The sequence below is a fragment of the Staphylococcus cornubiensis genome (assembly GCF_900183575.1).
Lineage (GTDB): Bacteria > Bacillota > Bacilli > Staphylococcales > Staphylococcaceae > Staphylococcus > Staphylococcus cornubiensis.
Genome location: NZ_FXUZ01000002.1, coordinates 57672 through 288357, shown reverse-complemented (window position 1 = coordinate 288357; position 230686 = coordinate 57672). Strand labels below are relative to the sequence as shown.

Sequence of the window (230686 nt, the reverse complement as noted above, 5' to 3'; positions counted from 1 at the left end):
TTTTCAAAGCTGGAGAAGTTGCTAAATCCGCAATATCCTGGTATTGAATTTTGTTTGATCGTACCTGATTTTCTTCTTTTATAAAACTCTGAAAATCATATACATCATTCGTGATTATTTCCATAAAGTTTTCATCAGAATTTCTTAACAATTCGATAATCGAATGGCCATGATACTCATGTGTTAATAACCTTTCACTCAATCTTCCCCATCCTGAGTAATTCAACTTTTTCAATTGATTGATTTGTTGTGACGTTAACTCTGGATAATTTTCTTTCAATTTTTGAACTAATATCTTTTTGTCTTCAAAAATGGTAATCCATAGAATAATTTCTTCAATTTGTGCTCTTTTACCATCAATATTCCCAAAAATTTTAGTCATGTCTTGATAGGAAGATAATTTCGATACAAACTTTTTATCATCTTGTGTTCCAAAAATAGATAGCTTTTCTCCGTGATTCATAAAACTTTCACGATGATTCGAATTCAACATGATTTCTAAAAATTTGCTATGACTGACTGTTTTATATTTCTTAAAGATGTGCTCTACTGCAAATAATTTTATTTTAGGTGTCAATCTGTATTTACGACTTTTTGAATCTGTTTGTTGTCGAATTTGAATTGAATTTATCTCGTTTAATACTTCCATCTCTTGATACAATAAACTATTTTTCGGCAATACATCTTCATTCATTAAATATGTACATTTGTTTGTCATACGTCTAATAAATTGAGTCGCACTTTTCGAACGGTCTACAACTTCATCAAAGTTCCATGGTTTAATGGGTTCATTTGATTTTCTTTCCATCCAACCAAATTTTGCTGTTGTTTGGTCGTTAACAAGCGGCCCAACATAATAAGGAATTCTAAATTGAATCAGGCTTAAAACTTTTTCAATCATTTCATCCGTGATTTCAGCATGATACTTTTGTTGATTTCTCAAAATAGTTTCTGCTTCATATAAATTGATTTGCATTGGAATACTTGCATTATCTGTCGTATTTAAAACTTTTAACAACGTGTCATTTTCCGCTTCAAAATATAATGGACTCTCTTGAGGGATGATTTTTTTGAGTTCATCAATCAGTATTTTGTATTGTGCTTTAGGTCTAATTAAATATTGATCGAATAAACAGAGCTTGCTTAAATTTTCTTTTTTCGGTTTTGCTTCATATTGTTTTAAACTTTCCTTACTCGAAACAAAAATCTTTTTAAATTGTACTTTCGTTGGATCCGCTTTATATACAATATCTTTCACTTGTTTTAGTTCATTTTTAAATTTATCGTAAGCTACTACTTTTGAAATGGCCATTGACTTGTTGTCATTTGAGTCATCCGTTGATTTATCCCATTTTAATATATCTTGAAGCGTAAATGATAAATAGATTTTATTAGCACTCTCAATCAACTCTAATTGTTCTACCGTTAAAAATGGCGTTAAGTTCTCCTCATAATTATCAGCAAAAGAATGCGATTGTTTTGCTTCTTTCAATTCCTCTGCATTGTCAGCTTGATTAAATAAATCTCCTTCTTTAAATTTAAGACCTAAGAGCATTTTTGAAAAATGTTTAAGTGCTTTCTCAATTTTAACAATCGCTTTTTCCCGATCATTTTTAGTCATTTCATTATCTTGTAAAATTTCATAGATTGCTTTTATCTTCTCGTAATCAAGATTCAAAGAAATATGATTGATACTTTCATATAGCTCAACCAATTCTACAAAATCGTCCATACTTTCATTATTATTTAAATTGTCGATATTTAAATGATTAAAAAGAAAATGCCCTCTATATTTCACTAAATGGTATAACGCTATATAGATCAGTTCTGCATCAAATTTTTTGTCCTCTAATAAAAGTGCTTTTTGTACATGATAAATCGTTGGGTATTTTTTAGGAGAATAACCTAGAAACCTTAAAACCTCAGAGAGACTTTTGTTTTTAAAGTCCATGTTGTCATTTTTCCATGTGAACTGTCTTTGAAATTGATAAAAATTAGGATTTTGAACTAAAGGCGCTAAGATTTCTTGCAATAGACCTAAACGTTTAATACGACGATTATTTCTTCGTCTTGTTGTTCGAAACTGTCTACGTTCTTGAGCCGTCTGTGCACCATCAAATAAGTAAACACCAATCGCATCTTTATTATAGTATTTTAAAATATTAAACGTTTTATCCATACATGCATAACCAACACTGCCTGTACCAATATCAAGACTTAAAATATAAGGTTGATGAACCAATACACTTACCCCCATTTAATTTATTTATTAATATTATCGCAAATCATTTGATAATTGTGAATACTTATGATATTATAATTTTGAAGTTTTACTTCGTTCTAAATAAACATAGTTAAGTTAAAACAAGCTTAAAGCGTCAATGTAATATTTCATTAACACCCTACTGTGTCAGTGGGGTTTTTTAATTGCAATAAAAAACCAAGACCTTCATAAAAAGTCTTGGTTTTCATTATTTTTACGTCCCTATTTTAATTCTTCCTCTAAATTTATAAACGACCAATGTCATAATACCTAATACTGGAAAAATGATATATATGTGTGCGATATCAACATATTTAACCAAAAACGACGATAAAACATAGGAAATTGCTGAAAATATAGTCGATATGCTGATAATATGAGATTTTGCCTTTCCGATAGCTTTGATTGGCACCTTACTTTGTAAAATGATAGAAAACGGAATATTAAATGTCGTAATACACACCCCTAAAAGTGTCATGACGATAAAATAGACTACTAAATTGGAATTAAACGACAGGAGTATGACTAAAATACCTTGAGCGACCGCACTCAATACAAATAACCTATCAGATTGATACGAATCTAGTGTTAAATATTTTGATATCAATATCCCTGTTAATACGCCCCCTATCATCATAAATACTTCCGTTGCAGTAAAGATATCAGGATTGGCACTAATTTTTTCCCTAATGTACGGTATGATCAGCGCTGTATATGGTGTAATCATGATATTGGCTGCAATCGCTATAATCAAAATATAGTTCACAATAGAAGTGTCGTAACTATCACTCTCTTCTTCTTGAGCAATCTTTTCAAAATTGTAAAATAAATCTTTTGATATCGATAATATGAGGACTAAACTGACAGCATACATTACCAACTCAATATATAAGATAACATTAATCTCTGTTCTTGCGATTAAAAATGATCCTATTGTCATCCCTAATACATATAGCACTTTTTCAACAATTGAGATATATGAATTTAATTTAACGATGTGTGCTTCTCCAAAACTCTTAATAAATTTTGGCGTAATCGACCCACTGACCACGTCTAAACAGTTCAAAACAATCGTTAATAAACAGACCGTCCATACATAATCCACAAATTTTAGTGAAAACAACACAACAATCAAAATGACAATTCTTGTAATAAACAAATGACTATATAACTTCACATGATGAAACAAATCAATTTTGTTGGTGATGATTCTAGACGTCAGAAATCTAATGAAAAAGACGATTGAAACGACGAGAGCTAAAGTTGAATACGTTGATTTTTCACCAATAATCCAATATACAGCGACAAATGTAGCACTATTCCCCAATATAATCAAAGCATAAGAAACCAGATATACCATAATACTTTTATTCATGATGTCTCCTTTAAAATACCTACTTTACTGTTTAATCCCTTTTATGAAACAACTCTTCGTAGCTCTATTTCTTTCACCCTATCTTTCTACATAGTCACTGATAGCCTTTTCTTTGATTAAAGTGCAACAGAAATGACTACCGTGACATAACAAACTCATTCACTTAAAGTGTCGCGTTTCAAATTAACGATTTAGACAATAAGATTATGTCTTGTATGTCATGACAATTAAATTTTACACAAAAAAACAGAAAATTCAATCTTTTATTGGTAGATGCTTACGTTAAAGGAAAATGATATGTTTAAAGGGCTTTGGGGTTCCCTATTGTCTAGAGTTTAATACTTCAATTTATTTTTTCTTAGTATCTTGCCTTTCTAAAGTACTCTATATCGTTGTAAAAAGGCTACATATAACTTAGCAACTTTGATTTTGAAATAAGAGTAGAAAAGGCAACATTTTTATTCTGCCATTTCCCTACATTTTGTAATCGTCATTTACCTCCCCCTAATGCTTTATTTAAATTGTGATAATCTTTTTTCTTGAATTGGCTAAAATACGTTAAAAATCTGAGTTCATACGGTACATTCATAAAATTATTTTGATAAAGTTTAACTGTATTTCTTTTCTTTAATAGCCTAATAAACTGTTCATACAAAGGCGCGATTTCAATTTTCTGGAACATTTTTAATAATGCTTGATACTCAGAAAATTGATCGACTTCAGGACTGTATCCATAAAACATTTTGATGATTGAACTTCTTTCTGCTTTCCTTAACACTTTGTACATCGCTATATGATTTAACCATTGCCTATTTTCGACAGGTTTCTGTTTTTGACTGATCGTATTTTTCTTAGATAACACAGAAATTCCGACCGTCGTATTTAAGTATAATGCCTTTACTTTATCAAGATGTGCTTCGTCTACAATGATTTCGACATGATCAAACACTGAGTAATAATCCATGATTTGGTTGTTCAATCTTTGTAAAGAGTCCAGCTTCGTCTTTATTTCGTATACTACCGCCTTACCATTAATCAATATGAAATCTGCTTTTGAGCGATTAACCGGTAATTCAGTCATAGCCACAGTTGTATTTAAAGAATGTTTTCCTAAAAGTAATTTGTTTAACATTGTGTTTTTAAAAAAATATTCATTACGATAATCCTTTTTTAACACAGCGTAAAGTTGTTGCATTTTAATATGATTATTTAGATGAGATGCATGTTCATTAAAAATTTGGTGATAAGCCTTGTCCAGTAGCTCACTTTTACCTTCATGTGTTAATTCCCTTAGCATATTTTTGGAAAACACTTTATTTAAAATATTGATTGTTCCCATTATTTCACCTCATTTCATAATCACCAGTTCAAAACCTTCTCAAGTATATATGTAACCTATTATACATGATATATGCATAGGGTCCTACCTTTAATAGTCATCTACTTTCCGCTTCTCAACGACTTTATCATTTAGTCCATCTCGTTTATGCTAATGATAGAAACTAAGGAGGTATTGGGTTATGACAAAATATGGTTTACTCATTATTGATGTTCAGAACGATTATTTCAGTGGAGGGAAAATGGCTTTACACGAACCAGAAAAGGCCCTTCATCATATTCAACAACTTGAGCATGACTTTAAATCGAAAAACTTACCTATCATTTATATTCAACATATCAATACACAACCAAATCCAGCGTTTTTTGAAAAAGGAACAGAGGGCGTGGCACTACACTCTGAACTCTCATTGCAAGATGACAGTATCATCATTGAGAAGCATTTTCCGAACAGTTTCTTACAAACAGAACTTCAAGCAACATTGGACCAGCTAGAGGTTGATACGCTCGTCATTACTGGTATGATGACGCATATGTGTGTTGATTCTACAACAAGAGCTGCCGCTGAGTTAGGTTACCATCCTGTGTTGATTCATGATGCGACTGCGACACGCACTTTAACATTTAATGGCAATGATGTTGAAGCAAGTGATGTACAAAACGCATTTATTTCGTCATTAAGCAATTTTTCAACGGTCATGTCTACTGACGATTGGATCAAAGCATAATACATTTTATATGACTTTAACTGCTATTTGTATATTGATATAAAGGTGACAAAATCAATCACCCTATCATTATACAACATAGCAGTCTTTCTTTTGATTTCACACGCATTGATGTCATATATCATACCATAATGACTTCCACATTTTTCAATTCGTCTGGTTGCTTCATCTCTCTCTTATCAAGAAATTAAGTCTGATTTCTATTTCTTCCAATCACTTGTCTCTTTCTATAAGTTGTTGATACCTCACTTTTTCAAAACATCCATATTAATAAAAAGAAAGTTCAACAATAAAAAAGACACCTTCCCACAATGAGAAGATGTCTTGAAATATAATATATAATCGATATTAACGTTTTGAGAACTGAGGTGAACGACGGGCTTTTTTAAGACCTGGTTTTTTACGTTCTTTCATACGTGGGTCACGTGTTAATAGACCAGCACGTTTTAATGAACCTCTGTATTCAGGATCTGCTTCTAATAATGCACGCGCGATACCGTGACGGATTGCTTGTGCTTGACCAGTAAAGCCACCACCGTGAACGTTAACTAAAACGTCATAGTTACCTTTAGTTTCTGTTACGTCGAATGGTTGGTTTAAGTCTAAGATTAATGATTCGAATGGTAAGTATTCACGTACGTCACGATCATTTACTTTAATGTTACCTTCACCTGGTACTAAACGTACACGTGCTACTGAGTTTTTACGACGGCCTGTGCCTCTATATTCAACTTGTGCCAATGTCATTTCCTCCTTCTAATTAACCACGTAACTCGTAGTTTTCTGGTTGTTGTGCAGCGTGTGGATGTTCAGCGCCACCATAAACGAATAATTTTTTACCTTGTTTTTCACCTAAACGTGAACTTGGTAACATACCTTTGATTGATGTTTCAAGTAAACGTTCTGGGTTTGTACGTCTTAACTCTCCAGCTGTGATTGATTTTAAACCACCTGGGTGATTTGAGTGACGGTAGTAGATTTTATCGTTTTCTTTGTTACCAGTAAATTCGATTTTTGATGCGTTGATGATGATTACGTAGTCACCTGTGTCAACGTGTGGTGTGTAAGTTACTTTATTTTTACCGCGTAAGATACTTGCTACTTCTGATGATAAACGACCTAATGTTTGTCCTTCAGCATCGACAACGTACCATTTGCGCTCAATGTTTGATTCATTTGCCATAAATGTTTGACGCATAATTGAGTCCTCCTAGTGAATAAATGTTTCTATAGTTTTTTGGGTGATTGTACGAAACAATCCAGTGCGCTATTTATTCCGTTAGCTGTTGCTCTTTCCTGCTTATATATCTTGTAACACAATAAGTTTCCGGGGCTTATCGTGGGGTGATATAAAACAATACCGTTAACTATGATATAGGTTTTAGCGTATAAAGTCAATGTGTTTCGTTAAATTTGTGTTGATTTTTTATAGTGAATTTGAATGTCGTCACCAAAGTCTGCGCTTAACTGCTCTGGTGCTAAATAAATCTTCTCTAAATACAGTCCTTCAGCTGGTGCAGTGTGCGGTACAAGGTTTCTGTCTTGTTGTGCGAGCAAATTCGGAACGTCTTCTGCTAACCGCTTCCCTTTACCAACTTCTAATAAATACGCCATAATCACGCGCACCATATTATATAAAAACCCGGAACCAGTAATCACGAAATCTATACCCTCTGCCGTTAGTTCAATTCGACTTTCATATATCATACGTTCTTTACTTTCAACCTCTGTTTTTTGCGAACAAAACGTCGTAAAATCATGCGTACCAATAAAATACTGTGCCGCACGTTGCATCGCTTCAATATCCAAAGTTTTCGGCTCGAATGTTTTCAATTGTGACCAAAACGGGTTGCGATGTTCGGCTTGATAAATGCTATAACGATAACGCTTCCCGACACAGTCATAGCGACAATGAAAGTCAGCATCAATCATGCGCACTTCATGAACATAAATATCATCAGGCAATGCACTATTCATCGCATATTGCCAACGCTCAGGCGTAATGTTTAAATGCGTATCAAAATGAAAGTATTGTTCTTTTGCATGGACACCACGATCCGTTCGACTCGATGGATGAATACGTACATGCTGTTGATGCATACGCTTCAATATTTTTTCAAAGTATCCTTGCACAGTGCGCCCTTCATTTTGAATTTGAAATCCTAAAAATTGTGCACCGTTATAACTAATTTTAACGAGGACACGTTGCATAATATCGTCCTTTCTTTAAAAAGTGTGGCCTAACCATAGCGATACTACTGCAATTGGAATCAGGCTGACTATTAATAATGTATCTTTGAGTTGCCATTTTAATATTCGATAACTCGTACGTTCTGCATTTGCATCATAACCTCTCACTTCCATCGCAATGGCCAGCTCTTCTGCACGTTGAAATGCGGATATAAACAGTGGAATGAGTAACGGGATGAACGCTCTAATTCTCGCCATCAATGAACCAGAACTAATATCAGAGCCTCGTGATTTTTGAGATAATATGATTTTATCTAGCTCTTCCATTAATGTCGGAATAAAGCGTAATGCAATCGACATCATCATGCTTAACGCCGCGACAGGAATTTTAATATATTTCAACGGTTTAAACAGACGATCAAATGCGTCAGTTAAATTCAATGGACTCGTCGTTAATGTCAAAATCGTTGAAACAATCATAATAAATCCAAGTCGTAGCACGATGAGTATTCCTTCTCTAATTCCGTTCGAATCAATGGTAATGAAGCCCCACTCAATCAAACGTGTGCCCCCTTTTGTGAGAAACAAGTGCATGATAAAGGTTAAAATTAAAAAGAAAAAGACGGGCAACAAACCTTTAATGAGAAACCATAATGGAATACGTGCGAGTTGCGTCATCGTGAGTAATATGATGGCGAGCCATAAGTAACTTAAAGGATGATGGCTCATAAAAATAATAATAATAAATAAAAATACAAATATTAGTTTAGCCCTTGGATCTAATCTATGAATCACTGTATCTAACGGAAGAAAACGCCCAATGATTAACTTATCCTTCATGACGTTGCCTCCATTCTTCATAAATCTCCACAAACGCCGCTTCTGTTAATGCTAATTTGTCGAACTGGACACCTAATTTTGCTTCTACATCACGCTGTAAACGCACAATATCAGGTAGGCACAAGTGCAAAGCGTTGACATCATCAGGCCGTTGAAAAAAGTCATTGGGTGTCGTGGATTCAATTAAAGTCCCACGCTGCATAATTTTAAGCTCATCTGCATATTGCGCGACATCGTTCATATCATGCGTTACTAAAATAATTGTTTTGCCTTCTTCTAACTGCAACTTTTTAAATAACGCCATCACTTGCGCCTTACTTCGTGGATCTAACCCTGCTGTCGGTTCGTCTAAAATTAAAATGTCAGGATCCATCGCTAATATGGCAGCGAGTGCGACTTTACGCATTTGTCCTCCTGAAAGCATAAATGGCGACTGCTGCATAATTTTTTCAGCATCAAAGCCCAGTTCACCGAGTAACGTCATCGCTTTGTCACGTGCTTCATCTAAGTTCAGTCCATAATTTCGAGGTCCAAAGAGCACTTCCTTTTCCACGGTCTCTTCAAACAACTGTGACTCAGGGAATTGAAAGACCATTCCTATACGCTTACGAATCGATTTAAGACGCTTATCTTTAGTTTTACGATCGACTGTGACATCAAGTAATTGGACTTTACCTCGTGTCGGTTTCAACAAACCATTGAAATGCTGAATCAACGTTGACTTGCCTGAACCTGTTTTCCCGATAATCGCATAATAAAGTCCCGGCAAAAATTCAGTGGTGATTTGATTCAACGCTTGATATTCATATGGTGTTTTCTTTTGATACGTATACGAAACTTCTTCAAATTTAATCATGTCAACCGCTCCAATAATCCTTCATAAGTCATAAATGAATGGCTCATATTCAGCTTTTGAGCCATACGCATCTCAAAAGGCAAGTCCAAACCAATCTCTACTAATTGCGCACCTTGTTCAAAAATCGTCTCAACCGTTCCATCTAAAAACACTTCGCCGTGATTCATCACAATCACACGATCTGATGACACGACTTCTGACAGGTCATGGGTAATCGCAATCACTGTCACACCTTTGTTTTGATTGAGTGCTTTGACCATCGCTAATATTTCACGTCGACCTTCTGGATCTAACATCGCCGTTGCTTCATCAAAAATAATTAGTTGCGGTTCAAGTGCTAACACACTCGCAATCGCAACACGTTGTTTTTGACCACCAGAAAGTGCAGTCGGTTCATGGTGCTGTTTGTCATACATATCCACATCTTTGAGCACTGAAGGCACAATTTCATGCATCTCATCATAGGATAGACCTTTATTTTCCAAACCAAAAGCGACATCAAAACTCACGGTCGAACCTACAAATTGGTTTTCAGGATTTTGAAACACAATGCCAATATGGTGAAGAAAAGCTGAGCGGTCCACGCCTTTGATAGAACTTCCATTAATGCGAATATCCCCTTCGTAATCTTGTTCAATACCTGTGAGCAGTTTCGCTAATGTCGATTTACCTGAACCATTATGACCTACAATGGATAACCAATCTCCTCTTTTAACTTTGAATTGGATATCATTTAAAACTTTCGGTTGATCCTCATGATATTGAAATGAAACGTGATCAAACTCTATCAAGTATTCGTGTTCCATTTCTTGCGCCTCCTTTGTGTGCTAATATGACTATTTTACAAAAAACAGCGTCATTTGTATATGTATCGGAAATGTTTGACGTAGATTCAATAAAGTCATGATCACACCTTAGCTTGTTGATACATATTTTACACGCGTTATCCGTCAACATCGCTTCGTACAAAAAAGGGTATGAGACCATCCATCATCTCATACCCTTCCCTTATTTCATCTGTCATGATGCATCAATAACAGCCCATCATTAACATAAAAAAGCGCGCACCCCACCTTTATTGAGTTCACGCTTTGTCGTCAATATTTAGTTAGATGGGGTACTCTGAGCTAGACAATATTTGTATGTGGCAAACATTATCGTTGCACTCATTTGCTTTCATGTAGTAGTGTGTATCAATTATACTAATTCAATGATTACTGTTGGTGCGCCATCGCCTTGACGTGGACCCACTTTAAGAATACGAGTGTAACCACCTTGACGTTCTTGGTAACGTTCAGCGATTTCACCGAATAATTTTTGAAGTGCAGTTTGAGTCGTCTCATCTTCATTTAAGATTTGAACGTTGCGTAAAGTTTTAGCAGCATTACGACGAGAAGCTAAGTCACCTTTTTTACCTAAAGTGATTAATTTTTCAACTACGCTACGAAGTTCTTTCGCACGTGCTTCAGTCGTTTCGATGCGTTCACTTACGATTAATGATGTTGCTAAATCACGTAACATTGCTTTACGTTGATCTGAAGTACGACCTAATTTTCTGTAACCCATGAGTTAACCTCCTTTATCAATCTTCTTTTCTTAGACCTAAACCTAAGTCTTCTAATTTGTATTTTACTTCTTCAAGAGACTTACGACCTAAGTTACGAACTTTCATCATATCAGCCTCTGATTTGTCAGCGAGTTCTTGTACTGAGTTAATACCCGCACGTTTAAGACAGTTGTATGAACGTACAGATAAGTCTAATTCTTCAATAGACATTTCTAATACTTTTTCTTTTTGATCTTCTTCTTTTTCAATCATGATTTCTGCATTTTGTGCTTCGTCAGTTAAGCCAACAAAGATATTTAAATGCTCAGTCATAATTTTAGCAGCTAAAGATACTGACTCTTGTGGTGTAATTGAACCATCAGTCCAAACGTCTAATGTCAATTTATCGAAGTCAGAACTTTGTCCCACACGTGTGTTTTCAACTGTGTAATTCACACGCTCTACTGGAGAGTATAATGAATCAACTGGAATCACACCAATTGGAAGATCACTTGAGTTATTTTGATCAGCTAATGCATACCCACGTCCTGTATTCGCAACTAAACGTAACTTAAGGTGACCACCTTTAGACACTGTCGCAATTTTAAGATCAGGGTTCAAAATTTCAACATCACTGTCATGCATGATATCTTTCGCAGTGACTTCGCCTTCTTCTTTAATATCGATTTCAAGTGTTTTATCCTCTTCAGAATAAATCTTAAGTGCTAACTTTTTAATATTCATCACAATTGTAGAAACATCTTCAACGACATTATCAATTGCTGAGAATTCGTGTAACACACCTTCAATTTCGATATACTTCACAGCCGCACCTGGTAATGATGATAGTAGGATACGACGTAAGGAGTTTCCTAGTGTAGTACCATAACCACGCTCTAATGGTTCAACAACGAACTTACCGAATTTAGCATCATCACTAACTTCAATTGTCTCAATTCTAGGTTTCTCAATTTCAATCATTTACATATCCTCCTTAAGTACGTCGACTTGCATAAACTTTAAATTCAAGTGATTTGTGACAAAACGAAAATTTAATTATACGCGACGACGTTTTGGTGGACGGCAACCATTATGTGGAACTGGAGTAACGTCTTTAATCGCTGTTACTTCTAGACCTGCTGATTGTAATGCACGGATCGCTGACTCACGACCTGGGCCAGGGCCTTTTACAGTTACTTCTACTGATTTTAAACCATGCTCCATCGCTGCTTTTGAAGCTGTTTCAGAAGCCATTTGTGCTGCGAATGGTGTAGATTTTTTAGAACCTTTAAAACCAAGCGCACCCGCAGATGACCATGATAAAGCATTACCGAATTCATCTGTAATTGTTACAATTGTATTGTTGAATGTTGAACGGATATGAGCCACACCGTTTTCAATATTCTTTTTCACTCTACGTTTACGTGATACTTGTTTACGTGCCATAGTATAATTTGCCTCCTTTACCTATTATTTTTTCTTGTTAGCTACAGTTTTAACTGGGCCTTTACGCGTACGAGCGTTGTTTTTAGTTTTTTGACCGTTAACTGGTAAACCACGACGGTGGCGAATACCACGGTAAGATGAGATCTCCATCAAACGTTTGATGTTTAAGTTTGTTTCACGGCGTAAGTCACCTTCAACTTTATAACCGTCTACAACTTCACGAATACGACCTAACTCATCGTCAGTAAGGTCTTTAACACGTGTGTCTTCTGAAACGTTTGCTTCTGAAAGGATCTTTTGTGCTGATGTTTTACCGATACCGTAGATATAAGTTAATGAGATTACTACGCGTTTATCACGTGGGATATCAATTCCTGCAATACGTGCCATTATAATTTACACCTCTCTTTTAATTAACCTTGTTTTTGTTTATGCTTAGGGTTTTCACAGATTACCATGACTTTACCTTTACGTTTAATGACTTTACATTTTTCGCAAATTGGTTTTACTGATGGTCTTACTTTCATTTTTATACCTCCTTCAATGTTGGAGTGACAATTATTTATAACGATATGTGATTCTTCCGCGTGTTAAATCATACGGAGACATTTCTACTGTTACTTTGTCGCCAGGTAGAATACGGATATAGTTCATACGAATTTTACCACTCACATGTGCTAGAATTTCATGACCATTTTCTAATTCTACTTTAAACATTGCATTTGGTAAAGTATCTAATACTGTACCTTCAAGTTCGATAACGTCTTGTTTTGCCATTTGGAATAACGCCTCCCTTTTGTTGTAAGGATATAGAATATTTATTCATGAACGGTCTACTTTGGTTATACTCACTTTAACACAATCGCTATAAAGCCTTGTCACCATAAAAATCAATTTATGCTTTCAAAGTTAACGACTGATTCAAAAGATCTCACCAAGCCGTTATGATTTAAGTGACTCTAAAATTTCAATCACATCTGATGTTACTTCATCAATGTGTTTTGACCCGTCGATGTTTTTCAAAAGACCTTTTTGACTGTAAAACTCTAAAATAGGTTTAGATTGCTTTACATTCACTTCTAAACGGTTCGCAACAGTTTCAGGGTTGTCGTCTTCACGTTGATAAAGCTTACCACCATCAATATCACAAATACCTTCAACTTTTGGAGGATTGAAAACAAGATGATACGTTGTGCCACAAGTCTCGCAAATACGACGACCTGTTAGACGATTCATTAACTCTTCTTCTGGCACCTCGATGTTCACAACTGCGTCAATCGTTCTTCCAAGTTCTTCTAGGATTGAATTTAATGCTTCAGCTTGCTCAATCGTACGAGGAAATCCGTCTAATAAGAAACCTTTCTTTGCATCGTCTTCAGAGATACGTTCTTTTACAATCCCAACTGTAACCTCGTCTGGTACAAGTTCTCCACGATCCATATAGGATTTCGCTTCTTTACCAAGTTCAGTTTCATCTTTAATCGCTTTTCTGAACATATCCCCCGTTGAAATGTGAGGAATAGGGTACTTTTTAATAATCTCACTCGCTTGAGTTCCTTTACCAGCACCAGGTAATCCCATTAAGATAATGTTCATAAGTGCCCTCCTACAAATTATCGTCTACCAAAGCCTTTATATTCTTTTTCATTCACTTGTGCTTCTAAGCTTTTCATTGTTTCGATAGCAACACCGATAACGATGAGTAAGCTTGTCCCACCTAATTGAATGGCTTGTGGTAAGTTCATAAATTTAGTCGCGATAATTGGTAAAATCGCAATGACCGCTAAGAAAATTGAACCTACAAACGTTAAGCGATATAAGACTTTAGTGATATATTTTTTCGTTTGTTCGCCAGGACGAATCCCTGGAACGTAACTGCCTTGCTTCTTAAGATTTTCTGCCATCTTTTCAGGATTTACTTGAACAAATGCATAGAAATAAGCAAATGCGATAATCAAGACAACATATACAATCATACCAACACCATTTGATGGATCGGCATAGTTACCTAGCTTTTGTGCCCAGTCGGCATCCGGGAAGAACAATGATAATGTTCTTGGTAATAAAAAGAATGCCATTGAAAAGATGACTGGAATAACACCAGCAGAGTTAACTTTTAATGGTAAGTATGTTGCTTGTGAACCAAGACGCATATTAGATTGTTTCTTTGCGTATTGAATAGGTATTTTACGAATCGCTTGCAGTACATAAACCGCGCCGACAGTTAATAAAATCATACCGACAACTAGTCCAGCCACTTTCAACCAAGCGAATGTCACATCATCTTGTCCAATAAACTCTTGTTGATAAAATTGCATGAGTCCAGACGGTAATGTAGATAAAATACCTGCAAAGATGATAATAGAAATACCATTACCAACACCATATTGCGTGATCTGTTCACCTAACCACATTAAAAATGCAGTTCCTGATGTAAGTACTATTGCTATTAACAAATATGACCAAACATTTTGTTCTTTGATGAGTGCTCCATTCAAATAATTATTGAATTGGAACGACATACCAATCGATTGAATAAATGCTAAAACAATTGTGAAATAACGCGTGAAGTTGCTTAACTTTCTACGTCCTGTTTCACCTTGTTTCGCCCATTCAGTAAACTTAGGTACAATATCCATTTGCAAGAGTTGCATAACGATTGAAGCAGTAATGTAGGGCATTATTCCCATAGCAAAAATGGAAAAGTTCTTCAAGGCTCCGCCACCAAACGTGTTTAACAAGTCAGTGACGCCTTGAGAACCTTGTCGATTATCAAATGCTGCTGGATTAACACCAGGTGCTGGGATATACGTACCTATTTTGAAAATGACTAACATTGCAAGAGTAAAAAGTATCTTGTTACGAACTTCTTTTGTTTTAAAAAAGTTCACAAGCGTGTGAAACATTAGATCACCTCTTGTGCTCCGCCTTTCGCTTCGATAGCGGCTTTAGCTGAAGCTGAGAATTTGTGTGCTTTAACAGTTAATTTCTTTTCTAATGAACCATTGCCTAAAACTTTAATGCCAGCTTTTTCATTTTTAACTACGCCTGTTTCGATTAATAACTCAGGTGTTACCTCAGTACCATCTTCAAATTGATTAAGTTGGTCCAAGTTAACAATAGCGTATTCTTTACGGTTGATGTTTGTGAAACCACGTTTAGGAATACGGCGGAATAATGGTAATTGACCACCTTCGAAACCTGGTCTTACGCCACCACCTGAACGTGCTTTTTGACCTTTTTGACCACGACCACTTGTTTTACCGTTACCTGTACCTGCACCACGGCCGACACGGTTACGTAATTTACGTGATCCTTCTGATGGTTTTAATTCATGTAATTTCATTTTGGCACCTCCTTAATTATTTTTCTTCTACTGATACTAAGTGACTTACTTTGTTAATTTGTCCACGAATTGCTGCGTTGTCTTCAACTGTAACAGAAGAGTTGATCTTACCTAGACCAAGCGCTTTAACTGTTTTACGTTGTGTTTCTGGACGCCCAATAACGCTTTTAGTGAGGGTGATTTGTAATTTAGCCATTTATCTGTTTCCCTCCTTAATTGTATAATTCTTCTACTGTTTTGCCGCGTAAACGCGCAACATCTTCAGCATTTTTCAAGTTTTTCAAACCATTGATTGTCGCACGAACCATGTTGATTGGTGTGTTAGAACCTAATGATTTACTTAAGATATCAGTGATACCTGCAAGCTCTAATACGGCACGAACTGGTCCACCAGCGATAACACCAGTACCAGGAGCTGCTGGTTTCATTAAAACACTTCCTGAACCGAAACGTCCAGTGATTGTGTGTGGTGTAGTACCGTCAACACGAGTAACTGTAATTAAATCTTTTTTCGCAGCTTCTACTGCTTTTTTGATTGCTTCAGGTACCTCTTGTGCTTTACCTGTACCGAATCCAACGCGACCATTTTTGTCACCTACTACTACAAGTGCAGTGAAACGGAAACGACGTCCACCTTTTACAACTTTAGCAACACGGTTAATCGTAACAACGCGTTCTTCAAATTCTTTAACTTCTTCTTCTCTACGAGCCATTTAAATTGTCCCTCCTTTTAAATTAAAATTGAAGTCCATTTTCGCGAGCTGCATCTGCTAGTGCTTTCACACGTCCGTGGAATAAGTATCCTCCACGATCGAATACAACTGCTTCGATTCCTTTTTCATTTGCTTTTTTAGCAATTGCTTCACCGACTTTAGATGCCATTTCAACTTTTGTTGCAGAAGCATCTACATCGCTATCTTTCGTTGAAGCTTGTACTAAAGTAACGCCTTTAGTATCATCGATGATTTGTGCATAGATGTGTTTGTTTGAACGATATACGTTTAGACGTGGCTTTTCGCTAGTACCTGACAATTTCGTACGAACACGTGCATGTCTTTTTAAACGTACTTTATTTTTATCAATTTTGCTGATCATGTCAATACTCCTTTCTTAATAGAGTTATTTATTATTTACCAGTTTTACCTTCTTTACGACGTACATATTCACCTTGGTAGCGAATACCTTTACCTTTGTAAGGCTCTGGAGGACGAACGTCACGAATTTTTGATGCTGTTGCACCAACTAATTCTTTGTCGATTCCTTCAACTTTAACTGTCGTATTTTTTTCTACTGAGAAAGTGATACCTTCAGCAGCTTCGATTTCAACTGGATGAGAGTAACCTACGTTTAATACAAGTTTGCTACCTTGTACTTGTGCACGGTAACCTACACCGATAAGTTCAAGTGATTTTTCGTATCCTTTAGATACACCTTGTACCATGTTATTGATTAACGCACGAGTTGTACCATGAACAGTTCTGTGTTCTTTAGAATCTGATGGTCTAACAACTTCAAGTGTGTTTTCATCTTGTTTGTAAGTCATTTCTTCGTTTAAAGTTTGTGATAATTCACCTTTAGGCCCTTTTACTGAAACTGTATTACCTTCGATCGTTACAGTTACATCACTAGGGATTTCGATAATTTTTTTACCAACACGGCTCATGCTCTGGCACCTCCTTATTTATTTAATATTACCAAATGTAAGCTAATACTTCTCCACCTACGTTACGTTTTCTTGCTTCTTTATCAGTGATCACACCTTCAGAAGTAGAAACTAATGCAATACCTAAACCGTTTAATACTTTAGGTACTTCGTTTGCTTTAGCATAAACACGTAAACCAGGTTTTGAAATACGTTTAAGACCAGTAATAACACGTTCGTTATTTGAACCATATTTTAAGAATAAACGGATAACACCTTGTTTATCATCTTCAATATATTCTACATTTTTGATGAAACCTTCATTTTTAAGGATTTCAGCAATTTCTTTTTTAATGTTTGATGCAGGTAATTCTAATTTTTCGTGACGCACCATGTTTGCGTTTCTTACACGAGTAAGCATATCTGCAATTGGATCTGACAATGTCATAGTTGTTGCCTCCTTTCAAGAGTTAAATTTTTACCAGCTAGCTTTACGTACGCCAGGAATTTGACCTTTGTAAGCTAATTCACGGAAACAAATACGGCAAAGTTTAAATTTACGATATACAGAATGTGGACGACCACAACGTTCGCAACGTGTATATTCACGGACTTGGAATTTTTGTTTACGTTGTTGCTTAGCAACCATTGATTTTTTAGCCACTTAATTCGCCTCCTTTAGAGATTATTTTTGAAACGGCATACCGAATTGAGTTAATAATTCACGCGCTTCTTCATCTGTGTTAGCAGTAGTAACGATAACGATATCCATACCACGTACTTTTGATACTTTATCATAGTCAATCTCAGGGAAGATTAATTGTTCTTTAACACCTAATGTGTAGTTACCGCGACCATCGAATGCATTTTTAGATACACCGCGGAAGTCACGTACACGTGGTAATGAAACTGAGATTAATTTGTCTAAGAATTCATACATTCTTTCGCCACGTAATGTTACTTTAGCACCAATTGGCATACCTTCACGTAAACGGAAAGTCGCAACTGATTTTTTCGCTTTAGTAATTAATGGTTTTTGACCAGTGATTGCAGTTAATTCTTCAACAGCGTTGTCTAACACTTTTGAGTTTTGTACTGCGTCACCAACACCCATGTTCACGACGATTTTTTCGATTTTTGGTACTTCCATTACTGAGCTGTAGTTAAACTTTTTAACTAAGTTTTGTGTAACTTCTGAGTTAAATTTTTCTTTTAAACGGTTCAAAGTGGATCCTCCTTTCAACTAGATATTAATTAGACTTAATTTCTTCGCCTGATTTTTTAGCGATTCTTACTTTTTTACCATCAACAAATTTGTAGCCTACACGAGTAGGTTCATTTGTTTTAGGGTCTAATATTTGTACGTTAGAAACATGAATTGCTGCTTCAGTTTCTAAGATTCCACCTTCAGGATTCATTTGAGTTGGTTTTTGGTGTTTTTTAACGATGTTCACACCTTCCACAACGACACGGTCTTTTTTAGGTTCAGTTGCTACAACTTTACCTGTTTTACCTTTGTCTTTACCTGCGATAACGATTACGTTGTCACCTTTTTTGATATGCATGTGGGCACCTCCTTGGAATTTATTATTTATAATTAACGGTCGATTATAGTACTTCTGGTGCTAGGGAAACGATTTTCATAAAGTTTCCTTCACGTAATTCACGTGCTACTGGTCCGAAGATACGTGTACCACGTGGTCCTTTGTCATCACGAATGATAACACATGCATTTTCATCAAATTTGATGTAAGAACCGTCTTTACGACGTACACCTGATTTTGTACGTACAACAACAGCCTTAACAACATCGCCTTTCTTAACAACGCCTCCAGGTGTAGCATTTTTAACAGTTGCTACGATGACGTCACCGATGTTAGCAGTTTTGCGGCCAGATCCACCTAATACTTTGATTGTAAGTACTTCACGTGCACCAGAGTTGTCTGCTACTTTTAAACGTGTTTCTTGTTGGATCATGATTAAACCTCCCTTATCTTTATAGTCATTAAATGATTACTGATTCTTCGACGATTTCTACTAAACGGAAACGTTTTGTCGCTGATAAAGGACGAGTCTCTTGGATTTTAACGATATCTCCGAATTTAGCTGAATTGTTTTCGTCATGTGCTTTGTACTTTTTAGAGTATTTTACACGTTTGCCATATAGTTTGTGTGTTTTGTATGTTTCAACTAAAACAGTCACTGTTTTGTCCATTTTATCTGAAACAACTTTACCAACGTAAACTTTACGATCATTTCTTTCGCTCACTTTAGTAACCTCCTCTTTCAATCAATTATTGGTTTGCTTTACCTTGTTCTAATTCTCTTTCACGTGCAACAGTTTTTAGACGCGCAATTGTTTTTCTTACTGTTTTAATTCTTGCCGTCTCTTCTAATTGACCTGTAGCTAATTGAAAGCGTAGGTTAAAAAGCTCTTCTTTTGAAGATTTGATTTGTTCTTCGATTTCTGAAGTGGTTAAGTCTCTAATTTCCTTAGCTTTCATTTGTTTCACCACCCAATTCTTCACGTTTTACAAACTTCGTTTTAACTGGAAGTTTGTGGCTCGCTAAACGTAATGCTTCACGCGCAACTTCTTCTGATACGCCTGCAACTTCAAATAAAATACGACCTGGTTTAACAACTGCGATCCAGCCTTCAACCGCACCTTTACCAGCACCCATACGTACTTCTAAAGGTTTTTGTGTGTATGGTGTGTGAGGGAAGATTTTAATCCAAACTTTCCCGCCACGTTTCATGTAACGTGTCATAGCAATACGAGCTGATTCGATTTGACGAGATGTAATCCAAGACGTTGTAGTAGCTTGAATACCGAACTCACCGAATGTTACAAAGTTACCGCCTTTTGAACGACCTTTTGTGTCAGGACGATGTTGACGACGATATTTTACACGCTTTGGTAGTAACATAATTATTTTCCTCCTTCACTATTTTTCTTAGTAGGAAGAACTTCACCACGATAAATCCATACTTTAACACCTAACTTACCATAAGTTGTGTCAGCTTCTGCATGTGCATAGTCAATGTCTGCACGTAAAGTATGAAGTGGTACAGTTCCTTCTGAATATTGTTCAGCACGCGCGATGTCTGCACCGCCTAAACGACCTGAAACTTGTGTTTTGATACCTTTAGCACCTAATTTCATTGCTCTACCGATCGCTTGTTTTTGAACACGACGGAATGAAGCACGGTTTTCTAATTGACGTGCAATGTTTTCAGCAACTAAACGTGCATCAAGGTCAACTTTCTTGATTTCAACTACGTTAATGTGAACTTTTTTGTCAGTAAGTTGATTTAATTTGTTACGAAGTTTTTCGATTTCTGAACCGCCTTTACCAATTACCATACCTGGTTTACCAGTGTGGATAGCAATGTTGATACGGTTAGCAGCACGCTCAATCTCAACGTGAGATACTGATGCGTCTTTCAATGCTTTATCAATAAATTTACGAATTTTTAAGTCTTCATGTAAAAGTGATGCGAAATCTTTTTCAGCGTACCATTTCGCGTCCCAGTCACGGATTACACCAACACGAAGTCCGATTGGATTAATTTTTTGACCCACGATATTCCCTCCTTAAAATTTGATTAAGCTTCTTGAGCTTCCTCTTGTCCATCACTTACAACGATAGTGATATGACTTGTTCTTTTGTTAATTGCGCTTGCACGTCCTTGTGCGCGTGGACGGAAACGTTTTAATGTTGGTCCTTCGTTAGCGTATGCTTCTTTAACAACTAATTGATCAGTGTTCATACCGTAGTTGTGTTCTGCATTAGCTAAAGCGGACATCAATAATTTTTCTACTACTGGAGAAGAAGCTTTGTTTGTTAATTTCAAAATAGCTACTGCTTCTCTTACGTCTTTACCTCGAATTAAATCTAAAACTAATCGAACTTTACGAGGTGCGATTCTGATAGTTCTAGCAACCGCTTTTGCTTCCATTCGTATTTCCTCCTCTACTTACTAGAAATGGTTTATCTTCTTGTTTTCTTGTCGTCTGCAGCATGTCCTTTGAAAGTACGTGTTGGAGCAAATTCACCTAATTTGTGTCCAACCATATCTTCAGTTACATATACAGGTACATGTTTACGTCCGTCGTATACTGCGAATGTGTGTCCAATAAAGTTTGGGAAAATCGTTGAACGACGTGACCATGTTTTGATTACTTGCTTTTTCTCGCTATCGCCTTGAGCCTCAACCTTTTTCATTAAGTGATCATCGACGAAAGGTCCCTTTTTAATACTACGAGCCATATTGGCGCCTCCTTTCTTATTATGTGCGTGCAGCGATTACGCCGCACACCCAAATAAGCTATTTTTATTTTCTCTTGCGTCCACGTACGATAAGTTTATCTGAACGTTTTTTACCACGACGAGTTTTCTTACCAAGAGTTGGTTTACCCCATGGTGACATTGGAGATGGACGTCCGATTGGAGCACGACCTTCACCACCACCGTGTGGGTGATCATTAGGGTTCATTACAGAACCACGAACTGTTGGGCGTTTACCTAACCATCTAGATTTACCCGCTTTACCAATGTTAACAAGTTCGTGTTGTAAGTTACCAACTTGACCAATTGTAGCTCGGCAAGTTGAAAGAATCATACGTACTTCACCAGAACGAAGTCTTACAAGTACATATTTACCTTCTTTACCTAATACTTGAGCGCTTGCACCTGCTGAACGTGCAAGTTGTCCGCCACGACCAGGTTTTAATTCGATGTTATGGATAACTGAACCTACAGGAATATCTTTTAATGGAAGAGCATTCCCAACTTTAATGTCTGCTTCAGAACCACTTTCAATCACTTGACCTACTTCTAAGCCTTTAGGTGCGATGATATAACGTTTTTCACCATCTGCATATACGATTAAAGCAATGTTTGCTGATCTGTTTGGATCATATTGGATTGAATCCACTTTACCTGGAATTCCATCCTTGTTACGTTTGAAATCAATAACACGGTATTGACGTTTGTGTCCGCCACCATGGTGACGTACAGTCAATTTACCTTGGTTATTACGACCCGCTTTTTTCGGTAGCGGTTGTAATAATGACTTTTCAGGCTCAGATTTTGTGATCTCAGCAAAATCTAATGTAGTCATATTACGACGACCATTTGTAATTGGCTTATAATGTTTAAGAGCCATTGTCGCTTACCTCCTTATTGGTAATTAATTTTAGTTGAATAAGTCGATTTGACCTTCTTTTAATGTCACAATCGCTTTACGGCGTTTGTTTGTATAGCCTTGGTAACGGCCCATACGTTTTTTCTTTGGTTTGTAGTTAATAATGTTAACATTAGCAACTTTCACTTCAAAGATTTCTTCTACTGCTTTTTTCACTTCTGTTTTGTTAGCACGAACGTCTACATCAAAAGTGTATTTATCTTCAGCCATAGCTGCAGATGATTTCTCAGTGATTACGGGGCGCTTTAGAATGTCTCTAGCTTCCATTATCCGAGCACCTCCTCAACTTTTTTAGCTGCTTCTTGAGTGATTAATACGCTGTCAGCGTGAGTTAAATCTAATACGTTTAAACCTTCTGGTGTTGTAATTGTTACACCTGGAATGTTACGTGCTGATAATTCAACATTCACATCTTCTCCAACTGTTACAACTAACACTTTTTTAGGTAATTCTAAGTTTGTTAAAGTTGTTTTGAATTCTTTTGTTTTTGGTGCTTCTAAGTTAAAGCTATCAACAATTTTGAATTCATTTTCTTGTACTTTGTAAGAAATTGCAGAACGTAATGCTAAACGACGCATTTTCTTAGGCATTTTGTAGCCGTAGCTTCTTGGTGTAGGACCGAATACGATACCACCACCGCGCCATTGTGGAGCACGGATTGTACCTTGACGCGCACGTCCTGTACCTTTTTGTCTCCATGGTTTACGTCCACCGCCACGAACAGCTGAACGGTTTTTTACCGCGTGTGTACCTTGGCGTAATGAAGCACGTTGTAAGTTAATTGCTTCGAATAAAACATCATTATTTGGTTCGATTGCAAATACTGCATCGCTAAGTTCAACTGTACCAGCTTTTGAACCATCAACTTTAAATACATCATAATTTGCCATTATGCATTTCCTCCTTTCGCTACTAATTATTTGTTAGCTTTGATTGCAGATTGGATTTGTACAAAACCTTTTTTAGGTCCAGGTACATTACCTTTAACTAAAATCACGTTGTTTTCCGTATCTACTTGAACAACTTCTAAGTTTTGAACAGTTACTGTATTACCACCCATACGACCTGGTAATTTTTGCCCTTTAAATACGCGTGATGCATCTGATGCCATACCGATTGAACCTGGCGCTCTGTGGAAATGAGAACCGTGTGACATTGGTCCACGTGCTTGGTTATGACGTTTGATTGCACCTTGGAAACCTTTACCTTTTGAAGTTCCTGTTACGTCAATAATGTCGCCAACTTCAAATGTATCTACTGAGACTTCTTGACCTACTTCGTATTCATCAACATTAACGTTTCTGAATTCACGAATGAAGCGCTTAGGTGCTGCGTCAGCTTTTTTAGCGTGACCTTCAGCTGCTTTAGTCGCATATTTATTAGTTTTTCTACCTTTTTTGTATGCTTCTTTGTTTTCAAAACCGATTTGGATTGCGTTGTAACCGTCAACCTCTACAGTTTTCTTTTGTAATACTACGTTTTCTTTAGCTTCTACTACTGTAACTGGGATTAATTCACCGTTCTCACCGAACACTTGAGTCATCCCGATTTTTCTTCCTAAGATTCCTTTGGTCATCGAAAGTCCACCTCCTAAAATTTTCTATTATAATTTAATTTCGATGTCTACACCTGATGGTAAGTTTAAGCCCATAAGTGCATCAACTGTTTTTGGTGTAGGGTTAACAATGTCGATTAAACGTTTATGTGTACGTTGTTCGAATTGTTCACGAGAATCTTTGTACTTATGAACCGCACGAATGATTGTGTAAACTGATTTTTCAGTTGGTAATGGAATTGGACCAGAAACATCCGCTCCAGAACGTTTTGCAGTTTCAACAATTTTTTCAGCTGATTGATCGATAACGCGGTGATCATAAGCTTTTAATCTAATTCTGATTTTTTGTTTTGCCATGATTTTCCCTCCTTATTCGTCTTCATTAAAGTGATAGACTTCTCCACGAAAACTATCTCACACAACGCCATGGCAAAGCGGCCGGGTGTGTCAGTAACCTTTCGCTTCATCGCATTTAAAGTCCAACATTAGACATGATACATGAAATGTTTTAACTTCGCAACCATTTATACAAAGTTTTTTATGTCTAATTCACATACCTCATCATTTTACTTGAAATAAGCTTTAAGTTCAATAGCTTAGAGAGATTTTTTCAAATTTAATCTTACGTTTTGTTTCTTATCATTTAAACAATTATAATAATGTTAAATCATTCTTCTTCATTCAATTGTTCTATACAGACATGAAGCCAGTGTATTGCATTGATATCCTGTTTTTTTATATCTATTATGAAGAATGATAAGCATACGTCACATGACAACAAACGATTATTTACGGTCGTTTGATTCAATCACTAAGGAGTTGTTTACTTTGACAAGAAATGCTAAAACGGCATTGATTATTTTATCCATTATTGCTCTTGTTTCTGAATTCATAGCTGGCTTTCCGTTTTTCGGAGGTTGGTATGTGCTTGCGTTAGGCTGGCAACCACTTGCTTTTAATGCATTTATCTATTTAGTTATGGTACTTATCTTTATTTTCGATCGTCAAAATACAATTCGACCAATGCTCTTAATCCCAGCTGGTGGCATCATCGCAAGTGTACTCGCGGTCATCCCTTTTGTCGGTATGATTTTGCATTGGATTATGTTTGTATTAGTCATTTTCCTACTCATTATTTTACTCGTAACACCTGTATACCTTAAATCGGCGTATACACGTTATGTAGATTCAGAGCATGACCGCAAACATTATTAACTCATCTTTAAAGGAGATAGAACATAAATTTTTGCTTTTCGTTCAACGTTGGACAGGGACTGAGGAACTCAATTGTGCCTTAGTCTCTTTTTTGCGTCAATGGATGACCTCCTATCAAACCATTTCGCGTTGCATGTGAAAATAACTCCCCTAAAATAAAATGAACTAAAAAAGAAGCTCGAACAGCGTATGATACACTACTCGAACTTCTCAATATGCTTTGATTTTAACCGTGTACAAAAGCGAAGTATAGTATAAAAATAACCATTAAACCGTACATAATTGGATGAACTTCTTTATGTCGTTTTGTTAAGACCATTGTAATCGGATAGAAAACAAAGCCACATGCAATACCTGTAGCAATTGAATATGAAAGTGGCATCATAATAATCGTAATAAATGCCGGTACTGCTACTTCAAAACGTTTCCAACTGATTTCCGCTAAATTCGAAGCCATTAATACACCGACAACAACAAGTGCTGGTGTCGTTACAGCTGGTGTAACTACGGCCATTAATGGATTGAAGAATAATGCGAGTAAGAAACAGACACCTGTGACGATACTTGCAAATCCTGTACGTGCGCCGACCGCCACACCTGAAGTTGATTCAATATATGACGTTGTTGTTGTTGTACCAAAAACTGCCCCTACCATTGTTGCTAATGAATCAGAGAATAATGCACGTCCTGCACGTGGCAGTTTGTTGTCTTTCATCATTCCTGCTTGTGATGCAACAGCAACAATGGTTCCTGCTGTATCAAAGAAGTCAATGAATAAAAATGTTAAAATGACAATTAAAAACTGAATCGTAAATAGTTGTGACGGATCTTGGAATGATTCAAATGCAGCCCCGAATGTTGGTGCGATACTTGGAACTTTACCAACAATCGCATGCGGTGGTGCGATTTGTTGTGTAATTAAACCTACGATAGATGTGACAACCATTCCAATAAAGATCGCGCCCGGTATTTTCTTTGCGTACAAAATGACTGTAATGATGATACCGAACACTGCTAATAATACGCCTGGATCTGTAATTTTTCCTAAAGTGACAAGTGTCGCATCTTCATTTTTGATAATACCTGAACCCTGTAAGCCGACAAACGTGATGAATAAACCTATCCCCGCTGAAACAGCCATTTTCATTTCAAATGGAATGGCGTTAATAATAGTTTCTCTCAGACCTGTTACCGTTAATATTGAGAAGATTAGCCCCGAGAAGAATACGCCTGTTAAACCTGTTTGCCATGGAATCCCCATTGTTAGAACGACTGTAAATGCGAAAAATGCATTCAAGCCCATACCTGGTGCAAGTGCGATAGGATATCTTGCTATTAATCCCATAAATAAACAACCCACAAATGCAGCAAGTGCTGTCGCTACGAAAACGGCACCTTGATCCATTTTAAGTGCATCTGGTACCCCTTCTACACCAGCAAGACTTAATATTTGTGGATTGACAGCTAAAATATAAGCCATCGACAGGAACGTTGTTAAGCCACCTAAAATTTCACGACGATAACTCGTTTGGTTTTCGTCAAATCGGAAATATTTTTTCACTTTAATGTTCTCCTTTAAATGAAATACTCCCATAGTCTAATACGATTATGGGTGAATTTCAACACTTTTTCCGAACTTTATGTCGATAAAACTATATTTTGTTCGATATTTGTGGCGCTGTTACAAGTTTAATCCTTTTAATGCATCTTTAAATGGATTGTTTTCTAATTCATCTTCTTTCATATATTTCTTCATTTCCCGCTTCGATACTTTATCTTTACCTTTATTTTTAAAGCGTTGGTCCATATGTTCTTGCGTTTCGGTATAACCACAAACACAACGATATGTCGCTTTTTTACCCGTACCAAATTTTGTTAATCGCTTCTTACACTGTGGGCATCTCGCATTCGTTTTAGTCTTAACATCTTTTTTCGTTTTACATGACGGATCTTGGCAGACGAGCATCGAGCCATTTTTCGTATTCACTTTTAACATAAATTTGCCACAAGTCGGACATTGCGCTGATGTTAAGTTATCGTGTTTATATTTTTGCTCACTCGATTTTATCGTATCAATAATATCATGCGTAAATTGTTTCATTTCTTGCATAAACTGCTTGGCTTGGTATTGCCCTTTTTCGATTTGCATTAACTTATCTTCCCATTCTGCCGTAAGACGCGGCGACGTTAATGCAGGAGGCGCAAGTTCTAAAATTTGCTTCCCCTTTGAAGTGACTTTAATCTTACCGCCTTGGCTTTCGATTGCGTTCATATTGAATAACTTGTCAATAATGTCTGCCCTTGTCGCAACTGTACCGATACCGCCTGTCGATTTTAAAGTTTGCGCGGACTTTTTGTCTTTTAAATCAAAAAATTTATCCGGTCTTTCCATCGCTTTGAGCAATGTTCCTTCATTAAAATATGCGGGTGGTGTCGTTTCATGCGCAACAATTTGTAAACGTCCTACATTAAATGTATCTCCTTGTCTAAATGATGTGGCACGTTCTGTCTTAGCTTCATTTTGTTGTAATTTTTTAAAGCCTAACTCTACTGGAACTTGGGATTGATCAGTGAATACATGTTTACCGATAGTCACTTCAACGTGTTGTGCACGATAGCGATAAGGTGGCATCAACACTTCTAAATAGCGCTGTGCAATCATCGTATAAATTTTCTGCTCATTCGGTGACAATGTATCAAGATTTGCACGCACTTCTGTCGGGATAATGGCATGGTGATCTGACACTTTTTGATTGTTAACAAATGACAGTTTCTTCGGTAGTGACTGTTTTAAAATGTCTCTCGCATGTGGCATCAAGTCTGTGCCCATTGTCGCTTGGACACGCTCTTTTAATGTATCTACCATATCCGTTGTTAAATAATTTGAATCAGTACGCGGATATGTCACTAATTTATGACGCTCATACAATTGTTGTAACGTATTTAATGTTTGCTTAGCACCTAATTGATATTTTTGATAAGCAGCTTGTTGTAAATCGGTTAAATTAAATAACGGTTGCGGATAAACTTTTTTCTCTTTCTCATGAACGCTCTGAACTTTCGCTTGCTGATGTTGTACTTCTTGAACAATGGCTTCTAACTTTTCCTTATTATAGATACGCCCTTCATGCTGATATGTCATCGTCACGCCGTTCACTTCAGCTTCTAAAGTGTAGTATTGTTGCGGTTTGAAATTTTTAATTTGTTCTTGACGCATCGCTACAAGCTGAATCGTTGGTGTTTGGACACGACCTAATGACAACTGGGCATCATATTTCGTCGTCAGCGCACGTGTTGCATTAATCCCTACAATCCAGTCTGCTTCACTTCTCGCTAATGCCGCTTGATATAAATGATTATACGCACGCCCATCTTTTAACTTTTTGAAACCTTCCTTAATTGCTTTAGGCGTAACAGAACTGATCCATAAACGTTTTATCGGCTTTTTCACATGCGCTTTTTCAATAATTAATCGTGCAACAAGTTCACCTTCACGTCCTGCATCTGTCGCAATAATCAATTCATTGACATCATTTCGCTTCATTAAATGTTGAACCGTATTAAACTGTTTACGCGTTTTACCAATCACTACTGATTTCATTTGCTTCGGGATAATCGGTAAATCCTCTAACACCCACTGTTGGTACTTCTTATCATATTGTTCAGGCGTCGCATTCGTCACTAGATGTCCAAGCGCCCATGTCACAATATATTTCTGGTTTTCAAAATAACCTTCTTTGCGTGAGCCTACATTTAAAGCGTTGGCAATATCACGCCCCACTGATGGCTTTTCTGCTAATATCAGTGCTTTACTCATGATTCATTCCTCCATATTTCAATTGTCGACTATTTAAATTATTTTTAGAAACACAACTGTCATCAACATCTTTCAATCTCGGTTGAATGCTTCACAAGTTGCTTTCATTTCATATCAAAAAAACTTATAATTAAACTAAGTATATCATTAAGGAGGCGCATGATGAAGATATCTCAAGTTACTCCCAATCAAGCAATTGCGTCGTTTATTCAAACGTATGTGACAGAACGTCCATCCTATACCAATAAGTTACCATTAGATGATGAACAAGCGCTCTTTACATTTTTAGCAGAAGCTGCAGATGAAACAGGGCTTTTTGTAGTCGAAGAAGCTCAAGAAATACAAATGTTATTACTCTGTATTTCTTATTCTGAAGATCGATATAAGGTGATTGGTCCAATTGTAAAGACAGGTTATGAACCGACAAAAGAGACGTTCAAGCAACTTTTCGATACTGTCACTGCACAACATCAGCAACCTTCAACGTATTATTTTGCATTTACAGCCCAGCACGCACTGATTAAAACATTTATGAAGACGATTGGTGCATCATACACATTTACTGATTATCACCTAGAAACAAGTCAAGATTTGGGCGAAACGCAAAACTTACATCATATGATTCCGTATAGCAAAGCTTATTATCGCTATTTTCAAAAGTTGCACGAAGATACGTTTACGCATAATGCGATGACCGCAAAAGAAATCATTGCATCACTCGACGATAATCATGAACTCGTACTGTATATGGCAGAAGGGATTTTAAAGGGCTATTTATACTTAATTTATGATAAAACAGAACGACATGCGGAGATCAAATATTTTTCAAGCCATGCTGACTATCGATTAAAAGGCATTGCGTTTGATTTGATTCAGCATGCAATTCACCGTGCGTTAAACAGAGACGAGATAGAACGTGTCTATTTTAAAATACGTAGCAAAAATCATAAGCTTGTCGAACGTTTTCATGAACTTGGCTTTACAATTACATCTGAATACCAAAAGTTTAAAATCTATAAATAACAACTACAAATCGTAAGAGGGAGATGGGACATTAAGTTTTTTCAGTCGCTATCTTTTATGGACTTATATCCATTAATGATGATTAAACTGAGAATAATAAGGATGAATTGGACATAGAAATGAAGGCTATGGGTTGTCATCACTTCGGAAACTTGCCCTCAGTTTCACTCTATTTGTTGTAAGATTGCCCAGAAGGCTGAGACTCCTGAGGGAATGCGTGCATACTGCTAACACCCCCTTCTTTACTTTAATGATGGTTGCTGTTTATCGCAGTAGCTGTCTGACATCTCAATGCGCATGCTCTTGAGAAGTCGAGTCAGCCTTGCGGGGGCAGTACGACGAAATCTTTGTTGCACATGAGATTTCTGTACTGCTCCCAAAATCCAATTCGGCTTCCTACTCATGTATGTTTCAATCAAGCCGAATTGAGTTGAAGGGCCACTCCCTAGAACAGTAAGAAAGCGAAGCCATGAAGGCAATTAAAAACCACAAATCATAAGAGGGCAAGTTTAACAAAATACTGCATCAAAAATTTTTATGCCCTATCCCCTTTTTTAAACAAACCAATATTGATACAAGTATAATATGATAATACTCAACACAATCGTTACATTACTCGCCATCGCAATGACTGGTAACGTGCGATATTTAAATTGCACTGCATAAGAGAGTGCCGCTACGCCTACAGGTAACAACCAAATCAACTGTAATGTCGTTTTAATCATTGCGTCGTCCACAGGTAAGAAGAAGTAGACAAGCGTTCCGAATATTACACCAAAACCATAATGTAATACAAGATATTTAAGTGTCAATGGTAAAAAGCGACGTTCTATTTTAAAGTCCATGAGAACCCCGAGTAAAATCATCGACAGTGGTAAATTAGCGTGACCTAAAATATCGAAGAAATGAATAGCACTATGCGGAAGGTGTAATTGAAATATGTTTAATAACAACATTGTAATATAAGTCATCAATGGCACGGATTTCATCATATTCCACAAGATTTGCTTCGGATTGAAACCCCCACCCACTTGCTTGAAATAACTCGCAGCAAAATACGTCAAACCAAACATCACAATTGCGCCACCAATATCTGCCATTCCAAAATATAACAACCCTTTCTCAGGCCATATTTGTTGGACTAATGGATATGCAAAAATACCGATATTGAGTGCTGCCATCATCATTGCGACGGTTCCACGTACTTCATTACTATATTTAATGAACATGAGCACAATCAGCACTTTTGTCACGATACCATAGACAATCATCATCACTGGTAATACAGCGAGTGACGGTGACAAATTAACATGATTTAAATTAACGATAACAACAGATGGCAATGTCACGTTGAGCACTAACGTTGAAATGACACGACTATCCTTCCCATTAATGTAACCGATACGCTTTAGGATGTACCCTAGTGCAATGAGTAATAAAATCATCAAAAAGTTCTCTGCCATGATACAACCCCTCTTTTGAAACAACTTACTTCTATGTTACTGTAAAACGTTTTAATTAAGCAATGTTAACGTGCTATAATGATAAGGATTGATATAAGGAGGTGCCTTATGGATTTAGAACAGCAATTGCAAGAGCTTAAGATGGATTATGTACGTTTGCAAGGTGACTTAGAAAAGCGTGAGTCCACATCTCAGCAAGTCGATCCACTGATTCAACAACTTGAACAAATCGAACAGCAAATTGCCGATGTGCGTAGGCAACTTCAAGAAAAACGTTAAAGTCGTCATTCAACATTTGACTTCTCGAGCAAGATACAGAAAGGATGTACTTCATGTTAGCTTACTTAATCTTATTACCCCTCATGTATTTAGTCGTTGCCTATATCAGTATTTTTAAAATGCGTATTATGATGCCAAAGTTGTTAAGAGTCATTATGGGCCTCTTACTTATTATTGTCGTCGCAACTTCACTCGTCTATTATCCAGCAACAACTTGGTGGGTGTTTGTCGTCTTAATTTTATTGATCGGTAATGTAGAAATCACTGCATTCAAACATTGTAAAAACGATGAAAAAGGTGTTCGTATTTTGAACATGATGACAGTTTTTATTCTCGTCGTTTATATTATTCTTGCAGTGGTCTTTATTTAACCAATGACTCAGCTTTCAATTTTACATATTCATATTGAGTAGCCATGAATCACTCACGTTGCGTATCATCCTAAGCGTAACGTGAGCTTTTTATTACAACTCGCTGATTAATAAAAGGACTGATGGAATTTTATTTCTTCTCATCAGTCCTCCTCGCTCTACTATGAATGATAAAGCGCCTTCAATGATACTAAACGTGCAATCGCTTCATCTAATTGTGTTTCATCAATCGCAAATGATATACGGACATAACCTTCTCCTTCTTCACCAAAAGGATGGCCGGGCGCCGCTAAAATAGACTGTTCTTGAAGTAAGTGTGCAATAAACGCATCACTTGAGAAGCCATCTGGACATTTCAACCATAAGAAAATGCCCCCTTTAATCGGCTCGTGAGGAATCCCTGCTTCATTCAATGCCACTTCTATTTTGTCACGTCTCTTTTTAAATATTGCATTTTGCGCTGTTAATTCGTCATCACATTCATTTAATGCAACGGTACACGCATCCTGTAACGCACCATACATGCCTGCTTGCGTATGTGTATGGTATTTCTGAAGATTCGCAATCATTTCTTCATTACCTACCGCAAAACCGACACGATACCCTGACATATTGTAACCTTTTGAAAATGAAAAGACTTCAATTGCACAATCTTTTGCTCCTTCAGCTTGGAGAATACTCGGGTTCGGCTGATCAAATCCAAACGCTTGATAGGCAAAGTCATGCACTATTTTCGTTTGCGTATTTTTAAAACGGTCAATGGTCTCTTGGAAAAACTCAGGCGTCGCTACAGAACCGGTTGGATTGTTCGGGTATGTTAAATAAATAAGCCGAGTCTTCGTCGTGTCTACTTCATTCCAGTCAGGTATGTAATGACGTTCAGGGGAAAGTTTTAACGGCTTCGGTACACCCCTTGCAAGTAAAACGCCCGCTTCATAATCTGTATAACCGGGATCTGGTAACAACACTTCTTCCCCTGGTTCAATGACACATGTCGGTAACGCGACAAGTCCATTTTTTGTCCCATAAAACAGACAAACTTCTTTTTCCGGATCTAAGGTCACGTTGAATTGACGTTGATAAAAATCTACAATCGCTTGTCTAAATGCTTCTTTTCCTTGAAAGGCTAAATACTTTTGATTGGCAGGTTTAATAATGGCTTCTTGTAGTGCTTTTAAAATCACAGGCGGTGTATCACCATCAGGTATGCCAACTGCTAAGTTAATCAGCGGTAATGGGCCATGTGTGATCTTTTGTCCGACTGTTTTACCGAAATAACTATCCGGAATTTCTCCTAATATTGTTGTATATGTCATCGTCTTCCTCCTTACATTCACTCAACATCTTATGGGTCTATCACTTTCCTAAATATAGAAAGGGCTGAGACATAGTCATTAAATATCCTGTCTCAACCCTCTTTTTCATGTTAAGGTATTGCATGTTTAGGCTGATGAACCTACTCATTTCATTGAGGATAATGGTTTCATCTTACAAAAGGAACCGCTTTACGTCAATGGTTTACGCCTTCTTTTTACGTCTCGTAATTTTCGCTTTTAACGTAAACAAAATTTCATAAATGACAGGCACGACAATCAATGTTAGTAATGTCGATGATAATAAACCACCGATGACAGTAGCCGCAAGCCCTTTAGAAATCAGTACAGAGCTGTCTTGACCGAATAATAAAGGAATCAGTGCACCAATTGTCGCAATAGCCGTCATTAAAATCGGTCGGATACGCGTACCTCCTGCTTCTAACAACGCTTCTTTCATCGGTAAACCTGCTTTTTCATTCGTAATGACACGGTCAACAAGGACAATCGCATTTGTGACGACGATACCGATTAACATTAGTAAACCAATCATACTTGGTACAGACAACGTTTCACCTGTAAAGATGAGCGCTAACACAACACCAATCACAGTGTATGGAAGTGCGAATAAAATCGTAAATGGCGCAAGTGCACCTTTAAATGTCAGTACAAGTACGAGATAAACGATAATAATCGCTGCTAACATCGCAATCATCAATTGTGAAAATGCCTCTTGAATGTCATCATTCGTACCACCTAATGACGTATGCACATCACTTGGCGTGTCGAGTTCATTCAACTGTTTCATCACTTCTTGAGAAATTGAACCGACATCATCACCAGAAATCGTAGCTGAAACTGTGCTGACATAATCGCCACCTTTTTTCACTAATGCGTTAGGTGTTGTTGTCGTTTTCAAAGTGGCAATATCACTCAACTTACGATTGTCCCCTGTTGGTGATGGAAGGGGTGTGTTTTCTAATTTTTCTTTCGTCCAATGTGTATCTTTATCTTGTTGGACAACGACATCGTATGTTTGATTTTTATCTTTCACTTTCGAAATCGTCATGTCAGGTATGTTTTGGTTGAGCATCATAGCAAGTTGGCCAGCTGTCATACCTGTTTGTGCCGCCTTATTCGGATCCACTTTCACTTCATATTGCTGATACGTTTCCGTTAAATCCGACTTAACATTTGTTAATCCAGACACTTGAGACATTTTTTCTTGTATTGCTTTAACGGTACCTTCAATCGCTGTAGTCGATGGTCCTGTTACTTCTACATTCAGTGTGTTGGACGTCGCACCTGTGCCCATATCTAAGTTTTTCCATTCACCATCATGATGATACGTCTTAATGTGTTTCAACACACGTTCTGGCTCTTGATCAAAGTTTGGTGTGTCTGAATCATACTCGACCATCAATGCCATGTTGTTAGTAGAACCAGTGGGATCGATAGGTGATGCGCCACCGACTGAATATTGAACGTGACGGACGTTTCGATTGTCGAGTAAATATTTTTCAACTTCTTCAGCATGTGACAATACTTTTTGTTTTGTTTCTCCAGGTTTTGGCGTATATGTGAGTGCCATAAACTTATCTTCGCCCGTCGAAATAAAGCTTGTACCAATTTTCATACTTCCTAATACGATACTTCCGATTAAAATGACTGTACTGAATATCAACACAATCCATTTATGATCTAAACTCCATTTCAAAACTTTACGATAACTTCGCCCTACTACACCTAGCTCTGATTTGGGTTTACGTTTCAAACCGCGTTTAAAAAATAGTGAGCCAAGCACGGGTACAATTGTAATAGATACGAGTAACGATGCAAGTAAGCTAAACGTAATTGCATAAGCAAAAGGTCTAAACATCTCACCTACCGAACCGGTTACAAAAGCAAGTGGTGCGAATACGACGATTGTCACTAATGTAGATGACATAATTGGAATAAATACTTCTTTCGTTGCAGATACGATAAGGCCATCCCCAGATAATTGCTCATCTTGACGTGTTAGGCGCCGGTAAATATTTTCGATGACAACAATGGAATCGTCAATCACCCGACCAATAGCAACTGTGAGTGCGCCTAATGTAAGAATGTTTAATGATACATCTGAAAGCTTTAACGCAACCATCGCGATAAGTAATGATAATGGGATAGAAACGATAGAAATCGCCGTCATTCGAATATTTCTTAAGAATAACAGAATAACAATGACAGCCACAATCGAACCGAGCAATGCCTTTTCTATCATCGTATTGAGTGAGTCTGTAATCGGTTTAGCTGTGTCCATAATTTTAACCGATTTTAATTCTGGATGTTCTTTTACGAAATCTTTAATCGTTCGATCGACATCATTTGCTACTGCAACAGTGTTCGCACCTTGCGTTTTAACAATTTGCACATCTACAGCATCTTGGCCATTCGTTCTTGAAATAGACTCACGTTCGTCAGATAACTTCACTTCAGCAAGATCATTCAGCGCAACAGCTTGTGCACTTTGTTGATTGTTTGAAACAGATTGTGCTGACGTCGCGCTATTGTCGCTACTTGATGCACTTCTATTCGCTTGTTGACCTTGTGCATTGCCACCTGAGGATTGTGCAGCAAGTGCTAACGGAATTTGCATATTTTTAAGTGCGTCTACAGAAGCGTACTGACCATCAATGACAACAGATTTTTCAGTATCGCCAAATTGGAATAATCCTAACGGCGACTCTTTTGTAGCCCCTTCGATATAATCAGATACTTGTTTCGCATTGAGCCCCGCCTTTTGAAGTTTGTCATCATCGAACTTAATTGTTACTTTACGTTCGATTTGACCATTCACTGTAGCACGTTGCACCCCATCAATTGTTTGTAACTTCGGAATCAGTTGTTCTTTAACTGCTTTTGTACTCGCTTTGACATCATCTTTTTGATGCAATATAGAATACGCTACAACTGGAAATGCATTCATTGAGCTACGTTTAATATCTGAAGTTTGTGCTTCGTCTGGCAAATCAACCTTTTTCAATGCTTTATCGATATCTTGTTCTGCTTTGTCCATATCCATATTCTCATCAAAATTGACAGTAATCATTGAAGCATTGGACAAAGATTGCGTCTTAACACTTGTGACACCGGCCATACCCCGGATTTCTTCATCAATCGGGTCACTCACTTCTTTCATGACCGTTTCAGACGTTGCACCCGGCATTGGTGTTGTAATCGTCAACATCGGTGGTTCGGTATCGGGTAACAATTCCAACTTCATTTTAAAACTTGCATAGACTCCGCCAAGTATGACGAGTAATACCATCAACATAATGGCAAACTTGTTCGATAGCGAGAAGTCGATTAATTTTTTGACCACACTCATCTCTCCCTTGTAAATGACATGACTGCACTATTTTGAATTAACATCCCTCAATCGCATCTCATAGCACACAACTTATCAATACGGCGTGAACAGTCACTTTTATCACTGCACCACCCCTAAAAGGTGACCCGTTAAGCCCTGACGATAAACATCAACAGCTATCGTGTCACCTCATTTATTTCAATTGTCATTGTTATTATTGAATTTCAAAAAAAGCACTACTTCACACATGAGTGAGACCGGTGTTCATAGTGAGTAGTGCTGACCTTATCATTATGCTTTACGTTGTTGTAATGATTTAATTTTACGGACAAGTTTAATCTTAAGTTGTGTCAACTGTGGCTTAAACTGTTCAACCGCTTTATAAACAACGGGATTCAGAACATAATCAAATTCCCCAATTTTTTCACTTAAACGCGTGCCCCACGCCTTTTTAAATGTCCATAAACCATAGTGACTTGAATCTTTATCAGGATTGTTGTCAGTCCCACCAAAATCATAAGTCGTCGCACCTTTTTCACGCGCATATTGCATCATTTTGAACTGCATGTGGTGATTCGGTAAAAAGTCACGATAATGGTTGGATGACGCACCGTATAGATAGTACGATTTTTGACCTGCGAACATGAGCAATGCCCCAGATAAATAAATACCATCTGGATGGGTACTGTTCAGTTGTTCCATATCCTGAATAAGTGCCTGGTTTTTCTTCATCTTTTGTTCAGCATCTTTCAATTTGTTACGCACTTTTTTGTTATTTTGATCTTTTTCTGCTAACGTATCGACTTCAGATTGCAACTTTTGTTGTTCTGCATTCAACTCCGCTAATACAGGCTGAGGCTCGAGCTTCACTAAGAACAACTCTGCATCACCATCTGGATGAAGTGCGTCGTAAATCGTTTCAAAATAAGATACGTCACGAGTTAAGAAGCCATCACGTTCACCCGTTTCTTTCATTAAATCCGCAAATATTTTCAAGTCTTCACGACCTTTACGTTCCACTTTTGTGCCACGTTTGAGTGCAAGTCTGACTTTCGAACGATTACGGTTTTCAAAGCTTTGGATTAATGCTTCATCAGACTGATCAATAGGTGTAATCATCGTCATACGCGGTTGAATGTAGTCTTTAGCCAAGCCCTCTTTAAATCCTTTATGTTTAAAGCCCATTTGTAATAAGTCTTGCACGACTGTCATCCCTTGCTCGACTTCTACATCCGGGTCAATTTTAATCGTATAAGCTTTTTCAGCTTGAGCGACTTTGATGGCTTCAGCTAACAAGGCTTTCACGGCAGTTGTATCAGTATAATCAACAACGAAGCCACGTGATGCATAACAAATCGTAAAAGGCGTGCGCGGTATCTTTTTAAATAGCAATTGCGCCACACCTTTCAATTCGCCGTTTTCTCCTACAGCAATACGTTTCGCATACCATCCCGTTAACTTTTTCGTGTCTCCCCATTTTGTCAATTGTAATAAATCACCATTGGGATGCGCTTTAACAAATGCATCATGTTCTTGATCTGTTATATTCATGCGTTTCATTTCTCGTATAAAACTCCTTTTAGTTATCGTCTTCTCTTATTTTCTAGTATAATCAATGACACATTCGATTAAAACGTTACACTACAGATGTTTTCAAATAAACTGGAGGTCTCTTTATGCGTCAGTTGATTTTATTTTTACTCTCTATCATCAATATCATCTTTATAGTCTGCACATTAGTACTGCACATCGGAATCGACTATTTAAGTTTACGCATTATTTTTGTTGCGTTTTCATTAGTCGTCGGAATCTACAGTGTGCTCCTACATCAAACGAAACAGCAACTCTTAATGTCAGTCATAGAAGTCGTCATTGCGCTGTTGCATATTTTACTGATTATCAGCGCCGTTTACACTGTTGTTTACGCGTGAGGAGGAATAAATTGGTATCTTGCGCCTCGTGTGCGAAAAGCTATCGGAGCGTCAATAGTTTGGTCGATAAATTGAATCTCTTCTATACCATCTTCTTTATCTTCAACCAATTTAAATTTGACTTTTTTAGCAGGACTTTGGAGGATGGTGTAGCGGTCAGAAGATTCAACCTCTTCCATATCAAACCATTTTTTCCAGTGTTCCACCATCGTTTGACGTTGATACGAATTTAATGTGATCATGTCCAATGTCAAATGCTTATGAAAATACTCTTGTAAGTCATCCTCACGTGCTTCATCAGACTGTTCCCATTCAATAAAAAAGGGCATAATCGTATCGAACTGATGATTAGCCACATACAACAGTCGCCACTGTATCGTTTGTCCTTTTTTATTTTCTCTCGCCATTTCAACAGGTCCCACTGTTTCAAGCCCTCTTTCTTCAAATTGAGCTTTTAATCGCTCAATATCATGTGTTCTAAAACAAATCTTTTTAAAGCCTTGTTTATAATCCTTTTCCATAATCGACGTCGCAAACGAGTGCTTGCCTACATCCGTTTTGGATTGTTGCTTCATTTTCCCTTGATGATAAATATCTATTAATTCAATATAAGATAAATCGATGTGGACGAGACGATTAAAAGTCCCTAAATTTTCATGTTGACCACCGTTTTGAATTTCCAAATATTTCCCGGGAAACTCGAATTGATTTAATCCATCAATATAATGAACCAAGTGATCAAATTCTATATCTACCATTTGTTTGCCTCCCACTTCTCTTGCCATAATATTATTTTACCAAATATTTGTTGTGAAATCTCGATATAACATGCACTGCACTTTTCCTTTAAAAATCCATTTTTCTTTTAACGTACATCTCCATCATGAAGTGTTATAATAAACTTTAAGTACTCATACAGAAAGGAGTCGCGTATGGAATCCTCAATTTTATTCGATCATTTCACCAAACTTTATCGTCCCTATATCAAACTCGTACAACCTTTACTCGACGAAAACCAACTTCACCCAGCACAGTGGTTAGTGATGAAAGACATTGCGACAAATCCAGGCACAACACTCGTTCAAATTTCCAAACGACGTTCAATCGAAAAGCCGACAACGCGAAAAATTTTGAAAGCACTCGATGCACAAGGATGGTTGAACATCTGTCCAGGTGAAGTCGACAAACGAGAAAAGTTGTTATATTTGTCTAAATCCGGTCAAACCATTCATGAAAAATTGAAATTACAAATCGGGCAATTACAACATAAAACATTAGAACCACTCCAACTTTCTGATAGTGAGATTGCACGCACGACAGATATTTTAGAGCAGTTGTATCAGTCTTTACTTGCACAACTTCAAAATAATGAACTATAAAGACGCTGCCTATTTATGCACGGTATCATACGAGGATATGGTCCGTATATAAATAGGCGATTTTTAATATGTGCCGTTGTTAGAACCATTTATTTGAACAGCCTAACTTCAGTTCATCCTATTTTTTATTCAAAAAGTGTCTTTATGTGCTACTCTACACCTCGATAGTGATATCACCTTCCCAATCCTCCAACTTCTTAATCAATTCATCAAATTTTTACAATATTATTATAGTTGTTTTGGTATACTTAACGCGTAAACAATATTTTTAAGGAGGCAATCTATTGAAAAGCAAATTAATAACTTCAACTTTAGTTTTAGGGCTACTGTCAACGGGCTCTATTTTCCACGATTCGGCTGTTCAAGCTGAAACGGTATCCTCACCACAAATTCACGATATCCAAGGTGCAGGTCATACGTCACCTTTGAAAGATCAACGCGTTGAAAAAGTACCAGGCATTGTGACTTATATTTATAAAGCAAACAATTACTATTATTTCCATTTACAAACACCAGATGCACAAAAAGACAATAACCCAGCAACTTCTGAAGGGATTATCGTCTTTGCTGGAAAAGAGAAGCCTGATGTCAAAGTCGGCGATCTTGTCCATGTTTCGGGTACAGTACGTGAATATGCGATTGAAGGATATGCAGAAAAAGGAAAAACAGATTTACCCCTTACTGAAATTGATGCACGTGCAGATAAAGCAGGTCAAATTACTGTTCAAAAGGAAAACCAACCTTTACCGAAACCTGTGAAAATCAAAAAAATCCCGCAACAAATCGCTTCACCTCAACATTTTTCGATTTTCAAACCAGATACATATGCAATTGACTATTGGGAAGCTTTAGAAGGCATGCGTGTGGAAGTCAACAATGTGCGTAGTGTTGGGCCACAAAGTCATGGCGAAGTCTTCACTGTATTAAATCAAAACCGTCCTGAAACGAAGAATGGTGGCGTTTTATTAAAATCGGATAATGCAAACGGTCAACGTATCGCCTTTAAAATGAATGACGATCAACATCGCGCTCAAGATTATGACATTGCGACAGGCGATCGTTTTAAAGGCCCATTGATTGGTTATGTGAATTACAGTTTCCAAAATTATAAAGTGAATATTGATTTCAACGACATGCAAAAAGCACATATTAAAGGAAAAGCGCAACCTAAAGCGACAAAATTAAAACCATCCGAAAACAAACTCACTGTTGCTTCATATAACTTAGAAAACTTTTCAAATGACGTGAAAACTTCAAGTGACGATAAAGCAAGAAAACTCGCAAACGGTATTGTCAGCCATATGAAACAGCCTGACATTGTCGGTGTGACAGAAGTTCAAGATAATAACGGTCCAGGTAAAGGCGGTTCTGAAGCATCAGCCTCTTATGAACGTCTGATTCAAGCGATTAAAGATGCAGGTGGACCGACATATCGTTATGTGAATATTGATCCCGAAAATAATGCAGATGGCGGTCAGCCTGATGCCAATATTCGTGTGGGCTTTTTATACAACCCAGAACGTGTGACATTTAACGATGACATTCAAGCGGGTGACGCAGAAACGAATGTCGGTTATAAAAACAACCAACTGACACATAATCCAGGTCGTATCGCACCAAAAGATCCTGCTTTTGATGATGTACGTAAATCGTTAGCGGCTCAGTTTGAGTTTAAAGGACAACAAGTCATTGCAATTGCAAATCATTGGAAATCAAAACGTGGGGACGATGGTTTGTTCGGTCGTCAGCAACCTGTTCAGTTACATTCAGAACCACAACGTGTACAAAACGCACAACGTATCGGTGAATTTGTAGCTCAAGTTCAACAACAAAATCCTAACGCCAATATTATTTCGGTAGGCGATTACAACGATTTTCAATGGTCGAAACCACTTAAAACTCTAGAATCATACGGTTTAACAAATATGGTGAATGACGTACCTAAAAAGCAGCGTTATTCTTATGTATATCAAGGTAACACCCAAACACTTGATCATATCTTAGTGTCACAACATTTGAAGCGTCAAACAAAATTAGACATGATTCACGTCAACAGCGACTTCACTGAAATGTCTGGTCGTGCAAGTGACCACGATCCAGTTATCGCTCAAATTGACTTTTCAAAACAGATTAAAAAGCAGAAAAAACAAAAATAATAATGGACGTAAAAAAGCTGGGACGAAGAGATTCCCAGCTTTTCCATTTTTAAAATATGTCCCACACATATACGAGCTACAACACGAGAAATGAATGCGGTTAAGTTATAACACGGTAGTCCAATTCAAATCTATTTAAAAAAGGCAAAGTGTTCAAAACACTCAGCCCAGACTTACACCTCTTTAAATTTATATATGATGGGATGGTTTTAGACATATTTGAGATTTCGCCAAACATAGATTTGAACCACTCTCTCAGATTGCTAGAATTGCCCGAGACTCCCGAGGGATTAGACGCAGCCGAAAATCCAATTCGGCTACCATCAAATGTACATCTCAATCAAGCCGAATTTAGTTGAGGCAAGTCCCTTGAGAACGTGAGGGTAAATTCTGCAATCAATAGTTCACATGTGTCAATCAATACTACTCACTGTTTAACGCAGTAGCTGTCTGACTTCTCAATGCGCATACTTTTAAGAAGTCTAGTCAGCTTTGCGGAGGCAGTACGACGAAATCTTTGTTACACATGAGATTTCTGTACTGCTCCCAAAAACTATCCACCAATATAATTCATGTTAATCTTTTTCTTTCGTCTATTCGCAACGGTCTCTGCTGTTCGCTCATCTGAATAGCGATCATCACGAATGTGCCACAAGGCCTTCAATTGCGCCATAACTTCCTCATCATCCGCACCACTTCTCAATAGCCCCCGAATGTCAAAACCACTTCCTGTACTGAATAAGCACCCATAAAACTTACCATCTGATGATAGACGCGCACGTGTACATGTGGAACAAAAGGAATCCGATACACTTGTAATCAAACCGAACTGCGCTGGACTCCCGACATGACGATAATATTGCGCCACTTCCCCATAATATTCTGGCGTGACCGGCTCAATATCAAATTCTCCCGCAATCATTTCCAACATTTCATCTTTTGTGACCACTTTACTAAAGTCCCAACCGTTATCGTTACCCACATCCATAAATTCAATAAAACGAATCGTCACTGCTTTATCTTTAAAGTAACGGACCATTGGCAAGATTTGATGATCGTTGACACCTTTTTGTACGACAACATTAATTTTAACTTTTAAGCCAATACTAGTCGCATATTCAATTTGTTCAAGCACTGTAGACGCTTTAATATCACGGTTGTTAATCGCTTGAAAAACACGATCTTCAATTGCATCTAAACTGACGTTAATGCGTCTTAACCCTGCGTCATACAGTTTTTGTCCGTGCTTTTTGAGTAATAAACCATTCGTCGTTAGCCCTATATCTTCAATGCCTTCAATTTGTGTAATTTGAGCGATTAATTGATGTAAATCTCGTCGAAGCAATGGTTCACCACCTGTAATTCTGACCTTTTTAACACCTAACTGGGCATATAACTGTGTAATACGTACAATTTCTTCAAATGATAACAATTGATCTTTCGGTAAAAATACATAATCGTCACCGAAAATTTCTTTTGGCATGCAATAATCACAACGAAAATTACATCTATCAGTTACGGAAATGCGCAAATCACGAATGGGTCTGCCCAATTTATCAAGTATTTGGTCTGCCATATTGCGCCCTCCTTTTCTTATTTCGCTAATTCTGCTTCTAATGCTGCCAAATCTTGTTGATAATTCACATTTTGATACCAATAATGCGGACTCTCAATCGTATTCGCCTCTAACCAATCCGTCGACACTTGTTCATACACATGTTTCATACTGAGATCATCCGACTGCAACACATCTTCAATAATAGGTAAGACCCGTCTATGATAAAAAGCAATCGTCGGCATCGGACGGTCTTCATTCATAAATCCGGCGATATCCAAATGTTCCTCAATCAGATTCGCTACCATAAATTGGTACAAATGACTGATTGCTTTTTGTGTTACCATAGGCGTATCGACTGAAATGACGAAATAGAGATCTTCTTCCGTATCACGTGACATTGCACTATAAATGCCAGCAAGTGGTCCTTTATCTCTGTGTTGTGCGACATCTACAACGACAGGGTCATGTTGAAATTGAGACACTAATTGTGTGTTCGTGCTAATCAAAATTTCATTGAACATGTTCGTCGCCTGTAACGTTTGGACCAGTTTGTGATAAAACGTCGTCCCATTAATTTTCGCAAATGCTTTCGGCGAGCCAAATCTTTCTGAATGCCCACCTGCTAGTATAATAGCCTTCATGATTAACTTTAACCTCCACTGACTGGCGGAATCAGTGCAACCACATCATAAGGTTGAATGAGATCTTCCGCGCGTGCAAACTCTTCATTGATTGCGACTTGAAATTTTTTACCTTGAATGACAGGATATGTTTGATATAAATGTGTCGTTAAGTCAGAAACAGGCACTTCATAGTCAAAATGAAAAACGTCTTCTGAACGATTTACAAGTTCTTTAATTTCTGCAAAGTATAACACCTTCACGATGAAAAACCTCCTTCATTCACAGCATCTTCGTGATAACCCCGTTGATGTCCTTGCCACTCGGCGCCATCTTCCCAAATTTCTTTTTTCCAAATAGGGACCACTTCTTTAATACGTTCAATCGCATATTCATTTGCTGCATAAGCGTCTTTACGATGCGGCGATGACACACTAATACATACAGCAATATCAGATATTTGGAGTGCGCCGATACGATGACCAATTGCTGTTATCGTCCCTGGCCAACGTTCGGCAATCTCATCACCAATTTGTTGCAGTTTCTTTTCAGCCATTGGGATGTATGCCTCATACTCTAAATATTCTGTGCGGACACCTTTCGTCCATTCACGGACATGCCCTGTAAACACAACAATCGCGCCTTGCTTTTCATTTAATGTGTACGCGCGATACTTTTCCGGTTCTAACGGTTGTGTTGTCACTTCAAATTGTTTCAACCCGATCACCCTTCATTCATTTGTATCCACTCAGTTAACCATGCTTTCAACCCTGTATCATCCATTGTTGTCGCATGTCGTTTCACTGCATATTTAACATTCGTTAGCTGTTGAAGTTGCGCATATTCCGCTTCATCACGATACACAATGATTTTATCGTAATGCTCATGTTTATAGCCTTCAACGAGTATCATACTTTTTTCAATGGTAACACATTCGTCAATTAAAGTCCGTAAAGGCATTTCATTAGCTCTTTGAATACTTTCAATATAATGATGTCCTTGCACAATGCTTTGATCTGCCCCAGCATTAAAATGACGCATATGATCTAAATGATTTGCTGGTAACGTAATGTCTTCTCCTGCATGACCGTGATGTTTAATCGTCACGACTGGATACCCTAACGCTTTAAAATGTGTCACTATCTTTTGCATGAGCGTCGTTTTACCTACATCTTTAAAACCAACGACTTGTAAAATCATAAGTAACTCTCTCGTTGATACGCTTCTGATGATGTCAAAATAACCTGCACTTCAAACCCACGTTCAAATCCTCTTGTGCCGCCTGGTAAAACAATCATCGCGTTACTATGTGCAATAGACACCACTGCACCTGATTTGTTGAAACCTGATGGGCGCACCGTCGCTTCACGTCCGGTGAGCACAACATTGGCACGAATAAATCGAATGAACGGATTCGCCTTTTTAAAATCTTCCATCAACGTTGCACGCACCATACTCGGATAACATTTTTCGGCTTGCATCATATGATACATCGCAGGCTTAACAAATAATTCAAAGCCAGAATAACAAGCGGAAGGATTGCCTGACAAACCGAATAAATATTTACCCTCTGATACCGCAACTGTTGTGACACTCCCTGGTCGCATTGCCACTTTGTTAAACAACACTTCTGCATTTAAAGCGCGATAAATGTCCGGTAAATAGTCAAAATCACCGACTGACACACCACCTGTTGTAATGACGATATCATGTTCAGAAAATGCTTTTTTAACGACAGCTAAGCTACTATCAAAATCGTCTTGTTGAATTTTGTATAACTCGCCTGCAATCCCCTCTTTACGTAACAACGCATAAATCATCGGACCATTTGAATTACGAATTTTACCTGGTTCTAACGGTGCATCGATATCGACTAGTTCACTGCCTGTCGCAATAATGGCAACGGTCGGTTTTTGGAACACAGGAACGTCAACATAACCAAATGTGGCAAGGACTGCGACAACGCCGGCATTAATACGTTGACCTTTCGTTAACACAACATCGCCCTTCGCCGTTTCTTCGCCCTTCAACGACACATTTTCTAACGACTCAAACGGCTTACGAATTGTAAAACCTTCTGCTGTTTCTACGGTTTGTTCAAGCATAACGACTGCATCTGCACCTTCTGGCATTTCAGCACCTGTCATAATACGTACAGCTTGCCCTGCTTCAAGTTGTTTCGCGGACACACTTCCCGCACCGATATGATCGATGACTTCAAATGCGATGCGATTGTCACTCGATGCGCCAACTGTATCTGCACTTCTTACAGCGAATCCGTCATATGGGGATTTATCAAAACGCGGAATATCGTAAGTTGCAATGATATCTTCAGCGAGTATATAACCTTCACTGTCATAAATATTCACTGTCGTCGTATCCATCTCGATATTTTGTTTCATAACACGTTGTATCGCTTCAGCCACTGGGATGGGATGTCTTTTTTCTACTGGCATGATGAACCACTCCTAACAAAATGAAAAATTCATGCTATACTAACCTTGCATTTAAGTAAGGAGGAATAGCATGTCTGAATTTACACATCTCAATGCACAAGGTCATGCGAAAATGGTGGACGTTTCTGATAAAAAAGTGACAAAACGTACAGCCATCGCACATTCGAGCATTCAAGTTAATGCGACGATTTATGAACAAATTATGCAAAATACAAACAAAAAAGGTAATGTTTTAAATACCGCACAAATCGCAGGGATTATGGCTGCCAAAAATACGTCAACAATCATTCCAATGTGCCATCCTTTATCACTCGCTGGTATTGATGTTGTCTTTGATTGGGACACGTCGCATGAACACTACACTTTAAATATTACGACTACAGTATCTACCAACGGCAAAACAGGTGTGGAAATGGAAGCTTTAACAGCCGCTTCTGCCACTGCATTAACGGTCTATGATATGTGCAAAGCCGTTGACAAAGGCATGGTCATCGGCGAAACTTATCTCGTTCAAAAAACGGGTGGCAAGTCTGATTTTAACCGTACATCTCACTAATATGTCTTAAAGTTTATCAAGGGGTCTGGGAAACACAATTGTGTCTCCGTCCCCTTTTTTAATGATCAGAAGCACATTGATCAAACTCGTGTAGTTGCTTTGACTTGATTTGAAATCAAATATTTGAATACAATCCTCTTTTAATTTCAAAAATTTGTCTTCTTTATTCGCAGTTTGTATTCATATGATGGCTATTAAGTGCTCACGTTCTCTTAACTCGTTTCAAACCACCCATGCTAGATTAATCTTTCACATAGCGTATTATTTATTCATTTCATAAACTAAATGTGTGAGTTCTGGTAATATCAATCGATTGAGCGCTAATTTTACAGCACCTGTAGAGCCTGGCAAACAGAATAGCAATGTACGATTTACGGTACCTGAAACAGCTCTGGATAGTAAAGCGCGTGTTCCGACATCTTCAGCAAAACTTAAATAACGAAACAACTCTCCAAAGCCCTCAATCTCCTTATCCAATAACGGGGTTACCGCTTCAATTGTTACATCTCTCGGCGCAATGCCTGTTCCACCAGTTGTCACGATGACATCGATGTCTTCAGCAAGCCATTGTTGAACTGTTGTTCGAATCGCAGTCAGTTCATCTTTAACGATTGTGTAATGTTGGATTTTAACATCAAAGCCCCCATTTTGTAGTAACGTTTGAACCAGTTGTCCCCCTTTATCTGTCTCAATCGTCCGCGTATCGGAAACTGTTAATACTGCACAACGGACAGGTCTATCTAGTTTGACGTTCGTATGCATGGACTCACTCCTTTATCAACCGAATAATTTATGTATCATCACTTGTGCGGCATCTACATCTTTTAAACCATGAATCAGTAAACGGCCATCTTGAAAAGCGACGATGCGTGAACTTTCAAATTTAAATTGTAATAAATAACCATTGGACTTGTACGGTATCTCTCGCGCATCTAAAAATGACTTTAAGCGTGCAAATGTCAGATCTGGATGTTGATATTGCACCGTATCTCGGCCACATAATGACGCATAAGTTGACGTCCTTTTATTTAAATAAGGGAAAGTCGGATGATGACCACATGTCGGACAATCCTCACGTTGCAAGCGGCGCATTCCAAATGCAAAATGCGTGCCATCCCATATATCACCGTAAGTCAACTTAGGTTCAAAAGAGGTATCTGTCAATATTTTCAGAGCATCTCGCAACTGAAAACTTGTCGTCATCGTCACAGCAGGTTGAATGACTCCTACCGTATCACAAGTTAGATTGAGAGATGGGATTTGTGGGACTAAACATTGAAAACAAGGTGTCTCACCCGGAATAAAAGGCGCTGATACATATGTACTTTGTACGACACCCCCATAAATCCAAGGCACACGATAATCATAAGCAACATCATTGATTAACATACGTGTTTCAAAATTATCTGTCGCATCCATAATCAAATCGACAGTTGGCACATGTGTTTCTAAAAAAACGCCATCTACATGTTGAATATACGCGTCAATTTCTACATCGCGACGTATTGCATGAAGCATCTGTTTTGCGGCCATCACTTTTGGTACACTTTCATCAGCATCGCGCTCAGTAAATAACGTCTGGCGTTGTAGATTTGAATGCTCAATATAATCTCGATCCACAATAATAAGCTTTCCGATACCTGCACGCACTAACCCTTCAGCAACATGCGTACCTAGCGCACCCATTCCTACAATGAGTACCGTTTTAGCATTAATTTTTTGTTGACCACTTGGCCCTATACCTTGATATAAAATTTGCCTTGAATATCGTTCTTGACCCATCATCAAAATCCTCTCCCACAATACTATTTTCAATTATACGGATTTTTCGAAAGGGACTCAATGGATTGAAACGTGAGCTTGCCCTATTCATCATCAGGGTAAACGATGAAATCACATGGGCTAATTCCCTACATATAAGATAAGCGAATCAAAGCAACATGATTTCAATGCTTTGATTCGCTTGCTATGCCCCATGATGAATAGGTTCAAGTGTTTTGCTTTTAAAATGATTTAAAGTGAACCACTTGCCACTTATCTTCGTATTTCCAAAGTGAATTGATCATTCTTGAGAGAAAAATCAATCCACGACAATCACTTCGTCAGCTAACATCTCCGCTTCCCATTTTGAATGTGTGACAAAAATAATCGGGATACCCCAATCTTCAAAAATCCTTGTCACCAAATCCATACTCTCTTGCCGTGACGTTTCATCCAAACTTGAAAATGGTTCATCTAACAATAAAATATCCGGTCGCATGCTAAGTGCTCTTGCCAGTGCGACACGTTGCTTTTCACCACCCGAACAGCGCTCAGGATAAACACTTTGTAAATGTTCAATATTCAAATGTTGAATCAAATCCGCAATATGAGCATTATAACGCGCCATAAACGTAATATTTTCCAATACTGTCATATGCGGAAATAATTGATAATCTTGAAAAAGATAACCGATGTGACGTTCGCGAATAGGTACATGCACTTGATGTTCTGTATCTGTTAACACGCGGTCTTTAATTTGTATAAAGCCATGGTCTGGATGACAAATGCCTGCAATGACATTCAACATCGTCGTTTTACCAATACCCGAAGCACCTTGAATGGCATAAATTTGAGGACGTTCACTTTGAATCTTAATACCGATGTGACGTTGGTTAATTTTCTTTTGTATTTGAAGATTTAACAATTAATCCACCTCACGATAACGCTCTTTATTCATCAAATTCATCGTTCCCATAATACTCATCGCAAATGCTACTAAAACGAGCACCCATAGCCATGCTTGGTTTTCTCTACCCTGTTGAACAAGAAAGTAAATTTCTAATGGCAACGTATTGGTTTTACCAGGAATGTAACCTGCAATCATTAACGTCGCTCCGAATTCACCAATCGCACGCGCAAATGCAAGCATCGTTCCAGAAATAATCGCACGCTTGGACAGTGGCAACGTGATTTTAAAAAATATTTTAAGTTCAGACGCCCCCATCGTCCTTGCAGTATTCAGCATACGTGGATTGATATTACAAAAACCTTGAACAGTGTGTTGATACATCAATGGAAAACTAACGATCACTGAAGCGATGACAGCACCAATCCATGTAAACACCACTTTTATTCCTAAGACGTCAGTGAGTAGATGCCCTACAGTATGATCCACCGAAAAAACCATCAGTAGTAAAAAGCCCAGTACAGTCGGTGGTAAAACGATAGGCAACAGAACGATGCTTTCGATAAGATGCGTCCATTTTGTTCGTCTCTGATACATCAAACGCGCGAGCCCTATACCAAGTATCATGACAATGACTGTACTGACAAATGCCACTCTAATTGATATCCATAAAGGTGTTAAATCAGGCATAATCATCACCTATTTTTCAAAATGATAGTCTTTCAAAATGTGTTGCGCAGTTTTACTTTTCATAAAGTCATACCAAGCATTTGCAGCTTCATTATCTGTCACTGTTCCCATGCGATATACAATAGGTTTTTTCAACGTAGCATCCGCCACTTTTTCAACTCCAGAATGTGGTTTTTGACCAACATATAAGTCTGTTTGATACACAAAACCTAACTGCGCATTTCCTTTATTCACATAGTTTAACACTTCACGCACATCTTTCGCATATACGATACGCGCTTCAACTGTTGACCACATATTTTGATCTTCTAAATATGTTTTTGCATATTTACCTGCAGGCACTGATTTCACTTCACCAATTGCCAGTTGATCTTGCCCATTGAGTTGATCAAGTTTCGTGATCTCGCTCCCTTTACGATGAATCAATACTAACTTGTTACGTGCGTAATCGTATGTATGTTGCACTTTCCCTTTTTCTTTCAACATATCGACATCTTTCGTATTCGCTGACATGAAGACATCTACTGGCGCGCCTTTATCGATTTGTTCACGCAATGCACCAGAACCACCGTAATTAAATGACACGTCAATGTCTGGATGCTCTTTTTGAAATGCTTTTTCCAACGCTTTCGTCACATCTGTTAAACTTGCTGCAGCTGAAATCGTCAATTTTTCATCTGCCGTTGTTTTTTTAGAATCTGATTGAGAACCATTTTGACCACATGCTGCTAAAATAATGAATAACAGCCCTGTTAAAACAATCCAACCCATTCTTATTTTCATCATTCATTGCCCCTTTATTCATTAATTGACACACAAAAATACGTTCGAAATCAGTATAACAAATTCCGAACGTATTTTTGCGAATTCATATTATGATCTATACATTTAGTATTGTAATAAAACGTTGAAAGGCAGCTTGTCCTTCTTCATCTCTTTTAAATACACCCGCATCTTGAAGGACACGTTCAAATTTATAGCCGACTTCTTGGCGCACAATCGTTTCAGCATCTTCCTTGTTAAAATCATACTTATTTTTCATTTCTTGTGCCCATGTTGCATGCACACCTAAATCAATCGTATGATCACCCTTTAAAAATGCAATCACATCTTGTAATTCATTTTTCAAACGACCAGGTAAAATTGCTGTGCCCATCACTTCAATTAAACCAATATTTTCTTTTTTGATATGTTGGACATCTTTATGCGGATGGAAAAGACCGTCTGGATATGCTTCTGTACGCTGATTATCACGTAATACGATATCCATTTCATACTGACCATCACGATATCTCGCAATCGGTGTCACTGTATGATGACGTTCACCTGCTTCACTGTATGCCTTGACATGTACACGCACATCACTGTATCCTTCCCATTGGCGACGAATCCACTCACTTGCCGCAATGAGTTCATCCGTGTCTGTTGCTGTGAGACGAATCACACTCATCGGCCACTTCACAATACCTGCTTGTACATTCGGATAGGCTGTCAATTCAAAGCTACGTTCAACTGGTGCAAGTGCCATCGGAAAATCATGACGCCCTGCTTGATAATGGTTGTGCGATAAAATAGAGCCACCAACAATTGGAATGTCCGCATTCGAACCAATTGTATAGTGCGGAAACTGTTTGACGAAATCAATCAAGTTTTCAAATGTAGCTTGGTTGATTAACATCGGTGTATGCTCACGTGATAATAAAATACTATGTTCATTAAAATAAAGGTATGGCGAATATTGGAAGCCCCACTCTTCGCCGTTAATTTGCATTTTCACAATACGATGGTTAGAACGTGCAGCAGAAGTCATCGTCCCATAATAGCCTTCATTTTCCATACAAATGGCACACTTTGGATAAGACGAAGCGGGTGCATTTTTTTCACGCTCAATTTGTTTCGCATCTTTTTCAGGTTTTGATAAATTAATCGTAATTTCAAAGTCACCATATGCTGTCGGCACTTGATAAACAATATTTTTAGCAATCGCTTCTTCTTTTATATAATGATTCAGATGACTTAGTTGATAAAAATAGTCAGTTGCCGCTTCTGGTGAAAGTTGATAACGCTTATAAAACTCACGATTCACTGAAGAAGGTCTTGGCGTAATTAAATCCATCAAACTCGCTTCTAACTGTTCACGCACTGATAAAATATCTTCAAACGCCCCTCGCTCAATAGCATCTTCAATAAGTAAATTGACAATTTCAATAGGCGATTGGGGTTGAATGTCATGTTGTGTGTCTAAAAGCGCAATATCATCTGCCTTTAAACGCGACAAAATTTGGTTGACGACATAAATATGATCTCCCGTTTCATAGTCGCCGTGCGCAATAATATCATCTGCCAATTGATATACATGTGCTGCGTTTGCCATAATGAGCCTCCTTTAGACGTTTTCATATCCATTCGGGTGTTTTTGATGCCATTCCCAAGCAGTACGTATAATCTCATGAATGTCATCATGTTGGGGTTGCCATTTTAAAAGTGCTTTCGCTTTATCACTTGAAGCAACTAATTTACTTGGGTCTCCTGCACGTCTAGGCGCAACGACTGCCGGAATGTCTCGACCTGTCACTTCACGTGCTGCATTTAAAATTTCTTTCACTGAATAACCATGGTTCGTACCTAAGTTGAACGCACCACTTTCTCCGCCAGCTTTTAAATAATCATACGCTAAAATATGTGCAGAAATTAAATCTGTGACATGTAAATAATCTCTAATCGGTGTCCCGTCCGGTGTATCATAATCATCACCAAACATTTTTAATTCATCACGTTGACCTAATGCCACTTGAAGTACAACTGGAATCAAGTGTGTCTCTGGGTGATGGTCTTCACCGATTGCACCGTTCTCTTTAGCTCCCGCAACATTAAAATAACGTAACGCGGCATAGTTAACACCATACGCTTCGTGACACCAACGCATCATTTTTTCCATCACAAGTTTACTTTCACCATATGGACTTGTTGGTAACTTTTGTGAAGTTTCTACAATCGGTACTTCTTCTGGTTCACCATAAACTGCAGCTGTTGAACTGAAAATGATATGTTGGACATCATGTTCACGCATTACTTCGAGTAAAACTTGTAATCCATAGACATTGTTGTTGAAATATTCAAGTGGATGCGCTACTGATTCACCCACTAATGAATAAGCACAAAAATGGAACACACCATCAATTGACTCTTTTTGAAATACACCGTCTAAAAATTCACGATCACGCACGTCGCCCTCATAAAAACGTGCTGAAGTATGGACAGCTTCGCGATGCCCTTTCACTAAGTTATCCACGACAACCACATCGTAACCTGCTTCAACTAATTGATCGACACAGTGACTCCCAATATAACCTGCGCCACCTAATACAAGCATAGACATACACAATACACTCCTTTATTGTTTCTCTAAAGTACGCACACCATTTGCGATATCAACATGATAAAACGATGGTGCATAACCTACAGTCTTCGTATACTTTTCAGTAACCTTTTCTTCAAGGTCAGCAATTTTATCTTTGTGTACAAGCGCAATGGCACATCCTGCAAAACCTGCACCTGTCATTCGCGCCCCTAGCACACCGTCAACTTGTTGTGCAGCTTCTGCTAATGTATCTAACTCTACCCCTGTTACTTCATAATCATCTTTTAACGATGCATGAGACGCATTTAATAATTCTCCAAACGTTTTAAAATCATGCGCTTGTAACACTTCATACGCTTGTTTTGTACGTTCATTTTCTGAAATCGCATGTCTCGCACGACGCATAAGCACATCATCATCAATTTTGTCTGCATATTGTTCAAATTGTGCCATCGTAATTTCCCCAAGAGATTGTACATCGAGATAATTTTGTAATTGAGATAACGCACGCTCACATTCGCTACGACGTTCGTTATATTTTGATTCAGCAAGTTCTCTACGTTTATTCGTATTCATAATCGAAATTTTATACTCACCGAACTCTGTTGGAACATAATGGTACTCCAATGTGTTCGTGTCCAATAAAATCGCATGGTCTTTTTTGCCGAAACCGACAATAAATTGATCCATAATACCAGAATTCACGCCAATAAATTCATTTTCAACACGTTGCCCCATTTTAACGAGCTCAAGACGATCCATTTCAATATCGAATAAAGTCGTTACAAGGTGACCTGTTAACAATTCGATAGACGCAGAAGATGACAAGCTTGCCCCATTCGGAATATTACCTTCCACAACGATGTCAAAACCACGATTAATCTCAGGAAATTGCTCAACTAAATAACGAATCATCCCTTTTGGATAATTGGCCCATTGATGTTCTGCATCATAATCTAAATGCTCTAAATCAAAAGCCATCACACCTGCTGACTCAAAATTCACTGAGTACAGCTGAATCTTACGGTCGTCACGTAATCGCCCTACGCCATAAGTCCCTAATTCGATTGCTGCTGGAAATACAAAGCCACCATTATAGTCTGTATGTTCGCCAATCAAATTGATACGCCCTGGTGCAAAAGCTGTCAATGTTGGTTCTGCATTAAAAATGTCCTTAAATTTTTGAGTTAGGTTTTGCATATCTCACACCCCAAAGTCTTTATAGTAAACAACAATTATAGTTTACTGTTTATCTTATTAACTGTCAACTGAGACCGCTTTCAAAAAACTTTCCCTATAATTCAAATGTGTGTTCAACTGCATGTGAATCGCGACTTGTCGTTGTCCTTTCATTTGATCTTGTGCTAAACGAACAGCCTGTCGACCAAACTCTTCAATAGGAATGCGAATACTCGAAATCATTGGTGCTGTATATTGTGTAATTTCAGAATCATTAAAGCTAACCAGTTGCACATCTTGTGGTACACGAATATGCGCCTGTTGTAACCCTTGTAATACACCCACTGCGAGCACATCATTGCCTGTAATAATGACTTGTGGTAAAGACCCACGCTCTGCAATACGTTGACCGATTTCAAGACCACTTTGACGTTCCCAATTTGACGGGTAATAATCCATTTGTATGTTTGATTGCGCACACCAGTCCACATATGCACGTTGTCTCGCATCCGCAATTCGATCATGGATATGACTAATGTCACGCACTTTCGTTTCTCCACCGACATATGCGACTTTCTCGACACGACGCTCCTGAAGTTCTTCAAGTAACGCTTGCATACTTTGATATAAATCAGAAGATACTGCATCAATATGACTGGGTGCATCGATTTGATTAATTAAAATGAGTCGCTCGTTATATGTATACAACTGTGCTATCACTGACTTCTTGAATGGACCAATCACAATTACCGAGCCCGCCTTCTCTACTTGTTGTAGTTGTTCAATAGAAGTTAATTCATTTGTGCGGATCGTTTTTTTCAGGGTTAAATTCAGGTGCTTGACTTCTTTTTCAATTGCTAAGCGTAGTTCTCGATAATATGGGTCAATCATTTCCTTTTCTTTTGAAGCATGCGTCACAATTTGAATTTGTCGTGTGAGGCGCTTTTGCTTTGTATAATTACGCGCATTGGCAATTTCAATAATGCGTTGTCTCGTCTTTGTTGCTACAGATAGCGAAGGATCCTCGTTTAACACACGCGACACTGTACCGGGGCTCACACCAGCCTCTTTCGCAATCTCTCTAATACTCACCATAGTTCAACCTACTCTCTCCATTTGTTTACTATAGTTTACTTCTTTTGAATTTCGTTTTCAACTCTTCCTATATTTCAAATTCTGTTAAAATAGTTTGAGAAAGTTTAAAATTGGTATATACATATATGCATTAGAGCGCTTTTTTGAAAGGAGGTTGTACAATTGAACTCAGATATTAAAACGAATCAACCGATTGTACGTTATGAAAATGGTGTGCTATTTGAAACTGAAGATGATTACGTTACAGAAACACCACTCACAATCATGGTGAATCGAGAAGAATTTGCTACAGTGATTTGTAGCCCCAATCAATTAGAAGAACTTGTACTTGGATTTCTCGCTTCTGAAGGGGTAATTTTAAAAAGAGATGAGCTGAAATCAATAGAAATAGATGAACACCGGGGCTATGCTCATGTTGAAATCACGTCACCTTTACACGACCGTATACAATTATCAACGAAACGTTTAGTTGCTTCATGTTGTGGTAAAAGTCGAGAATTTTATTTCCAAAATGATGCCGCCATTGCAAAAACTTCAATGTCCAACCTTCAATTGACCCCGCCTCAAATCTTAAGTATGATGGCGCGTTTACAAGATCAAAGCCGTGTCTTTCAAGCAACAGGAGGCTTACATAACGCGGCGATTAGCGATGGCAATGATTTCTATATTCACCGGCAGGATATTGGTCGGCATAACGCATTGGATAAACTTTATGGTTATTGCATTCATCGTCACATTAGCGTGCGAGATAAAGTGCTCATATTTAGCGGTCGTATCTCTTCAGAAATCTTAATTAAAGCTGCCAAAATCGGAGTCGGCATGATTATTTCTAAATCAGCCCCTACCACTTTAGCGGTTCAATTGGCTCACGACTTAAACATTACAGCAATTGGCTTCGTGCGAAACGGCTACTTTAATATATACAGTCATCCAGAACGTGTCCAACCATTATAAGTCAAAACAGGCGTAGATGAGATTCAATCCTCAACATACGCCTGCTTTTATTTTTTATCACTAATAAATGAGAAACTCGAACGATTTGCCCACTGCCTATCCTTAGTGGAATCAATAAGGTACTGAATGAGACAATTCCTTTAACGCACTGTACTGAAAACTGACAAATGTATAACCTTGTTTGATATACATCTCTTTCGCTGTATCTTCAGCATCAGCCACTAAAATGACAGGTCGCTGATTCGCAACTTCTCCGACAAACGCCTGCATACTTGAACCAATGCCACGACCACGTGCTTTTTCAGCTACTGCAAAACCGTCCAACTCCACTGTGCGCTCAGTCTCAATCAAATTCATAATTCCTACCGGCTCACCCTTTTCATATGCGATATAAGGTTGTAACGAACGGGATTCTTTTTCCAAATTGGTCTGCAATGCTTTCTGACTTTCTTTTACATAAGATGCCCCAAATTGAATCGATAACGGCTCATAAATTTGCATGTAGTCTGCCATATTCTCTAATGTTACAGGTACTACATCAAGCGTTGGACCAGTCAATCGACGTAAATCAGCCGCTTCAATCGCATACAATTCAAGATTGCCTAATTGAAAGCCTTCAGTACGTAAAAATTGCATCATTTCTACATCTGGCTTGATATTTTCTGGAAACTCAAATTTCAGATGAAGATAAATACCGTTATCATAATGGAGCGCTTGTTGCTGTCTCATATCTTCTTTAAATTTAGCAACATCTGGCATTTGATGATAGGTCCACTTATTAGAATCATAAGTTAGCGGTGTGTCTGATGTCATATAAATCGTCACGATGTCATTTTTAGAATAAACTTCCCCTTCACAATAAATATCTTTCATTTGAATTTCCATCAACATCCCCTAACTTTCATTAATTATTTCGCTAATTGCTGCATGATTCTGGAGAACACTGGATTGTTAAATAATGCCACTGCAATGAGTGAAGCAATCGCAGCTTTAATCAAGTCTCCAGGTAAAAATGTTAATGACAGATAAATCGCTTTAGACAATGGCATATGAATGACAAAGCCCATCACAATAGCACCGACTAAGTCTAATAACACAACCCCAAAGATGACGATAATCACAAAAGTACGTTTAAAATCTAATGTCGCAAAATGCTTATCGCGCATCCAACCAATTAAAAATGCTGCAATAGGATACATGATTAAAAATCCTACACTCGGTCCGAAGAAAACGCCGTAACCTCCTCGGCCACCTGAAAGTAATGGCGCACCCATGAGTACGAGTAATAAAAATACGATAACACTTAATGTACCATAGCGACGACCTAATAAAATTCCTGCCAAAAAGATACCTACATTTTGGAGCACGATTGGCACTGGAATAAAAGGTAATGGAATCGCTGGAATAAAGCCCATTACGGCTATAATTGCTGTCATTAATGCTGTATAAACTAAAAATTTCGTGTTCAAAATCTTTTTCCTCCTAGATATGATGAAAACAGTACATTTCAGATTATAGCATTAATGTAAATAAAATTTCTATAGTTGTTTACAATTTAGCAACTGCACCGAGTAGCGCAGCATGATTTTGAAGTTGAGCGACTTCGACTTTAGCATGACCGTAATCGTGTGGTAAATATTTTTTTAATTCCGGCAAAATATAACTTAATAACACGTCACCTTGTGCAGAAACACCGCCACCAATAATAATGATTTCTGGATCATACACAATTTGAATTTCCGCAATTCCTCGTGCAACTTCACGCGCCCATTGCTCAATATATTGACGTGCTTGAGTCTCACCACGCGCAGCTTCTTCAAACAGTTGCTGAATATTTTGATGCGGATAGTTTTCTTTGATTAATAGTTGTTTCAACGCTTCTGTCGAGGCACGTTGCTCATATTGCGTCTCAGTTTCCGGATCATACAATAAATAACCAATTTGATTTGGACGATGGCGTATTCCTGTTAACAATCCGATATTTCGATGATAATAACTGCCACCAATTCCTGTTCCTAAAGTTAAACAAAATGCACTCTCATAGTCTGTTGCTCTCTCACTCAACTCGCCTAACAACGCAGCATCCACATCATTATATACGGCTAACTGCTCCACGTATGCACCTAGTTTATCCGCAAAATCAGTCCCCGTATAATTCAAAATATTAGGATTTGCATAAGCAATAGCACGTGCGACTCTATCCACTGCGCCTGCCGTTGAAATCCCTACAACCACCTCTTGTAGTTGATGGTCCTCGATATAACGCTGTAACCTTGTTTCGATATAGTTAACAATAGCGTCGTCTTCATTTACCGGTGTGCGCACTTTATCATAATCTTGCAATTGTCGATTGTCATCAATAATGGCGGACTTAATATAAGTGCCACCAATGTCAAAAGCTACTTTCTTCATAAAACTCTGCCCCTCTCATGAGATGTTCCGTTAACAATGCTTTAGCCAATGGAAAATTCCCAGCCAATAACGCTTCATAGATTTCACGATGTTCAGTCATACTCCGCACATTTTGTTCTCGCGATGTTTCAATAGGTGTTTGATAGAAATACGCTTGCACGACTGCACTCATCTGTTGAAATAACGAAGAATCTACCGCTGTGAGTAGACTTTCATGAAACTTCTGATCCGCAGCCACATTAAACATATTGACATCATCCACAAGTGCCTCTGCTATCGATGTTAACGGCGCCTGTTTACGCTCAATAATATCAATAGCTGCTAATTCGAAAGTAAGACGCAGCATCATTAAATCTTTTAAATTTCCGTGAGAGACTTGAAAACTAAATAAAAACCCTTCAATCAGTGGCGTAATATCTTGTGCTTTCACCAATGTGCCTCGCCCTTGTACACTTTCAGTCACACCTGTATTCTCGAGATAACTTAACGCCTCTCGAACGACGGAGCGACTCACTTGATATGATTCGGCTAACTTGCGTTCAGTTGGTAACTTATCCCCTACCTGTAATGACTCTGCTAAAATATAATCTTTAATTTTTTGTACGACTGTCTGCTTCAAATTTTTACTAGAACGACTCGATATTTCCGCCATGATGCTTACTAACTCCTTGTATACAGTTTAGTTCAGTTTAACATAATTGTTACGACACGTTGTAAAGTGATTGACCTATTCATTGTTAACGCTTACAATTAAATTATAAATTGGTCAGACCAATATTACAAACAGATTATTTATTGGAGGGTGTACCATGGTCGAAGGTTTAAAAGGGTTATATGCAGCTTTACTCGTTCCATTTGATGAAAATGGACAAGTGAAAGAACAAGGTTTAAGAGCGATTATCCGTAACGCGATTGACGAACAAAAATTAGACGGCTTGTACGTTAATGGCAGTTCGGGTGAAAACTTTTTAATGAATACTGAACAAAAGAAAGAAGTATTCCGAATTACAAAAGATGAAGCCAAAGATGATATTCGATTAATTGCACAAGTCGGTTCTCTAGATTTAAATGAAGCAATCGAACTTGGGAAATACGCGACTGAACTTGGTTATGATTCACTATCAGCTGTTACACCATTTTATTATCCATTTACTTTTGAAGAAATTCGAGATTATTATTTTGCTATTATTGAAGCAACTCAAAATAATATGATTGTCTATTCTATTCCTGGATTAACAGGTGTGAATATTTCAATCCAACAATTTGAAGAGCTTTTCCAAAACGAAAAAGTCATCGGTGTGAAATATACAGCGCCAGACTTCTTCTTACTCGAACGTTTACGTAAAGCATTCCCAGATAAATTAATTTTCTCTGGTTTTGATGAAATGCTTGTACAAGCAGCTATTTCAGGTGTTGACGGTGCGATTGGCTCTACATTTAATGTGAACGGTCACCGTATTCGTGAAATTTTTGAAAAAGCCCAAAACGGTGCGATTGAAGAAGCTTACCGTATCCAACATGAAACGAATGATATTATTGAGACAGTACTCGGTATGGGACTTTATCCAACGTTAAAAGCCATTTTAGCTGAAAAAGGCATTGACACAGGTGTACCTAAAGCACCATTCCATCCGTTTAATGAAACACATCGCGATGCATTAAAAACATTGATCAGCCAATATCAACTTTAAAATGACAACGTTATTTAAGAGAATTGTTATACTTTGAATTTGAATTAAAAAGAGTGGAGTTCCAACTATAAATAGAGAAGCAGTTGTTCTTCACTCTTTTCTTTTGCAATATATTGTAAGCGGTTTCTTTAAAAATCATTATATTGAAAATTGAAAGGGGTTTGTTTTTATGGGAACAATTGGCTTTGGTTTTTGGAACTGGATTGCTTTAATTTTATACTTATTGATTATGTTAGCAGTCGGAGCATTTTTTACTAAACGTGCCGGTAAAGATACTGATAGCTTCTTTAAAGCGAGCGGTCGTCTACCTTCTTGGGTTGTCGGATTTTCAATTTATGCTACAACTTTAAGTGCCATTACATTTATGTCGACACCAGAAAAAGCTTATTTAACAGATTGGTCATATATTGCAGGTAACATCGCAATTGTCGCTATTATCCCACTATTGATTCATTTTTATATTCCATTCTTTAAAAAGCTTAAAATTACTTCAGCTTACGAATACTTAGAAGCACGCTTTAATCCTGCAGTACGTGTCATTGGTTCTGCATTATTTATATTATTCCATTTAGGGCGTGTAGCGATTGTCATTTATCTGCCAACACTTGCAATTACAGCAGTTTCTGACATCAATCCATATTTAGTTGCAAGTCTTGTTGGTATTTTATGTATTATCTATACGTTTCTGGGTGGTTTTGAAGGTGTTGTGTGGAGCGACTTCATTCAAGGTGTTATTTTATTAGGTGGCGCACTTGTGATTATTATTATGGGCGTTATTCATATTGATGGCGGTTTAGGCACTGTTGTCAACGAAGCAGTCAGTAACCATAAATTAATCAGTGCAGACAACTGGAAAATGAATGCTGCAGCTGCTGCTATTCCAATCATCTTTCTTGGAAGTGTCTTTAACAACTTGCAACAATATACAGCGAGTCAAGACGTCGTACAACGTTATCAAGCTTCTGAATCTTTAAAAGAGACATCTCATTCAATTTGGACAAATGGTGTGTTAGCACTCATTTCAGCACCACTCTTTTATGGTATGGGGACTGTGCTTTATGTATTTTATGCGACTCATACAACTTTACCAAAAGATTTCAACACATCATCTATCGTACCTTACTTCATCTTAACTGAGATGCCACCATTCGTTGCGGGGCTCATGATTGCGGCTATTTTCGCAGCTGCACAATCAACTATTTCATCAAGTTTAAACTCAATTGCAGCCTGTTTCTCAGTAGATATTAAACAACGCTTCTTCGGAATTAAAAGTGATGCAGCAGAAGTACGTATCGCTCGTGTCACTACTGTTGTCACAGGACTTATCGGTATGCTCATTTCATTATATTTAATCGCGGCAGATTCAAATGACGTTTGGGATCTCTTCTTATTGATTACAGGGCTCTTCGGTGTACCAATTGCAGGTATTTTTGCGGTAGGTATCTTTACTAAACGCACACACGGTGTCGGTGTCATTATCGGTATTTTAGTCGCTGTTATCGTAAGTTATTTCTTACAAGGAAAAGGGATCGGCGGTGCAGGATCACCATTCTATATCTCAATTATCGCCTTTATGACAGCATTTATCGTTGCTTATATCGTAAGTATCATTATTCCAACATCGAAAAAAGATATTTCCGGACTCACTATCTTTGATAAACACGGCGCCATCACTTACGTTCGTAAAACAAAATAACTTAACATATTAAAAAGGTATCTCATCACTTTTGAGACGAGCACTCAGAAGTAGATCAGATACCTTTTCACTTTTGATTAAATAATCCTATCATAATAGTTAACAAACAATAAAATGATTGAACATCATAAAGTAAAAGCGGTGCCACCCAATTCAGAGTAGTACCGCTTTCTCTTATTACACCACGATTTAATTCGATGGTAACGCTAAAAGTTGTTTCTTCAAATCCTTACGAATGACATCCAATGTGTATGGATCATTATACCAGTACACACTAGAATCCACATTAAACGCATGTCCTTTTTGTACCGCTTCTAAATTTTGCCACATGGCTGTTTTTTGGAATTCAGGTTGTGCCGCATCTTTTGCTTTTGCAGTTACAATCACGTCACCTGCATATTTCCCTACTTCTTCTTTAGGCACTTCTGTCCAACCTTCTTTTTTCGTTGCATCTTCTAACGCTTTAGGCATATTCAAACCGAAAGCTTGGTAGAGCACTTCACTTCCACGTCCCCAGTTTTTACCATAAGCATAAATTTTCTTATCAAAGTCTTCAAAAATCGTTACAGTTGCGTCGTCACCAAGATGGGCTTTAATGTCTTTACCATCTTGTGCAGTTTGTTTCTCCCAATCAGCTTTCCACTTTTTCACTTCATCTGATTTGCCAACAATCTCTCCCATAGCTTCTTGTTGTTCAAGATAGTTGTATTGCGCATAGTCAAATGCAAGTGTTGGCGCAATTTTCTTCAATTTATCTGTATTTTTGTCTGTATTGTATGTAATGATTAAATCTGGTTTTAATGTTGCCACTTTCTCAACATCATCCGTACCGACTTTATCAACATCTTTAAATTGTTTTTCAAGGACGGGACTTTGTTTAACTTGATCTGATACACCGACAATATTTGCATCTAGATATTTTAAGCCACCCGCATATGTAGGCGCAAGCACAACAATACGTTTTGGTTCTTTTGGAATATCGACTTTATCTTCACCTTTAGCTGTTTTTAAGTTAAACGCTTTCGTTTCCGCTTTACTGCTTTTATTTTCATTTTGACCACATGCAGCCAAAATTAACATAAATACCAATAATGGTAATAATAATTTCCTCATTTAGTTTTCCTCCAATTGATAATGATTATCATTATTATATAGCGAAACGCCTTTATAATCAATCTTTTTCTAAACAAAACTTTTTAAATTATTAAAATGGGTGTTTCATAAACGTTTGTTACATACTTAATTTTGTTTTTTAATCACTGTATTCAATAAGCAATATTGTATATGACGATTTTAACTATTATTCTCGTAACGACAATAAAAAAGCAGAAATGACATTCATTATATCGTGCCATTTCTGCTCAATATTTCTAGTTCAATATACTTCATGTACATCCTTTTAGCGTGTATCGTAACTTTTCGGTAAAGTCTTCACCCACGTAAATAAGACAATCGTTTGTAATATCACCATCACCAATAATCCAAGTCGAATCATTGTCACATCCACCATGAAAATTGAAAATCCCACTACAATATACAAACTGATTAACAATTGTATTTTCTTTTTCATCGTATAGCCACGATATTTTCGAAAATCTTCAACGTACGCTTGATACACTTTGGTTTGAATCAACCAATCATGAAATCGGTCGGAACTTTTCGCAAAACAGAGTACAGCGACAAGTAAAAAAGGTGTTGTAGGTAGTAATGGTAACACTGCTCCTGCAAACCCTAATAATGTAAAGATACCCCCTATGCCCAGTAAAAGATATCGCATCATCCTATACTCCTCTATTCATTTTAAATTAGCGCGCATACATAGTGCCGAACTTTTTTCTCTAAACCTATCATATCGACTCTTTCACTAAAACACAATGGTCTTTTATGAACTGCGTTACTTATATATTATTTTGGCGTTCAGTCATCGCTTGTTGTGCAATTTTAGTATAAGCCATGTCCTGCATCGGCGGATTGTGTAATCCCGCGCGCATATCTCTAAAATATCTTTGCAATGGACGGTCCATTTCTAAACTTTTCGCACCGACAATACGCATCGCTATATCAATGACGTCCAAGCCTTCATTCATCACTACGACCTTACTCGCTGCAGTTTCTGCCCCAATATTATCTTGAGGTGTGCGTGTTTGATAAGCACGTGCGGTACTCCACAGTAAATGTCTTGCAGTAATTAATTTCGTTTCCATTTGACCCATATTTTGTTGGACAACCGGTAAATCAGCAATTGGTCCTTCTATACTATTGGGGCTATAATCCAACGCAAAATCAACTGCATAATCTCTCGCTGCTTGAGCAATCCCTAAATAAGTCGCCGGAATATGTAGCAACCATCCATTTTGATACGGTGGGCCTTCTCCTCTGATTTCGATAAGCATGTTTGAATTCACTTGGACATCATTTAGTATTACATCATGACTTTCTGTAGCACGCATGCCAACCATATTCCAATTATTGGCAATTTCTAGGCCAGGCGTCCCTTTTTCAACCATAAAAAAGCCGACTTGTTCTTTTTCAGGGATATAAGCTACCACGATGATATGTGTCAAGGCAGGACTCATCGACGTAAATGTTTTGACGCCATTTAAAATATAGTAATCATTCTCAAAACGTGCATAAGTTTGAGGACGTCCACCTCTTGTAGGGCTACCTGTTTCAGCTTCACTCACCGCTCTATTCGCCAACGCCCCATTTTTCACTGCTTCGGCAAAATCTTCTAATATCGCTTCGTCCCAAATTCGGCGCTCAAACACTTCACCTACTAATGCCACATGCCACCCAATAGAAAGCGCTGTCGGCCCATCAATCGAACCGAGAACTGACTGGAGGATGACCATATCTTCTAAAGTTGCCCCCCGTCCACCGTATGATTGCGGTAACGTGAGTTGCGTATACCCTTCGTCAACCAACCACTGAATATTTTCATGTGGAAAACGATGCTCATGATCATTATTTTGAGCATATTTTGTTAATTGATCACGATGCGCTTCAAGTTTTGCAACCCATTCTTTCTGTACAGCAGACTGGATTAACACAGATTTCATTTCTAAAACCTCTCAATCTTTTTATTTCTTATCTACTTAGTCAACATTATAATACAAATATGTGCGAATGCCTAATCCGAGTTCGAAAATAAGTTTTAATTTTTATCATGTTTTATAAAGTTAAATACTTATTTTAATGCACTTTTATAGGCCTTCCAATCATGCTCGTTTAGAAAATTTTTTCTGAGCAATTTAAAAAAGCGACAAAAAGCAAATTCAGTTCACTTTCTGTCGCTTATTATCCATCCCTTTTTCACTATTCTGCTAGACAAAAATATACGTAACGATTTGTCATAATGAATAGTGGTTTTTCTTGGATACATCGCTGCTAGAAACAGATTGCATGCTATCCAATCCGCAACTACTTTACGCTATATCCAACAGTCATCCTTGTTCTTTGCCCGCTCAAGCTGAATGATGTCGTCATTAATTATAGTAAAGTCTCAATTTCGTTAAATAAGCCAGCAATTTTTTCGTATTGCTCTTTTGAAACTTCAATGATAACTGTTCTTTCATCTTGTTCATTACGTTTTTTAGTTAAGAAACCAAAGTCTTTTAGCTTTTGCATCGCTTTTGTAATATAGTATGGCTTAAATTTTGAAGCTCTAATAATATCTTTAACGTTATATGTTTCTTGTTGATGTTCCAAAATAAACGTTAAGATAAAGAGTTCTTCATAAGTTAAGCTATACTTCTTCTTAATTTCTGTGTAAATCCCTTTTGTCGTGAAGCTGATCGTCATTAATTCTTTCATATTTTTGATTTGATATTTTTCCATACGCTTACCCCCTATAGATAAGTGCCAAGTTTAATAGGTTTCTTGTCTAATTTTTCTAATAACTATATTAACTTGGAAATTTAATATTTTAACGTTTATATTTTAAACCGAATCTGTCTTTTTTTCAATTACTTTCTGAGTATCGTTTCTGAAAAAAATTTTGTTATTTTTTCTTTAGTAAAATAAGCGTTGTACTAAAATGCCTAATATAAGCGAAAATAAAGATTATAAACAAATTAATTTTAAGCTTCGATTTTAATTGAACAACAATTGAGTTTTGTGCAAATGTCTTATTAACAATCAATCACAACGCGTAGAAGAAATAAAAAAAATAATAACCTACAAAGTGAAATACTTTGTAGGTTAAATTATTAAATATTCATTTTTAAGCTATCGTCAACAATAATAAATATTTAAACTAAAGAACTGGAACAATAAACATTAAATGAATATGTTATTGTTATTATTTTTTGTTAACAATGTTATCAATTAAACTTAAGCCTGCTAAAGATGCCACGTCGATTGCGTGTTGTGCACCTTCTTTACCTTGGCCTGCTTCAATGTGTTTGTAAATCGCACCAGTTAATACACCTAGTGTTAAAATTGAAGCAAGTTGAGAAAAACGTTTGTCAAAGATACTAATTGCGAAAAGACCCGCAGCTACAGCTTCAGTAATACCGATAACTTTAACCATGCCTTCTGGTAATTTGAACATTTCGAAAGCGTCCTTCATACCTTGGTCACCTTTCAATTTTGGTTGAGCTGCATCATATAAGTGTTTTGCAACCTTTAAGTTTGTAACGTAACGTAAAATCATTTCTAAATTCCTCCTATTTGTTTTCAAAATATGAATCGACGATAGGTTTTACCTTTTCCCCAAAAAGTCTAATTGCATGCATTGTTCTTTCATGTGGCATAGAACCTAATGGTAAGTGTAACATAAATCGTGTAATACCTAATGCCTCGACTGTATCAATAATTTTTTGTGCGACAGTTTCTGGACTACCGACGTACATCGCACCATTTGGACCAATCTCTCTTTGGAAATGCTCATTAGAGAACGGTGGCCATCCTCTTTCTTTAGCTAATACATTGTGATGTGCTTCTACACTTGGATAAAATTCACGTTGCGCTTGTTCATCTGTATCAGCAACGTAGCCCCAAGAATGAGAAGCAACTTGAAGTGTGTCACCCTTATGACCATTTGATTCAGCAACCGCTTTGTACATCGCAATATTACGTCTAAATCTTTTTGGGTCACCACCTATTATCGCATAAGTAATTGGTAATCCTAATGATCCTGCTTTTAATGATGACTCTGGTGTGCCCCCAGTTGCTAACCACACTGGTAATTCTTTTTGTACCGCACGTGGATATACGCCACGTCCATCAATGTTTGGTGTGAGTGCACCTTCCCAGTGTATAATTGTATTTTGATTAATTTTTAATAATAGCTCTAATTTTTCATCAAAAAGTTGTTCATAATTTTTAAGATCGTAACCAAATAATGGGAAAGATTCAATAAATGAACCTCGACCAGCCATAATTTCTGCACGTCCATCAGATAACGCATCAATTGTCGCAAATTGTTGGTAAACACGAATTGGATCATCTGATGATAAGACAGTTACTGCAGATGACAATTTAATATTTTTAGTAACAGCCGCTGCTGCCGCAAGTACTGTTGTTGGGCTAGATACAGCGTAATCAGGGCGGTGATGTTCCCCTAAACCATAGACGTCAAGGCCTACTTCATCTGCGAGTTTAATTTCTTCAACAATATTACGGATACGTTCGCCGTTTGAAATTGCTGGTAATACACCATTTTCTGTATGCATATCTTGGTTATCTGCAAAAGATGTCAATCCTAATTCAATTTTCATCTTAGCACCACCTTTCAAGTATAAAATTTATACTGTGATTATATCCCTTACTCAAGCTATTTGTCAATAAGAAACATTCCGATTTCATTTTATAACGTGCACATCTTAAAATAACGCTATTTTTCTATTAATTTTATGGTTAAACAATCATACTTTATTCTATTTTCTTATATATAATAGGAAAAAACTCGTTCATTGACTTTTAATACAACATATTTATTCACATTAACAAAAGATTCAATTGATTACTTACGATTTATTGAAAAGCATGTTTAAATATTAATACACTATACCCTTTTATTCATATTTTAATGCATAAATATACCCGGATTAATGCATTGTGTATATTTTTCCTTTTATTTCCATAACACAAAAAGTTCAAAAAAATTGGCGCCGAAATGTTATTGTAACTATATTACAATTATGTAACAAAATATTTTAAACTACTTTCAAAATTTTTCTTTTCTACTTATAAATCCCTCAACAAAGGCGTTTATGAACCTTCTAAATGTTACATCTATTTTCATCAAAATGAGTAAACATTACAAAACAAAGAAGTACTACACAAGCGAATTTTTTTCTGATACAGTATATATCGTTATTAGACCACAGCAAGTTGGTTTATACTTATGCAAAAATCAAATCACACTTTAGTGAATTAACTTTATAATCTTGAACAAATTATCTAGGAGGATTTTTTTACAATGAAAAAATTAATCGCTACAACTACAATCGCTACAGCAGGAGTTGCTGCTTTCACATTAGCTCACGGTCACGACGCAGAAGCAGCAGAATACAATGGTGGATACAACCCACAAGACCCAACATCTTACAGCTACTCTTACACAATCGATAACGCAGGTAACTACCATTTCACATGGGAAGGTAACTGGTCACCAGCACAATTCAACGGTGGTAACGCATCAGCTTCTTACTACACTGGTTACGATGCAACAGCGGGTGCTTCATACACTCAACCAACTCGTACTTACAGCGCACCAACACAACGCTACAGTGCGCCATCATACACAACACAAACAACAAGCACATCTAGCTCATACAGCTCACATGATTATTCATCATCTTATACAACGACTTCAACGTCAACACGTTCAGTATCAAGAGGTAGTTCAAGTGCGAACTTATACACTGTAGGCCAATGTACTTACTACGTATTTGATCGTGTAGGTGGTAAAATTGGTTCAACTTGGGGTAACGCAAACAACTGGGCAAACGCAGCAGCACAAGCAGGTTACACAGTGAACCACCGTCCAGCAGCAGGTGCGATTTTACAAACGACTGTAGGTGCTTTCGGTCACGTAGCCTATGTTGAAGGTGTTAACGGTGATGGTTCTGTACGCGTATCAGAAATGAACTACGGTTACGGTCCTGGTGTGGTAACAAGCCGTACAATCTCAGCTGCTCAAGCTGCATCATACAACTACATTCACTAATATTTATTACTAATATATGAAACCCTCTGCATGATTTGTGCAGAGGGTTCTTTTGAATATCGCCACTGTGCTGAAGATCAATCGCTTGTCTTTCATTAACAGTATATTTTGGGACTTTATAACCAGTATGCAATCGTTATCCAATAACCAAACGCAAAAAAGTAGAGCAATGGAAAGTTTTCCATATCTTTAGCTTTCATTTGCTTAATAACGACATGCACACCTATCCCTACAAATACTGCTGTTAAAACAAAACGTACGACGAGCATTATCGTCATTGCACCGGAAACCAACAGGCTTGGGACACTTGTCGCAAAAATGACAAGTGTTAACAATACAATCATCACTGTATATACGATAGTGTCTATAGAGCGATAAAGATGAGAATAAGTCCAAGCCACAATAAAACCAAACACAGTGACGAGTGCTATTTCATGCATTCGCTCATATAAATGAAGGGCATCAGTCTTATACAGTACAATCGCTACAAAATACAGTATAAGACTAATGACCCATGATATTACAGAAGGACTTTTTAGTTGTTGTTGATCGTGATTGATGTATCGGTGAATCCCAAACCATAATAGAATCATCGCTACTAGAACTATTAAGTAAAAAATGGAATCACCTCTTCATGTTTATATTATTACCGTTTTTCATATCACTAAAACATATATGATTCAATTCTTTCAAATTTTCTTTTTATTTCGATGATTTTTCTATAATCTCACAGTAAGATAAATCTCTTTTTTCATACATCAATCGTTTAAAATCATAAAAAAGTATATACCTTAAAATCAGTTGTGTTTGATTTTAGGATATATACTTTTGCTAGTCAAACAATGTCTATGCGTGTTTTTTCTTTTTAATGCCTATGCCTGTAAATCCATAGAATAGTGCAATCAGTACACAAAGATAACATGGCACTGCCCAAATGAAAAATTGGCCAACGCCGACACCGAGTTGTTGTGTATAATAGATTCCTGATGTTCCCCATGGAATGAGTGGGATGAGCATCGTACCAGAGTCTTCCAATGTTCGCGATAAATTCACACGATCTAAATCCATTTTGTCATACATTTGCATAAGTAGGACACCGACCATAATAATGACCACTGAGGCAACACCTGCCGCGAGTACCATCATTAAACTTCCGATGACAGTCACAAGTATGAGTTGACCACGTGAATTAATATTTTTGGAGATACTATGCAAAATCACGTCTAGACAACCTGCTTTTTCGACAATGCCTGCAAATGCATATCCACAAAAGATAGTCACTAAAATTTGCGTCATGCTCATCATGCCACCTTGTTCGATCAATGATAATGCCTTTTCTGATAACCCTTCTTGACCGAGTAGCATATCTGGTTTAAAACCGCTAAATGTCGCTATGAAACCGTTATTTAATTGAAAACCGTTGTTCAACCAACCGACTAAAATAGCCACAACACTTGAAATCAGCATTGATGGCACAGTTGACATTTTAGCTAACAGACAAATAACGATGACAATCAGTGGTAGCCAAACGAAAAAATTAATATGATACATCGTTGCAATGTCTTTTAATAACGCATCAATTTGTGCGGTATTCGTCTGAACTGAAAAATTTCTTGATGCGATATGCCAAACGATGAGTCCAATGATAGAAGCCGGCACAGTCGTCCAAATCATGTGTTTAATATGACTGAAAATATTTACGCGTGTTACTAATGATGCCAAATTGGTCGTATCTGACAATGGTGACATTTTATCACCAAATACTGCTCCTGAAATAATCGCACCGGCTGCCATACCTGCTGGAATATCCATATGTAAACCAATCGCCATTAATGCAATACCCGCTGTAGATGCTGACCCCCATGCTGTCCCTGTTGCAACTGAAGTGATTGCGGAAATGATAAACGCCGAAATCAAGAAATAACTCGGACTTAAAAATTTCAAGCCATAATAAATCAATGCCGGCACAGTCCCTGAATACATCCATGAACCGACAATGATGCCCACGGTTAATATGATGAATATCGCAGGCATCGCTGTGGCTAAACGATCAGTGATCCCTTCTTCTAGATCTTTCCAACGTAAGCCGACACGCCGTGCAATCCATGCTGCATAAGCTGCCGAAATAATTAATAAAGGTTGTACTGGTATTTTAAATATTATAAATCCTACACAGACAACAATCATCATGACGATAATGGTTGAAAGTGACTCTAGTAAAGTAGGTTTTCTTTTCATACACAACACACTCCCCTTTGTATTATTAGTAAGAAGCTAACCCTACATTCTCTCTTCCTAAATATTCGATTGTTAAGCCCTCATTGAAAAAGTCACGTTCTAAGATGGTTGACGCGATAACGATAATAGCATCAATGTTCGGTGTAGGCACCCCTATTTCTCTCCCCAAACTTGACCATAATACGAGACCATAAGCGATATCTTCAGTTAGATAACGGTTGTTGACTTTGTTAGGACCTGGAATACGTGAAAACACCGGACTATGGTTAAACAACTTGTTCAATGGTTCATCTTCCAATTCACGTTCTAAATAACCACGTGCAATACGAGCTTCTTTCGCTGTTTCTAATTCAAATCCTAGCTTGCGTCCTAAAGTTAAACGTTCCACTTCAACCGCATGTAATAGACGTACTGTATGATTTGTAATCCCTTCTTTATACAACGCAAAATCGCCACTGTAATCAATACGTCCGACATTCAATAACGTTGGTCCTGGGTGTACTTCTGGGTTACCATTTTCTAAATTCGTACGCCATAAACTTTCTTCTTTCACGATATAAGGATAAAGTGATTCTACCTTTTTAAATGTTTGCGTTAAATCTTTTTCATTTAATGTAGAGAAATAAACTTTACGTACATTTAATGATAAATCAACTGAAGCTGTTTCAAAGTTGACGCGTGTCCCATATGTTAATGTATTGGCCTCTGCAAAGATAGGACGTGTTTCGATTTTGTATTCTTCTAACACTTTAATAAAACGTGCTGAGCCCATTGCTGCCGCCATATTAAAGAAGATGATTTGATCATTATTGATGTGTGATGACATCAGTTCCGCATAATATTCGATAAATGAAGATGGTATACACAACATAACAATTTCAGCACCCTCTAAGACATAGCCCATGTCGTCGCTAATATTTGTGAATGCCACAAAACTTTCTGTGCCCTCGTTATTAAAATTAAAACCACCTTGTTCAATGGCGTAATCAAATTTACTGATGGATTGGTTACGACAATAAAGTTTAACTTGATGTCCTTGATTCGCCATATCTACTGCCGCTGTAACAGCCCCATTACCTGATCCTACAATTGCTATTTTCATATGTTTACCCTTCTTTCTGTTTTTTTCTTTTTGATGTCGTGTCATCGAATTGTGACTCAACATGAATCGTAACAGAACGATTATAAAAAGAAAACAATTTTTTGAATGTCACAACGTACTAATGATGGTGTTGCTTGTTTATACCCTATATGAGACGAATTATGTTGCTATAGGTCTTTTATTTTTAGTCTTACTTGCTCAAGGCTATCCATATGAAACGTTCCAAGCCTATCAAGGACTTACTATAAAGTAGAGGTAATTTTTGCATTCTACAGCTCAGGTCAGCATTAATGCTTTCCGTTACATATGTGTTGTGCTAATCAAAGCAAACGATCGTATCAATCAACTTTCTAAATATTACATTCGCTGTAACATCTATCATTACAAAAGTTTAAAATTGAAACTAAATAGCGCATGAAATTCACATTTTGAGATGATTTATGCAGTTGTCACAAGATTACATAGTGTCCCATTAGAGTTTTAATTCAATTACAAAACTGTAACATTCCACACAGGCGACTCAATTTTTGATAAAGTTCATATTGTCGTTAAAAGAACGATTGATTTAAATACTCTAACTTTAAAAATATCTAAATTAAAATAAACAACCAAAATATCTAGGAGGACTTTTATTATGTTAAAAAAATTCGCTACTACAACTACATTAACTGCAGGATTAGGTGCTGCTGCAGCGGTGGGCTTACACCACGATAACGCAGATGCTGCTGAGGGTAACTATAGCTATTCATACAGCTACAACTACGGCTACAACACAAATGCACAAGGTAATACAAACTACAACTACAATGCAAACAGCAATCAATCATACACGAACGGTCAAAACACTACAACTACATCAACTTCAACACAATCAACTGGCGTATCTAGCGCTGGAAACTTATACACACCTGGTCAATGTACTTGGTATGTTTACGACAAAGTTGGCGGTGAAATTGGTTCAACTTGGGGTAACGCAAACAACTGGGCAAGCTCAGCAGCTGCTGCAGGTTTCACAGTAGATAATAAACCAGAAGAAGGTTCAATCTTACAATCAAACGCAGGGCCAATGGGTCACGTTGCATACGTTGAATCAGTGAATGAAGATGGTTCAATCACAGTATCTGAAATGAACTATGACGGCGGGCCATTCAGCGTAAGTTCACGTACAATCTCTGCTTCAGAAGCGGCTTCATACAACTACATCCACGTATAAGATGTCAAAAATATCATGATTAAAAAAACCATTGTTGTCACACGATACAGCAATGGTTTTTTATGTTGTCTTTGAACATGCCCTTCTCCCTATTTCAATCTTGCCTATACATTCGTGTTCATTATATGATGGCATTATATGATTTTAAGGAGGCAATTTTCATGCAATGGACAAAAGTGATTTTTGCAGGTCTGATGGAAGTCGTTTGGGTCATCGGCTTAACACATTCTCATCAGCTTTACCAATGGATTCTGACCATTGCGATTATTAGTTTAAGTTTTTGGATGATGGTATCCGCTTCACGTGTCTTACCCGTCGGCACAGTATATGCTGTATTTGTAGGCATCGGCACTTTAGGTACTGTCATTGTAGGTATGCTGTTCTTCAATGAGTCAGTCAGCTTAGTCAAACTTTTCTTCATCGCAACATTACTTATAGGGGTAATCGGACTCAAGTTAACGACAGATAAGGCAGGTGAACAGCAATGAGTTGGTTTGCCCTCTTATTAGCAGGATTATTTGAAGTTTTAGGAGTGCTTTGGTTAAACGAATATGCACGTCATCACCAAAAACGTTACATTGTATTACTTGCTGTCACGTTCGCACTCAGCTTATTAAGTCTTTCTTGGGCGATGCAAGTCATTCCAATGGGTACAGCTTACGCGATTTGGACAGGAATTGGCACAGCAGGCGGTACCATTTTAAGCATGGTCGTTTATCATGAATCGAAACAGTTTTTAAGAATCTTTTTTATTTTGTTGATTATCATATCTGCTGTAGGACTGAAGTTAGTCGTGTAACTTGCATTCCTTGTAATCTAGAAAGGGGTTTCATATACTAGAGGAGAAAGGTGGGAATCGCATATGAAAAAAGTATTTATCGCAGGTCCTATCCCAGAAAAAGGACTTGAAATATTAAAGGCAAATTTTGAGGTAGAGATGTACGAAGGTGAAGGCATTATTGATAAAGAAACACTCAAAAATGGTGTGAAAGATGCTTTCGGACTTGTAAGTTTATTATCTACAGAAGTCGATCAAGAAGTCATTGATAGCGGCTCAGAATTACAATTTATCGCAAACTATGGGGCAGGTTTTAATAATGTCGATGTCGATTATGCGCGTTCAAAAAATATCGATGTTTCGAATACACCTAAAGCTTCTACTAACTCTACAGCTGAGTTAACAATGGCTATTTTACTCGCTGCTGCACGTCGCGTTGCTGAGGGAGACCGCTTAATGCGCAATGAAGGATTTAACGGTTGGGCACCGTTATTTTTCCGCGGACGTGAAGTTTCTGGCAAAAAATTAGGCATTATCGGATTAGGTGAAATTGGTACGGCTGTTGCGCGTCGTGCGAAAGGATTTGATATGGATATTCTATACACAGGTCCACATCAAAAACCTGACAAAGAACGCGAATTAGGCGCACAATATTTAGATTTAGACACATTACTACAAACAGCTGATTTCGTTGCGATTAATGCCGCATATCATCCGTCAATGCGTCACATGATTGATACGCCTCAGCTTGAAATGATGAAACCAACAAGCTACTTAATCAATGCTTCTCGCGGACCTATCGTGCATGAAGCTGCATTATTAAAGGCGCTTCAAAACAAAACAATTGAAGGTGCAGCACTTGACGTTTATGAATTTGAACCAGAAATCACTGAAGGTCTTAAAGAATTAGACAATGTTGTCATTACACCACATATCGGTAATGCTACTTTCGAAGCACGTGATATGATGGCAGAAATCGTTGCGAAGAACCTTGTTAAAAAAGCAAATGGTGAAACACCGGACTATATTGTGAACGAAGCAAAATAAGTTCAGTTTATTTTTATTAGACATTAAAGTGATGGGGCAAAATTATTTTTGTTTGTTTCCTACGATTTGTCAAGGTAGTGTTAATTAAAATTGATATCACTGAACTAGACCGTTCAATTTTCTTTTATCGTTTAAATCTCTATAATTATCGATCACATTAAATAAACGGGATAGATGACACAGTGTCGACTGTGGTACCTATCCCGCTTTTTTGTTATTCACTTTTAGTACGATACAAAATACGCGTTTGTTGTTTCATCACCCATGTTGGCAGTATTCGCATACATCGATTTCTCATTTTAATACTTAGGCCATTGGATTTTTGTGCCATTTTACCAATTTTTCGAGAACGCTTCGTTATTTTTTGTGTATGTTTCACGCGTAATCGATCATAACGTTTTAATGCCGTTTCAAGTGTGTCATATTTTTTCAAGACATTCGCTAAAACGATTGCGTCTTCCATCGACTGTCCTGCACCTTGTCCCATGTTCGGTGTCGTCGCATGTGCTGCATCACCTAATAAAACGATATTCTTTTGGTACACGAATGTCGACAGTGACTTCAAATCATAAATGTCATGATGTAAAATCGCTGTTTCAGGTTGCAAATCTAATACTTTTCGGACAGGTTCTGGAAAATGATTAAAATACGCTTGTAAATATGGTTTATTAAACTTTTTAAAATACATATCATTTTCTTTCGCATTCATTGTCGCAAACCAATACACACGCCCGTCAAGTAACGGTACAATTCCGAAACGCCCTTTTTGACCCCAATATTCATCCGCTATTGGCTTTAACAGGTCCATATCTTCTACAATACCTCTAAAACATGTGTAACCTTGATACTGTACTTTACTTTTAGGTTGAACTGCTTGTCGAACCTTGGAATGAATGCCATCTGCACCAATAATCATATCGACTTGTACTGCATTTTGTTGTTTAAAGTGAATCGTTGCAGTTGTACCATCACTTTCGACATGTGTCACTTCATGATTGAAATGAAATAATGTATCATCCAAATATGACTTTAACAGATCAACTAACTTTTGACGTTCTAATGTCACATTCGTCTTATCTTCGCTTAAAGGCAATGTATTTAATAAATTTCCTTTCTCATCAAAAATACGCATCGCTGTCAGCACTTGACCCGCATTTTTAATTCCTTTCGCAAGATCATGTTGACCAAGTAATTGAATGACATTGTCTCCAATACCGATACCCGCACCCACTTCACGAATAGCGTCTTCTTTTTCATAAATAGAGATATCGTGTCCCTGTGCTCGAAGCATAATGGCAGCAGTAAGGCCCCCAATGCCAGCGCCCACAATACCAATTTTCATATCATCACCCCGTTATTTATCTTTTCTTATAAAAATCTTTTCGAATATCATCTTTTTTAATGCCATATTTTTTGTAATAGGCTTCCATACGTTCAGCAATTTTAGAAGGCCAATCAATGTCACTCGCATATTGATTCGTAGCCGGATTTTGTGGATTCCATCGCATTTGATATAAGTTGAGCTGTCCATTTTCAAAGTATTGATTTCTTACAAACGATGCGCCACCTTTAATCGCTTTATCTGGTGACGTCCATCCAGCTTTTTCAGCATAGCTTGCTCCTGTCTTTACGGCTTGACGATCAAATGCGCCAATTCCAAAAAAGTTGTAGTAACGTGCGTCTCCTTTGCGTAAACCTCTCGCTAAAGCAGACTGACCTTCTCCTGTTTCTAACTGCGCATGACTCACTAAATATATCACATTTACATCATTTTCTTTTTGAGCCTCTAGAAAAGCTTTCCCATGCCCTTCTAAAATCCCTTTACCTTTCAGCATTTCATTCACTTCATCTTCGGACATTTGAATCGGTTCAGATAAATCCATATACATCAAATCTGAATCTTTGCGGTCCACAGTCATTGCCGCTTTCACATCCTGTTCAGAAGCATTTATGAATCGGTTGCCTTTTGATTTTGTATGTAACGCATCGCCTTGAACTTGTTTATCAAAGGCCTCATCGAATGTATGTGTTTTATCATTTTTAAAGAGCGTTGTTTCATTTATCACAAATAAAATCACAAATAACGTAAACAAAAAAAGAATAATAACTTTAAAAACGTTGACTTTACGCGATCGTTTCATCTCATAAGCTCCTTTTCACAATTAGACGTTACCTTGACATATAAATCATCACTAACACAACACATAAAACAACAAAGTAAGCGATATTGACCATTATTTTCACTACGCGCTTACCGTGATATAACATATTAAATAATACAAGACTTAAACCTAAAGAAATTAAAAAGCAGACGAGCGCAATCCATGCACTGACAAAAACGAGCAAGATTAACCCCAAAACTAAAAAGACGTTGGAAATAATTCCTAATATTTTAATCTTTTTTGTATCCATTTTTCCACCTCTTTCATACCTGTATTATTTTATCATGAAAAACTGCTCATCGCGACACAGCATTCATTCTTTAGCAGTTGAACAAATTGATTTGCTAGATGTGCCAGCACGCTTCAATACTAAAAAACTATAACCGCTAACAAAATTGCACTTATTTTCAAACAGAAGTCACCGATTCATCTTGGAGGATTAGACATTTTGGAGTGATGGTGTTTCGTTTCCCCTAATGTTATTCTACTTTTTTATTTTGTAATAGATGTCACACTTTTAACTATTGTTACTTTCAAAGATTGCATACTCATTAAAATGTACTAAAACCGCTCAAAACAAAAAGTGGAATGACATTAACTGCCACTCCACTCCGAAATGTTTCAAAAATTAATCGCGAGACATCCCTTTTAACAAATTCAAAAAGTAAGTCAAACTTTGATTCATCTCATCATCCTTCAATACACGCATTAATCCTGTCATAGATGTACGTGCATGTGGACTTGCCTGGTTCGCCACACGTATACCACGATTCACTTTATTCAATAACACACGCAGTTCATCAGTTTGTAAATCACCGAGTAAAAACAACATCTGCCCCATATTGTGAATCACACCTGCATACTGGTCTTTATTCAGTTCAGCTGTCACTTTTTCTGTAATGACACCTCGTTGTTTCACTGCACCATTCAATGCATCCAAAATTTTAGCGTCATCTAATGTACGAATAAGGTCGATTGCTTTTAAAATACTGTCTTTATTCTCCGCAATCGCATCTGTCACTTGTGATAAACTTTCTGCTTTAATTTCTGCTTCACTTTTTTCAATACGCTTAATTTTTCTAATACGTTCAGCCATTATTTCATCACCTGATCCCCTGGGAAGACATAATCAGGTCTCGCCCATTTTTTATCAACACGTACGCTGTATTGTGGATTTCTCGTTTGATTACGGAAGTTTGTTGGATTCAGTGGTGATTTACCACGTTTACTTAAAATTTCCATACGACAACTTGTAGATTTATAAGCAGGTGTATGTGTTTCTGGATCTGTCACACTGCTTGTTAAATAGTTGATTGCCGCTGCACTATTGTCATTAAGTGGTAAATAAATTTGTTTACCTGATACACGCTCTGTCACATGGACGTGCATTGTTGCTTCACCATGTTCAGAAATCAACTTCACTGCTGCCCCTTCATGAATACCACGTTCTTTTGCGAGTTCTGGTGATACTTCTACAAACGCTGTTGGCATTTTGTATTTTAATCCTGGCACTTTGTAAGTCATATTACCTTCATGGAAATGCTCGAGTACACGACCATTATTTACGTGTAAATCGTACGTTTCATTTGTTTTATAGAAATTGTTGAAATCAAGTGCAAAGAATTTCGCTTTACCATTATCAAAGTTAAAGCGTTCTGTGAATAATAATGGCGAATCAGTACCATCTGCATCTACTGGCCATTGTAAACTGTTATAGCCTTCTAAACGATGATATTTCACACCGGCAAACATTGGTGTTAAGTCTGAGGCTTCATCCATAATTTCAGCTGGATGTTTATAACCCCAATCGAAACCGAGTTCTTTCGCAATCATTTGTGTAATTTGCCAGTCTGGTTTTGAGTCACCAAGTGGTTCTAACACTTGATATAAACGTTGGAAACGACGCTCAGTGTTTGTGAATGTACCGTCTTTTTCTAATGATGGACTTGCTGGTAAAATAACGTCTGCATATTCAGCAGTAAATGTTAGAAATTCATCTTGAACGACAAGGAAGTCTACTTTTTCAAGTGCGGCTTGAACATAGTTAATATTTGAGTCTACAATACCTGTATCTTCACCTAAAATAAATAGACTGTGTACGTCACCTGCGTGAATATGATCCATCATTTGGTGGTTATCGTAACCCGGATGATTTGGTAATTTCACACCCCAACCCGCTTCATAACGACCACGCGCTTCATCATCAGCAACACCTTGATAACCTGGTAATTTGTCCGGCATACTACCAAAGTCAGAGCAGCCTTGAACGTTATTATGACCACGTAACGGATAAGAACCTGCACCTGGTTTCATGTAGTTACCTGTTGCTAATAATAAGTTAGAAATTGCTGTACTTGTATCCGAACCTGTCTCTTGTTGTGTCACACCCATCGCCCAACAAATTGCGACAGTATTCACACTGACAATTTCTTTGGCTAGATGAATGAGACGTTCTTTCGAAATACCTGTATGTTCTTCTGCAAATTCCATTGTATATGGCTTAAGTGATTCATAATATTCATCAAAATGGTCAACCCACTCATCGATAAATGATTGTGCATGCCAACCTTGGTCAATGATATATTTTGTCACAGCTGATAACCATACTAAATCCGTACCTGGATAAGGTTGGTAAAATTCATCTGCACGTTGCGCCATTTCATGTTTACGAATATCGAACACATGAAGTTTTGTGCCGAACAACTTGTGAGAACGTTTAATACGAGAAGCGATAACAGGGTGTGCTTCAGCTGTATTCGTACCGATTGTAATCACCATTTCTGCTTTACCGATGTCTTCAATGGAACCTGAGTCCCCACCATGACCGACTGTACGGAATAAACCTTTTGTCGCTGGTGCTTGACAATATCTTGAACAGTTATCGATATTGTTCGTACCGATGACTTGGCGTGCGAGTTTTTGCATTAAGTAAGACTCTTCATTCGTTGCTTTTGAAGATGAAATAAATGACAGTGCGTCTGGGCCGTATTGATCTTTAATTTCTTGCATACGTCCAGCCACATGTTTGATTGCTTCATCCCATTCAACTTCTTCAAATTGATCACCACGGCGAATCAATGGTTTTGTTAAACGTTCTTCTGAATTAACGTAATCCCAACCGAATTTACCTTTCACACATGAAGAAATTTTGTTTGCTGGTGAATCATGAGAAGGTTGTACTTTTAAAATTTCACGGTCTTTTGTCCAGACTTCGAAACTACAACCTACACCACAATATGTACAAACCGTTTTCGTCTTTTTAATACGTTCTTCACGCATTGCCGCTTCTGAATCAGACACTGCAAATAATGGACCATAGCCTGTTTCTGCTTTCTTCGTCAAATCAATCATAGATGCTAGTGAACCTGGCTCGATATCTGTCATAAAGCCTGCATTACCGACCATATTATTCTCCATCATCGCATTACATGGACAAACTGTCGCACATTGACCACAGCCTACACATGATGAATCATTAATTGAGACGTCGTTGTCCCAAATGACACGTGGATGCTCACGGTCCCAGTCAATAGACAATGTTTCATTCACTTGAACGTCTTGACACACTTCAACACAACGTCCACATAAAATACATTGATTCGGGTCATAACGATAAAATGGACCAAAATCCACTTCATATGGCTTCGGTTTATATTCATACGTTTGATGTTCCAATCCCCATTGGTCCATCGTATTATGAATTTCACAGTTACCATTATTATAATCACACACCGTACAATAAAGTTGGTGTTTTTCTAATATACGATCTAACGCTTCTTTTTGACTGTCTTGTACCGGCTGCGTTGTTGTATTAACGACCATAGAGCGCTCTACTGTCGTTCCACATGCACGTTCGATTTTGCCGTCAATTTCAACCGCACACGTATCACATGTTTGGATTGGCCCTAATGATTCGTTATAACAAATCGAGGGTACAAACGTTTGTTGCTCTTTTATGAATTCAAGCAAATTTTTGCCCGGTTCCACAAGATAATCTTTACCATCTAAAGTTACGATAAGATGTTCTTGCATAAATATCCCCCCTATAATTTCTTATTATTTTATATGCCTAAGATGCCCCCACATACTTAGTTATTACCATTTTATACCTTTAGTAACCAAAAGTTAACACATTTCCAAAATTTATATATCTAAAACTTATATTTAAATTACTAAAACACTTTTAAAACGTTTCTGGAAAGATGGCTTCTATTCTTAAAATTTTGGGTCTTAATGTGTCGTACCATGAACTGTCGCGACATCCGTATCATAGTTGAGACACACTTTAATCGCTGCTGTTAAACCTTTTACCATGAGTTCAATGGACATGGAAGGTTTTCCAGGTTTATCTACAACTTGCGAAGGTGCAAATGGAACGTGGATAAAGCCTGTTTTCATCTTTGGATAATGATGTTCTGCTTCATATGCGAGTTGATACATAATGTGATTACATACAAATGTCCCAGCACTATTAGACAAACTGGCAGGTACCCCTTCTTTTTGCATTGCTTCAACCATACGTTTTACAGGTAAAGCAGTGAAATAAGCAGGCGGTCCATCTTGTTGGATAAGTTGATCAATCGGCTGTTGTCCATCATTATCTGGAATGCGCGCATCATCAACATTAATCGCAACACGTTCTGGTGTGATGTCATAACGGCCTCCCGCTTGTCCTACAGCGAGCACGATATCATAATCTGTTTGTGCAAGCCTTTCTAGAATCACTTCGATACTTTTATGAAATACTGTTGGAATTTCTAATTTATCAATATGATGGCCTTCAAGTGTATCTGGAAGTTGTTGTACTGCTTGTAATGCTGGATTCACTTCTTCTCCACCAAATGGATCAAATGCAGTGACTAAAATTTTCATATTTCAAACCTCCTTATTGTTAAAAAGCGAGTATGTACATTAAAACAATATGAACAACAATCAACATCAATGCCATGGGCGCTTGTGCTTTAATGACTGCTAATTCGTCTTTCATTTCTAACAGTGCAACCGGTAATGTATTAAAGTTTGCAGCCATTGGTGTCAATAATGTTCCACAAAAACCGCCTGTCATTGCTAAGGCACCGACAATCGTTGGGTCGCCACCATTTTGAATCACAAAGGGTAAACCAATACTTGCGGTAATGACTGTAAAAGCCGCAAATGCATTCCCCATTAACATCGTAAATAACACCATACCTAACACGTAAGCAATGACACCGAGCAGTGCATTATCTTGTGGTAAGAAGCTCGATATCCCTTTTGAAATGGTTGTGCCGACACCACTCACTGTAAATAAAATACCGAGTGCAGCTAAAAACTGGGGTAATATCCCTACAGTTCCAATTTGCTGTACGAGTCGATCACTATCGTACAACCCGACTTTTGCTTTCGGACGAAGAATGAGATAAGCGACAATAAGCCCGACAATAGAAGAAATGCTAATGCCAATCGCACCGCCTAATGGTGTCCAAGTCGAGACGATAACAGCCACAATGGCAAGTACAACAGCTGGAATAAATAAGAGATTGCCAAAACGAGAGGCACCTTTCTCTTCTTCTTCATGCTCGACTTCTACCACTTTTCCGATTGTCACATTTTTAGTTATCGTTAAAAATCCCATCAACAATACAAGTACACCATTTATCCAATTTGGTATATCTGGCCCCATGATAAATAGTAAACCTAATACACACCAAAAAAGTGCTGTGCCGATACGTTTCGAATTGCTCGGTTCACGTAACACACGAAATGCGGTATAAATGAACTGCAAACCGATAAGTACATAAAAGATTTCTAGAATTTGGCTAATCGTTTGAGGACTCATCATGTGCTCCCCCTTTCTCGCTGTACTTACGATTCATTTTTCGATCAAACAGAATATTTTGAATGACGCCGATAACGAGTACGACAATGGCAATCGGTGCAGAATACAGTGCAATTTCGACTGCTTTCACTTCCATATGGAGCGATTGGAAAGTTGCTACGATTAACAGCACGCCTGATGCGCCGACAAATAAATTTTGACCGAAAAAGTTACCATAATTTTCCATAGCAGAAATATGTGCTTTCAACTTTTCTTCATCTGTAGCATCTATTTTTCGTTGATATTTCGCTTTAGCTGCTGCTTGGACCATTGGATTCATGAGTGGACGGACAAATTGCGGATGACCTCCAATTCGAATCGATGCAAGGCCGGCAACTTCACGAATCAATAAGTAGAAGGACATGATACGCCCGGAAGTAATCCCTTGAATACGGTTAATCAAACGTGTTGCTTGCGTTTTTAAACCGAAACGCTCAATCATGCCCACCATAGGCAACGTTAAAATGAATAATGACACCATCCGATTATCAACAAATGCTTTACCCAGTGTGTCTAAGATAGTCATGAAATTCATATGAGAAACGAGTCCAGTCACAATTGCTGCAATGAGTACGGTTCCGATTGTATCCCATTTGAAGTAAAAGCCTAAAACAATAATCAGAATGCCTATCAGTTTAAGCCATTCCATATCGTATCCCCCTTTATGTATGCGTTTTCTTTATTTTATCTTTTTCTGAATATTGTTTCAAATAGGTATAGGGTTGTTATTTATCAAGGATATTAAAAAAATGCCCTGCAATGTGAACGTAAGATAACGTTATCCATTGCAAGGCATATTTATTTTTTGCTATTTCAAGAGCAACTTATTTCTCACTCTCTTATAAGTTTAAGTTTTGTTTATACTGTTGCACTAACGATTGTTTTTGTGTTTCATCTGGAATGAAATAGTAAAGACCGTCGTTTTGAATGCCACCTGAACCATCTAACTGATGACGATGAACATTGTCATTAGCGTCACTATAGTTGCTGCGAATTTGATTCAATTCACCAATTGTTAAGTCTGTTTTCACGTTATCACTTAATTGGTCCATCAAAGCATTAAAGTTTGTTAACGATGAAATACCTGTTAATTTGTTTGCTAAACCTTGAAGAACAAGTTGTTGTCTTTCTTGTCTACCAAAGTCACCACCCGCACCTTCTTCTTTACGGCTACGAATAAATGACATCGCTGTATCACCATCCAGATGTGTACGTTGACCTTTTGTAAACTGATGACCTCCAGCGTTAAATGTGGCATTACTTGTCACGTCAATACCACCAACTGTATCAATGGTATCTTTTAAACCATCCATATTGACTGTTGCATAGTGGTCGATAGGGACACCCATTAATTTTTCGATTGATTTCACTGCCATATCTGGGCCACCATACGCATAAGCATGGTTGATTTTTTCAGTCGTATCGCGTCCAACAATCTCTGCTTGCGTGTCACGCGGAATACTAATCATTTCTGTCGTTTTCTTTTCAGGATTCACTGACAAAATCATAATCGTATCGCTGCGTTCCCCACCGCCTGCACTTTCACGTTGCGCATCTGAATCGATACCGAATAAAGCAATAGAAAAAGGCTCGCCCTTACTCAAATCCACTTTACCAGATCTTAATTCTGAATGATTTCTATCTAAAGGATTATGAATGGCGCCACCTACTGAAAAGATTTTAAATGCAAGATAAGCGACAGCAATCATTGCTAAAATGAATAAAATACCGATGAACCATAATAAAAATCTCACTATAGGGTTTTTACGTTTTTGTGTTCTTTTATACTCCAAAAAATCACTTCTTTCCGAATGTATTGTTCAAGCTTTATGGAGACATGTGAAATATTATCCCGTCATGTAATAAGTGTTATTTTACAGTAAAGTTCATCTACCGGAATCGGTCTTTAGACGCAACTCTATTTTTGATACCCTCCATTGGCTAGCAATATATTTAAAATGGTTTCATAACAGCCTGGATTACTTACAATAAAAGGCCCACCATGCACAAAATCAATCGGCTGTTGATGGAAATCTGTCATCTTCAGCCCAAGTTCTTGCGCAAATAAAAATTGAGCCGCAATATCCCACGGTTTTGCATTCGTATGAATATGCGCGCCAAATTGCCCCGTAATGACACGCGCTGAATCCAAACCACAAGCGCCTATCAAACGATAACCAAATGAAGCATCTAATAATTGGTGCATCGTTTCATCATTGAGCACGCGATTATTAAATGAAATGATCATGTCTTTCAGTGGACGTGGTGTAACCGGTTCAATGGGCTCGTTATTTAGAAATGCCCCGCTTCCTTTTATTGCATGATATAATTTCTGCCTTGGATAATCATAAATATAAGAGAGTTGTGGTTCACCTTCCACAAAATATCCAATAATCATGCAAAAATCATCTTGTTGCTTAACTAAATTGGCCGTTCCATCTATAGGGTCAATCAACCATGTATGTCCCTCTCTTAAATGTTGTGTTTCATGGTGTGCTTCTTCTCCATATAAATGGTGATCTGGATAATGCGTTTTTAAAAATTGTTCAAATCTCGTTTCGATAGTTCGGTCAACGTTCGTCACGAGATCAAAACGACTGGATTTCATATCGGTTTGAATTTGATGAATCAGTTCAGGAAGTTCTTGAGTCATTTGATGAATCCATTGTTGGACGTGTTGATCAATGCGATGACGTTCTGATTCAGATAACATACGTCTCACCTCTTTTTCTATGTTAGCTCTATTATACAGAAGAAAATATATTTTTGGGACATCAGTCAAATAAATGAGTCATATCTTATTTAAATGAATCATCAAGCCACGCACCTATTTTTATACGAAAAAAACCGGTTGGAGCGAACCAACCGGCATAGAAAGGAAAGTAAGTAATAAATATTGAAGATGTTAAACTAGAATCAGTACAACTGATCATTCAAACATTACTATCATTTCTGATAGCTACCCCTTTATTTGAATTTTCTTTGTACCATCCCCCTAGTAGCTAACTACACTATAACACAATTCCGACATAATTGTAAGCGTTTTCTAAAACTTTTTGCAGACTTTTTATTTACATATTTCACTTTGTCGTACAATGTAGATGAAAAAGTCTTTCACTATAATTATTTAATAGATATGCTATAATATTGTTAAACATGTTTGGGAGGGATTCGTATGAATAAAGAGACGCGACAAAAGAAGTTGTTAGCCTTGATTCAACAAGACAAACCGATGACTGCCCTTGAATTAGCGCAAGCACTCAATGTTTCTAAACGTACGATTTTACGCGACATGCAAGAATTAGAAGGTAAAGGCGTTCAAATTGTGGCACATGCAGGTATGTATGGCGGCTACCAACTCCAAGAGCATCAGCATTACTATCAATTGAACTTGACTCAAAAAGAACTACAAGCACTCTATTTGATATTAAAGGAAAGCCAAGCACAATCGACGTTACCCTATGAAGAAGCTACGAATCACCTCATTCAAAAAATATTAAAGCAGCCTTATACACATATTCGTCGTGCATTACGCCAATTGGATCAATATGTGTTATACGAGACGCGATTACATCCACGCTTGCCCGTTCAATTTAGTGATATTTTGATTTATTGCCAAGAACGAAAAGTAATGGGGATTGATTATAAAGCAGATGAGCGTGGTGAGCGACGATTTGAAAATGTCATCTTTATCGGGATGATTGCACGTCACGATGGTTGGCAAGCAATTGTGTATCATATTGGTGGCGATTATACACAGTATGTTGATATTGCTACGATTGAAGACATTTCATATTCTTTCCAAAAATCAATACAAACAAATGATATAACACTTGATAATTACGAAACCTATTTAAAAGCATCCGAACGTAAATAAACCAATGTCATGCATTCAAGCAGAACATTGGTTTTTTCTATGGTTAATTTCACTATTGCATCAGTGTAACTACAAATGAAATAAAGTTATTTAACATGTGAAAGGCGATCGATACACCTAAATTACGTCCACTTTTCATATATAAGAACACAAGTGGAATGGCTAAAATTAAATAATCTATAATTTCAAATGGGGAAGTCGCTTGAATCACATGGACACCCGCAAATAATAATACTGAAACAACAGCCATGACTTTAAAGTTTAATTTCTTTCCTAACTCTCCAATTAAAATATGACGGAAGAAAATTTCTTCAACGACAGGTGCGAGTATGACAATCATCATGAAATTAATCGGGGTAAACCATGAAATTGAAAACAATTGATTGATCATGATTTCATTTTGTGTCGTATCATATTGAAATTGTTCAGGTAACCATTGTTGTAGATAACTATAGATCCATGAAACAGCTTGTGCGATGAGGTACGCCCCTACAATCCAAAATACATATTGACGTATCCCTCGAAGTCCATTCATAAATCGCTGGCCCATCGTTCTAAAATGTAACAAGTAAAAACTGATAATCACGACAATATACGCGAGGGCTGAAGCAGTCACTTGTGCAGCAAGTCCATAAGAACTTGTTAAAAGTGATTCGTGGTCCATATTAAAAAATGTAACACTAATGATAACTGTAAGTATTCCAAATAAAAGTGATGCAACGATGACGATTGGAACTAATAGCAAGTCCCACCAAGCAATATCTTTCCATTTATATTTTGACATTTTAATGCTCTCTTTCTTTTTAAAAATTGAAAATGTATGAACTTATATCACATCCCTGTGACTTTTTTTACAGTTTCATACAATAGTTATTTCTTTTCATTATCCTTGTTATAATATATATGATTTAACGAAAGGATGCCAATCATGAATTGTTATGAGATTCCGAATTACATGCAAGCACTAAAAGTTTTGAATGAATTGTTAGACTTAACTACCACTTACGATTTCGTCTATACAAGAAACCGCGAACAAGCCCAAGAAATATTAGCCACTATTGAAACAAAAGTCCATACCTATTATGAACAATTGCCTCAACCCGTTTATACCCACGCATACAGCGCCTATCCTTACGACCTCTTTTATGCTTGTCTTCACAACTTGTATCATCATCCACTCGTCCATACTGAATTTGGCAGTCAAAGTCAATTGAATCAGAGTTACATTCAGCAAATTATACGGACACAATCTTACTTTCAAATGCCTTATGTCGAATTATAGAAGTTTGTCGCTATTTTGACATGTAAAAAAGCGGAATGACATGTGCCATCCCACTTTAAACATGCTCTACATTTAAAAGTCGACACGCATATTGAAGCACGGATCATCTCAACTATGCGAATATAAGCTCGATCAATATGATATCGCTATGTATCTCTTCCCAAAATACAGTACGATTATTGTTACTTCTATAATTTAAAGTCTTCTTTATCACGTTTATGATATCCACGTAAGAAGAAAAACACACCCATAAAGCCTAAGAATAAGAAACCGATAATTACCGATACACGTGTTTCACCATTGATTAACATTGCAACCAATACTAATAATAAAAATGCGATTGAAAGATAGTTCGATACTGGCGCAAATGGCATTTTGAAAGGATGGTTTTCTAATTTTTCTGGAAATTTCTTTCTAAATTGAATATGGCTAAACAAAATCATAAACCATGGAATCATACCCGGTAAAATAGACGCACTATAAACATAGACAAAAATATTTTCAGAACCATCGATAAACATTGGTAATACAACATTAAGAATGACACCTATGAAAATACCAATTGATACTGCTAAAACGGTATAAAAAGGTACACCGTTTCTCATAACTTTTGTAAAGATAGCTGGTAATTGACGATGTTGTGCCAATGTGAAAATCATACGACTTGAGCTGAAAATACCTGAGTTACAGCCTGACATCGCTGCTGTAATCACAACAAAGTTAATTAAACCTGCAGCAATAGTAATCCCAACTTTTGCGAATGTTGCTACAAATGGACTACCAATGTCATGTAATTCGTCCCAAGGATAAACTGTTACAATGACAAAAATGGCACCGATATAAAAGATTAAAATACGCCAAATGACGCCGTTAACTGCTTTTTTAATATTTTTTTGAGGGTCCTTTGTTTCACCTGCCGTAATACCGATTAACTCAACCCCTTGATATGAACCGATAACGATAGATAAAGCAAAGAAAAATCCTAACCATCCATTAGGCATAAAACCGCCGTGTGCTGTAAGGTTGCTTAGACCGATTGGATTGCCTCCGTTCCCTATACCGAAGAAAATCAAACCGAAACCAGCAATAATCATTAAAATAATTGTCACGATTTTAATCATCGCAAACCAAAATTCAAACTCTCCAAATACTTTTACAGACACTGCATTGGCAGCCGTTAAGAGTACAATAACAATCACGCCAGGAATCCATGTTGGTAGCTCTGGAAACCAAAACTTCATATATGCGCCAACTGCGATAACTTCAGACATCCCTACAACAATCCATTGAAAGATGTTGGCCCATGCAGTCACATATCCGGCAACAGGATGGATATAATCTGTTGCATAGTTTGCAAATGAACCAGTTGATGGATCAAGATAGACCATTTCTCCCATTGCGCGCATTATTAAAAATAAAAATAAACCTGCAACTAAATAAGCGAAAATAACAGAGGGTCCTGTCCATGCAATGGTACTTGATGCCCCCATAAATAAACCAACACCGATAGTACCACCGAGTGCGATCATTTGAATCTGTCGAGAACTTAATCCTCTGTGTAATTGATTATCTTCCATGACAACGTTCCATCTCCTTTTGTAACCCCTACTCATATCAAATTGATGTTGAACCGTGCATGTCGCTATTATACTATAAACTTTCGAGATTTGAAGAAAAATTTAAAAATGTTAAGCCATTCATTTACATTGTCATTTTCAAGATAAAAACATCATTAATCCGTCTATATATAGGATGCAACCTTAATCATTACTGTATTCATCGTCCCATACAGTACGTTGGTTTCCCTACTTTTTATTAAGATTGTTTTCATGAGAACGTTTACACTGATGGGCCGTCAAAATATTGTCACATTAACAATTTGTGATTATATTCACATTTATATCCGAATTGCTTATACTATGTGTATTATTTAAGAAAGGAATCTAATTTATGAAGGATACTAATATTAAATGGGATACAATTTTTTATGGACGTCAGTGGGTTTCAAACATTATTGAGACGATTCAAAAGAAAGATGTGTTGCAGAGTTTTTATTTAAAACGTTATTTATTAAGAGCGATGATGGCCGGATTTATTATCAGTATTATTACAGTCTTTGTATTAATGGTCAAAACGACATTTGCCCCGGATGTCGCACCTGGATTGGTGAACATGGCGGGCGCGTTTACTTTTAGCTTTGCGCTTGTTTTAATCTTATTCACAAATTCTGAACTACTGACGAGTAACTTTATGTATTTTACTGTAGGGTTATACTATCATTTGATTCATCCTACGCGTGTTTTAAAGATATTTACGCTATGTTTTGTTGGAAATATTATCGGTGCAATCATTTTATTTAGTTTACTCCGTTTATCTAACGTAATGACACCCGATATGATTCATATGCTAGAACATACGATACAAGTAAAAATTCATGAATATGGTTTTCAAAATATTTTAGTTCGTGCAATCTTCGCAAACTTCTTTATTAACATTGCTTTAGTGATAGCAATGCAAATTGATGATGTCCTTGCAAAAATATTTGTAATGATGTTCGGTGTAACGATTTTCGCATTTATGGGTTATGAGCACGTCGTTTATAATGCTTGTCTTTTTGTGGCGAGTGCGATTTACCAAACAGATGCTTTGAACATACTACATATGACTAAAAACATTACTGCAGCGTTACTTGGAAATTATATTGGTGGTGGTCTGATTATCGGCCTATTCTACGCTTATCTGAATGATCATGGTCAGTTCAAAGCAATTAAAAGAGAAAACAAAAAGACTTGAATATTTATCTCTTCGTTATGAGTCCACACCATTATTTTATATGTCCTATGTTATAATAGTGGCAATTCAAAAAGACGAAGGAGCATTTTATGGATAGAGCACGTATCATTAGAGGTATCATCATCTCAATCTTTTTAGGTTTACTCTTTTACTTCCTAAACCAAACACAATCCACTTATTCGACAACTGAGTTATTCATCCGTTCAGTCTGTGTTGCGGTTGCTTTTGCGGTGTTTTATTTCTTAGTATTTGCTATTTTAAATAATGACACACGTAAACGCATGTACGGCCCACCACTGTCAATCGGTATCATACTCGGTGTCGTCATTGGACAATGGCTTAGTAGCCCCTTTATTGGTTTGGCTATAGGTATTGTGCTCGGTATACTCATCGGTGCGATTCGACAACGTTTGTTAAAGGAGTAGTGATAGAATGTCTACACACATGATTGGTATTATTGTTATTGCAATTCTCTTAATCAGTTTCATCCCAAATGCATTCATGTTATATAAAACAACGAAAGAAGGCACTGTAAACACACGTTACAAATTAATGGTCGGTGTTGATGCCATGCTATTAGTGTTAATTATTGCCGCTATTTTAATACTGACATAAACATCAATCATGACATCGCAGCGATACGAGCATTGACCTGAACTTGCGATGTCATGAACTTTCTCCCTTTCACCATCTATCAATTTTTATTCCAAATTAAAATACTCACCTGATTCTTATTTCATGACGCATAAGAAAACTGCATACAATCCTTAGAAAAACAATGCGTGATTAAGCCATTCCCCCTACTTCGTTCTTCAAATATATTTAAAATATGACTGCCCTTTTCGTTAAAAGAAAAAACGCAGATAGCCTGTCCTTTAACGAACACGATACCCGCGTTTTACTCTAAATTTTACCCTGTTAGAAGAAATAATATACGATTGAAGCTAATGCTGCATAGACGACAAGTCCTGTCACAGCAGATAACACATGAATATGCATTGGAATATGTTTCTGAAAACGTAGCGCTACCACTAAATAACCTATTAAAATAATCAATGGTCCCACTATAAAAAATAAAATCATTTCTAAGCTCATTGTTGCACGCCATCAAAATATTGTGAGACAACTCGACTCAAATCCACATCTTTCGCGAGCAAGTCCAATTCTGAAAAATCACTTTTAGCCGTAAATGGATTTGGATTTACGATAACATCAAGCCCAGCACGAATTGCTCCTGTCGCGCCATTGACCGAATCCTCAATCGCTAAGCAATGTGTCGGACTGTAATTCAATGCTTGTACCGCAGCCAAATATAAATCAGGTGCAGGTTTCACTGTTTCAACATCTTCTCGACCTTTAATCACTGAAATATACTGCTCGATGCCTAACTTTTGAACTAATGATTCAATGTGATGCCTTGTACTACTTGAAGCAATCCCCATCGGAATATGACGTTGGTGTAGCTGTTGCATCAGTTCTAAAACACCTGGTCTTAAAGGCAGTTGACCAGCTGTATCATAATGTTCTTGATAAACTTGGTCTGTTAAGGCTTCTCCTAAATGTGTGAGGAGATGTTGGTGAATTCCTAAAGCACGCCCACCGATATTTGAACGATAAAAGTCTGCACTCATACTTTCGTGCCCTGCATCATTCAAATAGCGATTGACTGTATTAAATAAATGTTGTTCGGTATCGATAATCGTACCATCAAAATCAAAAATGACTGCGCGATACATGCATGCTTCCTCCTAAAACTTTGATCCCAGTTTCTTCATTTGTTGTCAAAATCGTCAATGTTTAAAATCCTGGTGCTAATGTTGCGAATTCATACATAATTCTATTTTGACGATAATATAGGGATTTAAACCAAATACGATCAATGACACCAGAATGATTGCCTGGTAAATCATCGTGTAACGAAACGAGATGATTTAATGTGTCATCATTTTCAGTTGCTAGCGCATGATGATGTACATAACCTCGCCCTGGTCGAACATTAGGTCCGTCTTTTTCAATGACTACAAGGTCTGAGTAATAACCTTTATCGTCAATCGCTACGACCGTTTGCTCGCCAAATTGTGCTTTATCTTTAAAGTCTAATGTGTCACGTAAATAGTCTAATGTTTTCTTTGCATCTGCAACGTGAATTTCAATCGGTCCTAACCCTAAAATCTGATACTCTGCTGGAATGTCATTATCGACTGGATTTTGCCAACCATCTGGAATCACTGCATCGCCATTGACCATCATGACGTAAGACAATGAATCTGGATCGTCAAAATAAAGCGCGGGTTGTTCTTCATAAGTGCCTCTAGAAATGTTCGTCGCTTTTCCTTGTAAGCGTGCTTCAAAGAAATCAAGAGCTGCTTCATTTGGTACGAGTAGCCCAATTCTCGCAATCATATTTGTTCCTTTACGCATCGCACCAGCATTTGGAATTTCAAAAAATGTGAGTAAAGTACCTGGTGAATTTTGTTGATCTCCGTAAAAGATATGAACCATGCCATGATCGTCTTGGTTAACCGTTTCCTTAGTTAAATGCAATCCTAAAGTTTCCATATAAAATGCTTTGTTTTGATCTAAATCTTTAGTGTACATTGAGATATGATGATGCCCGTTAATTTTCACGATACATCCCTCCATGAGTTATTTAAATCCAGTATATTTTTTATATCATAAGATTGCAATAGATATGTTTAGGCCATAGTCGGCAACAGTATGAAACATACGATTCCAATAATAATGATAGATAATGGAAAGACGAGCGTTTGAATAAAGCGTACTTTTCGTTCTGATAATGATGTGCGCATGAGCCAAGTTTCAATGCTAAAGTTAATCATTGTTAACGTCACTGTCAATGAGAGTAATAACACAAAACCGTTTGGATAGTTCATCATAAAGCCAGCTGACAAAATGAGCATCATAAAAAGTATTGAGACAGTAATAAAGTAATTTTGTAACACCTTAATAATCATTTTTACATCACACCCTTTTTAAGGCTTCGTTATTCTATATATTTAAACATTATTTTCGCACAACCTAATAAAAAAGTAAAACCGCTAGCAATCCTATTAAGTGGAATCCCGAAAAGTCAAAAAGGAATAAAGCATCACCCATCATCTTAATGACAGGATATGTCTATTCCTCCTATGACTTATTTTGATTTTGCTGCCCAATATTTGGCTAATATAGGTCCTGTGACTAAATGGACAACACTAAATATAGCACCCGGTACTGCAGCTAATGGATTAAAATGTACTGTAGCTAATGATGCTGCTAATCCAGAGTTTTGCATACCGACCTCTATTGATACCGTTTTTTGGTCAGTATAATTTAATCTAAATAAATGTGAAAACCAAAAGCCTAATAAATAGCCGATTGCATTATGTATGATAACGACTAAAAAGATAAGTAGACCTGTTTGAATGATTAACTCTCGACTACCTGCAACGACTGCACCTAAAATGATTGAAATAGCAATCACTGAAATGAGTGGCAAAATATCTGATCCCACTTGTGCCACAGGTTTGAGAAATCTTTGAATTAAAATCCCTAGTATTAATGGAACAAGGACAACTTTAACGACTGAAATAAACATCGCTACGAAAGATACGTCCATCCATTCTCTCGCTAAAACAAACATTAAAAATGGCGTCATGAACGATGCAAGGACTGTTGAGATAGTTGTAATCGTTACAGATAATGGGACATTCCCCTTGGCTAGATAACTGATAACATTACTTGACGTGCCACCTGGACAACATCCAACTAAAAGTATGCCAATTGCAATATCAGCTGGTAAATGAAATAACTTCACCACTACGTATGCAGAAAGTGGCATAATCGTATACTGTAAAACTACTCCGATAATGACTGCTTTCGGTTCTTTCAAAATTAATTTAAAGTCATCAACTGTAACCGTCAAACCCATTCCTAACATTACAATACCTAATAAATATGGAACCATTGTGCCGAATCCTTTGAAAATATCCGGAATCAAAAATCCTGAAATACTTGCTAATAGCATCCATAATAAAAATGTTTTAGATGCAAATTGACCTAATCGTTGTAACATAACATTCACTTCCCAATGCAATTAATAATCTGAATATTAACACAATTTAATATAGTATACAACACTTTTCAGAATAATATATGATAAATAGGTCATCCATTTTTCAATTTTACATCTATAGTCTTACTGAAAATACAATTTACTCGTGATACAATGAGTTCAAGAATATTTAAAATGGGGAATTATAATGATAATCGATAAAATAGAGACATTTATTTTAAATATAGATCAGATGAATAGCCGCTTTGCTAGAAGGAAATTATTGAAGTTATTAAATATGATGAACTTGCACGCTACAATCCAAACGGAATGGTTGAAACATCAGCAAAATTACTTATTAAAGATTCATTTACCTAAACAAGCTTTGCCCTATTTGATTAGTTTTATGAGTTTTCACCATTATCGCATCTACCAAGTTGTTCCTTTTCAATTACTCGATGCAATTAAACCTTTACATCAGCGTCCCCACGAAGAACATCGATTTGAGATGATGATTGATGGTTTGGATGATCCATTCATTAAAGATAAAGTCATTGATATTTTAAATGGCTTCCAAAGCGAACGTGTCATTTATAGTTTTGCGAAAGATATTTTAAAAGTGACGACAACTGCAGAAGTGATGAGTTTGTTGATCAGCACTTTAGCAACGCGTCATATCGATATTTATCACGCCAATACAGCTGCACGTAGCTTCCATAAAATGCGTATTTCATAACATTTCAAGTCGCTTTCCTCTTCCAGTGGCATGGCGTCGATGTCATACCACTGCTTTATTCATATATAAAAAACGGCACAGCGCGTATTTGCCTGTACCGTTTCATCAAAATCTTTCTTAATTATCCATTTCAAATTCAGCTTCTAACTCACGTTGTAACACATCAAACATCAGTTCAAAACCGTGTGCTGTATGATCATGATATGCTTTCTTTTTTTGCTTATATTCAAGGTTGGTCAATCTGCGTTCTTTTGGCACCATTGCTTTATAATGAAACGTCATCTCAGTAATGCCTGGTGTCCGTTCTTCAAAATAGACTTCAATCTCATCAGCGCGTTCACTAATTTCAGGCATCTGAATCGTTTTCGCTATTTGCTCGCCTTCTTTTAATATTTGATAAGTCCCAATAATTTCGATACGTTTCCCTTTACGTAAATCAACAATTTGATAATGCCCGCCTTCAACAGGTTCATTTTCAATGGATTGATTCGTACGGCGTGAAGTCATAAACCAATGTATTAATTGATCAGGGTCTAACCACGCATGATACGCATTTAACGGTGTCGTTTTCATGAGACGGACGAGTTCTATTTCTACCCACTCATTTTGCATATGGTTCACTTCCATTCTCCTTACTTTCATGCATTTCGGATTACTTCTATTGTAACCTAAATCAATTTAGAACTAAATGAAGTTGCGCCTTTATCACTTTCTATCGTTCTTTACCTCGCATTAACGACGAGAACGCAAACGTGGTAAATTAAACAGAATGGCCATGACGCCACAAATTGCAAGCATGATTGGGTAAATCGAATATGGCAACAACATCACAGGTGAAATACTTGCAACCCCTGCAGCCGCGATTAACTGTGGACTATACGGGATAAAGCCTTGGAATGCACTGCCAAATATGTCTAACAAGCTCGCTGATTTTCTCGGATCAATGTCGTATTCTTCCGCAATTTCTTTTGCAAGTGGACCCGCCATAATAATAGAAATCGTATTATTTGCAGTCGAAATATCAGCGACACTAACAAGGCTTGCTATTCCAAATTCTGCGCCACGTCTCGTTTTGACACGACGCTTGACGAAATTCAGTAGCCAAGTAATACCGCCATGGTGTTCGACCAGTCCAATCATACCGCCAATTAACAATGCTATCATCGCGATGTCTTGCATAGCTAGCACACCCTCTGACGCCGCTTTTAATAAACCAGCTAAGTTAAACGAACCGTCCATTAAACCGATGATTGACGACAACAGAATGCCACCTAACAAGACTAACACTACGTTGATACCGATGACCGCAAGTATTAGGACAAGTATGTACGGGATAACCTTAAACCACTCAAAATCATACGTTTTCGTTTGCGTCACATCATAGCCATGCGTGAGCCACCATAAAATGATAATCGTGATGATGGCACCCGGCACAACAATGCGAAAGTTGACTTTAAACTTATCGCTCATTTGCGTCTTTTGCGTTCGAACTGCGGCAATGGTTGTATCCGAAATCATGGACAAGTTATCACCAAACATGGCACCTCCAACGACTGTCGCCATGGCAAGTGCAGCTGGTATTTCAGTCGCTTCACTAATTCCGAAACCGACTGGGGCAATCGCTGCAACTGTTCCTACAGAAGTCCCCATTGAAATTGAAATGAACATACAAATTATAAATAAACCGACGATTAGGAAGTTTTGCGGAATAAATGATAATCCTAAATTCACAATGGAACTTACGCCTCCCATCGCTTCAGTTGTTTTTGAAAAGGCACCTGCCAATAAAAAGATAAACATCATCAATACAATGTTGGCATGTCCTGCTTTACGTGCAAAAATTTCTACTTTTGATGCAAATGTCTCTTGTCGATTCATCATTAATGCCACAACGACACCAATCATCGCTGCAATATTTAACGGCATAAAAGTAAAATCTTTCGTGATGATGCCGGCACCTAAAAAAATACTGATAAATACGACTAACGGAATGAGCGCCCATGGACTACTGTGCTCATGCTCTTGTTTTAACATAAATAATCTCCTTAACGAAAAGCCTATCACTAATGCATGATGTGCTTCTCCTTCACTTTATTTTTATATCTTTTATAAAAGTAAAAGATCATTTTTAATTACATTTAGAAAATCGAATTTTACTGTTAAACAATACATGAAAACGGTGATACCGTCAACGCCCTAAATATTTATCCCATAAACGTTGAATAAACGTAACGAAATAATCAGGAACTTGATCTAAAATCTGTTCATCTGGTTGAAATTGTTCATGGTGAAGCGGATATTCACTATCTGATCCAATCATCGCAAAATGTACCGGTGCCACAGCTTGGTAACCTGAGAAGTCTTCACCAATCGTAAGTGCACGTGGTAAAACTTCAGCTTGATAACCAACAGATTGGGCCACTTCCAACGCTAATTGTTGTAAATCGTCATCATTCACGACTGATGCAGTTAAACGATGATAATCCAACTCTATTGTCACATTAAACTGTTTTTCTAATCCTTCGCAAATTTGTGTCATTCTTTCTTCAACTTGGTCACGAATTTCTGGTTTAAAACTACGTACAGTTCCTTCTAACATAGCTTCTTGAGGAATGACATTCCATGTATGACCGCTATGGATTTGTCCAATCGTTACGACTGCTTCATCATAAGGTGCAACATTACGGCTAACAATCGTCTGTAAACTTGAAATGAGCTGACCTAAGACGATTTGAGGATCAATAGCATCTTGTGGCATAGCTGCATGTGCACCTTGTCCTTTAATCCAAATGTTAAATCGATCGACATTTGACGTTAAGTGTCCTGATTTAGCACGCCATTCACCGACTTTTAACGTTGGCGCATTGTGAAAACCTAGAATTGCTAACGCACCGTCTAATGCACCCGTTTGAACGACAGCAGGTGCACCGTCTCCCGTTTCTTCAGCTGATTGAAATATAATGCGCACGCGTCCAGGAAGTTCTGACTCCATCGCTTTAAGTTTTACCGCTGTTCCAAGAATCGATGCCATATGAATATCGTGACCACATGCATGCATCACGTTTTCATTTTGTGACTGATAAACTAAATTTGTTTTTTCATTAATCGGTAAAGCATCAATATCTGAACGAATCGCTATCATGTCTTCCCCTGAGCCCACTTCTGCAATGAGACCGACTTTTAAAGGTAAATCGAGTATTCGAATATCATAACTTTCTAAAATTTCTCGTAAGCGTTTCGTTGTTTGAAATTCCTCATTTGAAAGTTCTGGATTTTGATGAAACCATCTTCTCCACGCAATCAATTGTTTTAAATCAGCTGTCATGTTGATCCCATCCTTTTCGATATTTTTGAAACCGTTGATAACTATAGTAAACCGCTGTCCCCACGAGTACCCCTAGCGCTAAATTACGTGCGATGACAATCAATAGAAAAGTCATCAGCATAATACTGAACTCTCCCCAACGTCGCTCCACGACATACCTCAACGTTTGACGATCAAAAGTGTTCATCGCAATGCGCGTCAATACAATGGCTAATACGACCATTGGAATACTGCCGACGACTTGACTTAATAAAATTAAAAATAACAACATCACGATACCTGCTGCCAAAGTTGAAAGTCGTGATGTTGCTCCTAATTTGAGATTATATTTTGACTGGCCCACTAACGCACTTCCAGCAAGTCCTCCAAGTAATCCAATCATTAAATTCGTTAGCCCTTGGCCGAATGATTCACGATTGAGACTACTTTCTGTTGCTGTCAGTTGATCGACCATTCGTGCGGTCAAACTCGTTTGTATCGTCGCAACAATGGCTAACATTAAACCAAAAATGATGAGTTCTAAAATCATCCAGCCTGTTAAATCAACTTGAGGCAACCCTATCGTCGGCATTTCGAAATGAATATGTGCTAAATCTTGGACATAAATCAAATCGACATGAAACACTTGTGCCACTATCGATAATACAATAATCATGATTAAAGCTGCTGGAATACGTTCTGTGAGATAAGGTATTAAAAGTATCATGACCAAACTGAGCACTGCAAAAAGATACGTCCATGGAGTATGTCCAAATATATGTTTCAGTTGTGAGGTGAATAATAAATACGCTAACGCATTCATAAAGCCAACGACGACAGGCACTGGTATTTTATGTATCGCTTTATCGACACGACAAAACGCGAATATCATTTGAAATAACGCCATGACGAGCATAGCTGCAATTAACATACGTTGTCCATACATAGAAGTGATTAATACAGCGACAATAGACACGCCACTACTTGGTGCAGAGACCATTAACGTTCTTGAACCTAAAAAACTGATCCCTATGAGCATTAGCGCGGTACTGAATATGCCGACTGTCGGACTGACGCCTGCAATGAATGAAAATGCGATGGCACCTGGCATCATGGCTAATGCGACAAGTAAGCCTGCTGTGATGTTTTGGAAAGTGTGTCCTTTCCAACTTGTGAGGTAACTTTGGATTGTGTTTCCCATTGATGTCCCCCCCGATTCCCCTTTTGTTTCATTATATTATATCAAAGCAATCGGGATTTGTTGATTATTTTAGGTTTTGCGTGATGGTTTGTTTTTGGAACATAGTATGATATTGACAACTGATTCTGGCATAATCTGGCGATTGCTGCACTAGGCTACGCTTTCCGAGGCGCTGAACCTTTAACTAAATTCGGCTTGATTGAAGATAATAGAAATTGAAGGCCGAATTGGATTTTCGGGAGCAGTACAGAAATCTCATGTGTAGCAAAGATTTCGTCGTACTGCCCCCGCAAGGCTGACTAGACTTCTCAAAAGCATCAGCATTGAGAAGTCAGACAGCTACTGCGTTAAACAGTAGCCACTATCGAAGTTAGAAGTCGACATTTTACTTTGAACTTAATGCCTCAGGAGTCTTGCCCAGTTCTTACAATCTTTGACTCCTTCCTTAATATCTTAAAAATCACACTACCCATACTTCGACCAACCATCACACTTTTTGGGGAACTTAGACCAGTTACCATTATGACTTGCCTCAACTCAATTTGGCTTGATTAAATTGTACACTCGATGGAAGCCAAATTGGATTTTCGGGAGCAGTACAGAAATCTCATGTGCAACAAAGGTTTCGCCGTACTGCCCCCGCAAGGCTGACTAGACTTCCCAAAAGCGATAGCATTGAGAAGTCAGACAGCTACTGCGTTAAACAGTAGCCACTAACAAAATGAAATGGTGTTATTTCAGTCAGCGTCTATACCTCGGGAGGCTTTCATTGTTTTGCAAACTTAATTCTTTTCTCTTTCATTGGTATCAGTGACTCAACAAAGTTATTTTGCTTTCGGGGATGGTATGATGTATGACTTTGGTCCTATTCATCTTATTTCATTACGCTCATATTAGACGTGTCGTGATAAAAAGATGAAGCGGCGTGCCACCTCTATTTCAAGGTCCCACGCCGCTTCTCTTCACTTACTTATGCTTTTGTTAACAAACCTGGTTTACGGTCAACGATGACATGGCCGTTTTGGATCACTTTTTCAACGTGGTTCACACCGTAATGGTAAGGAATATATTCATGGTTTGGTGCGCGCCAAATGACGATATTCGCATCATCGCCTTCGTTGATTGTACCCGCGTCGACGTCGATGGCTTTCGCTGCATTGACTGTGACTGCGTTCCAAATTTCGGCTGGTGATAGTTTTAACTTTAATGATGCAATCGCCATGACCATTTGTAAGTTATTTGTGACACAGCTACCTGGGTTGTAATCTGTCGCAATTGCAATCGCACCGTTGTTCTCTAGCATGCCTCTTGCATCTGCATAACTTTCTTTATCCAAATAGAATGTTGTGCCAGGTAATAATACCGCAACAGTGTCTGAATCTTTTAAGTTGGCTTTGTCTTTATCACTTGAAGCGACAAGGTGATCGGCAGAAATCGCATCTTCCTCAATCGCTAAGCCTAACCCACCGAGCGGATCAATTTCGTCTGCATGGATTTTCACTCTTAAGCCAAGGTCTTTCGCCGCTTGCATATAACGTTTCGATTCTTCTAATGTAAATACACCAGTCTCACAGAAAATATCCGCAAAGTCTGCGTATTTTTTAACTTCTGGCAATAAATCAATCATTTCTTGTAAAAACTCTGCTTGTGAAGAAGCTTCTTTTGGAATGGCGTGTGGTCCTAAAAATGTATGGCGCATTTTCAAACCGTATTTTTCTTCTAAACGTTTAGATACACGTAATTGCTTCAATTCATTTTCTTTGTTTAAGCCATAACCACTTTTACTTTCTACAGCTAAGACACCGTGATGCATCATCGTTAATAAATCATACTCAGCTTTGTTAAATAGTTCATCTTCAGTCGCTTGGCGTGTTGCTTCTACAGTTGATAAAATGCCACCACCTGATTCAAGTATTTCTAAATAGGATTTGCCTTGTCGTTTTAAAGCCATTTCATGTTCGCGTGAGCCACCGTGAACTAAATGTGTATGTGCATCGACAAGTGCGGGTGATACAACACGTTCAGATGCATCGATTGTTTCACGCGCTTCATAATCTTCAGTATAAGGTCCTGAATAGACAATTTTACCTTCATGTACCACAACTGTACCATTTTTCACTACATTCAATTCATCTAAATCTTTGCCTTTTAACGGACGCTCTGTTGATACAGGTAAAATCAATTCCTTAATATTTTGAATCAGTAAATCATAAGTCATTCTGTTTCTACCTCCTTAGTTAACATAGGGATATCAACGCCACGAGTTTTGGCAGTTTCAATCGCTTTTTCATATCCTGCATCTGCATGTCGCACTACACCCATACCCGGATCTGTCGTTAATACACGTCCTAATCTTCTGTCGGCACGTTCTGAACCATCAGCGACAACGACCATGCCTGCGTGTAATGAATAACCCATACCTACACCACCACCATGGTGTACTGAAATCCACGAACCGCCCGCTGCTGTGTTAATCAATGCATTTAAAATTGCCCAGTCCCCTACAGCATCTGAACCGTCTAACATTGCTTCAGTTTCACGGTTTGGTGATGCCACTGAACCTGAATCTAGATGGTCACGACCAATGACGATAGGTGCAGAAATTTCGCCGTTACGGACGAGTTCATTTAATGCTAGGCCCATTTTCGCACGCTCACCATAGCCAAGCCACGCAATTCTTGACGGTAATCCTTGGAATGCGATTTTTTCACTCGCCATGTCTAACCAGCGCATTAATTTTTCATCTTCTGGGAATAACTCACGCATTAATTGGTCCGCACGTTCGATGTCTTTTGGATCCCCAGATAGCGCAGCGAAACGGAATGGTCCTTTACCTTCACAGAATAATGGACGAATGTATGCTGGTACGAAACCAGGGAAATCAAACGCATTTTCTAACCCTTCATCAAATGCCACTTGACGGATATTGTTACCATAATCAAATGCCACTGCACCATTTTTTTGGAATTGTAACATCGCTTCAACATGTTTTTTCATCGATTGTTTGGATAATGTGACATATTTTACCGGATCACTTTCTCTTAATGCAGCCGCTTCATCTAAACTGTAGCCTTCAGGAACGTAACCATTTAACGGATCGTGTGCTGATGTTTGGTCTGTGACAATATCAATTTTGAAGCCACGTTTTAAAATTTCATGATGGACTTCTGCAGCATTACCGACTAAACCAATAGCGAGCGCACGTCCTTCTTTTCTTGCTTGTTCTGCTTTTTCTAGCGCTTCATCTAATGAATGTGTAATCGTATCACAATAACGTGTGTCGATACGTTTTTGAATACGTGTAGGGTCAACGTCTACACCAATGACAACGCCGCCATTCATCGTTACAGCAAGTGGTTGCGCACCTCCCATGCCTCCTAGTCCGGCCGTTAATGTAATCGTGCCTTTGAGTGAGCCATCAAAATGTTGGTTCGCTAATTCTGCAAATGTTTCGTATGTACCTTGGACAATCCCTTGTGAACCAATGTAAATCCAACTTCCCGCTGTCATTTGTCCATACATCATTAAACCTTTTTTATCTAATTCATGAAAATGCTCCCACGTTGCCCATTTAGGTACAAGCACAGAATTCGATAAAAGCACACGTGGCGCTTCTTCATGCGTTTTAAATACGGCGACCGGTTTACCTGATTGAACTAACATCGTCTCATCATTTTCTAAACGGCGTAATGTATCAACAATCGCATCAAACGCTTCCCAGTTACGCGCTGCTTTACCGATACCTCCGTACACGACAAGGCGTTCGGGATGTTCAGCCACTTCTGGATCTAAGTTGTTATATAACATTCTTAAAACAGCTTCTTGTTCCCAACCTTTACATTCAATTTCTAAACCTTTTTTTGCTTGAATATTTCTCACCATAATACGTCTCCCTTTCATTTAAAAAATAATTAGACTTAACGGAATTGTAATTAATAATGTTAATGTCACACGAATAAACCAAATACATAACAATTGCCAAATCGGAACTTTAATTTCTGTTGCTAAAATACACGGTACGAGTGCTGAAAAGAAAATAATGGCTGATACACTCGTAATGGCAACGACAAATTTCACTTCAATCGTTGCTTTAACGACCAGCAATGATGGTAAAAACATTTCAATCACCGAAATGGCAGATGCCTTCGCTAACAAAGCTTTTTCTGCTATCGGGAAAATATAGATGAACGGATAAAAAATGTAACTGACAATGTCAATGATCGGTGTAAAATTCGCTAACAACAAGCCGATAAAACCAATGGACAAAATGGAAGGCAAAATCGCTACCGTCATTTCTAACCCTTCAGCAAAATGTGTCCACATGTTTTTAAACAATGGTGTCGCCTGATGTGATTGTTTTTTCACTGCGAGCCATGCTTGTTGAATGCGTGACCCTTCCACTTTTGGTGATTTTGGACGCGTTTGATTATTGTAATAAGCTTTCGATGCCTTTGATATCGGCGGCAAATAAGTCGAAATGGCCGTCACAACAAATGTGATGACTAAGCAACTCCAAAAATATAAATTCCAATGCGGCATCAAATCAAGTGTACGCGCCACAATGACCATGAAAGTTGCTGATACTGTCGAAAATCCTGTCGCAATAATCAAAGCTTCTCTGTAGTTATACACACCTTGTTTATACACGCGATTTGTAATTAATAACCCGAGTGAATAACTCCCTACAAAGGAAGCCACTGCGTCAATAGCAGATTCACCAGGTGTATTAAACACTTTGCGCATAAACGGTTGCATTAACACACCAATAAATTCTAGTAATCCATATCCGACTAACAATGATAAAGCGATGGACCCTACAGGAATTAAAACACTGAGTGGCAACATCAACTTATCAAACAAAAACGGACCGTATTGTGCTTCAAATAAAATTTTTGGACCTATATGAAATACGTACATGAGCCCAATCACTGCACCTAAAACTTTGGCAATGACGATTACAAAGTCTGTTTTCGTTTTCTTATAATCTTTTCGATAGATGGGTAAGATTGCACCTATTAAAATCATTAATAGCGCAATATAAGGCATGACACTTTTTAGTCCTGCACGTATCGCTAAATGCACATGATCAACAATAATGGTTTGTACACCATTGATTTGGAAAGGTACAAAGAAACAAATCACACCTATCAAACTTAAAACCCAAAAACGCCACATCTGGTTACCCTTGACTGCTTGATGCTTCATCCCAATACATCTCCCCCTTGAATTATGAGTACTCATACAAAATAACGGCCCGCTCCCCTTAGCTTTTCATTTCCCATTATTTTGTTCATTCCTAATGACACTATCACTGACTATCTTCATTGTAATATGCTAAGATATTAATAACTAATATAAATAAACTAATCACTTATAACCTTAAACTATAATTAGGAGGATTTTATGAAAGTTATACAGTTGGAATACTTTATCGAAATCGTGCACCAAAATAGTTTTACGAAGGCTGCGCAAGTCTTACATATTAGTCAACCGTCATTAACCGCGACGATTAAAAAAATGGAACGTGATCTCGGTTATCAATTGCTGAAAAGAACAACAAAAGAAATTTCAATTACTGAAAAAGGGATTCAATTTTATAACGAAGCCGTCGAACTCGTTAAACATTATCATCAATCTATCGAAAAAATGTATGATCTAAAAATGAGTCAAACACCGAAAATTAAAATGGCTATTATTGAATCGACTGCACGTTGGGTCTCGACTGTGGTCCAAACGCACCAAAATGCACACCCAGAACAACACTATCAAATTACTGAAATACTGGACCCCAATCAGTTAGCCCAAAAGTTAATTAATTTTGATATTCATTTAGGTTTGTCGAACGATGAAATTCGGCATGACGGTATCATTTCTCTACCGTTATATCGGGAAGATTATGTTGTACTCGCACCACCTCACGCTTTTGGGAATCAAAAATCTGTCTCGATTAAAAACTTACCGCTCATCGTACCTAATCGTGGTTACCAAGTACGCAAACATATCGATGACTATTTCACGCGCTTAGATGAACGACCACACATTATTATGGAAGTCGATCGATTCGAGACAGCAACCAACTTTGTTCATCAAGGTATGGGTTACGCGGTCATACCGCAAATGTATTATCAGTCATACTCCACTTTTCAACTAAGTGCGATTAAAATCCGTCCAAACATTAAAAGAACAATCTATCTCAATTACTCAAAAAAGCGCGAATATAATCAACACGTCTTTGATTTAGTCGACGCATGTTGTCATTATTGGAACGTAGAAAGAAAACTATAAAACTTGTAGTGGAGATGATAATAAAGGAGAATACACGACATTTTAAAATTTGGAGAGCATAACAGACACATCAGGAGAAAGAGAAGAAAAAGTGAAAACAAAATGACATCTTTTAACTTTAATAGTGGCTACTGTTTAACGCAGTAGCTGTCTGACTTCTCAATGCTGATGCTGTTGAGAAGTCTAGTCAGCCTTTCGGGGGAAATACGACGAAATCTTTGTTGCACATAAGATTTCTGTACTGCTCCCAAAATCCACCAACGCTTCTACAAATGTAACAGTAAAATCAAAGCGTTGGTGAGTTGAAGGATCAGCGCCTCGGAAAGCGTAGCCCAGTTCAGCAATCGGTAGGTTGTTTATCTTTTTCTTATAAAATGTAACAGTATGTATCAAAACAAAAAACACCCCTATATCAAGAGGTGTTTTTCAGCAAAGCTATTTATTTTCCTTCTCTATTGTTTCTTCGGTTACTGTCTCGTTTTCTTTCTTAGACGGTACCTCATCATTCTCTTCAGATACTGTCTCATTTTCTTCTTCTGTTGTCATATCCATCAACATTGGTGTATCATCATCTTCACCTTTTTTACGCGGAGAAAATAAACGCATAATTAATCCTAATACGACAACTACAATCGCAACACCCGCTGTAGAATACGCTAATACTTTCATGGAGAAAACATCCCCAATTTCTTCACTGAAAAAGAACACTTTTGCGAAAGTCATACTGGCATGAAATAATGTCGCTACGTAAATCGAACGACCACCTGTACCACGAACCAATTCACCTGCAATCATCGAAAATGCAAAAACGTAAATCGCACTGTACATCGTATAAGGCATACCAAAAGCCGTATTGACATCCCAAATTAAATACAACACACTGACAACTATATTTGAGAAAAAGTGTGGTAATTTTGCTTCAACAATGTTTAACAAATAAGAACGAAAACCAAATTCAATGAAAAATGCCATTACAATATGACCTATTAAAATCGTCCAAATCGTTTCAGATAAATCTTTCGACTGTAATAAAATAAAACTGTCGGCATAAGTATTAAAACTATACATGCCAATCATAAAAATCACGAGCGGTAACGTAAAGGCAAGTAACAGTCGCTCAATCACTTTTAAATTGATAGTGAATTTTAAACCTGCGACTTGTTCTTTTTTATTTTTAAATATCAATATACATAACACTGCAGCGATAAATGGGCCCAATGAATTTAAAGAAAATACAAATGATTTGAATCCTGACGCTTTTTGAAAGTCTTGTAATATTAAAGGCGTTGCATAGGATAAGACAAAAAATACAAAAATCGTCAATGCCCATTGAAAGCCGGAGATACGCGTTCGATTCATAATAAATCCTCCATATTAAACAATCACTATTAATGTTCGTATGCATGAGGTGGTCCAGTTAAGGTTTGTGCGGCCTTTGTCTGTTGGACGAATTTCAAGTCATAGAATCTAAGGTACATTATAACCATTTATGGAATAGAAATAAATTAGTAGCTGTTAAATATCATTGAATTGTAATATAAGTAAGATGATTTGTTGAAAGTTCTCAAGTATAACAGATATAAAATAATTGATTGTGTCCACACATGTTTAAGAAAGCGGTCACTATCTCCTATTCTAAATCTACGTATATGCGCAATTCATTTATCATTTCTAAATAAAGCGCTTACTTTTTCCTTGGAATTTCTGTTTCAAAAATAGTAGCATGGAAGTGAAACATGGGTTATCACTAAATCAGTGAATATGAAAGGGGACCGATTTATGTATCAAAAGCCAAATCAAAAGTTATGGACAGGTCGTCTAGACAGTGAGACAGATCGCCAAGCATTTCGCCATTTTCAAACAGTTCAATTTGTCGATCTTCAAAATGAGTCACCTCAAGATGGAGATATCGCACTTTTTGGCTATGCAATCGATGAGGGGGTTGCATTGAATAAGGGTCGTGTTGGCGCAAAAGATGGCCCAGATGCGATTAAAAGCGCCTTCGCAGGATTGCCCGCTTCAACGGATTTAAACATTATTGAATATGGAAACTGGACACATTCGGCTGATGCTTTAATAACGTCTCAACAAGCGTTTGGTCAATATGTTGCACAATTACTACGTCACCATAAACGTACATTTTTACTTGGTGGTGGACATGATATTGCGTATGCACAATACCTCGGCGTTCGTGAAGCTTATCCAAATCAATCTATCGGTGTCATTAACATTGATGCGCATTTTGACAATCGCCAAGAAGATTATTCAACTTCTGGGACGAGTTTTCATCAAATGTTAACTGAAGATGACAATTTAGATTATTTCGTATTAGGTATTCAGCGTACAAGTAATACACAAGCACTGTTTGATTACGCTGACAAGACGAATACACAATACGTCCTTGCAGAAGAGCTAATGGATCAAATTTGTCCACCGGTAAAAGATAAGCTAGATCACTTTATCAATGAGCATGACGTCATTTTATTTACACTTTGCATGGATGCCATTGATAGCGCGTATGCCCCAGGAGTCAGTGCAAATGCGGTTCTTGGCCTCACTCCTTACACGGTTTTAGAACTGGGACGTCGTATTTTACAATCTGACAAAGTGACTTCCATGAGCATTGCAGAAACCAATCCAAAGTACGATATCGATCAACGTACAGCAAAGTTAGTCGCGCATTTCCTTGGTCATTTTATTCATTGTTAGTCAGATAGTCATACAAAATATGGTTCGATATGATAATAACTCACAAAATTGACAATGCTATAAAGCGAAAGGCTGGGAATTACTCGTTTTCCCAGCCTTCATTATTGATACTTCTATTGAATATCCGAAAGTTTAATCAGTTTAATTCCTTGTTCTGTACCGACGATTGCTTCTTCTACTGTATCCAAAAAGTAGCCTGTCTCCAGCACACCAACAAGATGGATTAAAAATTCATGCACTTCATATGGATCAATTTCTCGATTCAATGCACAATCTAAAATATAGTTACCATTGTCCGTAATAAATGGTGTATGTTCCACCATACGACGCGTCACTTCAATATCGAATTCTTTTTCGATTATCTGTGCAATTTGTTTCCAATTAAAGCGATCGACTTCAACTGGCAATTTGAAGGTTTGCCCTAAATAATCAACCAGTTTCGTTTGGTCTGCAATGACGATAAATCGGTCAGCGAAAGTATCAATCACCTTTTCACGGAACAATGCACCGCCCCCGCCTTTAATCAGGTTCAGTTTTGGATCGATTTCATCTGCCCCATCAATTGCAATATCAATATGTTGTACATCATTAATATGTGCAATCGGAATGTTCAATGATTTCGCTTGATTTTCTGTACGCTCTGATGTGCATACCCCAATCAATTGATACCCCTTATCATGAATCAACTCCGCAATTTTAGGCACAAGTAACTCTACCGTACTGCCTGTGCCAATCCCAACTGTCATGCCGTCTTCAATACGACTAACAGCTTCATCTAGCGTCATTAGTTTAAGTTCTTTATTACTCATGAGCCCACTCCTTCATTGTGACTTATCATATTAACATTATTGTACAACATTTACGCCGAAAAACCATGACGAACGCAACAAATTACGCTAAAATTACAGTAACAAGAGCATGGAGGGTGATGACTATGAATTATGCAGTTTATGCCATTTCAACTGGCAAAATCGAATCATTGCAGTATGAAGATAGGCGACCTATGGAAAGTGCTTTGAATAAAAAGCCCATTGACGACAAAATGTGGCTATCTCGTACCGGTTTTGTGGAAGACGAGCAAGAGTACAAAGATCATGGTGGCCCAGATAAAGCGGTTTGCTTATACAGTAAAGCACACTATGCGATGTGGCAAGATGTCATTGATCCATTACCTGATTCAGCGCTATTTGGTGAAAATATTACCGTTTATGCGATAGATGAAACGGAACTCTTTTTCGGCGATCAATACCGTTTAGGTGAAGCCATTATTGAAGTGTCAGAAATTCGTGAGCCTTGTTGGAAACTTCAAAGCAAATATGGTTATCCTCGACTCGTTAAAGAAATGTCGAAATCTGGAAAAACAGGCTGCTATTTCCGTGTCATTAAAGAGGGATTTGTCGCACCAAACAGCAATTTGTCTTTAGTTCAACGTGCACCTGAGTCCACACGGTTATCCGTACAGGAATTGAATGACATTTATTATAATGACAGAAAAAATAAAGCACGGATTGCATATGCTTTAAAGAATCCATATCTTACGGAAAAACGTAAAAATGTGTTAGAAAAAATGTTAAACCAGTAACATTTGATTGAATGCGCTCGGTTGCTTCACTTTTTAGGGCGAAAGTGAGACTTTTCAAATGAGCGAAAAAGAACAAGCTGTCTGTAATAGAAAGCTTGTTCTTTTATTGGTTTTATAAGTGTAATTATGCGTCTTTTGGTTTAAGCTCAACGCGATAGCTTGTTTTTGAGTAAAAAGGTGTATGGGCTGCTAACACTGAATATGCAGATGCTCCGAAAATGTTAATATCGTTTGGTATACTTTGTGTTTCTACAGTAATGCCTGAATGTGGCTTATAAATATTCATATGGCTTTTCCAACCTTCAGAGTCATTCAATGTGTACATCACAATTTGAGGTGCGTCTGTCTCAACATGTAACGCTAAATCACGGTTTGAAATCGTCATCTTCCCTGCTTTCACTTCAAACGGATGGTCCAGTCCACCTCGCGCTGTGATTTGCTTTTGAATGTCTGCGTCGTCAGCATTGAATAACGTTGTCAGTTCAATTTCATGACTGCCGATTGTCGCCGCTAAATCAATTGGTTCTAACACCGGCATGCCTGACTCATCTAAAGGAAACATTTGTAACTTTTCACTTGCAATCACATGATTATCAACGACTTTATTGTCACGATTTAAATTAAAATAAACGTGGTTCATCGGATTAAACAACGTATCTGCATCTGACTCAGCAAAATATTCTACTGTCCATGTCTTTGAAGCATCATATGTGAAGACAACTTTAATATCGATATTTCCTGGGTAATGATCTTCTTCTTGCTTCACTGTTGTCGTAAATTGAACTTTCACTTTTTCTTCTGCTTCATTTTCAATAATTTCATAGTCAAATAGACGGTCAGCCAATCCTTGTACACCGCCATGCAAATGATTGTCACCATCGTTTTGTTCCAATTGATACGTTTGATGATTTAATTCAAAGTGACCTTTCGCAATACGGCCTCCAAATCTTCCGACCGTTGCACCAAAATAAAATGGATTGTATGGGTAAAATTCATCTGCTTCCACTTCATTTCCGAGTACAATGTTGTTATCTCCAATTCTCCAACTCACAATGCGCGCGCCATAATTCATGAAAACAATTTTACTTTCCTTATTTTCAATTTTAATAAGTTCAATTCCGTTAGATTGTTGTTCAATGTTAATATTCATTGCGATTCTTTACTCCTTTACTCTCTCCCAAGGTTTACCCTCTCGTCGGCAGCACCATGATCAAAACCCCTATGATACAAACGACACCGCCGATAATATCAAATTTATCTGGTGGCTCTTTATCAATCCAATATGCCCATAACAGACTCATCACAATAAAGATGCCTCCATAAGCTGCATACACACGCCCAAAAGTAGGAAATGATTGGAAAGTCGCAACGATACCATACATTATCAAAACAACACCGCCTATCCATCCTAACCAAAATGGACGATCCGCACGTAGCCATAGCCATATGAGATAACCACCGCCAATTTCACACAACCCCGCTATGATAAAAATTGCTGTGGAATATAGAAAGTTCACATTTTCACCTCATATTACTTTTACTCTATTGTATCAGTTTCCTTCATACAAGTGGGTAATAATTTCTTATAAAGTCGTTACAATCGCATAAACAATATCGGCGCATCATTTAAAAAGACTACCCGCACATCATGTACCGATAGTCTTTCAGAATCACAAATTTTATTGTTCACGTTGGAAAGCACGCTTCAACACATTTTTCCAACCTTTTTCAAACGATAATACTGCATTTTTATATGATTTCGCTGCTAAGAATAGTAAGACAGCAATCAATACAACATGGATAATCACCGCGATAATCCCTTCAAATGTTGGCGTCGTCGTTAACGCTAATCTTGAAAAAGTGACGAATGGTGAAAAGAATGGCACATAACTCATCACATTAATAAAGAAATTGTCAGGATTAAATGAACCAAAATATCCCGCATAGAACGCTGCCATGATCAAGAACGTCATCGGCATTAATGACTGTGCTAAATCTTCAATACGTGCAGTTAAATTACCAAGTATCGCTGCTAAGACGACGTAACTTAAAATACCTAATATTAAGAAAATCACGCCGAAAACAATCAATCTTGTAAGATGTGGTGTGAGTGATAAATTAACTGAACTGAACATCGATTTCAAATCAAAAATAAAGTAATTTGCGACAAAAGTAAGCGCTAAGATGACGATCTGTGTGAATGCAAGCGCTAACACCCCTGCAATTTTCGCCATAATGTGTGTCGTCGGTTTCACACTTGTAATAATCATTTCTGATACACGCGATGTTTTTTCTGTAGCCACTTCTGTAGCAATTTGTTGTGCATAGTTAAAGACGATAAAGAACATTAAAAATGTACCTGACATCGTAATAATTTTTGCGAAAGCTTCTTCATCCTCAGATGCGCTACTATTTTCTTGCCCTGATTTTTGAATAATCGTATTGTCGATTTGACTTTGACTCTGTAATCTCTGTAAATCATTGCCTTTTAAACCAAGGTCTTGTGCGATTTTTTGCGTTTGAAGTTGCGTCAACACGGCTTGTAATGTCGCGTGTTCAGTGTCAGAAGGTGTTGATGTACTTAAAATTGTTGCTGACAATGCATGTTGCTCATTTTCATGTAGCACATATGCTTGGTCAATGTCTTCCTTTTTAATTTGCTTTTTAGCTTCATCTTCCGACATTTTTTCATACCGCGTATCTTTATTTATGGCCGACAATTGCCCTTTCACTTGTTGATACAATGTTGCGTCTTGAGTGACGATTGCCACATTTTCACTGCCACCATCAAACAACTTCACAATTTTATCGAGATTCGCACCTCCTGTAATGATCAACATCATAATTATCGTTGAGATAATAAATGACCTTGCTTTTAACTTTTTAAAATACGTCAATTTAAACGTAGCTGCAAATTTACGCATCTAAATCACCCACTTTCTCGATAAAAATTTCGTTCATTGTTGGTTCCATCAATTGAAATCTTTTCGCATAACCTTTTTGCTGTACGACTTCAAAGATTGCTTCAGCGACCGTTTCATCTGACACAGTGAAGAAATTTTCAGTTTTAACGACTTTATGATCCAACACTCCTGGAAGTGACGCTACTTCCGATAAATCATACGGTGCATCCACAACGACACGTTTATAACCGACACTTTCTTTGACGGATTGGATGTCACCTTGAACGACCATCTCACCACGATTTAAAATACACACCGCATCACACAGCTCTTCAATATGTTCCATACGATGCGAACTAAAAATAATCGTTGTCCCCTTGGCATTCAAATCTTTCACCGCTTGTTTCAATAACTCGACATTCACTGGATCGAGTCCACTAAAAGGTTCATCTAAAATCAACAGTTCAGGCTCATGTAGCATACTTGCCAACAATTGCACTTTTTGTTGATTCCCTTTTGAAAGTGCTTCAATTTTTTTAAAACGATTTTCAGTAATTTTGAAGCGTTCCAACCAATAATCAATTGCCTCAAGAATCGCTACTTTATCCATGCCTTTTAACGTTGCCAAATAAGTTAATTCTTCGTTTACGGTTAATTTAGGATGCAAACCACGTTCTTCTGGTAAATAACCGATATGATCGTACATCGTGTGATCAATTGCCTTACCGTTATATGTAATACGTCCTTCAGTCGGCTCAGACAACCCTAAAATCATACGAAAAGTCGTAGTTTTACCCGCGCCATTGCGGCCTAAAAACCCTAACATTTTCCCTTTTTCAAGTTCAAAAGAAATCTGATTCACTGCAGTAAATTGACCAAATTTCTTCGTCACTTGCTCAATTTTCAATGTCATCGTTGCACACTCCTTATTTATAAGCTTACATTGAATATATCTTATCCGTATTAAAATGACAAGTATATTTGTCAAAATGACGTATTTAAATTACAAAATATCGATGTAACTAATAAAGCTACGGATGTATAACCCAAAATCCTATCTCTTTAAATCAATATCCAAGCTCATCATGAGTGTTACTGATATGACTAGTTCATCATTCACTTTTACTATTTATTGAATACATTGATATAATAAAAGACCTTCACAGCATGATGACTGTAAAAGCCTTTAGATGATTTCAATTAATAACGATAAGGATCGTCTTTCTTTTCTACTTCTTCAATATCACGCCACTCATCTTGTGGTGTTGTCGTAGAATTTTCGTATGCCATATGATGGCCTTCATTTTGAAAACGCCCTACATATTGACGACCATATTTCGGTGATGGACCATATTGATTATCTTGTTCCTTACTATCTAATAAACAAACGATAAACGAAATTAAACTCAAAATGATACTGACAGCCATCAATGTATACGCGACCCAGTTTGGAATAAATGCAAATTCGCTAATAAAACTCACTTCTGCTCCTATTGCTTCATCCTGGTACAACGTGTCTTTTTGTGTGAAAACACTAACGATATTATAAATAATACCTACAACAAATGATACTACTGGAATCAACATTGAGAAACCGACATCGTGGAATCGTCTTACTGTTAATGACAAATTGGGAATAATGGTTGCGAGCGAATACAAGCCAATAGCAAGAAACAAAATTGCTGCAACGATCCATCCTGCAATCGGAATAAATAATAAGATAAATCCTAATATAGTAGCAGGTACTGTAATGATCACATGCCATAACATGACCCACCAATACTCACTTCGACGACTTCTCCCTTTAAAATTCACATAGTTTGTCCAATATAATTTAAATGCTTCAACAAATCCTACTTTAGGTGCCTCCAAATCCAATGACCTCCTTAAATCAGTTGTAATTCACTTCTAGTCTACCATACTCCAATTTTATTGCTATACTATATTAATAATTTTTATATATTTTTTAAATCAAATTATGCACGATGACGTATTTGGAAAGCGATGTGAATTTCCGGTAAAATAAAACTATATTCACAATTAAATGGAGGCGACCATGGATTTTATTCACCCACCAACGATTCAAACCGCTCAAAATTTACTCGGGGTCAAATTGATTTATGAGACACCTGAAATCACTTATAGTGGCTATATTGTTGAAACAGAGGCTTATTTAGGATTCCAAGATCACGCTGCACACGGCTATCAAGGCCGACGCACACCGAAAGTTGAATCTCTCTATCAAGCTGGAGGTACTATTTACGCACATGTCATGCACCGTCACCTGCTCATCAACTTTGTGACTCAAGAAGAAGGCATTCCAGAAGGTGTTCTCATTCGCGCCATTCAACCTGAAGCTGGGATTGAAATGATGAAACGGAATCGGGGTCGACAAGGTTATGAGTTAACCAATGGACCCGGGAAGTTAACGGCTGCGATGCAAATTCCTCGTTCTGTTGACGGTAGCCAGTTGAACACAGGACGATTAAAAATTGATACCAAAAATCGAAAATTTCCACGAGAGATTGAAGTGGGCCCACGTATCGGTATTCCGAATAAAGGGAAATGGACAGAGGCGTATTTACGTTATAGCGTTAAAGGGAATCCTTATGTTTCTCGCGCGCGTAAGAAAGACATGTGCCCTATTGATGAAACGTGGCGGTAAATGACTGATATTAGGATAAACATTGATTGTCACATTTAATGCTTACTATCATACAGATGGCTGGAACGTTTCTTCACAGTGTATGATATTGACATTATGATTGCCATCCTAGGCTCGCGTTCCTAGGCGATCACTTCAACTAACCAACGCTTTCATTTTAATGAAACATTTGTTGAAGCGTTGGTGGATTTTCAGTTTCGCTTTGTTGCCTCAGGCGTCTCGAACAATTTTTGCTCTTTTGATAGAAAATCTCGTGTAATATTGAAGTATGGCGTTGTCAAAGCACAAAAAAGCCTCTCCTCTTGTTGTCAGGAGAGACTTTTTAATATTGACGCATTTAACATCAGTCAACCGTGATAGATATTAATCTACTGCATGCTTTTTCTCTTTTCTAAACATACCGACATGAATTGAAATGATAGTACATAAAATCAAAATGAGTGGGTAATATGAATACTTCAATACTTCTAAATAGGATACATGACCAAATTGTTCTGCCATTAACATCCCACTATCGTGAGGCAATACCATCAGTGCGCTGGCAGCAAAAATGTCTAACAAGCTGGCCATACGTTTCGGCGCAATTTTATACATTTGTCCGATTTCTTTAGCGATAGGTGCTGAAATAATGATTGCGACCACGTTATGCACTAATGCCGCTGATAACAGTCCCGATAGAAAACTCATCGCATATTCAGCGCTTTTCGGCCCATTCGCACGTTTTTTCATCGTTTGGACAATCCAATCAATACCGCCGTAGTAACGAATTAACGCAACTAAACCTGAAATTAAGAAAGCGATAAGGAAAATAGAGAAAGTGCCTTCCATTCCTTCTCCAATTTTCGAAGTCCATTCAAAGACCCCAATATTGCCTCGTGCAACACCGATGATTCCAGTTAGTACAATCCCCGATATTAATACGAGCATGACATTCATACCAGCAATCGCGGCAATGAGCACAAATATATATGGCAAAATATCGATAAAGTTAAAACTTAAATCTTCTTTAATATGCCCCGTTCCGCCAACAATTGCGTAAATAATAAAAGTAATGATTGCGGCTGGTAATGCGATAAGAAAGTTCGCTCTAAATTTATCTTTCATTTTCGCACCTACACCCGTTGTCGCTGCAATCGTTGTATCAGAAATAATGGACAAATTATCTCCAAAGTAGGCCCCAGCGATAACCGCAGCTGCAGCGGCCGCCACATTTAAGTCAGCCGCTTGTGCTACAGCGACCCCAATTGGAATAAATGCGGCTTGTGTTCCTGTAGATGTGCCGAGTGATGTGGCTACAAATGCACTCATCACAAAAATACCTGGAATAAGGAGACTCGGTGGAATGACAGACAAGCCCATATTGACCATCGCTTCCTGTCCTCCCATTGCAGAAGCCGCGCTCGCAAATCCGCCTGCTAAAAGTAAAATGAGTCCAAGTTCTGCAATTCCAGAAGAACCTGCATTTTCAGTAAAGATTTTAATTTTTTGAGTCACTGGTGTTTTGCGATCATAGCACGTCCATGCAATGACAATCGCAATGAAGATGGCTACGTGACGTGGTAAAAGATTAAATGCATCTTTAGTACCGAGCATCGTAAAGACGAGACCTACACCAATGTACAAAACTAAAAAGATGATTAGTGGCAATAATGCTAGTGCACCATACTGTTTTTGACTTCTTAATTCTTTCGACATGTCTTTCCCCTCAATATCTTATTATCATGATAAGGATTATACACTTTTATATCACTTTGACAAGTCTCAAGTTTTATTTTTTTATAAATTGATGCTTTTTATGCGTAGTCATGTCATCTGCTTATCACTTTTATTAACGAAGTCATACCGCTACATCTTCTACAGTAATCAATCACGCTTTACTCAAGTGCCGTAAATGTCGCATCGCCTTCATTTGAAACTTTAATCTTCACTTGATGCTCCCCACGACCGACCTTGTTATTTTTCAGCCCATCCACAGCTTCCAAGTCGACCTGTCCTTCTTCCGCTTCTACGTGGAATGCCGTGTTCGAAAGTTGCCCTTTGTACGTGACATCCACCGTACCACTATTAATATCCCATAACATCGGAATATCTTGGGGAACGTCTTCTAAAGAAATATCGCTATACGCCGCCTGTGCTGACACATTTTTAAAATCCGTATGTTCGGTATAAAGTCCACCATATTCCATTGTCGTATCGAGTTGTTGAATATGACTATCATCAATATATAAATCCGCTCTCGTTAAATTCAATGTTAAATTCGCAAGTTCCAGCGCATCTGCCGTCATAGTCGTATCGGTTCCATTTAACGTCACTTGATTCATTTGTGAAGTTGGTAAAGTGATAATGAGTTTCTTTCTATCTAAAGGACGAAATGGATTGAGATGAATTGAGATGGCTTGGCGTCTATCACTAGAAATCGATATGTTCATTTGATTATCATTTTTCACAGCTTTAAGGTGATCTGCACTTGTGATATCACCTTTAATCTTCAATGTATCACCTTTAACAAAAGTCACATCTCTCCCTTTGACATCTAAAGCTAATTTTTTTATCCCATCGGTTTCATATGTCTTTTCTGTAGACGTATGGTTTTGTTGGTCATGAAAAAATGTGTAATATACCGTGCCAGCAAGTCCAACTACAAACATGACACATCCAACTAAAAACACAATTAACAGTCCACGCTTCATACATTTACACCTCTTTTCACAAGCTTAATATTCCATTTTAAATATTTTACAGATAAAACATAACTCCATTTAATGATGACAATGAATAACACAATAAGTATGAGACCTAATCCAAACCAACCGATAACCGCAAAAATGTCTTCAATTAGAATGGCTTCTGATAAAACAAAATATTTAAATACTAAGGCAAATGGTGTGATAAGAAAGGCAACACTCGTCAGTACAATGCTTAAAAGTATGCCGAATATGACCATGAGCGGACCTGAAATTAAAATAAAATTCAATATACTGAGTCCTAATACCGTTAAAATGGCTTGTGTCATGTTTGATGTGTTTTTACTTTCCTCAGCATGATTCACAGCATTTTCTGCATTAATTGCACGCGCCATCTCTTTTGGCGAACCTAACATACCAATGATTTCTTGTTCGGATTTACCATCATGTAAGCCTTCAATAAAGTGATTTTCGTATTCAGCCACAATGTCACGTTTTTCTGACTCTGACATTCCTCTTAAATATTGATAAAGCGTATTCAAATATTCTTCTTTAGTCATTCATGATCACTCTCCTCTATAAAAATTTTCACGATACTGACAAATTCATGCCATTCTGATTTCAACTGTTGTAACCGTAAATTCCCTTCACGTGTCAGTTCATAATATTTGCGTGCAGGTCCCTCGGTTGATGGTTCATAATACGTTGTTAGACAATTTTCTTTGACGAGCCGACGCAACAAAGGATAAACCGTACCTTCAGCAATCACCATGTGCTTAGAAATGTTTTGTACAAGTGAGTAGCCATATTGCGGCTCCTTTTTAATAATGAGTAATACAATCATCTCTAATGCACCCTTTTTAAACTGGATGTTCATCATTACACCTCCAAGAATACATTAATCAGTACTAATCAATGTATAATACTTAAAATTAAAATAGCATACACTATTATACATTGCAAGGTACTATGTTAAATTTTTTCAAGCACATCGAAAAAGCGTATCAAAAGTTCATCAACTCAATACGCTTCCATATCATCTTTATTATTCATCTTTATACCGTTTTCACATTGACTGGCTCATGTTCCCCGTTGAAATCAATATAATGTGCGATCGTTTCATCTTCTGTTTCTAAAAATAGTGTGAAATGCCGCCCTTGTTGCCCTACTAGATGCGCTGGAATTAATAAATGGTAACAGCTATCCATGTCCATTGTCCCTTTTGCGAAGGTCATGTGCTGTTCATTTTCTAATAAATAACTGATGACCGGTGCACCTTCAATATCTTGAATTTGAATACGTACACTTAAATCACCACGCGCATGACGACTTACATCTACTGTATAGTCTACAATTCGATCGTTCGCACGTTCGAGCACATACATCTCTTGAAATGGCACCATATGATGTAATGTTGTATCATCATCAGACATTTCTGTCGCGACGAGTTCAATTACATTCTTTGCTTCATGAACCGCATGTGTGACATCAAATTCGATACGCGCTCGACTTCCTTCGACTGTTCCAACATAACTTTCATTCAAATAAATTATAAAAGGTTGTTGTGCTCCTTCAATATTCAAATGATAATCTTTACTATAATCAAAATCATCTATCATAAATGTTCGTGTACACTTCAAATAACAGTCCTCTCTCTTGTGAAACAGTGTATCGACGTCCATATATTCATGGTGATAAATATTTTCTTCCATTTGACAATGCCATTGTTGATTTAAAGGCGTCACCGCATGACTTAAAAATTTGATATATGGTAATGCAAAGACATGACGACTCATGTATGGAATATAAGTTGTTCTATTTGGCAATTGATGTTGATTTTTTTGTATTTCAATACCTTTTAAACGATGGTTCATATTCATCACCTCGAAATTAAAATATATATTTTTTTGTGCTTTTAATTTAACACTTTAGAACGTAAGAGAATATATACCAATCGTCACTGTATATGTTAAAATGTTTCCATGTTTGAAGTTTGAGGGGTTGGATGAATGCAATTATTATGGAAGATGTTTAAAAAGAATCAATTTGAAGCCAATATAGATGAATGCGGCATTGAAATTGGGACGCCTCATGGGGGATATCAATATGAAGTGACCAAGCCTGCTGTGCTCCATGTCGTGATGTCTGGCACAGGGACACTGACATACAATCAAAAAAAGTATATATTGAAGCCTGGTGATCTCTTTTTACTCTGTCGTGGTATGGAAGTCCATTATGAATCGACTATGGACGAACCGTGGACATATTATTGGGTTGGATTTAGTGGAAAACTTGTTTTTGATTATTTAAATCGTACTGCTTTATATGAAACGCGCGTTATCCAAAATCAACCCACGAACGAAATTCGCCAAATTATTTATCGTATGTGTCATCGGTCTATTGATTATTCCACAGAGAACTCTGATGATATTCAGCATATGCGCGATTTGTATGAGTTACTTTTTCAACTTCACCAACATTTTCCTAAACCATTTCATGTCGTTAAAAATGAAAAATATTCTAATGTGAGAGAAGCTATCCGATATATTAATGAAAACTATATGCACACTATTTCTATTTATGATGTCGCTAAGCATGTCAATGTCAGTCGCAGTTATCTATATAAAATGTTTAAAAAGCACATCGACCAGTCTCCACAAAATTATTTAATTCATATTCGTATGTATCACGCTTCGAAATTGTTTAAGGAAACAGATTTGCAAAGTCAAGAAATTGCTGATCGTGTAGGCTATAAAGACCCACTGTTATTTTCTAGAGCGTTTAAAAAGCATTTTGGGGTCACAGCAACCCAATATCGAGAAGAACATCAATAAAGCCAATGTTTATACCGTATCATGCACGACTATTCAAGTACATTGAAAAAGTCGATTAACATGAAGTATGTTCGACAACTATAAATGGTGATATATCTCTATTCCCCACTCGTTACCCTATAAAGGTATATAGCTACTATTTTCGAATAATCACACTCGATTTAATTTAGATATAGATTTTTGCTTTTAAAAAAAGTATAATAGTTTAGTATGGGATTGAAAGCCCTTTCTATTTTACTAACTCAAAGGGGGGAGTGTAACAATGTTAGAGCTTAACAGTATTACAACATTGTTTCTTGCCTGTCTATTATTAATCGTGGGGCAAGCTATTGTAAATAAGGTTGATATTTTTAATCGTCTAAGTATTCCATCACCTGTAGTAGGTGGACTCATTTTTGCGATTATCTCCGCAATATTAACTTCTACAGGGGTTTTACAAATCAAACTTGATGGGGCATTTTTTCAAAACTTTTTTATGTTAGCCTTTTTCACAACTATTGGTTTAGGGGCTTCATTTAAACTATTGAAACTCGGTGGCAAAGTGTTAATCGTCTATTGGATTCTCTGTGGTGTGTTAGCGACATTCCAAAACGTGATTGGTGTCTCTATGGCGAAAGTATTGCACATCGATCCATTATTAGGTTTAACAGCGGGTGCTATGTCAATGGAAGGTGGACATGGCAATGCAGCTGCATATGGCCAAACAATTCAAGATTATGGCATTGATTCAGCTGTCACAGCCGCACTTGCAGCTGCAACATTAGGTCTTGTCGCAGGGGGGCTTTTAGGTGGTCCAGTAGTGCGTTTCTTAATTAAAAAGTATGATCTCGCACCAAGCAATGCTGAAACAATTCAAAAAGATTACTCTAATGTTGATATTAACCGTCGACTACAAAAAAACTTTACTGTCAATGAAGTTTTCTTCATTCAAATTACAGTCATTTTGTTCTGTATGGGACTCGGTTCATATTTAGGTCAACTGTTTAGTGATTGGTCTGGTATTAACATTCCTTTATATGTAGCTTCAATGTTTATCGCAGTTATTATTCGTAACATTTCAGAATTTGCAAACCTTAACTTAATTGATTTAAAATTGACAAACCAAATTGGCGATATTTCATTAAGTGTATTCTTATCAATTGCTTTAATGAGTATCAAATTAACAGAAGTGTACAACTTAGCATTACCGTTAATCATCATTGTTATTTGCCAAATTATTTTCGTAGCATTATTCTCAATCTTTGTCGTCTTCCGCTTGCTCGGTAAAAACTATGACGCTGCTGTAATGATTGGTGGTTTCATTGGACACGGTCTTGGTGCGACACCAAATGCGATGGCCAATTTAGATGCGATTACGAAAAAGTTTGGTAATTCTCCACGTGCATATTTAGTCGTTCCAATTGTCGGTGCATTCTTAGTCGACTTACTCGGTGTACCGATTATTACGACATTTATTAACATATTTAAACCGTAAAAAAAGAGGTGCGCGCACCTCTTTTTTTATTATGCTTCTTGACGACGAATTTCCCAACCATACGGATCTGTTAATTGAGACCAGTCTGCATCAATTTCTTGACTATTTAAAAGACATGCGTCTAATTCGGCAGTAATCGCCGCTTCATCTAAATCTACACCAATGATGACGAGTTGCGTATGACGGTCGCCATATTCAGGATCCCAATCTGCACGTACGTCCGGTCTTTCTTGTAAAATCGCTGCACGTTCCGCTTTTGGCATACTAGCTACCCAAAAAGTGACTGGGTGAATATCGACAGCTGTTCCTGCTTGAGAAACGAGACACGCGACATCATTGTATTGTGCTAACCACGCAATTCCTTTCGCACGCACAATCGATTCGGACATACCTTCAAGAAAAGCATTGAATCGTTCTGCATGAAATGGTAAACGTCTACGATATACAAAAGATGAAATGCCATATTCTTCTGTTTCCGGTGTATGAGTCGCATGACCCCCTGCTTCTAGTTCTTGCAACCACCCTGCTGATTGACTCGCCGCTTCAAAATTAAAACGCCCCGTCTCTAACACTTCATCAATATCCACTACTGAATTAACAGTACGGATAAATTTCGCGGTAGGTTGTAATTTACGCAACATCGCTTCTAAACGATTCGCCTCTTCTTCACTCACTAAATCAATTTTATTTAATATGAGCACATCGCAAAATTCGATTTGATCAATGAGTAAATCCGCTATCGTACGTTCGTCATCTTCACCCACCGCTTGATCACGATCTAACAACATGTCTCCTGATTGATAGTCTTTAATAAAACGGTTCGCGTCAACCACTGTGACCATCGTATCTAATCGACAAATTTCAGTTAAATCAATACCTAAAGCTTCATCCACATATGAAAATGTTTGTGCGACAGGAACTGGTTCTGAAATACCAGTCGATTCAATAACGATTTGGTCAATGCCACCACGTTTGACGATACGTTCTACCTCTTTTAATAAATCATCTCGCAATGTACAACAAATACATCCATTAGAAAGTTCAACTAATTTTTCATCTGTACGCGAAAGCCCCCCTCCTTCAGCGATCAGATCTTTATCAATGTTGACCTCACTCATATCATTCACAATGACCGCAATTCTTTTACCCTCTCGATTGTTCAAAATATGATTAAGTAAAGTTGTTTTACCTGATCCTAAATAACCACTTAATACTGTTACAGGTATTTTACCCATATATAGCCCTCCTCATTTCGTTGTAAATCGTAATAATTACGTTTTACAGTATATAATAAATACTTCCATCGACGCAATGATAATTTAAAATGATTTTAAAAAAGGATCTATGAACAGTATTAAAAAAGAACGAATGATGGCTTCCTTACACCTTCATTCGTTCTCTTTTAAAATTATAATTGACGCTGTTGTATCCAGTTTTTCAAATATGGATCAAACACAATAGCCGACTGACGCAATTCCATAATATTTCTAGCATTTAATAAAGTCATAATATAGGCCATTTGTGTTTTAAAATCTTCTACGTATTCAATCGTTGCTTCCACACCCTCTTCGTGGAGCAACTTTAAAATCGGTCGTGACATGCCCACTGCCTCAGCACCTAAGCGTAATGCTTTAATCGCGTCAAGTGGATGACGTATGCCTCCGCTTGCAAGCACATGTACACGACTACTCAAATTTCTTGCTTCAAGTAATGAAACCACTGTCGATTGACCCCATTCTTGTAAATAAGCCATATCTTTGAATTGTCGACGTTCATTTTCTATCGATACAAAGTTTGTGCCACCATGACCACTAATATCTACAAAAGCAACGCCCACATCAATCAACTTTTGAATCGTGTCATAACTCATACCAAAGCCTACTTCTTTAACAATCACAGGGACTTGGACACCTTTAACAATTGCTTCGATTCGCGTTAACCAATGTTTAAATTGACGATTGCCCTCTGGCATTACAAGTTCTTGTGGTGCGTTAACATGAATTTGTAATGCATCTGCTTGAATCATCTCAATGGCCGTTTGTGCTTCCTGCAATGTCGCATCAGCACTGACATTTGCCCAAATATGACCGTGTGGATACTGTTCACGTGCAACCTCATATGAGTGACGTACAGCTGGATTTTTTAATGCGGCATGCATACTCCCGACAGCCATTGGAATTTGGGTAGCTTTTGCGACTTGAGCGAGTTGTTCATTTGTTTTCGCTGTCCATTCCGATCCACCTGTCATGGCATTAATATAGAGGACATGCGACATATTGAGTGCTTTAAAATTAGGCAACAATGTCACTTCATCCACATCAATTTCTGGAATAGCATGATGAACAAATCGAATCCTATCAAAATCAGATTGTGACGTCTCACTTTGTGCAAGTGCTAATCGAACATGTTCATTTTTTCTTTGTTCTCTTTTATTCGTCATTACATCAAAATCCCCTCATTAATGGTCTATTAATTTGACTATATCATATTCAGTGACGACATAAAGTATTTTCTTGAAATCAATATACTAACTAAAATAATATATCGCCGCATCACACGATTTCATCTCGTCTTACTTTTGCGTTATACTTATGAACAAACAAAGCGAAGAGGTGTACCTATGTTAAATTACCCTTTTTATGACTCAAATAAAGTAGAAAATGACTGGATTGATCGAAATGGTCATATGAATGATGCCATTTATGCACGCGTTTTTAGTTTAGCCATTGATCATTTTCATGATGCGATTGGACTTACAACTGAAGCACGCGACTTAAGAGATTACACTGTTTTCACCATTGAAACACATATTTCGTACCTTAAAGAACTCAAATTACATGCCCCATTTCACATTAAAGTTCAAATTTATGATTTTGATGCCAAACGTACACATTTCTTTTTAGAACTCATACATCAAGAAACAAAAGCGATTATGGCCACGGCCGAAACGATGATGATGGGCATGGATCGCAAAACAGGACGTCCAGCGCCTTACCCTGACGATATTTATCAACATATTCAACATTATGCGGAATCACAAGGGCATATTGTATGGCCAAAACAATTGGGTCACCGGATCGGCATACCTCGTTCATAATTAAAAACACTACAAGTATTCGTCTCAACTTGTAGTGTTTCGTTATTTTATTTGATTATGCATCCGTTGCGCCACGTTTAATCATGTCCGCTTTAGTAACAATAGGATACTTTTTAAAGACAACGGAGCCAATATAACCCCAAATGAGTCCTATAATCCCCATAATGACACCGTACACCACAACAGATACCCAAGAGTTAAAGCCGAACATGACGATAAACCCTGCAATCGGTGTCGCTGTTCCAGTTGCATCATTGATTAAACCGGAAAGCGCAATGACTAAACCTGCTGAGGCACCGCCAAAAAAGTTCGTAATGTAAATTGGAATCGGATTGGCCGAGACAATATCTGCTTGTGATAACGGTTCGATACTCACTGAAATCGTCGCTTTACGGTCACCTAATTTTAAACGGTGGAAAAGTGTTCCGTTCATAAAAGCAGAACTAAATGCTGCCATCGCACCAATGGCCATTGGAACACCTGTTAAGCCAAGTAGTGCCGTCAATGCCATCGAACTGAGTGGCGCAGTACCTACCACTGTAATAATACCACCCAAGATAATCCCCATAATGACGGGACTCGTATCTGTAGAACTTTGAATAATTTCACCAATTCTAACGAGCGTATTGTTAACGACAGGTGTTAATGCAATCGCAATACCTCTTGATAATGGGGCTACGATTAATACCGCAACAATTAAATCAACACCGTCTGGCACATATTTCTCAGTATATTTCATTAAATAACCAATCACGTAACCCGCAAAAAATCCTGGTAATAAATCCATTCCTCCACAGGCTGCGGCAATCACTAACGCATATACAGGTGAAACACCAATCGCTAAAGCTGTCAGACCCGCTGCAGCTACACCGCCTAAGTCACCCGCAGCAGTACCCACTTGTTCTAAAAAGTGATTGTGGAACACACGTCCACCTACATATTTATTAAATGCTTCAACTAAAAATGTCGCAATGGCTGCATTCGCAAGTGCGCCCATTGCCCGCATCCCATTCGGCGCTTTATATGTAAATAACGTGAAAATGACAAGTACTAAAATTAAAAATGCTGTACCAATAAGTAAATCCATAATGCCCCCCTCTTGTTATTCGAAAAAGGCCCCTTGTTCAATTTTTTCAATTTCTGAATAACTGTGTAATTTTTATTGTTTATTTTTTCATGTATTTCATTTTACTAAAGATTTTTGTTTTTTGCACGTTGGTTTATAACTAACATAGCAAAAGCTGGGAAACATCATTGCTCCCCAGCCCTGTCAAACATATTCTTTTTTCGCTCAACAATTCCCGTTCACAAAGTAAAATTGAATCATCACTTTTCATTTTGATAATGGCTACTATTTATCTCAGCAGCTGTCTGGGGATGGGACATAAAAATTTTTGATGCTATGGATGTAGTATTTTGTTTAACTTGCCCTCTCCCTATGATTTGTAGCTTTAGATCGCCTTCAAGGCTTCGCGTTCCTAGGAAAGCGTCGCACGGTTTAAGCAATTTATTCATCAATACTAATTTATCTACAACTATCACTCAAAAAGAATCGTATCAAACGATTGAGATGAGTGAATCAATTACAGAACTGCCCTAGACTCCCGTGGGATCAGACGCAGAATAAACAGATCCCCTTTTCATTTTTAGATTAATCAAATACAAGTGATGCGGTGTAATTAAAAAAACAATAACGATACGCTTTCTTGATTGCAAAAAACCGTGCAAGACTCCTGAGGGATCAGCTGAACCGGAAAATCCAATTCGGCTTCCACTAAGTGTAAACTTTAATCAAGCCGAATTGAGTTAAAGGTTCAGCCCCTAGGAAAGCGTCGCACGGTTTAAGCAATTTATTCATCATACTAATTTATCTACAACTATCACTCAAAAAGAATCGTATTAAACGATTGAGATGAGTGAATCAATTACAGAACTGCCCGAGACTCCCGTGGGATCAGACGTAGCCGAAAATCCAATTTGGCTTCAATCAAGTGTACACTTTATCAAGGCAAATTTAGTTGAGGCAAGTCCCCTGGGAACGCGAGGGCATGTTCAGTAATTTGAAAATTGCATTTATCACAAATCAATTGTTTTTCGAATCTGCTTCAACACTTTCCTCGACTCAACAATGGGATACAACGGAAATGCTGTGACCATATCCCGATACTCATAAAAATGAATCGGCTGTTGTTCCGCTTCAAAATAATCCGCCAACTTTCTCATATCCGGGTAAAACACTTCACTCGTCCCACCAAACATATACACAGGCGGCAACCCTCTCACAGGGCCATACATCGGTGAAATACGTGGGTTTTTCCGCTCAAGATCATCTGCCCACACTTTAGCAATCGCTTGTAAACTAAAAATATTATGGATGGGATCTTTTTTCTGCACTTGTTCAGTAATCTCTTTGTTTGATAACGAAATATCAAGCCAAGGTGAAATGAGATAGAGTTTTCCTGGGAGCGGCAATTCTTCTTGTTGCATTAATTTCTGCGCAAAACTAAGTGCCATATTGCCACCTGAAGCATCCCCCATAATCACGATATTTTCAGGTTCGGTTTCTTTTAATAAGCGGCGATAGGCTTGCTCAATTGCCTCGTGCGTTTCGCGATATGTAAATTCAGGCGCCTTTGGATAAATCGGCAAAACAATCTCGTGTAATGTTTCATACGCCAACTTATCCATAAAGCGCCAATGAAAAACAGAGGGTTGAAATACGAAAGTGCCTCCATAAATATATAAGATTTTATTTTTAATATGGTGACCAAAATTAAAGCGAAACACCTGCATCTCATCAAACATATCTTTAACAAGATTCGATTTGACATTAATTTGATCTGGCTGTTTATGCTTCGATTGATTTAAATGGCGTCTTTTTTCTAAAAATGCATCAACTTCTGCTTGGGTTTTAAATTTGAGATGACGTTGTTGTGACAAATATCTCCCCATTAAATTACTCATGACATTTCGTTTCAATTGTATCCCTCACTTTTTCTCAACAATCATAGTGTATCATTTGAAAACTTTGCTTATATATTTATTTTATATTGTATTCATTAAATAGCAACAACAGTTTTCTACAAATCACCTTCATATTATCATAAATTTGATTCGTTGACGCCCTCATAAATTGTATTGAGCTGTGATTCAATACGCTCTAAATCAATAAAGCGACCTTCACGATGCATTTCTTTCCCTTCAAGAAATATAATATCTACAGGAACCGTAAAAATTGAAAGCGCACCTGCAATTTCAGGGACATCATCTGCACTGACATTACCTAATGCGACCCCATCATAACGTTCAACTAATTCTTGAATACGGGGTAACACGGCATGACATACTGAACAATTGTCTCTAGAAACATGAACCACTGCGATTTGATGGTTTTGGACAAACGATTCGTATGCATCTAAAGTTTTTAAAACTTCCATCTTATCATCTCCTATTCATTCACCTTTGTTAACTTTACATCAGTTCTAACATATTTTACTAAAAAGCACTATGAATATGATTCTATGTATACTATAATGCATAATTGTATTAACGAATGATTTTGACAATGCTTGTTAAATTATATTGGAGGCGTTACATATGAAAGAGACCACACGACAACACCCTCAGTTTCAACAACAATTTGAAAATCAACCCATCCATCGTAGTCAATATTACGGTAAAAAACGACGCTCATGGGTCAGCTTTATTTTGACACTGATCGCTATGGTACTCGTTGCGATTGCTGCATATAGTATGTATAGCGAAACTTTATTTAAAATGAGCTTTCTTGATGAAAATGTCACATTCGATAAGTTAAAAGTGATTGCCGATCAACTGACAGCGCAATCTTTAATTGATACATCAAATATTGAACAAACTCTTAGTTACGTCATTATGGGACTCAATATTTTCTTCATTTTAGTACTGATCAATATCATTTTTGCAATTTTGACACTTGTCTTTAATCGTACTATTTTGAAAGTCGTCAATTGGCTCATCTCTATATTGATTGTACTGATTCCTATTGCTTTCTTATTTTATATTAACCGTGCAGCTGAAGAAATAACAAAAAAGCTTGCACCATATATCGGCAACGTAGATCCTACTACAGTCTTTTCACCATCGAATGCACTTCATAATGCAATCATCTTTACCGCCATTGCTACAGTCCTTTACTTTATCAGTCTATTCTTCAGAAACAGACGTCCTAAAATCCGAAAATCACTTTAATTTGCTTCAAAAAAGAAGTCACTATAGAAAGCACACAATACCTTCCATAGCGACTTCTTTTTTATGATTATCCTTCAATCGGCCATGTCTCCAAATTCTCCGCCATATCCCAAAACATATATTCATAATAACTCGTATGTACAACAATCTCTTCTAAAGCCTCTAACGCTTCTTCAGACATGCCTTCTGCCACACGATCCATCATCTCAATTACATCATCTTTAAACGTTGTAAATTCATCTGAACTATACATTTTCACCCATTCACCATAAAAAGGCTGTTCCAAGGCGCCTTCGATGTGGCTGAGTGCTTCTCCAATATAATGATAGCTCCAAGTACAAGTCAGCACCGCAGCAATCACATTTTCTACGCCGCCACGTTGCGCAAGATTCAACATATAACTGGTATAAGCCAATGTCGTACTTGCAGGTTTTGTTGTTTCCAATTCTTGTTCACTAATTCCAAATTGCGCGGCGTACTGACGATGTAAATCCATTTCTGTATTTAAAGTACCAGAGACGAGATTACCGAATGTTGTCATCATTTCTAAATCAGTTGCCTTGGTCGCACCTATCGCAAATAATCGTGCATAATCGATTAAATAGATATAGTCTTGCTTGAGCCAATGTTTAAACTTTTCCTTATCTAAAGTCCCATCGCCAATACCTTTGACGAAAGGATGTTCAAGGTAACTGTCCCATATCGGTTGGACACGTTGCCATAATCGTTCAGTAAATTTCATCATGAACGCCCCTTTCAAAAAATGATTTACCTACTTATCATCATATCGGTGTGCATGCTAATCTCGCAAACTTCAACGCTTAATTCTCTATTTCAACTTTGTTAAATTCATTAAATTCCGATAAATTTCATCTCTATAATACGTATCGAGATGAACATCATAATCTGCGCACCATTGATTAATAGAACGGATGGTAGAAGCATAAACATAACTAAAAACTTCTATCGGAAAAGGGAATTTGGAAGGCAATTCTGATTCATATTGCTGGAGCTCCTCTTGAAAATAGTCGAAAAAACTTGTGGTTACGACTTGATAAAACTTCGGATCACCTTTTTGCGTATGTAAAATTTTTAATAATTGCTGATTAATCGTCCTATCGATACTATTAAATGGCTCACGCAAACGCATTTCTAATGTCAAAGCAAAATAAGGTTTCAAAGCCATTTTACTCACATAATAAAGTAATTCATATTTATCTTTAAAATGTTTATAAAAGGTTGTTCTATGTACGTTTGCCCTTTGACATATTTGGTTAATGGTAATTTTAGTGAGCCAATAATCTTCTAATAGTGTTAAAAACACTTCTGATAATTTCAAATTCGTTTTCTGTACACGTATATCTCTTTCGTTCATCAACTATGCGCACCTTTCTTCGTCTTCTATGGTGATACTTGTCAATCATTATGTAAATTCAAAATATTCATTACTTACGTCATTGAATACTCCTTGCCATTCAACAAGACATAGTTTTTCTTACAATATTGTTTTACACTGTTTTTTATGAAATTATTAACAATTGTACTTCAAGTTCCGGCACAACTCAACAGAAAGCAAAATTTATTTAAATAACTTTTATGAAACAAATCCCTTTATTGTTCCAATTAATCTGTAAGTAGTTTAAAATTATTTATACTTTAAATTCTTTTATCTTGATGTATATTTATTATAATTTAACTATTAATCCATTCAACTTGAACCTTCATTCTACAATGAGAATGACTATCATGAACAGTGAAATTTTTTTACATATTTTTGAAATATCATCATTAAAAATTAATACTCCGCGCCATTATGCATACGTGTACGCTTTCAACAAAATAAAGCTCTAATCCTAAAAGCGGACTAGAACTTCATTAAAATATAGTATATGATTGTTTTTTCAACTCTAGTAATTTTGATAGTTGACAATTTTTAATTGATCCGCATCTTGATCGCCATCTAATAAATAATGAGATTGAATCGTACGACCTTGTGCATCTTCTTTTTCGACTGTGACGGCGTAGTAGCCATCATTTCGAGAAACATTTGTCACTTCAGGGTTTTTGAATTGAAAACGATTTTGACTCATCACATTTGATCTCATCGCTTCATAGTTTGTTGTATTCTCTTTTAAATATTTGGAAACTAAATCAAAATCACGCTTTTCGTATGCTTCATTTAATGACGACGTATACTTTTTGAAAAAGTCCGTAATTTTATTTAACGTGTCTTTTTCTTTAGATTGACGGTATTTTTCAATCTCATCTTTATCAAATGACAAGGTCACTTCATTGTCAGATTGAACATCATCTTTTTTGATGACTTCTTCTTTGGTTTTAAATGTATGATCGTAAGCGTCACCTTCAGCATAAACTTTGATGTCTTGATTTACAGGAAATGGGCCATAAGTATGGTCTTTATTTTGCGCTAATTTTTCACCATTGATGACCACTTTAATATCGTCATCATCTATCGAACCCGCATTTTTAAGTGTGACTTTCACTTGTGCTTCTTTAAAATCTTCAGTCACCGGGATGGTCTCATTCTTGCTGTTGACAAAATCAAATTTCAATTGTCCTTCATAGGTGCCACGATCGGTCGTTTTCACTGTATCAATCGCGTAACTTCCTGGTATGAATTGACCTAATGAAACAGATTGTCCTGCTTCAGCGACAACTTTCTTTTGTGAACCGTCTGAATCAAACTCAAATGTTGCTTTTTCTTTCGGTTTAACAATCGCCTGTTTGGTCGGCGCGAGGAAACTTAAGTTATCAAAAATTAAATAACGACGTCCATTTTTGCTAATCCTCAACACATCTTGTCCTTCACGCGTTTTAATATAAGAAGCTACAGCCGTTTCATGATTCAGCCCATCTACTGTGTCATACACTTCTTTTTCAAAAGGTTTCATACCCACTTCTTTTTTAATAAACTGGATATATGTCGCCGCTTCTTGTCGGCCCACTTTATTATCTTTTGAAGTTAGTAGATTAGATACTTTTGCCGCATCTTCATTATTGACTGCATTGATCAATATTTTCGCTTGAGCTTCAGGAGAGTTAAAGTTCCTTAATAGTAAAAATAAGATGATGAGTAAAATAATGATAAAACTTACAATAGCAATAGGGATGACTTTTTTTAATGAAGGTGGCCTTTTATTGTTATTGGAAGCAGATGACTGTGCTACATCCGGTTCATTAGGTGACTGTTGAGTCGATGCTTTAGAATATAAAATTTGACTATGACAATTTGGACAGACGCTTTGATGTAGTAACTTTTCATGATGACATACCGCGCATTGACCCATACTTACACCTCCTATTCTTTTAATTTTGCTCATTCGTCATACTTATTTATCATAAATTGTGTTATTAAAAAATGCATCAGACGCGAGAAGTAGCACGCATCTATCTCTCACACATCACAGTTGATTCAATTGACCTTGGACACGTTCGTCGATGAGTTCAAGCATCTCTCGCGTTTGGTCAATTTTTTCTAATGGGATATCTGACAACATTTCATTCGCCAAATCCGCAATTAAATTTCTTGAAGCACGCACATAGCCTAATCCTGCTTCTGTAAGGGCGACATATTTTAATCGTTTATCAGATTCATATGCCATATTCACCCATTTGACTAACCCTAAATCGACTAACTTTTTAATTCTTCTACTGACTGCTGCTTTATTCACACCTTGACGTAAAGTAATCTCTGTTAATGTGAGTGACTTGTCATTAGAAAGCATCAATAAAACACTCGATTGCTCATTTGAAATGCCGTATCGAGATCTTAAATCTTTTAACAATCCTGTTGTGAGTGCATTCATATTCGTCATAAATTCACCCATAAACGTAATATGTTGACTCATCGAATTTGAATGGGTCATTTTAATTCACCGCCTTCATTACAAACAACTATCCTTACCATCGTACCAACAATTTTTTTATAAGGAAACCTCATTTTTTGACATTTTTTGTAAAGAATCTAGTATGATTACCGTAAATGATAAAATAAAGGACTCAAAAAATGAATTTATTTCAAATTATGTTATTAACAAGCTACATTATAATCTTAATACTAATAAAGATAAAGCCACATCTTTTTTTACGTATCACTTCATTTACAGTGATCCTTTACCTTCATATGCTTTTAGTGACAATGACGTACTTCAATCACGAACATCGTCTCACCTTGTTAATGATGATTTTAGTCATTGGGTTCAGTGCACTCGCTTTATCAATGTTTCGCCATCTTAAAACTTATTGTCATATTATGGGACGTGTCATCGCATACCACCTAGCTATTATTGCACTTATTGCCGGAAGTTTATTAGTGACGCCTTTGATTCCTGCCATTTTAACGATACCTTTTAATCTGTTAATTCAATTAGCCATCGTGTTTCTTACAGTATGGCAAGGTTATTTGTTCATGACCCATGCTTATTTACAAACTGTACCTTCTGTCACACGCGCTACTCTCATTGTTCTTGGTGCAGGCATCTATACCGAAGCCGTCACACCGATGTTAAAAGCACGGTTAGATCAGGCCATCATGTTGAGTCAACGTTTAGAACAATTTCATATTATTGTGAGTGGCGGACAAGGCCCTGACGAACCAATATCAGAAGCACTCGCTATGCAACGCTATTTAATTCAACAAGGTATTGACCCACAACACATTTCTATGGAAGATCGGTCTACCAATACAAGGGAAAACATTTACTTTTCGAAGCGATATTTAGCGTTACACAAAATGCCGCATACGATTATCGTTACGAGTTCGTTTCACATTATGCGCGCGCTCCGACTTGCTGAACGCCAACACGTCCATGCACTAGGCTATGGCGCACCTACACCCCATCATTGGGTCAGCCGTGAACTCATTCGCGATTATAGTGGTCTGCTTTTTCAATATCCGCGATTGTGGGTTCTATTCAGTATTTTACAAGTTGGCATTTGTATTTCGAATATATTTTCTTAAATTTCAGAAAATAATATACAGATATCCTTCCTATTTGTTATACTCATCATTAAATACTTAAATATATTTCTTTAAATGTACTTAGCCAAGCGCAATCACGCGTGACGTATTGTTGTTAACAGCGCGTTTCGAGTTTTCAAATAGGATGTGATGTCATGCAAAACAGAAATGATAAAAAGCCGATGATTTCAATATTTCTCAATCAAGTTGAAAAAGTCGGCAATCGTTTACCGGACCCGATAATTCTGTTCTTTTCACTCTGTATCATTTTAGCTATTACTACTGCAGTGGTGTCTCAATTTGATACAGCTGTCAAACATCCAGGCACTGGCAAAATGATTGAAGTCAGAAGTATTTTAAGTCATGACGGCTTTGTCATGTTGATGAACGATGCGATTAAGAACTTTTCACAATTTCCTGCACTCGGTATTGTACTTTCTGTCATGATTGGGATTGGTATCGCTGAAAAAAGTGGTTACTTTGATAAATTAATGATCTACGTCGTCTCAATGACACCTGAGCGCATCATTTTACCGACGATTATTTTTGTTGGCATTATGGGGAATATTGCTGGAGACGCAGCCCCTATTGTCATGCCTCCCCTTGTCGCAATGATCTTTATGAAGCTCGGTTATCATCCTGTAGCTGGACTCGCATTAGCGTATGCAGCAACATTAGGTGGGTTTGCGGCGAATCTTTTTATCGGTATGCAAGACGCACTCGTGTATGCTTTTACTAAACCGTCAGCACACTTGATTCATAAAGACATGTCACTTAATGTGGCGATGAATTGGTATTTTATTGCAGCAAGTGTCGTCGTGTTGTTACCTGTGTTATGGGTTGTCACTAAAAAGATTGTCATTCCACACTTAGGTCCATATGATCGTACTCAAATGACACTCACAGAAAATAATGATGCATCTGAAGTGACGCCTCAAGAAAAGCGGGCGTTGTTTTGGGCAAACATGAGTTTTGTTATCACATTATGTCTCATTGCTTTAGTTGCGATACCTGAAAACAGTTGGCTACGTAACCCGGAAACACATAGCCTTATTGAAAACGCCCCCCTGATGAATGGTATTGGTATCGTCATTATTCTGACTTTCCTCATACCAGGTCTTGTGTATGGTGTTTTAGCAAAAACAATCCAGTCGTCAAAAGATATTGGCCAAATGTTAACAGATTCGATGGGAACAATGGGGAATTTTATCGTCATCGTCTTTTTCGCTGCCCAACTCCTCGCCTTTTTAACTTGGAGTCATTTAGGGATATTTATCGCGGTGAAAGGTGCTGAATTACTGCAAAATCAAAATGGTGTCGTGCTTATTATCGGACTGTTAATATTGAGCAGTCTCATTAACATGCTGATTGGAAGTGCTTCAGCAAAATGGGCTTTATTGGGACCTATCTTCGTTCCTATGCTGTTATTGTTAGGTTTTCACCCTGCATTCACTCAAATGATTTACCGTGTAGGCGACTCAATTACAAACCCCATTACACCAATGATGCCTTATTTACCATTATTATTAACGTATGCACAACAATATGACCCCAAAATGAAATTAGGGTCACTAATCGCAAGTTTAATGCCTTATTCTATTTTTCTCGGTATATTTTGGACGCTCTTTTTAATTATTTGGTATTTATTAGGCATACCTGTAGGACCAGGTGGACCCATTCATGTTTAAGCATGACAAAACGGGAGATGAGATATAAAAATTCTTGATGCTATTGATGAAGCATTTTGTTTAACTACCCCTCCCTATGATTTGTGGTATTTGATTGCCCTTATGGCTTCGCGTTCCCAGGGGACTTGTCTCAACTAGCCAACGCTAAATTGAACGATGACACACATGAGGCGTTGGCGGATTTTCGACTGCGTCTGATCCCTCGGGAGTCTCAGCCTTCTGGGCAATCTTACATCAAATGAATCCATTTAGGGAAAGTTTATGAAATTGAGACAACCTCATAACATCTGATGATGACGTACCATTCATCCTCATTTTTGGCTGTTTTATCATTATTAATCAGTATATGTCCATAAAAAGATAGGGACTGGGAAAACTTAATGTCCCAGTCCCCGCTTTATTTCAATATGCGAAAATTAAAATATGGAAATGTAAAATCAATTAAAGTGAGTGGAGATTAAAACATTTCATCTTATCACCTTGCCTCAAAGATTCGTAGCGTTTAAATTCAGATTACTAAAATAGACGAGTCACCCGAGGGATATTTTTAATAACAAAATATCGTCTTTTTGATTGAAATATATCAAGGTAAGATTATCAAAATTTTTATATCCTATTTCCTTTCTGTTTATCAAAACATTTGGTGAGTGGACTCAATATGATGCCTTCATTGCTGTCACTGTCTCCATTAATTCACCATCGTTCAAATAAATAATACGGTCGGCATAATCAAACAACCGTTGATCATGCGTCACCATGATGCCGATAGTGCCTTCTTGACGTACTTGCTGTTTAATCATTTCTACAACTTCTGTGGCACGTTTTGCATCTAAACTTGCTGTAGGTTCATCTGCAAGTAACAGTTTCGGCTGATTCATCCAGGCACGCATAATCGCCACACGTTGTTTTTCGCCCCCAGATAACATATGTGGATAAACACGCTCTCGATGACTTAAACCAATTTGCTCTAATAACATTTTCGCGCGCTGTTGTGCTGTTTGACGGTCCATCCCTGCTTCTTTACCAACAAGTTCTAATTGTTCATGCACTTTTAAATAAGGGACTAAATGAGAAGCTTGAAAAATAAAACCTATCTCTTTCAAACGTTTTTCCGTCAATGCTTTTTGAGACAAACCGCTCAAATCTTCACCGTCCAACATCACTTTACCTTCTGTTGGAGATAAAAGCCCACCAATAATCGTCAGCAATGTTGATTTTCCAGAACCTGACATCCCGTTTAAAATGACAAATTCTCCTGGTTGTACTTCAAAGTTGATACCTTTTAATACTTTTGTCGCGGCATCCCCTTTACCGAATGTTTTTACTAAATCTTTAACGACTAAACTCATACTTGTCCCCCTCCAATCGCTTCAATAGGATCAATTTTAAAGACACGCACTAATGACAGTAATGCGCCCACTACAGCGACAATAATAAAGACGACAACGACAAGTAACATCATGCTGCCATTGATAAAGAAAGGCATTGTGACAGGTAAGGCCGCTTCTAGTCCTGTAATTAATAAGAGCGCTATGATGACGCCTAACATTGTCACGAATAAAATTTGGAATAACAAACTCCATAACAAGTGTGACGTTTTAATACCAATGGCTTTCAAAATACCGATTTCTGCTGTTTTTTGAATCGTCATGACATAGAAAAATGCTGTGAGGACGATAGCTGTAATGACAAATAGGCTTACAATCATCATATTCAGTGGTGCTTGTTCTGCTTGATAGCTCGGTATCGCATCGGTTAAATCTTGTTTATTGACCACTTCGACACCTGAAATCCCTTTAACATTTTTAATTTGTTGTGCTGTCGCATCATTCAAGAAATAAAGTGATGTCGCAACATGATCGCCCGCAATGACTTTTAACCCATCATCAGTCGTCATAGCAATATTTGTGTGTGCATACATCGCATCATCAAAGAACCCTACAACTTTTAAAGTGACATTTTTATCCTCGACGTTCACTTTATCACCAATTTTGACACCTTCACCTGCTAATTTTTGGTTCAATACGACTTCATTTGATTTTTGCGGTAACTCCCCTGTTTTTAACTGAGGACGTTCATCTTTAGGCATCGTCGCAAAAATTACATCTGTTTTATTGTCTTGGTGTTTAATTGTTGCCATTGCTAATTTTAATGGCGCTGTTTTGACATTTTTTTCAATTTCTTGCTGTGTTTGCGCATTAATATTTGATTTCTCTAATTGTTGATCGACATCTTTCTGAATGACAAAACGCTCAGATTTAAATTGATCGATTAAAGCGATATTTTCTCTTGCTAACCCTTGTGCTAACCCTGTAATAAAAAGCACCATACTTGCAAGAAGAATGACGATAAATGTGATTAATAAATATTTGAACTTATAAAACTTGAGTTCATTTAGTGCAATTTTCATACCCGTATCTCCCTTTCAAATTCATCTTGGAAATACTATATCGTCCTTTTATGAACTGAATATGAACAAGCCACATTTTTATAAATTTCTTCAAAACAGGTTATGTATCCAATCAACTTCAAGCACTTTTCACGATAAATAGAGGGCTTTTGATTTCCAATTGCAACTTTTGATAAAAACATTTATGATAACTTCAACAGCTACACGTCGTTATATTCGTATGAATGATAAAAGCTAAAAATGCACTTCAAGGAGGACGGTCAACGTGTCAGTCACATGTTTAGTTGTTGATGATGATCCGGAAATTTTAAATTATGTCGCAACACACTTGCAGCGAAAAGGATATCATGCCGTCACTGTCACAAGTGGTGAGGCAGCACTTGAATATCTTGAAAAACATTCCATTGATATCGCTATCGTAGACGTCATGATGGATGGAATGGACGGTTTTGAACTATGTGAAACGTTAAAGTATGACTATGAATATCCCGTCATTATGTTAACTGCTCGAGATGCACTGAGTGATAAAGAACGTGCCTTCCTAGCTGGTACGGATGATTACGTCACAAAACCATTCGAAGTTGCTGAACTCATCTTTCGCATACAAGCCGTGCTCAGACGTTATCAAATTGCTACTGAAACACTTTTGACGCTCGGTAACCTTACGATAGATCAAACTCAGCTCGAAGTTAAGGTCGATACAAAAGGTATGATTTTGCCACATAAAGAGTTTGAATTGTTAAGTTTGCTCGTCGCTTATCCGAAACAAGTCTTTCATCGCGACCAGTTGATTGAAAAAATTTGGGGCATCGATTATGAAGGAGATGAACGCACAGTGGACGTCCACATTAAACGCTTAAGAGCACGCTTAAAAAAATTAGGTGCCAATGTGCATATTGACACTGTGCGCGGTGTGGGATATAAGGTGACGCAAGATGCTTAAATCATTATACTCACGTTTTGCACTTTATACTTTCACCGTCATGTTAATCAGTTCGTTGCTCAGCTTTGAGATTTCTAACATTTACTATCATTTTCAATTAAAAGATAAAAATGATGCGCAAATTATGGCCACACTTAAACGTGCACAAGCGTATAAAGATGCCCAAAACAGTGAAGACTTGGACCGTTATTTAGCGTTATTAGGTGATTTAAATTATCAAGTCGTTGCTTATGATGAAACGGGTCATGCGACATATTACGGAGAGCCATTTAGAAAACAAAATTTAACGACTGCTGATATTCGTCGTGTACAGTCTGGGCAAGATTATCACGGGATTGGTGATAGACCCTTTAATCCCGTCATCACTGGCTTTTTTGACAACGAAACCCGTAACACAGTCGGTACACATTTTACAACTTCAAATGGTAACGTCGCAGTATTTATGAGACCTGATATCGGTCATACATTTAGTGAATTTCGTATCTTTTTACTCGTGCTACTCGTCTTACTTGTCATCATTTCTATCGCACTTGTGACTTGGTCAACTTACGCATTAGTTAAGCCAGTTAAACAGTTAAAACAAGCAACTGAGCGCTTAATGGCAGGCGACTTTGCGACACCTATTGCTGTTACACGACGCGATGAACTCGGCGTTCTCCAGCAACATTTCGACACGATGCGACTCGAATTAAAACAAGTCGATGATATGAGACAACACTTTGTCCAAAACGTCTCACACGAAATTAAAACACCTTTAACACATATTCATCATTTACTCACGCAACTTCAACAAGAACATACGACAGCACAACAATCACGTTATATTGGTCGCATTTATGATGAAACCCATCGATTGAGTCAACTCGTACGTCAACTGTTGTTGTTATCAGAACTAGACAATGATACACATCTGCAATTTGATGATACATTCCTAGTCAATGACTGTATTCTAGATATTTTAAAACATGAAAATTATGCGATTGATCAGAAAAATCAAGTGTTGCTCTATGATTTAGAAGAGATAACGATTCGAGGCAATGCACGTTTGTTAACACAAGCTTTTGAAAATATTATTCGAAATGCGATTAAATATACACACACATTTGGCACTATTGAAATCGATTTGACTGCTGAAGCGGACCAAATGATATTAAAAGTACAAGACGATGGTCCCGGAATGAACGAAAAAGTCAAACAGCGGATATTTGAACGGTTTTATAAATCTTCAAGCCATACAGACAGCAATGGGCTAGGACTCGCCATTTCAAAATCTATCATTGAACGGCATGGTGGTCGAATCGAAGTCGAAAGCGAACTCGATCAAGGGACAACATTTACCATCATCCTTCCACGCATCGACACATCGCAATAAGGTATTTCATATATCATAAGTCAGACAGTGACCTCAATCATAGGTCTCTGTCTGACTTGTTTTTTTTTGAGAAACACAGAAAGATTCAACTTCTCAGAAAGCACAATACTGTTAAATATCACTCTCCCTTTTAATAAGATGAGAGGACGGTGCTTTTGTTGAAAGATACATTGAAATTGTATCTATTGAGATTGCAAGAACCATTCCAGACTCATGAAGGAAAAATTGAAAACAAAATGACATCTTTTAACTATAATAGTGGCTACTGTTTAACGCAGTAGCTGTCTGACTTCTCAATGCTTTCGCTTTTGAGAAGTCTAGTCAGCCTTGCGGGGGCAGTACGACGAAATCTTTGTTGCACATGAGATTTCTGTACTGCTCCCGAAAATCCGCCAACGCCACACCTATATAACAATTCAATCAAGCATTGGCTAGTTGAGACTGTAGCGCCTTGGAAAGCGTAGCACGGTTTTGCAATCTATAGCCCCACTCATGTCGCAATCTTTTAAATGATATATCAAAAAAGCAGTGAAGCTTCATCGCCTCACTGCTTTTTTATCTATACGTTAACTTAACAACGCACCCGATTCATTCAACTTTAAGTTTTCCGAAATCTCATGATTCAACTGCTTAAACAAATCAATCTCATCCGTCAAGCGTACACCAAACGACGGTACCATCTCTTTCACATGTGGCTCCCATTCCTTAAACTTATCAGCAAACGCACGTTGTAAAATATCTAACATCACTGCCACTGCCGTAGATGCCCCTGGTGACGCACCTAACAATGCAGCAAGCGTGCCATCTTCAGAAGTGATGACCTCAGTACCAAATTGTAATGTCCCTTTTCCTTTGTCTTCTGTGTCTTTAATTACTTGAACACGTTGACCTGCAACAACAACTTGCCAATCTTCATCTTTCGCTGTTGGTACAAACTTTCTTAAGTCATTCATTCTTTCTTCATTAGATAACAGAACTTGTTGAATTAAATATTTAGTTAAATCCATCTCTTTAGCCCCTGCTGCTAACATTGTCGCAACATTATTCGGTTTGACAGACTTGATTAAATCAAAGTACGATCCTGTCTTTAAGAACTTAGGTGAAAAGCCAGCGAATGGCCCAAATAATAATGCACGTTCCCCATCAATATAACGTGTATCAAGATGTGGTACAGACATTGGCGGTGCACCTACTTCTGCTTTACCATACACTTTAGCTTCATGTTTACTCACAATTTCTGGTTTTTTGCATACTAAAAACATTCCACTTACTGGGAAGCCACCGATATGTTTGGATTCAGGTAAGCCCGTTTTTTGTAATAAAGGTAAACTTGCCCCACCTGCACCAATAAATACGAATTTAGAGACTACTGTAAATACGCGGTCTTCTTTTAAGTCTTTAATTTTTACTGTCCATGTCCCATCACGATGTTGTTTTAAATCAAGCACTTCATGTTCGTAATATAATGAACCGCCCTTAGCTTCTAATTGGCTTAACAATTTATGTGTCAACGCGCCAAAATTGACGTCTGTCCCTGACTCATCACGTGTCGCAGCCATGGGTTCATTCGTTTGTTCGCGCCCTTCCATCATTAAAGGCACCCATTTTTTCAATGTTTCTTGATCATCTGTAATATCCATACCTTGGAATAATACATTTTCACGCAATGCTTTCACACGCGCTTTTAAGAAATTTACATTCTTATCCCCAGTCACGAAACTCATGTGTGGCACAGTTCGAATGAAGCCTTCTGGTTGTTCAAGCTTGCCATTTTTCACGAGGTATGACCAAAATTGTTTTGAAACTTGGAACTGTTCATTAATTTTAATCGCTTTTGTAATGTCGACTGTTCCATCTTCTTTTTCACTTGTATAGTTCAACTCACATAGTGCAGAATGTCCTGTACCCGCATTGTTCCAGACGTTAGAACTTTCTTGTGCACATTTATCTAAACGTTCAAAAACATTAATATCCCATTCAGGCTCTAACTCTTTTAATAATGTTCCTAATGTTGCACTCATGATACCGCCACCAATAAGTACAACATCTGTCTTGTTATGTAAGTTTTTCATAACAATACAGACCCCCTTTTTCGTTTTAAATCGTTCACAGCATCCTATGTTGTCAAATCAATGTGTTGTATACATGAAGTATAAAAATGTTTTGAATATTCCGACTCATTATACCTCATAACTAACTGTTACCACGTGTATCATCAGCAACCTCGATATATAAAATATGATGCTAAAAATGAACCTATCTTATATGAAATACGAACCGATGATACATGAGGCCAATAATTTAATTATATACCTTAATCATGTAAGAAAAAAGCGATTCCATCTAATTTGTGAAATTTTCATTAAACTCATTTGGACAAGACTTATTTCAAATTTTCACTTTTAGTATTGCGATAAAATATTTACATATTACGTTAACAATTCATTAACACTCCTCTTTTGTGCAGTGCTATAATGAAGAAAAAGTATACTAATCGAGGGATGCGTCATGAAGTCTATCACGTTTTTAATGCACAATATTTTTGCTGTTGGCGGCACAGTTAAGACGATTACAAACCTTGCCAATCAATTGGTTCACCAAGGGCATCAAGTCACGATCATTTCAATTTTCAAATCTAAGAAACATCCTTATTTCGAACTTGATCCACGCGTCACAGTTAAGTCATTAGTTCATTATCAACTTGGCTTACGGAATCTCATCCCACTTGCGGCTAATCGCATTCGTAAGTTTACACCATTGTTAAAACCAAAATATTTAACGCCTTACGAACCGGGTTATCGTCAATATTCCAGTTATATCGAAAAAAAGGTGATTCGTGCGATACAAAATGATTCTTCTGATATTTTTGTCGGTACACGTGCAAGTCACAATCTTTTAATTGCTAGATTTGCAAAGCGCCATCAGTTGACTATTGGGATGGAGCATATGAATTTGGATGCACATCGACCAGAGTTAAAAGAAGAACTACTTACCTACTATCCATATCTCAATGCGATAACGACCTTAACCGATGCTGATAAACAGCGCTATACACAATATTTAGACTCACCGGTTTTTGTAGTCCCGAACATGATTGATGAAAAACGTCACCGTATCATGAAAAAGAACCAAATTATTGCTGCGGGTCGCTTTGAGTATGAAAAAGGTTTCGACTTATTAATTCAAGCCGTTTATGAAGTGCAACAAGATTTGCGAGACTTAGGTTATACAATTTCGATTTTTGGGGACGGCAGTGAAAAAGAGGCTTTGCAACAACAAATCAACTTTTTACGTTTACAAGATCTCGTCTTTTTGCGTCCAACAACCCAACATCTCAGCACGTATATTGCAGAGAGTAAAATCACATGTATTCCATCACGCAATGAAGGTTTCGGCATGACGATTCTAGAAGCGATGAATCAAGGTAGCATCGTCGTCAGTTTTGATGGCAATACTGGACCAAAATCCCTTATCCAACACGGGCGTAATGGTTTCTTAGTCCCACATCTTCAAACATCAGCACTCGCAATGCAACTCTTAGAAATTGTAGAATATGGACACTCTAAATATTTAAATCCAATTATTCAAAATGGCTATCAAACTGTTGAACAATATTCACCTGAAGCCATCTATAATCAATTTAAAAAAGCGATTGATCATGTCATTCAAAATAATTAAACACATATCAATAAAAGACCTGGAAACTTATCCATAGCTTCTTGGTCTTTTTTATTCTTATAAAACAATAGCCATTACACCCCATTGTATGTGTCTTATTCAAAGCAAGATTCTTAATCTCCCTCAGTAATCGCGACACCTCTCATCTTCCTCCACCAAAACAATATAGGGTTGGTTTTGACTCCCTCACTCATCTCGGCAAGAACATCTTTTCCTGGTTTGCAAGAAAAATTCGACACTCTCGAGGGATACACCAAGCTACTCCAATCCCTCCTACTAAAATAAGTGTGGTTTGATTTGAGTATGGATTGGCTGATTTAAATCTCTTTCAAGTTGGAGACGCTCACCCCTAGATTGCAAAAACCGTGCAAGACTCCTGAGGCATCAGCTGACCTCGAAAATCCACTAACGCTTCTTCTGTGTGACAGTTCTATCAAGCGTTAGTTAGTTGAGAGGTCAGCGCCTCGGAAAGCGTAGCACGGTTCTGGCAATCGATAAATTTCAAGCAATCAAAAACTTCAAGCAATCCGAGTATTTTCCAACAATCAATCATCCCCAAAACAAAAAAGAACTGACATAGCCAAAAACAGCCATATCAGTCCTTCAATCATTAACCTAAAATTAATGATAAAATAAATGTCCAAATACACCAGAAAATCAATAAACCAACACTATATTTTAAAGTCATTTTCAACAATTCTGACTCTCTACCTACTTGCTTAACGGCAGCTGTGGCAATCGCAATAGATTGTGGAGAAATCAATTTCGCAATCGCACCCCCTGCAGTGTTCGCACCTACAAGTAATGCACCGCTCGTACCTACTTGAGGAGCTACAGAAGCTTGAATTGGCGCGAATAAAGCGTTGTTGTTCGTTACTGAACCTGTCATAAATACACCAATCCAACCTAAAATTGGTGATAAGAATGGGAAGGCTGCACCAGTTTTCGAAATACCTTCACCCATTGCGCTTGTTAAACCACCATATGTTGTCACTTTCGCAATCGCTAAGATGAAACAAATCGTTAAGATAGGTAACCATAATTCTTTAAATGCCTCTACAAACAATGCACCTGCACGTTTGAAGTTAACTTTTGAAGAAATTAAAATCGTAATAATACCTGCGATCAGTAGTGCTGTACCTGTTTGGTTTAAAATATTAAATGTTAACATAATCGGATGTCCTGAAACATCATTCATTGTACCTGGAATACCAAACTTAACATTCATGAATGACAATGCGCCATCTTCCAAAAAGAGTCCTTTAAATCCTTTTGAACTCCAAATTAAAACAAGTACAGTTAAAATAATAAATGGGCTCCATGCAAACACCACTTCTTTGAATGAATGATGTTTCACTTCCATTTTTTCTTCGCCTGCGTTCAAACGGAAAATATTTTTCGGTTGGAACTTTTTAGAGAATAATGCTAAAGCACCCATTGATGCAAGTGGTGGAAGGATATCCACTAATTCTGGACCGAAAAATTGGTTGAAGAATACTTGTAATACAACGAATGGTATGATTGTAACAATAATCGCTGGTAATGTTTCTTTAATACCTTTAAATCCGTCAATAATGAAGACTAATAAGAAAGGTACGATAATACTTAAAATCGGTAAGCTTAAGTTTGTCGCTTGTGCCACGTCTAATGCTGATACGTCACCTTTTAATGCTAAAGTATCAATTACCGAAACCGGTAAACCAATGGCACCAAATGCACCTGCTGCACCGTTACCTACTAAACAAAGCATTGCGGCTTGTAATGGTTTGAAACCAAGTTGAATCAATAATACCGCACAGATTGCAATCGGTACACCAAAGCCAGCCACACCTTCTAAAAATGCATTGAACGCAAAACCAATTAATAATAATTGAATACGTTGGTCTTCTGAAATTGTTGTGATACTATCTTGTACAATTGCAAACTGACCTGTTGCAACTGTTACTTTGTATAACCACACCGCCATCATCACAATAAAGCCAATCGGTAATATACCTTGATAGAAACCTTCAATAATACCACCAGAGGCAATACCTACTGGCAATTTAAATGCGACTAATGCAATCACAAGTGTCACCACAAGTGTTGTAATAGCGGCATAGATTCCTTTCATTTTAAACACTGTTAAACATAACAAGAATAAAATGATTGGAATACTTGCAACTAATGCAGAAATTGCAAGATTGTGAAATGGATCGAAATTCTCTACTAACATCTCTTTTCATCTACCTTCAATATTTATTTTTTATGTTCAATCTCCATGAGGGGACATGTGATTGATTTCACATAAAATATACCACGTCAAAACAATTAATTCAATAGTGCTTGTGAATATTTTCTCAATACTTGTAGAATACTATCTATTTATAACACGAATACTTTAAAAGTATAATTATTACGATATGGCGACGTTTATTCTAGATTATATAAGTTGTTTTTTCTAAATGCAATGATAGATTTCATTATGTTTTAGATGCATTATTAAAAATATTTGTTCTTTATACACTATAAGTTCACTGCTGTATTCCATTTTAAATGCCGGGCGCACGCAAATAAAGGTTAAGCCGCCAATGTGCCTAACCTTTAAACTATTCATATTTCATTATTGACGATAAGCAGGGTCAACAATTTTTGCTTGTCCTGTACCATCTACTGTCACAACAGTATAAGTTCCCGGTTGTGATTGATTAATAAAACTAAACATGTAACTATAATGACCGCCATCACCTTGCAATGCATAGTCATTATAAGGATTGTTTTGACCATTTAAGCGGTTTACTTCTGCTTGTGCATTGTCGAGTGATGTTTGGAAGTTTGGAAGATTTTTTAATGCTTGTTGACGATCTACTTGTTGACGCACAATGTTTTGAGCTACAGGTACAACGTTTTGCCCTTGATATGGCGCAACATATTTCGGTTGTGATTGTGTGCCATTTGAAGATTGTGATGTTTGTGAATTTCCGTTGCTATTAGGTGTGTTATTTTGTTGGCCTTGCGCTGATGATTGACCTTGTTGTGTTTGATTCTGATTTTGTTGTGTATCGTTTGTGTTTGGGTTAGCATTAGCGTTTGGGTTGTTATCTGATGAAGTTGCATTGTTGTCATTTGATTGGTCTTCTTTGCCTTTGTTGTCCTTATCTTTGCTGTCTTTGGCTTTGTTCTCTTTTTCTTTTTGCTTATCTTGGTTCTCTTTCTTATCTTTTTGCGTCGTCTGTTCTTTGTTCGCAGACTGGTCTTTGTCCTTACCTTCTTCGTCTGAACATGCAGCAAATAAAAACGGTACGATGATCAAGCTTGCCAATAATCTTTTCATGATGCTTCCTCCTAATTCAGTAAATGATATAGAAAAACCCTATCACTTTTTTATACACTTCACACTGAATACTAAACATTTCCAGCACAATTTTCAAATTATTTTTATAAATCTTTCTCCATTATCCAATCTTCATCAATTTGTTTTCCCATTACAAATGAATGGGAACCTGTTTTAACGAGCCCTTGTTTTAAATAAAATTTTAACGCCGGCGCATTATATTCCCACACGCCTAACCATAATTTTGGCTTTTTTAATGTGTCTTTCACAAAATGACATACATAATCAAACATCACTTGACCTAGCCCTTGACCCTGATATTCAGGATATAAATAAATGCGTTGAAGTTCTGCATATAACGTACCTTTATCCACCGTTTGTGCCGCTTCAACATTTACTTTCACATAGCCTAATACTTTTGCTTCATCATATAAAAAGAAAAAATGCATCTGCGGATCTTTCAATTCTGCCGTTAATTTTGATAATGACATTTCTTCGGCAAAATAACTATCAAACAGTGCTTGTTCATAATCCTGTTGATATGCGGCATAAAATGTGTCTTTACTTACCTTTTGTAAAACTTCGACATCCGTCACATTCACCTTCTTAAAATCATATCCCATCTTTTAACCCCCTTCTTTTCTTTTATTTTACATGAGCTACTACACTTCAACGAGTAAAAGCAATCTAATTGTCTTTCATGGTAGATTTTGGTAAAGTGTGAACGAAAAAATTTGAGGAGGCGCATTCATATGACAGAAACATTTAAAGCTTTCCGAGTCAATCATGATGACCAAGCATTGTCCGCAGATTTCACAGAGCTCAACTTAGATGACTTGTCTGAGGGCGATGTCACTATTCGTGTACATTATTCTAGCATTAACTATAAAGATGTTTTAGCGACAAAATCGAACAACAAAATTATTCGCAATTATCCGATTGTGCCAGGTATTGACTTGGCAGGTGTTGTTATGGATTCATCTCACCCATCATTTAAAGCTGGCGACAAAGTCATTGCAACCGGTTATGACCTTGGTGTGAAACATGATGGCGGTTTTAGTGAAGTCGCACGTGTAAACGGAGACTGGTTGGTTCCTCTACCTGAAAACTTAACTTTAGAAGAAGCGATGATTATTGGAACAGCAGGGTTTACAGCAGCCATTTCTATTCAATTATTAGAAGACAATAAAATAACAAGCACGAATGGCCCAGTACTCGTACGTGGCGCTACTGGCGGTGTGGGTGTCATGGCAGTCATGATGTTAAACGAAATCGGCTATAAAGTAGTCGCAAGTTCTGGTCAGACCGAATATCACGATCAATTGAAAGCATTAGGTGCACGTTCAGTCATCCCAAGAATTGAAGAAATCACTGATAAAGCACTTGCTAAAACAGAATGGCAAGCGGCAATCGATCCAGTCGGGGGTGCAACTGTCGCGGAAGTATTAAAGCGCATTCAACCTCATGGCGCGGTCGCTGTAAGTGGTAATTTAAGTGGTGCTGAATTTACAAGTACAGTCTATCCCTTTATTTTACGTGGCATCAGACTGTTAGGGACAGATTCAGTCGCTTTTCCAATGAAACGTAGACAGCATCTATGGCGTCGACTTTCTAAAGATTTAAAACCTGAAAAGTTACATGACATTAAAACTGTTGTGCCATTTAGCGAATTAAAAACGTATTTAGAACAAGCTGAAAAGCATGACTTTATAGGTCGTATTGTCGTGGATTTACGTCCCGAAGCATAAAGTACGTGAAGGTTGCTTCAGAAATGTGATAGCCGTCACACTTTTGAGGCAACGTGATACAAATTGAGAGTCAAACTTTGTCGTATATCGCAGCGCAATCAATAGTTTAAACAAATGTTGCAATGACGAGTTATTATTCATTACAAAACTTTAGACTTGCAAAATTTTATAATTTACTATTACCTTATGAAAGCGTATACTTGTATACAGAAAAATATTGGAGGTTGCACAATGAAAATTAATAAAAAGATGATCTTCTTCATTGGTGCTTTAGGTGGTTTATTGTACGGTTATGACATGGGGGTTATTTCCGGTGCATTACTTTATTTGAAAGATGACATCCCACTCAATGCATTTACTGAAGGGCTTGTCGTTTCATCGATGTTAGTCGGCGCGATTGTCGGTGCTGGGTTAAGTGGCCCACTATCTGAAAAATTTGGCCGTCGTCGCTTAGTCTTTATGATATCTATCGTCTTTATTATCGGTGCGTTAATTTTAGCACTCGCACCAACGATGGAAATTTTAGTATTAGGTCGTGTCGTTATCGGTTTAGCTGTCGGGGGTTCTACTGCGATTGTGCCAGTTTACCTTTCTGAGCTTGCACCGACAGACGCACGTGGTTCATTGAGTTCATTAAACCAATTAATGATCACAATTGGTATTTTAGCGTCATACCTTGTGAACTATGCATTTGCGCCGATTGAAGGATGGCGTTGGATGCTTGGCTTAGCTGTTGTACCATCATTAATTTTAATGATTGGTGTTATCTTCATGCCTGAAAGCCCACGTTGGTTACTTGAGAAACGTGGTGAAAAAGCAGCGCGTGATGTGATGAATTTGACTTACCCTGCTTCAGAAATTGATTATGAAATTGAAAACATGAAGAAAATCAATCAAATTGCTGATAACACTTGGACAGTTCTTAAATCTCCTTGGTTGTTATCGACTATCATTATCGGTAGTGTTTTTGCGTTACTCCAACAATTGATTGGGATCAACGCCATTATTTACTACGCACCTAAAATTTTCGCAACAGCGGGTTTAGGTGAATCAACTGCCATTTTAAGTACAGTTGGTATTGGTGTCGTTAACGTACTTGTCACAATTTTCGCCATTTCCATTATCGACAAAATTGACCGCAAAAAATTACTTGTGATTGGTAACATCGGCATGGTGGCTTCATTACTCATCATGAGTATCTTAATTTGGCTTATCGGTGTAAACAGTGCGGTTTGGATTATATTGATTTGTTTAACAACATTCATTATTTTCTTCGGTGTTTCATGGGGACCTGTATTATGGGTCATGTTACCAGAATTATTCCCAATGCGTGCGCGTGGTGCAGCAACAGGTATTGCAGCGCTCGTACTGTCTATTGGTAGTTTACTCGTAGCGCAATTTTTCCCTGTGTTAACTGACGTACTTCAAGTTCAACAAGTCTTCTTAATCTTTGCAGTCATCGGTATTATTGCAATGATTTTCGTTATCAAATTCTTACCAGAAACACGTGGCCGCAGTCTTGAAGAAATCGAACAAGACTTACGTGCACGTACAAATGCGAAAAATGTCGAATAATGAATAAAGACACAGTCAATAAGCGTGAACCGTCATGCTTATTGGCTTTTTTTGTTCAACCTTAATGTTAATCACAGGATATGTTTTTTATTGGCGGTCACAAAATATATTTCAGAAATTTTTGCCGCTTCAATTGATAATTATTCTCATTTATTAGATAATAAGACACATCAGAGTAACTCGAGGGAGCGTAATGAAATGAAAGATGTAACAATTATCGGTGGTGGCCCGGCAGGTTTATATGCAAGCTTTTATGCAGGCTTAAGAGGTATGGACGTGCGCATTGTAGACGTACAACGAGAATTAGGTGGAAAAATGAAAATTTATCCCGAAAAAATTATTTGGGATATTGGCGGTATTGCACCTCAATCATGTTATGACATCTTAAAAAATATCGTTCAACAAGGGCTTCATTTTAATCCTGAAGTGCTATTAGAAACGAAAGTCACAAATATTAAAAAGCATGGTGAACATCATTTTGAAGTGATCACTGCTGATGGCCAGTCATTAACTTCACGTGCAGTCATCATTGCAATTGGTGCCGGAATTATTAAACCTTTACCACTCAAAATTGAAGGTGCAGAACGATTTGAGTTAACGAACTTACATTATGTCGTTCAACAATATCAAAAATTTAAAAATAAAGATGTCCTCATCTCAGGTTCGGGGAATTCTGCGTTAGATTGGGCGAGAGATTTATCAGGATATGCGAAAAGTGTGAAGCTCGTTTATCGTAAAAAAGATATTTCTGGACATGAAGCAATGCAAAACATTTTAGATACCTTAAATGTCCAAAAGTTTCCGAACAGCAAGATTGTACAGTTGAATAGTACGAAAGAGGACGCTAACCTCATCAATGAAGTCGTCCTTAAAAATAGCGAGACAGGCGAAACAACGACTCACCGTGTAGATGACGTCATTATCAGTCATGGATTCGAACGTGAATTGACCCTATTAAATGACTCAGATGTTACAATTAAAACCGTAGACGATGATTACGTGTATGGCGAGAAAAATACATGTACTTCTGTGCCAGGAATTTATGCTTGTGGTGACATTGTACAGCATCCTGCAAAAGTGCATTTAATTGCCAGTGCTTTTAGTGATGCGGCTCACGCTGCGAATAGTGCTAAACAGTATATTGATCCTTCAGCACCAAAAGAAGGCTTTGTATCAAGTCACAACGATGTCTTTAAGGAAGCGAATCGTCAATTTCTACCACATTAGAAAGAAAGGAACGTTCAGCTATGACAATTGAAGTGAAATACGACATACCGCGTCCAGCCGACTATTGTGAATTGCGTCGTGTTGCTGGTCTAAGCGAAAAATCAGAAGCCGCTGCTCGAATCGGTTTACCTAACGCTTGTTTTACAGTAACACTATATGACAACAATCAACTTATCGGTATGGGACGTGTCATTGGTGATGGTGCAACTGCATTTCAAATTATAGATATCGCAGTACGTCCTGAATACCAAGGACAAGGTCACGGCAAAACAGTTATGAAACATATTATGGATTACATCGAATCGGTACGCCAACCTGGAACGTATGTCAGCCTCATAGCAGATTATCCTGCCGATCAACTCTATGCAAAATTTGGTTTTATTTCAACTGAACCCTATTCAGGTGGCATGTATCGCCATTATCCAGTGAAAAAGTAACATCCATACAAAAGCCATTCAGCGCCGTGTCTTTCTCGTGACACAGTACCGAATGGCTTTTGACTTCTCTTACACATTTATTCAGAAGGCGTTTCATCTTTTACCTCATCCTTCGATACCTCACCATCTCGAGGTGATACAAGGATTGCTTGTCTTAATAAGAAAAACAAAATAATAAATCCCGCAGTAATGGTCACATGACCAATACCGGCAAACCCTGCAAATGACGCAGGAATCGTCCCTCCTGAAACCTCTTTAAAACCTTTCAAAAACTGCATTGACACCGTCGTCAACACACCAATGTTGTAAATAATAAAATACCAATTAAATAAATAGTAACTACTGATTTTGAATAACTTCTCAATCGGAATTAACATCAAAAACATAAACATACCGAGCGTCAATAAGTGCGTATGCATTACGCTCATTTGGGTAGACCCTGTAAATTCATAGTGTACTGTTAATTCTCTGTAAGCAAATCCACTCAATAATCCTAAAACGGTATAAGTCATAAATGCATATAAAATACGTCTCATTCATTTCACGCTCCGTCAATTTAATCCGTTAATTCTTTTGACTGCTGTTATTACTTTGTACAGTGCCATAACATTTCATACTAAATAAAACACCGTCCTCCTCTATACTACTGATTATATCGGTAAACATAGACATCGTGTCAACAACTATTATTTGTCAGATTTAGTAAAGTTTTTACGTTTAAACAATGCGACGATAGCGACGATTAAAGAAATGATGCTCATCACCCATAACCATGGGGATGCACCTGTTGTCGTACTTTGTGTTGCTTCTCCACTATCTGTAGCTGAACCACCCGCTTTAAGTTCTGTTAACGGTGCCGGATTTTCACTATCTTCACCATCTTGTGTCCACTTGACGACTTTGCCATCTTTATATGTTTGAAGCGCATTCCACTTAAATGTTCCTTCTTGATCTGGATTGGCAACCATAATTGGGAAATTCATATATTCATTTTCACCGATGCCCTCTCCTGTCGCTGTCCAAGTGATTTTCGTAATTTCACCATCTTTATTTTTCTCTTGTTGATGCTTAAATCCAGGTACAGGAGAAATCGCTGACACGGTTACACCTTTAGGCACTTCAAGTTCAACTTTTGTTGTATGACTATCACGTTCAACTGGGACACGGACTTGATATTGTTGGAAAGAACCAGGCTCACTGACTTGTGGATCGAGTTTGACATGTGCTTCTGCTGCGGTCGTTAACGTTGCAAACATCAATAGTATAGCTACGAGACTCATTAAAAATTTAGGCATTTTCATTCTTTTGCTCCCTCTCTATTTATAATGGAATTTGAATTTGACTCATAATCACACCTGCTAAGATTAAAAATAGACCTACAATGATTTCAATATAAAGTAATGGTTTATTAATACGACGCTTTTGGCGCATTGCCCAAAAAGTTTGCATTGCACCTAAAATCACCATCACTATCGTTAACCCAATTTTCGCAAACCACAGACCACTATACGTTGTTGAAGAAGTAATCATTGTAGATAAGGATGTGACATCGATGGACATTAAAAAGCCTGTCACAGCAATGAGCACGACTGCACTCATATTTGTTTTTAACAGTACGTCCTTAATGATTAACACATAGGAATGACGATGTTTTGTAAACAAGTACGTGATTAAATAGGCAAAGCTTCCGAGCCACGTTGCAATACCAATAAGATGAATCGTACGTAAAATAATGGAATAAAGCGGTACTGACTGGGTCCAAACATGACCAGAAATCGCTAAACTAATAAAAATAAACAACGGCATCATTTTATACCAAATCGACTCCATATTCTTCAATGTAAATAATCCGAGTACGACGATTAAACTTGTCATCGAGATGATAAATGGAAATTGTATCCAAACCGTAAAATCAAGTGTTAATATCGACGTAACCACTTCTTCTGGTAATGTCATCAAATAAACAATCGCTGCCAGAAAAGCAGTCATCATCAACAAAATTATCGCACTCCGATGATGTGGAATGATATGATATGTTGGTGCTTTTTGACGTGCCATAAATAAATTGACAATGTAAAGCCCTGTTAATACGAGTAACGACGCTTGTAAAATAAAGCGCACTAGACCGAACCAGAAAAACGCATCCGTATAAAATGAACCGGATGTGTCTATCGCATCTGCTGTCTTTTTACCGACAGAGAAATAATATTGTCCTTCAACCTCATGACCATCTAAAGAGACGGTTTCCCATGAGACTTGATGTGTGCCTTTCTCAACTTCTGAAGCATCAAAATTAAGTATTTGCGATTTTCCAGACTCTTTTGGTCTCAATGTATCGATTTTATGCCCTTTATCATCATAAAGCGTAATTTTAGAATAATCGGTATACACTGGTTCATTAAATTCGAGCTGAATCGTCTCTGGTTGTGATTGAACAATGTTGTTTTCAGCTGGTGTTTGTTTCTCTAAAGTTGCATGCGCGGATGCTTCATTCGTATGCATCGTTAAAAACAGCATAAATGTTAGCGTCATAAAGATGACCATCATGAGTTTTTTCGTTATGTGCATGAACTCACCCCCTTAAATATCGATACGGTATAGACAAAATCTAAAATTTGTCGCCTTTTAAAAGTTTATCAAAAGAAAAGACGAATACAATTATTTTGTATCCACTTCAAAATTTTGTCACTTCATATTATTAATTTGATAGAACATTGTAATAACAACTATTTATTTCGATAGTTTTTAAACAAACATTCAAACTTTTCACAAATGTAAAAATAAAGCACCCCTTATTATTGAATGGCAGCACACTTCAATTAAAAAGGATAGTAGGTTGTTGAAACTTTTTGTGTTACGTTTATTAGTTATGTCAATTTAACTCACATGTTTTAAGCTGAATGAGGGGCCAGGAAAACATTGTCTCCTAGCCCCTCTCATTATTTTTAACGCACATGAATAGTATAAAGTTGATTAATAATGGCGAAATCTTGCTAGACAGTTACGGCTTCTTCCTCAATCGATACATCATCATTTAAACCGACCATGGCTTCTGTAATATTGCGCGAATTATAACCGATACGCTCTAACACGGCAATAATATCCACGTATAACAGACCACCATCAGTAGAACATTCACCGCGGTTTAAACGTTTAATATGCCCTTTACGGAGCTGATGTTCGATATTAAATGCTTCACGACTCCGTTCGACAACTTCATCTTTTTTCGTCGTATCATAAACGTCTAATGTTTCAATCGCTTTCGTGAATGATTCATCGACAAAGCGGTACAATTTATCAATCCCACGTTCAGCATCATCTGTTAAAATGATTTCTTTAGACTTTTTGCGGTTAACTTGATCAATATAGGACTCGATTAATTCTGACACTCTTAAAATAGAACGGTTCACATCAAACATCACTGCCAACCTTTCAACATCTTTTCGAGTAATATTTTTAGTTGAAATACGTACAAGATAATTTCTTATACTGTCACTAATCGTCACGACAGCTTGATGCTTTTGTTGAACATTTTTAATCATTTTCTTGTCCATTTGAGCAGGATGATGTACATCGTCAAGCATTGAACGCACAATATTCCCCACGTTTTGTAGTTCTTTTTGTGTCTCTTGTAAAGCAACACCTGGTGCATGATACACTAAATCTTTGTTTAAATGTTGCGGTTTATAATCTTCTGTGACATCTTTACCAGGCACAATTTTTGTTACAATCCAAGCTAACACACCTACAAATGGCAATTGAATTAATGTATTCGTCACGTTGAAAGCGCCATGTGCAAATGCAATCGTCATAACGGGTTTTAAATGCCATGCGTCTTGAATTGTCTGTATCAGTGGTATAACGACGGGCAATAATAATGCAAAAATGATTACACCAATGACATTAAAAATAACATGAACAAAAGCCGCACGTTTCGCAGCTAATGAACCCGCTAAACTTGCTAAAATCGCAGTAATCGTCGTTCCGATGTTATCACCTAACAATACCGGAATCGCGCCATTTAAATCGACTAAACCTTGACTATAAAACTCTTGTAAAATCCCAATCGTTGCACTCGAACTTTGTACAAGCGCTGTTAAACCTATTCCAGCTAAAATACCGTAAATCGTATGTGAGGACATATCGAGCATAAGTTGTCTAAATCCGTCCAACTCAGCTAACGGTTTCACTGCATTTCCCATAAATTCAAGACCGAAAAAGAGCGAACCGAATCCAAATAAAATCCGCCCGATATTATTGATTTTTGAACGTTTAAAAAAGAAGATGAGGAACGCGCCTAAAGCTAAAATCGGCATCGCATACTCCCCTAAATCAATACCAATAATAAATGCTGTCACAGTCGTTCCAATATTGGCACCCATAATGACACCAATCGCTTGTTTCAGTGTCATAAAACCAGCTGTGACCAAACCGATTGTAATCACTGTCGTACCTGAACTACTTTGAATTAATATTGTTACGATCATACCTGCTAATACACCTAATACTGGATTAGAGGTATATTTATTTAAAATGTTACGTAATCGATCTCCAGCAGAAGCTTGAAGACCATCCCCCATTACTTTTAAACCGTACAGGAAAATACCTAAGCCACCTAAAAACGAAAAGATGACTTCAGTTACCGACATTTCCATTTTTCCACCTCAATATAAAATTTGTAAAAGTATAAAATAAAAAGACATGAAATAGGTTACTTTCAACATCTTAGCCATACTATTCAAGTATGATTCACTCTGATTATCTCTTATCTTTGTAAATTTAATGTTAAGATTTCATGAAGATTCGTTTTAATTTCATGACTTTGCTAAAATATTTCAATAAATTTAACGTCATATCCCAAATTTATACTTATTTGTGTTACATTATATTCTTAACAATCGCGATACAAACTTCACATTTGCGCGAACGGTTCACAGCGGACTCTCGCACTATCACTGAAACCTACATTCTATCCTTAAATGCCTAACATATTTCATATTATTGATTCTTTACTCACTATGATTAAAATTCATCAAGATGACAATGACAGATATTAAATTCTTTACTATAATGAAAAAGACTTTTCAGAAAAGGAAGTTTAATATGACTCAAAATAATGATTATGAATTATTTCTTTTTTATTACGCTTATCAAACATTTACTAAAACAGCTGATGATCTCATTGCTGAATATGATATGAGTCGCCAACACCACCGTTTTCTCTTTTTTATTAACAAACTGCCTGGAATTACAACTAAAAAATTACTTGAAAATCTAGAAATTTCAAAGCAAGGTTCTCATGCAACACTGAAATTATTAAAATCAAAAGGTTTAATTTATGATGAACCTGATTTAACAGATCGTCGTTTGAAGCGACTCTATCCTACACCAGAAGGAAAAGCACTCATCAAAAAATTAAACCGCGCGCAAAGTGATTTATTTAATCGCATTAAGTCAGAGTTTGGTGACGATTGGTATGCCATTATGGAAGGATTTGCGTCCTATAGACAAGGCTACAAAGACATCAGACATTTGAAACAAGATATCGAAGAAGGTGATGAGACATGATTCGTGCCTATCGTAATGACGCGGAACTCCGTGTAATAGAAACAGAAGAATGGGGACATGCACAGTGGCTCAATGTCGTTAAGCCAACTCAAGATGAGATACAACGGCTCATTGATGTGTATGGCTTCCCTCAGGACTTCCTTGAAGATGCCTTAGATAGCGAAGAAAGTTCACGTATTGAATATGATGATGATAGCGACTATTCATTAATCATTAGTGACTTCCCTATTACAAAATCAGGTCAATACAAGCTTAAAAGTTTTACGACACTGCCTTTAGGTATCATTATTGGTAAAGATATTATTGTGACCGTTTGTGCAAAATCATTTCATTATTTTGATCACTTAATTCAAAAACCAATTAACCTCAAGTATAAAAGTCAATTCGCTTTAAAAGTCATGTATGATATGGCGGCACAATATAATAGAAGTTTACGCTTACTGAATAAAGAGCGTCGTCAAGTGGAATATAATTTACAACAACGTGTGACGAATCAGCGTTTATTTTTATTAAGTGAAATTGAAAAAAGTCTTGTCTATTTTTTAGGGTCATTGAAAACCAATTCCTCAACGATTCGACATCTGTTCCGCTTGCCGGCAATTAAACGATTTGATGATGATGAAGAGTTGTTAGAGGACTTGAAAAATGAGCACCAACAAGCGGTAGAAACGACTGAGCTTTATTTACGTATTGTGGAAAGTATGTCAAATTCTTATGCGTCATTGCTTTCGAATCAGTTGAATACGACGATGAAGACGTTGACGATTTTTACGGTGTTGTTAACGTTGCCGACTTTGGTGTTTAGCTTTTTTGGAATGAATGTTCCTTTACCGATTGATACAGAAAGTGGCTTATCTTGGTTGATTATTATTGTGCTTTCTGTAGTGCTTGTCGTTGTATTGTTTGTCTTTTTATGGCGGAATGATAAGCTTTGACGGTTGGTGGTTGTTTGGTGTATGAAATCACAAGGTTTTTAGATTGTAAGAACGATTCTTTATCCATTTGTTGCCTTGACCTTATGGATTGCACTCTTGGGCTCCCTTTCCGAGGCGCCTCGCTTCAACTAACCAACGCTCGCATTAAACTGTTACATTTTGGAGAGCGTTGGTGGATTTTCAGCCTCGGCTAGATGCCTCAGGAGTGTCGCCCTGTTTTGCAATCTCATGAGTCAAGACTATTATTTTTATATGAGAATCGTTCTTCATTACGCTTTAAAAGCATTATTCTCACAAACAAACTACTTACCAACGTTCTAGCTTGTTCATTCTCAATTCCCACAAACGACCTTATTTTTTCTTCTGTTTTATTACCTCTTGTGGTTTTTACAATCTCTCATTTGAGCCTTTTTTCACACAAACCCACACGTCAAGGTCAAAGCTTTGATCATTCTTATCTATCACAAATACCACTTTTTTGGTTAGGGTTAAGGCATGTTCGCCCTGTTTGGCAATCTCATCAGTCAGGGCTTTTATTTTCATATTAAAATCGTTCCCCAATCCTTTTTAAAAGCATTATTCTCACAAACAAACTACATACGAACGTTATTGCTTTTTCATTCTCAATTCCCACAAGCGACTCGCATTTATGTGTGACTTAACAATGATTCTATTTCAGCTCAGAAGCCTTAATAACGACAAAAAGACTGGTCACAATTAAGTGTTTCCCAGTCTTTCTTATGATTAAAATTTATCCTCTCAATTTCGACTCTGTGTTTTACTCTATTACGCCTTGATACCTTTTTTGTTTCGACAGTATGAAAGTGATGATGAAGCTACCGATGAATGCGATACACATCCCAATGATGTAATGTGTCCATGAACCTGGTGCGATTGAAATAATACCCGGAATCCCAGCGGCGCCTAATGCTGTTGCTTTCACTTTAAAGAATGAAACATATGCCGAGCCTAAAGCGGAACCTGTCATTGCCCCGACAAACGGATAGCGTAACTTTAAATTGACCCCAAACATAGCAGGTTCAGTAATGCCTAATACGGCTGATACACCGGCTGCTGAAGCGACACCTTTTAGTTTTTGATTTTGTTTAATGATGAAAAATGCGGCCAATGCAGCTGCTCCTTGTGCCATGTTAGACATTGCTGCGATTGGGAAAATGAATGAACCCCCTGTTTTCACATGATCAGCAATGAGTGCTGTTTCAATGGCGATAAAACTGTGATGCATACCCGTGATGACAATTGGAGCGTAGAATAAACCAAAGAGGAATCCTCCAATCGCTCCACCTGTTTCATACAGCCATGTTAAGCCATCTGTAAGCCAAAAGCCTGCTGTACGTGTCAAAGGTCCTACAAATAAAAATGTCAAAAAGGCTGTGATTAATATTGCGAATAACGGCGTCAATAAATTATCTAATACGGTCGGTACAATACGACGTAACCCTTTTTCTAACTGTGCTAAAATATATGTCGCGACTAATGTAGGTAACACTTGGCCTTGATAACCGACTTGTGCGATGGATAGTCCAAAAATATGCCATTGTGGTATAGGATCTCCATTCGCAAGTGCTTCAGGATAGGCATACCCATTCATCAGTGCGGGATGAACCATAATTGCCCCTAGTGCAGCACCTAAAAATGCATTGCCACCAAATCTTTTTGCTGCACTAAAACCAATTAAGATCGGCAATAAGGCAAAGGGTGCACTTGCAAAAATATTAATCATACTTGCAAATTCAGCAAAATGCGGATACATTTCGACAACGGATTGTGTCTCACTAAAAATCCCCTTCGCTGTCAAAATGTTGTTCAAACCCATTAATAAACCACCCGCCACGATAGCTGGAATAATAGGAACAAAGATATCAGACAACATCTTCACAAATCGTTGTAACGGATGCCCCTTTTTCTTTTTCGTTGTATGGGCTTCTTTAGTTGGTGCGTCACTGTCATCTTTAACTAAGGACTGCACTGCTTGAAATACTTTATTCACAGTGCCCGAACCGATAATAATTTGATATTGATCACTCGTCGAAAATGTCCCTTTGACCACGTCCAATTGATTAAGTGTTTGCTCATCTACTTTGCCCTCATCTTTTAATGTAAGGCGTAAACGTGTTGCACAATGCGCCATTTCTTCAATATTTTCTTCTCCACCCACTGCTCTTAAAATCGTTTCAGCTTCTTTTTGATAGGCCATAACATCACTCCTTAAGTTGACTTTCATTCACAAATCGGTTTTAAAAGCAGTGTAAAGGTTCAAATCGGCATGTGCATTGCTTTCAAAACCTATTTTAGAACCGGTACCAAAAATCTATCATGTTTATTGTATTCGTTTTCAAAAAGATAATCAATACCCATTCAACAATTCTTGTTTGATTAATTATTTATGTATCAAATGAGGGGTGTCGCTACGTTAAAAATATGTTATAGTAAGCTTACTTCAAAACATGTCGTGCATTACTTTGTACACATACTTTTAATCCATGCCATTTTAAATGATATCGTTTTAATGATTTTTTAACATCGCAGTTTCACTTCGACCGATTCACCACTTTTTTTGACTCCGATATATCATTTTTTAAAGTATATTGCTTTCTACACTCTTTTAAAACCGTTTGATATGTCGTTATTTCTTCACTTTAAGTCTTTCTTTTTACAATACGCTAAACCTTATTGTGGTCCAACAATCAATAATTTTATAATGATGTATATTTATTAAGTCATTTCAAAACTTTTGAAAAATATTGAATTCGAAAGAGGGCAATTATGCAAGGCATCACTATTGAATTAATGAAACAGCATACATCTACTGCATATCGTGTGTTCAATCGCGTAGAATTATTCGTTTCATTTGAAGGCGTCCTGACACTCGAGCTTAACGGTAAAAAGCGTCACTTCTATCATCAAGTTGCAATTGTTAACCATAATGACATTGTTAAAGTTAAAGATGCACAAGCTGTTGCAAAAATCTCTATTCCATTACACTACTTTTCAGAATACCAACCTCATTATTTACTGGGCTATTTCAATCAAGAAAGGTTATCATCCCACAATAAAATGACCTCACAAATAAAAAAAGTGATAACTGAAAATGATGAGGAAAAATATTTCGAAGTGTTCTTGCCAATAATTGAAACATTGGTTAATGAATGTTTTATCGAAACAGGAACAATTTATATTCCGCAAATACAAGTCAAAAGTATTTTATTCAAAAACATCATGGACTATGTACATCAAAAACCACTTTCTCGATTATCATTGCCAGAATTAAGCGAGCACTTTTTTGTATCTGAATCTTACATTTCAACATTGTTTAACAGATATTTAAATTATACATTCAAAAAGTATTTTGTTTCACTAAAGGTTGGCCTTTCAATTTATTATCTACTGAACACCAACGAATCGATTAATGATATCGCATTACACTTTCAATTTAGTAGTTATAATCACTATTCTAAGCAATTCAAACGTTTCACTGGGTTCAGTCCGATAGCGTTTCGAAAACAACATCAAAACAAAGTCATTCAGGTGAACATCAAACCATTTGATCATCAATATTTTGAAGGACATTTGCTCGATTATGAAGAAAATACCAATTCTCAACAACTTATCAGCATTTATTTGAATCAGCCACAACAGACACGAATGATTCATTCTAAGGTGTTGCTGCTCGAAATCAAACAAATGCGTGAAATGATGCAAATTTTCAATACAACTGATGATGATATGATGACAAAAGCAAATCCTGTCACACTGTATTTTAACCCGGAGTCACATACGTATATCACATTTGAAAACTTGGATGAAGTCGCGCGTTTAAGTGAATTAGTGCAGAAACAATTTGGCATCGCATATCGTATTACATCAATGCAAAGTTATGAGACATTTAAATCACACTTCCTTCAGCCATTATTAGAAGTGCTACGCCAGTCTCCAACTGCATTCGATATGTCACAGTTGAAATTCAATCTCGTCTTAGATCATGCAACACTTTTAGCACGTGATTTGAAATTTATCGTTCGAGAGATGAAAACTTTACTTAATCGTTGTCAATTCACGTTGTTGATGTACATTCCTCTTAATCAACGTGCGTTACAACATGGCATTGATTTTGATTATTATATGATTGATATGATACGTGTAAGTCGTATGTCACAACGAAACGCTTCATCATTACAGTCAGAACATCCATTTCATCGTCAACTCAAAGTTTGGCTCGACGACAACAATTTGAATCAGCACCCTATTTTATTATCAGGTGTCTCTGAATGGCTTTCCGAACAATCAGAAGATAAAACACTAACAGGACAATGGTTAGACATATGGTTAAATATGCATCATACCGTCAAAGGGTTAAGTATACCGTTAATGAGCCAAAGTCCAAAAATAAATGGCTATTTCAATGCACTTGGACATCAAACAGCGTTACAACATATTTTTCGCTTAATTCAACCTTTTAATCATTCGCATAGTGTGATTGGACAGTCATATGTCATCCATGAATCACCTTTTGCATATGATATTTTATTGTTCCATCCATTTCACGCTCAAAATTTAACAGATCAATTAACATATGAATTGTACGGCACTTTAGAGTTGCATCAACATTTCGTAGCCGAATACACGTATCATCCCAAATACAGCAACATTGATTACATTTTGGCGGACAATGCAAAAGGTTATTACTTACCGCCACATTTTGTCTCGACGATTCATTCATCCAATCAATTGTTATTTAATCTTCAGCTACATCATTTTGGTCAGTCCCGTTACAACACGACACTGGCTTCAGATGCGATTAAATTGATTCATATTGCAAAAACTCAAGCGCAGCAGCAATCAGATATGTTGTAATCGTATGCTCATGCAGATGTTATACCATCAAAAATAAGGGTTAGGACAAGGCTTCAGTATCCCCTCGTCTTAACCCTTATTTGTTTATTCATCTTCAATATATTTGTTTTGTGCGGCAATCATACCGGCAATCAGTACACCAACGACCATCAATAAAAATAAAATAATAGCGATGGTCCAGTTACTCAAAATGTCGTGTGCCAGTCCAAGCATGAAAGGTCCAATCGCAGCGACCCAATAGCCTATCGATTGCCCGAAACCAGAGAGTGCCATACTACCAGCTGTTGTTTTTGAACGAATCGAAAACATCGTCATACATAAACTAAAACATGCGCCAATCCCCATACCTGTCAAAACCATTGCCACAAGTAATAGCCATGTGTTATCGAAAAATAGTAAAGTAAACCCCACACTCATCAGAGCGGCGACAATACCGATCAAACTTCTTTGTGTCGACATTTTTGCTGCAATAATTGGAAATGTAAATGTCATAGGGAGTTGCGCAAACTGGTTGAGCATTAAAAAGTAGCCGGCCATTTCTGGATTGACCCCTTTACTTACTAAAATGGATGGATACCAAGCAACAATGCTATAAAACATCATCGACTGAAATGCCATCGTAAGCGCAACAGCCCAAGCAATTTTCGATCGATAAATAGGCTTTCTTAATCCATCATGCTGTTGTGAAGGTAAATGGGATAATTGCTTCAATTGAGGTAACCATATCACGAGCGCAACCACTGCAAAAATAACCCAAAACACAAGTGAAAAGCGATACGATAATGATGTGACCGTAGACAGTGGATAACTTAATCCCCCACCTAAGCCTGCAGTAAAATTCATCGTCGCACTATATATACCTGTAATCAAGCCAATTTGTGTAGGAAAAGCCCATTTCGCATAAGCCGGCAAAGTCACGTTGGCAAGTGCAATTGAAACGCCTAACAGTACTGTCCCCATAAAGAAAGTCGAGACACCACCCATAACCCGAATAACGAGTGCCACAATCGTTAAAATTAAAGTTAAAAATAAAAAGCGTGACATCGAAATTTTCGAAAGCATACGCGATACAAATGGTGATACGATACCGAAAATAATGAGTGGAATCGTCGTGATTAAGCCCGCAATTCCATTATTAATATGTAAATCCGTTTTAATTTGTTGAATCACTGGCCCAACGGATGTTAATGGCGCACGTAATGTTGCTGCAATCAAGATAATACCGAAGACGAGTAACCATTGATCTTGAATTCGATTGTGTCGATTTAACTCAGACATCGCTGTCCCTCCACCTCTTCACATCATGGAAGTTATAATTTTTAATATAGTCACTATACCACAAGAACATTCACATCTTACGAAAAAATTAACATTCTCAGTATCTTCTGTTAATGAACTCATGAAGCGATAAGATGAAGTACTCATCTTCGTACAAATGAATCGTCATGTACAACCTTCTGCCCAGTTCTTTAGCTTTTATAACTCACATACAATTGAATGGCACGTTTCACCGATTCAAGCAATTTATTATCTACTGTGGCAAGGCTGTGGAAGTATGTCAATATTTCATCTGGATGTATCAGCTCTTTAGGATAATTGACATCACTTTTAATGAAGCGTGCTAACTTTCCTAAAGGGGTTCGATCTCCTAGAAAATCCAGCATAAAATCATAAAAGCGCATCACGTCACCTCTATTTTTCAACGCTCCCTTCATCATAGCATTAGCTTACTCATTTTTAAAATATATTTGTTTTAAAATCTAATACTATTAATAATCTAAATAAATAGACTTAATGCAAAAATACACTTTCCAAATTTTACTTCCAGAAAACATTCTCATTCGATACAATAAGAAGTGACTTGAAATGGAGTCAAAACTAAAAATTTCATTAAAGGAGACACGTCAATGAAAGAAAAACAAACGATTGGTATCGTATTGATAGTAGCCATGTTAGTGATTACAGTAGGTGTTATCGTCGCAATGATGCTTTCAGGACAAAAAGAAACCTACTACGGTTATATGAAAAATGATACGACTGCTGAAAAGGTAGTGAGCGAGTCTGAGAAAACTGTGGAGGAAAATGTGAAGATTCCGACTGATGATGATTTCAGACCTGCGAAAGGTGATTTTGTGAAGCTTGTTGCGAAAAAAGATGAGCCGAATGAATATATTAAGAAAGAGATTGTGACGCATGATGATGTGCCGCATGGATTAATGATGAAAATTCATGACATGCATTAGTTTGTTGACTTTAAATGATTTTAAGCATTTCTAATTCATTTCGTTAAAATTCGTAAGTGACCTATCTTACAGATTACATAACGATGCTTCATATATTATTGTATTCGCCTTATTGATTGCACTTTGGGTCTCGCGTTCCGAGGCGCCTCACCTCAACTAACCAACGCTTGATTGAACTACTACATTGGTGGAAGCGTTGGTGGATTTTCGGTTTCGGCTCTATGCCTCAGGAGTCTCGACCTAAGTGCTATTCAATAAGGCTTTTTTATATTGAGATGCATCGTTAATGTAATCTTTTGTTTTTTCTTCTCCCTTGAATGAAGTGGGATGCATTAGAAATCTACATCATCTTCTTTCAACTTACAAAAGCATTTCTTCTGGATCCTCATTTATACCTACCATTATCATGAGCACAACAATTGTTTTGAATAAAGTGCTGTTTAAGATACAGCTAATCTCTCATGCAAATTTAAAAAGTTACGCAGTGATAAGCGTTATTTATTTTTGACGACGGATATGACGACGACCATTAAGATGATGCATACGACACCGACAAGTTGCCATATTCCGAATGTAATGTGCAACCATACGACTGATGTTAATAGTGCTGTTAACGGTTCGAGTGTGCCCAATAATCCCGATTCATGTGGATGCAAATAACGTAAGCTATCAATGTAAAACCAAAACGCGAGCATCGTTCCAAAAATAATCGCAAACCAAAAATAGAGATGTGTTTCTATTGTCCAAGTTGAAAAGTCCACTTGCCATGGCGGATGAAAGAAACTTAATGCGACGCCCCCAATGAACATCGCCCATCCCACCACAGTGAGGGAACTCCAGCGCGCTAATAATTTCACTGGAAAAATCGTGTAAAATGCGAGTGCAATGGCTGACAATAATCCCCATACAATTGTCATTCGTGGAACTTGTAGATTTTGAACGTCACCGTTAGTCAATAATAAAAACGTACCTGTTAATGCAAGTAATACTGCAATGATTTCTTTCGTACCTATTTTTGTAACTTTCTTAAACACAAGATAAAAAATGATAAAAATGAGTCCAAGGTATTGTAGTAATGTTGCTACTGCCGCATTACCATAGCTGATTGTTACCATAAAAGTATATTGAACGGCGAGCATGCCGAGTAATCCGTAAATTAAAATTTGCGTTATGGATTGTTTATCACGCCAAATATGAAAAACTTTCGGCCCTTGTGTCATGAAGGCAATGCCAATGAGTAATACGCCTGAAATCATCAATCGAACGGCTACAAACCATGTCACATCGACATTTGCATGTTGGAAGAGCCATTGTGAGACTGTTCCACCTACACCCCAAAATGACGCCCCTATAATGACTAATAAATAACCTAACCATCGCTTTTGATGTTGTTGTGTCATGGAAAGCCTCCTCTCCTATGTATATATTTTTGTCTAATCTATCATGACTGACGCACTGAGACAATACCTTTTTGTTTCCTACAATAGATTTTTATTACCTCATATAAAAAAGCAGAACATCACTGTATACCGTCGTGTGATGTTCCACTTTATTATTTTAAATGTTTTACCAAATGATGTCGTCTACAACGTCATCATTTAATGCACGAATGATTTCAGTCACTAATTTAACGACTGCTTGATAATCTTTTTGGCTAATAATCGACACATTTGAATGCATATAACGTAATGGTAGCGACAATGCGATAGAAGGAATACCGTCTAAGGCAGTATGGAAGCTTCCGGCATCTGTACCACCACCTGGAATGGAATCCCACTGCAAGTCGATGCCATTTGCTTTAGCCACTTTTTTTACGTGACGAATTAAGCCGACATGTCCAATATTTGTAGCGTCTAAATTTAATACGATAGGACCTTGCCCTACTTTCGTGTCTCCATTACTTTCTAATCCAGGTGTATCATATGCAACACCGACATCTACAGCAATCGCTAAATCGGGTTTCACTTTATGCGCGGCAACTTTTGCACCACGTAGACCGACTTCTTCTTGTACATTGGCACCCGCGACTAAATTAATGTCAATATCTTCGTCTTTAAGCTCGTCCATCACATCTACTGCAACGGCACAACCAAAGCGATTATCAAATGCTTTCGCGGTCATATAATCTTCATTCAATAATGTCTCAAATTCTGAATATGGTGTAATCATATTGCCAATTTCGATTCCTGCCGCTTCGACTTCAGCTTTATCTTTTGCGCCGACATCGATAAACATATTTTTCATATCCACTGGGCGCTTACGTTCTTCAGGTGTTAACACATGTGGTGGCTTGGAACCGATAATACCACGAATTTCACGACCTTCATCTGTTGTAATGGTCACTTTTTGTGATAACATCACTTGATTCCACCAACTTCCGACTTGTGTAAAACGAATAAAGCCGTTGTCATCTATTTTTGTAATCATAAATCCAATTTCATCAAGATGACCCGCAATCATAATCGTACGTTGACCTGTTTTTGAGTACTTTTTACCGAAAACGCCACCTAAATTATCATAAATCATTTCGTCACTATTCGGTTCTAATAGGTCATTCATCACCTTTTTAACATTGTATTCATGTCCAGCAATCCCGTTAAGATCTGTTAATTGTTGGAGTAATGCTTTTGTCTCTTTCATAATTCATTGTCCCCCTTCAAATGATGTTGTTTTATTTATCATACCAAAAATTCATAATAATGTGACGATTAATGAACCCATTACTCATTGCAACTGTCATTTTGAAAGGTTTATACTAACATTATCACTATTCATTTTTGTATCTTTCAGACGACTATTTCACAACAAGGGGGATTTAAAATGACAAATAAAGTTGCATTAATTGGACTAGGACGCGTGGGCAGCCAGATTTTAACAGATATTCAATATACAGGATTGTTCCAAGAAATTATTTTAATTGATACGGATATTGACCAAATGGAAGGTGAAGCGCTAGATCACCAGCATTTTCAATGTTTAAGCGGGACACACCATACGAAAATTAAAGCGGGAAATTATGATATGTTAGCAGATGTAGATTTAATTATTATTTCTGCAAGTATTCCTTCAAATGCAGATATGGCGGATCGTACAAAACTGACTGCGCGTAATACGGAAATCATTCAAGACATCATGTCGCAAATTACGGCAGTGACGACATCACCGCATATTATGATGATTTCGAATCCGGTTGATACGATGACTTATATTGCTGAAACACAATACAACTATCCACATCAAAAAATTATGGGTACCGGAACGATGTTGGAATCGTCACGTTTTCGCACATTAATTGCTGATCATTACGGTATTGATCCAAAAAGTGTCGAAGCGTTTGTGATTGGGGAACATGGTAAAACGACTGTCCCAGTATGGAGCCGCGTCCGTATCGCGGGGATGTCATTAGAGGAGTATGAACAATTGAGTGGCGCGACACCGATTTCTAAACAGGCAATTCGTGATCAAATCGATAAAGTGTCATTTGATGTGATGCGTAAAAAAGGTTGGACGAACTCAGCCATTTCACGTGTTGCGATTGATTTAGCTGAAGCCATTTTTTATGATGAAAACCGCATTTTAACGGTTTCAACTGTACATCAAAATGTATACGATTATAAAAATGTGGCCTTCAGTTTGCCGACACGTGTGAATCTTGAAGGTCATCACGAAGTCTTTCCTATTCAGCTAGATGAGGAAGAAAAAGCAGCACTCGACCAATCCGTTGACTACATTCAAAAAGCAATAGAAACAGCAAAGTCTGTGGAAAAACAATAGCATCTTTTTTATGTCCAATTCATCCTCATTTTTGACTGTTTTATCTTCATTTATCGATATAAGTCCATAAAAAGATAGGGACTGGGAAACTCTCAATTGTGTCCCAGTCCCTCATCTTAACTATAAGTGAAAATCAAAAATTTATGTTCCATCCTCATATCCTGACTCATAAAAACGTTCATTAATTTAATTTTCAAGCTCAATAGTGAGTGGTTATTTCAACTTATAATTCTCATCAAAGAAACTATATTTTGCTTTTTTATCGTGCTTTTTCGTTTCTGTATTAAAGCCTTGTAAGAAAAAGCCACGTTTCATATGAATAGGTTGTGCGATGTATGTATTTTTTTCATCGCCTTTTAACGTTAACTCTTTATAAAAAATCCCTTTTCTCGGGTCATACTCATCTTTTTCTTCAATGACTTTTTCTTTCAAATGGTTCTCAGTTAAATATTGATCAATCATCTTTAAATTTTGGCTTTTTTGATACCCTTTAAACGCAAAAAACGCACCGGCAACGATAATAAATAAAATGATGAGTGACAAAATAATACCGATTATTTTTTTTAACATGTCATATGCCCCCACTTTTGTACAATCTTATTTTACTATCTTATCATAAATCAGTTTGGGACATCTAAGAGAACTTTCGTCGTCACATAAACGTCATAATCTCATACTGTTGCATTGGCAAATTTTATGAAAACCTTTACAATGAGAGGTATGCTGGAGACGGTACACAAAGGGGAGATCATATGAAACCACAATGGCAAACAGCAGCAGGGAGAGCAAAACTCTTAAAACAACTCGTGGCACATAGTAGTGTGACGCATTCAGAAGGTGAACAGTCCTTTCCTTATTTAGTAAAAGAAAAACTGTTGTCCTTAGATTATTTCAAGTCACATCCTGAACAGATTCATCTCGTTCCAACTCAAGAGGGTCGACATGCAGTAGTCGCTTTATATCAAGGTGCCACATCTCAAAAAGCCATTACTTGTATCAGTCATTTTGATACAGTCGGCATAGAAGATTTTGGTTTGTTCCAATCTGAAGCGTTTGATATGGACGCACTCACTGCAACTTTTAAAGCACATCTCAATGATTTTGATGACGAAGTACAAGAAGATATCCAGTCAGGTCAATATTTATTTGGTCGTGGCAGTATGGATATGAAACCCGGTTTAATGTTACATATGTCTTTGATTGAAAAAGCAATATTAGAAGCATGGGATATTAATTTAATTTTGATGACAGTGCCAGACGAAGAAGTCACTTCTAAAGGGATGCATGCCGCAGTGGCGTACTTAGACACATTATGCCAACAACATCATCTCGAAATTGCTTTACATTTAAATAGTGAGCCCACATTCCAACAACAAGGCAATGACATCCATTATTTTTATAGTGGTTCGATTGGTAAAATTATGCCAGGCGTGTTCGTGAATGGTCGTGAAACTCATGTGGGTACACCAGCACTTGGCCTAAGTTCGAACTTTGTGATGAGTCATATTCTCCAAGAAATTGAATATAGCCATCAATTTCAAGAAACATTTGAAGGAGAAGTGACACCTTTTCCCGTGACGTTAAAGTTAAATGACATTAAGCAACATTACGATGTCCAAACACCTTTTCGAACAGTGGCTTTATTTAACCTTTTTTTATTCAAACATAATGCAAATGACGTATTCAAACAGTTTAATGAAGCTGTAAAAGAAGGGATGGATAAAGCGTGGCATGCCTACAAAGAGCGGATGACAACTGAAGACGTTGCACCACTTCCTCAACTTCAACTGATGTCTTATCAAGAATTGTATCAATATGCGTGTAAACATCACGGTGAGCATGTAGTACAAGGCATTGTTGATCGGGTTATACAAAACGAGCAAGAACCTCATCAACAGTCCATTATGATTATTGATGAACTGATACGTCTTTGTAAATCACTCAGCCCAACTGTGATTACCTTCTATGCACCACCTTATTATCCTGCAACGAATGCATCGTTTCATCCATTAGTTGAAGCGATAAATGACACAATTACCAACACAGCAAAACAACAATTCAATCGTGTGTCAAAACGCATTCACTATTTTAACGGGATTAGCGATTTAAGTTACGTTGCGCCATCTCCAAATGGTTCAGGGTTTGATGCATTTCGAGATCATACCCCTGTATTTGGCCAAACGTATCATATTCCTTTCGAAGCGATCGAACGCATTCAAGCTCCCTTTCTCAATTGCGGCCCTATCGGCAAAGATGCGCATAAAGTGACTGAGCGTCTACATCAACAAAGCGCTTTCGAAGAGTTACCTGTCATGTTAGAAACAATGATTAAAACACACTTTTTAAAATAGGCCTGTAGCGGTTTTGAAACTCTGCATAAAGGTATTAAAATAGGACGGGGAAGTATTTTGCCTCCCTGTCCTATTCTTATTCGTATGAATGCCATCATTCAGTCATATTTAACTGTATTTCATTATGAAACAGTCGCTTTATGTCCTGTTGCTTTTTCACGTTTTGATAAGTTAAACATTGTGACAAGTGCAATTAAACCGAATACACATAACAAGATGAATGCGAAATGACTCGTACCCGTTATAGATGTCACAGCTGAAATGACAAGGGGTGGGAAGAATCCGCCTAGTCCCCCCATCATGGAAACAATACCATTGGCTACACCCGCTTCTTTTGTGAAATAGTGTGGTACTAATTTGAACACGAGCCCGTTACCAATACCCGCACAAACACTCACTGTTAAACAGCCGATTGTAAATAACGAAATTTGGCTTGAAACACCTAAAACAAAAGCACCTGCAATCATAATAGAGAAGAAAATCTTCAACATCGTTACCGCGTTAAACTTATCCCCTAAAATCCCCCCAAGAGGTCTTAAACATGTCGCTAATGCGATAAATACACCCGTACGAATCCCTGCATCGACTTTATCAATACCGAAATTTTGTACAAGGAAGTTCGGTAAAAATAAACCGAATGCTACGAAGGAACCAAATGTAATAAAATACCATAAACTTAAGTAATACAGTTTATAATTTTTCATTAAAATACGTGTCTGTTCTACAAGTGGCACTTTCACTTTAGGCTCTTTATTATCACCTAAAAAGAACATAATGATTGCAAATACAGCCATTACAATTAAATAACTACGCACTGTATTTTGCCAACCGATAATCCCTGCAATTGGTGGTGCTAAAAATGAAGATACTGCTGTCCCTAAGTTACCCATGCCGTAAATACCATTTGCAAGACCGACTTTATCTTTTGAAAAATACTTCGGCAGTGCTGTTACACCTACCGAGAAAATCGCGCCCCCTACACCAAGGAAAAATCCCGCAAACATTAATGCCCCTGGAGATCCCGCTTGACTTAGTAAAAATATCGGTACGAGTAAAATAATAAAACTCGTAAAAAATACCCATTTCGCGCCGACAATGTTTGTTAAATAACCAAATGGCACACGAAGAACTGACCCTAGAATAACTGGAATGGCCAAAATAATTGAGAGTTGACCGCTTGAAATTTTAATATCTTGTGAAATAAATGGAATTAATGGGGCAATGATACTCCACGCCATAAACCCTGCAACGAGACTGAGTGTTTGGAGTGCGAGTTGTACGCCACCTTTCGATTGATTCATTTCTCATTCACCTTTCTTTACTAGATGCATCAGGCTGAACGTCATTTTCTGTTCAATATGAGATGCCTCATTAGATTTCAACATTAGTTTAACGGTATTGTGAATTTTATAACATAAGGATTTACCCTATTCTTGCATAGCATATCCCCTAACAATCGAAAGTGACAGTGCCTTCTTGCCATATTAATTGAAACTTTATGTATCAATCCTCGTAACCGGAATAATCTATCATGAATCTTCTTACAAACTTTTATTTGATTTTTAAACATTTTATTTTATAATAATTGAAACATCGAAAAACGAGGTATTTCAAATTGATAAACTACCAATCCTATTCTGATGAACAACAAATATTTATAATCAATATCGGGGCATTAGACCACTATCGAATACGCAAAAAAGTGATTAAAGTCATCGAAAAATTAACAAAGCCCTTTTTACCTCAACACCATAGTTATACATTTGTCGATATCGATAACATCACGGTATTGTTAATCAAATCAGAAACACAATTCATCCCCGATCTCATTAGAGGCTTGTGCAAAAAAGGATTAGCGATATATGAAGTGAAATTACTTGAAGAACAACACAAGTTATTTGAATTGCTTTCTAAACATCTTATGAACGACAAATAAATATAAAGCCTATGACCTCTATTAAATTAAGAAGCGTCATAGCTTTTTTATTGTTTTCTTCCCTCTAGTTAATCCTCTAAAGTTGCGTTCAAGTACCTTTTGGAAATCAATTTCTGTGCATTCTAGTAATGCCATTTAAGCTACAACGCTTCTTTTTGCCACTTCTAACATGCGTTCTATCCCATCTATTTAACCAATATATCGCTCTAATTCATCAAATATTAGTTCATCCACCATCTATGCGACCTCTCACTAAAAAAGATAAGTTGCGTGAAGTAATAGCACGAGAAGAAATGTATGGATTGTTCAAATGACATATTTCAAATCAAAAAGTTGAGGATGGCACAAAATGTCATGTATCATCCTCAACTCGAAATATTTAAAATTATCATCTGCACACCTGGGCGAGACTCTTGAGGGATAAAATAAATATCTAAATAGGATTTCTGCTGTTTAATAGTGGCTACTGTTTAACGCAGTAGCTGTCTGACTTCTCAATGCTGATGCTTTTGAGAAGTCTAGTCAGCCTTGCGGGGGCAGTACGACGAAATCTTTGTACCACATGAGATTTCTGTACTGCTCCCAAAATCCAATTCGGCTTCCTCCCAGTGTACCTTTAATCAAGCCGAATTTAGTTGTAGGGGCAGCCCCTAAGAACGCGAGCCCAAGGCAGCAAACACTGTCACATACGCCTGTAACAGAAAATGTTTTTTAAATACAACTGAGAATGTTCCAAGCCATCCATGTTCCCCAACTTTTAAAACGACCATTCTATAAAAACACTAAAAATCCAACAACTTCTTCTTCAACGCATACTCCACTAACTCCGGCTTCGACTTCAAATTCAACTTATCCATAATTCGCGTTTTATGCGCCTCAACCGTTTTCACCGATACAAACAACTTTTCAGCAATATCCTTATTCCCATAACCTTTCGCAATCAACGGTAAAATTTCCAACTCTCGTTTCGACAACACTTTAAACGGATCATTCGAATACTCTCCGTCATTGGATGAATGCACAAACTCTTTCACCAAAGAAGTCGTCATTTTCGGGTCGATATACGTCTCACCTTGATACACCGTCCGAATTGCTAACAACAATTGTTCATCTGGCGCATTCTTCAAAATGTAACCACTCGCGCCACTTCTCAATACGTGAAATAAATATTCTTCATCATCATACATCGTTAATATCAAAATTTTAGTATTTGGAAAACTATCTAAAATTTTACTCGTCGCAATTAAACCTGATTCTCCAGGAGGCATGCTTAAATCCATAATCAACACATCTGGCGCATGCTCCATCACTTTTTGATACGCTTCAACACCATCTGCCGCTGTACCAACAACTTCCATATCCTCTTGAAAGTTCAAAATCATCGAAAAACCTGTGCGTACAACAGCGTGATCATCAGCTATAACGATTCTCATGCTTCATTCCCCTCACTTTTGACTAATTGGTACATCGAGTGATACAATCGTGCCCTTTCCTTTTTGTGTTTCAATATTGAGATGACCATTGACCAGTTCCGCACGTTCATACATGCCATAAAGCCCTAATCCCGTTCCTTTAGGTGAATCACTTGGTTCAAATCCTCTCCCTTGATCTGAAACTTCTGCATAAAGGTAGTTGTCATCTTTTCGAATAATCACATCGACATCATCGACACCTGCGTACTTCATCGCATTAAACACAGCCTCTTGTACGACACGGTATACGACGGTTTCAATTTCCGCATCAAATCGCTCCGAATCAATATCGAAATGATAATTAATCGCTAAACCATAGTTGTTTTCCATCTGCTTGAAATACGTTTTAAATGCGGCATCTAATCCCAAATCATCTAATGAAGCTGGGCGCAGTTCTGATGATAAATTCCGCAAATCATCAATCAATTTCGTCATTAAGCCTTCAATATTTTTAGCGTTCGATAAGAGCACATCCATATCGTTTTGATATTTCAGTAAACGCATTTCTACATTAACATTAATCAGTTCTTGAACGACCCCGTCATGTAATTCACGAGAAATACGCTTACGTTCATTTTCTTGTGCTGCAATCGTTTTTTGTATCATATTACGTTGATAAAGCTTTTCTTGTCGTTGCAGTTGCGCTGTGACATTTTGTAGCGTAAATGCTTTAATTTGTCGTTCTTCATCAATCGTTTGATACGTCGCTGTAAAGGGTTCGACTTTATTATCTGTCGTTTTCATAAAGACTTGAAATGTCGTATCACCAATTTCCGAAGACTGAAGAAAGCAATTTTGACACGTTCGTAATGCATGTTCATTCGTATAACCTTCACAGCGACCACATATCGTCGTCGAAATACCGCTCATATCATTATCCGGTGAAATGACACGTTTCGCCGCTTCATTCATATCAATCACTTGGCCTTGTGCATCAATAAAAATAATCATTTCTGTCGTTTGATGATAATACGCTTGTAAAAAATTTAATAACTCGGTCTGTTGTTGTGGCATTATTGCATCACCTTGTCTTCACTCGTCAAACTACCAATACCTTTAATGGATGAAATATCTTGCGCAATACGTGGTAATGGTTTTTGGTCACGTTGTCCAAGTAAAAGGACACCTTTCACACGATGATTGTGCCAAAGTGGAATCGCAATCAAAGCCGTCAATTGCTCGCTCATCAAAATAGGATAATTAAACAATGAACTTTGAATTTTATCGCTCGCTGTATTTGCAATAATCATCGGCTTCCCTGTTTTCATCACATTCCCTGCGATACCATGCCCGTTACGTAATACGATGCGTCGATATCTTTCATTCAAGTTGCCTGACACGTAACGCCATTTGATCTTCGTCCCTGCATGATCTTCTGATGGCAAAGCAATACCGGCAAAGTCAAACTGGTATTCATGACGCAATCTATCTATTTCATCTTGATAATCATGTTGCGAAAAATCAATCTGGTTCACGGTCATCACCCTCCATTAAATTTTATGTTTGCGATAAATAATATAGCTACGACTTGCATAAGTCACTGGCACACTCCACACGTGAACGAGACGTGTAAACGGCCAACAAGCCATAATGGTAAAACCTAATAGCACATGTAATTGAAATACAAGTGGTACATCTGTCATCAAACTCGCATCTGGACTTAAAGTAAACAACGCTCTAAACCAAATCGAAATGGTTTGACGGTAATCAAACTCTGGTGTTGTCGCATTCGTCACTAACGTGGCATAACAGCCGACAAACACGATGAGTAATAATAAAAAGTTCACAAAAATATCTGAAGCCGAACTTAAACGACGGACATTTTGTTTGGTAATACGACGTGCAGTCAACAAGAACATGCCGATTAACGTTATTATACCAAAAACGCTACCAATATACACAGCACCGATATGATAGATATGGTTATTCACGCCAACCGCTTCTAACCAATGTGCTGGAATGAGTAATCCAACGACATGTCCGAAAAACACAGGAATGACACCAAGATGAAACAGTAAGCTGCCCCACTTTAATTGCTTCTTTTCAATAAATTCACTCGATTTTGCAGTCCATGAAAATTGGTCATAACGATAACGTGCGATATGCCCGATGACAAAAACCGCAAGACAAAGATACGGAAAGATTACCCACAAAAATTGATTAAACATGTTGTGTCACCTCTTTATCTTGTACGATGCAACGTTTGAATGTTTCACGAAGGCCACGGATTAAATGTGCATACGGATTATTTTCAGCTTCTAAATGTTGCATCATCGCATACGTCCCATCTTCAATAATCATAATGACAAGTTGCACATTTTCTTGTGCACGTGTATCCCCATCGAAACGTGCCGCATATAGGAATTCCAACATTAATGGCAAGTAATCCGACAACTCTGATGCTGGCATTTCAAGACCGAACATTTCATAGAGGACTTTTAATTTCGCCAACATTTGACCGCGTTCCTTTTGTGTGTCCAGTTGATTGTATGTCATGTACAAAGTCGCTTTTTCATTAAAATCAAACGTATCTGTATATAAAGCTTGAATTTCTGACAAACTCTTTTCATACATTGCCTCTCGATATGCCACGACATGCGGAAAAGCCGGATGCGTCTCATCAAACACTTCTTCAAATGTTTTAGGGTGAAAAGTCAATTTTTCAGGAAAGCTCAACTGCTGACTCATATAACCGAATGTGTCTTTATACGTATTCAACATGTGTAGATCAATCACGGAAAATCCCTCCATAGAAACGCTCATTGTACATTTCTTGACCTGTCTTTCCACCTGTACCGACTGGCACGCCACAACCGTCACAGTTCGCACCAAAATGTTCACCGCCATAGCCTTGACTCCCTTGTGCTGTGTACGTATCCATGTATTGCTCTTTATGCGATGTCGGAATGACAAAACGATCTTCATGTTTGGCAATCGCAAGTAAACGATACATATCTTTTGCTTGTCGTTCAGTTAAACCGACACGTTCAAGACGTGACATATCAAATTCTCGGCCTGTATTTTGTGCCCGCATGTAACTTCTCATCATCGCCATACGTTGAAGTGAGCCTTTCACTGCTACAGTATCTCCAGCTGTAAAGAGTTCTGCTAAATATTGGATTGGTAAGCGCATCTCTTCAATTGCTGGGAATATCGCATCTGGGTTGTTCCCTGCATTTTGACCTTCAAAGTAGTTCATAATCGGACTTAATGGTGGACAGTACCAAACCATTGGCATCGTACGATATTCTGGGTGTAATGGGAACGCTAATTTATACTCAATCGCTAATTTATAAATCGGTGAATTTTGTGCTGCTTCAATCCACTCTTGAGAAATACCATCCTTTTCTGCTTGTTCAATCACCGCTTCATCATAAGGATTTAAAAACAAATCGAGTTGCTTTTCGTACAAGTCTTGTTCGTTTTCAGCTGATGCCGCTTCTTGTACACGGTCGGCATCATAAAGCAACACACCTAAATAACGCATACGGCCTGTACACGTCTCTGAACATACAGTCGGAATCCCTGCTTCAACACGAGGAAAACAGAACGTACATTTTTCCGCTTTATTCGTTTTCCAGTTGAAGTATACCTTTTTGTAAGGACAACCTGTCATACAGTAACGCCAACCACGGCATGCTTCTTGGTCTACGAGAACGATACCATCTTCGTCACGTTTATACATCGCACCTGATGGACATGAGGCCACACAGCTTGGATTTAAACAGTGTTCACATAGACGTGGCAAATACATCATAAATGTTTGGTCAAAGTTGAATTTAATCTCTTCTTCAATTTTTTGAATGTTAGGATCTTGCGGGCCAGTAACATGACCGCCCGCTAAGTCGTCTTCCCAGTTTGGACCCCAATCCAAATCCATACGTTGCCCTGTCATCACTGAATGGGCTTTCGCTACAGGTGTATGTTGACTTGGTTTCGCTTTTGTCAGATGTTCATAGTTGTATGTCCAAGGCTCATAATAATCTTGAATGACTGGCATATCAGGGTTGTAGAAAATTTTACCTAACGCAATTTTGTTCAAACGTGTCCCTGATTTCAGTTCTAACTTCCCTTTTTTATTTAACACCCATCCGCCTTTATATGTTTCTTGGTCTTCCCAACGTTTTGGATAACCGATACCTGGCTTCGTTTCGACGTTATTGAACCACATATATTCAGCGCCTGGTCGATTGGTCCAAGTACTTTTACACGTCACACTACATGTATGACAGCCGATACATTTATCTAAATTCAATACCATTGCGACTTGTGCTTTAATCTTCAAGCCAATCCACCTCTTTCATCTTTCTTACAGCGACATAGACATCACGCTGATTCCCAATCGGTCCATAGTAATTAAACGAATAACTGATTTGTGCATAACCGCCCATGAGTTGTGTCGGTTTTAAATGAATTCGCGTCGGCGCATTATGAGAGCCGCCACGTGTTCCGGAAATGTCTGATCCAGGTGTTTCAATATGTTTATCTTGTGCGTGATACATAAACATTGTTCCTCGTGGCATACGATGTGACACAACAGCACGCGCTGTCACGACACCATTACGGTTGTACACTTCTAACCAATCATTATCTTGAATATCGTGTGCTGCTGCGTCTTCATTCGAAATCCACACTGTCGGTCCACCACGGAATAACGTCAACATATGTTGGTTATCTTGATATGTCGAGTGAATATTCCATTTTCCGTGTGGTGTTAAATAACGTAAGACGAGTGCATCTACGCCACCTTTCACCGGCTTATCTTTTGTACCGAAGACCATTGGTGGTAATGTCGGTTTGTAAACTGGAAGTGCTTCACCAAATTGTTGGAACACTTCATGATCGATATAGAAGCTTTGGCGCCCTGTTAACGTTCTAAATGGCACTAAACGCTCAATGTTAGTTGTGAATGGTGAATAGCGACGACCTTGTTTGTTCGAACCTGGGAACACTGCTGTCGGAATCACTTCACGCGGTTGTGATGTAATATTCAAGAATGATATTTTTTCCGACGCACGTTCAGAAGAAATGTCTTTCAACGGCATACCCGTTTGTGCTTCCAAATCTTCATATGATTTTTGTGATACACGGCCGTTTGTAGCAGAAGAGACGTTCAAAATAACATCTGCCACTTTACGTGCTGTATCGATGCGCGGTTTATTATTTTTCACCGTATCATCTTCCCAAGTACCGACCATACTGCGCAATTCGTCATATTGATCTTTAACAGAGAAACTGACACCGTGCGCGCCCACTTTGCCATTTTCGAGCAATGGGCCGACTGAGATGAACTTGTCATACACATCTGTATACGTACGATCCACAACTGCAAATGCTGGCATTGTTTTTCCTGGTACAGCTTCCACTTCACCTTTTGTCCAGTCTTTCACTTCACCATATGCAAGTGAAATTTCTTGTTTAGAATCATGCGCAAGTGGTGCAGTCACTACGTCTTTATATGTGCCTGTTAAGTGGACACGTGCCATCTCTGAGAATGTACGGCTTAACGTTTTGAAAATATCCCAGTCTGAGCGTGATTCCCATAATGGATCAATCGCTGGGTTGAACGGATGAATGAATGGATGCATATCCGTTGATGAGATATCATGTTTTTCATACCACGTTGCTGCTGGTAATACGATATCCGAATAAAGTGGTGTCGCTGTCATACGGAAATCTAAAGACACGAGTAAGTCGAGTTTACCGACTGTATCTTCACCCCACTCAATTTCAGATGGCTTATCTGTTTCATTCGGTTCAGCCATGAGTGCCGATTTGGTACCAAGTAAATGTTTCATGAAATACTCTTGCCCTTTAGCAGAACTTGAGATTAAATTCGAACGCCATACGAAAAGTGACTTCGGATGGTTTTTGCGTAAGTCAGGATTTTCAACTGCAAAACGTGTACGACGTGATTTCACATCATCGACAGCACGTTTTAAAATCGCTTCATTCGTAAATTCACCTGCATCACGCGCTTCTTCTCCCCAAAGTAAACTGTTGCGGTCAAATTGTGGATATGATGGCAACCAACCATTACGTGCAGCTAAAACATTGTAGTCTGCTGGATGTTGCAATTTAATATTTTCAGCTAATGGAGACGCTAATCGGTCCACACCAGACTCTTCATATTTCCATTGATCTGTCGCAAAATAAAACCAACTTGTTCCGTTTTGTAAACGCGGCGGGCCTTGCCAATCTTTCGCAAAGGCAATCGTACTCCAACCTTCAATTGGTCGACATTTTTCTTGACCTACATAGTGTGCCCAACCGCCACCGTTCACACCTTGACAGCCACATAAAATGACTAAGTTTAAAATAGAACGATAGATTGTATCTGAGTTGAACCAGTGATTGATGCCCGCTCCCATAATAATCATTGAGCGACCACCTGTATCAATCGCATTTTGCGCAAATTCCATCGCGACTTGCGTTACAGTGTTCGCTTTCACACCTGTAATTTTTTCTTGCCATGCCGGTGTATAGAATGACGTCGCATCATCAAAACCTTTAGCTTCTAATTCATGATTGAAACGTTTCACACCGTATTGGCTCGCCATCAAGTCATATACCGTTGTTACATACGTTGTCTCACCAGTTGGTAATGTCACACGACGCGCAGGAATGACACGTTTGAAGACACCATTGCCATCATTATCAAAGTATGGAAATTGCATCGTTACAAGTTCATAGTCACCGTCAATGACAGTCATCGCTGGATCGATCTTTTCGCCCGCTTCATTTTCTAATTTCAAATTCCACTGCTTGCCTTCTTCCCAACGTTGTCCCATCGTTCCATTTGGCACTTGTAAAGCATCCGTTAAACGGTCAATAATCATTGGTTTCCATTCACTATTTTCAGACGTTTGCCCTAAATCACTTGAACGTAAGAAACGACCTGCTTTAAAACCATTGTCATCTTGGTCGAGACGCAAGATAAATGGCATATCTGAATATTGTTTCGCATAGTTGATGAACATTTCAGACGGCTCATCTTCATAAAACTTTTGTAAAATGACGTGTGTCATCGCTTGTGCTATCGCTGCGTCTGTACCTGGATTTGGTGCCAACCAATTGTCCGCAAACTTCACATTTTCAGCATAATCCGGTGCAACAGACACGACTTTTGCCCCTTTATAGCGCACTTCTGTCATAAAGTGTGCGTCTGGCGTACGTGTCAGTGGGACGTTCGATCCCCACATCATAATATAAGACGAATTGTACCAGTCACTGGATTCCGGTACGTCTGTTTGTTCACCCCAAATTTGTGGCGATGCGGGTGGCAAATCTGCATACCAATCATAGAAACTCAACATTTCCCCACCAAGTAACGAAATAAAACGCGCCCCCGCAGCATAACTGATCATCGACATCGCTGGAATTGGCGTGAAACCAGCAATACGGTCTGGACCATCTTTTTTAATGGTGTAAATCAATTGCGCTGAAATAAGTTGTGACACATCTTTCCAATTCGTCCGGACATGCCCCCCTTTACCACGTGCAGACTTATAAATTTTCGCTTTTTCTTCATCTTCTACAATGGATGCCCATGCTTTAATCGGATCTTGATGTTCTTCTAATGCTGCCGTCCATAAATCCCAAAGTTTACCTCTAACATAAGGATATTTAATACGTAACGGACTATATTCATACCAAGAAAACGACGCCCCACGCGGACAGCCACGCGGTTCAAACTCCGGCATATCCGGCCCACAACTCGGATAGTCGATTTGTTGATTCTCCCAAGTAATCACACCATTTTTCACAAATACTTTCCATGAGCATGACCCTGTACAGTTAACGCCATGCGTCGTACGTACCACTTTGTCATGACTCCATCGCTCACGATACATCTTTTCCCATTCACGGCTTTTATGTTCTAACACTGACCAATTGCCATTAAATTTTTCAGTCGGTTTAAAAAATTGCATTCCAAATTTAGCCATAGATATCCTCCTTTTTCGCATAGCACGCCCTATCACCCTGATTGTACATTTATTCACAAATTGAAGATATTAGGGAAATACCTAATTCACCAGTGGGAATCCCTAGTGTTTGTTGTGTGCGTTTGAGTTGAGGTATAAGTTTTTTAAATTACAAAACCTATAAGCACCCATCACATTTTTATAGATAGCTTTAAAGCCTTCCAAAAATGATTTTTCTACACGATTGTCATAATGCAAGGAAACTGGTATGCTATTTTTAAATAGGAGAAGTCTAGCCATAAGTAGACATTGAAAAATGAGAGAGTCCATGCTAAAAGTTGGAATTGAAAAAATGGAGAGGTCTTGCCAAAAGTAGACATTGAAAAAAACACCAAACAACGGAAAATCCTCGTTGCTTGGTGTTTTATGTTGTGCCGTTTTATTTTATGCACGGTGTTTTTGACGTCTCACGATGACTAAGCCTGCACCTAACATGAATAAGCCGCCCACGATTGGTGCTTGTTCTGTCGTACCAGTGTTTGGTAACTGTTGTGCGTCATTTTTCGTCGCATGATGACCTAATGCTGAACCATTTTGTGTCATCGCAACATTCGCTTGACCCGTCATTCCTGTCGCATTAGTAGATGTCATGCGCACGACTGGTGCCATAGATTGGGCAGTGCCACGATGTTCAGACGCTACGTTCATAGCTGTTTGTTGTGACTGTCCATCTGCTGCTGGCACTTTTGTCATCGGTACGTCTTCTGTTGGTTTGGATTGTGGGAATGGAATCACGTTATCCCCTTTTGATGACGGTGGTGTTGTCTTTGGTGTTTCACTGTTTTGAGCTGGTTTACCGTTAATGATACGTTGTGGTTCTGTTGTCGCATATTGTGATAAATCAGCTGTTTTCAAATATTTCGCAAAGACTTGTTCCAGTGAAATCCCTTCTTCACGTGGTCCTCCAAACATGTCAAAACCGTCTCCACCTGATGCTGTAAAGTCGTTCATCGCCACTGCATATGTACGACTCATATCTAAATCTTCAAATTGACCTGTTTGCTTGTTTAGCACTCGAATCGCGTTAATCCGTTCGCCAGGTGCTTTGTTCATATCGAAATAAACTTGAATCGATTTGGACACTTGTAACAATCCACCATTTGCAGATAATTGTGTTTGACCGTCTTTTGTCATTGTTGGTGCACTTAAACTATGTTCAAATGCTTGCCACACATCGCTACCTTTGACTGAAATTTGCGCGATCGTATTGCCAAATGGTAAAACCGTAATCACATCATTTAACGTCACTTTACCTTTCGCAATCGACGCACGGATGCCCCCACTGTTGGTCACCGCAAAATCAGATGGACGGCTGAAACCTTTTTGACCATACGCTTCCATTGCATCGGCAATCGCATTCCCTAAGTTCGTTTCATGCGTTCTTACATCGTCACGTTCACCTTGGAAATCAATAGTGTTATTCGGAATAATCACTTCTGACGTTGCTTTAAGAAAGGCTTCGTTCGCTTTGTCGACTTGTGCCTTTACAGCAGCATCTGGTTGCAAATCTGCTAAACTTTTGACATTTAATAAGCTTGCCTCTGCATTCGAAAACTGATGACCAGACTGTTCAAACGTCAATTTACCGACATTCGCGAGTGCTGTACCTGTTTGCGCCAATACGTCTTGATCAAATTTTTGTCCGTGTTCAATCACTGTATGCGAATGCCCATCAATCACAAAAATCGGATGATGATACTGTTTGTTTTGACTGAGTTGACGAGTTAAATAGTCCCCACGCCATTGTTCTTTAGTTGTCGGGTCAATCCCTAGATGAGATAACACAACAAACACATCGACTTGTCCATTTAAGCGGTCCATTTCACGCGTAACACTTGTTAAAGGATCCGCAAACGTCACACCGACAATCCCTGTTGGACTTGTCTTCGTTTGTGTTTCTGGTGTCGTCACCCCGATAACACCATAACGAACACCATTTTTTCGAATCACGACTGAAGGCTTAAATGCCAATTTCCCATCTTTGTAGACATTGGAGCTGACAATCGGAAAGTTGAGCATCCCTTCCAATTTTTTCAATTGATCATAGCCAAAATCGAATTCATGGTTTCCTGCTGTCATGGCATCATAACCGACTGCATTCATCGCTTTCGCCATTTCTTCCCCTTTAGATTGGTTAGATAATGGTAAGCCTTGAAATGCATCGCCCGCATCGACAAGTAAATCTGGATTTTGTTGTTCCTTTAACGTCTTCAACTTCGCCATACCCAGTACACGGTCTTTTTCTTCTACCATGCGACCGTGAATATCGTTCGTATGTAAAATCGTATGTGTTGATTTAGCCGTTTCTTTGCGCGCGCCGGCAGTTGATGTCCCTAGTGGTTGTGCTTCTTTAGTCGACAATCTTAGCATCATTGGCACATCGTTTTCCGTCTGAGCCACATTTTCTGTAGTCATAGGTGCATTCGATTGTGCTGTGTCATCTTCAGTCGTAGCTGCTATTCCAGTAAGTGTCCCTTCCTGTTTCACAGCTGCCTCACTTTCTGATGGCTTTTGTGCTGTTTCTTCTGTTGTTGCTTGTTGTTGTGATGTCGTATCCGGTTGACTTGCTTGGGTTGTAGTCGTTTCAGCATTTGCTGCCACTTTGGTTTCCGGTGTGGCTTGTTGTGATGTTTGTTCTGCATAACTCGAAACGTTATTGAACACCAACATAGCCATGATAAACATCATCAACAGCATGATACTTTTGAGCCCTGTCCCTTTCATATAAAACCTCCTTATTGTGATTACAACTTTATCCTAGCATAAAGCGCTTTCCAATTGTTTAAAATTTTTGTTAATTTGCTGATAAATATAGAAATGCTTTTACTTGTATTAAAAGTGAGGCTGACGATACATTTATTGAACAAAATAAAAAGCAATACCACTTTATTCAGTAGCGTTGCTCATGGTTATCAGGTCTTGAACAGGGCTCTTAGGATAAGATATAAGTTTCAAACCAATTTTTTATTTTAGTTACCCTAGTATATGCCCTTTATAATGACGAGAATAAGTATTTCAAATCAATAATCATCATAATAAGACTTATAAACATAAATTAATTATAAAAATCCATTAAATTCTTGCTTTTTTTACAATGTAATAGTAATTTAAAATTGTAGTTTGTTAAAATACGCTATTATAAATAATTATTATTTTTATATTTATTTATTAATTTAAGGTATTAATAGTGGTTAAAACAACAAAACTATGCTTTTTGATTATGTAGATTTAGTTGTCCAATTCTTTAAAAAGGATACTTAAAAATATAAACAGTAAAAAAGCAGGTGAAAAAATGAAATTATTAGTATATTGTCTGAATACATTAAACTATATCTCTTTATTATTATTAATTATTTTGAATATTAATCATTTACAGCAAATAGGCCTAGATATTTGTAGATATTTTCTCTTTTCTAGCATCTTTATATTAATCACATCTCTCGTTATATATTTAATAAAAAAGAATGAAGTACTTTTGATTAGTGTATTTATGAACATTTTTAATATAGTTATTATATTCCCTATATTGCTAATATTACTATTTTAAGGAGTATCCATATGAAAAAATATTTATTGTTTATATTGATTTGTTTTTGTGTATCTGGAATTATTTTTAGTATTCACGCTAATGCTCATGGAATTTCAAAAAAAGACAATACCCAAATCTTTACAACAGAAGAAAAGCGACAACTTGAAGAAGACAGAAAGGAAGCCCATTTTTATGATTCTTTTTTAAATCAAGACAGCAAGGGAAATTTAATTGTAGATAAAATCAAAATGAATAACAATAATTTGAATAGACATCAAAAGGAAAATATAATTGAAAATGTCTAGCTTAGCAGGATAAGCTAAACTAGACATCGGTTTTTGATATTTAAGTGTAAACTGCAGGGGTTCATGTTCACCCCTAAGAACGCGAGTTCAAAGGACGCAATCAGCTAAATGCTCAATGCTTCTCCCTTTATCTAAGTTAAAGAAATCTCACGTGTAAACGTCATCTCATCTATCCAACGCGCGATCGTCTCCGCTTGTGTCGGATGCAAATCGCTCCACCCACGATCATCAATCAAAACCGCATGTCCGGCTTCTGCCCATTCATACGCCACTTCAATCGCTTGATGCCGCTCACCTTTCACCAATACCGTCTCAACATCACCACTTGGATTCAATACCGCTTCATCCAAGTCTCTCACCACTTGTCCTACAATGGTAATACCCGGTCCCATACGCTCAGGCAATACCGCCATGCGTTCCACAATCGTCGACACTGTTCCACTGACGACATGTTGATCCGAACGTGTCGCATTAAAAATAATCGCAACTGGAAAATCAATGCCAATTTGTTGTTGAATCGCTTGCATCAGTTCTGGTAATCGCTTAATGCCCATATAGATAGCGAGAGTACCGTCATTAGCGAGTGTTGTCAGATCAATATCATTTTCTTCGTTATTTTTAAAATGCCCTGTCGTAAAGGTAATATGCGTTGAAACACCGCGTTCTGTTAATCCACGACCCAACTGACTCATGGCTGCACTCGCGGCTGTCACACCTGGTACAATTTCAAATGGAATTCGGTGTTCGCGCAACGTATCGACCTCTTCTGTCACACGTCCAAAAATCGCTGGGTCACCCCCTTTTAATCGAACGACCACTTGTGCCGTTTGCGCTTTTTCAACGAGCAATGTATTAATGCGTTCTTGCTTCGTTGTACGTGTGTAAGGCGTTTTGCCGACATGAATCCACTCTGCATCCGGACGTGATAATTGCAGTAAAAAAGGGTTCACGAGCTGATCATACAAAATGACATCCGCTTTCTCGATACAACGCTCTGCCTTTTTCGTCAACAAACATGGATTGCCTGGACCTGCACCGACTAAGTACACCTTTGTCGGTGCTTCCGCTAAGGCAGACATATATAAATATCTCCATCCACCACTTCAACAGGATACGTCGCGACACAACCTTCATCGGGTTCTTGTACTTCTCCTGTATTCAAATCAATCTTTTGATCGTGGAGTGGACAAAATACATAGTGCTCACTCACTGTGCCCTCTGATAAAGGACCTTGTTGATGTGGACATACGTTATGAATCGCTTTAATGTCGCCATCTTCTGTTAAAAATAATGCGATAGGCGTCTCACCGACATAGACTTTTTTACCAATTAATGGTTCTAAATCTGTTAACTTCGCCACTTTTACTTTTTGTTGTAACATCGCCTTACACCTTCTCAACTTCAAATATTTTTTGTTTGCGTTCATTTTCTACAATGTCATGCCATGGTTCTTGTTCAACAGCAGCTTTCGCAATCATAATGCGGTCATATAATTCTTGTTGTTTTTCTGGATCGAGGACAACTGCTTTTACTTGGTCAAATCCTATACGTCTCAACCATGGTGCTGTACGTTCTGCATAATTCGCTGTTTCACGGTAGTATTGCATGTACGCACCGCATAATTTAATCACGTCATCTTCTGTTGGTACCGTCGTTAAATGTTCTGCAACTTCCACTGTTGTACCGCCATTACCACCAACGTAAATTTGGAAGCCATTTTCTACACCGATAACACCGAAATCTTTCACGCCTGATTCAACACAACTACGCGGACAACCCGATACACCCATTTTAAATTTATGTGGCGTATCAATATATTCAAATGTCGCTTCCAAACGAATGCCTAAACGCGTTGTATATTGCGTACCAAAACGACAAAACTCTTTACCGACACAGCTTTTCACTGAGCGTGTTTTCTTCGCATAAGCTGACGCTGAACGCATGCCGAGTGATTCCCATACTGCTGGTAAGTCTTCCTTGTTCACCCCATACAAACCGATGCGTTGAGAGCCTGTCACTTTCACTAATGGCACATCATATTGTTTCGCCACTTCACCGAGACGAATGAGTTGATCTGCGTCTGTTACACCGCCACGCATTTGTGGAATCACTGAAAATGTTCCGTCTTTTTGAATGTTGGCATGATAGCGCTCATTCGCAAAACGTGATGCTTTTTCATCTTCGTGTTCAGTTGGGTACACCATATTCAAATAATAGTTCAAGGCAGGATGACATTTTGGACAACCGCCTTTATTTTTGAAATCCAACACATGACGGACTTCTTTTGATGTTTTTAAACCTTTTGCGCGAATTTGTGTCACGATTTGATCGCGTGACAAGTCTGTACATGCACAAATACCTGTCGGTGCGTTTGCGACAAAATCATCGCCTAACGTATGTTCAAGCAACTCTGCAATCTGACCTTTACATTTACCGCAAGAGTTCCCTGCTTTCGTCACACGTGTCACATCTGCAACTGATGTTAAACCTTGTTCTTGAATGGCATTCACAATGGTGCCTTTTGAAACACCGTTACAGCCACAGATTGTTTCATCATCATCCATTTCTGCAACGTTCATCGCATCCACTGCGCCTGCTTTATGCAAGATGGACACGAGCGTATAATCGTCAATCGTTTCGCCTTTTTTCATCATATTGTAGAAACGGTTACCCTCTTCGGTGTCGCCATAAAGCACCGCACCGACAATCGCATTATCTTGAACGAATACTTTTTTATAAATGTTGTCAACACCGTTAAACATTTCAATACCACGTATATCTTCATTTTCAGTAATGCGCCCTGCACTGAATAGGTCGCATCCAGATACTTTTAATGATGTAAATGTTGTCGAACCTTGATATCCTTCAGTTGGACGTCCTGTAATATGGTCAGCTAATACTTTGCCTTGTTCGTATAAAGGTGCAACTAAACCGTACACTTTTGAGCGATGTTCCGCACATTCACCGACAGCATAAATTTTCGGATCACTTGTTTGCATAAAATCGTCTACGATAATGCCTCGACCAATATCTAATCCTGCTGCACGTGCTTCTTTTGTGACAGGACGAATTCCGACAGCCATGACCACCATATCTGCATCGAGTACACGACCATCCGATAAACGAATGCCTTCAACTTCTTTGTCACCGATAATTTCTTGTGTGTTCGCCTGAAGTTCAAAGTGCAATCCTTGTTTTTCTAAGTCCTTTTTCAGCAATTCACCTGCACGACGGTCTAATTGCACTTCCATCAACCATTCCGCTAAATGAACGACTGTTACGTCCATACCTTGTTCGACTAAACCACGCGCACATTCAAGTCCTAACAAGCCCCCACCGATGACAATCGCTTTCTTTTTCGTTTTCGCTACTTCTAACATTTTTTCAGTATCGTCAATCGTTCTAAAACCGACCACACCTTCTAAACGTGAACCGTCAATCGGTAAAATGAACGCGTCTGAACCTGTTGCGATAATCATTTGATCGTAATCAACGACTTGACCTTGCTCTGTCTCAACTTGTTGCGCTTCACGATCAATTTTGACCACTTTATCTCCTGTAATGAGACGAATGTTGCGCTCTGTATACCATTCATATGGGTTCATAATCGTTTCTTCTACTGTCATTTTGTTTTGTAATATATTCGATAACATGATTCGGTTATAGTTCGGATACGGTTCTTTACCGATAATCGTAATATCAAAACGGTCTGGGTCGCGTTCTAATATTTCTTCAATTGTGCGCACACCAGCCATACCATTTCCGACCATTAATAATTTCGTTTTACTCATCATTATCCTCCTCAAGCGTCGCCAAAAACGCCTTTATTTTCGCCGCATATGCTTTTGTTTGTTGAATAGAATGCCCCTCTGAACTGATACTGATCTTCATCCCTTGATGTTCAATATCAAGGCTGTTATAAAAGTCTGATTGTGTGCGATCTCCTGTATGGTTCACCCATTGTGTGGGCGCCGCATCATCACGCACTTGTTGATTCACTGTTGCATCATTTGTCGCAATGATAATGAGGTCAGCATCGTCTAAATCTCCCTGCTCATAACACTTGTGAATGAGCTGAATATGCGCCCCCCATTGTTCATTTAAAAAGGCATCATCAAAAGTAGGACTCACGACTTTAAGTTGTTCTGCTTCATCTTTTAATTTGATAAACTTCCGCCAAGCAATTTTCCCACCACCGACAATGACCACTGTTTTACGTGCCAAATTTAACTGGATAGGATACATGTTGCACCTCCCATACATGCCTCAAGTCGATGCACAATGACTTCTTTTAAAACCGGATGAAAATTAATCGCTGTTGTAAAAGTGACTTCACACGGCAAATCTAGCATTAAAATACGCTGTTTCGTACGTTGAACTAAGTAACCGTCATAAAAGAAATATGGAATAATCAGTAACTTTCGCCATTGTTCGGCAAGTTTGACTAAAGTTTTTTCATAATTTAACTTCCCGTAGACCATGCATGGATAGCAAGGTCTCGACACCGTTGACAGCTGGTTCGCGATGGCTTCTAATGCATGATCGGGTTCATTAAAACGTGCACTACCATGCGCTAACACGACAACAACCGCATCTTCCGATATATCGTCAAGGTAACGTTCGATTTGATCAGCCACCCACGCTTTCATTTTAGGATGTGTGCCAAGTGGTTCAGCCAATTGAAATGTCGTTTGAGGATATATTTGACGCCAATCTTCCAAACCATTCACAATATCTTCGTAATAATGTGACGCTGAAAATAGCAATAATGGCACTAAGATAAGTTCTGTCGCACCTAATTCCACTTGGTTTTCAATCACTGTCGGTAAGTTTGCAGTATCACTTTCTAAAAATGCAATCTCATAATCCAACTGCTCTGATTCAAATAACTGCGCAACAAATTGTGTTAATGTTTCGTTCAGTTGCCCTTTTCTCATCCCATGGACAACGAATATCACTTTTCGCAACACGTCACCCCCTACAACTTTATTGTAGACGAAAACACGTCATCAATGTGATAAAATTCACATTAAAGATAAAAAATAGGGAATCCCCTCTCCACTATCTTGAGGGAATTCCCTATTCATTATCATCAATGTAAAACTCGCGTCTATCATGATTCGTTATGATATCCATCAACATGACTCAGATTTCAACTATGCACTATTCACCTTGAGCCCATGGTGGAGGTGCAAGTAAATCTTTATTATATCGTTCTGGAATCAAGACTTTGACCATCATCGCACCTTCATCGCCTGTTTCATCTTCCATTGTAAAGAAAGTTTCATAACCGCGACGTGCGTAGACATCTTTTAACCAACCCATTTTACGCCCTGAAGTTCCTAATACGACAGCCGGTGCTTTTAGCGTATCGCGTAAAATCGTTTCTTCTACATATGTCATCATTTGGTTACCATAACCTTTGCCACCATAGTCTGGATCTGTCGCAAACCACCAAACAAATGGATATTTAGAGACCGGGTGACTTGGCTCCCATGGAAAACGTATCGACAATGTTGAAACAATTTTCCCCTCTACTTCAAGCACGTATGCCGCATTGTTTTGAATATTATCTTGAATCATTTCTAATGTCGCATTCACAGATGGCCAATCAATGCCGACCTCTCTTAAAGGTGTAAAAGCACGATACATCAATTCGTGCAGTGCCTCAGCATCCTCTAAAGTAGCCATTCTAATATTGACTTGAGACATAGTGTCGCCTCCCTTTTCATTCATATGTAGTTAGATTATCAAATTTTATATATGATAGAAATGAATACGCTTTGTTACTTATTGCATTCATTTTTATGGGTTGTTATCGTGAACGACTACTTGTACACCCATACTTCACTTTTCAATATGACAAACTTTATGAAATGCTATGAAGGGCCCCGTTCCTAACGACTTGCCACAAAGGTATATAATATAGCATCAAAAAAAGGAATCATTACGAGAAAAAGGGACTAGGATACAATAGAGTTTCCTAGCCCCACTCCTACGATGAGCGAATATGGTAATATGGAAATGTAAAATCAGTTAAGGTGGATGAGGATCAAAATTTTTAATTTTTTCACTTTACAACCTTTCCCATTGATTCGAATCATTTAAATTCAAATTGCTAAAATGGATGAGACTCCTAAGGGATAAAGTTGAAAACAAAATGTCGATTTTTAACTTTGATAGTGGCTACTGTTTAACGCAGTAGCTGTCTGGGGGCGGGACATTGAAAATTTTAAACTTCAATCCATTCAGAGATTTATGATTCATTAATGACTTTAAAGCAGTCGGAAAATGAGGGGAAATGGTATACAAAAAATTGATGCTATTGTTTTTTTTGATTTCATAAACTTGCCCTCAGTTTCGCTTTATTGGGTCTAAGATTGCCCAGAAGGCTGAGACTCCTGAGGGATAAAGTTGAAAACAAAATAACGTCATTTAACTTCGATAGAGGCTACTGTTTAACGCAGTAGCTGTCTGACTTCTCAATGCTGATGCTTTTGAGAAGTCTAGTCAGCCTTGCGGGGGCAGTACTACGAAATCTTTGTAGCACATGAGATTTCTGTACTGCTCCCAAAATCTAATTCGGTATCCATCTCATGTATGTTTCAATTAAGCCGAATTTAGTTGAAGGGCCAGCCCCTCGGAAAGCAAAGCCATGAAGGCAATCAAAAACCACAAACCATAGGAAGGGCAAGTTCAACAAAAATATTGCATCAATAGCATCAAAAATTTTATGCCCATCCTCATCATAACCTGATGTCTACTTTTGTTCGATTTTACGTGAACCGTTGAAATACGCAAACAACAGACCTACAAAAATACCACCACCGATATAGTTACCGATAAATGCGAAGACGATGTTTTTCAGTACACCTAACCAAGAAACAGCATCGATGTTATAAAAAATCATCCCTACAAATAAGCCCGCATTATAAACGACGTGTTCATAACCCATAAATACGAATATGATCACACCAATTGCGATGAAAAATGTTTTTGACAAACCTTCCTTAAATTGCATAGAGACGTAAATCCCAATGTTGATAAAGAAGTTTGCAAAGATACCTTTCACTAATATCGCTTGCCAAGTCGATTCAACCGTTTTTGCATCAACTGTTGCTGTTAATGCAGATATCATTTCAGGTGTCATCACTTTTGTGAAATACATTAAAATAAATAGTACAAATGCACCTAAAATATTACCAATAAAACAAATCGTAAATAGCCACATCGTTTTACCGAAAGACACCGTACGATAGTATAGCCCGACTGTCATATACATAAAGTTACTCGTCAATAATTCGGCTTGCGTTAAGACGATGAACACTAACGCAATACTGAATGCCGCCGCCCCCATTAAATTCACAACACCTGGAAGCGCCCCAGCCATTTGTGTCTTCATCGCGAGCATAAAGACTGTGACGATAGTTAATAAAAACCCTGACAACATAGATTTGAGTATGTAGCGTGGCATCGCCTTATCCAACATGACTTCTTTCATTGCGACTGAATGGATAATACTTTGCACTGTTTCTCTTGATGAATACGTATCAGCGACTGATTTTGCCGGTTTTTGAATCCCCATTGTTCAACCTCCATTTGATATTAAACATTGTTGATTGTTCATGACGTTTCTCTTTCATTTTACATGAATGAAACAAAAGTTGTAATATCTATTCAAATTTTCTATCGATATGATGCTATTTTCGAAAAATAAAAACTGTCACATTCATATAAAACTGGAACGCACACGATAATTGAAACAACAGCCAAGTGTAGCATCGTCCACGACTTGACTGCTGTGTTAATGATTTTAATGAATTTTTATAGCAAACCTAACCATTTCCAATACGTCATACTCATAATTACAACGAGAATGTAACCGATGATCGTAATGGGAATCCCTGCTTTTAAGAAATCTTTAACCGTAAATGTTTCTGTTCCATATGCGAGCATACTTTGTGGCGAACTCACTGGAAGTAAGAATCCAAAACTGATGACGAATTGTTGGATTAATACGAAACCAATGGCGTTGTCACCTAGACTTAAAGTTGATGTTAATGAAATAAAGACCGGAATTAATGCAGATGCTAAACTTGTCGCACTTGCAAAACCTAAATGAATCAAAATGTTAAACAGTGAAATTAATGCAATTGTCGCTACGATTGGCATACCTTTTAAGCCCATTAAACCAAATGTTTGGTCACTTAACCATTGCGCTGCTGTCGTTTTCAATAAGACATTACCTAAAGAAATACCCACACCAAATACAATGATTGTGCCCCATGGAATACGACTTTCGACTTCTTTCCAATTCATCACACCGATTTTTGGTGTTAACATAATCGCTAATGCAATTAATGTGATTGAAGAAGAGTCGATTGGGTGTAACACTTTTTCAGTTGACCATGATACGAGTAATAGTAATGAGATAATGATTAAACGCCACTCTGCTGGTTTGACTGGACCTAGTTCTGCGAGTTGTTGTTTAACAAGTTCCGTACCACCTTCAATCGCATCTTGTTCAGGTGGAATGACTTTCAACATTACAAAATAAAGGACGATAGACATAATAATTGACCAAGGTGCGGCGTATAAGAACCATTCACCCCAAGAGACATCATGGCCGAGCTGATCGTTAATAAAGTTGATCGCTACAATATTTTGGGCAGCAGCTGTTTTAATCCCAATATTCCAAATCGATACCGCTTGAACGGCCGTGATGATGAGTAACGCTGCTAACTTACTATTTTTCGCTGCACCAAACGCCGCAATCATCCCGAGTAAAATTGGTACGACCGCGCCTGCACGTGCTGTAGCAGATGGTACGAAAAATGCCAAAATAATGGATACAAGAATCGCTCCGATGACGATGTTTTTCGTTTTATTTCCAACAAACGATAGTACTAATAGCGCCAAACGTTTATGTAAATTCGTGACTTGCATGGCTGTTGCTAAAAATAGCGCTGCAGCAACTAACGCGACGGCACTTGTTGAAAAACCGCTAAAGGCTAATTTCAATGCATTGCCTGTACCGAAAATGTCGTCACCTTTCAATACGGCGCCTCCACTTTGAGGATTCCCCAATGCTTGCGTCAAGTTTTGAACTGGACTAAATCCGAGTAATAATATAATGAGACCTACAATAATTGTGGCAGATACTGGATACGTCACAGCTTCAGTCACCCACAAAATGACTGCGAATGCCAAAATTGCTAATGCTGCTTTCCCCATAAAAGGTAAACTTGCGGGTGTAGGCATAAGTAACACTGCGATGAGTGCAACAAAGCTTAAAATAAACCATATTGGCTTAAATGTTGATCCTTCCTTTTTCTTTGAAGATGAATTTGTTGCCATTTTGGCTCCCCCTTTTGTGAAATACTTTCGGTTATATTGTAACAAGAAAGCGCTTCAAATGAATACCAATGTTCAAATTTTCACAAAAAATTAATAACTATTGATTCAATTGAATTTTTTGATCGCCCACATGGAGCCATTGACGCTTAATCATGAAACGATAAATTAAAAATGTTACCAATGCTGGAAAAACAAAATGGAAAGCGATAATGAGCAACCATGTTTCAAGACTTGCTCCCATGGTGTTAAGTGTCATAATTTGACCGACAAAGCCACTCGTCCCCATTCCTGCGCCTGCAGCATTATTCGTCATTGGGAAAAAGACTGTCATAATCGGTGCAACAATCGCACTCGCTAATGTCGGCGGAATGAGAATAAGTGGTTTTAATAAAATATTGGGCACTTGCAACATACTTGTCCCGAGTCCAATTGAAATGATGCCACTCACACCATTTTCTTTATAACTTGTCACCGCAAAACCAATCATTTGGCAGGCACACCCTACCGTCGCTGCACCGGCTGCTAATCCCGACAAATCCAACATCAATGCTAAAGCCGCACTTGAAATCGGCGCTGTTAAACACAACCCAAAAATAACTGCCACAAGGATTCCCATCACAAAAGGTTGTTGCTCTGTTGAAATCATAATCACTTTTCCTATTTCTAACATCAACTGGCTTAATACAGGCCCTAAGAACTTCGCAACTACGCCCCCAATCATTAATGTTAGTAAAGGTGTAATAATAATGTCGATTTTTGTCTTCGCTGCATAAAACTGACTTAATTCGACAGCAATAAGTACCGCAAAGAATGCCCCTACTGCACCGCCAGAAAACGTTTCATAACCTAACATGCCGACAATGACAGCCGCAAAAATAACGAGCGGTTTCCCTTTTAAACCATATGCAATCGCCGCCCCAATCGCTGCCCCGGTTAAACTTTGTGCGACTTTTCCAACTTCTACTAAAAACTCTAAGTGCAGACTTGGGAAGAGCGTTTGATTGCCAATCGTTTGCATAATTAAACCGATAATCAATGAGCTAAATAATCCAAGCGTCATATAGCTGAGACCGTCGATGAACCAACGATAGAGTAATTTCTTCACTGGATTGAACACTTCCAATCTTTGTTATTTTGTTTTTATAAATTTTATATTAACATAACATTGGAATATTTTTGATTCGAATTTGCATTTGGACATGGCGCAGTTTAAAATCCAGGCTTTTCAAATTTTAGACCGAAAAAAGAAGCCCGAGACTCAAACATCTCAGACCTCTTCACAAAATTTTCAAATTCCATATATTTATGGTCATTGTATATTTCAATATTGCATCTTTCATTTATGATGGGAATGAATCAGAAAACTTAAAGATGTCCCTTACTCATCCCATCATTTAATTCAACACATTTTAATATAAGCCTTTTGTTTCGTTGCTAATATCAATATAAATGTTTTTAACTTGTTGATAGTTTTCAATGGCTGCTTTATACGTTTCACGACCGATACCTGATTTTTTGTAACCGCCAAATGGTGCACCTTCAGGAACTTGGTTGTACGTATTCACCCATACACGACCTGTTCGTACGTTTTTCGCAACGTTTAAAGCACGGTTGATGTTTGTTGAGAATACACCACCTGCTAAGCCGTAATCAGAGTTATTTGCAACGTCAATCGCTTCTTCGTCATCTTTGACTTTGATGACCACTAACACAGGTCCGAAAATTTCTTCTTGTGCTAATTTGTCGTTTGCATCATCCACTTCGATAATTGTTGGCTCAAAGAAATACCCTTTGTCTAAGCCATTATCAGTGATGCGGTGACCCCCGACAAGAATTTTCGCACCGTTAGATTCGTTCGCATAATCGATGTAGCTTTGGATTTTGTCAATTTGTGCTTGACCTGTTTGAGAACCCATTTGTGTATTCATATCTAATGGGTCGCCCACTTTCACTTTTTTGAATGCTTCAACAAGACGTGGCATAAATTCATCGTAAATTTTTTCGTGAACGATTAAGCGTGATCCTGCACTACATACTTCACCTTGGTTAAAGAGAATACCCAATTGTGAACCTTCTAATGCTAGATCAAGATTCGCATCATCTAAAATAACGTTGGCACTTTTACCACCGAGTTCTAACGTTGCAGGAACTAGACGTTTCGCACCTGCTTCAGCGACTTGGTAACCTACTGCCGTTGAACCTGTGAATGATAACTTGTCGACACCTTCATGATTAAAGATGGCATTACCTGATTCAGAACCTTTACCAGTAACAATATTGACAACACCAGGTGGTAAAACTTCTTGGAAAACTTTTGCCAATTCAATCAAACTTAATGGTGTTGATGAAGATGGTTGAATGACAATTGTATTCCCTGCAGCAAGTGCTGGTGCCAATTTCCATGACGAAAGTAACATTGGGAAGTTCCAAGCCACTACAGCACCTACAACACCGATTGGTTCATGTTGAATGATACTCATGATTTTATCTTCCATGTTGTTGATTGTACCTTCATCTGTATCTAACACACTACCGAAATATTGATAATGCTTGGCTGTATAAGGAATATCGATATTGCTTGATTCACGAATCGCTTTACCCGCGTTTAAGCTTTCAACATGAGCAAAGTGATCTTTTTTCTCCATAATTTTATCGTGCACTTGACGTAACATGTTTGCACGTTCAGCTTTCGAACGACGGCTCCAGTCTGGGAAAGCTTTAGTTGCCGCTTCAACAGCCTTGTCTACATCTTTTTCACTCGCTCTTGCTACTTGCGATAATTTTTCACCGTTTGCTGGGTTATAGACATCTAAATATTCCCCTGTTTCTGATGGAACAAATTCACCGTTAATAAACAGGTTATACTGCTCATCAATATAATCTCTCACATTAACACTCATGTATATTGCCTCCTTTTAGTTTGACACCATTTCAAATATTCAGATAAAAGAACATATCACAATTATGAACTTAATTGCGCTTAATGATGTCGCATTCAATTTAACTCTAACTGTATTGTAAAGCGCTCTCATAAAAAGGTAAAGTAATTTGACTTATATAGAAAAAAGTTCCTTCATTTCGTTGTTTTCCACCTAAAAAAACAAAAAACAAGCCTTCAATGAAGAAGACTTGTCTACTGGGGAAAAAGAAGTTGGCCCTTAACGGCGCATACTTCTATACGTTATTGTCATGAGCACTAATGGAAGACTCATGTTAGAAAATGACTGACACCTTAGTTTAGTAAAATATGGTTAATTCAACTAAACAACCTTAAAAAAGGCTTTAAGAAACTTCATCAAATATAAGCTATATTTTGAAGCATCTAACTGGAGTATAAACGAAAATCCTTCTGCTGTAAATAGGAAATATTACGATTTGTATTCGGTCATGCTTAAGTCTGAGAAAAAGTCCCTCCTATTGTACGATGTGAAATCACTCTATTAACGATACAATGAGTTCAGAACAGTTAAGACATAGGACGTCATTTGAAACTGTTCGACATCATCCCAGATTGACATACTTGAACCCCAATATTAAATGCTAGATCAAGTATATCCTAAACCTCCTTTTATAAGATAATAAAACTAAAGTTGAGCAAAGTCGATGTGTACCCCGCGCATCGGCTTTATTTTTTACGTCAGCCGTTTCTTTTCGCCACCGCAATTTACACTTGGCATTTATAGCTGAATCACTTGTAAAGCATGCTGTAATTCTGTTGCAAGGTCAGTCGTCCGCCATTCCCGGGGATATCCAAGACATGGACAAAGAAACGTCGTGCCCTCTTCTGTTAACCTTTTTCGAAAATGAACGTGCCCCATCACACTATACGGAATATTAAAATGGCGATACAGCGGTTGAAAATCACTCGTTCCTAAAAAACCATTAAAAAAGTCAAAAATCCGGTGCGGCATCGGTACAGTAAACTTCGGATGTGTTACCACATGCGTCACTAAAATGACTTGATAATCCGCATAACCCGCTAAATCTTGCCACACTTCATCAGCAAAACATTGCGAAAGCTGTCGATCAGATACACCAAAATCCGTGTGCACTTTATCTTGCCAAGTCGCACCATAATGCTTACCACTCACTAACTTGTCATACGTAAATCGATCAGCAGCAAAGCTATAATCATACCAGCCGATATGCCCTGCAATGACATAATCATCCACTACAACAGGTGAGCCCATCAAACATTGCGGATGATTTTGATACAATTGCAATATTTCTGCTGACGTCCATTTTTCATCTGGTCGACGCCATAAATCATGATTACCAGGTATAAAATAAATGGGAACTGTCGTCCGCTCTGTCAGTTGATGGATAAAATCGAATGTTGACGCATGATGATTTGAAATATCGCCCGCAATAATGAGCATATTTAAATCGGCTTGATGAATGAGACGCACCAATGCTTCAAGATAATCTTGCATCGTTAAATGTTGATGTCGATCAAAATGTATGTCCGCTATCGTTCCTATTCTCATCAGTAGTCCTCCTATCCTCCCCATTATCTCAGAAGAAACGATAACCTGTGTAGTCGAATGCTTTACTTCTCATTTTCAATACAGCAGTCTATGTCCTAAACATAAATGTCTTTTGAACAGACATATAAAAATGGTAACTATGCCTCAGCCCTTATGAAAACTTAAAGGTAATTATTTTTTTTTACTCTTATATAAATCAAAGTTGATGTTGATAAAATCCCTTCTGTAGTTGTCAAGTAAGTTTATGACGTCGTATATATCCTTAAATACTGTTCTTTTAAAATTAAAGTACACATGTTCATGTCTTGTTTGAACAACTATAATTAACATTTTCTTCCAGGAGATTAAAGGTGTGTCATAATTACTTTTTAAAAATATCGTACTGAATGATTTTCTATTCGATTAGTTCGTTTGTTTTTCAGATACTAAAAAACCACACCAATTAAAGTGCGGTTTAGAAAATAAAATTAAATAGAAATGTTAATAATGCAACGATGATACCTGTTCCAGTCAAACTCCATGTAATAATTGATTTTTTGTCTTCTTTTCTCTCTTTTCTTATTTTCTCTAATTGTTGATTTAAGGCTATTTCCATTTTATCACTAAATCTATCGGGTAAAGAATCCATTTTAGAATTTAAATGCTTAAAGTTGTCATCTATACGTTTTTCGAATTGTTCAAACTCTTTTCTACTTATATACTCGCTCATATCATTCACCTCTTCATAAGTAGATCTTGAATTTTGATAAAACTCGTAACTACCACTTGCTTTTTTTAGATTTTTTGAATCAAATGTTACTCTCTCATCTTTGTTTTGTATATTAAACTCATCTGGTCTACTAACTTTTTCATAACCCATCATTTACGACACCAAATTTACATTAAAGTTAGACTGGGCATGTGAGTTATCTATAGATAATTTAATAGTATATAGCCCTTCTTTTTGAAATTTAAAATTGTTAAAGTTTGCATTTGATTCAAAGACATTATTAAATGGCTTATTTGTATTATCCTGAATTAATTTTTGATGATCAATATCAACATTAATATCAAATATGATTTGGTCTTCAGGGTCTAAAATTTGAAAATTTAAATCATATTGTTTTGTATCTTCTAAATTAATTATCCCAAAAGATATATTAAAAGAAAAATTATTTGGTAGAGTCTCTAATTCAATAAAAGATAATGGTTTTTCAATGACTAAGTCTCCTTGATGATTATTATATACCCCCAAAGAAGGTACGATCCATGCTATTTTTGCCATTTAAACACACCCTCTTACTATAATTAAATATATAATACATCAAAATTAAATAGGAGAAAAGCAAGAATATATTGAAATCATATTTTCTCATATATTAAGTTGTGTGTGTATTTGGCAAATTAAGTAGTATCAAAACTTTGAATAGCCATAGCACAATGAGCTTAGTGTTAATCATTCATCAGCAGTATAACACATCAAAAAGTAAAGCAGTCATATGAATCGTTATCAAACTTAATAGGATATGAACTTTCCCCTCAATGTTCTGTTTATTACAAAAGTTGCCCGAGACTCTTGACGGGGGGAAAGTTAAAAACAAAATTATCTCAGTTCAGTTTGATGCTGGCTACTGTTTAACGCAATATATTTTGACTTCTCAATGCGCTTACTTTTGAGCAGTTTAGTCAGCCTTTCCAACAATCTAAACCTGTAAACAAACAAAAGCACCAAACAATATACGTTGCTTGATGCTTCTTTTTCAAACTTTATATCCAACTTGGCTTCATATAAAGTTTAGCCCTCTATTCAATTCAGTCAAATACTGATGTCACTTCAGTCACTAATTAAGCCGCAACACTTAAAGCATAATCATATAAACGTTCTGCATCTTTTAAAGACACATCATCAAGTGTACGATAACCAGATCTTAAATCAGAAATAATACCTTGGCTGACACCTGTGTGAATGTAAATATCGTAGCAACTTTGATTAGAACGGATTAATCTTAAAATAGATTCTCTCATGTTTAACACATCCTTTTCGTCATTACTTCTTCCTTACTTTCATTATACCCCTTATAAGCAAAAAGACCATGATTTTGTGATACTTTTCACATAATCATCACAATTATGTTTTTCGCCGTTTATATTAAGACTTCCCTCTTGTATTAGCGGTAATTTTATACCATAACAAACATTTTTCAACTCACTTTGATGTCAGTATTTATCATGTCAAATACATTCATTTTACTTAATTGCTATGTTTGAAAATTAATAAAATTTAAACTTTAAATCTTTCACAAATATGACATATGGTGATTTTAGCTTCTATATAATACTACTTTAAAGTGAAATAGAACTAAAAACAGCTATTATATCAGTTATTTTATATAAACTATATTTTCACAATCTATATATATTTATGTTCAAATAATTATTTTTACTAAACGACGCTATTATCACTGTCATGTAAGGGCTTGCATAACTAAAATGAAGCACTTAGAATGGTCATTGTTTGGGATAGCTATCTAAATAAAAAAACATAAAAACAAAAGAGAGAAGGAAATAACATGGATTTTATTTTGGGAATTGGGACATTACTCGTTGTGTTACTTGCAATGACTTTATTCTTAAAATTTGCCCCGAATGGTAAAGTCAGTTTACAAGCTTTATCTGGCGCTGCGTGTGCTTCATTTTTACCAGAAGCATTCTTAAAATACGCAATCGGTGGCGTGTTTCACTCTGAATATTTTATTAAATTAGGGGATGTTGCTGGGAGCTTAAGCGGTGTGGCAGTTGGGATCCTCACTTGTTTAAAGTTTGGTATTAATCCAGTATTTGCAGTACTCACTGGACTTGTTCTATTTGATTTTAAACTTTTACCAGCTTTCATAGCGGCTTATCTCGTTGCTTTCGGTATTAAAGCACTTGAAAAGTATGTGCCTGAAGGTTTAGACCTCATCGTCGTCATCTTATTATCTCCTGCCATTGCTTACGGTATTGCATCAATCGTTTCACCGAGTGTCACTGCTGTACTTAAACAAATCGGTACAGCCATCACAGCTGTAGGTGACAATAATCCATATGCGCTTGCACTTGTCATTGGTGCGATTGTGCCTGTTGTAGGTATGACACCGTTAAGCTCCATGGTATTTACAAGTTTATTAGGACTAACAGGAATTCCAATGGCTATAGGTGCCCTCGGTTGTATGGGCAGCTCATTTGTTAACTTTGTGATGTTTAGAAAACTTAAAATTGGAAACACAGGGAAAGCATTTGCAGTCGCTGTCGAACCTTTAACACAAATTGATACCATCGCAAAATACCCGATACAGTTATACGGTACAAATGCCATTGTAGGTATGGTGAACGGCTTATTTATTACTTATATGGGTATCGTTGTCAATCAACCAGGTATGGCAACACCTATCGCTGGACCTATTGTAGCACTTGGCTTTAATGAAATGGTGCCTACAGTGATTACTATTGTGGTCGTAGCGATTATCAGTATTATACTTAGCTTTTTTATCGGCACATTCATCAGTAAGAAACGCCCATCTCTTGATATCAAAATGCCTCACGTAAAACAACAAACTAATTAAGGAGCGAATTATTTATGGCACGTACAAAAGATTATCAAAGTGCGTTTGATATTATCGGCCCTGTCATGATGGGCCCATCGAGTTCACATACTGCAGGTGCAGTGAAGATTGGTCAAGCAGCCCGTGCTGTCCTTGGTGATACGCCAGAGAAAATCGTCGTGAACTATTACGAATCTTTTGCAGAAACACATAAAGGTCACGGCACAGATTTAGCAATTATCGGTGGATTGTTAGGTTTTAGTACATTTGATTCTCGTATTAAAACCTCAACAAAAATTGCAAGAAGTGAAGGTATCGACTTTGAATTTATCGAAAAAGAAGGCTCAAGTTTAGGAGAACATCCGAACTGTGCAGTCATCGAAATTGATCACGGTGACCGTCATGTCGAGCTGAACGGTATTTCAATCGGTGGCGGTGCGTTCAAAGTGAAAAGTATTCACGTTAACCAAATGTGTATCTTGATGACGCATACACCCCCTATTCTTGTTATTGATGGGGAATGTAAAATTGCAGAAGTCAATCATTTAATTAACGATTTAATTGAGCATGAAGTCGATATCAATGAAGAGATTAAGACGATGTCGAAAGGCCATTGCTTACTTGCCTTACATTTAAATAAGCCGATTAAAAGTGAACTCCTGTCAGCCATCAAAGAAAAATATGCTTTTTTAAACTTTTCATATATAGAATAAATTGGAGGGACTCCCATGTTTGATACAATGAAAGAACTCATCGATTATGCGACTGAAAATGAAACAACTTTTTCAGAAATTATGATTAAACATGAAATGGAAACACGTGGTATGACACGCGAAGAAGTCATGGATATGATGCAACAAAACCTAGACACGATGCGTGAAGCTGTTGAAAAAGGAACGACAGGTGAAGGGGTCAAAAGTGTCACGGGTTATACAGGTCAAGATGCGATTAAAGTCCATGAATATAACCAAAACCATAAAGCCCTTTCTGGATTTGATATGATTGCAGCTGTTGAAGGCGCGGTAGCTACCAATGAAGTGAACGCAGCCATGGGTATTATTTGCGCAACACCAACTGCCGGTTCTTCAGGTACAATTCCAGGGATACTCTTTAAACTAGAAAAATCACACGACTTAACCAATGACCAAATGCTCGAATTTCTATTTTCAGCCTCGATATGCGGTATGGTGATTGCGAACAATGCTTCAGTCGCGGGTGCAACAGGAGGCTGTCAAGCAGAAGTCGGTTCAGCATCTGCTATGGCTGCCGCTGCTGCTGTCCAAACATTCGGTGGTACGCCAGAACAAGCCGGCCATGCCCTTGCAATCAGTATCAGCAACTTACTTGGCTTAGTTTGTGATCCTGTTGCAGGCTTAGTAGAAATTCCTTGTGTGATGAGAAATGCGATTGGTTCAGGTAATGGTTTGATTTCAGCAGACCTCGCACTTGCTGGTGTTGAAAGTCGTATTCCAGTGGATGAAGTGATATGTGCGATGGATAAAGTGGGCCGTAACCTTCCTGCTTCATTACGCGAAACAGGTTTGGGTGGTCTTGCAGGTACGCCAACAGGTGAAGCCATTAAAGCAAAAATCTTCGGTGATTCAAAACAATCTGAAGTGTTCTCATAATATGTGATTGAAGAAGCTCGAAGTGAGATGACAGGTGTTGTCTTCACTTCGAGTTTTTTGATGGGAATCGTCGTTGATGTGAACATTTCGGGTTGATGTGCACATGACATTATGGGTTGATGCACTTACCTGTTACATTTCCTTGTTTTCGCAATGGATTGCTATCTTGGACTTCGCGTTCCTAGGCGCCTCGCCTCAACTAAATTTGGCTTGATTAAACTGTCCACTTAAAGGAAGCCAAATTGGATTTTGGGAGCAGTACAGAAATCTCATGTGCAACAAAGATTTCGTCGTACTGCCCCCGCAAGGCTGACTAGACTTCTCAAAGCAAGTGCATTGAGAAGTCAGACAGCTACTGCGTTAAACAGTAACCATTATCAAAGTTAAAGATCGACATTTTGTTCTCAACTTTATGCCTCAGGAGTCTCGTCCAGATTTGCAATCCATTCATGAACATTTCGGATTAAATAAAAACAGAAGTGATGTATGGTGTATTTGTTTCTACATCAATCACGAATAAACACACCAAAAACATAAAGAAGCAGACATTAATACATACACTCCCCTTCCCATAAACTTTAGTCAACTTCTTCAAAATGTACAGACGTCTGAGTGTTTATATGTTTCCCTGTCAGAAATTTTGTTACGTAAAATTAATATAACAACATCAATCAAAGCGTCTTTATATTGAAGATAAAAAATGGATACTTTTCGTTTTCTTCATTTCATAAGTTTACTTTCATTCATTAACTGTCTTCAAAAAAACAACTTAACAAAATGATCGAATTTCTCGAGTATCCCCCCTTTAGAACGTGAGTCCAAAGTAGCAATTGTGAAATTTTAAAAAGGTTATCAATGAAGATAATTTGATTAAAATATGTCAATTCAAAAAACGGCTGATGAGATATCCCATCAGCCGTTGTATTGTGATTCCATTTATTTACGAACTAAGCGTTTCTTTACACTTTCATCTTCTGGTTCTTCTTTAACAATAATTTGACGGTCTTGATGACGGTCTTTTTGTCGCTTTTCTTGAAATTGGAAAACAACAAAGTGATAGATGAAAAACAAAATAAAAGTGAGCGATAAAGATTGCATCAACAAATATTGCCATGTGCCAGCAATCAGAAAGGTTTCTGCAATGGTTGTTGAAATGACCATTCCAAAAAATAATAGCATCAATTTTTTCAGCATCGAACTCATCCCCTTTGTTCGTGACAGTCGTTAGTTTCTCTTTATACGCTACTCATGACATGAACACTGAATCAACAGTTACTTTTTACGTTGTTGATATTGATGAAAGTCTATCACATTTTCATACTTTTCGCTTGAATGATTTAAAATATCCTTAAATTCTTCTGATGTATGACCTAAATATAACCACCTTCTCATATGATTCAACATTTCATCAAAGAGGTCCAAACCAGTTGGAAAGGCATCTCCATCTAATACCTCGTCTTCAATCAATGCTTCAAGCACTGGCATAAAATCATGAGCCTCACTTAAATGCTTTAACTGTAATAGTAATTCTGTTCCAAGTTCTTCAGCCATTAAGTTGCGTTCTATAAAATCCATGTATTCATTTTCAATAAAATGGTCTTTCACCCATTCAATGACACGATCACATTGCTCTGGGTCAATCCCATAAACTCGTTCGCTATATATCAGCATCTCTTCTTTTGTTTCAGGCAAATAATAAGTGACCTCTGACGCAATTTTTAGCATATCTGGCTGATCGAATTGAAAATCTATATGTGTAATGTTTCCATCTTCAACTACATAATTTTTGAAATCAGGATTCACTTCTTCTACTAAATCAAGCCAGTCTTTCAATGCGTCCAATGTTAACGTTTGACCCATATATTTTTGGTAAACGACTTGGAGCTGTTCTAACGGGAGTGAGCCGTATAATTCTACACTCGCAATCAATAATCGATACAGATCAGATAGTTCTTTCAAAGTCTCATCTGTTTGAACCGCTTCTTTCATTTTCGTATCAATCTCATGAGGAATCAAAATTTCACCCGTGTCATCAATCATCTTCCTTGGTTTATACATCAAAAATGATTGAGGGACATCCATCGTTGTTTCGAAAGGAATGCCTATTTCAAGCATTTGTTGTGTCAATACAAGCAGAAGTTGATGCGCCCGACTCATGTGTTCAACACTTTCTCGAATATACTTAGGTGTCACTAAATGTGTAATGAAATGAATAAGCAACTCTGATTTATTCATGCCAGAATATCCTGTGATACCATACTGTTTACATAACTTCTTAATATCTTCAATGGTGTAATGATCTAATAGCGCAACAATACTTCTTTCTTCATCCTCTTCACCTAATGTCAGCGCAATCACTTCATGAAGTAATTCGTCTTGTTCATCTTCAGTTAAGTTAGAAAAAAATTCTTCAAATTCTTCATCACTATATCTCACCATTTTCACCTACTCATGTCATTTAGTTATCATTATTGTATCCGTAAATACATGAATTGTGAAATTATTTCTTATCGTGACTAATATGATTTGTGTTCTTTTCTATACGTTACAAATTCTTATCTTCTTGATTTTGGATTGAGTGCATCTTTTAATCCTTCACCAATAAAGTTAATACATAAAATGGTTACTGTAATAATCAGTGCAGGTGGCATCCAAATCCATGGCTTACTTCTTAAAATGTCTCCTTCTTGGGCATCTGTTAACATATTCCCCCAAGTGGGCACACTTTTGCTAATCCCAAATCCGAGGAAACTCAAACCCGCTTCAGCAACGATTTGAACCGCAAAAACGAGTGTGGCTTGAACGATGATAACACTTAATATGTTTGGCAATAAATGCTTAAACAAAATTTTATACACTGGTGTCCCAATCGATTGTGCAGCTAAAAAATATTCATTTTCTTTTTCTTGCATGACTTTACCGCGGACAATCCTCGCGACACCGACCCAAGACAAGGCGATGAGCACTAAACCTAAAACAATCGCTGAACCGTATTGATTTTCGATTTTACCACTAAACGTCGCATTCAACACGACCGCAAAAGGAATGAACGGAAATAACATGACAAACTCTGTAAAACGCATGAGCACTGTATCCACCCAGCCGCCATAATAACCCGAAATCATCCCAATCAATACACCTATCGTCATCAAACCAACAGATGTAAAAAACCCGAATAATAACGATACGCGACCCGCATACAACAGTCGGCTTAAAATATCACGTCCACCTGAATCTGTACCGAGCCAATGTTCCGCTGACATATCCCCTTTAATCAATACTAAATTTTGTAAATTCGGATCATAAGGGGCAAGGAATGGTGCTAAAAATGAAATGACCGCAATACATCCGAGTACGATTGTGGCAACCATCGCCGGTTTGTTTTTAAGAAATTTCTTGCGGGCAATCGTGAGTGGTGATTTACTTTTTGCTTTTTTTAATTTATCCATCAGTATCCCCCCTAATTACTCTTAATTCTCGGATCGACTATGCTATACGTAATATCTGAAATTAAGTTAGCCAGTAATCCTAAAAATGAGAAGAATAGTAAGAGTGCCATCATCAATGGGTAATCTTTACCACTAATTGCATCAATGAGCAGCTTCCCGATACCTGGATATGAGAAAATCGTTTCTGTAATGACCGCACCACCAAAAACGGATAATACATCGGCACCAAAAAACGTTACAATCGGAATAATAGAGTTTCTTAAAATATGTTTATTATAAACAGTAGACTCTGATAAACCTTTTGCTCGTGCAGTACGAATATAATCTTTACGTGCATTTTCGATAATGTCATTTCTTAAAAATTGTACATAACTTGCTGTTGATAATAAGCCGAGTACTGTTCCAGGCAAAATCGTATGATAAATTTTGCTAATGTAATATGCCGCTGAGCCAGGTTCAACTCCGAGCGCTACGGAACCTGAAAACGGAAAGAGTCCAAGTTGAAACGCGAAAATATAAATGGCGAACACCCCTGCAACAAATGAAGGGATAGCCAACATTAAATAGTTTAAAAATTGAATACTGTAATCATAAAGACTGTACGGCTTTCGTCCTGATAGTATCCCGAGTGGAAAAGCAATCAGATATGTAATCACTAAACTTGTGACCCCTAATAAAATCGTATTCGGCATACGCTCCTTCACTAAATCCATGACCGGACGTTTGTAGCGAATGGAATCCCCAAAATCACCATGTAAGACGCGCTCGCCCCACTTCATGTATTGCACTGGGAGCGGATCGTTTAACCCTAATCGTTCACGTTCTTGTTCGTAATATTTTGCCCCAGCTTTTGGGTCCATATTGCCTGAAAACGCATCACCTGGTTGCAATTTAGAAATTGTAAAAATAACAACTGACATTAAAATGAGCATTGGAATCATTAATAAAATACGTCTAATTATCAATGTTGTCATTTTGCCGCACCCCCATTTTCTAATAAGACACACGCTGCATAATGATTGTCACTGACTTCTACGGATGGCGGCTTGATTTCAGCACATCTCGCTTCAGCTACAGGACATCTCGTATGAAATGGGCAACCTGACGGGGGATCACTCGGTGACGGTAAATCACCTTCTAGCAAAATTCTTTCTTTTCGCTTACGAGGATCAATTTCAGGTATCGCTGAAATAAGTGCTTTCGTATAAGGATGACTCGGATTTTCATAAACCGCTTCAGCAGGACCTTGCTCTAAAATATGACCTAAATACATCACGCAAATGTAGTCACTCACATGTTTGACCACACTTAAGTCATGTGCAATAAACAAATAGCTGAGTCCAAATTCTTCTTGTAATTCTGCCATAATATTGAGCACTTGAGACTGCACAGAAACGTCTAACGCACTGACTGGTTCGTCGGCAATAATCAACTTCGGTTTGAGCGCTAATGCACGCGCAATCCCTACACGTTGTCGTTGTCCACCTGAAAACTCATGCGCATATTTGTAATAATCCGCTTCATTGAGTCCGACACGCTTCAACAAGTCTTTCACTTCATCTTCAATATCTTTTTGTTTTTTATGGTAATAATTACGAATCGGCTCACCGACAATATCCCCCACCATCTGCATCGGGTTCAGTGACGCATACGGATCTTGGAAGACCATTTGAAAGCCTTTACGTGCTTCTCTTAATGCACGTCCTCTCATTTTTGTAATGTCTTGACCACAAAACTTAATTTCACCTGAATAGGCTTGTTGTAATCGTAAAATCGTACGCCCTGCTGATGATTTACCACAGCCTGACTCACCTACTAGCCCAACTGTTTGACCTGGTTTAATGACAAAAGAAATGCCATCCACTGCCTTCACTTCACCAATCTGACGTTGAAAGATGCCCCCTTTTATCGGATAATATTGCTTTAAATCATTCACTTCTAAAATGTTTTCACTCATGATGCCCGACCCCCTTCAGTTGTGTTTCACTTCGATATAAATGACAAAACACTTGATGTTCATCTGCCACTTGAATGCCACTGACATGTTGTTCATGACACATCGTCATCGCATGTGGACATCGATTGACGAAACGACAACCTTGTTGTGGCAACTCGACTAGACTCGGCACAGAACCTTGAATCGTCTCAAGCGTCTCTTGTTGTACATCCAATCGAGGTATCGCTTTTAACAGCAACTGTGTATAGGGATGTTTAGGGTGCGTAAAAATTTCTTCTACAGGTGCAAGCTCAACAATTTTCCCTGCATACATCACTGCCACACGATCGCACACCTCTGAAATGACGCCTAAATCATGCGAAATAAAGATGACACCCATATGCGTTTCGGCTTGTATACGTTTTAACAGTGCCAATATTTGCGCTTGTACCGTCACATCGAGCGCTGTGGTAGGTTCGTCTGCAATGAGCAATTGAGGTGCACATGAAATCGCCATCGCAATCATTACCCGTTGACGCATCCCACCCGATAATTGATGGGGATATTCATCAATGACTTTATTCGCACGCGGAATTCCAACATCTTGAAGCAATTGAACCGCCTTAGCCCGTGCTTCATTTTTCGAAAGTTTTAAATGCAACATCATCATTTCCATCAACTGATTGCCGATTGTAAAAACAGGATTGAGCGAGGTCATCGGTTCTTGAAAAATCATTGCAACCTCGTTCCCTCGTACTTTGTTGAATGCTTCATGCGACAAGTTATCGATACGTTGACCTTTATAGCGCACTTCACCTGAACGAATCGTCGCAATTTTTTCGGGTAATAAATTTAAAATGGATAAACTTAATACAGATTTGCCAGAGCCCGATTCTCCTACAATACCTAATATTTCTCCTTCTTTAATGTCTAAATGAATATCAGAAATCGCATCGTACTGTTGTCCCTCTATCTCAAATGCGGTAGATAAATTTTTGACTTCTAACAATTTGCTCTCATTCATTTTTTCACCCCTATGCCCGTATCAAAGATAAAAACTATATAATCCTCTTTTATTTTCGTTTAAATATAAGAAAAGGGGACGGACGTTCTCCGCCACGTATCCCTTTTCTTCACAATTTGTCATTACTTGTCTTCTACTGACCATTCATAAATTGGGTTAGTTCCTTTCAGTGACACTTCAAAGTTCTTCACTCTACTGTTCACTGCAGTTACATCTTCTAACTCTACAATTGGAATGACCGGCACATCTTCAGCCATGATTTTTTGCCATGCTAAATATTTTTCTTTACGTTTTTCATTGTCGTCGCCCACTACTTTTGTATCGACCGCTTCTTCTAAAATCTTGTCTGCTTTTGGATTGTTATAACGTGATTCATTCCAAAGTGCCGTAGATTTGTACAATTCTGATGGATCAGGATCTGCCCCTTGTTGCCATGTTCGGAAATACACTTCCATATCTTTAGAAGACTTTTCTAAATCACTGCTGTACTTACCGAATTCTTCCATTTCAACTTTTGTTTTAAGACCCACTTTTTCCCAATAACCTTTGAGTGCTGCTGTACGTGGTTCGAATGTTGGGTTAGAGCCTGCATAATGCTTAAGATTCACGACGAATGGCTTACCTTGAGGGTCTTCACGGAAACCATCCCCGTCTTTATCTTTATAGCCTGCTTCATCCAATAGTTTTTTCGCTTTATCAACGTCATAAGTGTATTCTTTAACGTCGCCTTCTTTCGCACCACTCCAATGTGCAGAAGGGATTAAACCATTAAGTGGCTTACCATAACCATAATAAAAGGCGTCGATCCATTCTTTTCGATTAATCGCGTAGGCCATTGCTTGACGTAACTTTTTGTCTTGATATTTCGGTCTTTCTTTACCAATCTTTTGTGCCTTTTTATCGTAATCATTTAACACAAATCCAACGATAGCATAAGATGTTGACGGTGCTTGTAACAATTGCAAGTTTTCACTGCCACTATCTTTAATTTCTTTCGCAATCGGTGCTGTGATCGTTGCCATATCAATATCACCATTTTCGAGCGCTTGTGTCATAGACGTTTGTTCCACAACGCGTAAGTTGATATTGTCGATATTCGGTTCGCCGCGCCAGTAATCTTTGTTTTTAACAAGTTCAACCGATTCACCATCGACAATACGTTTCACTTTGTATGGTCCGATACCAATTGGATTTTTACGTACGGCATCTGATTTCGCCATATCTTTAACTGGAATATCTTTAAATACTTTTTCGCTGATAGGTGCAGATGTCCACAATTCTAATAAATTATTCGCTTTATGCGCTTTAAATGTGATTTCTGCAGTGTAATCATCAATTTTTTTGATGCCACTAATACTGTCCGCTTCACCGTTACGTTTTTCTTCCGCACCTTGAATGACCGCGACACCACTATAACGCGGACCATCATAATCAGGATCAGCTAATGTTTCCAATGTAAAAATCCAGTCATTAATTGTAAATGGATTACCGTCTTGCCACTTAATCCCTTTTTTTACTTTAAACGTATATTTCAAGTCATCATTTTTGTCCTTTTCCCATGACAAAATTTTAGGTTTCACTTGCAAATCATCACCGACATCAATGAGTGAGTCATTAAAGAAATCAATGACATTAGAGTCGCCTGTGCTCCCTGCAAAAATAGATTGAAAGTTCCCCTCAGGCGGTTCAGCTATCCCCACTGTTAACGTACCGCCTTTCGCATCGCTTTTGCCGGTTTTATTCGACGTATTCGATTGCTCATTTCCATTTTTTCCACATGCTGAGAGTACAACGACAACAATTAATGATAAAAACCATAAATAACGATAAGCCTTTTTCATCCCATTTCCTCCCTAAATTTAAATGTTTAAAACTCCTTTCTCTTATTATTGTATTTTTCCAAATTTTTTGTCAATGAAATTTTGCAAAAATCTAAAATTTTCAAACATTTTATATTGAAAAATTGTGGTTGGATGCTAACGCTAAATAAGCGGAATCAAAAAAAGAAAGTTATGGGGACATAAAAATTTTTGATGCCATTGATGCAGTATTTTGTTTAACTTGCCCTATGACTAAGATTTATTTTTTGATTGCCCTTATGGCTTCTCTTTCCTAGGGGCTGGTCCCTCAGGAGTCTCAACCTTCTGGACAATCTTACATCAAATGCAGTCACTTAGGGCAAGTTTATGAAGTGAAAGCAACCCATACCATGCATTTTTCACATCCAATTTATCCTCATTTTTTGGTTGTTTTATCATCATTAATCGATATATGTCCATAAAAAAAGAGACAGAGAAAAATTAATCTCCCAGTCTCTTCCATATCGTTTTATGCACATGAATATATTAAAAAATGTATGCGTTTGATGTTTGTAAGTGTTTATACCCTAACATGCTTTTTGTATCTCTTGATGATTATCGCTTAGATTTTGGATTGAGTGCGTCTTTCAATCCTTCACCGATAAAGTTAATACATAAGATTGTGACTGTAATAACAAGTGCAGGTGGCATCCAAATCCATGGTTTTCCTCTTAAAATATCACCTTCTTGAGCATCAGTTAACATGTTCCCCCATGTTGGTACCTCTTTACTAATCCCAAATCCAAGGAAACTGAGACCCGCTTCGGCAACGATTTGAACGGCGAATACGAGTGTTGCTTGTACGATGATGACACTTAAAATATTCGGCAATAAATGCTTCAATAATATTTTGTATACTGGTGTCCCTATCGATTGCGCTGCTAAGAAGTATTCATTTTCCTTCTCTTGCATGACTTTACCCCGAACGATACGCGCAATTCCGACCCATGAAAGCAGGACGAGCACAGTACCTAATACAATGGCTGAACCGTATTGACTTTCGATATCGTGACTGAATGTCGCATTTAATACGACCGCAAAAGGAATAAATGGAAATAACATTACAAACTCTGTAATACGCATCAACACTGTATCTACCCAGCCGCCGTAATATCCCGAAATCATGCCGACAACGATACCAATCAGCATTAAGCCAATCGATGTGAATAATCCAAATGTCAATGATACACGACCAGAATACAACAGACGACTGAATATATCTCGACCGCCTGAGTCTGTTCCCAACCAGTGTTCAGGTGACATATCGCCTTTGATCAATACTAAATTTTGAACGTTTGGATCATGTGGCGCGATGAACGGTGCTAAAAATGAAATCAAAACAATTACACCGAGTATCATGGTAGCGGTCATCGCGGATTTATTTTTCAAAAACTTTTTACGCGCAATTTGTAATGGTGATTTGCTCTTTCTAAATTGTGTTTTTTCCATGATGGCCCCTCCTAGTTACTCTTAATTCTTGGGTCTACAATACTATACGTAATATCCGAAATGAGATTCGCGAGTAACCCTAAGAATGAAAAGAAAAGTAGTAGTGCCATCATTAACGGATAATCTTTACCCATGATGGATTCAATGAGTAACTTACCAATACCAGGGAATGAAAAAATACTCTCTGTGATTACTGCCCCGCCAAATACCGATAAGACGTCTGAACCGAAAAATGTCACAATTGGAATGATTGAATTTCGTAAAATGTGCTTATTGTATATTTTAGATTCAGATAAACCTTTAGCACGTGCTGTACGGATGTAGTCTTTCCGTGAATTTTCAATAATGTCGTTACGTAAAAATTGGATATAACCCGCAGTTGAAAGTAAACCGAGTACTGTTCCAGGTAAAATGACGTGATACAGTTTGCTCACGTAGTATTCAAACGTACCTGGATCAAGACCAATCTCTACAGATCCTGAAAACGGGAAAATACCAAATTGAAAAGCAAAAACATAAATCGCAAACACCCCTGCGACAAATGACGGAATCGCAAGCATCAAATAATTGAGCAGTTGAATACTATAATCATACAAACTATACGGCTTTCTACCCGCGAGAATACCGAGGGGAAAGGCAAGTAAATACGTAATAATCAAACTCACTGTACCTAATAAAATCGTGTTTGGCATCCGCTCTTCAATTAAATCCATTACTGGACGTTTGTAACGAATGGATTCTCCTAATTCACCGTGAAGGACACGGCCACCCCACTTCATATATTGCATTGGAATTGGATCATTTAAGCCTAACTTTTCACGTTGCTCTTCGTAATATTTTGCGCCAAGCTTTGGATCCATGTTACCTGTAAATGCATCACCCGGTTGTAATTTTGCAATCGTAAAAATCACGACAGACATTAATAGTAGCATCGGTATCATCAGTAAAAATCGGCGAATGATTAATGTGATCATAGTTTCACCTCTCCCTCTTCAAGTAATAAGCATGATGCATAATGTTCTTTGCCGACCTTAATCGCTTGCGGCCTTTGTTGTGCACATCTGGCTTCAGCGACCGGACAACGTGTATGAAATGGACAACCGACTGGTGGATTACTCGGAGACGGCAAATCGCCTTCCAATAAAATCCGTTTTTTACGTTGTGTCGGATTGATATCTGGAATTGCTGAAATGAGTGATTGTGTATAGGGGTGCTGTGGATTTTCATAAATCGCATCAGCGGGTCCTTGTTCTAAAATGTGCCCCAAATACATCACGCAAATATAGTCACTCACATGTTTCACAACGCTCAAATCATGCGCAATAAATAAGTAGCTTAAACCCATTTCTTCTTGTAACTCATCCATAATATTAAGCACTTGTGATTGGACGGATACATCTAACGCGCTGACTGGTTCATCCGCAATAATGAGTTTCGGTTTTAAGGCTAACGCACGTGCGATACCGACACGTTGACGCTGACCACCTGAAAACTCGTGCGCATATTTGTAATAATCACGTTCATTCAAACCGACACGCTTCAACAAGTCTTTCACTTCATCTTCAATGTCTTTTTGCTTTTTGTTGTAATAATTTCGAATCGGTTCCCCCACAATATCCCCAATCATTTGCATCGGATTGAGTGACGCATACGGATCTTGGAAGACCATTTGAAAGCCTTTACGTGCTTCTCGTAAAGCTTTACCTTTTAATTTCGTTAAATCTTGCCCACAAAATAAAATTTCGCCCTCTGTCGCTTTTTGTAAGCATAAAATCGTACGTCCAGCTGAGGATTTACCACAACCTGATTCACCTACAAGGCCCACTGTTTGCCCCTTTTTTATCTTAAAGGAAATATTATCCACCGCTTTCACTTCGCCCACTTTTCTTTGGAAGACCCCCGCTTTAATCGGATAATATTGTTTTAAATTTTTCACTTCTAAAACATAAGAATCACTCATAGCTCATTCCCCTCCTTTAATGCCGCATTTTGTGTATATAAATGACATTTCACTTGATGATCATCAGCAAAATGATAAGCTTCAATGTCTTGCAATGTACAAATCGTCATCGCATGTGGACAGCGGTTCGCAAAACGGCACCCAACTTTTGGTAGCTCGTCTAAACTTGGTACCGAACCTTGAATTGTCTCTAACTTCTCTTGTTTCACATCAAGTCGCGGAATGGCTTTTAGTAAAAGTTGTGTATAGGGATGCTTCGGTTGGCTAAAAATAGCTTCAACATTCGCAGACTCTACAATTTCACCCGCATACATCACAGCAACACGGTCACAAATTTCAGAAATCACGCCTAAATCGTGTGAAATAAAAATGACACTCATTTGGGTATCTTCTTGAATCCGTTTCAATAAGTCGAGAATTTGCGCTTGAACTGTCACATCAAGTGCGGTTGTTGGTTCATCAGCAATCAATAATTGCGGTGAACACGAAATCGCCATTGCAATCATGACACGTTGACGCATCCCACCAGACAATTGATGCGGATATTCATCAACAACCCTTTCTGCACGTGGAATACCCACTTGTTTTAATAGTGAGATTGCTTTTTCCTTTGCTTCAGCTTTCGACAATTTCAAATGGAGCATCAACATTTCCATCAATTGATTGCCAATCGTAAACACCGGATTGAGCGATGTCATCGGTTCTTGGAAAATCATCGCAATCTCTTTTCCTCTCACTTGATTCATTTGTACTGCATCGTATTCATCAATACGCTTGCCTTGATATATCACTTCTCCAGATGCAATATTGGAAATTTTTTCTGGCAATAGTTTTAATATCGACAGACTGAGTACAGACTTCCCAGAGCCAGACTCTCCTACGATGCCCATCACTTCACCTTTATCAACAGTTAAATCAATATTGGAAATTGCTGCGTAATGTTGTCCTTCAATATCAAACGTTGTCGTTAAGTTGCTGATTTTTAATAAATTATTCGTTTCCATAAGCGCCCCCCTCTTCCAGTACACGCATTCAGCCTTTTCACCTGTTATCAATAACAGCACTTTTCAAGTAAAATTAAGAAAAAGGGAAGAGACAGTGCGTCATCATTCCCTTTCTCCATGTATGTGCTATTATTTTTTCTCTTCAACTGACCATTGATAGATTGGGTTTGCACCTTTCAATGATACTTCATAGTTTTTCACTTTGTTGCTAACAGCTATAGTGCTTACAGATTCAAAAATCGGTATTACCGGTACATCATCAGCCATAATTTTTTGCCATTCGATGTATTTTTTACGACGTTTATCGTTATCATCGCCGACAATTTTGCTATCTACAGCTTCTTCTAACAATTTGTCAGCTTTTGGATTGTTGTAACGCGATTCGTTCCATAATGCAGTTGATTTGTATAAATCTGATGGATCAGGGTCTGCACCTTGTTGCCAGCTGCGGAAGTATACTTCGATATCTTTCGACGCATTTTCTAAATCATCACCGTATTTACCGAACTCTTCCATTTCAACTTTCGTTTTAAGACCGACTTTTTCCCAATAACCTTTCAGTGCTGCTGTACGTGGTTCGAATGTTGGATTCGTACCTGAATAATGTTTTAAAGTTACTACAAATGGTTTACCATTCGGATCTTCACGGAAACCATCACCATCTTTATCTTTATAACCCGCTTCATCTAATAATTTTTTCGCTTTTTCAACATCATAGTCATATTCTTTCACTTCGCCTTTTTTCGCACCGCTCCAATGTTCAGAAGGGATTAAACCAGTAAGTGGTTTCGCATAGCCATAGAAGAATGCGTCAATCCATTCTTTACGGTTAATTGCGTATGCCATCGCTTGACGTAAGCGCTTGTCTTGATATTTAGGACGTGGTGCACCGATTTTTTCTGCTTTTTTATCGTAATCATTTAATATAAAACCGATAATTCCATAAACTGTTGACGGTGCTTCTAAAATTTTCACATTTTCAGCTTTGTCGTCTTTAATTTCTTTAGCAATTGGGCCAGTCACATCCGCAATATCGATGTCACCTTTTTCAAGTGCTTGTGCCATTGCTGTTTGTTCAACCACTCGTAAATTCACTTTGTCGATGTTTGGCTCACCTTGCCAGTAGTCTTTGTTTTTCACAAGTTCTACAGATTCCCCATCAACAATACTTTTTACAATGAATGGTCCGATACCGATTGGATGTTTACGTACTGCATCAGATTTCGCCATATCTTTCACCGGGATATCTTTGAAGATTTTTTCACTGATGACAGATGATGTCCATAACGCCATTAAGTTGTTCGCTTTTGCAGCTTTAAAAGTCAATTCTACTGTGTAGTCGTCGATTTTTTTAAGACCACTAATCGTTTTCGCTTCACCTTTATGTTTTTCTTCTGCCCCTTTAATGACTTCTGCACCGCTATAACGTGGACCAGTGTATTCAGGGTCTGCAATCGTTTCTAAAGTGAAAATCCAGTCATTAATTGTGAACGGATTACCGTCTTGCCATTTAATGCCTTTCTTCACTTTAAACGTATACTTTAAGTCGTCATCTTTACTCTTTTCCCAAGATAAAATTTTCGGTTTAAGATTCAAGTGTTCATCCAATTCTATAAGACTATCATTAAAATAAGCTACAATATCTGAATCCGTTGTCGAACTTGCAAAAATGTCTTGGAAGTTCCCTTCTGGTGCTGCCGCAATCCCTACATTCAAAGTACCGCCTTTCGCATTACTTTTTTCAGTTTTGCTGTTATCATTGCTCGAGGTTTGCGAGCTATTTTTTCCACATGCTGATAAAACAAGAGTGACACACAACAATAATATCCATGCATAACGCCAAGTCTTCTTCATTCATGTTCCTCCTTTAGTTGTATTCCTATTGACTTAATTATTATATTTTTCTGAATACTTTGTCAACAACTAAATTTACAACTAAATCTAATTTAATTTGTAATTGTAACAAAAAGATAATATTTATATTTATTTTCGATTACCTTTATTTTAGAACTTAAAGCAGATTCGCCTAGTCATACTAGTATTTTAATAGGCATAAAAAAAGGATATGTGCCGGGCTATTTTCATTTAACCCTCACATATCCTTTAATCATATTGACATATCTTTTTAATGCTTATAGAGATGACAATGCCTCTGAAATTTCGTTGTCACCCGTTAACACTTGGAACTCTTTACCACGATGTTCTGTATTTGTAGCCACTTCATACAAGACTGCTGCCACATCTTCACGAGGAATTTGACGCACATCAGGTTGTTCAAACAATTCAGCAACGTTCACTTTTCCTGTCCCTTGATCATTCGTTAATGCACCTGGATGCACAATGGTTGCGGTTAAACGGCTATGTCTTAAATAATCATCCGCATAATGCTTTGCAATCGTATATGGCTTTAAGTCACCGCTCGCGTCAAATGCTTCACGTCGAGAGTCATACGTTGAAACCATAATGAAGTGCTCGATGTTGGCCGCTTCACTTGCTTTAATCGCTTTAACTGCACCATCCAAGTCAACAATAATCGTTTTGTCTGCACCTGTACTACCGCCAGAACCTACCGAAAAAATCACTTGGTCATAAGGCAGAAACGCTTCTGTCAGATCATCAATCGTTGCCGTTTCTAAGTCAATCAATGTGGCAGAAATACCCTGTGCTTCTAACGCTTGTTGTTGATCTTCTTTTCTAACTGCCGCAGTAAAATCCTCACCTTGTACATGCATTTGCTTCACAAGATGTTGTCCTACGCCACCATTCGCGCCTAAAATTAAAGTTCGTGTCATCCGACATCCTCCTCTTTCTCTTTCATACGTGACTAATCATTATTATTCCCTATCAGCGCCTTTCAAAACACAAAAAAGAAGCTGAGACACAACATCACTTTGCATCCCAGCCATTCTCTTTCAATATCATTTAAAGTCAAAATCTTTTTCATTCATAGCGAAAATGGAATCATGTCATTCTTGCAATAACAATATCTAGCGCACAGGCGTAAGAGGGGTTACACCTGTAAAATTCACGTAACCATATGCACGTTCTACATCTTCATCTGTCGGGGGTTCTACATCATTCAACGCATACGGTACACCTAAGGCCTCCCATTTATGCACACCGAGTTGGTGATATGGTAAAATTTCAAATTTCTCAACGTTGCCAAGTTGGTTGATAAATGTGCCAAGTGCTTTCAAGTCTTCGGGGGCGTCAGTGAGACCTGGTACAAGCACATGGCGAATCCATATCGGTTGGCCTTTGTCTGCTAAATATTGAATATACTTGAGTATATGAGTATTAGGCTTTCCGGTTAATTGTTGATGCTTTTCATTATCAATATGCTTAATGTCCACCATCAATAAGTCAGTATGTGCTAAAACTTGATCGAAATGTTTTTTAAAAGCTTCCGTATCGTTTGCACAGCCAAGTGAGGTATCGATACATGTATGAATCCCTTGTGCGTGAAGCTTTTCAAACAGTTCTTCGATAAAAGGCATTTGCAAGAGAGGCTCACCACCACTGATGGTTACGCCCCCTCCTGATGCCTGAAAATATGGGAGATACGGGACAATTTCATCCACGAGTTCATCTGCTGTTGCTGTACGAGAAGGCTCATTGATTTTCCAAGTATCTGGATTATGACAATAGAGACATCTGAGTAAGCAACCTTGTGTAAAGATAATGTAGCGTAAGCCTGGGCCATCGACTGTACCTAAGCTTTCTATTGAATGAATGTGTCCTTTAATCATCGTTCTCCCCCATTTAATCATCTCAAATAAAGTCTGTTAGTGTTATGTCACTTGCACGTTACATAGATTCGTGGAATGTACGAGAAATGACGTCGAGTTGTTGTTCGCGTGTTAATTTAATAAAGTTTACTGCATAACCTGATACACGTACTGTGAGTTGTGGGTATTCTTCTGGGTGTTCCATTGCATCAAGTAATGTTTCTCTGTTAAAGACGTTGATGTTCAAGTGATGACCGTGTTGTAATGCATAGCCATCTAAAATGCTCACTAAGTTTTGTTCTTGAGTTGCTTCTTCTTTACCTAATGATTTCGGAACGATACTGAACGTGTTAGAAATACCGTCTTTACAGCAATCATATGGTAATTTTGATACTGATGATAATGATGCAAGTGCACCGTGATCATCACGTCCGTGCATTGGGTTCGCACCTGGCGCAAATGGTTCGCCTGCTTTACGTCCATCTGGTGTGTTACCTGTTTTCTTACCGTAAACAACATTGGATGTGATTGTAAGTACACTCATCGTATGTTCAGAGTCACGGTATGTTTTATGTTTACGTAATTTTCTCATGAAGCTTTCGACTAACTGAACTGCGATGTCGTCTACACGTGGATCGTTGTTACCATATTTCGGATAGTCGCCTGTTGTTTCAAAGTCAACAACGAGTCCATTTTCATCGCGAATTGTACGAACTTGACCATATTTAATCGCAGAAAGTGAGTCCGCTGCAACAGATAATCCTGCAATACCTGTTGCCATTGTACGGTGCACATCTGTATCATGGAGTGCCATTTCAATACGTTCGTAGCTGTATTTATCGTGCATGTAGTGAATGACATTTAATGAGTTGATGTAAACGCCTGCTAACCATTCCATCATTTCATCAAATTGGCGGTATACTTCATCATAATCTAAAATTTCAGATTGAATTGGTGCGAAGTTTGGCGCAACTTGAGCACCAGATTTTTCATCTTTACCACCGTTAATCGCATACAATAATGTCTTCGCTAAGTTAGCACGTGCACCGAAGAATTGCATTTGTTTACCGATGCGCATTGCAGATACACAACATGCAATACCGTAATCATCGCCGTAGCTTTCACGCATTAAGTCATCATTTTCGTACTGAATTGAGCTTGTTTTAATACTCATTTTCGTACAGTAGCGTTTGAAGTTTTCAGGTAAACGTGTTGACCATAATACTGTCAAGTTTGGCTCTGGTGCTGGTCCTAAGTTGTCGAGTGAGTGTAAGAAACGGAATGAGTTTTTCGTTACCATTGGGCGTCCGTCAATACCAACACCACCGATAGATTCTGTTACCCAAGTCGGGTCACCTGAGAATAATGCATTGTAGTCAGGTGTACGCGCAAATTTCACTAAACGTAATTTCATGATGAAGTGGTCAATGATTTCTTGAACTTCAGTTTCAGTAATCGTACCTGCTTGTAAGTCACGTTCTGCATAAATGTCTAAGAATGTTGATGTACGGCCAAGGCTCATTGCGGCTCCGTTTTGTTCTTTAATCGCAGCAAGATAAGCAAGGTATAACCATTGTACCGCTTCTTTAAAGTTTTCAGCTGGACGGCTTAAATCAAAACCGTAACGTTCACCGAGTTGTTTTAATTCTTTTAATGAACGATATTGCTCTGATACTTCTTCACGTAAGCGAATGACGTCTTCAGTCATTGTTGATGATAAATCATTGAAGTCTTTTTGCTTTTCTGCCATTAAGAAATCGATACCATATAATGCGACACGACGATAGTCTCCAATAATACGACCACGTCCGTAAGCATCTGGTAAACCTGTAATAATCCCTGCTTTACGACAAGCTAACATTTCTTTTGAGTACGCATCGAATACACCTTGGTTATGTGTTTTACGATACTCTGTAAAAATGTGTTCTGTTTCTTTATCTAATTCATAACCGTATGCTTCACACGCTGCTTTTGCCATACGGATACCGCCAAATGGTTGCATCGAACGTTTGAATGGTTTGTCAGTTTGAACACCGACAATTTGTTCTAATGATTCATCCAAGTAACCTGCATCGTGAGATAAAATAGTAGATGGTACTTTTGTATCCATATCCCAAATACCGCCACGATCGCGCTCTTCTTTTGATAACGCCATTACTTGATCCCATAATTTCGTTGTTGCTTCAGTTGGACCGGCTAAGAAACTGTCGTCTCCTTGATAACCTGTAAAGTTCAATTGTATAAATTCACGAACGTCTACATTACGTGTCCAACGTCCAGTTTTAAAACCTTCCCATGCATTATGTGTTGTATGCGTATCTTTAATCATGCTCTTACCTCCAATTGGGTTTGTTCATCATTTCACAATAAGTATAACAGCAAATGTGAATATAATCACTTAAAATTGAAAGCGTTTTATAAACTGTCATCATTTCGCATTAATTTGTATAATAATTTGTCACAATTTATAAAAATTTTAAAAAGAACTTTTTTATTGTTCAACTATTTTTATACATTTCCAGTTAACTTGTTTGATATGTACGATGGCGTCGCTTACCACTTCATACTAAGCTACCAACAGGTCTGAGCATTTAGAAGTCTGGTATCGTTTTGGCAATCTTGAATCAATCCATCCAATCCACTAAAGATAATCTCATTGTTTTACAAAACATCTTTCCTCCCCGCATGTTTAAAAATAAAAAAGTGCCACTTTGCATAATTCAACAAAATGACACTTTCCATGTTTTTATTTATTTTCTTCAGTTGCTGTAAAACGGTAAATCTCAGAATCATACAATTTTAAAACTTTCCATAAGACGTAATCGACAATGAAACCAACGACTAATGGAATCACGAAAAATACTGCAATAACAATGAGTAAGTTTGTCATACCATTGCCATCCATTAATTCTAAAGCTTTAATTGGTCCAACTAAACCAACAATACCGAATCCAGCCGTTTCTTTAACACCTGTAATACCGAACAATGCCCCTGCTGCACCTGTGACCGCCGCTGTGATGCCAATCGGTAATAATAAAATCGGATAACGGATAATGTTAGGGATCATCATTTTCATACCGCCTAATAAAATCGCGATTGGCACACCGATTTTATTAACACGTAATGTACCAATGAAGAGTACAATTGCTGCCACTGCAACACCAATCGCTGCTGAACCTGCTGCTAAGCCTGAGATGCCGATTGCTAAACCGACGCCGATTGTTGAGATTGGAGACACAATAATAAATGAAAATAAGACCGCAATAAAAATCCCCATCAACACTGGCTGTAACGTCGTAAACGTGTTCACTAAACTACCGATAGCTAACGTAATTTTACTAACATAAGGTAAGGTCCATATCCCAATTAATCCAGCGCCACCGCCTACAATAATGGGTAATAAAATGACGTTTAAACTACCTAAACGATTGCCTAACCATAATACAATCAATACTGCGATAGACGCGGTAATCATCGTATTGATTAAATCCCCAATACCGACCAATTGCCAACCAGCTGGTGTGACTTTCGTTGCACCTGAACCTACAAATGCTGCTGCGCCTACTAAAGCTGTCGCCATTGGATTTAAATTAAATTGTAACGCGATGAGGACACCTACCATAATCGGCAATGCAAATTGTACACCTACGACAACCTGATTCATTGTCCCAAAAATGTCTGCGTATTGACTTAAATGTTTAAATAAGCCCCCTAACACTGCATTTGGAATGAGCCCCGCAATAATCGCGATCGCTAAGCCGTTCAATACTTTGAACATAAATGTTTTAAATGTCATTCTCTGCTCTGTTGCTTCCATTTCCTTAACCACCTCATTGTTGAAATTAAATTTGAATGTATTAAAAATATTCAAATTATTTTCGGAGTACTCAGTTCATTCTACTTTTATTTTTCTTTTTTGTCCCCTTCAAATGCGCTTCGTACCACAACAGTGATAGCGTAACCGAATAAAGTCGATTTATCAATACCATTTTTTCAAATATTCGCAATTTAATGTGACTGAATTTAATATATTGTTATTTTTTCCATTTC

Annotated in this window: 225 protein-coding genes and 1 pseudogene (1 of these 226 running past the window's edge); 52 read left to right on the top strand and 174 right to left on the bottom strand. The window is 37.7% G+C overall.

The window, feature by feature from the left end; genetic code table 11:
* From cas9 to CCE82_RS04445, 3 genes are all read right to left on the bottom strand, one after another.
* Positions 1-2242: the 5' portion of a type II CRISPR RNA-guided endonuclease Cas9 gene (gene cas9, locus CCE82_RS04455; protein WP_086428210.1), read on the bottom strand. The gene continues 1790 nt to the left of window position 1, outside the view; only the first 2242 of its 4032 coding nucleotides appear in the window; the start codon lies at positions 2240-2242; its stop codon lies off the left edge, out of view.
* A gap of 235 nt (positions 2243-2477) precedes the next feature.
* Positions 2478-3638, bottom strand: coding sequence for an MFS transporter (locus CCE82_RS13245; RefSeq protein WP_240507161.1), 1161 nt, complete (start codon positions 3636-3638; stop codon positions 2478-2480).
* A 490-nt stretch (positions 3639-4128) separates the two neighbouring features.
* Complete coding sequence (locus CCE82_RS04445) at positions 4129-4977, bottom strand: sce7726 family protein (protein WP_086428209.1); 849 nt, start codon at positions 4975-4977, stop codon at positions 4129-4131.
* 181 nt (positions 4978-5158) lie between these two features.
* Between CCE82_RS04445 and CCE82_RS04440 the strand changes: the two genes are divergently transcribed.
* A complete protein-coding gene (locus tag CCE82_RS04440) occupies positions 5159-5704 on the top strand; it encodes a cysteine hydrolase family protein (protein ID WP_086428208.1) in 546 nt (181 codons plus the stop codon).
* 348 nt (positions 5705-6052) lie between these two features.
* Here the strand turns inward: CCE82_RS04440 and rpsI are convergent, their stop codons facing one another.
* From rpsI to rpsJ, 35 genes are all read right to left on the bottom strand, one after another.
* Positions 6053-6445: a 30S ribosomal protein S9 gene (rpsI, locus tag CCE82_RS04435; protein ID WP_037542446.1), complete on the bottom strand. Its 393-nt coding sequence runs from the start codon at positions 6443-6445 to the stop codon at positions 6053-6055.
* 19 nt (positions 6446-6464) lie between these two features.
* Positions 6465-6902 carry a 50S ribosomal protein L13 gene (gene rplM / locus CCE82_RS04430; RefSeq protein WP_086428207.1) on the bottom strand — a complete coding sequence of 146 codons (438 nt, stop codon included), beginning with the start codon at positions 6900-6902 and terminating at the stop codon, positions 6465-6467.
* Between the two features lie 209 nt (positions 6903-7111).
* Positions 7112-7915: a tRNA pseudouridine(38-40) synthase TruA gene (gene truA, locus CCE82_RS04425; protein WP_086428206.1), complete on the bottom strand. Its 804-nt coding sequence runs from the start codon at positions 7913-7915 to the stop codon at positions 7112-7114.
* A 15-nt stretch (positions 7916-7930) separates the two neighbouring features.
* Complete coding sequence (locus tag CCE82_RS04420; protein ID WP_086428205.1) at positions 7931-8734, bottom strand: energy-coupling factor transporter transmembrane component T family protein; 804 nt, start codon at positions 8732-8734, stop codon at positions 7931-7933.
* Positions 8724-9590, bottom strand: a complete 867-nt coding sequence (locus CCE82_RS04415) for an energy-coupling factor transporter ATPase (RefSeq protein WP_086428204.1) — start codon at positions 9588-9590, stop codon at positions 8724-8726. The genes CCE82_RS04420 and CCE82_RS04415 overlap by 11 nt, the downstream gene beginning before the upstream one ends.
* The gene (locus tag CCE82_RS04410; protein WP_086428203.1) at positions 9587-10396 is read right to left on the bottom strand and encodes an energy-coupling factor transporter ATPase; all 810 of its coding nucleotides are present in this window, start codon (positions 10394-10396) and stop codon (positions 9587-9589) included. The genes CCE82_RS04415 and CCE82_RS04410 overlap by 4 nt, the downstream gene beginning before the upstream one ends.
* Positions 10397-10787: 391 nt before the next feature.
* Positions 10788-11156, bottom strand: a complete 369-nt coding sequence (gene rplQ / locus CCE82_RS04405) for a 50S ribosomal protein L17 (RefSeq protein ID WP_086428202.1) — start codon at positions 11154-11156, stop codon at positions 10788-10790.
* Between the two features lie 16 nt (positions 11157-11172).
* Positions 11173-12117: a DNA-directed RNA polymerase subunit alpha gene (locus CCE82_RS04400; protein WP_086428201.1), complete on the bottom strand. Its 945-nt coding sequence runs from the start codon at positions 12115-12117 to the stop codon at positions 11173-11175.
* Positions 12118-12192: 75 nt separating this feature from the next.
* Positions 12193-12582 carry a 30S ribosomal protein S11 gene (gene rpsK / locus CCE82_RS04395; RefSeq protein ID WP_014613235.1) on the bottom strand — a complete coding sequence of 130 codons (390 nt, stop codon included), beginning with the start codon at positions 12580-12582 and terminating at the stop codon, positions 12193-12195.
* A 24-nt stretch (positions 12583-12606) separates the two neighbouring features.
* On the bottom strand, positions 12607-12972 hold the full coding sequence (gene rpsM, locus CCE82_RS04390) for a 30S ribosomal protein S13 (RefSeq protein ID WP_014613234.1): 366 nt from the start codon (positions 12970-12972) through the stop codon (positions 12607-12609).
* 23 nt (positions 12973-12995) lie between these two features.
* Entirely contained in the window at positions 12996-13109 is a 114-nt protein-coding gene (gene rpmJ, locus CCE82_RS04385; RefSeq protein WP_002509257.1) for a 50S ribosomal protein L36, read from the bottom strand.
* A gap of 31 nt (positions 13110-13140) precedes the next feature.
* Complete coding sequence (gene infA, locus CCE82_RS04380; RefSeq protein ID WP_001118443.1) at positions 13141-13359, bottom strand: translation initiation factor IF-1; 219 nt, start codon at positions 13357-13359, stop codon at positions 13141-13143.
* Positions 13360-13524: 165 nt separating this feature from the next.
* A complete protein-coding gene (locus CCE82_RS04375; RefSeq protein ID WP_086428200.1) occupies positions 13525-14178 on the bottom strand; it encodes an adenylate kinase in 654 nt (217 codons plus the stop codon).
* 17 nt (positions 14179-14195) lie between these two features.
* Positions 14196-15488 (bottom strand): preprotein translocase subunit SecY, encoded by a 1293-nt coding sequence (gene secY / locus CCE82_RS04370; protein ID WP_086428199.1) that lies wholly within the window; start codon positions 15486-15488, stop codon positions 14196-14198.
* Entirely contained in the window at positions 15488-15928 is a 441-nt protein-coding gene (rplO, locus tag CCE82_RS04365) for a 50S ribosomal protein L15 (protein ID WP_014613231.1), read from the bottom strand. Before rplO ends, secY begins: the two co-directional genes overlap by 1 nt.
* A 16-nt stretch (positions 15929-15944) precedes the next feature.
* Complete coding sequence (gene rpmD, locus CCE82_RS04360) at positions 15945-16124, bottom strand: 50S ribosomal protein L30 (protein WP_019167905.1); 180 nt, start codon at positions 16122-16124, stop codon at positions 15945-15947.
* A 16-nt stretch (positions 16125-16140) separates the two neighbouring features.
* Entirely contained in the window at positions 16141-16641 is a 501-nt protein-coding gene (rpsE, locus tag CCE82_RS04355; RefSeq protein ID WP_014613229.1) for a 30S ribosomal protein S5, read from the bottom strand.
* A gap of 22 nt (positions 16642-16663) precedes the next feature.
* The gene (gene rplR / locus CCE82_RS04350) at positions 16664-17023 is read right to left on the bottom strand and encodes a 50S ribosomal protein L18 (RefSeq protein WP_086428198.1); all 360 of its coding nucleotides are present in this window, start codon (positions 17021-17023) and stop codon (positions 16664-16666) included.
* A 31-nt stretch (positions 17024-17054) separates the two neighbouring features.
* Positions 17055-17591 (bottom strand): 50S ribosomal protein L6, encoded by a 537-nt coding sequence (gene rplF, locus CCE82_RS04345; protein ID WP_086428197.1) that lies wholly within the window; start codon positions 17589-17591, stop codon positions 17055-17057.
* Between the two features lie 28 nt (positions 17592-17619).
* Positions 17620-18018, bottom strand: a complete 399-nt coding sequence (gene rpsH / locus CCE82_RS04340) for a 30S ribosomal protein S8 (protein WP_014613226.1) — start codon at positions 18016-18018, stop codon at positions 17620-17622.
* A gap of 30 nt (positions 18019-18048) precedes the next feature.
* A complete protein-coding gene (locus CCE82_RS04335) occupies positions 18049-18234 on the bottom strand; it encodes a type Z 30S ribosomal protein S14 (protein WP_009382778.1) in 186 nt (61 codons plus the stop codon).
* A 21-nt stretch (positions 18235-18255) separates the two neighbouring features.
* Positions 18256-18795: a 50S ribosomal protein L5 gene (gene rplE, locus CCE82_RS04330; RefSeq protein WP_085236877.1), complete on the bottom strand. Its 540-nt coding sequence runs from the start codon at positions 18793-18795 to the stop codon at positions 18256-18258.
* Between the two features lie 25 nt (positions 18796-18820).
* Positions 18821-19135 carry a 50S ribosomal protein L24 gene (gene rplX, locus CCE82_RS04325; RefSeq protein WP_086428196.1) on the bottom strand — a complete coding sequence of 105 codons (315 nt, stop codon included), beginning with the start codon at positions 19133-19135 and terminating at the stop codon, positions 18821-18823.
* A 43-nt stretch (positions 19136-19178) separates the two neighbouring features.
* Positions 19179-19547, bottom strand: a complete 369-nt coding sequence (rplN, locus tag CCE82_RS04320) for a 50S ribosomal protein L14 (protein WP_014613222.1) — start codon at positions 19545-19547, stop codon at positions 19179-19181.
* Positions 19548-19575: 28 nt separating this feature from the next.
* A complete protein-coding gene (rpsQ, locus tag CCE82_RS04315; RefSeq protein ID WP_014613221.1) occupies positions 19576-19839 on the bottom strand; it encodes a 30S ribosomal protein S17 in 264 nt (87 codons plus the stop codon).
* A 25-nt stretch (positions 19840-19864) separates the two neighbouring features.
* The gene (gene rpmC, locus CCE82_RS04310; RefSeq protein WP_014613220.1) at positions 19865-20074 is read right to left on the bottom strand and encodes a 50S ribosomal protein L29; all 210 of its coding nucleotides are present in this window, start codon (positions 20072-20074) and stop codon (positions 19865-19867) included.
* Positions 20064-20498, bottom strand: a complete 435-nt coding sequence (gene rplP, locus CCE82_RS04305; protein WP_086428195.1) for a 50S ribosomal protein L16 — start codon at positions 20496-20498, stop codon at positions 20064-20066. Before rplP ends, rpmC begins: the two co-directional genes overlap by 11 nt.
* A gap of 2 nt (positions 20499-20500) precedes the next feature.
* Positions 20501-21154, bottom strand: a complete 654-nt coding sequence (rpsC, locus tag CCE82_RS04300; RefSeq protein WP_014613218.1) for a 30S ribosomal protein S3 — start codon at positions 21152-21154, stop codon at positions 20501-20503.
* A 23-nt stretch (positions 21155-21177) separates the two neighbouring features.
* Entirely contained in the window at positions 21178-21531 is a 354-nt protein-coding gene (gene rplV, locus CCE82_RS04295; protein WP_014613217.1) for a 50S ribosomal protein L22, read from the bottom strand.
* 32 nt (positions 21532-21563) lie between these two features.
* A complete protein-coding gene (gene rpsS / locus CCE82_RS04290; protein ID WP_014613216.1) occupies positions 21564-21842 on the bottom strand; it encodes a 30S ribosomal protein S19 in 279 nt (92 codons plus the stop codon).
* Between the two features lie 64 nt (positions 21843-21906).
* On the bottom strand, positions 21907-22740 hold the full coding sequence (gene rplB / locus CCE82_RS04285; protein WP_086428194.1) for a 50S ribosomal protein L2: 834 nt from the start codon (positions 22738-22740) through the stop codon (positions 21907-21909).
* Positions 22741-22770: 30 nt separating this feature from the next.
* Entirely contained in the window at positions 22771-23046 is a 276-nt protein-coding gene (rplW, locus tag CCE82_RS04280) for a 50S ribosomal protein L23 (protein WP_014613214.1), read from the bottom strand.
* Positions 23046-23669 (bottom strand): 50S ribosomal protein L4, encoded by a 624-nt coding sequence (rplD, locus tag CCE82_RS04275; RefSeq protein ID WP_086428193.1) that lies wholly within the window; start codon positions 23667-23669, stop codon positions 23046-23048. Before rplD ends, rplW begins: the two co-directional genes overlap by 1 nt.
* 26 nt (positions 23670-23695) lie before the next feature.
* On the bottom strand, positions 23696-24355 hold the full coding sequence (gene rplC, locus CCE82_RS04270; RefSeq protein ID WP_086428192.1) for a 50S ribosomal protein L3: 660 nt from the start codon (positions 24353-24355) through the stop codon (positions 23696-23698).
* A gap of 27 nt (positions 24356-24382) precedes the next feature.
* Positions 24383-24691: a 30S ribosomal protein S10 gene (gene rpsJ, locus CCE82_RS04265; protein WP_001118667.1), complete on the bottom strand. Its 309-nt coding sequence runs from the start codon at positions 24689-24691 to the stop codon at positions 24383-24385.
* Positions 24692-25162: 471 nt separating this feature from the next.
* On the opposite strand from rpsJ, the gene CCE82_RS04255 reads away from it, so the two are divergent.
* Entirely contained in the window at positions 25163-25549 is a 387-nt protein-coding gene (locus tag CCE82_RS04255; RefSeq protein ID WP_086428191.1) for a hypothetical protein, read from the top strand.
* Between the two features lie 226 nt (positions 25550-25775).
* On the opposite strand, the gene CCE82_RS04250 is transcribed toward CCE82_RS04255, so the two are convergent.
* Positions 25776-27110, bottom strand: coding sequence for an NCS2 family permease (locus CCE82_RS04250; protein ID WP_086428190.1), 1335 nt, complete (start codon positions 27108-27110; stop codon positions 25776-25778).
* Positions 27111-27230: 120 nt separating this feature from the next.
* On the bottom strand, positions 27231-29366 hold the full coding sequence (locus CCE82_RS04245) for a DNA topoisomerase III (RefSeq protein WP_086428189.1): 2136 nt from the start codon (positions 29364-29366) through the stop codon (positions 27231-27233).
* Between the two features lie 162 nt (positions 29367-29528).
* Here CCE82_RS04245 and CCE82_RS04240 point away from each other — a divergent pair, with 162 nt between their 5' ends.
* The gene (locus CCE82_RS04240; RefSeq protein WP_086428188.1) at positions 29529-30389 is read left to right on the top strand and encodes a GNAT family N-acetyltransferase; all 861 of its coding nucleotides are present in this window, start codon (positions 29529-29531) and stop codon (positions 30387-30389) included.
* Between the two features lie 554 nt (positions 30390-30943).
* Here CCE82_RS04240 and CCE82_RS04235 read toward each other — a convergent pair.
* A complete protein-coding gene (locus CCE82_RS04235) occupies positions 30944-31852 on the bottom strand; it encodes an AEC family transporter (RefSeq protein WP_086428187.1) in 909 nt (302 codons plus the stop codon).
* Positions 31853-31960: 108 nt separating this feature from the next.
* Here CCE82_RS04235 and CCE82_RS13035 point away from each other — a divergent pair, with 108 nt between their 5' ends.
* Positions 31961-32131: an SE1832 family protein gene (locus CCE82_RS13035; protein ID WP_086428186.1), complete on the top strand. Its 171-nt coding sequence runs from the start codon at positions 31961-31963 to the stop codon at positions 32129-32131.
* Between the two features lie 53 nt (positions 32132-32184).
* Positions 32185-32502: a membrane stabilizing protein MspA gene (gene mspA / locus CCE82_RS04225; protein ID WP_086428185.1), complete on the top strand. Its 318-nt coding sequence runs from the start codon at positions 32185-32187 to the stop codon at positions 32500-32502.
* 161 nt (positions 32503-32663) lie between these two features.
* Here mspA and CCE82_RS04220 read toward each other — a convergent pair whose 3' ends face one another.
* From CCE82_RS04220 to CCE82_RS04210, 3 genes are all read right to left on the bottom strand, one after another.
* Positions 32664-33818: an aminotransferase class I/II-fold pyridoxal phosphate-dependent enzyme gene (locus CCE82_RS04220; RefSeq protein ID WP_086428184.1), complete on the bottom strand. Its 1155-nt coding sequence runs from the start codon at positions 33816-33818 to the stop codon at positions 32664-32666.
* A 202-nt stretch (positions 33819-34020) separates the two neighbouring features.
* Positions 34021-37179, bottom strand: a complete 3159-nt coding sequence (locus tag CCE82_RS04215; protein ID WP_086428183.1) for an efflux RND transporter permease subunit — start codon at positions 37177-37179, stop codon at positions 34021-34023.
* Positions 37180-37458: 279 nt separating this feature from the next.
* Positions 37459-38727: a lipid II:glycine glycyltransferase FemX gene (locus CCE82_RS04210; protein WP_086428182.1), complete on the bottom strand. Its 1269-nt coding sequence runs from the start codon at positions 38725-38727 to the stop codon at positions 37459-37461.
* A 116-nt stretch (positions 38728-38843) separates the two neighbouring features.
* Here CCE82_RS04210 and CCE82_RS04205 point away from each other — a divergent pair, with 116 nt between their 5' ends.
* Positions 38844-39098 (top strand): hypothetical protein, encoded by a 255-nt coding sequence (locus CCE82_RS04205; RefSeq protein ID WP_086428181.1) that lies wholly within the window; start codon positions 38844-38846, stop codon positions 39096-39098.
* Here CCE82_RS04205 and CCE82_RS04200 read toward each other — a convergent pair.
* Positions 39089-39856, bottom strand: coding sequence for a VOC family protein (locus tag CCE82_RS04200; RefSeq protein ID WP_086428180.1), 768 nt, complete (start codon positions 39854-39856; stop codon positions 39089-39091). The two genes, CCE82_RS04205 and CCE82_RS04200, sit on opposite strands and share 10 nt — an antisense overlap.
* Positions 39857-40030: 174 nt before the next feature.
* Between CCE82_RS04200 and CCE82_RS04195 the strand changes: the two genes are divergently transcribed.
* Both CCE82_RS04195 and CCE82_RS04190 read left to right on the top strand, forming a co-directional pair.
* Positions 40031-40477: a MarR family winged helix-turn-helix transcriptional regulator gene (locus CCE82_RS04195; RefSeq protein WP_086428179.1), complete on the top strand. Its 447-nt coding sequence runs from the start codon at positions 40031-40033 to the stop codon at positions 40475-40477.
* A 284-nt stretch (positions 40478-40761) separates the two neighbouring features.
* Complete coding sequence (locus CCE82_RS04190) at positions 40762-42633, top strand: endonuclease/exonuclease/phosphatase family protein (protein WP_086428178.1); 1872 nt, start codon at positions 40762-40764, stop codon at positions 42631-42633.
* Between the two features lie 553 nt (positions 42634-43186).
* On the opposite strand, the gene moaA is transcribed toward CCE82_RS04190, so the two are convergent.
* From moaA to CCE82_RS04160, 6 genes are read right to left on the bottom strand one after another with little or no spacing between them, the layout of a single operon-like run.
* On the bottom strand, positions 43187-44209 hold the full coding sequence (gene moaA / locus CCE82_RS04185) for a GTP 3',8-cyclase MoaA (RefSeq protein ID WP_086428177.1): 1023 nt from the start codon (positions 44207-44209) through the stop codon (positions 43187-43189).
* 17 nt (positions 44210-44226) lie between these two features.
* Positions 44227-44832 (bottom strand): molybdenum cofactor guanylyltransferase MobA, encoded by a 606-nt coding sequence (gene mobA / locus CCE82_RS04180; protein WP_086428176.1) that lies wholly within the window; start codon positions 44830-44832, stop codon positions 44227-44229.
* A gap of 8 nt (positions 44833-44840) precedes the next feature.
* Positions 44841-45074, bottom strand: coding sequence for a MoaD/ThiS family protein (locus tag CCE82_RS04175; protein WP_086428175.1), 234 nt, complete (start codon positions 45072-45074; stop codon positions 44841-44843).
* The gene (locus CCE82_RS04170; RefSeq protein WP_086428174.1) at positions 45071-45529 is read right to left on the bottom strand and encodes a molybdenum cofactor biosynthesis protein MoaE; all 459 of its coding nucleotides are present in this window, start codon (positions 45527-45529) and stop codon (positions 45071-45073) included. Before CCE82_RS04170 ends, CCE82_RS04175 begins: the two co-directional genes overlap by 4 nt.
* Before the next feature lie 5 nt (positions 45530-45534).
* Positions 45535-46011 carry a molybdopterin-guanine dinucleotide biosynthesis protein B gene (gene mobB / locus CCE82_RS04165; RefSeq protein WP_086428173.1) on the bottom strand — a complete coding sequence of 159 codons (477 nt, stop codon included), beginning with the start codon at positions 46009-46011 and terminating at the stop codon, positions 45535-45537.
* A complete protein-coding gene (locus CCE82_RS04160) occupies positions 46008-47267 on the bottom strand; it encodes a molybdopterin molybdotransferase MoeA (RefSeq protein ID WP_086428172.1) in 1260 nt (419 codons plus the stop codon). Before CCE82_RS04160 ends, mobB begins: the two co-directional genes overlap by 4 nt.
* Before the next feature lie 70 nt (positions 47268-47337).
* Between CCE82_RS04160 and moaC the strand changes: the two genes are divergently transcribed.
* Positions 47338-47823, top strand: coding sequence for a cyclic pyranopterin monophosphate synthase MoaC (gene moaC / locus CCE82_RS04155; protein ID WP_086428171.1), 486 nt, complete (start codon positions 47338-47340; stop codon positions 47821-47823).
* A gap of 261 nt (positions 47824-48084) precedes the next feature.
* On the opposite strand, the gene CCE82_RS04150 is transcribed toward moaC, so the two are convergent.
* The 9 genes from CCE82_RS04150 to CCE82_RS04110 form a co-directional block, all read right to left on the bottom strand.
* A complete protein-coding gene (locus tag CCE82_RS04150; RefSeq protein WP_086428170.1) occupies positions 48085-48585 on the bottom strand; it encodes a MogA/MoaB family molybdenum cofactor biosynthesis protein in 501 nt (166 codons plus the stop codon).
* A gap of 15 nt (positions 48586-48600) precedes the next feature.
* Positions 48601-49605, bottom strand: coding sequence for a ThiF family adenylyltransferase (locus tag CCE82_RS04145; RefSeq protein WP_206184374.1), 1005 nt, complete (start codon positions 49603-49605; stop codon positions 48601-48603).
* 298 nt (positions 49606-49903) lie between these two features.
* On the bottom strand, positions 49904-50509 hold the full coding sequence (locus CCE82_RS04140; protein WP_086428168.1) for an ATP-binding cassette domain-containing protein: 606 nt from the start codon (positions 50507-50509) through the stop codon (positions 49904-49906).
* Positions 50510-51181, bottom strand: a complete 672-nt coding sequence (gene modB / locus CCE82_RS04135) for a molybdate ABC transporter permease subunit (RefSeq protein ID WP_086428167.1) — start codon at positions 51179-51181, stop codon at positions 50510-50512.
* A gap of 9 nt (positions 51182-51190) precedes the next feature.
* Positions 51191-51964, bottom strand: coding sequence for a molybdate ABC transporter substrate-binding protein (gene modA, locus CCE82_RS04130; RefSeq protein ID WP_086428245.1), 774 nt, complete (start codon positions 51962-51964; stop codon positions 51191-51193).
* A 97-nt stretch (positions 51965-52061) separates the two neighbouring features.
* A complete protein-coding gene (gene galT / locus CCE82_RS04125; protein WP_086428166.1) occupies positions 52062-53555 on the bottom strand; it encodes a UDP-glucose--hexose-1-phosphate uridylyltransferase in 1494 nt (497 codons plus the stop codon).
* Between the two features lie 12 nt (positions 53556-53567).
* Positions 53568-54560 (bottom strand): UDP-glucose 4-epimerase GalE, encoded by a 993-nt coding sequence (gene galE / locus CCE82_RS04120; RefSeq protein ID WP_086428165.1) that lies wholly within the window; start codon positions 54558-54560, stop codon positions 53568-53570.
* Between the two features lie 15 nt (positions 54561-54575).
* Entirely contained in the window at positions 54576-55742 is a 1167-nt protein-coding gene (locus CCE82_RS04115; RefSeq protein WP_086428164.1) for a galactokinase, read from the bottom strand.
* Positions 55743-55799: 57 nt separating this feature from the next.
* Entirely contained in the window at positions 55800-56816 is a 1017-nt protein-coding gene (locus CCE82_RS04110; protein WP_086428163.1) for a LacI family DNA-binding transcriptional regulator, read from the bottom strand.
* Positions 56817-56978: 162 nt separating this feature from the next.
* On the opposite strand from CCE82_RS04110, the gene fdhD reads away from it, so the two are divergent.
* Complete coding sequence (fdhD, locus tag CCE82_RS04105; protein ID WP_086428162.1) at positions 56979-57770, top strand: formate dehydrogenase accessory sulfurtransferase FdhD; 792 nt, start codon at positions 56979-56981, stop codon at positions 57768-57770.
* A 111-nt stretch (positions 57771-57881) separates the two neighbouring features.
* Here fdhD and CCE82_RS04100 read toward each other — a convergent pair whose 3' ends face one another.
* The 4 genes from CCE82_RS04100 to CCE82_RS04085 form a co-directional block, all read right to left on the bottom strand.
* Positions 57882-58655, bottom strand: a complete 774-nt coding sequence (locus CCE82_RS04100) for a GNAT family N-acetyltransferase (RefSeq protein WP_086428161.1) — start codon at positions 58653-58655, stop codon at positions 57882-57884.
* 23 nt (positions 58656-58678) lie between these two features.
* Positions 58679-59239, bottom strand: coding sequence for a biotin transporter BioY (locus tag CCE82_RS04095; RefSeq protein ID WP_086428160.1), 561 nt, complete (start codon positions 59237-59239; stop codon positions 58679-58681).
* Between the two features lie 79 nt (positions 59240-59318).
* Positions 59319-60182, bottom strand: a complete 864-nt coding sequence (locus tag CCE82_RS04090) for an ROK family protein (protein WP_086428159.1) — start codon at positions 60180-60182, stop codon at positions 59319-59321.
* Entirely contained in the window at positions 60163-60834 is a 672-nt protein-coding gene (locus tag CCE82_RS04085; protein ID WP_086428158.1) for a FadR/GntR family transcriptional regulator, read from the bottom strand. The genes CCE82_RS04090 and CCE82_RS04085 overlap by 20 nt, the downstream gene beginning before the upstream one ends.
* A gap of 157 nt (positions 60835-60991) precedes the next feature.
* Here CCE82_RS04085 and CCE82_RS04080 point away from each other — a divergent pair, with 157 nt between their 5' ends.
* Both CCE82_RS04080 and CCE82_RS04075 read left to right on the top strand, forming a co-directional pair.
* Positions 60992-61873 (top strand): N-acetylneuraminate lyase, encoded by an 882-nt coding sequence (locus CCE82_RS04080; RefSeq protein WP_086428157.1) that lies wholly within the window; start codon positions 60992-60994, stop codon positions 61871-61873.
* 169 nt (positions 61874-62042) lie between these two features.
* Positions 62043-63569 (top strand): sodium:solute symporter family protein, encoded by a 1527-nt coding sequence (locus CCE82_RS04075; RefSeq protein WP_086428156.1) that lies wholly within the window; start codon positions 62043-62045, stop codon positions 63567-63569.
* A 189-nt stretch (positions 63570-63758) separates the two neighbouring features.
* On the opposite strand, the gene CCE82_RS04070 is transcribed toward CCE82_RS04075, so the two are convergent.
* The 6 genes from CCE82_RS04070 to CCE82_RS04045 all read right to left on the bottom strand — a co-directional run bounded on the left by CCE82_RS04070 (position 63759) and on the right by CCE82_RS04045 (position 69289).
* Entirely contained in the window at positions 63759-64682 is a 924-nt protein-coding gene (locus CCE82_RS04070) for an ABC transporter substrate-binding protein (RefSeq protein WP_086428155.1), read from the bottom strand.
* Between the two features lie 286 nt (positions 64683-64968).
* Positions 64969-65346 carry a YbaN family protein gene (locus tag CCE82_RS04065; RefSeq protein WP_086428154.1) on the bottom strand — a complete coding sequence of 126 codons (378 nt, stop codon included), beginning with the start codon at positions 65344-65346 and terminating at the stop codon, positions 64969-64971.
* A 121-nt stretch (positions 65347-65467) separates the two neighbouring features.
* On the bottom strand, positions 65468-66628 hold the full coding sequence (locus tag CCE82_RS04060; RefSeq protein WP_086428153.1) for an acyl-CoA dehydrogenase family protein: 1161 nt from the start codon (positions 66626-66628) through the stop codon (positions 65468-65470).
* 430 nt (positions 66629-67058) lie between these two features.
* Positions 67059-67406, bottom strand: coding sequence for a transcriptional regulator, SarA/Rot family (locus CCE82_RS04055; protein WP_086428152.1), 348 nt, complete (start codon positions 67404-67406; stop codon positions 67059-67061).
* A gap of 463 nt (positions 67407-67869) precedes the next feature.
* Positions 67870-68223, bottom strand: coding sequence for a DoxX family protein (locus tag CCE82_RS04050; RefSeq protein ID WP_086428151.1), 354 nt, complete (start codon positions 68221-68223; stop codon positions 67870-67872).
* Between the two features lie 13 nt (positions 68224-68236).
* Positions 68237-69289, bottom strand: coding sequence for an LLM class flavin-dependent oxidoreductase (locus CCE82_RS04045; RefSeq protein WP_086428150.1), 1053 nt, complete (start codon positions 69287-69289; stop codon positions 68237-68239).
* A 704-nt stretch (positions 69290-69993) separates the two neighbouring features.
* On the opposite strand from CCE82_RS04045, the gene CCE82_RS04040 reads away from it, so the two are divergent.
* The gene (locus CCE82_RS04040) at positions 69994-70743 is read left to right on the top strand and encodes a CHAP domain-containing protein (RefSeq protein WP_086428149.1); all 750 of its coding nucleotides are present in this window, start codon (positions 69994-69996) and stop codon (positions 70741-70743) included.
* A 116-nt stretch (positions 70744-70859) separates the two neighbouring features.
* Here the strand turns inward: CCE82_RS04040 and CCE82_RS04035 are convergent, their stop codons facing one another.
* The 3 genes from CCE82_RS04035 to CCE82_RS04025 form a co-directional block, all read right to left on the bottom strand.
* Positions 70860-71336 carry a hypothetical protein gene (locus CCE82_RS04035; protein WP_086428148.1) on the bottom strand — a complete coding sequence of 159 codons (477 nt, stop codon included), beginning with the start codon at positions 71334-71336 and terminating at the stop codon, positions 70860-70862.
* Positions 71337-71589: 253 nt separating this feature from the next.
* Entirely contained in the window at positions 71590-72981 is a 1392-nt protein-coding gene (gene nhaC, locus CCE82_RS04030) for a Na+/H+ antiporter NhaC (RefSeq protein WP_086428147.1), read from the bottom strand.
* 25 nt (positions 72982-73006) lie between these two features.
* Positions 73007-74083 (bottom strand): NAD/NADP-dependent octopine/nopaline dehydrogenase family protein, encoded by a 1077-nt coding sequence (locus CCE82_RS04025; protein WP_086428244.1) that lies wholly within the window; start codon positions 74081-74083, stop codon positions 73007-73009.
* A 634-nt stretch (positions 74084-74717) separates the two neighbouring features.
* Between CCE82_RS04025 and CCE82_RS04020 the strand changes: the two genes are divergently transcribed.
* From CCE82_RS04020 to CCE82_RS04005, 4 genes are all read left to right on the top strand, one after another.
* Entirely contained in the window at positions 74718-75296 is a 579-nt protein-coding gene (locus CCE82_RS04020) for a CHAP domain-containing protein (protein WP_086428146.1), read from the top strand.
* A gap of 161 nt (positions 75297-75457) precedes the next feature.
* The gene (locus CCE82_RS04015) at positions 75458-75784 is read left to right on the top strand and encodes a DMT family transporter (protein WP_086428145.1); all 327 of its coding nucleotides are present in this window, start codon (positions 75458-75460) and stop codon (positions 75782-75784) included.
* Positions 75781-76095: a DMT family transporter gene (locus CCE82_RS04010; RefSeq protein ID WP_086428144.1), complete on the top strand. Its 315-nt coding sequence runs from the start codon at positions 75781-75783 to the stop codon at positions 76093-76095. Before CCE82_RS04015 ends, CCE82_RS04010 begins: the two co-directional genes overlap by 4 nt.
* A gap of 63 nt (positions 76096-76158) precedes the next feature.
* Positions 76159-77121 (top strand): 2-hydroxyacid dehydrogenase family protein, encoded by a 963-nt coding sequence (locus CCE82_RS04005; RefSeq protein WP_086428143.1) that lies wholly within the window; start codon positions 76159-76161, stop codon positions 77119-77121.
* Between the two features lie 214 nt (positions 77122-77335).
* Here CCE82_RS04005 and CCE82_RS04000 read toward each other — a convergent pair whose 3' ends face one another.
* From CCE82_RS04000 to CCE82_RS03955, 10 genes are all read right to left on the bottom strand, one after another.
* Positions 77336-78463 (bottom strand): FAD-dependent monooxygenase, encoded by a 1128-nt coding sequence (locus CCE82_RS04000; protein ID WP_086428142.1) that lies wholly within the window; start codon positions 78461-78463, stop codon positions 77336-77338.
* Between the two features lie 16 nt (positions 78464-78479).
* Entirely contained in the window at positions 78480-79262 is a 783-nt protein-coding gene (locus CCE82_RS03995) for an N-acetylglucosaminidase (RefSeq protein ID WP_086428141.1), read from the bottom strand.
* 28 nt (positions 79263-79290) lie between these two features.
* Positions 79291-79533 (bottom strand): hypothetical protein, encoded by a 243-nt coding sequence (locus CCE82_RS03990; protein WP_086428140.1) that lies wholly within the window; start codon positions 79531-79533, stop codon positions 79291-79293.
* A 378-nt stretch (positions 79534-79911) separates the two neighbouring features.
* Positions 79912-80379 carry a helical membrane plugin domain-containing protein gene (locus tag CCE82_RS03985; protein ID WP_086428139.1) on the bottom strand — a complete coding sequence of 156 codons (468 nt, stop codon included), beginning with the start codon at positions 80377-80379 and terminating at the stop codon, positions 79912-79914.
* Entirely contained in the window at positions 80379-83315 is a 2937-nt protein-coding gene (fdhF, locus tag CCE82_RS03980) for a formate dehydrogenase subunit alpha (protein ID WP_086428138.1), read from the bottom strand. The genes CCE82_RS03985 and fdhF overlap by 1 nt, the downstream gene beginning before the upstream one ends.
* A 198-nt stretch (positions 83316-83513) precedes the next feature.
* A complete protein-coding gene (gene pcp, locus CCE82_RS03975) occupies positions 83514-84155 on the bottom strand; it encodes a pyroglutamyl-peptidase I (protein ID WP_086428137.1) in 642 nt (213 codons plus the stop codon).
* A gap of 19 nt (positions 84156-84174) precedes the next feature.
* Positions 84175-85101 (bottom strand): DUF979 domain-containing protein, encoded by a 927-nt coding sequence (locus tag CCE82_RS03970; protein ID WP_086428136.1) that lies wholly within the window; start codon positions 85099-85101, stop codon positions 84175-84177.
* Positions 85082-85789 (bottom strand): DUF969 domain-containing protein, encoded by a 708-nt coding sequence (locus CCE82_RS03965; protein ID WP_086428135.1) that lies wholly within the window; start codon positions 85787-85789, stop codon positions 85082-85084. Before CCE82_RS03965 ends, CCE82_RS03970 begins: the two co-directional genes overlap by 20 nt.
* A gap of 190 nt (positions 85790-85979) precedes the next feature.
* Positions 85980-86933 carry an LCP family glycopolymer transferase gene (locus CCE82_RS03960; protein ID WP_086428134.1) on the bottom strand — a complete coding sequence of 318 codons (954 nt, stop codon included), beginning with the start codon at positions 86931-86933 and terminating at the stop codon, positions 85980-85982.
* A gap of 125 nt (positions 86934-87058) precedes the next feature.
* Positions 87059-87853 (bottom strand): inositol monophosphatase family protein, encoded by a 795-nt coding sequence (locus tag CCE82_RS03955; RefSeq protein WP_086428133.1) that lies wholly within the window; start codon positions 87851-87853, stop codon positions 87059-87061.
* A 462-nt stretch (positions 87854-88315) separates the two neighbouring features.
* Here CCE82_RS03955 and CCE82_RS03950 point away from each other — a divergent pair, with 462 nt between their 5' ends.
* Entirely contained in the window at positions 88316-89017 is a 702-nt protein-coding gene (locus CCE82_RS03950) for a helix-turn-helix transcriptional regulator (RefSeq protein ID WP_086428132.1), read from the top strand.
* A 52-nt stretch (positions 89018-89069) separates the two neighbouring features.
* Here the strand turns inward: CCE82_RS03950 and CCE82_RS03945 are convergent, their stop codons facing one another.
* Entirely contained in the window at positions 89070-89801 is a 732-nt protein-coding gene (locus CCE82_RS03945) for a CPBP family intramembrane glutamic endopeptidase (RefSeq protein ID WP_086428131.1), read from the bottom strand.
* A gap of 144 nt (positions 89802-89945) precedes the next feature.
* On the opposite strand from CCE82_RS03945, the gene CCE82_RS03940 reads away from it, so the two are divergent.
* Positions 89946-90299, top strand: coding sequence for a hypothetical protein (locus CCE82_RS03940; RefSeq protein WP_086428130.1), 354 nt, complete (start codon positions 89946-89948; stop codon positions 90297-90299).
* Between the two features lie 188 nt (positions 90300-90487).
* On the opposite strand, the gene CCE82_RS03935 is transcribed toward CCE82_RS03940, so the two are convergent.
* Complete coding sequence (locus CCE82_RS03935) at positions 90488-91876, bottom strand: amino acid permease (protein WP_086428129.1); 1389 nt, start codon at positions 91874-91876, stop codon at positions 90488-90490.
* A 373-nt stretch (positions 91877-92249) separates the two neighbouring features.
* On the opposite strand from CCE82_RS03935, the gene CCE82_RS03930 reads away from it, so the two are divergent.
* The 3 genes from CCE82_RS03930 (at position 92250) to CCE82_RS03920 (ending at position 93707) form a co-directional block, all read left to right on the top strand.
* Positions 92250-93092: a formate/nitrite transporter family protein gene (locus CCE82_RS03930; protein ID WP_086428128.1), complete on the top strand. Its 843-nt coding sequence runs from the start codon at positions 92250-92252 to the stop codon at positions 93090-93092.
* An 89-nt stretch (positions 93093-93181) separates the two neighbouring features.
* Positions 93182-93517, top strand: coding sequence for a hypothetical protein (locus tag CCE82_RS03925; protein ID WP_086428127.1), 336 nt, complete (start codon positions 93182-93184; stop codon positions 93515-93517).
* Between the two features lie 7 nt (positions 93518-93524).
* Positions 93525-93707, top strand: coding sequence for a hypothetical protein (locus CCE82_RS03920; protein ID WP_086428126.1), 183 nt, complete (start codon positions 93525-93527; stop codon positions 93705-93707).
* A gap of 303 nt (positions 93708-94010) precedes the next feature.
* On the opposite strand, the gene CCE82_RS13030 is transcribed toward CCE82_RS03920, so the two are convergent.
* The 5 genes from CCE82_RS13030 to CCE82_RS03895 all read right to left on the bottom strand — a co-directional run bounded on the left by CCE82_RS13030 (position 94011) and on the right by CCE82_RS03895 (position 97167).
* Positions 94011-94187 (bottom strand): hypothetical protein, encoded by a 177-nt coding sequence (locus CCE82_RS13030; protein ID WP_086428125.1) that lies wholly within the window; start codon positions 94185-94187, stop codon positions 94011-94013.
* Positions 94184-94828 carry an HAD family hydrolase gene (locus CCE82_RS03910; protein WP_086428124.1) on the bottom strand — a complete coding sequence of 215 codons (645 nt, stop codon included), beginning with the start codon at positions 94826-94828 and terminating at the stop codon, positions 94184-94186. The genes CCE82_RS13030 and CCE82_RS03910 overlap by 4 nt, the downstream gene beginning before the upstream one ends.
* 61 nt (positions 94829-94889) lie before the next feature.
* Complete coding sequence (locus tag CCE82_RS03905; RefSeq protein WP_086428123.1) at positions 94890-95720, bottom strand: VOC family protein; 831 nt, start codon at positions 95718-95720, stop codon at positions 94890-94892.
* Positions 95721-95788: 68 nt separating this feature from the next.
* Positions 95789-96067: a hypothetical protein gene (locus tag CCE82_RS03900; protein WP_086428122.1), complete on the bottom strand. Its 279-nt coding sequence runs from the start codon at positions 96065-96067 to the stop codon at positions 95789-95791.
* Between the two features lie 179 nt (positions 96068-96246).
* Positions 96247-97167 carry a bile acid:sodium symporter family protein gene (locus CCE82_RS03895; protein ID WP_086428121.1) on the bottom strand — a complete coding sequence of 307 codons (921 nt, stop codon included), beginning with the start codon at positions 97165-97167 and terminating at the stop codon, positions 96247-96249.
* Between the two features lie 187 nt (positions 97168-97354).
* On the opposite strand from CCE82_RS03895, the gene CCE82_RS03890 reads away from it, so the two are divergent.
* The gene (locus CCE82_RS03890) at positions 97355-97882 is read left to right on the top strand and encodes a hypothetical protein (protein ID WP_086428120.1); all 528 of its coding nucleotides are present in this window, start codon (positions 97355-97357) and stop codon (positions 97880-97882) included.
* A 117-nt stretch (positions 97883-97999) separates the two neighbouring features.
* On the opposite strand, the gene CCE82_RS03885 is transcribed toward CCE82_RS03890, so the two are convergent.
* From CCE82_RS03885 to CCE82_RS03855, 7 genes are all read right to left on the bottom strand, one after another.
* Complete coding sequence (locus CCE82_RS03885; protein WP_206184373.1) at positions 98000-98509, bottom strand: SRPBCC domain-containing protein; 510 nt, start codon at positions 98507-98509, stop codon at positions 98000-98002.
* A gap of 105 nt (positions 98510-98614) precedes the next feature.
* On the bottom strand, positions 98615-99916 hold the full coding sequence (locus CCE82_RS03880) for a Na+/H+ antiporter NhaC family protein (protein ID WP_086428119.1): 1302 nt from the start codon (positions 99914-99916) through the stop codon (positions 98615-98617).
* 154 nt (positions 99917-100070) lie between these two features.
* Entirely contained in the window at positions 100071-101207 is a 1137-nt protein-coding gene (locus tag CCE82_RS03875; protein WP_086428118.1) for a M20 peptidase aminoacylase family protein, read from the bottom strand.
* A complete protein-coding gene (locus CCE82_RS03870) occupies positions 101197-102387 on the bottom strand; it encodes a SulP family inorganic anion transporter (protein WP_086428117.1) in 1191 nt (396 codons plus the stop codon). The genes CCE82_RS03875 and CCE82_RS03870 overlap by 11 nt, the downstream gene beginning before the upstream one ends.
* Before the next feature lie 970 nt (positions 102388-103357).
* Complete coding sequence (gene hutI, locus CCE82_RS03865) at positions 103358-104605, bottom strand: imidazolonepropionase (protein ID WP_086428116.1); 1248 nt, start codon at positions 104603-104605, stop codon at positions 103358-103360.
* A complete protein-coding gene (hutU, locus tag CCE82_RS03860; RefSeq protein WP_167370960.1) occupies positions 104602-106266 on the bottom strand; it encodes a urocanate hydratase in 1665 nt (554 codons plus the stop codon). The genes hutI and hutU overlap by 4 nt, the downstream gene beginning before the upstream one ends.
* A 21-nt stretch (positions 106267-106287) precedes the next feature.
* A complete protein-coding gene (locus CCE82_RS03855) occupies positions 106288-107592 on the bottom strand; it encodes a YjiH family protein (protein ID WP_086428114.1) in 1305 nt (434 codons plus the stop codon).
* Positions 107593-107790: 198 nt separating this feature from the next.
* Between CCE82_RS03855 and CCE82_RS03850 the strand changes: the two genes are divergently transcribed.
* Positions 107791-108672: a LysR family transcriptional regulator gene (locus tag CCE82_RS03850; protein ID WP_086428113.1), complete on the top strand. Its 882-nt coding sequence runs from the start codon at positions 107791-107793 to the stop codon at positions 108670-108672.
* 435 nt (positions 108673-109107) lie between these two features.
* Here the strand turns inward: CCE82_RS03850 and sdpC are convergent, their stop codons facing one another.
* Complete coding sequence (gene sdpC, locus CCE82_RS03840; RefSeq protein WP_086428111.1) at positions 109108-110031, bottom strand: peptidoglycan release complex CPBP-like subunit SdpC; 924 nt, start codon at positions 110029-110031, stop codon at positions 109108-109110.
* A 420-nt stretch (positions 110032-110451) separates the two neighbouring features.
* Here sdpC and hutG point away from each other — a divergent pair, with 420 nt between their 5' ends.
* Positions 110452-111381, top strand: a complete 930-nt coding sequence (gene hutG / locus CCE82_RS03835) for a formimidoylglutamase (protein ID WP_086428110.1) — start codon at positions 110452-110454, stop codon at positions 111379-111381.
* Positions 111382-111494: 113 nt separating this feature from the next.
* Here hutG and rpiA read toward each other — a convergent pair whose 3' ends face one another.
* Positions 111495-112190 (bottom strand): ribose 5-phosphate isomerase A, encoded by a 696-nt coding sequence (rpiA, locus tag CCE82_RS03830; protein ID WP_086428109.1) that lies wholly within the window; start codon positions 112188-112190, stop codon positions 111495-111497.
* A 125-nt stretch (positions 112191-112315) separates the two neighbouring features.
* Here rpiA and CCE82_RS03825 point away from each other — a divergent pair, with 125 nt between their 5' ends.
* The gene (locus CCE82_RS03825) at positions 112316-112963 is read left to right on the top strand and encodes an MOSC domain-containing protein (RefSeq protein WP_086428108.1); all 648 of its coding nucleotides are present in this window, start codon (positions 112316-112318) and stop codon (positions 112961-112963) included.
* A 124-nt stretch (positions 112964-113087) separates the two neighbouring features.
* Here the strand turns inward: CCE82_RS03825 and CCE82_RS03820 are convergent, their stop codons facing one another.
* From CCE82_RS03820 to CCE82_RS03800, 5 genes are all read right to left on the bottom strand, one after another.
* Entirely contained in the window at positions 113088-114113 is a 1026-nt protein-coding gene (locus CCE82_RS03820; RefSeq protein WP_086428107.1) for an aldose epimerase family protein, read from the bottom strand.
* A gap of 34 nt (positions 114114-114147) precedes the next feature.
* Positions 114148-114480, bottom strand: a complete 333-nt coding sequence (locus tag CCE82_RS03815) for a YnfA family protein (protein WP_086428106.1) — start codon at positions 114478-114480, stop codon at positions 114148-114150.
* A 162-nt stretch (positions 114481-114642) separates the two neighbouring features.
* Positions 114643-115887, bottom strand: coding sequence for an ABC transporter permease (locus CCE82_RS03810; protein WP_086428105.1), 1245 nt, complete (start codon positions 115885-115887; stop codon positions 114643-114645).
* Positions 115880-116779, bottom strand: a complete 900-nt coding sequence (locus CCE82_RS03805) for an ABC transporter ATP-binding protein (RefSeq protein WP_086428104.1) — start codon at positions 116777-116779, stop codon at positions 115880-115882. The genes CCE82_RS03810 and CCE82_RS03805 overlap by 8 nt, the downstream gene beginning before the upstream one ends.
* 287 nt (positions 116780-117066) lie before the next feature.
* Positions 117067-117738 carry a DUF805 domain-containing protein gene (locus CCE82_RS03800; RefSeq protein WP_206184371.1) on the bottom strand — a complete coding sequence of 224 codons (672 nt, stop codon included), beginning with the start codon at positions 117736-117738 and terminating at the stop codon, positions 117067-117069.
* 184 nt (positions 117739-117922) lie between these two features.
* Between CCE82_RS03800 and CCE82_RS03795 the strand changes: the two genes are divergently transcribed.
* Positions 117923-118531, top strand: coding sequence for a DNA-3-methyladenine glycosylase (locus CCE82_RS03795; protein WP_086428102.1), 609 nt, complete (start codon positions 117923-117925; stop codon positions 118529-118531).
* 363 nt (positions 118532-118894) lie between these two features.
* Here the strand turns inward: CCE82_RS03795 and CCE82_RS03790 are convergent, their stop codons facing one another.
* From CCE82_RS03790 to CCE82_RS03770, 5 genes are all read right to left on the bottom strand, one after another.
* On the bottom strand, positions 118895-120226 hold the full coding sequence (locus tag CCE82_RS03790) for a Na+/H+ antiporter NhaC family protein (protein WP_086428101.1): 1332 nt from the start codon (positions 120224-120226) through the stop codon (positions 118895-118897).
* Between the two features lie 179 nt (positions 120227-120405).
* Positions 120406-121221: a DUF4097 family beta strand repeat-containing protein gene (locus CCE82_RS03785; RefSeq protein WP_086428100.1), complete on the bottom strand. Its 816-nt coding sequence runs from the start codon at positions 121219-121221 to the stop codon at positions 120406-120408.
* On the bottom strand, positions 121218-121775 hold the full coding sequence (locus CCE82_RS03780; RefSeq protein ID WP_086428099.1) for an HAAS signaling domain-containing protein: 558 nt from the start codon (positions 121773-121775) through the stop codon (positions 121218-121220). The genes CCE82_RS03785 and CCE82_RS03780 overlap by 4 nt, the downstream gene beginning before the upstream one ends.
* A complete protein-coding gene (locus CCE82_RS03775) occupies positions 121772-122092 on the bottom strand; it encodes a PadR family transcriptional regulator (protein WP_086428098.1) in 321 nt (106 codons plus the stop codon). Before CCE82_RS03775 ends, CCE82_RS03780 begins: the two co-directional genes overlap by 4 nt.
* A 178-nt stretch (positions 122093-122270) precedes the next feature.
* Positions 122271-123089 carry a sugar-binding domain-containing protein gene (locus CCE82_RS03770; protein WP_086428097.1) on the bottom strand — a complete coding sequence of 273 codons (819 nt, stop codon included), beginning with the start codon at positions 123087-123089 and terminating at the stop codon, positions 122271-122273.
* Positions 123090-123224: 135 nt separating this feature from the next.
* Here CCE82_RS03770 and CCE82_RS03765 point away from each other — a divergent pair, with 135 nt between their 5' ends.
* Together CCE82_RS03765 and gltS are read left to right on the top strand one after the other, a co-directional pair.
* Positions 123225-124049 (top strand): AraC family transcriptional regulator, encoded by an 825-nt coding sequence (locus CCE82_RS03765; RefSeq protein WP_086428096.1) that lies wholly within the window; start codon positions 123225-123227, stop codon positions 124047-124049.
* Between the two features lie 262 nt (positions 124050-124311).
* Entirely contained in the window at positions 124312-125523 is a 1212-nt protein-coding gene (gene gltS / locus CCE82_RS03760; RefSeq protein ID WP_086428095.1) for a sodium/glutamate symporter, read from the top strand.
* 29 nt (positions 125524-125552) lie between these two features.
* Here the strand turns inward: gltS and CCE82_RS03755 are convergent, their stop codons facing one another.
* Both CCE82_RS03755 and fni read right to left on the bottom strand, forming a co-directional pair.
* Complete coding sequence (locus tag CCE82_RS03755) at positions 125553-126758, bottom strand: GTP-binding protein (RefSeq protein ID WP_086428094.1); 1206 nt, start codon at positions 126756-126758, stop codon at positions 125553-125555.
* Positions 126759-126931: 173 nt separating this feature from the next.
* Entirely contained in the window at positions 126932-127963 is a 1032-nt protein-coding gene (gene fni, locus CCE82_RS03750; protein ID WP_086428093.1) for a type 2 isopentenyl-diphosphate Delta-isomerase, read from the bottom strand.
* A 180-nt stretch (positions 127964-128143) separates the two neighbouring features.
* Here fni and CCE82_RS03745 point away from each other — a divergent pair, with 180 nt between their 5' ends.
* On the top strand, positions 128144-128620 hold the full coding sequence (locus CCE82_RS03745) for a thioesterase family protein (protein ID WP_086428092.1): 477 nt from the start codon (positions 128144-128146) through the stop codon (positions 128618-128620).
* A gap of 55 nt (positions 128621-128675) precedes the next feature.
* On the opposite strand, the gene CCE82_RS03740 is transcribed toward CCE82_RS03745, so the two are convergent.
* Complete coding sequence (locus CCE82_RS03740) at positions 128676-129662, bottom strand: PTS sugar transporter subunit IIC (RefSeq protein ID WP_240507162.1); 987 nt, start codon at positions 129660-129662, stop codon at positions 128676-128678.
* Here CCE82_RS03740 and CCE82_RS13240 point away from each other — a divergent pair.
* A pseudogene (locus CCE82_RS13240) lies at positions 129625-129708 on the top strand (hypothetical protein); the annotation flags it as partial. The gene CCE82_RS03740 and the pseudogene CCE82_RS13240 overlap by 38 nt on opposite strands.
* Before the next feature lie 988 nt (positions 129709-130696).
* Here the strand turns inward: CCE82_RS13240 and CCE82_RS03735 are convergent.
* Both CCE82_RS03735 and CCE82_RS03730 read right to left on the bottom strand, forming a co-directional pair.
* Entirely contained in the window at positions 130697-131599 is a 903-nt protein-coding gene (locus tag CCE82_RS03735; protein ID WP_086428090.1) for an alpha/beta hydrolase fold domain-containing protein, read from the bottom strand.
* 122 nt (positions 131600-131721) lie between these two features.
* Complete coding sequence (locus tag CCE82_RS03730) at positions 131722-132057, bottom strand: thioredoxin family protein (protein ID WP_086428089.1); 336 nt, start codon at positions 132055-132057, stop codon at positions 131722-131724.
* A 160-nt stretch (positions 132058-132217) separates the two neighbouring features.
* Here CCE82_RS03730 and CCE82_RS03725 point away from each other — a divergent pair, with 160 nt between their 5' ends.
* Entirely contained in the window at positions 132218-132850 is a 633-nt protein-coding gene (locus CCE82_RS03725) for a hypothetical protein (RefSeq protein WP_086428088.1), read from the top strand.
* Positions 132851-132917: 67 nt separating this feature from the next.
* Here the strand turns inward: CCE82_RS03725 and tenA are convergent, their stop codons facing one another.
* From tenA to CCE82_RS03705, 4 genes are all read right to left on the bottom strand, one after another.
* Complete coding sequence (tenA, locus tag CCE82_RS03720; protein WP_086428087.1) at positions 132918-133592, bottom strand: thiaminase II; 675 nt, start codon at positions 133590-133592, stop codon at positions 132918-132920.
* 87 nt (positions 133593-133679) lie between these two features.
* Positions 133680-134225, bottom strand: a complete 546-nt coding sequence (locus CCE82_RS03715; protein WP_086428086.1) for a TetR/AcrR family transcriptional regulator — start codon at positions 134223-134225, stop codon at positions 133680-133682.
* Between the two features lie 532 nt (positions 134226-134757).
* Positions 134758-136158, bottom strand: a complete 1401-nt coding sequence (locus CCE82_RS03710; protein WP_086428085.1) for a membrane-associated protein TcaA — start codon at positions 136156-136158, stop codon at positions 134758-134760.
* A gap of 114 nt (positions 136159-136272) precedes the next feature.
* Positions 136273-136737: a MarR family transcriptional regulator TcaR gene (locus CCE82_RS03705; protein ID WP_086428084.1), complete on the bottom strand. Its 465-nt coding sequence runs from the start codon at positions 136735-136737 to the stop codon at positions 136273-136275.
* Positions 136738-136877: 140 nt separating this feature from the next.
* Here CCE82_RS03705 and CCE82_RS03700 point away from each other — a divergent pair, with 140 nt between their 5' ends.
* Together CCE82_RS03700 and CCE82_RS03695 are read left to right on the top strand one after the other, a co-directional pair.
* A complete protein-coding gene (locus CCE82_RS03700) occupies positions 136878-137831 on the top strand; it encodes a YdcF family protein (RefSeq protein ID WP_206184370.1) in 954 nt (317 codons plus the stop codon).
* 155 nt (positions 137832-137986) lie between these two features.
* Positions 137987-139519, top strand: a complete 1533-nt coding sequence (locus CCE82_RS03695) for an AbgT family transporter (RefSeq protein ID WP_086428083.1) — start codon at positions 137987-137989, stop codon at positions 139517-139519.
* Between the two features lie 653 nt (positions 139520-140172).
* On the opposite strand, the gene CCE82_RS03690 is transcribed toward CCE82_RS03695, so the two are convergent.
* Complete coding sequence (locus CCE82_RS03690) at positions 140173-140868, bottom strand: ABC transporter ATP-binding protein (RefSeq protein WP_086428082.1); 696 nt, start codon at positions 140866-140868, stop codon at positions 140173-140175.
* Complete coding sequence (locus CCE82_RS03685) at positions 140865-141929, bottom strand: ABC transporter permease (protein ID WP_086428081.1); 1065 nt, start codon at positions 141927-141929, stop codon at positions 140865-140867. The genes CCE82_RS03690 and CCE82_RS03685 overlap by 4 nt, the downstream gene beginning before the upstream one ends.
* A gap of 265 nt (positions 141930-142194) precedes the next feature.
* Here CCE82_RS03685 and CCE82_RS03680 point away from each other — a divergent pair, with 265 nt between their 5' ends.
* Together CCE82_RS03680 and CCE82_RS03675 are read left to right on the top strand one after the other, a co-directional pair.
* Positions 142195-142872 (top strand): response regulator transcription factor, encoded by a 678-nt coding sequence (locus CCE82_RS03680; protein ID WP_086428080.1) that lies wholly within the window; start codon positions 142195-142197, stop codon positions 142870-142872.
* Positions 142865-144244 (top strand): sensor histidine kinase, encoded by a 1380-nt coding sequence (locus CCE82_RS03675; protein WP_086428079.1) that lies wholly within the window; start codon positions 142865-142867, stop codon positions 144242-144244. Before CCE82_RS03680 ends, CCE82_RS03675 begins: the two co-directional genes overlap by 8 nt.
* A gap of 566 nt (positions 144245-144810) precedes the next feature.
* Here CCE82_RS03675 and mqo read toward each other — a convergent pair.
* Positions 144811-146316, bottom strand: a complete 1506-nt coding sequence (gene mqo, locus CCE82_RS03670) for a malate dehydrogenase (quinone) (protein ID WP_086428078.1) — start codon at positions 146314-146316, stop codon at positions 144811-144813.
* A gap of 436 nt (positions 146317-146752) precedes the next feature.
* Between mqo and CCE82_RS03665 the strand changes: the two genes are divergently transcribed.
* On the top strand, positions 146753-147922 hold the full coding sequence (locus CCE82_RS03665) for a glycosyltransferase family 4 protein (protein WP_086428077.1): 1170 nt from the start codon (positions 146753-146755) through the stop codon (positions 147920-147922).
* Between the two features lie 610 nt (positions 147923-148532).
* On the opposite strand, the gene CCE82_RS03660 is transcribed toward CCE82_RS03665, so the two are convergent.
* The 3 genes from CCE82_RS03660 to CCE82_RS03650 form a co-directional block, all read right to left on the bottom strand.
* Positions 148533-150137: an L-lactate permease gene (locus CCE82_RS03660; protein ID WP_086428076.1), complete on the bottom strand. Its 1605-nt coding sequence runs from the start codon at positions 150135-150137 to the stop codon at positions 148533-148535.
* 387 nt (positions 150138-150524) lie between these two features.
* Complete coding sequence (locus CCE82_RS03655) at positions 150525-151235, bottom strand: hypothetical protein (RefSeq protein ID WP_086428075.1); 711 nt, start codon at positions 151233-151235, stop codon at positions 150525-150527.
* A gap of 104 nt (positions 151236-151339) precedes the next feature.
* Positions 151340-151858: a GNAT family N-acetyltransferase gene (locus CCE82_RS03650; RefSeq protein ID WP_086428074.1), complete on the bottom strand. Its 519-nt coding sequence runs from the start codon at positions 151856-151858 to the stop codon at positions 151340-151342.
* Positions 151859-151987: 129 nt separating this feature from the next.
* On the opposite strand from CCE82_RS03650, the gene CCE82_RS03645 reads away from it, so the two are divergent.
* The 4 genes from CCE82_RS03645 to CCE82_RS03630 all read left to right on the top strand — a co-directional run bounded on the left by CCE82_RS03645 (position 151988) and on the right by CCE82_RS03630 (position 156222).
* Positions 151988-152983: an oxidoreductase gene (locus CCE82_RS03645; protein WP_086428073.1), complete on the top strand. Its 996-nt coding sequence runs from the start codon at positions 151988-151990 to the stop codon at positions 152981-152983.
* Between the two features lie 231 nt (positions 152984-153214).
* Positions 153215-154558, top strand: a complete 1344-nt coding sequence (gene glcP, locus CCE82_RS03640) for a glucose transporter GlcP (RefSeq protein ID WP_086428072.1) — start codon at positions 153215-153217, stop codon at positions 154556-154558.
* Between the two features lie 198 nt (positions 154559-154756).
* On the top strand, positions 154757-155785 hold the full coding sequence (locus CCE82_RS03635) for an NAD(P)/FAD-dependent oxidoreductase (protein ID WP_086428071.1): 1029 nt from the start codon (positions 154757-154759) through the stop codon (positions 155783-155785).
* A 20-nt stretch (positions 155786-155805) separates the two neighbouring features.
* Positions 155806-156222 (top strand): GNAT family N-acetyltransferase, encoded by a 417-nt coding sequence (locus tag CCE82_RS03630; RefSeq protein WP_086428070.1) that lies wholly within the window; start codon positions 155806-155808, stop codon positions 156220-156222.
* Positions 156223-156299: 77 nt separating this feature from the next.
* Here the strand turns inward: CCE82_RS03630 and CCE82_RS03625 are convergent, their stop codons facing one another.
* From CCE82_RS03625 to CCE82_RS03610, 4 genes are all read right to left on the bottom strand, one after another.
* Positions 156300-156758: a DUF2871 domain-containing protein gene (locus CCE82_RS03625; RefSeq protein ID WP_086428069.1), complete on the bottom strand. Its 459-nt coding sequence runs from the start codon at positions 156756-156758 to the stop codon at positions 156300-156302.
* A 150-nt stretch (positions 156759-156908) separates the two neighbouring features.
* Positions 156909-157523 carry a YcnI family copper-binding membrane protein gene (locus tag CCE82_RS03620; protein ID WP_086428068.1) on the bottom strand — a complete coding sequence of 205 codons (615 nt, stop codon included), beginning with the start codon at positions 157521-157523 and terminating at the stop codon, positions 156909-156911.
* A 19-nt stretch (positions 157524-157542) separates the two neighbouring features.
* The gene (locus CCE82_RS03615) at positions 157543-158790 is read right to left on the bottom strand and encodes a copper resistance CopC/CopD family protein (protein WP_086428067.1); all 1248 of its coding nucleotides are present in this window, start codon (positions 158788-158790) and stop codon (positions 157543-157545) included.
* Positions 158791-159215: 425 nt separating this feature from the next.
* Entirely contained in the window at positions 159216-160871 is a 1656-nt protein-coding gene (locus CCE82_RS03610; RefSeq protein ID WP_086428241.1) for a Na/Pi cotransporter family protein, read from the bottom strand.
* 454 nt (positions 160872-161325) lie between these two features.
* On the opposite strand from CCE82_RS03610, the gene CCE82_RS03605 reads away from it, so the two are divergent.
* Positions 161326-161790 (top strand): MarR family winged helix-turn-helix transcriptional regulator, encoded by a 465-nt coding sequence (locus tag CCE82_RS03605; RefSeq protein ID WP_086428066.1) that lies wholly within the window; start codon positions 161326-161328, stop codon positions 161788-161790.
* Positions 161787-162725, top strand: a complete 939-nt coding sequence (locus CCE82_RS03600; RefSeq protein WP_086428065.1) for a magnesium transporter CorA family protein — start codon at positions 161787-161789, stop codon at positions 162723-162725. Before CCE82_RS03605 ends, CCE82_RS03600 begins: the two co-directional genes overlap by 4 nt.
* Positions 162726-163112: 387 nt before the next feature.
* On the opposite strand, the gene CCE82_RS12960 is transcribed toward CCE82_RS03600, so the two are convergent.
* Together CCE82_RS12960 and CCE82_RS03595 are read right to left on the bottom strand one after the other, a co-directional pair.
* Positions 163113-163268 carry a hypothetical protein gene (locus CCE82_RS12960; RefSeq protein ID WP_159454519.1) on the bottom strand — a complete coding sequence of 52 codons (156 nt, stop codon included), beginning with the start codon at positions 163266-163268 and terminating at the stop codon, positions 163113-163115.
* Positions 163269-163503: 235 nt separating this feature from the next.
* Positions 163504-164943 (bottom strand): sucrose-specific PTS transporter subunit IIBC, encoded by a 1440-nt coding sequence (locus tag CCE82_RS03595; RefSeq protein ID WP_086428064.1) that lies wholly within the window; start codon positions 164941-164943, stop codon positions 163504-163506.
* 569 nt (positions 164944-165512) lie between these two features.
* Here CCE82_RS03595 and CCE82_RS03590 point away from each other — a divergent pair.
* On the top strand, positions 165513-167600 hold the full coding sequence (locus CCE82_RS03590) for a helix-turn-helix domain-containing protein (RefSeq protein WP_086428063.1): 2088 nt from the start codon (positions 165513-165515) through the stop codon (positions 167598-167600).
* Positions 167601-167684: 84 nt separating this feature from the next.
* On the opposite strand, the gene CCE82_RS03585 is transcribed toward CCE82_RS03590, so the two are convergent.
* Both CCE82_RS03585 and CCE82_RS03580 read right to left on the bottom strand, forming a co-directional pair.
* On the bottom strand, positions 167685-168878 hold the full coding sequence (locus CCE82_RS03585; protein WP_086428062.1) for a CynX/NimT family MFS transporter: 1194 nt from the start codon (positions 168876-168878) through the stop codon (positions 167685-167687).
* A gap of 191 nt (positions 168879-169069) precedes the next feature.
* A complete protein-coding gene (locus CCE82_RS03580; RefSeq protein WP_240507160.1) occupies positions 169070-169303 on the bottom strand; it encodes a YozE family protein in 234 nt (77 codons plus the stop codon).
* A 204-nt stretch (positions 169304-169507) separates the two neighbouring features.
* Here CCE82_RS03580 and CCE82_RS03575 point away from each other — a divergent pair, with 204 nt between their 5' ends.
* Positions 169508-169843: a DUF4889 domain-containing protein gene (locus tag CCE82_RS03575; RefSeq protein ID WP_086428061.1), complete on the top strand. Its 336-nt coding sequence runs from the start codon at positions 169508-169510 to the stop codon at positions 169841-169843.
* Positions 169844-170337: 494 nt separating this feature from the next.
* Here the strand turns inward: CCE82_RS03575 and CCE82_RS03570 are convergent, their stop codons facing one another.
* Entirely contained in the window at positions 170338-171243 is a 906-nt protein-coding gene (locus tag CCE82_RS03570) for an EamA family transporter (protein WP_086428060.1), read from the bottom strand.
* A 166-nt stretch (positions 171244-171409) separates the two neighbouring features.
* Complete coding sequence (locus CCE82_RS03565) at positions 171410-172483, bottom strand: M42 family metallopeptidase (RefSeq protein WP_086428059.1); 1074 nt, start codon at positions 172481-172483, stop codon at positions 171410-171412.
* A 180-nt stretch (positions 172484-172663) separates the two neighbouring features.
* On the opposite strand from CCE82_RS03565, the gene CCE82_RS03560 reads away from it, so the two are divergent.
* A complete protein-coding gene (locus CCE82_RS03560) occupies positions 172664-173617 on the top strand; it encodes a lactate/malate family dehydrogenase (RefSeq protein ID WP_086428058.1) in 954 nt (317 codons plus the stop codon).
* Positions 173618-173830: 213 nt separating this feature from the next.
* On the opposite strand, the gene CCE82_RS03555 is transcribed toward CCE82_RS03560, so the two are convergent.
* Positions 173831-174187 carry a DUF3139 domain-containing protein gene (locus tag CCE82_RS03555; RefSeq protein ID WP_086428057.1) on the bottom strand — a complete coding sequence of 119 codons (357 nt, stop codon included), beginning with the start codon at positions 174185-174187 and terminating at the stop codon, positions 173831-173833.
* 182 nt (positions 174188-174369) lie between these two features.
* Here CCE82_RS03555 and CCE82_RS03550 point away from each other — a divergent pair, with 182 nt between their 5' ends.
* Positions 174370-175968 (top strand): M20/M25/M40 family metallo-hydrolase, encoded by a 1599-nt coding sequence (locus CCE82_RS03550; RefSeq protein ID WP_086428056.1) that lies wholly within the window; start codon positions 174370-174372, stop codon positions 175966-175968.
* Between the two features lie 122 nt (positions 175969-176090).
* On the opposite strand, the gene CCE82_RS03545 is transcribed toward CCE82_RS03550, so the two are convergent.
* Positions 176091-177269, bottom strand: a complete 1179-nt coding sequence (locus CCE82_RS03545) for a nitrate/nitrite transporter (RefSeq protein WP_086428055.1) — start codon at positions 177267-177269, stop codon at positions 176091-176093.
* 314 nt (positions 177270-177583) lie between these two features.
* Here CCE82_RS03545 and CCE82_RS03540 point away from each other — a divergent pair, with 314 nt between their 5' ends.
* Positions 177584-177904 (top strand): hypothetical protein, encoded by a 321-nt coding sequence (locus CCE82_RS03540; protein ID WP_086428054.1) that lies wholly within the window; start codon positions 177584-177586, stop codon positions 177902-177904.
* Positions 177905-178686: 782 nt separating this feature from the next.
* Here the strand turns inward: CCE82_RS03540 and nreC are convergent.
* The 8 genes from nreC to CCE82_RS03500 all read right to left on the bottom strand — a co-directional run bounded on the left by nreC (position 178687) and on the right by CCE82_RS03500 (position 190085).
* The gene (gene nreC / locus CCE82_RS03535; protein WP_014613059.1) at positions 178687-179337 is read right to left on the bottom strand and encodes a nitrate respiration regulation response regulator NreC; all 651 of its coding nucleotides are present in this window, start codon (positions 179335-179337) and stop codon (positions 178687-178689) included.
* 12 nt (positions 179338-179349) lie between these two features.
* The gene (locus CCE82_RS03530) at positions 179350-180390 is read right to left on the bottom strand and encodes a sensor histidine kinase (RefSeq protein WP_086428053.1); all 1041 of its coding nucleotides are present in this window, start codon (positions 180388-180390) and stop codon (positions 179350-179352) included.
* Positions 180390-180851, bottom strand: a complete 462-nt coding sequence (gene nreA / locus CCE82_RS03525; protein WP_086428052.1) for a nitrate respiration regulation accessory nitrate sensor NreA — start codon at positions 180849-180851, stop codon at positions 180390-180392. The genes CCE82_RS03530 and nreA overlap by 1 nt, the downstream gene beginning before the upstream one ends.
* A 15-nt stretch (positions 180852-180866) precedes the next feature.
* Positions 180867-181544, bottom strand: coding sequence for a respiratory nitrate reductase subunit gamma (gene narI, locus CCE82_RS03520; protein ID WP_086428051.1), 678 nt, complete (start codon positions 181542-181544; stop codon positions 180867-180869).
* Positions 181537-182112 carry a nitrate reductase molybdenum cofactor assembly chaperone gene (locus CCE82_RS03515; RefSeq protein ID WP_086428050.1) on the bottom strand — a complete coding sequence of 192 codons (576 nt, stop codon included), beginning with the start codon at positions 182110-182112 and terminating at the stop codon, positions 181537-181539. Before CCE82_RS03515 ends, narI begins: the two co-directional genes overlap by 8 nt.
* The gene (gene narH, locus CCE82_RS03510) at positions 182105-183661 is read right to left on the bottom strand and encodes a nitrate reductase subunit beta (RefSeq protein WP_086428049.1); all 1557 of its coding nucleotides are present in this window, start codon (positions 183659-183661) and stop codon (positions 182105-182107) included. Before narH ends, CCE82_RS03515 begins: the two co-directional genes overlap by 8 nt.
* Positions 183651-187322 (bottom strand): nitrate reductase subunit alpha, encoded by a 3672-nt coding sequence (locus tag CCE82_RS03505; protein WP_086428048.1) that lies wholly within the window; start codon positions 187320-187322, stop codon positions 183651-183653. Before CCE82_RS03505 ends, narH begins: the two co-directional genes overlap by 11 nt.
* Before the next feature lie 423 nt (positions 187323-187745).
* Positions 187746-190085: a 5'-nucleotidase C-terminal domain-containing protein gene (locus CCE82_RS03500; RefSeq protein ID WP_086428047.1), complete on the bottom strand. Its 2340-nt coding sequence runs from the start codon at positions 190083-190085 to the stop codon at positions 187746-187748.
* Between the two features lie 834 nt (positions 190086-190919).
* On the opposite strand from CCE82_RS03500, the gene CCE82_RS03490 reads away from it, so the two are divergent.
* Complete coding sequence (locus tag CCE82_RS03490; protein WP_086428045.1) at positions 190920-191195, top strand: hypothetical protein; 276 nt, start codon at positions 190920-190922, stop codon at positions 191193-191195.
* Between the two features lie 131 nt (positions 191196-191326).
* Here CCE82_RS03490 and cobA read toward each other — a convergent pair whose 3' ends face one another.
* From cobA to CCE82_RS03420, 14 genes are all read right to left on the bottom strand, one after another.
* Positions 191327-192274 (bottom strand): uroporphyrinogen-III C-methyltransferase, encoded by a 948-nt coding sequence (gene cobA, locus CCE82_RS03485; protein WP_086428044.1) that lies wholly within the window; start codon positions 192272-192274, stop codon positions 191327-191329.
* On the bottom strand, positions 192262-192576 hold the full coding sequence (nirD, locus tag CCE82_RS03480) for a nitrite reductase small subunit NirD (protein ID WP_019166531.1): 315 nt from the start codon (positions 192574-192576) through the stop codon (positions 192262-192264). Before nirD ends, cobA begins: the two co-directional genes overlap by 13 nt.
* Before the next feature lie 4 nt (positions 192577-192580).
* Positions 192581-194986, bottom strand: a complete 2406-nt coding sequence (gene nirB, locus CCE82_RS03475) for a nitrite reductase large subunit NirB (RefSeq protein WP_086428043.1) — start codon at positions 194984-194986, stop codon at positions 192581-192583.
* Positions 194979-195440: a precorrin-2 dehydrogenase/sirohydrochlorin ferrochelatase family protein gene (locus CCE82_RS03470; RefSeq protein ID WP_086428042.1), complete on the bottom strand. Its 462-nt coding sequence runs from the start codon at positions 195438-195440 to the stop codon at positions 194979-194981. The genes nirB and CCE82_RS03470 overlap by 8 nt, the downstream gene beginning before the upstream one ends.
* Positions 195422-196165 carry a sirohydrochlorin chelatase gene (locus CCE82_RS03465; RefSeq protein WP_086428041.1) on the bottom strand — a complete coding sequence of 248 codons (744 nt, stop codon included), beginning with the start codon at positions 196163-196165 and terminating at the stop codon, positions 195422-195424. Before CCE82_RS03465 ends, CCE82_RS03470 begins: the two co-directional genes overlap by 19 nt.
* Positions 196166-196358: 193 nt before the next feature.
* Complete coding sequence (locus tag CCE82_RS03460) at positions 196359-196907, bottom strand: GNAT family N-acetyltransferase (protein WP_086428040.1); 549 nt, start codon at positions 196905-196907, stop codon at positions 196359-196361.
* Between the two features lie 1048 nt (positions 196908-197955).
* Entirely contained in the window at positions 197956-198780 is an 825-nt protein-coding gene (locus CCE82_RS03455; protein WP_086428039.1) for a formate/nitrite transporter family protein, read from the bottom strand.
* Positions 198781-199019: 239 nt separating this feature from the next.
* Positions 199020-200552 (bottom strand): SLC13 family permease, encoded by a 1533-nt coding sequence (locus tag CCE82_RS03450; RefSeq protein WP_086428038.1) that lies wholly within the window; start codon positions 200550-200552, stop codon positions 199020-199022.
* 97 nt (positions 200553-200649) lie between these two features.
* The gene (locus CCE82_RS03445; RefSeq protein ID WP_086428037.1) at positions 200650-201657 is read right to left on the bottom strand and encodes a PTS sugar transporter subunit IIC; all 1008 of its coding nucleotides are present in this window, start codon (positions 201655-201657) and stop codon (positions 200650-200652) included.
* A gap of 304 nt (positions 201658-201961) precedes the next feature.
* Positions 201962-203452 carry an aldehyde dehydrogenase family protein gene (locus tag CCE82_RS03440; RefSeq protein ID WP_086428036.1) on the bottom strand — a complete coding sequence of 497 codons (1491 nt, stop codon included), beginning with the start codon at positions 203450-203452 and terminating at the stop codon, positions 201962-201964.
* Positions 203453-204229: 777 nt separating this feature from the next.
* On the bottom strand, positions 204230-205039 hold the full coding sequence (locus tag CCE82_RS03435; protein ID WP_086428035.1) for a metallophosphoesterase: 810 nt from the start codon (positions 205037-205039) through the stop codon (positions 204230-204232).
* Positions 205040-205493: 454 nt separating this feature from the next.
* Positions 205494-205898 (bottom strand): hypothetical protein, encoded by a 405-nt coding sequence (locus tag CCE82_RS03430; RefSeq protein ID WP_159454518.1) that lies wholly within the window; start codon positions 205896-205898, stop codon positions 205494-205496.
* A 3-nt stretch (positions 205899-205901) separates the two neighbouring features.
* Positions 205902-206303, bottom strand: a complete 402-nt coding sequence (locus CCE82_RS03425; RefSeq protein WP_086428033.1) for a DUF6941 family protein — start codon at positions 206301-206303, stop codon at positions 205902-205904.
* A gap of 560 nt (positions 206304-206863) precedes the next feature.
* Positions 206864-207043, bottom strand: a complete 180-nt coding sequence (locus CCE82_RS03420) for a hypothetical protein (RefSeq protein WP_086428032.1) — start codon at positions 207041-207043, stop codon at positions 206864-206866.
* Between the two features lie 545 nt (positions 207044-207588).
* On the opposite strand from CCE82_RS03420, the gene CCE82_RS03415 reads away from it, so the two are divergent.
* Genes CCE82_RS03415 through sdaAA form a run of 3 tightly spaced genes read left to right on the top strand, consistent with a single transcriptional unit; the run spans position 207589 to position 210227 of the window.
* A complete protein-coding gene (locus CCE82_RS03415; protein WP_086428031.1) occupies positions 207589-208620 on the top strand; it encodes a PTS sugar transporter subunit IIC in 1032 nt (343 codons plus the stop codon).
* 14 nt (positions 208621-208634) lie between these two features.
* Positions 208635-209312 carry an L-serine ammonia-lyase, iron-sulfur-dependent subunit beta gene (gene sdaAB, locus CCE82_RS03410; RefSeq protein ID WP_086428030.1) on the top strand — a complete coding sequence of 226 codons (678 nt, stop codon included), beginning with the start codon at positions 208635-208637 and terminating at the stop codon, positions 209310-209312.
* Between the two features lie 15 nt (positions 209313-209327).
* Positions 209328-210227: an L-serine ammonia-lyase, iron-sulfur-dependent, subunit alpha gene (gene sdaAA, locus CCE82_RS03405; protein WP_086428029.1), complete on the top strand. Its 900-nt coding sequence runs from the start codon at positions 209328-209330 to the stop codon at positions 210225-210227.
* A 936-nt stretch (positions 210228-211163) separates the two neighbouring features.
* Here the strand turns inward: sdaAA and CCE82_RS03400 are convergent.
* From CCE82_RS03400 to CCE82_RS03325, 16 genes are all read right to left on the bottom strand, one after another.
* Positions 211164-211421, bottom strand: coding sequence for a hypothetical protein (locus tag CCE82_RS03400; protein WP_086428028.1), 258 nt, complete (start codon positions 211419-211421; stop codon positions 211164-211166).
* A gap of 78 nt (positions 211422-211499) precedes the next feature.
* The gene (locus CCE82_RS03395; RefSeq protein ID WP_086428027.1) at positions 211500-212666 is read right to left on the bottom strand and encodes a Rho termination factor N-terminal domain-containing protein; all 1167 of its coding nucleotides are present in this window, start codon (positions 212664-212666) and stop codon (positions 211500-211502) included.
* A gap of 116 nt (positions 212667-212782) precedes the next feature.
* Entirely contained in the window at positions 212783-213676 is an 894-nt protein-coding gene (gene opp4C, locus CCE82_RS03390) for an oligopeptide ABC transporter permease (protein ID WP_086428026.1), read from the bottom strand.
* 11 nt (positions 213677-213687) lie between these two features.
* Positions 213688-214650: an oligopeptide ABC transporter permease gene (opp4B, locus tag CCE82_RS03385; RefSeq protein ID WP_086428025.1), complete on the bottom strand. Its 963-nt coding sequence runs from the start codon at positions 214648-214650 to the stop codon at positions 213688-213690.
* A complete protein-coding gene (locus CCE82_RS03380; RefSeq protein ID WP_159454517.1) occupies positions 214647-215633 on the bottom strand; it encodes an ABC transporter ATP-binding protein in 987 nt (328 codons plus the stop codon). Before CCE82_RS03380 ends, opp4B (CCE82_RS03385) begins: the two co-directional genes overlap by 4 nt.
* Positions 215626-216636 (bottom strand): ABC transporter ATP-binding protein, encoded by a 1011-nt coding sequence (locus CCE82_RS03375; RefSeq protein WP_086428023.1) that lies wholly within the window; start codon positions 216634-216636, stop codon positions 215626-215628. The genes CCE82_RS03380 and CCE82_RS03375 overlap by 8 nt, the downstream gene beginning before the upstream one ends.
* Positions 216637-216758: 122 nt before the next feature.
* Positions 216759-218477 (bottom strand): oligopeptide ABC transporter substrate-binding protein, encoded by a 1719-nt coding sequence (gene opp4A, locus CCE82_RS03370; protein ID WP_086428022.1) that lies wholly within the window; start codon positions 218475-218477, stop codon positions 216759-216761.
* 573 nt (positions 218478-219050) lie between these two features.
* Positions 219051-219944: an oligopeptide ABC transporter permease gene (gene opp4C, locus CCE82_RS03365; RefSeq protein WP_086428021.1), complete on the bottom strand. Its 894-nt coding sequence runs from the start codon at positions 219942-219944 to the stop codon at positions 219051-219053.
* A gap of 11 nt (positions 219945-219955) precedes the next feature.
* Positions 219956-220918: an oligopeptide ABC transporter permease gene (gene opp4B / locus CCE82_RS03360; protein ID WP_086428020.1), complete on the bottom strand. Its 963-nt coding sequence runs from the start codon at positions 220916-220918 to the stop codon at positions 219956-219958.
* A complete protein-coding gene (locus tag CCE82_RS03355) occupies positions 220915-221904 on the bottom strand; it encodes an ABC transporter ATP-binding protein (protein ID WP_086428019.1) in 990 nt (329 codons plus the stop codon). The genes opp4B (CCE82_RS03360) and CCE82_RS03355 overlap by 4 nt, the downstream gene beginning before the upstream one ends.
* Positions 221901-222908, bottom strand: coding sequence for an ABC transporter ATP-binding protein (locus CCE82_RS03350; RefSeq protein ID WP_086428018.1), 1008 nt, complete (start codon positions 222906-222908; stop codon positions 221901-221903). Before CCE82_RS03350 ends, CCE82_RS03355 begins: the two co-directional genes overlap by 4 nt.
* A gap of 129 nt (positions 222909-223037) precedes the next feature.
* Positions 223038-224762 carry an oligopeptide ABC transporter substrate-binding protein gene (opp4A, locus tag CCE82_RS03345; protein ID WP_086428017.1) on the bottom strand — a complete coding sequence of 575 codons (1725 nt, stop codon included), beginning with the start codon at positions 224760-224762 and terminating at the stop codon, positions 223038-223040.
* 278 nt (positions 224763-225040) lie between these two features.
* Entirely contained in the window at positions 225041-225700 is a 660-nt protein-coding gene (locus CCE82_RS03340; protein ID WP_086428016.1) for an SDR family oxidoreductase, read from the bottom strand.
* Between the two features lie 195 nt (positions 225701-225895).
* Positions 225896-226657, bottom strand: a complete 762-nt coding sequence (gene pflA / locus CCE82_RS03335; RefSeq protein WP_086428015.1) for a pyruvate formate-lyase-activating protein — start codon at positions 226655-226657, stop codon at positions 225896-225898.
* A gap of 58 nt (positions 226658-226715) precedes the next feature.
* Positions 226716-228965, bottom strand: a complete 2250-nt coding sequence (gene pflB / locus CCE82_RS03330; protein ID WP_420822105.1) for a formate C-acetyltransferase — start codon at positions 228963-228965, stop codon at positions 226716-226718.
* Between the two features lie 417 nt (positions 228966-229382).
* A complete protein-coding gene (locus tag CCE82_RS03325) occupies positions 229383-230453 on the bottom strand; it encodes a PTS sugar transporter subunit IIC (protein ID WP_086428014.1) in 1071 nt (356 codons plus the stop codon).
* Positions 230454-230686: the final 233 nt, after the last annotated feature.

Coding starts and splice junctions, on each gene's coding strand:
- CCE82_RS13245 (WP_240507161.1), bottom strand. CDS start 3,638: ATGAATAAAAGTATTATGGTATATCTGGTTTCTTATGCTTTGATTATA.
- CCE82_RS04445 (WP_086428209.1), bottom strand. CDS start 4,977: ATGGGAACAATCAATATTTTAAATAAAGTGTTTTCCAAAAATATGCTA.
- CCE82_RS04440 (WP_086428208.1), top strand. CDS start 5,159: ATGACAAAATATGGTTTACTCATTATTGATGTTCAGAACGATTATTTC.
- rplM (WP_086428207.1), bottom strand. CDS start 6,902: ATGCGTCAAACATTTATGGCAAATGAATCAAACATTGAGCGCAAATGG.
- truA (WP_086428206.1), bottom strand. CDS start 7,915: ATGCAACGTGTCCTCGTTAAAATTAGTTATAACGGTGCACAATTTTTA.
- CCE82_RS04420 (WP_086428205.1), bottom strand. CDS start 8,734: ATGAAGGATAAGTTAATCATTGGGCGTTTTCTTCCGTTAGATACAGTG.
- CCE82_RS04415 (WP_086428204.1), bottom strand. CDS start 9,590: ATGATTAAATTTGAAGAAGTTTCGTATACGTATCAAAAGAAAACACCA.
- CCE82_RS04410 (WP_086428203.1), bottom strand. CDS start 10,396: ATGGAACACGAATACTTGATAGAGTTTGATCACGTTTCATTTCAATAT.
- rplQ (WP_086428202.1), bottom strand. CDS start 11,156: ATGGGTTACAGAAAATTAGGTCGTACTTCAGATCAACGTAAAGCAATG.
- CCE82_RS04400 (WP_086428201.1), bottom strand. CDS start 12,117: ATGATTGAAATTGAGAAACCTAGAATTGAGACAATTGAAGTTAGTGAT.
- rpsK (WP_014613235.1), bottom strand. CDS start 12,582: ATGGCACGTAAACAAGTATCACGTAAACGTAGAGTGAAAAAGAATATT.
- rpsM (WP_014613234.1), bottom strand. CDS start 12,972: ATGGCACGTATTGCAGGAATTGATATCCCACGTGATAAACGCGTAGTA.
- rpmJ (WP_002509257.1), bottom strand. CDS start 13,109: ATGAAAGTAAGACCATCAGTAAAACCAATTTGCGAAAAATGTAAAGTC.
- infA (WP_001118443.1), bottom strand. CDS start 13,359: ATGGCAAAACAAGACGTTATCGAACTTGAAGGTACAGTATTAGATACT.
- CCE82_RS04375 (WP_086428200.1), bottom strand. CDS start 14,178: ATGAACATTATCTTAATGGGATTACCTGGTGCTGGTAAAGGAACTCAA.
- secY (WP_086428199.1), bottom strand. CDS start 15,488: ATGTTTCACACGCTTGTGAACTTTTTTAAAACAAAAGAAGTTCGTAAC.
- rplO (WP_014613231.1), bottom strand. CDS start 15,928: ATGAAATTACATGAATTAAAACCATCAGAAGGATCACGTAAATTACGT.
- rpmD (WP_019167905.1), bottom strand. CDS start 16,124: ATGGCTAAATTACAAATCACCCTCACTAAAAGCGTTATTGGGCGTCCA.
- rpsE (WP_014613229.1), bottom strand. CDS start 16,641: ATGGCTCGTAGAGAAGAAGAAGTTAAAGAATTTGAAGAACGCGTTGTT.
- rplR (WP_086428198.1), bottom strand. CDS start 17,023: ATGATCAGCAAAATTGATAAAAATAAAGTACGTTTAAAAAGACATGCA.
- rplF (WP_086428197.1), bottom strand. CDS start 17,591: ATGAGCCGTGTTGGTAAAAAAATTATCGAAATCCCTAGTGATGTAACT.
- rpsH (WP_014613226.1), bottom strand. CDS start 18,018: ATGACATTGTCAGATCCAATTGCAGATATGCTTACTCGTGTAAGAAAC.
- rplX (WP_086428196.1), bottom strand. CDS start 19,135: ATGCATATCAAAAAAGGTGACAACGTAATCGTTATCGCAGGTAAAGAC.
- rplN (WP_014613222.1), bottom strand. CDS start 19,547: ATGATCCAACAAGAAACACGTTTAAAAGTAGCAGACAACTCTGGTGCA.
- rpmC (WP_014613220.1), bottom strand. CDS start 20,074: ATGAAAGCTAAGGAAATTAGAGACTTAACCACTTCAGAAATCGAAGAA.
- rplP (WP_086428195.1), bottom strand. CDS start 20,498: ATGTTACTACCAAAGCGTGTAAAATATCGTCGTCAACATCGTCCTGAC.
- rplV (WP_014613217.1), bottom strand. CDS start 21,531: ATGGAAGCAAAAGCGGTTGCTAGAACTATCAGAATCGCACCTCGTAAA.
- rpsS (WP_014613216.1), bottom strand. CDS start 21,842: ATGGCTCGTAGTATTAAAAAGGGACCTTTCGTCGATGATCACTTAATG.
- rplB (WP_086428194.1), bottom strand. CDS start 22,740: ATGGCTCTTAAACATTATAAGCCAATTACAAATGGTCGTCGTAATATG.
- rplW (WP_014613214.1), bottom strand. CDS start 23,046: ATGGAAGCTAGAGACATTCTAAAGCGCCCCGTAATCACTGAGAAATCA.
- rplD (WP_086428193.1), bottom strand. CDS start 23,669: ATGGCAAATTATGATGTATTTAAAGTTGATGGTTCAAAAGCTGGTACA.
- rplC (WP_086428192.1), bottom strand. CDS start 24,355: ATGACCAAAGGAATCTTAGGAAGAAAAATCGGGATGACTCAAGTGTTC.
- rpsJ (WP_001118667.1), bottom strand. CDS start 24,691: ATGGCAAAACAAAAAATCAGAATTAGATTAAAAGCTTATGATCACCGC.
- CCE82_RS04245 (WP_086428189.1), bottom strand. CDS start 29,366: ATGAGTAAAGCACTGATATTAGCAGAAAAGCCATCAGTGGGGCGTGAT.
- CCE82_RS04240 (WP_086428188.1), top strand. CDS start 29,529: ATGAAGATATCTCAAGTTACTCCCAATCAAGCAATTGCGTCGTTTATT.
- CCE82_RS04235 (WP_086428187.1), bottom strand. CDS start 31,852: ATGGCAGAGAACTTTTTGATGATTTTATTACTCATTGCACTAGGGTAC.
- CCE82_RS13035 (WP_086428186.1), top strand. CDS start 31,961: ATGGATTTAGAACAGCAATTGCAAGAGCTTAAGATGGATTATGTACGT.
- mspA (WP_086428185.1), top strand. CDS start 32,185: ATGTTAGCTTACTTAATCTTATTACCCCTCATGTATTTAGTCGTTGCC.
- CCE82_RS04220 (WP_086428184.1), bottom strand. CDS start 33,818: ATGACATATACAACAATATTAGGAGAAATTCCGGATAGTTATTTCGGT.
- CCE82_RS04210 (WP_086428182.1), bottom strand. CDS start 38,727: ATGAAACGCATGAATATAACAGATCAAGAACATGATGCATTTGTTAAA.
- CCE82_RS04205 (WP_086428181.1), top strand. CDS start 38,844: ATGCGTCAGTTGATTTTATTTTTACTCTCTATCATCAATATCATCTTT.
- CCE82_RS04200 (WP_086428180.1), bottom strand. CDS start 39,856: ATGGTAGATATAGAATTTGATCACTTGGTTCATTATATTGATGGATTA.
- CCE82_RS04195 (WP_086428179.1), top strand. CDS start 40,031: ATGGAATCCTCAATTTTATTCGATCATTTCACCAAACTTTATCGTCCC.
- moaA (WP_086428177.1), bottom strand. CDS start 44,209: ATGGCAGACCAAATACTTGATAAATTGGGCAGACCCATTCGTGATTTG.
- mobA (WP_086428176.1), bottom strand. CDS start 44,832: ATGAAGGCTATTATACTAGCAGGTGGGCATTCAGAAAGATTTGGCTCG.
- mobB (WP_086428173.1), bottom strand. CDS start 46,011: ATGATTTTACAAGTCGTTGGTTTTAAAGATGTAGGTAAAACGACGCTC.
- CCE82_RS04160 (WP_086428172.1), bottom strand. CDS start 47,267: ATGCCAGTAGAAAAAAGACATCCCATCCCAGTGGCTGAAGCGATACAA.
- moaC (WP_086428171.1), top strand. CDS start 47,338: ATGTCTGAATTTACACATCTCAATGCACAAGGTCATGCGAAAATGGTG.
- CCE82_RS04150 (WP_086428170.1), bottom strand. CDS start 48,585: ATGCATACGAACGTCAAACTAGATAGACCTGTCCGTTGTGCAGTATTA.
- CCE82_RS04145 (WP_206184374.1), bottom strand. CDS start 49,605: ATGGGTCAAGAACGATATTCAAGGCAAATTTTATATCAAGGTATAGGG.
- modB (WP_086428167.1), bottom strand. CDS start 51,181: ATGCCTGATTTAACACCTTTATGGATATCAATTAGAGTGGCATTTGTC.
- modA (WP_086428245.1), bottom strand. CDS start 51,964: ATGAAAATAAGAATGGGTTGGATTGTTTTAACAGGGCTGTTATTCATT.
- galT (WP_086428166.1), bottom strand. CDS start 53,555: ATGGCAAACGCAGCACATGTATATCAATTGGCAGATGATATTATTGCG.
- galE (WP_086428165.1), bottom strand. CDS start 54,560: ATGTCTATGCTTGTATTAGGTGGCGCAGGTTATATTGGGAGTCACTGT.
- CCE82_RS04115 (WP_086428164.1), bottom strand. CDS start 55,742: ATGCAAAACCTAACTCAAAAATTTAAGGACATTTTTAATGCAGAACCA.
- CCE82_RS04110 (WP_086428163.1), bottom strand. CDS start 56,816: ATGGTGAGTATTAGAGAGATTGCGAAAGAGGCTGGTGTGAGCCCCGGT.
- CCE82_RS04100 (WP_086428161.1), bottom strand. CDS start 58,655: ATGGAAATTCAAATGAAAGATATTTATTGTGAAGGGGAAGTTTATTCT.
- CCE82_RS04090 (WP_086428159.1), bottom strand. CDS start 60,182: ATGAAGAAAGTAGCTTTTGACATTGGTGGCACTTATATTAAGTCCGCC.
- CCE82_RS04085 (WP_086428158.1), bottom strand. CDS start 60,834: ATGGCGGAAATATCGAGTCGTTCTAGTAAAAATTTGAAGCAGACAGTC.
- CCE82_RS04080 (WP_086428157.1), top strand. CDS start 60,992: ATGGTCGAAGGTTTAAAAGGGTTATATGCAGCTTTACTCGTTCCATTT.
- CCE82_RS04075 (WP_086428156.1), top strand. CDS start 62,043: ATGGGAACAATTGGCTTTGGTTTTTGGAACTGGATTGCTTTAATTTTA.
- CCE82_RS04070 (WP_086428155.1), bottom strand. CDS start 64,682: ATGAGGAAATTATTATTACCATTATTGGTATTTATGTTAATTTTGGCT.
- CCE82_RS04065 (WP_086428154.1), bottom strand. CDS start 65,346: ATGCGATATCTTTTACTGGGCATAGGGGGTATCTTTACATTATTAGGG.
- CCE82_RS04060 (WP_086428153.1), bottom strand. CDS start 66,628: ATGAAATCTGTGTTAATCCAGTCTGCTGTACAGAAAGAATGGGTTGCA.
- CCE82_RS04055 (WP_086428152.1), bottom strand. CDS start 67,406: ATGGAAAAATATCAAATCAAAAATATGAAAGAATTAATGACGATCAGC.
- CCE82_RS04050 (WP_086428151.1), bottom strand. CDS start 68,223: ATGATTTTACGTTACGTTACAAACTTAAAGGTTGCAAAACACTTATAT.
- CCE82_RS04045 (WP_086428150.1), bottom strand. CDS start 69,289: ATGAAAATTGAATTAGGATTGACATCTTTTGCAGATAACCAAGATATG.
- CCE82_RS04040 (WP_086428149.1), top strand. CDS start 69,994: ATGAAAAAATTAATCGCTACAACTACAATCGCTACAGCAGGAGTTGCT.
- CCE82_RS04035 (WP_086428148.1), bottom strand. CDS start 71,336: ATGATTCTATTATGGTTTGGGATTCACCGATACATCAATCACGATCAA.
- nhaC (WP_086428147.1), bottom strand. CDS start 72,981: ATGAAAAGAAAACCTACTTTACTAGAGTCACTTTCAACCATTATCGTC.
- CCE82_RS04025 (WP_086428244.1), bottom strand. CDS start 74,083: ATGAAAATAGCAATTGTAGGATCAGGTAATGGGGCTGTTACAGCGGCA.
- CCE82_RS04020 (WP_086428146.1), top strand. CDS start 74,718: ATGTTAAAAAAATTCGCTACTACAACTACATTAACTGCAGGATTAGGT.
- CCE82_RS04015 (WP_086428145.1), top strand. CDS start 75,458: ATGCAATGGACAAAAGTGATTTTTGCAGGTCTGATGGAAGTCGTTTGG.
- CCE82_RS04010 (WP_086428144.1), top strand. CDS start 75,781: ATGAGTTGGTTTGCCCTCTTATTAGCAGGATTATTTGAAGTTTTAGGA.
- CCE82_RS04005 (WP_086428143.1), top strand. CDS start 76,159: ATGAAAAAAGTATTTATCGCAGGTCCTATCCCAGAAAAAGGACTTGAA.
- CCE82_RS04000 (WP_086428142.1), bottom strand. CDS start 78,463: ATGAAAATTGGTATTGTGGGCGCTGGCATTGGGGGCCTTACTGCTGCC.
- CCE82_RS03995 (WP_086428141.1), bottom strand. CDS start 79,262: ATGAAACGATCGCGTAAAGTCAACGTTTTTAAAGTTATTATTCTTTTT.
- CCE82_RS03990 (WP_086428140.1), bottom strand. CDS start 79,533: ATGGATACAAAAAAGATTAAAATATTAGGAATTATTTCCAACGTCTTT.
- CCE82_RS03985 (WP_086428139.1), bottom strand. CDS start 80,379: ATGGCTGAACGTATTAGAAAAATTAAGCGTATTGAAAAAAGTGAAGCA.
- fdhF (WP_086428138.1), bottom strand. CDS start 83,315: ATGCAAGAACATCTTATCGTAACTTTAGATGGTAAAGATTATCTTGTG.
- pcp (WP_086428137.1), bottom strand. CDS start 84,155: ATGAAAATTTTAGTCACTGCATTTGATCCATTTGGTGGAGAAGAAGTG.
- CCE82_RS03970 (WP_086428136.1), bottom strand. CDS start 85,101: ATGAGTCCTCAAACGATTAGCCAAATTCTAGAAATCTTTTATGTACTT.
- CCE82_RS03965 (WP_086428135.1), bottom strand. CDS start 85,789: ATGGAATGGCTTAAACTGATAGGCATTCTGATTATTGTTTTAGGCTTT.
- CCE82_RS03955 (WP_086428133.1), bottom strand. CDS start 87,853: ATGTTATCTGAATCAGAACGTCATCGCATTGATCAACACGTCCAACAA.
- CCE82_RS03950 (WP_086428132.1), top strand. CDS start 88,316: ATGAATAAAGAGACGCGACAAAAGAAGTTGTTAGCCTTGATTCAACAA.
- CCE82_RS03945 (WP_086428131.1), bottom strand. CDS start 89,801: ATGTCAAAATATAAATGGAAAGATATTGCTTGGTGGGACTTGCTATTA.
- CCE82_RS03940 (WP_086428130.1), top strand. CDS start 89,946: ATGAATTGTTATGAGATTCCGAATTACATGCAAGCACTAAAAGTTTTG.
- CCE82_RS03935 (WP_086428129.1), bottom strand. CDS start 91,876: ATGGAAGATAATCAATTACACAGAGGATTAAGTTCTCGACAGATTCAA.
- CCE82_RS03930 (WP_086428128.1), top strand. CDS start 92,250: ATGAAGGATACTAATATTAAATGGGATACAATTTTTTATGGACGTCAG.
- CCE82_RS03925 (WP_086428127.1), top strand. CDS start 93,182: ATGGATAGAGCACGTATCATTAGAGGTATCATCATCTCAATCTTTTTA.
- CCE82_RS03920 (WP_086428126.1), top strand. CDS start 93,525: ATGTCTACACACATGATTGGTATTATTGTTATTGCAATTCTCTTAATC.
- CCE82_RS13030 (WP_086428125.1), bottom strand. CDS start 94,187: ATGAGCTTAGAAATGATTTTATTTTTTATAGTGGGACCATTGATTATT.
- CCE82_RS03910 (WP_086428124.1), bottom strand. CDS start 94,828: ATGTATCGCGCAGTCATTTTTGATTTTGATGGTACGATTATCGATACC.
- CCE82_RS03900 (WP_086428122.1), bottom strand. CDS start 96,067: ATGATTATTAAGGTGTTACAAAATTACTTTATTACTGTCTCAATACTT.
- CCE82_RS03895 (WP_086428121.1), bottom strand. CDS start 97,167: ATGTTACAACGATTAGGTCAATTTGCATCTAAAACATTTTTATTATGG.
- CCE82_RS03890 (WP_086428120.1), top strand. CDS start 97,355: ATGATAATCGATAAAATAGAGACATTTATTTTAAATATAGATCAGATG.
- CCE82_RS03885 (WP_206184373.1), bottom strand. CDS start 98,509: ATGGAAGTGAACCATATGCAAAATGAGTGGGTAGAAATAGAACTCGTC.
- CCE82_RS03880 (WP_086428119.1), bottom strand. CDS start 99,916: ATGTTAAAACAAGAGCATGAGCACAGTAGTCCATGGGCGCTCATTCCG.
- CCE82_RS03875 (WP_086428118.1), bottom strand. CDS start 101,207: ATGACAGCTGATTTAAAACAATTGATTGCGTGGAGAAGATGGTTTCAT.
- CCE82_RS03870 (WP_086428117.1), bottom strand. CDS start 102,387: ATGGGAAACACAATCCAAAGTTACCTCACAAGTTGGAAAGGACACACT.
- hutI (WP_086428116.1), bottom strand. CDS start 104,605: ATGACTTATGATTTACTGATTCAAAATATTAAGGAATTGATTTTACCT.
- CCE82_RS03855 (WP_086428114.1), bottom strand. CDS start 107,592: ATGAAGCATCAAGCAGTCAAGGGTAACCAGATGTGGCGTTTTTGGGTT.
- CCE82_RS03850 (WP_086428113.1), top strand. CDS start 107,791: ATGAAAGTTATACAGTTGGAATACTTTATCGAAATCGTGCACCAAAAT.
- sdpC (WP_086428111.1), bottom strand. CDS start 110,031: ATGAATCGAACGCGTATCTCCGGCTTTCAATGGGCATTGACGATTTTT.
- hutG (WP_086428110.1), top strand. CDS start 110,452: ATGTATCAAAAGCCAAATCAAAAGTTATGGACAGGTCGTCTAGACAGT.
- rpiA (WP_086428109.1), bottom strand. CDS start 112,190: ATGAGTAATAAAGAACTTAAACTAATGACGCTAGATGAAGCTGTTAGT.
- CCE82_RS03825 (WP_086428108.1), top strand. CDS start 112,316: ATGAATTATGCAGTTTATGCCATTTCAACTGGCAAAATCGAATCATTG.
- CCE82_RS03820 (WP_086428107.1), bottom strand. CDS start 114,113: ATGAATATTAACATTGAACAACAATCTAACGGAATTGAACTTATTAAA.
- CCE82_RS03810 (WP_086428105.1), bottom strand. CDS start 115,887: ATGCGTAAATTTGCAGCTACGTTTAAATTGACGTATTTTAAAAAGTTA.
- CCE82_RS03805 (WP_086428104.1), bottom strand. CDS start 116,779: ATGACATTGAAAATTGAGCAAGTGACGAAGAAATTTGGTCAATTTACT.
- CCE82_RS03795 (WP_086428102.1), top strand. CDS start 117,923: ATGGATTTTATTCACCCACCAACGATTCAAACCGCTCAAAATTTACTC.
- CCE82_RS03790 (WP_086428101.1), bottom strand. CDS start 120,226: ATGTCGAAAGAATTAAGAAGTCAAAAACAGTATGGTGCACTAGCATTA.
- CCE82_RS03785 (WP_086428100.1), bottom strand. CDS start 121,221: ATGAAGCGTGGACTGTTAATTGTGTTTTTAGTTGGATGTGTCATGTTT.
- CCE82_RS03780 (WP_086428099.1), bottom strand. CDS start 121,775: ATGACTAAAGAAGAATATTTGAATACGCTTTATCAATATTTAAGAGGA.
- CCE82_RS03775 (WP_086428098.1), bottom strand. CDS start 122,092: ATGAACATCCAGTTTAAAAAGGGTGCATTAGAGATGATTGTATTACTC.
- CCE82_RS03770 (WP_086428097.1), bottom strand. CDS start 123,089: ATGAACCATCGTTTAAAAGGTATTGAAATACAAAAAAATCAACATCAA.
- CCE82_RS03765 (WP_086428096.1), top strand. CDS start 123,225: ATGCAATTATTATGGAAGATGTTTAAAAAGAATCAATTTGAAGCCAAT.
- gltS (WP_086428095.1), top strand. CDS start 124,312: ATGTTAGAGCTTAACAGTATTACAACATTGTTTCTTGCCTGTCTATTA.
- CCE82_RS03755 (WP_086428094.1), bottom strand. CDS start 126,758: ATGGGTAAAATACCTGTAACAGTATTAAGTGGTTATTTAGGATCAGGT.
- fni (WP_086428093.1), bottom strand. CDS start 127,963: ATGACGAATAAAAGAGAACAAAGAAAAAATGAACATGTTCGATTAGCA.
- CCE82_RS03745 (WP_086428092.1), top strand. CDS start 128,144: ATGTTAAATTACCCTTTTTATGACTCAAATAAAGTAGAAAATGACTGG.
- CCE82_RS03730 (WP_086428089.1), bottom strand. CDS start 132,057: ATGGAAGTTTTAAAAACTTTAGATGCATACGAATCGTTTGTCCAAAAC.
- CCE82_RS03725 (WP_086428088.1), top strand. CDS start 132,218: ATGAAAGAGACCACACGACAACACCCTCAGTTTCAACAACAATTTGAA.
- tenA (WP_086428087.1), bottom strand. CDS start 133,592: ATGAAATTTACTGAACGATTATGGCAACGTGTCCAACCGATATGGGAC.
- CCE82_RS03715 (WP_086428086.1), bottom strand. CDS start 134,225: ATGAACGAAAGAGATATACGTGTACAGAAAACGAATTTGAAATTATCA.
- CCE82_RS03710 (WP_086428085.1), bottom strand. CDS start 136,158: ATGGGTCAATGCGCGGTATGTCATCATGAAAAGTTACTACATCAAAGC.
- CCE82_RS03705 (WP_086428084.1), bottom strand. CDS start 136,737: ATGACCCATTCAAATTCGATGAGTCAACATATTACGTTTATGGGTGAA.
- CCE82_RS03700 (WP_206184370.1), top strand. CDS start 136,878: ATGAATTTATTTCAAATTATGTTATTAACAAGCTACATTATAATCTTA.
- CCE82_RS03695 (WP_086428083.1), top strand. CDS start 137,987: ATGCAAAACAGAAATGATAAAAAGCCGATGATTTCAATATTTCTCAAT.
- CCE82_RS03690 (WP_086428082.1), bottom strand. CDS start 140,868: ATGAGTTTAGTCGTTAAAGATTTAGTAAAAACATTCGGTAAAGGGGAT.
- CCE82_RS03685 (WP_086428081.1), bottom strand. CDS start 141,929: ATGAAAATTGCACTAAATGAACTCAAGTTTTATAAGTTCAAATATTTA.
- CCE82_RS03675 (WP_086428079.1), top strand. CDS start 142,865: ATGCTTAAATCATTATACTCACGTTTTGCACTTTATACTTTCACCGTC.
- mqo (WP_086428078.1), bottom strand. CDS start 146,316: ATGAAAAACTTACATAACAAGACAGATGTTGTACTTATTGGTGGCGGT.
- CCE82_RS03665 (WP_086428077.1), top strand. CDS start 146,753: ATGAAGTCTATCACGTTTTTAATGCACAATATTTTTGCTGTTGGCGGC.
- CCE82_RS03660 (WP_086428076.1), bottom strand. CDS start 150,137: ATGTTAGTAGAGAATTTCGATCCATTTCACAATCTTGCAATTTCTGCA.
- CCE82_RS03655 (WP_086428075.1), bottom strand. CDS start 151,235: ATGAAAAGATTATTGGCAAGCTTGATCATCGTACCGTTTTTATTTGCT.
- CCE82_RS03650 (WP_086428074.1), bottom strand. CDS start 151,858: ATGGGATATGATTTTAAGAAGGTGAATGTGACGGATGTCGAAGTTTTA.
- CCE82_RS03645 (WP_086428073.1), top strand. CDS start 151,988: ATGACAGAAACATTTAAAGCTTTCCGAGTCAATCATGATGACCAAGCA.
- glcP (WP_086428072.1), top strand. CDS start 153,215: ATGAAAATTAATAAAAAGATGATCTTCTTCATTGGTGCTTTAGGTGGT.
- CCE82_RS03635 (WP_086428071.1), top strand. CDS start 154,757: ATGAAAGATGTAACAATTATCGGTGGTGGCCCGGCAGGTTTATATGCA.
- CCE82_RS03630 (WP_086428070.1), top strand. CDS start 155,806: ATGACAATTGAAGTGAAATACGACATACCGCGTCCAGCCGACTATTGT.
- CCE82_RS03625 (WP_086428069.1), bottom strand. CDS start 156,758: ATGAGACGTATTTTATATGCATTTATGACTTATACCGTTTTAGGATTA.
- CCE82_RS03620 (WP_086428068.1), bottom strand. CDS start 157,523: ATGAAAATGCCTAAATTTTTAATGAGTCTCGTAGCTATACTATTGATG.
- CCE82_RS03615 (WP_086428067.1), bottom strand. CDS start 158,790: ATGCACATAACGAAAAAACTCATGATGGTCATCTTTATGACGCTAACA.
- CCE82_RS03610 (WP_086428241.1), bottom strand. CDS start 160,871: ATGTCGGTAACTGAAGTCATCTTTTCGTTTTTAGGTGGCTTAGGTATT.
- CCE82_RS03605 (WP_086428066.1), top strand. CDS start 161,326: ATGACTCAAAATAATGATTATGAATTATTTCTTTTTTATTACGCTTAT.
- CCE82_RS03600 (WP_086428065.1), top strand. CDS start 161,787: ATGATTCGTGCCTATCGTAATGACGCGGAACTCCGTGTAATAGAAACA.
- CCE82_RS12960 (WP_159454519.1), bottom strand. CDS start 163,268: ATGAAAATAAAAGCCCTGACTGATGAGATTGCCAAACAGGGCGAACAT.
- CCE82_RS03595 (WP_086428064.1), bottom strand. CDS start 164,943: ATGGCCTATCAAAAAGAAGCTGAAACGATTTTAAGAGCAGTGGGTGGA.
- CCE82_RS03590 (WP_086428063.1), top strand. CDS start 165,513: ATGCAAGGCATCACTATTGAATTAATGAAACAGCATACATCTACTGCA.
- CCE82_RS03585 (WP_086428062.1), bottom strand. CDS start 168,878: ATGTCTGAGTTAAATCGACACAATCGAATTCAAGATCAATGGTTACTC.
- CCE82_RS03575 (WP_086428061.1), top strand. CDS start 169,508: ATGAAAGAAAAACAAACGATTGGTATCGTATTGATAGTAGCCATGTTA.
- CCE82_RS03570 (WP_086428060.1), bottom strand. CDS start 171,243: ATGACACAACAACATCAAAAGCGATGGTTAGGTTATTTATTAGTCATT.
- CCE82_RS03565 (WP_086428059.1), bottom strand. CDS start 172,483: ATGAAAGAGACAAAAGCATTACTCCAACAATTAACAGATCTTAACGGG.
- CCE82_RS03560 (WP_086428058.1), top strand. CDS start 172,664: ATGACAAATAAAGTTGCATTAATTGGACTAGGACGCGTGGGCAGCCAG.
- CCE82_RS03555 (WP_086428057.1), bottom strand. CDS start 174,187: ATGTTAAAAAAAATAATCGGTATTATTTTGTCACTCATCATTTTATTT.
- CCE82_RS03550 (WP_086428056.1), top strand. CDS start 174,370: ATGAAACCACAATGGCAAACAGCAGCAGGGAGAGCAAAACTCTTAAAA.
- CCE82_RS03545 (WP_086428055.1), bottom strand. CDS start 177,269: ATGAATCAATCGAAAGGTGGCGTACAACTCGCACTCCAAACACTCAGT.
- nreC (WP_014613059.1), bottom strand. CDS start 179,337: ATGAGAATCGTTATAGCTGATGATCACGCTGTTGTACGCACAGGTTTT.
- CCE82_RS03530 (WP_086428053.1), bottom strand. CDS start 180,390: ATGCCACAACAACAGACCGAGTTATTAAATTTTTTACAAGCGTATTAT.
- narI (WP_086428051.1), bottom strand. CDS start 181,544: ATGTTTAATCAATTTTTGTGGGTAATCTTTCCGTATCTTTGTCTTGCG.
- CCE82_RS03505 (WP_086428048.1), bottom strand. CDS start 187,322: ATGGCTAAATTTGGAATGCAATTTTTTAAACCGACTGAAAAATTTAAT.
- CCE82_RS03500 (WP_086428047.1), bottom strand. CDS start 190,085: ATGAAAGGGACAGGGCTCAAAAGTATCATGCTGTTGATGATGTTTATC.
- CCE82_RS03490 (WP_086428045.1), top strand. CDS start 190,920: ATGAAAAAATATTTATTGTTTATATTGATTTGTTTTTGTGTATCTGGA.
- cobA (WP_086428044.1), bottom strand. CDS start 192,274: ATGTCTGCCTTAGCGGAAGCACCGACAAAGGTGTACTTAGTCGGTGCA.
- nirD (WP_019166531.1), bottom strand. CDS start 192,576: ATGTTACAACAAAAAGTAAAAGTGGCGAAGTTAACAGATTTAGAACCA.
- nirB (WP_086428043.1), bottom strand. CDS start 194,986: ATGAGTAAAACGAAATTATTAATGGTCGGAAATGGTATGGCTGGTGTG.
- CCE82_RS03470 (WP_086428042.1), bottom strand. CDS start 195,440: ATGTATCCTATCCAGTTAAATTTGGCACGTAAAACAGTGGTCATTGTC.
- CCE82_RS03460 (WP_086428040.1), bottom strand. CDS start 196,907: ATGTCTCAAGTCAATATTAGAATGGCTACTTTAGAGGATGCTGAGGCA.
- CCE82_RS03455 (WP_086428039.1), bottom strand. CDS start 198,780: ATGGGGATTCAAAAACCGGCAAAATCAGTCGCTGATACGTATTCATCA.
- CCE82_RS03450 (WP_086428038.1), bottom strand. CDS start 200,552: ATGGCAACAAATTCATCTTCAAAGAAAAAGGAAGGATCAACATTTAAG.
- CCE82_RS03440 (WP_086428036.1), bottom strand. CDS start 203,452: ATGAGTGTTAATGTGAGAGATTATATTGATGAGCAGTATAACCTGTTT.
- CCE82_RS03435 (WP_086428035.1), bottom strand. CDS start 205,039: ATGAGAATAGGAACGATAGCGGACATACATTTTGATCGACATCAACAT.
- CCE82_RS03430 (WP_159454518.1), bottom strand. CDS start 205,898: ATGGGTTATGAAAAAGTTAGTAGACCAGATGAGTTTAATATACAAAAC.
- CCE82_RS03425 (WP_086428033.1), bottom strand. CDS start 206,303: ATGGCAAAAATAGCATGGATCGTACCTTCTTTGGGGGTATATAATAAT.
- CCE82_RS03420 (WP_086428032.1), bottom strand. CDS start 207,043: ATGAGAGAATCTATTTTAAGATTAATCCGTTCTAATCAAAGTTGCTAC.
- CCE82_RS03415 (WP_086428031.1), top strand. CDS start 207,589: ATGGATTTTATTTTGGGAATTGGGACATTACTCGTTGTGTTACTTGCA.
- sdaAB (WP_086428030.1), top strand. CDS start 208,635: ATGGCACGTACAAAAGATTATCAAAGTGCGTTTGATATTATCGGCCCT.
- sdaAA (WP_086428029.1), top strand. CDS start 209,328: ATGTTTGATACAATGAAAGAACTCATCGATTATGCGACTGAAAATGAA.
- CCE82_RS03400 (WP_086428028.1), bottom strand. CDS start 211,421: ATGCTGAAAAAATTGATGCTATTATTTTTTGGAATGGTCATTTCAACA.
- CCE82_RS03395 (WP_086428027.1), bottom strand. CDS start 212,666: ATGGTGAGATATAGTGATGAAGAATTTGAAGAATTTTTTTCTAACTTA.
- opp4C (WP_086428026.1), bottom strand. CDS start 213,676: ATGGATAAATTAAAAAAAGCAAAAAGTAAATCACCACTCACGATTGCC.
- opp4B (WP_086428025.1), bottom strand. CDS start 214,650: ATGACAACATTGATAATTAGACGTATTTTATTAATGATTCCAATGCTC.
- CCE82_RS03380 (WP_159454517.1), bottom strand. CDS start 215,633: ATGAGTGAAAACATTTTAGAAGTGAATGATTTAAAGCAATATTATCCG.
- CCE82_RS03375 (WP_086428023.1), bottom strand. CDS start 216,636: ATGAATGAGAGCAAATTGTTAGAAGTCAAAAATTTATCTACCGCATTT.
- opp4A (WP_086428022.1), bottom strand. CDS start 218,477: ATGAAAAAGGCTTATCGTTATTTATGGTTTTTATCATTAATTGTTGTC.
- opp4C (WP_086428021.1), bottom strand. CDS start 219,944: ATGGAAAAAACACAATTTAGAAAGAGCAAATCACCATTACAAATTGCG.
- opp4B (WP_086428020.1), bottom strand. CDS start 220,918: ATGATCACATTAATCATTCGCCGATTTTTACTGATGATACCGATGCTA.
- CCE82_RS03355 (WP_086428019.1), bottom strand. CDS start 221,904: ATGAGTGATTCTTATGTTTTAGAAGTGAAAAATTTAAAACAATATTAT.
- CCE82_RS03350 (WP_086428018.1), bottom strand. CDS start 222,908: ATGGAAACGAATAATTTATTAAAAATCAGCAACTTAACGACAACGTTT.
- opp4A (WP_086428017.1), bottom strand. CDS start 224,762: ATGAAGAAGACTTGGCGTTATGCATGGATATTATTGTTGTGTGTCACT.
- CCE82_RS03340 (WP_086428016.1), bottom strand. CDS start 225,700: ATGACACGAACTTTAATTTTAGGCGCGAATGGTGGCGTAGGACAACAT.
- pflA (WP_086428015.1), bottom strand. CDS start 226,657: ATGATTAAAGGACACATTCATTCAATAGAAAGCTTAGGTACAGTCGAT.
- pflB (WP_420822105.1), bottom strand. CDS start 228,965: ATGATTAAAGATACGCATACAACACATAATGCATGGGAAGGTTTTAAA.
- CCE82_RS03325 (WP_086428014.1), bottom strand. CDS start 230,453: ATGGAAGCAACAGAGCAGAGAATGACATTTAAAACATTTATGTTCAAA.